Source organism: Aminobacter sp. LjRoot7 (genome assembly GCF_964252895.1).
Lineage (GTDB): Bacteria > Pseudomonadota > Alphaproteobacteria > Rhizobiales > Rhizobiaceae > Aminobacter > Aminobacter aminovorans_B.
In genome coordinates this window covers 1-229280 of record NZ_CAXUPX020000007.1, presented here as the reverse complement: position 1 = coordinate 229280, position 229280 = coordinate 1, and the positions used below count along the sequence as shown (strand labels likewise).

At 63.5% G+C, this 229280-nt stretch carries 207 protein-coding genes, 2 tRNA genes, 3 pseudogenes and 1 riboswitch (1 of these 213 running past the window's edge); of the genes and pseudogenes, 99 read left to right on the top strand and 113 right to left on the bottom strand.

Features of this window, described 5'->3' with window-relative positions; all coding sequences use genetic code 11:
• Positions 1-201: the final stretch of a TetR family transcriptional regulator gene (locus ACSQ3E_RS20100; protein WP_436124039.1), read on the top strand. It extends 426 nt beyond the left edge of the window; the window shows 201 of its 627 coding nt (coding positions 427-627); its start codon lies beyond the left edge, outside the window; it ends in the stop codon at positions 199-201.
• Positions 202-326: 125 nt separating this feature from the next.
• Here ACSQ3E_RS20100 and rpmE read toward each other — a convergent pair whose 3' ends face one another.
• Positions 327-548 carry a 50S ribosomal protein L31 gene (gene rpmE / locus ACSQ3E_RS20095; protein WP_067956883.1) on the bottom strand — a complete coding sequence of 74 codons (222 nt, stop codon included), beginning with the start codon at positions 546-548 and terminating at the stop codon, positions 327-329.
• Between the two features lie 188 nt (positions 549-736).
• Between rpmE and ACSQ3E_RS20090 the strand changes: the two genes are divergently transcribed.
• Positions 737-2542, top strand: a complete 1806-nt coding sequence (locus ACSQ3E_RS20090; RefSeq protein WP_436124038.1) for an ABC transporter transmembrane domain-containing protein — start codon at positions 737-739, stop codon at positions 2540-2542.
• 30 nt (positions 2543-2572) lie between these two features.
• On the opposite strand, the gene ACSQ3E_RS20085 is transcribed toward ACSQ3E_RS20090, so the two are convergent.
• The 5 genes from ACSQ3E_RS20085 to ACSQ3E_RS20065 form a co-directional block, all read right to left on the bottom strand.
• Entirely contained in the window at positions 2573-3262 is a 690-nt protein-coding gene (locus tag ACSQ3E_RS20085) for a nitroreductase family protein (RefSeq protein WP_436124037.1), read from the bottom strand.
• Positions 3263-3362: 100 nt separating this feature from the next.
• On the bottom strand, positions 3363-5804 hold the full coding sequence (locus ACSQ3E_RS20080; protein ID WP_436124036.1) for an autotransporter outer membrane beta-barrel domain-containing protein: 2442 nt from the start codon (positions 5802-5804) through the stop codon (positions 3363-3365).
• A 222-nt stretch (positions 5805-6026) separates the two neighbouring features.
• Positions 6027-9593, bottom strand: coding sequence for an autotransporter outer membrane beta-barrel domain-containing protein (locus ACSQ3E_RS20075; protein WP_436124035.1), 3567 nt, complete (start codon positions 9591-9593; stop codon positions 6027-6029).
• Between the two features lie 309 nt (positions 9594-9902).
• Positions 9903-11555 (bottom strand): FAD-binding dehydrogenase, encoded by a 1653-nt coding sequence (locus tag ACSQ3E_RS20070; protein ID WP_436124034.1) that lies wholly within the window; start codon positions 11553-11555, stop codon positions 9903-9905.
• Positions 11556-11752: 197 nt separating this feature from the next.
• Complete coding sequence (locus tag ACSQ3E_RS20065; protein ID WP_436124033.1) at positions 11753-13237, bottom strand: carboxypeptidase M32; 1485 nt, start codon at positions 13235-13237, stop codon at positions 11753-11755.
• A 138-nt stretch (positions 13238-13375) separates the two neighbouring features.
• Here ACSQ3E_RS20065 and ACSQ3E_RS20060 point away from each other — a divergent pair, with 138 nt between their 5' ends.
• Positions 13376-13729, top strand: coding sequence for a DUF1304 domain-containing protein (locus ACSQ3E_RS20060; RefSeq protein WP_436124032.1), 354 nt, complete (start codon positions 13376-13378; stop codon positions 13727-13729).
• Positions 13730-13786: 57 nt separating this feature from the next.
• Here the strand turns inward: ACSQ3E_RS20060 and ACSQ3E_RS20055 are convergent, their stop codons facing one another.
• From ACSQ3E_RS20055 to ACSQ3E_RS20020, 8 genes are all read right to left on the bottom strand, one after another.
• Entirely contained in the window at positions 13787-14200 is a 414-nt protein-coding gene (locus ACSQ3E_RS20055; RefSeq protein ID WP_436124031.1) for a hypothetical protein, read from the bottom strand.
• 284 nt (positions 14201-14484) lie between these two features.
• Positions 14485-15516 carry a peptidoglycan -binding protein gene (locus tag ACSQ3E_RS20050; protein WP_436124030.1) on the bottom strand — a complete coding sequence of 344 codons (1032 nt, stop codon included), beginning with the start codon at positions 15514-15516 and terminating at the stop codon, positions 14485-14487.
• Position 15517: 1 nt separating this feature from the next.
• Entirely contained in the window at positions 15518-16537 is a 1020-nt protein-coding gene (locus tag ACSQ3E_RS20045) for a MotA/TolQ/ExbB proton channel family protein (RefSeq protein ID WP_310321086.1), read from the bottom strand.
• A gap of 192 nt (positions 16538-16729) precedes the next feature.
• Positions 16730-17419, bottom strand: a complete 690-nt coding sequence (trhA, locus tag ACSQ3E_RS20040; protein WP_436124029.1) for a PAQR family membrane homeostasis protein TrhA — start codon at positions 17417-17419, stop codon at positions 16730-16732.
• Positions 17420-17491: 72 nt separating this feature from the next.
• Complete coding sequence (locus ACSQ3E_RS20035) at positions 17492-18292, bottom strand: inositol monophosphatase family protein (protein WP_436124028.1); 801 nt, start codon at positions 18290-18292, stop codon at positions 17492-17494.
• 25 nt (positions 18293-18317) lie between these two features.
• Positions 18318-18884, bottom strand: coding sequence for an elongation factor P (efp, locus tag ACSQ3E_RS20030; protein WP_184767932.1), 567 nt, complete (start codon positions 18882-18884; stop codon positions 18318-18320).
• A gap of 103 nt (positions 18885-18987) precedes the next feature.
• On the bottom strand, positions 18988-20103 hold the full coding sequence (locus tag ACSQ3E_RS20025) for a tetratricopeptide repeat protein (RefSeq protein ID WP_436124027.1): 1116 nt from the start codon (positions 20101-20103) through the stop codon (positions 18988-18990).
• 6 nt (positions 20104-20109) lie between these two features.
• Entirely contained in the window at positions 20110-20757 is a 648-nt protein-coding gene (locus ACSQ3E_RS20020; RefSeq protein ID WP_436124026.1) for a thiamine phosphate synthase, read from the bottom strand.
• A gap of 174 nt (positions 20758-20931) precedes the next feature.
• On the opposite strand from ACSQ3E_RS20020, the gene ACSQ3E_RS20015 reads away from it, so the two are divergent.
• Positions 20932-21702, top strand: a complete 771-nt coding sequence (locus ACSQ3E_RS20015; protein WP_436124025.1) for a sulfite exporter TauE/SafE family protein — start codon at positions 20932-20934, stop codon at positions 21700-21702.
• A gap of 54 nt (positions 21703-21756) precedes the next feature.
• Positions 21757-23391 carry an acyl-CoA synthetase gene (locus tag ACSQ3E_RS20010; protein ID WP_436124024.1) on the top strand — a complete coding sequence of 545 codons (1635 nt, stop codon included), beginning with the start codon at positions 21757-21759 and terminating at the stop codon, positions 23389-23391.
• Positions 23392-23426: 35 nt separating this feature from the next.
• Here ACSQ3E_RS20010 and ACSQ3E_RS20005 read toward each other — a convergent pair whose 3' ends face one another.
• Positions 23427-23978: a DUF2269 family protein gene (locus ACSQ3E_RS20005; RefSeq protein ID WP_436124023.1), complete on the bottom strand. Its 552-nt coding sequence runs from the start codon at positions 23976-23978 to the stop codon at positions 23427-23429.
• Positions 23979-24428: 450 nt separating this feature from the next.
• Here ACSQ3E_RS20005 and ACSQ3E_RS20000 point away from each other — a divergent pair, with 450 nt between their 5' ends.
• The 9 genes from ACSQ3E_RS20000 (at position 24429) to ACSQ3E_RS19960 (ending at position 29616) form a co-directional block, all read left to right on the top strand.
• Positions 24429-24806 carry a hypothetical protein gene (locus ACSQ3E_RS20000; protein ID WP_436124022.1) on the top strand — a complete coding sequence of 126 codons (378 nt, stop codon included), beginning with the start codon at positions 24429-24431 and terminating at the stop codon, positions 24804-24806.
• A 417-nt stretch (positions 24807-25223) separates the two neighbouring features.
• Positions 25224-25757, top strand: coding sequence for a protease adaptor protein RcdA (gene rcdA, locus ACSQ3E_RS19995; RefSeq protein WP_067966050.1), 534 nt, complete (start codon positions 25224-25226; stop codon positions 25755-25757).
• Positions 25758-25846: 89 nt separating this feature from the next.
• Positions 25847-26368 (top strand): crossover junction endodeoxyribonuclease RuvC, encoded by a 522-nt coding sequence (gene ruvC, locus ACSQ3E_RS19990; RefSeq protein ID WP_115730442.1) that lies wholly within the window; start codon positions 25847-25849, stop codon positions 26366-26368.
• A gap of 60 nt (positions 26369-26428) precedes the next feature.
• Positions 26429-26680, top strand: a complete 252-nt coding sequence (locus ACSQ3E_RS19985; RefSeq protein WP_310321066.1) for an AbrB/MazE/SpoVT family DNA-binding domain-containing protein — start codon at positions 26429-26431, stop codon at positions 26678-26680.
• A 66-nt stretch (positions 26681-26746) separates the two neighbouring features.
• Positions 26747-27016 (top strand): AbrB/MazE/SpoVT family DNA-binding domain-containing protein, encoded by a 270-nt coding sequence (locus ACSQ3E_RS19980; protein WP_214391589.1) that lies wholly within the window; start codon positions 26747-26749, stop codon positions 27014-27016.
• Positions 26994-27413, top strand: a complete 420-nt coding sequence (locus ACSQ3E_RS19975; RefSeq protein ID WP_436124021.1) for a type II toxin-antitoxin system VapC family toxin — start codon at positions 26994-26996, stop codon at positions 27411-27413. Before ACSQ3E_RS19980 ends, ACSQ3E_RS19975 begins: the two co-directional genes overlap by 23 nt.
• Before the next feature lie 13 nt (positions 27414-27426).
• Entirely contained in the window at positions 27427-28047 is a 621-nt protein-coding gene (gene ruvA, locus ACSQ3E_RS19970) for a Holliday junction branch migration protein RuvA (protein WP_310321060.1), read from the top strand.
• A 40-nt stretch (positions 28048-28087) separates the two neighbouring features.
• Positions 28088-29128, top strand: coding sequence for a Holliday junction branch migration DNA helicase RuvB (gene ruvB, locus ACSQ3E_RS19965; protein ID WP_436124020.1), 1041 nt, complete (start codon positions 28088-28090; stop codon positions 29126-29128).
• A gap of 2 nt (positions 29129-29130) precedes the next feature.
• Positions 29131-29616: a GNAT family N-acetyltransferase gene (locus ACSQ3E_RS19960; RefSeq protein WP_436124019.1), complete on the top strand. Its 486-nt coding sequence runs from the start codon at positions 29131-29133 to the stop codon at positions 29614-29616.
• Between the two features lie 9 nt (positions 29617-29625).
• On the opposite strand, the gene ACSQ3E_RS19955 is transcribed toward ACSQ3E_RS19960, so the two are convergent.
• From ACSQ3E_RS19955 to ACSQ3E_RS19945, 3 genes are all read right to left on the bottom strand, one after another.
• Positions 29626-30303 carry a hypothetical protein gene (locus ACSQ3E_RS19955; protein WP_436124018.1) on the bottom strand — a complete coding sequence of 226 codons (678 nt, stop codon included), beginning with the start codon at positions 30301-30303 and terminating at the stop codon, positions 29626-29628.
• Positions 30300-31349, bottom strand: a complete 1050-nt coding sequence (locus ACSQ3E_RS19950; protein WP_436124017.1) for a hypothetical protein — start codon at positions 31347-31349, stop codon at positions 30300-30302. Before ACSQ3E_RS19950 ends, ACSQ3E_RS19955 begins: the two co-directional genes overlap by 4 nt.
• Before the next feature lie 73 nt (positions 31350-31422).
• Positions 31423-32673 (bottom strand): glycoside hydrolase family 5 protein, encoded by a 1251-nt coding sequence (locus tag ACSQ3E_RS19945; protein ID WP_436124016.1) that lies wholly within the window; start codon positions 32671-32673, stop codon positions 31423-31425.
• Positions 32674-32678: 5 nt separating this feature from the next.
• On the opposite strand from ACSQ3E_RS19945, the gene ACSQ3E_RS19940 reads away from it, so the two are divergent.
• From ACSQ3E_RS19940 to ACSQ3E_RS19885, 12 genes are all read left to right on the top strand, one after another.
• A complete protein-coding gene (locus ACSQ3E_RS19940; protein WP_436124015.1) occupies positions 32679-32990 on the top strand; it encodes a hypothetical protein in 312 nt (103 codons plus the stop codon).
• Positions 32987-33808 (top strand): class I SAM-dependent methyltransferase, encoded by an 822-nt coding sequence (locus ACSQ3E_RS19935; protein WP_436124014.1) that lies wholly within the window; start codon positions 32987-32989, stop codon positions 33806-33808. The genes ACSQ3E_RS19940 and ACSQ3E_RS19935 overlap by 4 nt, the downstream gene beginning before the upstream one ends.
• A 169-nt stretch (positions 33809-33977) precedes the next feature.
• Positions 33978-34445, top strand: a complete 468-nt coding sequence (ybgC, locus tag ACSQ3E_RS19930) for a tol-pal system-associated acyl-CoA thioesterase (protein ID WP_436124013.1) — start codon at positions 33978-33980, stop codon at positions 34443-34445.
• Positions 34446-34805: 360 nt separating this feature from the next.
• Entirely contained in the window at positions 34806-35516 is a 711-nt protein-coding gene (gene tolQ / locus ACSQ3E_RS19925) for a protein TolQ (RefSeq protein ID WP_067956800.1), read from the top strand.
• Positions 35517-35526: 10 nt separating this feature from the next.
• Positions 35527-35985 (top strand): protein TolR, encoded by a 459-nt coding sequence (tolR, locus tag ACSQ3E_RS19920; protein ID WP_067956797.1) that lies wholly within the window; start codon positions 35527-35529, stop codon positions 35983-35985.
• Between the two features lie 8 nt (positions 35986-35993).
• Positions 35994-37061: a hypothetical protein gene (locus tag ACSQ3E_RS19915; protein ID WP_436124012.1), complete on the top strand. Its 1068-nt coding sequence runs from the start codon at positions 35994-35996 to the stop codon at positions 37059-37061.
• Between the two features lie 38 nt (positions 37062-37099).
• Entirely contained in the window at positions 37100-38416 is a 1317-nt protein-coding gene (gene tolB / locus ACSQ3E_RS19910; RefSeq protein ID WP_310321043.1) for a Tol-Pal system beta propeller repeat protein TolB, read from the top strand.
• Between the two features lie 250 nt (positions 38417-38666).
• Positions 38667-39176, top strand: coding sequence for a peptidoglycan-associated lipoprotein Pal (gene pal, locus ACSQ3E_RS19905; RefSeq protein ID WP_115730431.1), 510 nt, complete (start codon positions 38667-38669; stop codon positions 39174-39176).
• Between the two features lie 160 nt (positions 39177-39336).
• Entirely contained in the window at positions 39337-40386 is a 1050-nt protein-coding gene (ybgF, locus tag ACSQ3E_RS19900; protein ID WP_436124011.1) for a tol-pal system protein YbgF, read from the top strand.
• Positions 40380-41732, top strand: coding sequence for a tRNA lysidine(34) synthetase TilS (gene tilS, locus ACSQ3E_RS19895; protein ID WP_436124010.1), 1353 nt, complete (start codon positions 40380-40382; stop codon positions 41730-41732). Before ybgF ends, tilS begins: the two co-directional genes overlap by 7 nt.
• 110 nt (positions 41733-41842) lie before the next feature.
• Complete coding sequence (gene ftsH / locus ACSQ3E_RS19890; protein WP_310321038.1) at positions 41843-43777, top strand: ATP-dependent zinc metalloprotease FtsH; 1935 nt, start codon at positions 41843-41845, stop codon at positions 43775-43777.
• Positions 43778-43909: 132 nt separating this feature from the next.
• A complete protein-coding gene (locus tag ACSQ3E_RS19885) occupies positions 43910-45139 on the top strand; it encodes a serine hydrolase domain-containing protein (protein ID WP_436124009.1) in 1230 nt (409 codons plus the stop codon).
• Positions 45140-45204: 65 nt separating this feature from the next.
• Here the strand turns inward: ACSQ3E_RS19885 and ACSQ3E_RS19880 are convergent, their stop codons facing one another.
• Positions 45205-45837: a LysE family translocator gene (locus tag ACSQ3E_RS19880; RefSeq protein WP_436124008.1), complete on the bottom strand. Its 633-nt coding sequence runs from the start codon at positions 45835-45837 to the stop codon at positions 45205-45207.
• 232 nt (positions 45838-46069) lie between these two features.
• Between ACSQ3E_RS19880 and ACSQ3E_RS19875 the strand changes: the two genes are divergently transcribed.
• From ACSQ3E_RS19875 to ACSQ3E_RS19855, 5 genes are all read left to right on the top strand, one after another.
• Positions 46070-46657, top strand: coding sequence for a hypothetical protein (locus ACSQ3E_RS19875; RefSeq protein ID WP_436124007.1), 588 nt, complete (start codon positions 46070-46072; stop codon positions 46655-46657).
• Positions 46658-46821: 164 nt separating this feature from the next.
• The gene (gene glmM, locus ACSQ3E_RS19870; RefSeq protein WP_436124006.1) at positions 46822-48174 is read left to right on the top strand and encodes a phosphoglucosamine mutase; all 1353 of its coding nucleotides are present in this window, start codon (positions 46822-46824) and stop codon (positions 48172-48174) included.
• Between the two features lie 208 nt (positions 48175-48382).
• Positions 48383-49171 (top strand): outer membrane protein, encoded by a 789-nt coding sequence (locus ACSQ3E_RS19865; protein ID WP_310321029.1) that lies wholly within the window; start codon positions 48383-48385, stop codon positions 49169-49171.
• 190 nt (positions 49172-49361) lie between these two features.
• Positions 49362-50057 (top strand): outer membrane protein, encoded by a 696-nt coding sequence (locus ACSQ3E_RS19860; protein WP_436124005.1) that lies wholly within the window; start codon positions 49362-49364, stop codon positions 50055-50057.
• Positions 50058-50252: 195 nt separating this feature from the next.
• Positions 50253-51053, top strand: a complete 801-nt coding sequence (locus ACSQ3E_RS19855; protein ID WP_436124004.1) for a Stf0 family sulfotransferase — start codon at positions 50253-50255, stop codon at positions 51051-51053.
• Between the two features lie 90 nt (positions 51054-51143).
• On the opposite strand, the gene ACSQ3E_RS19850 is transcribed toward ACSQ3E_RS19855, so the two are convergent.
• Entirely contained in the window at positions 51144-54962 is a 3819-nt protein-coding gene (locus ACSQ3E_RS19850) for an FkbM family methyltransferase (RefSeq protein WP_436124003.1), read from the bottom strand.
• A 135-nt stretch (positions 54963-55097) separates the two neighbouring features.
• On the opposite strand from ACSQ3E_RS19850, the gene ACSQ3E_RS19845 reads away from it, so the two are divergent.
• Positions 55098-55373 carry an outer membrane protein gene (locus tag ACSQ3E_RS19845; RefSeq protein WP_436124002.1) on the top strand — a complete coding sequence of 92 codons (276 nt, stop codon included), beginning with the start codon at positions 55098-55100 and terminating at the stop codon, positions 55371-55373.
• Between the two features lie 36 nt (positions 55374-55409).
• Here ACSQ3E_RS19845 and ACSQ3E_RS19840 read toward each other — a convergent pair whose 3' ends face one another.
• A complete protein-coding gene (locus ACSQ3E_RS19840; protein ID WP_436124001.1) occupies positions 55410-56909 on the bottom strand; it encodes an ArnT family glycosyltransferase in 1500 nt (499 codons plus the stop codon).
• A 206-nt stretch (positions 56910-57115) separates the two neighbouring features.
• On the opposite strand from ACSQ3E_RS19840, the gene ACSQ3E_RS19835 reads away from it, so the two are divergent.
• From ACSQ3E_RS19835 to serA, 3 genes are all read left to right on the top strand, one after another.
• On the top strand, positions 57116-57313 hold the full coding sequence (locus ACSQ3E_RS19835; protein ID WP_436124000.1) for a hypothetical protein: 198 nt from the start codon (positions 57116-57118) through the stop codon (positions 57311-57313).
• 186 nt (positions 57314-57499) lie between these two features.
• Positions 57500-58675 carry a phosphoserine transaminase gene (locus tag ACSQ3E_RS19830; RefSeq protein ID WP_436123999.1) on the top strand — a complete coding sequence of 392 codons (1176 nt, stop codon included), beginning with the start codon at positions 57500-57502 and terminating at the stop codon, positions 58673-58675.
• Between the two features lie 69 nt (positions 58676-58744).
• Positions 58745-60346, top strand: a complete 1602-nt coding sequence (gene serA / locus ACSQ3E_RS19825; protein WP_436123998.1) for a phosphoglycerate dehydrogenase — start codon at positions 58745-58747, stop codon at positions 60344-60346.
• Positions 60347-60398: 52 nt separating this feature from the next.
• Here the strand turns inward: serA and ACSQ3E_RS19820 are convergent, their stop codons facing one another.
• Positions 60399-61331 carry a DMT family transporter gene (locus ACSQ3E_RS19820; protein ID WP_436123997.1) on the bottom strand — a complete coding sequence of 311 codons (933 nt, stop codon included), beginning with the start codon at positions 61329-61331 and terminating at the stop codon, positions 60399-60401.
• A gap of 195 nt (positions 61332-61526) precedes the next feature.
• On the opposite strand from ACSQ3E_RS19820, the gene ACSQ3E_RS19815 reads away from it, so the two are divergent.
• The 3 genes from ACSQ3E_RS19815 (at position 61527) to ACSQ3E_RS19805 (ending at position 65507) form a co-directional block, all read left to right on the top strand.
• Positions 61527-62825 (top strand): adenylosuccinate synthase, encoded by a 1299-nt coding sequence (locus ACSQ3E_RS19815; RefSeq protein WP_310321010.1) that lies wholly within the window; start codon positions 61527-61529, stop codon positions 62823-62825.
• A 75-nt stretch (positions 62826-62900) separates the two neighbouring features.
• On the top strand, positions 62901-64403 hold the full coding sequence (locus ACSQ3E_RS19810; RefSeq protein WP_436123996.1) for a hypothetical protein: 1503 nt from the start codon (positions 62901-62903) through the stop codon (positions 64401-64403).
• A 165-nt stretch (positions 64404-64568) separates the two neighbouring features.
• Positions 64569-65507 (top strand): homocysteine S-methyltransferase family protein, encoded by a 939-nt coding sequence (locus ACSQ3E_RS19805; RefSeq protein ID WP_310321007.1) that lies wholly within the window; start codon positions 64569-64571, stop codon positions 65505-65507.
• A gap of 6 nt (positions 65508-65513) precedes the next feature.
• Here ACSQ3E_RS19805 and ACSQ3E_RS19800 read toward each other — a convergent pair whose 3' ends face one another.
• A complete protein-coding gene (locus tag ACSQ3E_RS19800; protein ID WP_310321005.1) occupies positions 65514-67328 on the bottom strand; it encodes an ABC-F family ATP-binding cassette domain-containing protein in 1815 nt (604 codons plus the stop codon).
• Between the two features lie 2 nt (positions 67329-67330).
• Complete coding sequence (locus ACSQ3E_RS19795) at positions 67331-67960, bottom strand: thiamine diphosphokinase (RefSeq protein ID WP_436124152.1); 630 nt, start codon at positions 67958-67960, stop codon at positions 67331-67333.
• On the opposite strand from ACSQ3E_RS19795, the gene ACSQ3E_RS19790 reads away from it, so the two are divergent.
• The 5 genes and pseudogenes from ACSQ3E_RS19790 to ACSQ3E_RS19770 all read left to right on the top strand — a co-directional run bounded on the left by ACSQ3E_RS19790 (position 67868) and on the right by ACSQ3E_RS19770 (position 73504).
• A complete protein-coding gene (locus ACSQ3E_RS19790) occupies positions 67868-68059 on the top strand; it encodes a hypothetical protein (RefSeq protein ID WP_436124156.1) in 192 nt (63 codons plus the stop codon). The genes ACSQ3E_RS19795 and ACSQ3E_RS19790 overlap by 93 nt on opposite strands.
• 20 nt (positions 68060-68079) lie before the next feature.
• Positions 68080-68203, top strand: a riboswitch (TPP riboswitch).
• Positions 68204-68247: 44 nt separating this feature from the next.
• Positions 68248-69249, top strand: coding sequence for a thiamine ABC transporter substrate binding subunit (thiB, locus tag ACSQ3E_RS19785; protein ID WP_436123995.1), 1002 nt, complete (start codon positions 68248-68250; stop codon positions 69247-69249).
• A gap of 246 nt (positions 69250-69495) precedes the next feature.
• Complete coding sequence (thiP, locus tag ACSQ3E_RS19780; protein ID WP_436123994.1) at positions 69496-71112, top strand: thiamine/thiamine pyrophosphate ABC transporter permease; 1617 nt, start codon at positions 69496-69498, stop codon at positions 71110-71112.
• A pseudogene (thiQ, locus tag ACSQ3E_RS19775) lies at positions 71109-71869 on the top strand (thiamine ABC transporter ATP-binding protein). Before thiP ends, thiQ begins: the two are co-directional and overlap by 4 nt.
• A gap of 186 nt (positions 71870-72055) precedes the next feature.
• Positions 72056-73504, top strand: coding sequence for a M48 family metalloprotease (locus ACSQ3E_RS19770; protein WP_436124151.1), 1449 nt, complete (start codon positions 72056-72058; stop codon positions 73502-73504).
• 64 nt (positions 73505-73568) lie between these two features.
• Here the strand turns inward: ACSQ3E_RS19770 and ACSQ3E_RS19765 are convergent, their stop codons facing one another.
• On the bottom strand, positions 73569-74438 hold the full coding sequence (locus tag ACSQ3E_RS19765; protein WP_310320996.1) for an RNA polymerase factor sigma-32: 870 nt from the start codon (positions 74436-74438) through the stop codon (positions 73569-73571).
• Between the two features lie 251 nt (positions 74439-74689).
• On the opposite strand from ACSQ3E_RS19765, the gene ACSQ3E_RS19760 reads away from it, so the two are divergent.
• The 3 genes from ACSQ3E_RS19760 to ACSQ3E_RS19750 all read left to right on the top strand — a co-directional run bounded on the left by ACSQ3E_RS19760 (position 74690) and on the right by ACSQ3E_RS19750 (position 77107).
• Positions 74690-75463: an amino acid ABC transporter substrate-binding protein gene (locus ACSQ3E_RS19760; RefSeq protein ID WP_436123993.1), complete on the top strand. Its 774-nt coding sequence runs from the start codon at positions 74690-74692 to the stop codon at positions 75461-75463.
• A gap of 193 nt (positions 75464-75656) precedes the next feature.
• Positions 75657-76337: an amino acid ABC transporter permease gene (locus tag ACSQ3E_RS19755; protein ID WP_310320990.1), complete on the top strand. Its 681-nt coding sequence runs from the start codon at positions 75657-75659 to the stop codon at positions 76335-76337.
• Positions 76334-77107 carry an amino acid ABC transporter ATP-binding protein gene (locus ACSQ3E_RS19750; protein ID WP_436123992.1) on the top strand — a complete coding sequence of 258 codons (774 nt, stop codon included), beginning with the start codon at positions 76334-76336 and terminating at the stop codon, positions 77105-77107. Before ACSQ3E_RS19755 ends, ACSQ3E_RS19750 begins: the two co-directional genes overlap by 4 nt.
• Positions 77108-77132: 25 nt before the next feature.
• On the opposite strand, the gene ACSQ3E_RS19745 is transcribed toward ACSQ3E_RS19750, so the two are convergent.
• The 5 genes from ACSQ3E_RS19745 to ACSQ3E_RS19725 all read right to left on the bottom strand — a co-directional run bounded on the left by ACSQ3E_RS19745 (position 77133) and on the right by ACSQ3E_RS19725 (position 83490).
• Positions 77133-77690, bottom strand: coding sequence for a cysteine hydrolase family protein (locus ACSQ3E_RS19745; RefSeq protein WP_436123991.1), 558 nt, complete (start codon positions 77688-77690; stop codon positions 77133-77135).
• A 737-nt stretch (positions 77691-78427) separates the two neighbouring features.
• A complete protein-coding gene (locus ACSQ3E_RS19740) occupies positions 78428-79012 on the bottom strand; it encodes a CarD family transcriptional regulator (protein ID WP_115730409.1) in 585 nt (194 codons plus the stop codon).
• Positions 79013-79371: 359 nt separating this feature from the next.
• On the bottom strand, positions 79372-79710 hold the full coding sequence (gene fdxA, locus ACSQ3E_RS19735) for a ferredoxin FdxA (protein ID WP_067956714.1): 339 nt from the start codon (positions 79708-79710) through the stop codon (positions 79372-79374).
• 148 nt (positions 79711-79858) lie between these two features.
• Positions 79859-80242 (bottom strand): RNA-binding S4 domain-containing protein, encoded by a 384-nt coding sequence (locus ACSQ3E_RS19730; protein WP_436123990.1) that lies wholly within the window; start codon positions 80240-80242, stop codon positions 79859-79861.
• 5 nt (positions 80243-80247) lie between these two features.
• Entirely contained in the window at positions 80248-83490 is a 3243-nt protein-coding gene (locus ACSQ3E_RS19725; RefSeq protein WP_436123989.1) for a helicase-related protein, read from the bottom strand.
• Between the two features lie 742 nt (positions 83491-84232).
• On the opposite strand from ACSQ3E_RS19725, the gene aqpZ reads away from it, so the two are divergent.
• The gene (gene aqpZ, locus ACSQ3E_RS19720; protein WP_310320975.1) at positions 84233-84922 is read left to right on the top strand and encodes an aquaporin Z; all 690 of its coding nucleotides are present in this window, start codon (positions 84233-84235) and stop codon (positions 84920-84922) included.
• A 69-nt stretch (positions 84923-84991) separates the two neighbouring features.
• On the opposite strand, the gene ACSQ3E_RS19715 is transcribed toward aqpZ, so the two are convergent.
• Positions 84992-85714, bottom strand: a complete 723-nt coding sequence (locus ACSQ3E_RS19715; protein WP_310320972.1) for a beta-ketoacyl-ACP reductase — start codon at positions 85712-85714, stop codon at positions 84992-84994.
• A 198-nt stretch (positions 85715-85912) separates the two neighbouring features.
• Positions 85913-87097 carry an acetyl-CoA C-acetyltransferase gene (locus ACSQ3E_RS19710; protein WP_436123988.1) on the bottom strand — a complete coding sequence of 395 codons (1185 nt, stop codon included), beginning with the start codon at positions 87095-87097 and terminating at the stop codon, positions 85913-85915.
• 294 nt (positions 87098-87391) lie between these two features.
• Between ACSQ3E_RS19710 and phaR the strand changes: the two genes are divergently transcribed.
• On the top strand, positions 87392-87997 hold the full coding sequence (gene phaR / locus ACSQ3E_RS19705) for a polyhydroxyalkanoate synthesis repressor PhaR (RefSeq protein ID WP_310320966.1): 606 nt from the start codon (positions 87392-87394) through the stop codon (positions 87995-87997).
• 380 nt (positions 87998-88377) lie between these two features.
• Positions 88378-88806, top strand: coding sequence for a GlcG/HbpS family heme-binding protein (locus ACSQ3E_RS19700; protein ID WP_310320965.1), 429 nt, complete (start codon positions 88378-88380; stop codon positions 88804-88806).
• A gap of 33 nt (positions 88807-88839) precedes the next feature.
• On the opposite strand, the gene ACSQ3E_RS19695 is transcribed toward ACSQ3E_RS19700, so the two are convergent.
• From ACSQ3E_RS19695 to mtgA, 3 genes are all read right to left on the bottom strand, one after another.
• Positions 88840-89253, bottom strand: coding sequence for a hypothetical protein (locus ACSQ3E_RS19695; RefSeq protein WP_310320962.1), 414 nt, complete (start codon positions 89251-89253; stop codon positions 88840-88842).
• A 171-nt stretch (positions 89254-89424) separates the two neighbouring features.
• The gene (rpmF, locus tag ACSQ3E_RS19690) at positions 89425-89607 is read right to left on the bottom strand and encodes a 50S ribosomal protein L32 (RefSeq protein ID WP_008834724.1); all 183 of its coding nucleotides are present in this window, start codon (positions 89605-89607) and stop codon (positions 89425-89427) included.
• Between the two features lie 154 nt (positions 89608-89761).
• A complete protein-coding gene (gene mtgA / locus ACSQ3E_RS19685; RefSeq protein WP_436123987.1) occupies positions 89762-90472 on the bottom strand; it encodes a monofunctional biosynthetic peptidoglycan transglycosylase in 711 nt (236 codons plus the stop codon).
• A 128-nt stretch (positions 90473-90600) separates the two neighbouring features.
• Between mtgA and ACSQ3E_RS19680 the strand changes: the two genes are divergently transcribed.
• The 4 genes from ACSQ3E_RS19680 to ACSQ3E_RS19665 all read left to right on the top strand — a co-directional run bounded on the left by ACSQ3E_RS19680 (position 90601) and on the right by ACSQ3E_RS19665 (position 94776).
• Positions 90601-91518 carry a polyprenyl synthetase family protein gene (locus tag ACSQ3E_RS19680; protein ID WP_436123986.1) on the top strand — a complete coding sequence of 306 codons (918 nt, stop codon included), beginning with the start codon at positions 90601-90603 and terminating at the stop codon, positions 91516-91518.
• A 120-nt stretch (positions 91519-91638) separates the two neighbouring features.
• A complete protein-coding gene (locus ACSQ3E_RS19675) occupies positions 91639-93972 on the top strand; it encodes a response regulator (protein ID WP_436123985.1) in 2334 nt (777 codons plus the stop codon).
• A gap of 142 nt (positions 93973-94114) precedes the next feature.
• Positions 94115-94300 carry a hypothetical protein gene (locus ACSQ3E_RS19670; RefSeq protein ID WP_436123984.1) on the top strand — a complete coding sequence of 62 codons (186 nt, stop codon included), beginning with the start codon at positions 94115-94117 and terminating at the stop codon, positions 94298-94300.
• 2 nt (positions 94301-94302) lie between these two features.
• The gene (locus ACSQ3E_RS19665) at positions 94303-94776 is read left to right on the top strand and encodes a PTS sugar transporter subunit IIA (RefSeq protein ID WP_436123983.1); all 474 of its coding nucleotides are present in this window, start codon (positions 94303-94305) and stop codon (positions 94774-94776) included.
• Between the two features lie 11 nt (positions 94777-94787).
• Here ACSQ3E_RS19665 and ACSQ3E_RS19660 read toward each other — a convergent pair whose 3' ends face one another.
• Together ACSQ3E_RS19660 and ispG are read right to left on the bottom strand one after the other, a co-directional pair.
• On the bottom strand, positions 94788-95642 hold the full coding sequence (locus tag ACSQ3E_RS19660) for a lytic transglycosylase domain-containing protein (RefSeq protein ID WP_436123982.1): 855 nt from the start codon (positions 95640-95642) through the stop codon (positions 94788-94790).
• Positions 95643-95644: 2 nt separating this feature from the next.
• Complete coding sequence (gene ispG, locus ACSQ3E_RS19655) at positions 95645-96895, bottom strand: flavodoxin-dependent (E)-4-hydroxy-3-methylbut-2-enyl-diphosphate synthase (RefSeq protein ID WP_310320795.1); 1251 nt, start codon at positions 96893-96895, stop codon at positions 95645-95647.
• Between the two features lie 174 nt (positions 96896-97069).
• Between ispG and ACSQ3E_RS19650 the strand changes: the two genes are divergently transcribed.
• The 6 genes from ACSQ3E_RS19650 (at position 97070) to ACSQ3E_RS19625 (ending at position 104565) form a co-directional block, all read left to right on the top strand.
• A complete protein-coding gene (locus ACSQ3E_RS19650; RefSeq protein WP_436123981.1) occupies positions 97070-97663 on the top strand; it encodes a hypothetical protein in 594 nt (197 codons plus the stop codon).
• A gap of 118 nt (positions 97664-97781) precedes the next feature.
• Positions 97782-98564, top strand: a complete 783-nt coding sequence (locus tag ACSQ3E_RS19645; protein WP_436123980.1) for a 3-hydroxybutyrate dehydrogenase — start codon at positions 97782-97784, stop codon at positions 98562-98564.
• A gap of 56 nt (positions 98565-98620) precedes the next feature.
• The gene (locus tag ACSQ3E_RS19640) at positions 98621-99751 is read left to right on the top strand and encodes a patatin-like phospholipase family protein (RefSeq protein ID WP_436123979.1); all 1131 of its coding nucleotides are present in this window, start codon (positions 98621-98623) and stop codon (positions 99749-99751) included.
• 242 nt (positions 99752-99993) lie between these two features.
• On the top strand, positions 99994-101127 hold the full coding sequence (locus ACSQ3E_RS19635) for an efflux RND transporter periplasmic adaptor subunit (protein ID WP_310320791.1): 1134 nt from the start codon (positions 99994-99996) through the stop codon (positions 101125-101127).
• Positions 101128-101129: 2 nt separating this feature from the next.
• Positions 101130-104309, top strand: a complete 3180-nt coding sequence (locus ACSQ3E_RS19630; protein WP_436123978.1) for an efflux RND transporter permease subunit — start codon at positions 101130-101132, stop codon at positions 104307-104309.
• 97 nt (positions 104310-104406) lie between these two features.
• A complete protein-coding gene (locus ACSQ3E_RS19625; RefSeq protein ID WP_214391653.1) occupies positions 104407-104565 on the top strand; it encodes a DUF3309 family protein in 159 nt (52 codons plus the stop codon).
• Between the two features lie 19 nt (positions 104566-104584).
• On the opposite strand, the gene ACSQ3E_RS19620 is transcribed toward ACSQ3E_RS19625, so the two are convergent.
• Together ACSQ3E_RS19620 and ACSQ3E_RS19615 are read right to left on the bottom strand one after the other, a co-directional pair.
• Positions 104585-105010: a hypothetical protein gene (locus ACSQ3E_RS19620; RefSeq protein WP_436123977.1), complete on the bottom strand. Its 426-nt coding sequence runs from the start codon at positions 105008-105010 to the stop codon at positions 104585-104587.
• 60 nt (positions 105011-105070) lie between these two features.
• A complete protein-coding gene (locus ACSQ3E_RS19615; RefSeq protein ID WP_436123976.1) occupies positions 105071-106027 on the bottom strand; it encodes an NmrA family NAD(P)-binding protein in 957 nt (318 codons plus the stop codon).
• A 100-nt stretch (positions 106028-106127) separates the two neighbouring features.
• On the opposite strand from ACSQ3E_RS19615, the gene ACSQ3E_RS19610 reads away from it, so the two are divergent.
• Positions 106128-107021, top strand: coding sequence for a LysR family transcriptional regulator (locus ACSQ3E_RS19610; RefSeq protein ID WP_436123975.1), 894 nt, complete (start codon positions 106128-106130; stop codon positions 107019-107021).
• Here the strand turns inward: ACSQ3E_RS19610 and ACSQ3E_RS19605 are convergent.
• The gene (locus ACSQ3E_RS19605) at positions 107000-108190 is read right to left on the bottom strand and encodes an MFS transporter (protein WP_436123974.1); all 1191 of its coding nucleotides are present in this window, start codon (positions 108188-108190) and stop codon (positions 107000-107002) included. The genes ACSQ3E_RS19610 and ACSQ3E_RS19605 overlap by 22 nt on opposite strands.
• 368 nt (positions 108191-108558) lie before the next feature.
• On the opposite strand from ACSQ3E_RS19605, the gene ACSQ3E_RS19600 reads away from it, so the two are divergent.
• The gene (locus tag ACSQ3E_RS19600) at positions 108559-109383 is read left to right on the top strand and encodes an SH3 domain-containing protein (protein WP_436123973.1); all 825 of its coding nucleotides are present in this window, start codon (positions 108559-108561) and stop codon (positions 109381-109383) included.
• A 49-nt stretch (positions 109384-109432) separates the two neighbouring features.
• Here ACSQ3E_RS19600 and pyc read toward each other — a convergent pair whose 3' ends face one another.
• The 11 genes and pseudogenes from pyc to ACSQ3E_RS19545 form a co-directional block, all read right to left on the bottom strand.
• The gene (gene pyc, locus ACSQ3E_RS19595; protein ID WP_436123972.1) at positions 109433-112891 is read right to left on the bottom strand and encodes a pyruvate carboxylase; all 3459 of its coding nucleotides are present in this window, start codon (positions 112889-112891) and stop codon (positions 109433-109435) included.
• A gap of 191 nt (positions 112892-113082) precedes the next feature.
• The gene (locus ACSQ3E_RS19590; RefSeq protein WP_310320777.1) at positions 113083-114198 is read right to left on the bottom strand and encodes a branched-chain amino acid ABC transporter substrate-binding protein; all 1116 of its coding nucleotides are present in this window, start codon (positions 114196-114198) and stop codon (positions 113083-113085) included.
• A gap of 144 nt (positions 114199-114342) precedes the next feature.
• The gene (locus tag ACSQ3E_RS19585) at positions 114343-114690 is read right to left on the bottom strand and encodes a DUF6867 family protein (RefSeq protein WP_310320775.1); all 348 of its coding nucleotides are present in this window, start codon (positions 114688-114690) and stop codon (positions 114343-114345) included.
• Positions 114691-114701: 11 nt separating this feature from the next.
• Complete coding sequence (locus ACSQ3E_RS19580) at positions 114702-115433, bottom strand: ABC transporter ATP-binding protein (protein ID WP_310320773.1); 732 nt, start codon at positions 115431-115433, stop codon at positions 114702-114704.
• Positions 115430-115684, bottom strand: a pseudogene (locus ACSQ3E_RS19575) (ATP-binding cassette domain-containing protein); the annotation flags it as partial. The gene ACSQ3E_RS19580 and the pseudogene ACSQ3E_RS19575, both read right to left, overlap by 4 nt.
• Before the next feature lie 849 nt (positions 115685-116533).
• A pseudogene (locus tag ACSQ3E_RS19570) lies at positions 116534-117424 on the bottom strand (ABC transporter ATP-binding protein); the annotation flags it as partial.
• Entirely contained in the window at positions 117424-119019 is a 1596-nt protein-coding gene (gene livM, locus ACSQ3E_RS19565) for a high-affinity branched-chain amino acid ABC transporter permease LivM (protein ID WP_310320769.1), read from the bottom strand. The pseudogene ACSQ3E_RS19570 and the gene livM, both read right to left, overlap by 1 nt.
• 4 nt (positions 119020-119023) lie before the next feature.
• On the bottom strand, positions 119024-119926 hold the full coding sequence (locus ACSQ3E_RS19560) for a branched-chain amino acid ABC transporter permease (protein WP_310320767.1): 903 nt from the start codon (positions 119924-119926) through the stop codon (positions 119024-119026).
• 345 nt (positions 119927-120271) lie between these two features.
• On the bottom strand, positions 120272-121273 hold the full coding sequence (locus tag ACSQ3E_RS19555; RefSeq protein WP_436123971.1) for a 4-hydroxyproline epimerase: 1002 nt from the start codon (positions 121271-121273) through the stop codon (positions 120272-120274).
• A gap of 14 nt (positions 121274-121287) precedes the next feature.
• Positions 121288-122541 (bottom strand): NAD(P)/FAD-dependent oxidoreductase, encoded by a 1254-nt coding sequence (locus tag ACSQ3E_RS19550; protein WP_436123970.1) that lies wholly within the window; start codon positions 122539-122541, stop codon positions 121288-121290.
• Between the two features lie 114 nt (positions 122542-122655).
• Positions 122656-123549, bottom strand: coding sequence for a dihydrodipicolinate synthase family protein (locus tag ACSQ3E_RS19545; RefSeq protein WP_310320761.1), 894 nt, complete (start codon positions 123547-123549; stop codon positions 122656-122658).
• Between the two features lie 115 nt (positions 123550-123664).
• Between ACSQ3E_RS19545 and ACSQ3E_RS19540 the strand changes: the two genes are divergently transcribed.
• Positions 123665-124312: a GntR family transcriptional regulator gene (locus tag ACSQ3E_RS19540; RefSeq protein ID WP_436123969.1), complete on the top strand. Its 648-nt coding sequence runs from the start codon at positions 123665-123667 to the stop codon at positions 124310-124312.
• Positions 124313-124327: 15 nt separating this feature from the next.
• On the opposite strand, the gene ACSQ3E_RS19535 is transcribed toward ACSQ3E_RS19540, so the two are convergent.
• Positions 124328-124648, bottom strand: a complete 321-nt coding sequence (locus ACSQ3E_RS19535) for a hypothetical protein (protein WP_436123968.1) — start codon at positions 124646-124648, stop codon at positions 124328-124330.
• 175 nt (positions 124649-124823) lie between these two features.
• Positions 124824-125414, bottom strand: a complete 591-nt coding sequence (locus tag ACSQ3E_RS19530) for a hypothetical protein (RefSeq protein WP_310320755.1) — start codon at positions 125412-125414, stop codon at positions 124824-124826.
• 15 nt (positions 125415-125429) lie between these two features.
• On the opposite strand from ACSQ3E_RS19530, the gene ACSQ3E_RS19525 reads away from it, so the two are divergent.
• Both ACSQ3E_RS19525 and ACSQ3E_RS19520 read left to right on the top strand, forming a co-directional pair.
• Positions 125430-126044, top strand: coding sequence for a hypothetical protein (locus tag ACSQ3E_RS19525; protein WP_436123967.1), 615 nt, complete (start codon positions 125430-125432; stop codon positions 126042-126044).
• A 1-nt stretch (position 126045) separates the two neighbouring features.
• A complete protein-coding gene (locus ACSQ3E_RS19520; RefSeq protein WP_436123966.1) occupies positions 126046-126273 on the top strand; it encodes a helix-turn-helix domain-containing protein in 228 nt (75 codons plus the stop codon).
• Positions 126274-126325: 52 nt separating this feature from the next.
• On the opposite strand, the gene ACSQ3E_RS19515 is transcribed toward ACSQ3E_RS19520, so the two are convergent.
• Positions 126326-127822, bottom strand: a complete 1497-nt coding sequence (locus ACSQ3E_RS19515) for a CoA-acylating methylmalonate-semialdehyde dehydrogenase (RefSeq protein ID WP_436123965.1) — start codon at positions 127820-127822, stop codon at positions 126326-126328.
• A gap of 176 nt (positions 127823-127998) precedes the next feature.
• On the opposite strand from ACSQ3E_RS19515, the gene ACSQ3E_RS19510 reads away from it, so the two are divergent.
• The 3 genes from ACSQ3E_RS19510 to ACSQ3E_RS19500 are packed head-to-tail and all read left to right on the top strand — an operon-like array spanning position 127999 to position 129976.
• A complete protein-coding gene (locus ACSQ3E_RS19510; protein ID WP_436123964.1) occupies positions 127999-128880 on the top strand; it encodes a LysR family transcriptional regulator in 882 nt (293 codons plus the stop codon).
• A gap of 60 nt (positions 128881-128940) precedes the next feature.
• Positions 128941-129570 carry a transcriptional regulator gene (locus tag ACSQ3E_RS19505; protein ID WP_436123963.1) on the top strand — a complete coding sequence of 210 codons (630 nt, stop codon included), beginning with the start codon at positions 128941-128943 and terminating at the stop codon, positions 129568-129570.
• A gap of 4 nt (positions 129571-129574) precedes the next feature.
• Positions 129575-129976 carry a VOC family protein gene (locus ACSQ3E_RS19500; protein ID WP_436123962.1) on the top strand — a complete coding sequence of 134 codons (402 nt, stop codon included), beginning with the start codon at positions 129575-129577 and terminating at the stop codon, positions 129974-129976.
• A gap of 2 nt (positions 129977-129978) precedes the next feature.
• On the opposite strand, the gene ACSQ3E_RS19495 is transcribed toward ACSQ3E_RS19500, so the two are convergent.
• The 10 genes from ACSQ3E_RS19495 to ACSQ3E_RS19450 form a co-directional block, all read right to left on the bottom strand.
• Complete coding sequence (locus ACSQ3E_RS19495) at positions 129979-131283, bottom strand: D-amino acid dehydrogenase (protein WP_436123961.1); 1305 nt, start codon at positions 131281-131283, stop codon at positions 129979-129981.
• Positions 131284-131339: 56 nt separating this feature from the next.
• Positions 131340-131882, bottom strand: a complete 543-nt coding sequence (locus ACSQ3E_RS19490) for a nucleoside-diphosphate kinase (RefSeq protein WP_436123960.1) — start codon at positions 131880-131882, stop codon at positions 131340-131342.
• Between the two features lie 108 nt (positions 131883-131990).
• Positions 131991-132419 carry a nucleoside diphosphate kinase regulator gene (gene rnk / locus ACSQ3E_RS19485; protein ID WP_310320738.1) on the bottom strand — a complete coding sequence of 143 codons (429 nt, stop codon included), beginning with the start codon at positions 132417-132419 and terminating at the stop codon, positions 131991-131993.
• A 288-nt stretch (positions 132420-132707) separates the two neighbouring features.
• Positions 132708-133226, bottom strand: a complete 519-nt coding sequence (locus tag ACSQ3E_RS19480) for an RNA pyrophosphohydrolase (protein ID WP_436123959.1) — start codon at positions 133224-133226, stop codon at positions 132708-132710.
• Positions 133227-133232: 6 nt separating this feature from the next.
• Positions 133233-134387 carry a divergent polysaccharide deacetylase family protein gene (locus tag ACSQ3E_RS19475; RefSeq protein WP_436123958.1) on the bottom strand — a complete coding sequence of 385 codons (1155 nt, stop codon included), beginning with the start codon at positions 134385-134387 and terminating at the stop codon, positions 133233-133235.
• 109 nt (positions 134388-134496) lie between these two features.
• Positions 134497-135825 (bottom strand): S41 family peptidase, encoded by a 1329-nt coding sequence (locus tag ACSQ3E_RS19470; RefSeq protein WP_310320731.1) that lies wholly within the window; start codon positions 135823-135825, stop codon positions 134497-134499.
• Position 135826: 1 nt separating this feature from the next.
• Positions 135827-137146, bottom strand: a complete 1320-nt coding sequence (locus ACSQ3E_RS19465; protein WP_436123957.1) for a murein hydrolase activator EnvC family protein — start codon at positions 137144-137146, stop codon at positions 135827-135829.
• Positions 137147-137267: 121 nt separating this feature from the next.
• Complete coding sequence (rlmH, locus tag ACSQ3E_RS19460; protein WP_436123956.1) at positions 137268-137750, bottom strand: 23S rRNA (pseudouridine(1915)-N(3))-methyltransferase RlmH; 483 nt, start codon at positions 137748-137750, stop codon at positions 137268-137270.
• A gap of 17 nt (positions 137751-137767) precedes the next feature.
• Entirely contained in the window at positions 137768-138145 is a 378-nt protein-coding gene (gene rsfS, locus ACSQ3E_RS19455) for a ribosome silencing factor (protein ID WP_310320727.1), read from the bottom strand.
• A gap of 167 nt (positions 138146-138312) precedes the next feature.
• Complete coding sequence (locus ACSQ3E_RS19450) at positions 138313-139563, bottom strand: MFS transporter (RefSeq protein WP_310320725.1); 1251 nt, start codon at positions 139561-139563, stop codon at positions 138313-138315.
• 212 nt (positions 139564-139775) lie between these two features.
• Between ACSQ3E_RS19450 and ACSQ3E_RS19445 the strand changes: the two genes are divergently transcribed.
• Complete coding sequence (locus ACSQ3E_RS19445) at positions 139776-140606, top strand: AraC family transcriptional regulator (protein ID WP_436123955.1); 831 nt, start codon at positions 139776-139778, stop codon at positions 140604-140606.
• On the opposite strand, the gene ACSQ3E_RS19440 is transcribed toward ACSQ3E_RS19445, so the two are convergent.
• From ACSQ3E_RS19440 to obgE, 4 genes are all read right to left on the bottom strand, one after another.
• The gene (locus ACSQ3E_RS19440) at positions 140596-141198 is read right to left on the bottom strand and encodes a nicotinate-nucleotide adenylyltransferase (RefSeq protein WP_310320721.1); all 603 of its coding nucleotides are present in this window, start codon (positions 141196-141198) and stop codon (positions 140596-140598) included. The two genes, ACSQ3E_RS19445 and ACSQ3E_RS19440, sit on opposite strands and share 11 nt — an antisense overlap.
• A gap of 87 nt (positions 141199-141285) precedes the next feature.
• The gene (locus tag ACSQ3E_RS19435; RefSeq protein ID WP_436123954.1) at positions 141286-142572 is read right to left on the bottom strand and encodes a glutamate-5-semialdehyde dehydrogenase; all 1287 of its coding nucleotides are present in this window, start codon (positions 142570-142572) and stop codon (positions 141286-141288) included.
• Between the two features lie 3 nt (positions 142573-142575).
• Complete coding sequence (gene proB, locus ACSQ3E_RS19430) at positions 142576-143718, bottom strand: glutamate 5-kinase (protein WP_310321732.1); 1143 nt, start codon at positions 143716-143718, stop codon at positions 142576-142578.
• Between the two features lie 15 nt (positions 143719-143733).
• The gene (gene obgE / locus ACSQ3E_RS19425; protein ID WP_436123953.1) at positions 143734-144771 is read right to left on the bottom strand and encodes a GTPase ObgE; all 1038 of its coding nucleotides are present in this window, start codon (positions 144769-144771) and stop codon (positions 143734-143736) included.
• A 117-nt stretch (positions 144772-144888) separates the two neighbouring features.
• On the opposite strand from obgE, the gene ACSQ3E_RS19420 reads away from it, so the two are divergent.
• The gene (locus ACSQ3E_RS19420; protein ID WP_436123952.1) at positions 144889-145746 is read left to right on the top strand and encodes an endonuclease/exonuclease/phosphatase family protein; all 858 of its coding nucleotides are present in this window, start codon (positions 144889-144891) and stop codon (positions 145744-145746) included.
• A gap of 9 nt (positions 145747-145755) precedes the next feature.
• Here ACSQ3E_RS19420 and ACSQ3E_RS19415 read toward each other — a convergent pair whose 3' ends face one another.
• The 3 genes from ACSQ3E_RS19415 to rplU all read right to left on the bottom strand — a co-directional run bounded on the left by ACSQ3E_RS19415 (position 145756) and on the right by rplU (position 147192).
• On the bottom strand, positions 145756-146343 hold the full coding sequence (locus ACSQ3E_RS19415) for a GNAT family N-acetyltransferase (RefSeq protein ID WP_310320715.1): 588 nt from the start codon (positions 146341-146343) through the stop codon (positions 145756-145758).
• 123 nt (positions 146344-146466) lie between these two features.
• On the bottom strand, positions 146467-146736 hold the full coding sequence (gene rpmA / locus ACSQ3E_RS19410; protein ID WP_055974797.1) for a 50S ribosomal protein L27: 270 nt from the start codon (positions 146734-146736) through the stop codon (positions 146467-146469).
• Between the two features lie 24 nt (positions 146737-146760).
• Positions 146761-147192, bottom strand: a complete 432-nt coding sequence (gene rplU / locus ACSQ3E_RS19405; protein WP_115730352.1) for a 50S ribosomal protein L21 — start codon at positions 147190-147192, stop codon at positions 146761-146763.
• Positions 147193-147652: 460 nt separating this feature from the next.
• Here rplU and ACSQ3E_RS19400 point away from each other — a divergent pair.
• Positions 147653-147742 (top strand) — tRNA-Ser (locus tag ACSQ3E_RS19400).
• Between the two features lie 587 nt (positions 147743-148329).
• Complete coding sequence (locus ACSQ3E_RS19395; protein WP_436123951.1) at positions 148330-151986, top strand: autotransporter domain-containing protein; 3657 nt, start codon at positions 148330-148332, stop codon at positions 151984-151986.
• A 132-nt stretch (positions 151987-152118) separates the two neighbouring features.
• Here ACSQ3E_RS19395 and ACSQ3E_RS19390 read toward each other — a convergent pair whose 3' ends face one another.
• From ACSQ3E_RS19390 to rfbA, 8 genes are all read right to left on the bottom strand, one after another.
• Entirely contained in the window at positions 152119-152985 is an 867-nt protein-coding gene (locus tag ACSQ3E_RS19390) for a D-amino-acid transaminase (RefSeq protein WP_436123950.1), read from the bottom strand.
• A gap of 28 nt (positions 152986-153013) precedes the next feature.
• Positions 153014-154102: a P1 family peptidase gene (locus ACSQ3E_RS19385; protein WP_436123949.1), complete on the bottom strand. Its 1089-nt coding sequence runs from the start codon at positions 154100-154102 to the stop codon at positions 153014-153016.
• An 88-nt stretch (positions 154103-154190) separates the two neighbouring features.
• On the bottom strand, positions 154191-155471 hold the full coding sequence (locus ACSQ3E_RS19380) for a glycosyltransferase WbsX family protein (protein WP_436123948.1): 1281 nt from the start codon (positions 155469-155471) through the stop codon (positions 154191-154193).
• The gene (locus ACSQ3E_RS19375; protein WP_436123947.1) at positions 155468-156415 is read right to left on the bottom strand and encodes a glycosyltransferase family 2 protein; all 948 of its coding nucleotides are present in this window, start codon (positions 156413-156415) and stop codon (positions 155468-155470) included. Before ACSQ3E_RS19375 ends, ACSQ3E_RS19380 begins: the two co-directional genes overlap by 4 nt.
• A 115-nt stretch (positions 156416-156530) precedes the next feature.
• Positions 156531-157415 (bottom strand): dTDP-4-dehydrorhamnose reductase, encoded by an 885-nt coding sequence (gene rfbD, locus ACSQ3E_RS19370; RefSeq protein WP_436123946.1) that lies wholly within the window; start codon positions 157413-157415, stop codon positions 156531-156533.
• Positions 157412-158491 (bottom strand): dTDP-glucose 4,6-dehydratase, encoded by a 1080-nt coding sequence (gene rfbB, locus ACSQ3E_RS19365; RefSeq protein ID WP_436123945.1) that lies wholly within the window; start codon positions 158489-158491, stop codon positions 157412-157414. The genes rfbD and rfbB overlap by 4 nt, the downstream gene beginning before the upstream one ends.
• Positions 158488-159051: a dTDP-4-dehydrorhamnose 3,5-epimerase gene (rfbC, locus tag ACSQ3E_RS19360; protein WP_436123944.1), complete on the bottom strand. Its 564-nt coding sequence runs from the start codon at positions 159049-159051 to the stop codon at positions 158488-158490. The genes rfbB and rfbC overlap by 4 nt, the downstream gene beginning before the upstream one ends.
• Entirely contained in the window at positions 159044-159925 is an 882-nt protein-coding gene (gene rfbA, locus ACSQ3E_RS19355) for a glucose-1-phosphate thymidylyltransferase RfbA (RefSeq protein ID WP_436123943.1), read from the bottom strand. The genes rfbC and rfbA overlap by 8 nt, the downstream gene beginning before the upstream one ends.
• Before the next feature lie 278 nt (positions 159926-160203).
• Here rfbA and ACSQ3E_RS19350 point away from each other — a divergent pair, with 278 nt between their 5' ends.
• The 3 genes from ACSQ3E_RS19350 to ACSQ3E_RS19340 all read left to right on the top strand — a co-directional run bounded on the left by ACSQ3E_RS19350 (position 160204) and on the right by ACSQ3E_RS19340 (position 162456).
• On the top strand, positions 160204-160797 hold the full coding sequence (locus ACSQ3E_RS19350; protein WP_436124150.1) for an ankyrin repeat domain-containing protein: 594 nt from the start codon (positions 160204-160206) through the stop codon (positions 160795-160797).
• A gap of 11 nt (positions 160798-160808) precedes the next feature.
• Positions 160809-161279, top strand: coding sequence for a nucleoside deaminase (locus ACSQ3E_RS19345; RefSeq protein WP_436123942.1), 471 nt, complete (start codon positions 160809-160811; stop codon positions 161277-161279).
• Positions 161280-161364: 85 nt separating this feature from the next.
• Positions 161365-162456 (top strand): CaiB/BaiF CoA transferase family protein, encoded by a 1092-nt coding sequence (locus tag ACSQ3E_RS19340; protein ID WP_436123941.1) that lies wholly within the window; start codon positions 161365-161367, stop codon positions 162454-162456.
• Positions 162457-162577: 121 nt separating this feature from the next.
• Here ACSQ3E_RS19340 and ACSQ3E_RS19335 read toward each other — a convergent pair whose 3' ends face one another.
• The 6 genes from ACSQ3E_RS19335 to ACSQ3E_RS19310 all read right to left on the bottom strand — a co-directional run bounded on the left by ACSQ3E_RS19335 (position 162578) and on the right by ACSQ3E_RS19310 (position 168320).
• Positions 162578-162976: a F0F1 ATP synthase subunit epsilon gene (locus ACSQ3E_RS19335; protein WP_436123940.1), complete on the bottom strand. Its 399-nt coding sequence runs from the start codon at positions 162974-162976 to the stop codon at positions 162578-162580.
• A 106-nt stretch (positions 162977-163082) separates the two neighbouring features.
• On the bottom strand, positions 163083-164630 hold the full coding sequence (atpD, locus tag ACSQ3E_RS19330) for a F0F1 ATP synthase subunit beta (RefSeq protein WP_108606393.1): 1548 nt from the start codon (positions 164628-164630) through the stop codon (positions 163083-163085).
• A 65-nt stretch (positions 164631-164695) separates the two neighbouring features.
• Positions 164696-165580 carry a F0F1 ATP synthase subunit gamma gene (locus ACSQ3E_RS19325; RefSeq protein ID WP_436123939.1) on the bottom strand — a complete coding sequence of 295 codons (885 nt, stop codon included), beginning with the start codon at positions 165578-165580 and terminating at the stop codon, positions 164696-164698.
• A gap of 16 nt (positions 165581-165596) precedes the next feature.
• Positions 165597-167126, bottom strand: coding sequence for a F0F1 ATP synthase subunit alpha (atpA, locus tag ACSQ3E_RS19320; protein WP_067956554.1), 1530 nt, complete (start codon positions 167124-167126; stop codon positions 165597-165599).
• Positions 167126-167686 carry a F0F1 ATP synthase subunit delta gene (locus ACSQ3E_RS19315; protein WP_436123938.1) on the bottom strand — a complete coding sequence of 187 codons (561 nt, stop codon included), beginning with the start codon at positions 167684-167686 and terminating at the stop codon, positions 167126-167128. The genes atpA and ACSQ3E_RS19315 overlap by 1 nt, the downstream gene beginning before the upstream one ends.
• 238 nt (positions 167687-167924) lie before the next feature.
• Positions 167925-168320 carry an AGROH133_08824 family phage infection protein gene (locus tag ACSQ3E_RS19310; protein WP_115730340.1) on the bottom strand — a complete coding sequence of 132 codons (396 nt, stop codon included), beginning with the start codon at positions 168318-168320 and terminating at the stop codon, positions 167925-167927.
• A gap of 128 nt (positions 168321-168448) precedes the next feature.
• Here ACSQ3E_RS19310 and ACSQ3E_RS19305 point away from each other — a divergent pair, with 128 nt between their 5' ends.
• Positions 168449-168964, top strand: a complete 516-nt coding sequence (locus ACSQ3E_RS19305) for an SAM-dependent methyltransferase (protein ID WP_436123937.1) — start codon at positions 168449-168451, stop codon at positions 168962-168964.
• 19 nt (positions 168965-168983) lie between these two features.
• On the opposite strand, the gene ACSQ3E_RS19300 is transcribed toward ACSQ3E_RS19305, so the two are convergent.
• Positions 168984-171167 carry a primosomal protein N' gene (locus ACSQ3E_RS19300; protein WP_436123936.1) on the bottom strand — a complete coding sequence of 728 codons (2184 nt, stop codon included), beginning with the start codon at positions 171165-171167 and terminating at the stop codon, positions 168984-168986.
• A gap of 90 nt (positions 171168-171257) precedes the next feature.
• On the opposite strand from ACSQ3E_RS19300, the gene fsa reads away from it, so the two are divergent.
• Entirely contained in the window at positions 171258-171911 is a 654-nt protein-coding gene (gene fsa, locus ACSQ3E_RS19295; protein WP_115730337.1) for a fructose-6-phosphate aldolase, read from the top strand.
• A gap of 60 nt (positions 171912-171971) precedes the next feature.
• Here fsa and ACSQ3E_RS19290 read toward each other — a convergent pair whose 3' ends face one another.
• The gene (locus ACSQ3E_RS19290; protein WP_436123935.1) at positions 171972-172409 is read right to left on the bottom strand and encodes an Lrp/AsnC family transcriptional regulator; all 438 of its coding nucleotides are present in this window, start codon (positions 172407-172409) and stop codon (positions 171972-171974) included.
• Positions 172410-172541: 132 nt separating this feature from the next.
• Between ACSQ3E_RS19290 and ACSQ3E_RS19285 the strand changes: the two genes are divergently transcribed.
• Entirely contained in the window at positions 172542-173432 is an 891-nt protein-coding gene (locus tag ACSQ3E_RS19285) for a DMT family transporter (protein ID WP_436123934.1), read from the top strand.
• Between the two features lie 5 nt (positions 173433-173437).
• Here the strand turns inward: ACSQ3E_RS19285 and ACSQ3E_RS19280 are convergent, their stop codons facing one another.
• From ACSQ3E_RS19280 to leuS, 3 genes are all read right to left on the bottom strand, one after another.
• Entirely contained in the window at positions 173438-174568 is a 1131-nt protein-coding gene (locus tag ACSQ3E_RS19280; protein WP_436123933.1) for an AAA family ATPase, read from the bottom strand.
• Positions 174569-174592: 24 nt separating this feature from the next.
• Complete coding sequence (gene lptE, locus ACSQ3E_RS19275; RefSeq protein WP_436123932.1) at positions 174593-175033, bottom strand: LPS assembly lipoprotein LptE; 441 nt, start codon at positions 175031-175033, stop codon at positions 174593-174595.
• Positions 175034-175142: 109 nt separating this feature from the next.
• The gene (gene leuS / locus ACSQ3E_RS19270) at positions 175143-177773 is read right to left on the bottom strand and encodes a leucine--tRNA ligase (protein WP_436123931.1); all 2631 of its coding nucleotides are present in this window, start codon (positions 177771-177773) and stop codon (positions 175143-175145) included.
• A gap of 142 nt (positions 177774-177915) precedes the next feature.
• On the opposite strand from leuS, the gene ACSQ3E_RS19265 reads away from it, so the two are divergent.
• Together ACSQ3E_RS19265 and ACSQ3E_RS19260 are read left to right on the top strand one after the other, a co-directional pair.
• Complete coding sequence (locus ACSQ3E_RS19265) at positions 177916-178578, top strand: YggS family pyridoxal phosphate-dependent enzyme (RefSeq protein WP_436123930.1); 663 nt, start codon at positions 177916-177918, stop codon at positions 178576-178578.
• 192 nt (positions 178579-178770) lie between these two features.
• On the top strand, positions 178771-184545 hold the full coding sequence (locus ACSQ3E_RS19260) for a putative Ig domain-containing protein (RefSeq protein WP_436123929.1): 5775 nt from the start codon (positions 178771-178773) through the stop codon (positions 184543-184545).
• A gap of 122 nt (positions 184546-184667) precedes the next feature.
• Here ACSQ3E_RS19260 and ACSQ3E_RS19255 read toward each other — a convergent pair whose 3' ends face one another.
• Together ACSQ3E_RS19255 and ACSQ3E_RS19250 are read right to left on the bottom strand one after the other, a co-directional pair.
• Entirely contained in the window at positions 184668-185768 is a 1101-nt protein-coding gene (locus ACSQ3E_RS19255; protein ID WP_436124149.1) for a branched-chain amino acid ABC transporter substrate-binding protein, read from the bottom strand.
• Positions 185769-185976: 208 nt separating this feature from the next.
• Positions 185977-186249 carry an usg protein gene (locus tag ACSQ3E_RS19250; RefSeq protein ID WP_109574304.1) on the bottom strand — a complete coding sequence of 91 codons (273 nt, stop codon included), beginning with the start codon at positions 186247-186249 and terminating at the stop codon, positions 185977-185979.
• 306 nt (positions 186250-186555) lie between these two features.
• Here ACSQ3E_RS19250 and acs point away from each other — a divergent pair, with 306 nt between their 5' ends.
• Positions 186556-188511, top strand: a complete 1956-nt coding sequence (acs, locus tag ACSQ3E_RS19245) for an acetate--CoA ligase (protein WP_436123928.1) — start codon at positions 186556-186558, stop codon at positions 188509-188511.
• Between the two features lie 48 nt (positions 188512-188559).
• Here acs and ACSQ3E_RS19240 read toward each other — a convergent pair whose 3' ends face one another.
• The gene (locus ACSQ3E_RS19240) at positions 188560-188829 is read right to left on the bottom strand and encodes an excalibur calcium-binding domain-containing protein (RefSeq protein WP_436123927.1); all 270 of its coding nucleotides are present in this window, start codon (positions 188827-188829) and stop codon (positions 188560-188562) included.
• Between the two features lie 227 nt (positions 188830-189056).
• Between ACSQ3E_RS19240 and ACSQ3E_RS19235 the strand changes: the two genes are divergently transcribed.
• From ACSQ3E_RS19235 to ACSQ3E_RS19220, 4 genes are all read left to right on the top strand, one after another.
• A complete protein-coding gene (locus ACSQ3E_RS19235) occupies positions 189057-189881 on the top strand; it encodes a creatininase family protein (protein WP_436123926.1) in 825 nt (274 codons plus the stop codon).
• A 53-nt stretch (positions 189882-189934) separates the two neighbouring features.
• Positions 189935-191554, top strand: coding sequence for an ABC transporter substrate-binding protein (locus ACSQ3E_RS19230; RefSeq protein ID WP_436123925.1), 1620 nt, complete (start codon positions 189935-189937; stop codon positions 191552-191554).
• A 145-nt stretch (positions 191555-191699) separates the two neighbouring features.
• On the top strand, positions 191700-192116 hold the full coding sequence (locus ACSQ3E_RS19225) for a MerR family transcriptional regulator (protein WP_436123924.1): 417 nt from the start codon (positions 191700-191702) through the stop codon (positions 192114-192116).
• On the top strand, positions 192064-192459 hold the full coding sequence (locus ACSQ3E_RS19220; protein ID WP_436123923.1) for a carboxymuconolactone decarboxylase family protein: 396 nt from the start codon (positions 192064-192066) through the stop codon (positions 192457-192459). The genes ACSQ3E_RS19225 and ACSQ3E_RS19220 overlap by 53 nt, the downstream gene beginning before the upstream one ends.
• A 280-nt stretch (positions 192460-192739) precedes the next feature.
• On the opposite strand, the gene ACSQ3E_RS19215 is transcribed toward ACSQ3E_RS19220, so the two are convergent.
• From ACSQ3E_RS19215 to ACSQ3E_RS19205, 3 genes are all read right to left on the bottom strand, one after another.
• Complete coding sequence (locus ACSQ3E_RS19215; RefSeq protein ID WP_436123922.1) at positions 192740-194107, bottom strand: hypothetical protein; 1368 nt, start codon at positions 194105-194107, stop codon at positions 192740-192742.
• Between the two features lie 307 nt (positions 194108-194414).
• On the bottom strand, positions 194415-194678 hold the full coding sequence (locus ACSQ3E_RS19210) for a PepSY domain-containing protein (RefSeq protein WP_436123921.1): 264 nt from the start codon (positions 194676-194678) through the stop codon (positions 194415-194417).
• Between the two features lie 83 nt (positions 194679-194761).
• Complete coding sequence (locus ACSQ3E_RS19205) at positions 194762-194974, bottom strand: DUF1674 domain-containing protein (protein ID WP_310320574.1); 213 nt, start codon at positions 194972-194974, stop codon at positions 194762-194764.
• A gap of 106 nt (positions 194975-195080) precedes the next feature.
• Here ACSQ3E_RS19205 and htpX point away from each other — a divergent pair, with 106 nt between their 5' ends.
• The 4 genes from htpX to purH all read left to right on the top strand — a co-directional run bounded on the left by htpX (position 195081) and on the right by purH (position 201049).
• Complete coding sequence (gene htpX, locus ACSQ3E_RS19200; protein WP_436123920.1) at positions 195081-196097, top strand: zinc metalloprotease HtpX; 1017 nt, start codon at positions 195081-195083, stop codon at positions 196095-196097.
• Positions 196094-197497 carry an RsmB/NOP family class I SAM-dependent RNA methyltransferase gene (locus ACSQ3E_RS19195; RefSeq protein ID WP_436123919.1) on the top strand — a complete coding sequence of 468 codons (1404 nt, stop codon included), beginning with the start codon at positions 196094-196096 and terminating at the stop codon, positions 197495-197497. Before htpX ends, ACSQ3E_RS19195 begins: the two co-directional genes overlap by 4 nt.
• A gap of 91 nt (positions 197498-197588) precedes the next feature.
• On the top strand, positions 197589-199310 hold the full coding sequence (locus ACSQ3E_RS19190; RefSeq protein WP_436123918.1) for a heparinase II/III family protein: 1722 nt from the start codon (positions 197589-197591) through the stop codon (positions 199308-199310).
• Between the two features lie 122 nt (positions 199311-199432).
• On the top strand, positions 199433-201049 hold the full coding sequence (gene purH / locus ACSQ3E_RS19185; protein WP_436123917.1) for a bifunctional phosphoribosylaminoimidazolecarboxamide formyltransferase/IMP cyclohydrolase: 1617 nt from the start codon (positions 199433-199435) through the stop codon (positions 201047-201049).
• 185 nt (positions 201050-201234) lie between these two features.
• Here the strand turns inward: purH and ACSQ3E_RS19180 are convergent, their stop codons facing one another.
• From ACSQ3E_RS19180 to ACSQ3E_RS19170, 3 genes are all read right to left on the bottom strand, one after another.
• A complete protein-coding gene (locus ACSQ3E_RS19180) occupies positions 201235-202611 on the bottom strand; it encodes an MFS transporter (RefSeq protein ID WP_436123916.1) in 1377 nt (458 codons plus the stop codon).
• 116 nt (positions 202612-202727) lie between these two features.
• Positions 202728-207518: an NAD-glutamate dehydrogenase gene (locus tag ACSQ3E_RS19175; protein ID WP_436123915.1), complete on the bottom strand. Its 4791-nt coding sequence runs from the start codon at positions 207516-207518 to the stop codon at positions 202728-202730.
• A 188-nt stretch (positions 207519-207706) separates the two neighbouring features.
• On the bottom strand, positions 207707-208318 hold the full coding sequence (locus ACSQ3E_RS19170; protein WP_310320560.1) for a LysE family translocator: 612 nt from the start codon (positions 208316-208318) through the stop codon (positions 207707-207709).
• A 390-nt stretch (positions 208319-208708) separates the two neighbouring features.
• On the opposite strand from ACSQ3E_RS19170, the gene ACSQ3E_RS19165 reads away from it, so the two are divergent.
• Positions 208709-209416, top strand: a complete 708-nt coding sequence (locus ACSQ3E_RS19165) for a DUF1062 domain-containing protein (RefSeq protein ID WP_436123914.1) — start codon at positions 208709-208711, stop codon at positions 209414-209416.
• Between the two features lie 63 nt (positions 209417-209479).
• Positions 209480-209794, top strand: coding sequence for a YciI family protein (locus ACSQ3E_RS19160; RefSeq protein ID WP_436123913.1), 315 nt, complete (start codon positions 209480-209482; stop codon positions 209792-209794).
• A gap of 77 nt (positions 209795-209871) precedes the next feature.
• Here ACSQ3E_RS19160 and typA read toward each other — a convergent pair whose 3' ends face one another.
• The 3 genes from typA to ACSQ3E_RS19145 all read right to left on the bottom strand — a co-directional run bounded on the left by typA (position 209872) and on the right by ACSQ3E_RS19145 (position 214995).
• Positions 209872-211701 (bottom strand): translational GTPase TypA, encoded by a 1830-nt coding sequence (typA, locus tag ACSQ3E_RS19155; RefSeq protein WP_310320554.1) that lies wholly within the window; start codon positions 211699-211701, stop codon positions 209872-209874.
• Between the two features lie 132 nt (positions 211702-211833).
• On the bottom strand, positions 211834-212793 hold the full coding sequence (locus ACSQ3E_RS19150; protein ID WP_436123912.1) for a small ribosomal subunit Rsm22 family protein: 960 nt from the start codon (positions 212791-212793) through the stop codon (positions 211834-211836).
• A 147-nt stretch (positions 212794-212940) separates the two neighbouring features.
• On the bottom strand, positions 212941-214995 hold the full coding sequence (locus ACSQ3E_RS19145) for a M3 family metallopeptidase (RefSeq protein WP_436123911.1): 2055 nt from the start codon (positions 214993-214995) through the stop codon (positions 212941-212943).
• 131 nt (positions 214996-215126) lie between these two features.
• Here ACSQ3E_RS19145 and ACSQ3E_RS19140 point away from each other — a divergent pair, with 131 nt between their 5' ends.
• On the top strand, positions 215127-215603 hold the full coding sequence (locus ACSQ3E_RS19140; protein ID WP_436123910.1) for a MarR family winged helix-turn-helix transcriptional regulator: 477 nt from the start codon (positions 215127-215129) through the stop codon (positions 215601-215603).
• Entirely contained in the window at positions 215600-216856 is a 1257-nt protein-coding gene (locus tag ACSQ3E_RS19135) for a multidrug effflux MFS transporter (RefSeq protein WP_436123909.1), read from the top strand. The genes ACSQ3E_RS19140 and ACSQ3E_RS19135 overlap by 4 nt, the downstream gene beginning before the upstream one ends.
• On the opposite strand, the gene ACSQ3E_RS19130 is transcribed toward ACSQ3E_RS19135, so the two are convergent.
• Genes ACSQ3E_RS19130 through ACSQ3E_RS19115 form a run of 4 tightly spaced genes read right to left on the bottom strand, consistent with a single transcriptional unit; the run spans position 216853 to position 219202 of the window.
• Positions 216853-217257, bottom strand: coding sequence for a DUF4440 domain-containing protein (locus ACSQ3E_RS19130; protein ID WP_436123908.1), 405 nt, complete (start codon positions 217255-217257; stop codon positions 216853-216855). The two genes, ACSQ3E_RS19135 and ACSQ3E_RS19130, sit on opposite strands and share 4 nt — an antisense overlap.
• A 27-nt stretch (positions 217258-217284) precedes the next feature.
• On the bottom strand, positions 217285-218037 hold the full coding sequence (locus ACSQ3E_RS19125; protein ID WP_436123907.1) for a DUF429 domain-containing protein: 753 nt from the start codon (positions 218035-218037) through the stop codon (positions 217285-217287).
• Positions 218034-218939 (bottom strand): pyridoxal kinase PdxY, encoded by a 906-nt coding sequence (gene pdxY / locus ACSQ3E_RS19120; protein ID WP_436123906.1) that lies wholly within the window; start codon positions 218937-218939, stop codon positions 218034-218036. The genes ACSQ3E_RS19125 and pdxY overlap by 4 nt, the downstream gene beginning before the upstream one ends.
• A gap of 5 nt (positions 218940-218944) precedes the next feature.
• Positions 218945-219202, bottom strand: a complete 258-nt coding sequence (locus ACSQ3E_RS19115; protein WP_310320537.1) for a hypothetical protein — start codon at positions 219200-219202, stop codon at positions 218945-218947.
• Between the two features lie 103 nt (positions 219203-219305).
• Here ACSQ3E_RS19115 and ACSQ3E_RS19110 point away from each other — a divergent pair, with 103 nt between their 5' ends.
• The 5 genes from ACSQ3E_RS19110 to ppa all read left to right on the top strand — a co-directional run bounded on the left by ACSQ3E_RS19110 (position 219306) and on the right by ppa (position 222907).
• Positions 219306-219941 carry a LemA family protein gene (locus ACSQ3E_RS19110; RefSeq protein ID WP_436123905.1) on the top strand — a complete coding sequence of 212 codons (636 nt, stop codon included), beginning with the start codon at positions 219306-219308 and terminating at the stop codon, positions 219939-219941.
• Positions 219942-220154: 213 nt separating this feature from the next.
• Complete coding sequence (locus ACSQ3E_RS19105) at positions 220155-220985, top strand: TPM domain-containing protein (RefSeq protein WP_436123904.1); 831 nt, start codon at positions 220155-220157, stop codon at positions 220983-220985.
• A gap of 6 nt (positions 220986-220991) precedes the next feature.
• Entirely contained in the window at positions 220992-221630 is a 639-nt protein-coding gene (locus ACSQ3E_RS19100) for a TPM domain-containing protein (protein WP_436123903.1), read from the top strand.
• A gap of 129 nt (positions 221631-221759) precedes the next feature.
• Positions 221760-222266, top strand: a complete 507-nt coding sequence (locus tag ACSQ3E_RS19095) for a GNAT family N-acetyltransferase (protein ID WP_067956474.1) — start codon at positions 221760-221762, stop codon at positions 222264-222266.
• A gap of 104 nt (positions 222267-222370) precedes the next feature.
• Positions 222371-222907: an inorganic diphosphatase gene (gene ppa / locus ACSQ3E_RS19090; RefSeq protein WP_115730301.1), complete on the top strand. Its 537-nt coding sequence runs from the start codon at positions 222371-222373 to the stop codon at positions 222905-222907.
• 63 nt (positions 222908-222970) lie between these two features.
• Here the strand turns inward: ppa and ACSQ3E_RS19085 are convergent, their stop codons facing one another.
• The 3 genes from ACSQ3E_RS19085 to ACSQ3E_RS19075 form a co-directional block, all read right to left on the bottom strand.
• Positions 222971-223579, bottom strand: coding sequence for a hypothetical protein (locus tag ACSQ3E_RS19085; RefSeq protein WP_436123902.1), 609 nt, complete (start codon positions 223577-223579; stop codon positions 222971-222973).
• Positions 223580-223658: 79 nt separating this feature from the next.
• Entirely contained in the window at positions 223659-223997 is a 339-nt protein-coding gene (locus tag ACSQ3E_RS19080) for a DUF167 family protein (RefSeq protein ID WP_436123901.1), read from the bottom strand.
• 7 nt (positions 223998-224004) lie between these two features.
• Positions 224005-224295 (bottom strand): YggT family protein, encoded by a 291-nt coding sequence (locus ACSQ3E_RS19075; protein WP_115733604.1) that lies wholly within the window; start codon positions 224293-224295, stop codon positions 224005-224007.
• A 311-nt stretch (positions 224296-224606) separates the two neighbouring features.
• On the opposite strand from ACSQ3E_RS19075, the gene ACSQ3E_RS19070 reads away from it, so the two are divergent.
• Positions 224607-224682 (top strand) — tRNA-Ala (locus ACSQ3E_RS19070).
• Between the two features lie 240 nt (positions 224683-224922).
• Here the strand turns inward: ACSQ3E_RS19070 and ACSQ3E_RS19065 are convergent.
• The 4 genes from ACSQ3E_RS19065 to ACSQ3E_RS19050 form a co-directional block, all read right to left on the bottom strand.
• The gene (locus ACSQ3E_RS19065; protein WP_395449432.1) at positions 224923-226629 is read right to left on the bottom strand and encodes a recombinase family protein; all 1707 of its coding nucleotides are present in this window, start codon (positions 226627-226629) and stop codon (positions 224923-224925) included.
• Between the two features lie 74 nt (positions 226630-226703).
• Positions 226704-227246, bottom strand: a complete 543-nt coding sequence (locus ACSQ3E_RS19060; RefSeq protein ID WP_395449431.1) for a DUF2924 domain-containing protein — start codon at positions 227244-227246, stop codon at positions 226704-226706.
• 22 nt (positions 227247-227268) lie between these two features.
• Positions 227269-227709 (bottom strand): DUF3489 domain-containing protein, encoded by a 441-nt coding sequence (locus ACSQ3E_RS19055; protein WP_246341055.1) that lies wholly within the window; start codon positions 227707-227709, stop codon positions 227269-227271.
• Between the two features lie 165 nt (positions 227710-227874).
• On the bottom strand, positions 227875-228141 hold the full coding sequence (locus tag ACSQ3E_RS19050) for a hypothetical protein (RefSeq protein WP_154387441.1): 267 nt from the start codon (positions 228139-228141) through the stop codon (positions 227875-227877).
• A 313-nt stretch (positions 228142-228454) separates the two neighbouring features.
• On the opposite strand from ACSQ3E_RS19050, the gene ACSQ3E_RS19045 reads away from it, so the two are divergent.
• Positions 228455-228922 carry a MucR family transcriptional regulator gene (locus ACSQ3E_RS19045; RefSeq protein ID WP_182575973.1) on the top strand — a complete coding sequence of 156 codons (468 nt, stop codon included), beginning with the start codon at positions 228455-228457 and terminating at the stop codon, positions 228920-228922.
• Positions 228923-229280: the final 358 nt, after the last annotated feature.

The window sequence follows — 229280 nt, the reverse complement described above, 5'->3', positions numbered from 1 at the left end:
GCCAATGGCGCGCTGCTGGCGGAAGCCTGGCACCGCGTCGCGCCCGACGCCGATGCGGCAGAGGTCGAGCGTAGGGCATTCCTAATCATGTCGCTGGGCGAGGCGACAATGCGGCTCGCGATCTCGGTCGAACGCGCTGAGGGAGACGCGCTGGTGGCCGACTACAAGGCGATGGCGCTGCGGGAGATTGGGGCGTTTTAGGGAGAGGGAGGGCGTCAGCGCCCGGCCCATCCTCACGCGTCTGTGCTACACTCGCGTGCACACGATCCGCCAAACAAAAAACCCGCCACGAGGGCGGGTTCTTGTATTCGGTGAAGCGGGCCGGCTTAGATGCCGAGGCCTTCGTAGCGCTTCTTGAACTTCGACAGACGGCCACCGCGGTCGAGCAGGTTGTGCTGGCCGCCGGTCCAGGCCGGGTGCGTGGTCGGGTCGATATCGAGGTTCATCGTATCGCCTTCCTTGCCCCAGGTGGAGCGGGTCAGGTATTCGGTGCCATTGGTCATGACGACCTTGATGGTGTGGTAGTCGGGATGGATATCGGCTTTCATCGCTCTGTTCCTGCTGTCGCGGCGCGGCTTGCGCAGGTATCCTGCGGCGATGCGCCTCTTTCGAAAATTCGAAGCCACGGCTAGATAGGCCACGGCTTCAGAAACGGTCGGCGTGCCTATACATCAGCCGATTTCGAATCACAAGGCCGCGCAGCCGGCAAATGGCCCGCGGCCGAGAGGGAATTGACATGGCGAACACCACAACGGCCGCTAATGAAGAGCGCCGGCGTTCGCTGCGCCCGCTGAGCAGGCTTTCGCCCTATCTCTATCGCTATCCCAGGCTGGTCGTCGGCGCCATCATTTCGCTGGTCGCTGCCGCCGTCACCACGCTGACGCTGCCGATCGCCGTGCGCCGGATGATCGACCACGGCTTCTCCTCGGCCGATTCGAACTTCATCGCCAAATACTTCGCCATGCTGGTGGCGATCGCGGCCCTGCTCGCGCTGGCCTCGGCCTGCCGCTACTATTTCGTCATCACGCTGGGCGAGCGCGTCGTCTCCGACATCCGCCGCGACGTCTTTTCGCATGTCACCTCGCTGTCGCCGGCCTTCTTCGACACGGCGATGTCGGGCGAGATCGTGTCGCGGCTTGCCGCCGACACCACCCAGATCAAGTCGGCCGTCGGCGCCACCGCTTCGGTCGCCCTGCGCAACGTCATCCTCGGCCTTGGCGCGCTCGCCATGATGGTGGTGACCAGCCCCAAGCTGTCGGGCCTCGTCATCGCAGCGATTCCTTTGATCGTGCTGCCGCTGGTCGCCTTCGGCCGCTCGGTGCGGCGCAAGTCGCGGCTGGCGCAGGACACGCTTGCCGACGCCACGGCCTTTGCCAGCGAGCAGATCGGCGCCATCCGCACGCTGCAGGCCTTCACCAACGAAAAGCTCGTCACCGGCCGCTTCGCCGCCGCCGTCGAGACTGCCTTCAACGCCGCCCGCGCCTCGGTGCTGGCCCGCGCCGTGCTGACCTTCTTTGCCATCTTCACCATCTTCGCCTCGGTCGTTGCCGTTTTGTGGTTCGGCTCGCGCGACGTGCTCGAAGGCGTGGTGTCGCCCGGCACGCTTGGCCAGTTCCTGCTCTATTCGGTGTTTGCCGCCGGCGCGCTTGGCGCACTGTCGGAGGTGTGGGGCGAACTCAGCTCCGCCGCCGGTGCCGCCGAACGCATCACCGAGATCCTGGCTGAACAGCCGACCGTCGCGGCACCGGCCTCACCGGTCGCCCTGCCCGCCAGGAGCAGCGGCGCGATCGAATTCCGCGACGTGACCTTCTCCTACCCGGTCAGGCCCGACCGCGCCGCCGTGCATGGGCTGAGCTTCGCTGTGAAGCCGGGCGAGACTGTCGCCATCGTCGGCCCCTCGGGCGCCGGCAAGAGCACGGTGTTTTCACTGCTGCTGCGTTTCTACGATCCCGAAGCCGGTGCTGTGCTGATCGACGGCATCGACCTCCAGAAGGCCGATCCGCAGGCCGTGCGCGACCGCATCGCCATCGTACCGCAAGACGTAACCGTGTTTGCCAGCACGGCGGGCGAGAACATCGGCTTCGGCCGGCCCGGCGCATCGCAGGCCGACATCGTCAAGGCGGCCGAGGCAGCACTCGCCGACGAGTTCATCGAAAAGCTGCAGAACGGTTACGACACCGAAGTCGGCGAACGCGGCGTGACGCTCTCGGGCGGCCAACGCCAGCGCATCGCCATCGCCCGAGCGATCCTGCGCGACGCCCCGATCCTGCTGCTCGACGAGGCGACATCGGCGCTCGACGCCGACAGCGAGCGGCAGGTGCAGACCGCGCTCGAGCACCTGATGCAGGGCCGCACCACCATCGTCATCGCGCACAGGCTGGCGACCGTGCTGAAGGCCGACCGCATACTTGTCATGGATGGTGGCCGCATCGTCGAGGAAGGCACGCATGCCAGCCTCGTCGCCAAGGGCGGCATCTATGCCCGTCTCGCCAAGCTCCAGTTCGACACCGGCGCCAGCGCCTTCCAGGGCGCCGCGGAGTAGGCTAACGAGCGAGCCCTCGTCTTAGGGCCCTCACAGGAACGTCGCGATCTCCGACAGCGGGCGCTTTTCGGTGGCATGGACGGGGATCGTGGCGCCCTCCTTGGGGTAGCCGACGACCATTAGGATATAGGGCTTGTCGTGCGGGTCGCGGCCGCAGATCTCGTTGAGGAAGCTCATCGGGTTCGGCGTATGTGTCAGCGTCGCCAGGCCGGCGCGATGCAATGCGGCGATCAGGAAGCCGGTGGCGATGCTGACCGATTCGGGCACGTAATAATTCTTGCGCGACACACCGTCGGCCGAGCGGCTCTTGCGCTCGCCGAAGATGCAGATCAGCCACGGCGCTTCTTCCAGGAAGGGCTTGGAGGCATCGGTGCCGAGCGGCGCCAAAGCCTTCAGCCATTCCTCGCCGGCGCGGCCCTCGTAGAAGGCGCGCTCCTCGATCTCGGCCGCTTCGCGAATCTGGCGTTTGATGTCGGCGTCGCCAATGACGGCGAAGTGCCAGGGCTGATGGTTGGCACCGTTGGGTGCTGTGCCGGCAGCCATGATGCAGGTTTCGATGATGTCGCGCGGCACCGGCCGCGTCGAGAAATCGCGCACGGTGTGGCGTGTACGGATCTCGTCATAAAACGACTGCGCCCCGGCGCGCATCTCCTCGACCGGCTTTTCCTTGTAGTCGGGCAGCGGCAGCGTGCGATAGGCGTGCGCGGTTGAGACGGTCATGTGTTCCTCCCCAGGATCTCGATTGCGGCGACAATCTCGAATGCCATCGCCCGCGTCAACGGGGATTGGCGACGCCTAGAGCGGCGTCGCCCTGCTCCAACTAGAACTTCACGCCAATGCTTGCCTTGACGCCGTGGTCGCGGGCGCCGTTGGCGATCTGGCCGTTGTAGCTCAGGCCGAGATTGGCCTTGGGCGAGATGGCGAAGTCGAGGCCGGCTTCGATCAAGAGCGCGTCGCGGGCGATGGGCGCACCATGGACGGTGAAGCTGTCGCCGCCAGCGGCGAAGGCAACCGTCGAGGCGGGCGTGACATCGCCGAAGGCATGGCGCCAGCCGAGACCGCCGCGCACCGTCGCCTTGGCGTCGCCGAGGTTGACGTCGCTGGCGGCACGCAGGCCGAGCGTCGTCGTGGTGCTGTCGAAGCTCTTGTCCGCACTGGTCAGTGCGGCCGAGCCGCCGATTTCGGTGAAGCCGTCGGTCGAGGTCGAGACATAGGCCAGACCAGCGAAGGGTTCGAAGGCAACGCGGCCCAGCTCGACCTTGTAGCCGGTCTCGACGAAGGCCTGCGCCGTGCCGGCATCGTAGCTGGCCTTGAGCGTTTCAGTGAGACCAGGGAACGAGACCGTGCGGCTCGTGTCAATCGCATGCCTGGTGTAGGACGCCCCGGCGCGCAGGGCGACATCACCAAAGTGGCGGCCGCCATAGACGCCGACATGGAAGTTGTCACTGTCGCCCGAGGCGGCACCGTCATCCGTGTCGAAGCTGGTGCGGCTGTAGCCGCCGAGCAGGCCGAGACGCCAGCCATCACCGACGATCGTGTCGCCACCGGCAACGAGGCCGCCGCTCGAATGCTCGAAGCCGCCCGAATTGCCGTCGCCGTCGAACGAGCCCCAATTGCCAAGCGCCTGCCCCCAGACGACGAAGCGGTCGGTGTCGGCGGCGACCAGTTCGAGCCCGCCCTCGCCATAGCCCATGACGGGCAGGTCGGGTGCCGCGACATCGCCGAAGGCCGAACGCACGCGGTCATTGGCGAACTCACCCAGGAACTGGCTCGTCTGCGTCGACCCACCGCTGACCGAAGCATGCACGTCGCCGGCAAGCTGTTCGAGCGCATCGCGCGCCTCGTCCTCGTCGGTCGACATCAGGAAGGCGGCCGCGACGGGGTTGGAGTTCGGCAAGTCGGCAACTGCACCGGCGACCGCTGCCTGGTTGGGCGCATCGGCGATGCTTTCCAGCGTGACATTGTTGCGGTTGAGCGTCAGCGTGACGTCATTGCCGTCGTTGCCGGCATAGTCGATCAGATGGTCGAGGAAGAGGAGATTGTTGAGATTGCCGACCGAGGCAAACGTGCCCGTGACCGCGTCGCCGCCATCATTGGCGATCAGCGTGAAGGGGCCGTTGACCGGAAGCCAGGCACCCATGTTCGATGGCGACAGCACGAGATCGAGCTTTGCACCCGAGATGTCGACGGTGCCGTTGACCACCAGCTTGTCGGCGCCCGCAGGCGTCGCCTCGACCTCGAGGGTGCCGTTGTTGACGTAGTTGCCGTTGATCGTCTGGGTGCCGATGGAGTTGCCCGCGCCGTGGGTGGCGCCGTCAGCCACGGTGACACTGCCGCCGATGGTGCCGCTGCCGCCGAGCCGGGCGCCCGACTTGACTTCGACCCAGCTGGCGACCGAGCCGGCACCACCGACGCCGACAATCAGCGTGCCGGCGTCGACTACAGTGCCGCCGGAATGGAGATTGGCGCCCGTCAGCGTCTGGGTGCCGCTGCCCGTCTTGACCAGCTTGCCCCCGCCCGAGATGACGCCTGAGAATGTGGTGCTCTTGTTGTCGCTGCCGGTCGTCAGCGTGGCGCTGCCGAGGTCGACGGTGCCCGCGCCGGCGAGCGAGCCGATCGCCTGGTTGTAGTTGTTCAACTTAAGCGCAGCACCGCTAGCAATTGAGTACGCGCTGTTGGCACTGAATATGTCGGTGTCACCGGCCGCAAGCGTACCCTGCGCGACGCTAGTCGCAGTGGCGTAGGAGTTGTTGTCATAAAGGCGATTAATAGTAAGTGTGCCAGTGCCTAGCTTGGTAAAGGTGCCCAGCGGAACATCGCCATCGATCATCCAGGCTTGGGTCGTCAGATCGAAAGCGCCGGTGTCGATCGCACCGCCTGCCGAAGTGAACTCGATGAGTTGGTTTGTAAGGCTAAGCCCGGCGGCACCGGCCTGCAGCGTGCCGCCATCGAGCTTGATGGTTCCCAGACCAAGAACAGAATTGCCGGTCACACGAATGGTGCCCGCGCTGATGATGGCGCCGGAGCCGAAGGAATTACTGTTGTTGGTGACGATGAGCGTGCCATCGCCGATTTTGCGAATAGGGGTGGGGTCACCTAACTCGTGGATTCGGCCCGAATAGGTGCCGGTCGCACCAGCACCCACATCGAATTCCTGGAGCGAATAAATGCCGAGGTCATCGGTGATGTCTTGGCCGTCCAGCAGAACCACCGGATCGGCCCAGGCGGGCTGGAGCAAGCCGCACAGGACAACAAGTGACACGCCCGAAAGAGCGCGCGTTCTGGAAAAAATGGCAGGCACTGTATGCTCCCCACCTGCCGTCGGGAGGGGAGCTTATCCCTCAGGCAGGCCCAAAATGAATGAGCCACACCTAAACGACAAAGGAATGGTTGGGAAGATTTCGCCCCGCGCCATTTTTGGGTCTAATTCCGGAATCGGATATTTGACAGATCAGTTCCGCGCGGCTCCGGCGGCAGCCATGGCTCAAAACTTCACCGCCAGGCTGGCATTGACGCCATGTTCCCGCGCGCCGCTGGCCAGTTGGCCGGTGTAGCTCAGGCCAAGGCTCGCCTTGGGCGAAATCGCGACATCCAGCCCGGCTTCGAGCATCAGCGCGTCGCGGGCGATCGGCGTGCCGTAAACGGTGAAGCTGTCGCCGCCGGCGAAGGAAACCAGCGACGACGGCGCGACATCGCCGAAGGCATGACGCCAGCCGACCATGCCGCGCACCGAGGCCTTGGCGTCGCCGAGGGTGAAGTCCGTTGCCGCGCGCAGGCCGAGCGTCGTCAATGTGGCGGCATTGGTGACACCGGCGCTGGTCAGGGCAGCTGTGCCGCCGGTTTCGGTGAAGGCGTCGGTCGAGGTCGAGACATAGGCAAGGCCGGCGAAGGGTTCGAAGGCGACGCGGCCCATCTCCATGCGGTAGCCTGCCTCGACGAAGGCCTGCGCCGTGCCCGCGTCATAGTCGGCCTTCAGCGTTTCGCTGAACCCGGGGAAGACGACGTAACGCGTGGTCTCGACGGCGTGCCTGACATAGCTGGCGCCGGTGCGCAGGCCGAGAACACCCAACTCGCCGCCGCCATAGACGCCGAGGTGGTAGTTGTCGCTCGAGCCCGACGAGGCGCGGCCGTTGGCTTCGAAGCTGGTGCGGCTGTAGCCGCCGAGCAGGCCGAACCTGAAGCTGTTGCCGACCATGGCATCGCCGCCGGCGAGCATGCCACCGCCGCTGTGGCTGAAGCCAGTGGCGTTGCCGTCGCCGTCAGCCGAGCGCCAGTTGCCCAGCGCCTGGCCCCAGGCGACGAAGCGGTCGCTGTCGGGGGCGACCAGCTCGGCGCCGTCCTCGCCATAGGCCATGACAGGCATGTCGGCCGCCGCAACGTCGCCAAAGGCCGAGCGAATGCGGCTTGAGGCGACATCGCGCAGCTGGCCGCTGGCTTCGATGAAGCTGCCCGAAAGCGAGGCATGGACCTCGCCGGACAGCGCATCGAGCGCCGCCCGCACCTGGCCTTCGTCGGTCGACAGGATCAGTCCGGCGCGAACCGGAGTGTTCGTAGCCAAGCCATCGACTGCAGTGCCTGTGGCAATCTGGTTGCGGCTTTGGCCGACGTCGCCGACCGAAACGTCGTTGCGGGTCAAGGTCAGCGTCACGTCGTTGCCGTCGCCGCCGGCGTAGTTGATGAGGTGGTCGAGGAAGACCAGCTTGTTGAGGTCGCCGACCGAGCCGAAGGTGCCGGCCACCGCCTCGCCGCCGTCATTGGCGATCAGCACGAAGGGACCGTTGAGCCAGTTCCACGACGCGCTGCTCGGCGGCGACAGCAGGAGCTGGAGAGCGGCACCCGAGATGTCGACGGTGCCGTTGACGTTGAGCCTGTCCGCACCCGATGGCGTCGCCTCGACTTCGAGGGTGCCGCGGTTGACATAGTTGCCGTTGATCGTCTGGGTGCCGACCGAATTGCCGGCGCCGTGGGTGGCACCGGCAGCGACGGTGACGGTGCCACCAATCATGCCGCTGCCGCCGAGCCGCGCGCCGGACATGACTGCGACCGGACCGAGGATCGAGCCGACACCGCCAACGCCGACGATCAGCGTTCCGGCCTCGACGCTGGTGCCGCCGGCATAGGTGCTGACGCCCGAAAGCGTGAGTGTGCCGGCACCTGACTTGGTCAAGCTGGCGGCGCCGGCAATGGCACCGCTGAAGCTGCCGCTCGACACGATGATCCCCGCGCTGTTGGTGACGGTGCCGGCGCCCTGCAGGTTGCGGATGGTGGGGCTGGAGCCCGCAACGGTTTGCCTGTTGAAATCAAGCGTCGCGCCTGCGGCGACGGTCGTCGATGTCGCCGCCTCGGTCATTTCGGCTACGGTATGGTTGCCGGATTTCAGCGTACCACCCGCGACGACGACCGACATAGCGCCGTTCAACTCCAGGTCGGAATTGATCACGACGGTGCCGGTAGCGGCCAAACCGCCGAACACCACCGTTGCGTCGTCTCTCAAACGCAGCAGGCCCGTGAAATCCAATGTCGTGCCGGCTGCTGCGGCGATGGTGCCTGAAAGGCCGGACCGGATACTGACGTTCTTGTCGAGCGACAGGTCGGCGGTGCCCAGCAGCGTCCCGCCTCCGAAATTTAGTGACCCCGTTCCCAATGCCGAGGCATTGCCGATGGCTATCGTGCCTTCTTCGATGGTGGTGCTGCCGGAATAGCTGTTGTTTCCCGAGAGGATCAGCGTCCCGGCGCCAAACTTCTCCAGATGCCAGCTGCCGGCGCTGAAATCCGGATGCGGCGAGCGGCCGGGATTTGCCCGCAGAAAACCTTCCTCGTCGGAGATGACATCCGAAACGGTGATTGTCTGGCCGGCATCAGGCGCGAAGCCTAACCGCCCATTTCCTTGCAGGAACATGCCGGTGCCGGCGGCCTGGCCCGAGGTCGGCAGAGTGCCGGCACCGCCGGCGACGGCGCCCGCAGCGCCCGCAGTGACGCTGCCGCCCGATATCGAACCGCCGGCCTTGATGAGGAGGTTGCCACCATCGGCGACGAAAAGACTGCCGCCGAGTGCGCCGCCGCCGCCTCCGGCAGACCTGTCCATGCCAAGGCCGCCATTGCCGCCAGCAAAGCCGCCGCTGCCGGCTTTGGCATTGGAGCCTCCCAGCGTTCCTCCTCCGCCGCCGCCGTAGCCGCCTGCGCCACCGGAGCCCACCCAGGGTCCGCTGCCGCCAAAGGCGCCGCCGCCACCACCGCCGCCGAAGCCGCCCTTGCCGCCGGTAGCTCCGGCATCGGCACCACCGCCACCACCGCCGAAACCGCCGCCAGCGTTTGGCCCCCCGCCCGACAGATCGCCGCCCGGCTGGCCTTTCGGGCCGCCATGATCACCGCCGCCACCCAGATGCGTGCCGTTCTGGCCGGCGAAGGCGCCACCACCACCAGCGTCGACGAGCCCTCCCGCTGCGCCATTCCCGCCCATGCCGCCACCACCTCCGGTGCCACCGCCAGCGCCGCTCGCGTAGACGTCTGCACCGCCATTGCCGCCAACGGCGGCATTGCCGGTGAAGACAACGCCGGAGATCGTCACCATTGGCGCCGTGCCAAGACCGGCATCATTGCCACGCACGAACAGCGCGCCGCCGGCCCCGAGGCCGCCGCCGCCGGATTCTCCCCAGCCACCATCGCCACCATCGCCGCCCTTGGCACGGCCGTCGGCAAGCGTCACGTCGTTGATGGCGATTTCGCCTGAATTGGCGAAGAAGATGCGCTGGGTGCCACCGCCGCTGACGGTGTTGCCGTTGCCATTGATGGTGAGCGGGCTGGTGGCCAACGGCTGGCCGGAGGCGTCGCGCAGGCCGAGCGGCGGCAGCGGCCTGGTCAGGGTGATGTTGGCGCTGACATTGATGGTGTTCGACGTATCGCCATTGCTGTTGGCGGTGCTGATCGCGGCGGCAAGCTCGGTTTCGTTGGTGACGTTGAAGGTGGCGGCAAGAGCCGGCTGCGCGAAGGCAGAAAGGGCAATCAGCGACACACCGGAAAAGGCGTTTCTTGCAATATGTCGTGTTGGCATGTCGGTCCCATCAGGCGGAATTTCGCTTCACCAGCACCGGACACCTGCTTCGCCGCCAAGCGCCCGGCTGTGGCCATCGCCCGCGCTATGGTGGGACAACGACCAAGCAGCCACACGTCGCGACTGCCCCGCCAGACGGCAGGAGTACGCGGTGACAGGGTCGGGAAAAATACGGCAGATGGCGTATTTCGACACGGCGAAGACAGAAAGGGGATGAGCCTCGCGGAGGCCGCAGCAAGGGCTGGCAGGGCGAGTTGAGGGACTGGCCAAGCCGCCGGCTATGGCACCCGATGCGCCGGATTGGCCGGGCTAGCGCGCCGCGTGCCGGCCGGCGTTGCGGCCCGAGAAGATGCAGCCGCCGAGGAAGGTGCCTTCGAGCGCGTTGTAGCCGTGATAGCCGCCGCCGCCGAAACCTGCGACCTCGCCCGCCGCATAGAGGCCGGGGATGGTCTCACCGTCGATGCCTAGCACCTGGCCGTCGAGATTGGTGTGCAGCCCACCCAGCGTCTTGCGGGTCAGCACGTTGAGGCGAACGGCGATCAGCGGGCCGTTGTCTGGGTCGAGGATCTTGTGTGGCTTTGCCGTGCGCACCAGCCGGTCGCCGAGATAGCGCCGCGCGCCATGAATGGCGGTGACCTGAGCGTCCTTGGAATAGGGGTTGTCGATCTCGCGGTCGCGCGCCGCGATCTGCGCATGCAACCGGTCGTACTCGATGAAGTCGTTGCCGGCGAGCGCGTTCATGCCCGAGACGAGATCGCGGAGGTTGTCGCGGACGACAAAATCCTCGCCATGCTGCTTGAAGGCCTCTACCGCCGGCGGCGCGCCCTTGGCGCGGCGGCTCTTCAGCACCTCGATCCAGCGCTTGGAGGTCAGGTCCGGGTTCTGCTCGGAACCGGACAGCGCGAACTCCTTCTTGATGATCTTCTGGGTCAGCACGAACCAGGAGTATTCGTGGCCGGTGGACAGGATGCGCCGGAGTGTGCCGAGCGTGTCGAAGCCGGGCAGGAACGGCGCTTCCAGCCGCTCACCCAGCGCATCGAACCACAGCGACGACGGCCCGGGCAGGATGCGGATGCCGTGGTTGGGCCAGATCGGGTTCCAGTTGGTCACACCCTCGGTGTAGTGCCACATGCGGTCGCCATTGATGACCGCGCCACCGGCGGCTTCAGTGATCGCGACCATGCGGCCGTCGACATGATGCGGCACGCCGGCGACCATCTTCTTCGGCGCCGGCCCGAGCCGGTCGGCCGGCCAGGCTTTCCTGACCAGCGCATGATTGCCGCCGATGCCACCCGACGTCACGATGACGGCCCCGGCATGGAACTCGAAATCGCCCGTCACCTTGCGGCCGGATTGCTGGCCGCGCTCGACGGTGGAGGGTTCGAGGATTTCGCCCGACACGCCTGTTACCGCCGCGCCGGTCTTGATCAGGCGGCTCGCCTGATGGCGGAACTTCAGCGCGATGCGGCCAGCTGCGGCGTGGTCGCGGACGCGGCGCAGGAACGGTTCGAGCACGCCAGGGCCAGTGCCCCAGGTGACATGGAAACGCGGCACCGAATTGCCGTGGCCATGCGCCAAAGCACCGCCGCGCTCGGCCCAGCCAACGACGGGAAACCAGCGCATGCCCTGGGCATGCAGCCACGGCCGCATCTCGCCGGCGGAAAAATCGACGAACGCCTCGGCGACCTTGCGCGGCCAGTGGTCCTCGGGCCGGTCGAACTGGGCGGAGCCCATCCAGTCCTGCAGGGCGAGCTCTCGGCTGTCCCTGATGCGCATGCGGCGCTGTTCGGGGCTGTCGACGAAGAACAGCCCGCCGAGCGACCAGAAGGCCTGGCCGCCGAGCGAATTCTCGCCCTCCTGCTCGACGATGATAACCCGCTTGCCGGCATCGGCCAGCTCGGCCGCGGCGACGAGGCCCGCGAGCCCGCCGCCGACAACGATCGCATCCGCCCGGTCCGCCAACTGCCCCTCCCAAGGTCTTTTGGTGTCGCGGCGAGTTTCGGGCAAAGGGCTTGAAGATCAAGCGGAAAGTCTGGGCGGACTGGTTCCGCTGGGGAAGATGGAAAAGCCCCCTCTCCGGCCGCTGCGCGGCCACCTCTCCCCACTTTGTTGGGGCGGGGGTGTTTGGCCGTCCCCCATTGCGGGGAGAGAAAGCCGGCTTATGCCCCGTACCTCTTCTTCAGATGCGTCGTGAAATGCGCGGCGTTGAGCTTTTCGCCGGTGGCGCGTTCGAGCAGGTCGGGGGTCGACCAGCGCGAGGCCTGCGACCAGATCTTGTCGCGGCGCCAGGTGTTGACCGTCTCGAAATGGCCGCGCGCGATCTCGTCGTCGACCGACGGATGTTCGCTGGTCAGCGCCGACCACTGCTGTGCCGCCATCATGGCGCCGAGCGTATAGGACGGGAAATAGCCGAAGGCGGCACTTGGCCAATGCACGTCCTGCATCGGGCCGTCGGCCGGATTGTCGATGGTCGACAGGCCGAGATAGTCGCGCATCCTGGCGTCCCACGCCTCGGGCAGGTCGGCGACCGCGAGACGACCGGAGATCAGCTCCTGCTCGAGCTCGTAGCGCAGGATGACATGCAGCGGATAGGTGACCTCGTCGGCGTCGACGCGGATCAGGCCGCGCTCGACATGGTGCACATGCGGCAGGATCTCGTCCATCGACCAGCGCTCGCCGAGATGCTGCTCGACCAGCGGCAGCGCCCATTGCCAGAAGGCGGGATTGCGGCCGAGCTGCTTTTCGACGAACAGGCTCTGGCTCTCGTGCACAGCCATGCCGCGCGCCTTGCCGAGCGGCCAATGCGACCAGGCTTCCGGCAAATTCTGCTCGTAAAGCGCGTGGCCGGTCTCGTGCAGAACGCCCATCAGCGCCGACAGGAAGTCGGAGGTCTTGTAGCGCGTGGTGATGCGCACGTCCGACGGCACGCCGCCGCAGAACGGGTGGTGCGACACAGACAGGCTGCCGCGTGTCAGGTCGAAGCCGACGGCGCCCATCATGGCGAGGCCAAGCTCGCGCTGGCGCTCGATGGCGTAGACGCCCGACAGCGGCCGCTTCGGGCTTTTGGCCAGGCGCTCCTGCTGAACGGCAAGCGCCTCCGGCACAAAATCCTTGAGGAAGGCCTTGAGGTCGGTGAAGACGGGCGTGATGTCGGCTGTGCGGTTGCCGGGATCGTACTGCTCCATCAGCGCGTCGTAGGGATCGAGGCCGAGCGCTTCCGAACGCAGCGCCGCCTCCTCGCGGGCGATGGCGACGATGCCTTCGAGCGCCGGCTGGAACCCGGCCCAGTCGTTCTTGGCCCTGAGGTCGCGCCACAGCTGTTCGCAGCGCAGGCGAGCCGAGGTCTGACGCTCGACAAACTCCGTCGGCAGGCAGGTCATGTTGGTGTACTGGCGGCGGAATTCGCGCACGGCGAGACGCTGATCGTCATTGAGCGTCTCGGTCTCGGCGGCAGCGATCCAGTCTGCTATTTCGGGTGCGGTTGCCTGGCGGTGATGCATGCCGGCGAGCGCCGACAGCGCTTCGGCGCGCTTGGCGCCGCCGCCGACCGCCATGTGGGTGGCTTCGTCGGCGCCAAGGATGGCGAGCGCATGTTCCAGCGCTTCGAGCTTGCGGCCGAGTTCGTCGAGTTTTGCGAAGGACATGGCATTTCCTCTGTCTCAAATTCGCGGCGAGAGGATACCAATCCGCGCGCCTTCGCAAGACAGTTCGGCTGGTCCACCACTTGCCGGAACGGCAGGCGCCATGCTCAAGTTAAGTAACTGAGGTCGAAGGGGGCGTCGATGGTCGGAAACATACTGGTCGGGCTCGTCGCCCTGATCCATCTCTACATCGTCTATCTCGAAATGGTGCTGTGGGACACGCCGCGCGGCCACAAGGCCTTCGGCCTCAAACCGGATTTCGCCACGGCCTCGAAGGTGCTGGCCGCCAATCAGGGGCTCTACAACGGCTTCCTCGCCGCCGGCCTGATCTGGGGCCTGTGGCTGGGTGAGGCAGGCTTCCAGGTGAAGGTGTTCTTCCTGCTCTGCGTCGCCATTGCCGGGCTCTATGGCGCAGCGACCGTCAGCCGCAAAATCCTCTACATCCAGACCGTGCCGGCGGCACTTGCGCTGGCGGCACTCTGGCTTGGCTGGTAGCCTGAAACCCGCTCACCCCCGGGGAGCGATCCGGGGGCGAGTGGATGCGCGTTTCGTCTAGCGGACAACCGCGTCGTGGCCGATCTGCAAGCCGAGATCGTTGACCTCAGCCATCAGCTGGTCGTAGGCCCCCGCGGGGATCTTGCCGCCGTCCCGGGCCGAATCGCGCATAGCCGTCCTGCGGATCATCGCCTCTTCGCCGCGCAGGCTGCGAATCTCGGCCGGCGTGATCAGCCTGGCCTGGCGGTCGCTCATGATACGGGCATCGTCACCTTGCAGATCGTCAAGGATCGCGCGCAACTGGCCGCCGGGCGCATAGCCGTAGGAGGGAGCGGGTGAGTCCGGCGTATCGCCGCCACTTGGGCTGACCTGGGATGGGAACTCACGCATCGTTCCGTGATGCTCCTTGGCGAAAGCTGTCGCCAGGGGCGTTGAAACTAGGATAACGGCAAGCGCCGCCTTGAATGCCATAGAGCGCATTTTTGCGACTCCCGAGCTTGCGGGGCGCGACAGGCGCGCCCCGTCAATTGCAGGCCGTCTGAAACCGTCGCGTCGCGGTGGGAGGTCATCGCCGGCGGTTCCCGGACTGCCTGCGAAAGCTAGGCGCGTGGCCGGCGGAAGCCTAATTAAGAAAAGATAATCTTGGCCGCCACAATCGGCCTCGGCCCGCCGCGGCTCCGCCCCTGTTGGGGCAGGCCGTTTCGCACACGAAATCTTGAAAATGAGCTCGCCGTTCGGATGATGCAGACGCCGCGTCAGCGCTCGGTCAGCTTGAGCTCGATGCGACGGTTCCTGGAGCGCGCCTCGTCGGTGCCGCTTTCGTCGAGCGGCTGGAATTCGCCGAAGCCGGCGGCGACGAGGCGGTTGGCCGGAACGCCGTTCTCGATCAGGAACTTGACCACCGAGGTCGATCGCGCCGAGGAAAGCTCCCAATTGTCGCGATATCGGCCGGTGCCCGACAGCGGGATGTTGTCGGTGTGGCCGTCGACGCGCAGCACCCAGTTGATCTCCGGCGGGATTTCCTTCTGTAGCTCGATGATGGCGTCAGCGAGCTTCTTCATCTCGCCGCGGCCGGCCTCGTTGATCTGCTCGGAACCGGTCGGGAACAGCACTTCCGACTGGAAGACGAAGCGGTCGCCGACGATGCGGATGTTCTCGCGGTCGGACAGAATCTCGCGCAGGCGGCCAAAGAAGTCGGAACGGTAGCGGTTGAGTTCCTGCACGCGCTGGGCCAGCGCCACGTTCAGGCGGCGGCCCAGGTCGGCGATCTTGGTGTTGGATTCCTTGTCGCGCGCCTCGGAGGCATTGAGCGCCTCCTCGAGCGCGCCGATCTGGCGGCGCAGCGCCGAGATCTGCTGGTTGAGCAGCTCGACCTGGCTGAGCGCACGCTGGCTGACCTGGCGTTCGCTCTCCAGTTCGCCCGACAGCGTGCCGATGCGGGCATTGGCCTCGGCGCCGGCGCCGGCGCCCTGCGACAGCAGCTGTTCGAGCCGGCTCTTTTCGCTCTCGGCAGCCGACAGCGACGCCTGCAGGTTGGCAAGCGCATCTTCGGCGTCCTGCGAGCTCGATTTTTCGAGCGCCAGGAGCTGCGTCAGCTCGTTGATCTGCGAATTGAGCCGGGTCAGCACCTCGTCCTTGCCGGAGATTTCGCGGCTGAGCAGGAACTGCGCCAGCACGAAGACCGAGAGAAGAAACATGATGGCGAGCAGCAGCGTCGACAAAGCGTCGACAAAGCCCGGCCAATAGTCGATGCGGCGGTCGCCGCGCCGCCCGCGCGCCAATGCCACCTTAGTGCACCCCTTCCTTCTTCAGGGCGTCGGCGATCTTTTCGAGCGTGTTGCGCATCGCCTTTTGTTCATCCGACTGCGCCTCGACCCAGTCGCGCATGATCTGCTGTTCGCTGCGCATGTTCTTGACGAGGCCGGAGATGCCGTCGGCGAGGTTGGCCATGGCGGCAGCAACTCGCGGGTTCGAGCCGCCCTGCTCCTGCATGTTGCGCAGGCGCTCGGACAGCACGCGGATTTCGTCGGAGGAGCCGTTCTTGGCGTCGGCAACGACCATGTCGGAGGACAGGTCAGTGACGGACGACAGCCAGTTTTCAAGCTCGGTGTAGAAGCGCGTCTGGGCACGGCCCGCCTGCAGGTCGAGGAAACCGAGCACCAGCGAGCCGGAAAGGCCGAACAGCGACGACGAAAACGCCGTGCCCATGCCTTGCAGCGGAGCCGCGAGGCCGGCCTTCAGCGATTCAAGCACGGCAGAAGCGTCGCCCGAGCCGGGGTCGAGCGACTGGATGGTCTCGCCGATCGAGCCGATGGTGCCGAGCAGGCCCCAGAAGGTGCCGAGCAGGCCGAGGAAGACGAGAAGGCCGACGAGGTAGCGCGAGACGTCGCGGCTTTCGTCGAGGCGCGTTGCGATGGAATCGAGCATTGTGCGCATCGAGCTTGTCGAGAACGCCATCGAGGCGGAACGTCCGAGCATCGCCTTCATCGGCGCCAGCAGCACCGGTTCGGTGGCTTCGGAGCCGGCGCGGAAGGAATTGACCCAGCGCACCTCGCGGAACAGCCGCCCGACCTGGACGAAGGCGAGCCCGATGCCAACGAACAGCACGCCGAGGATCAGGCCGTTGAGGCCGGGATTGGTGCCAAAGGCGCTGGAGATCTGCCGCGTCAGGATCGCCGCGATGAAAGCGACGATCGCCAGGAAGATGATCATCGTCAGCAGGAACACCTGCGGAGAAGACAGGCGGTGCGGATCGTAGTTCAGCACATCGGAGCCTTTGCCCACCCCGAGAGATTTCAACAATGCCATCGGCGCCCCGGTTCCTGCGGTTGGAGCCCGGCCTGTCCATTCGGACGCGCCTGGCCGCTCCATCACCTTGAAGTCTACGCGCCTCCCTTTTCAAGAGTTTCGGCGCGTTACGTTAGTGGACTACGACTGTAAGCGGAAATGTGACGAAAATGAAAGACGCTTGCGCGCGCTGACCTGGGGAGCGGCTGTCGGTCAGAGGCGGGCCACAACCAAAAGGTCAATCATCGCGGCCACATGCAAGCCTGCCCCGGTGATGACGAAGCCGTGCCAGACCGCACTCTGGAAGCGCAGCCGCTGCCAGGCATAGAAGATGACACCGCAGGAATAGACCATGCCACCGGCAAATAGCAGCCACAGCGTCGCCGTTGGCAAGGTGGCGATCAGCGGCCGCAGGATGACGACACCGCTCCAGCCCATGGCGAGATAGAAGGCAATCGCCAGCCGGTCGAGACGGCCGGGCAGGAACAGCTTGATCGCCATGCCGGCTGCCGCCGCCGACCAGACAATGCAGGCCATCCAGCTTGCGGTCGTGCGATCTTCGAGCTGGACGAGGAACGGCGTGTAGGTGGCAGCGATCAAAAGGTAGATGCCGGCGTGGTCGAAGCGGCGCAGCACCCACTTGGCCGGCGACACCGGCCACAGATTGTAGGCGCACGACACCGACAGCACGGTGAGCAGGGCGACGACGAAGACAATCGCGGCGAGATATTCGCCCGTGGCGGTGTAGAAGGCGGAAACGGAAAGCAGCACCGCACCGGCGGCAACGGCGAGCACGATGCCGATCGCATGGACCACGCCGTCAGCGATCAGCTCGGCGCGCGAATGGCTGTAGCGCCCGACGAAGGGCACGGCTGTCTCAGGCTTGCGGTGATTGTCCGACATGGTCCGTCCCTGCGCCCTCCCCAATATGGGCAGGCGCAGGCACGATGTGCAAGCAACCGGCTGCGCGGCGGATCAGCGCGGCGTGACTGGCCGCTTCAGCGTCTTGATGAGCGCGCGGTGGATGGTCTCGTTGCCGGCGACGATCGAACCGCCGTCGAGCATGTCCTGGCCGCCCTTGTCGTCGGAGACGAAACCGCCGGCTTCGCGCACCAGCAGGATGCCCGCAGCGACGTCCCAGGGCGACAGCGCGGTTTCCCAGAAACCGTCCATGCGGCCGGCAGCGACATAGGCCAGGTCGAGCGCCGCCGAGCCGAGACGGCGGATGCCGGCGACTTCGCCCATGACGTTGCGCAGTTCGAGCAGGAAGTTGCCGTGATGGCCACGACCGAGATGCGGCACGCCGCAACCGATGACGGCATCGACAAGCTTGGTGCGGCCGGAGACGCGCAAGCGGCGGTCGTTGAGGAAGGCGCCACCGCCACGCTCGGCGGTGTAGAGCTCGTCCATCGCCGGGTTGTAGACGACCGCAGCGACGATCTGGCCCTGGCGCTCCAGCGCGATCGAGATCGAGAACACCGGAATGCCGTGCAGGAAGTTGGTGGTGCCGTCGAGCGGATCGACGATCCAGCGATGCTGGTCGTCCTCGCCCTCAACGACGCCACGTTCTTCCATCAGGAAGCCGTAGCCCGCGCGGCCCTTCGACAGCTCGGCAAACAGGATGTCTTCCGCCTTGCGGTCGGCCTGGCTGACGTAGTCGCCCGGGCCCTTCAGCGAGACCTGCAGGTTCTGCACTTCGCCGAAGTCGCGCGCCAGCGAGCGGCCGGCCTTCATGGCGGCCTGCACCATAACATTTAGGATCGCTGAACGCGCCATGATCTAGGACTCCGTGTTGCCGTGCTCAATCCGCGCGGCGGACGTAGGTGAGCTCGTTGGTGTCGACGATGATGCGTTCGCCCGACGAAATGAAGGGCGGCACCAGGACGCGGACGCCGTTTTCCAGCACTGCCGGCTTATAGGACGAAGCGGCCGTCTGGCCCTTCACGACCGGATCGGCTTCGGTGATCGTCAGCGTGACCTGGTCGGGCAACGCGATGCCGATCGGGCGCTCGTCATAGAGCTCGACGGTGACCATCATGCCGTCCTGCAGGAACGCGGCGCGATCGCCAACGAAATCCTTCAGCAGTTCGAGCTGCTCGTAGCTGGCGGTGTCCATGAACACCAGGGCGTCGCCCTGCTCGTAGAGGAACGAGAAGTCCTTCTGCTCCAGGCGGACCTTCTCGACGGTTTCAGCCGAGCGGAAACGCTCGTTGAGCTTGGTGCCGTTGATGAGGTTCTTCAGTTCGACCTGGTTGTAGGCGCCGCCCTTGCCGGGCTTGACGTGATTGGTCCTGACCGCCACCCAGAGGCCGCCGTCATGTTCGATGACGTTGCCGGGACGGATTTCGTTGCCGTTGATCTTGGCCATGATTGGATTCCGGAAGAGAGGTTTGCGCCGGAAGGGGCGCTATCGGCGCCTCCAAGACCACAAAATGGCTTTTTAGGCAAGAGAAGTCGAGATTTTCGCTGGATCAGCGCAGACGGTTGGCACGCTCCAGCGCCTGCTTCATCTCCGCGTCGGTCAGGCCGCGCAGGAAGTCGTCCATCTCGGGATCGTTGAGCCCGGCACGGCGGGCGCTGATGTACCACGCCCCAGCCAGAATGGGATCGGGATCGACGCCGATACCACCCATGTAGAATTTGGCGATCCGGTTCTGTGCCGCGACATTGCCGCCATCGGCGGCCAGCTTCATCCAGCCGAAGGCCGACTTCAGGTCGCGGTCGCCTCCACGGCCGTCGGCCATCCACAGCCCGAGATCGAACTGGGCCGAGTCATAATTCTGTCTGGCGGCGCGGACGAGCAGCAGCCGCGCCTGGTTGTCGTCGCGGCGCTTGCCGCCGACGCCGTTGGCGTAGACCTGGGCCATGGCGTATTGGGCATCGGGCAGCCCGGTGGCCGCCGCCCGCTCGTAATAAGGAACGGCCTTTTCGAGGCCCTTGCCGCCCGGTTCGCGCTGCACAAGCATCTGGGCGTAGTTGAACTGGGCAAAACGGTTGCCTGCTTCGGCTGCTGCCTGCATCAGTGCGTTGGCGGCCTTGTCATCACGGGTGACATAGCGCCCATCGAGCAGCATCAGCGCATACTGGAACTGGGCTTCGGGAATGCCCTGCTCTGCCGCGCGCGCATACCATTTGGCCGCCTCGCCATCGTTGCGTGCAACGCCGAGGCCGCGCGAAAGGATTTCGGCCACCAGCGTCTGCGCCGCGGCATCGCCGGCTTCGGCGCGCGTGATGCCGAGATTGTAGGCCGTCTTGTAGAGGCCACGCTGGAAGGCGCCGTAGGCCTCGTCAGAATGCTTGCCGCCGAAACGGTTGGGGTCGATGCCATCGGTCGTCTTGGCCGCCGGGTTGGCGCCAAGATCAGGAGTCTGAGGCGCCGGCGCCGGCTCGACGACCGGCATGGGAGTGGCATCGAGCGGCATCGGGGCCGGGCCGAAACGGTTGGGATCGATCAGGTCGAGCGACTTGCCGAGCGAAGGAACGGCCCCCTGGTCGGACGGCGTGATCGGCGCGCTCTCAACGGCAATCGCGGGCTCGAGCCCAACGCCCAGGCACAGCAAAGCAGCGAGAAGGCGCGAACGGTCCATCGGTAACTACTCCTCGAAACGCGGCGCGGTCTCGTCGAGCAGCGCATTGGCGCGGGCCACCGCCTCGCGCGGGTCGATGCCTTCGCCGAAAACCGCCGACGACACGGCAACGAATTCGACGCCGGTAGCCGCCACCGCTTCCACCGAGGCGATGTCCGAACCGGCCAGCACGATGCAGGGGATTTCGATCATCTCGGACCACCATTGGCCGAGAGAGAGATTGCGCGAATGCGGCTCGGGCTTGTTGTCGTAGCCGAAGCGGCCAAAGAAGATGTAATCGGGCCGCTCTTCGCCAAGCTCAAGCGCGTCATCGCGCGTCTTGGCCCCGCCGGCGCCGACCATCATGCGCTGCTGGTAGTTCTCGACGGCTTCGGCCAGCTCGGCCTTCTTGCCCTCGACGTGGATGCCGTCGGCATGGACACGACCGGCAACGCGGGTGTCGCCGGCAATCACCACCGCGACACCGGCTGCGCGTGCGGCATCCGCGACCTTTTCGGCAAAGCTCTGGAACGACGCCTCGTCGACGCCCTCGCCAGACAGGATCAGCGACGCGACGTCGCCACCGGCGAGTGCCGCCTCGACCTGTTGCGGCGCAACTGTCGGTGGCGCGATCAGCACGATACGGCAGCGATTGGGTGGCGTGGTTGGGTTCATGTGCATCGATCCGGGTGCTTGACGCCTATGCAAGGCGATCATGTTTGCATTGGGGCATAGAACAAAGTGCCGCCGTTGAACAGGATGCGCTGAAGACCCCAAGCACATGAAAACATGGGACGGGCACTCGCCAACCGCCAGACATCCCGATATTGCGGTTTCGAGAGGCCGCCGATGACCGAACTTCTTCTCGACCCGTGGTTTTATGCAGCGGCAGTTCCTGCCGTGATTCTGGTTGGCCTTTCCAAGGGCGGCTTTGGCGGTGCAGTCGGCTTCGTCGGGGTGCCGCTGATGGCGCTGGTGATCTCCCCGATGCAGGCCGCGGCGATCCTGTTGCCGATCCTGATCCTGATGGACGTGGTGTCGTTGTGGACCTGGCGCGGCGTCTTCGACAGGAAGATCCTGTGGCAGATGCTACCGGGGTCGATCATCGGCATCGGCATCGGCTGGCTGATGGCCTCGGTAGTGACTGCGGACAATGTGCGCTTCATCGTCGGCGCCATCGCCTTCATCTTCGTGGCGCGCTGGATCTACACCAGCCTGCGCCACGGCGCCGACCACAAGACCGAGCCGAACGGCGTGGCCGGCGCCTTCTGGGGATCGATCGCCGGCTTCACCAGCTTCGTCGCCCATGTCGGCGGTCCGCCCTTCCAGGTCTACGCCTTGCCGCTCAGGATGGACCCGAAGGTGCTGACCGGCACCAGCGTCATCTTCTTTGCCGTGACCAACGCCATCAAGCTGGTGCCCTACTTCGCACTCGGCCAGTTCGATACAGCGAATCTCACTGCTTCACTGGCACTGATGCCACTGGCACCGCTCGCGACACTCGCCGGGGCATGGCTGGTCAGGCGGATGCGGCCGGAAATCTTCTACCCCTTCACCTACGCGACGGTGGCAATCGTCGCGCTGAAGCTGCTTTATGACGGGGTCGTCGACTTTATGTGAGGATGACCGCATCGAAGCGGTGGATTAGGCTCGGCGTCACAAGGGAGAAACGCCATGGGCAAATACGAGGACAACCTCGACAAGACCCCCGCCAACCACCAGCCGCTGACGCCGCTGAGCTTCCTCGAACGGGCGGCCAAGACGTTCCCCGACCATGTCGCCATCATCCATGGCGACCAGCGTACGAACTATCGCCAATGGTGGGAGCGGTCGCTGAAACTTGCCTCGGCTCTCGCCGCCAAGGGCATCGGCAAGGGCGACACGGTGACGGTGATGCTGTCCAACACCCCGCCGATGCTGGAAGCGCATTTCGGCGTGCCGATGACGAAGGCGGTGCTGCATTCGTTGAACACCAGGCTCGACGCGGCGATCATCGCCTTCCAGCTCGACCATGCCGAGACGAAGCTGCTGATCGTCGACCGCGAGTTCTCCGGAGTGGTCAAGGAGGCGCTGGCACTGGCTTCGGTGAAGCCGCTGGTCATCGACTATGACGACCCCTGTTACCCGGAGGACGCTCCCTACCCCAAGGGCGACCGCATCGGCAGCCTCGACTACGAGGCCTTCGTCGCCACCGGCGACCAGGCCTTCGCGTGGTCGATGCCCGACGACGAATGGGATGCGATCTCGCTCAACTACACATCGGGCACGACCGGCAATCCCAAGGGCGTGGTCTACCATCATCGCGGGGCGGCGCTGATGGCCTATACCAACACCATTCATGCCGGCATGGCCAAGCACGCCGTCTATCTCTGGACGCTGCCGATGTTCCACTGCAACGGCTGGTGCTTTCCCTGGACGCTCGCGGTGCAAGCCGGCACCCATGTCTGCCTGCGCTGGGTACGCGCAAAACAGATGTATGACGCCATCGCCGACCATGGCGTGACCCATCTGTGCGGGGCGCCGATCGTCATGTCGATCCTGATCAACGCTCGCGACGAGGACAAGCGCGCGTTTCCGCAGCTGGTCACCTTCAACACGGCTGCCGCGCCGCCGCCGGAAGCCGTGCTGTCGGGCATGGCCGACGCCGGCTTCGCCGTCACCCATCTCTATGGCCTGACCGAGACCTATGGACCGGCCGTCGTCAACGAATGGCATGGCGAATGGGACGCACTTGAGAAAGGCCCGCGTACGGCGAAGAAGGCCAGGCAGGGCGTCCGTTATGCCGCGCTCGAAGAGCTGACGGTGATGGATCCCGAGACAATGCAAAGGACGCCCGCCGACGGCGAGACCATCGGCGAGGTGATGTTCCGCGGCAACATCGTCATGAAGGGCTATCTCAAGAACAAGAAGGCGACCGACGAGGCCTTCGCCGGCGGCTGGTTCCATTCTGGCGACCTCGGCGTGATGCATCCCGACGGCTACATCCAGATCAAGGACCGCTCCAAGGACATCATCATTTCGGGCGGCGAGAACATCTCGTCGATCGAGGTCGAGGACGCGCTCTACAAGCACCCCTCGGTCGCTTCGTGCGGTGTGGTGGCAAAGTCCGATGACAAATGGGGCGAGGTGCCCATTGCCTATGTCGAGCTCAAGCCAGGCAAGACCGCGACCGAGTTCGAGATCATCGAGCACTGCCGCTCGCTGCTTGCCCGCTTCAAGGTGCCGAAGGCAGTGATCTTCGCCGAGATCCCCAAAACCTCGACCGGCAAGATCCAGAAATTCCGGCTGCGCGACATGGCCAAGGGATAGAAAACGAGGGCGGCGTACGGGCGCCGCCCAGACCGTCAGGCGGCGGCCACGGTGGACGTGCGCAGGCCATCGAAGGCTGCCCACAGGCCGGCCGCGAAAACAACCACCATCGCCGACAGGATCGGCACGTCGGAAGCCGTCGGCTTCAGCACCATGTCGGCAACAATGATCAGCATCATCGCATAGTCGAAGCGCGCCACCTTGAGGATGCGCCGGCCTTGGTCGAGCGCCGCAGGCGTCACGCCATCGCGGGCGATGATCGCGGCCATGCGGTCGGCGGTCGGCTTGAATACGAGAGTGCCGATCAGGAAGGTCGTGGCATAGCCGGCGAGCCCGAGCACGATCCAGAGATCGGAGAAGCCGACCCAGAACCAGCACATGACGAGGCCGAGCAGAAGCGTGACCAGCGACGCCGGCATGAACAGCCGGTTGCCGAGCTCGCCGACCGAACGCACGACCTGCAGCATGCCATCCGTGTCGCCGGCACGGTCCGCTCGAACGGCGAGCAGCATCAGCGCGAAGCCGCCACCTACCCACACGACGGCAGCGACGACGTGAAGAAACTTGACGAGAGAGTACCAATCCATCTTCCGAACCTTTCCAATCCGGTACAGCAACCACTTCAGGCGGCGCTGATTTTCGGCGCCGGCTAATAGCGCCGACGCTGTTTCGGCTGTGTGTCGGTGAAAACAGCGGCATGTTTCGGCAAGGGAAACGATGGATAGGGAAACGATGCATGCCCCCACGCGGTGGCGGGGGATAACACGCAACTTTAGTAACAAGGCATGTAACGCCTGCTTGGTGGCGTGATATCGTCGGTCAAGCGTTGGAGGGGCGCGTATCCAACCGGCCGCGGGGGCGAATGGCCGGACACATCACCAAAGACATCTGCAATGTAACGACCCGACATGCGCGTGGCCCGGCCGCGCGGCATGCGGCGGAAACACGGGCCGGTGCACATGCGCCGGCAGGACGGCTCGCGACGGGCCGGAAATCAACCCATTCCCTGCGGGGGGAAAAGGCATCAGGAGACTACAATGCAAGGGGTAGCACGGAACTTCTTCACGCTGGCCGTCGTCTATGCGCTGTGCGGCATGGCGCTTGGCCTGCACATGTCGATCAGCCAGGATCACAGCCAGATGCCGGTCCACGCCCACACCATGGTGGCGGGCTGGCTGATGTCGGCGGTGTTCGCCTTCTTCTACCACCTGTTCCCAGTGGCGCGGGACAAGGTGCTGGCCAAGATCCATTTCTGGCTGACGGCGGTCAGCGGCATCGGCCTTCTGGTCGGGTTGTTCTTCCTGCTCGGCGGCAATGCAGCGATCGAACCGGTGGTGGCGATGTCGTCGATGGGCTTTTACGCCGCGATGCTGCTGTTTGCCTTCATCGCCCTGCCGACGGTGTGGAAGTCCTGAGTCGGCATAAGATCGCATCTGCCGGAAACGCCGCGACGTTGTGCCGTGCCGGCACAGTCTAACGCGCCATAAGGCGAAATCGGCACCGATCTTAAGCGCCCATTAAGCATTCCCAGTGTTTACTGTGCGTATCCAGTCATCTGGATTCTTACCGAGTGGTTGGAGCCACTTTGTTTGACGCCTCCCTGTTAAACTCCTGAGAGCCGCGCTTTTCCGCGGCTCTTTTTTTTCGCCCGCGCGCCTTCGGAACGCCCTCCAAAAGCAGTCCAATCCGGCGCGTTAACCCTTTGTTAAACATGCGCTTGCGTTCACACCGACGGAAGCGCATTTTCATCGGGCTTGGCGTATAGGAACGGGCCGCGCAGAATCCGTCGAAAAAGACGGGCAGAACGCGAACAGGGTTGCAGGGTAGCGATGATGAACGAGCCTTCGAGGGAAAGCGCAAACACGATCAAGCTCGCGGAGAGGCGGGTGTTTTCGCCGTCCTTCAAGCCCCTCTACAACGAGGGAATGGGGCTGGTCGAACAGGCCGCCGAATATCTCGACGGCGCCGGCCGCGTGGAGGCCAAGAAGCTGTCGCGGCTTGCCGCCACGCTATACGCCGCCGAATCGATGCGCCTGACCACGCGCCTGATGCAGATCGCCTCGTGGCTGCTGTTGCAGCGTGCCGCCAACTCTGGCGAGATGACCCGCGACCAGGTCGCCTCGGAGAAGTCCAAGGTGCGGCTCGACACGGCTTCCGCCCATGACGACGCCGCCGGCTGGAACGAACTGCCGGCCGACTTCGTCGACCTTGTGCGCCGCTCGCTGCGCCTGCAGGCGCATGTTCGCCGCATGGATGACGAGATCTACGGCAACGGCGCCACCGTCGTGCCGGTGCAGGCGATGCGCCGCAGCAATCCTGTTTCCGACCAGATCAGCCTGCTCAACACGGCATTTGCCCGCAACTGATCAAGGACATCCCTGCGACGACGCGGGGATTGTTTCTGTTTTGTTCACATTTTTCTGGCGTCTTGTCTCCGTGAAGATAGAGTTCGCGGATGAGAGAGACGATTCGTATCATTGGCATCGACCCAGGGCTTCAGCGCACCGGCTGGGGCATCATCGAGAGCCTAGGCAATTCGCTGCGCTTTGTCGCCGCCGGCACCGTGCGCTCCGACAACAAGGCGGCGCTCGCCAGCCGGCTTTGCCAGCTGCATGACGGCCTTGCCGACGTGCTGCACCGCGAGATGCCGCATGAGGCAGCGGTGGAGGCGACCTTCGTCAACAAGGACGCGACGGCAACGCTGAAGCTCGGCCAGGCACGCGGCATCGCCATGCTGGTGCCGGCCCGCGCCGGGCTTGTCGTCGCCGAATATTCGCCCAATGCGGTGAAGAAGGCGGTCATCGGCGTCGGCCATGGCGACAAGAAGCAGATCGCCATGATGGTCAAGGTGCTGTTGCCGAAGGCCGTGTTCGACACAGCCGACGCCGCCGATGCCCTGGCGATCGCCATCTGCCATGCCCATCACCGCCAAAGCCCTGCATACAGACTGGCAGCATTGGCTGCCGCTCACGCCTGATGTTCTTGACTTGTTCTCACCGCTGAAACATTCCTTGCCGGCAAGAAGAGGAATGATTCCATGCGGGTGACCAGCAAAGGCCAGGTGACGATTCCGCGCGACCTGCGCGAAACGTTTGGCATCGGCGCCAACACCGAGGTGATCTTCGGCATCGAGGGCGGCAAGATCACCATCGTGCCCAAGGATGAAATCAACAGGCTGGCTGATCGCGATCGGCTCGATCGGATCCTGGCGATTCTCGACCGCCTCGAAGGCGCGGCCGACCTTGCGATCGGCCCCGACGAACTGTCGTTGCTCGCCATGCAGCGATGAAGGCAGCCGCGCATGTTCTTGACTTGTTCTCGTTCGGACAGTAAGTAATACCTCAGAGGTATTACCATGCGAGTCACCACCAAGGGCCAGGTCACCATCCCAAAGGAAATCCGCGACCGGCTCGGCATCGAGGCGGGCTCGGAGGTGGAATTCGTCGAACGCGCCGATGGCGCTGTCGAACTGGTGCGCGGTACCGAGCCAGACATGCGAGCGAAGGCGCTTGACCGTAGTCTGGAGGATTGGTTCCGCCGCATTGAGGGCACAGGTGACAGCAACCTGACTGCCGATGACATCATGGCCATGACCAGGGATCGTGATGTCCGCGACAATCATTGATTCCAACGTCATCATTGATGTCGTCGAGCCAGGGTCGCAGTGGGCCACGTGGTCCAGGCAACAGATTCGAGAAGCGCGGCGTTATGGCGACCTTATTTTCAATGTCGTCGTCGCAGCCGAAGTTGCACATGAGTTCGTTTCGGCAGAGCGTTATAAAGGCGTCTTCGTCTCCGCACTGTGGACTTACGAGGACATACCTTTCGAGGCGGCGCTGGCCGCCGGTTGGGCGCACCGCGAATACAGGCTGCGCGGCGGGCGCCGTGAGCGGACATTGCCAGACTTCCTCATTGGGGCGCATGCGCTTGTCTCCGGACACCGCCTTTTGACCCGCGACGCCTCGCGCTACCGCACCTATTTCCCCGACCTCGAAATCATCGCCCCAGACACCCATCCATGACGAGGCTAAAGACATGATCGGCAAGTTGAAGGGCACCGTCGACGAGATCGGCGAGGATTTTTGCGTGCTCGACGTGCATGGCGTCGGCTACGTCGCCTATTGCTCGACGCGCACGCTCGCCGCCCTGCCCGGCGCCGGAGAGGCCGCCATCCTGTTCATCGAAACCTATGTCCGCGAGGACATGATCCGGCTCTACGGCTTCAAGACCGAGCTGGAGCGCGAGTGGTTCAAGCTCTTGATGGCCAATGTCCAAGGTGTCGGCGCCAAGGTGGCACTGGCGATCCTGTCGACGCTGGCGCCTTCCGACCTCGCCAACGCAATCGCGCTGCGAGACATCGCCATGGTCAGCCGCGCGCCTGGCGTCGGCAAGAAGGTCGCCGAACGCATCGTCACCGAACTCAAGAACAAGGCCCCGGCCTTTGCCGGCGAGGCGACGGGCACGATCGGGCTCAAGCAGGAGCTGGGCGAAGGCGTCGCCCCTGCCCCCATCGCCGACGCAGTCTCGGCACTGGTCAATCTCGGCTATTCCCGCGACATCGCCGCCAACGCCATTGCGGCTGCCATGAAAACCGCCGGCGAGGACGCCGATTCTTCCAAGCTTATCCGCTTCGGCCTGAAGGAGCTGGCGCGGTGAGCGTCTTGCCCGCAGCCGGGCGCCGTGCGAGGACGGGCGCATGAATTCGCCCGACCGTCTCATCACCCCCGACAAGCGCGGCGAGGACGCCGACAACAGCCTGCGCCCGCAGACGCTCGACGATTTCGTCGGCCAGGCGGCGGCGCGCGCCAACCTCAAGATCTTCATCGAGGCGGCCAAGGGTCGTGGCGAGGCGCTCGACCATGTGTTGTTCGTCGGCCCGCCCGGCCTCGGCAAGACGACGCTCGCCCAGATCATGGCGCGCGAGCTCGGCGTCAATTTCCGCTCGACCTCCGGCCCCGTCATCGCCAAGGCAGGCGATCTCGCCGCCTTGCTCACCAATCTCGAAGAACGCGACGTGTTGTTCATCGACGAGATCCATCGGCTCAACCCGGCGGTCGAGGAAATACTCTATCCGGCGATGGAAGACTACCAGCTCGACCTGATCATCGGCGAAGGCCCGGCGGCGCGCTCGGTCAAGATCGACCTCGCCAAGTTCACGCTGGTGGCCGCAACCACGCGTCTCGGTCTGTTGACCAACCCGCTGCGCGACCGCTTCGGCATCCCGACCCGGCTCAATTTCTATACTGTCGAAGAGCTCGAGCTGATCGTGCGTCGCGGCGCCCGTATCCTCGGCATGCCGCTGGCCGATGACGGTGCCATCGAGATTGCGCGGCGCGCCCGCGGCACGCCGCGCATCGCCGGCCGCCTGTTGCGGCGCGTCCGCGACTTCGCCGCCGTCGCCGGTTCCGGCCCCGTCGACCGCCGCGTCGCCGACGAAGCGCTGTCACGGCTGGAGGTCGATGCGCTCGGCCTCGATTCGCTCGACAGGCGCTACCTCTCGATGATCGCGATGAATTTTGGTGGCGGCCCGGTCGGCATCGAGACCATCGCCGCCGGCCTGTCCGAGCCGCGCGACGCCATCGAGGACATCATCGAGCCTTATCTGATCCAGCAGGGCTTCATCCAGCGCACACCGCGCGGCCGCGTGCTGACGGCCAATGCCTGGAAACATCTCGGCCTCGAGATCCCGCGCGAGCTCGCCGTGCAGCAGATCAACCTGTTCCAGGAAGAGGACTGAGCATGCCCGGCTATCGTCCCGGACTGCTAGCCGACATCATCCGCTTGCACGCTGAATACTATGCCCGCGACTGGGGTTTCGGCCTGCCTTTCGAAGCCAAGGTCGCTGGCGAGCTTTCCGCCTTCATGCGCGATTTCAGGCCCGGCCTCGACTTCTTCGCCGCCGAGGATGACGACAACGGCACGCTCCTCGGCACGATCAGCCTGGAGGCACCGACCTCGACGGAGCCGCTGGCGCATCTGCGCTGGTTCATCACCAGTGACAGCGCGCGCGGCACGGGCCTCGGACGCCGGCTGATGGACCAGGCCATGGCGCATGCCGACGCCAGGGGCTTTCCCGGCGTCTATCTCACCACATTCGCCGGACTCGGCCCGGCCCGTCACCTCTACGAGTCGTTCGGCTTCGCCCTCGTTGCCGAAGAAGAGCGCGACCAGTGGTCGGGCGGCGTGCGCGAGCAACGCTTCGAGCGCCCGGGTGCCAAGACTTGATCACCCGTTCTACGGTGTCTCCACCGGGAACGGCGTCGGCTCCCAGATACGGGCGAAGCCTTTGGGAAGCTTGGCCATGCGCGCCTGTTCCCAATTGGCCAACTGCCGGGCAATAGCAAGCCTGTCGCCCTTGTCGAGCGCCGGCCCGAGCCCATCGACGACTGCGGCCACCTCCGCTTCCGCAAATCCCGGCATGCACCAATAGGAGCGGCCATTCCTGAGGTCGTCTAGCTTGGATCGCGCCGTTTCGAGATCGCCACGTGCCGCATGCAGACAGGCACCGCGTAGTTCGTCGATCTCAAAATCGCGATACGGGAGCGGCTTGGTTTCGACGTAGGCGACCAGATCGTCAAGCGTCTGGATGCTGCGGAAGACCGGCAGCACCACACTTTCGAGCTTGGAGAAGAAGTACTCCGGCATATCAGGATCATCCCACAGCCAAAGGCCTGGGCTATCTCGATAAAGACGCTCGCCCCAGTTGAGCGGGAAGTTGCCGACAGGTTCGCAGAAATGCGTCACGGCCCATTGGGGTAGAAAGTACTCGCCCTTCTCCCAGCTGGTAAGTACTACCCCCCGCATGACGTGGCGGATTGGCTTCATAACAATCCACCTTCCCACCGGTACCAAATCCGGATGGCGCGCGAACAACGGTGCGAGACGGCTCTTGATCAGTTGTGATGAGCTCATTCGAACGGCCTAAGTTCAATGACAATGATAGGGCGCCCGTACCTGAGGAGGCGGGTGGCAAACTCTATTGTCCTGGCATTGCTAAGCCCTCTGCGTCCTGTCTTGAGGTCATAAACGCATATTGGTCCAATCCCGCGATTCTCGAGTACGTCGACCCGAACTGCGCTGAGATCCAGCGGCGATTCCTCAACTCTTTTGAGAAGCGAAACCTCGGTTTTCAAATTCGGATCTTCGAGCAGGAGGATCTTTCGTCGCAGTCGCGTATGCACCACGGTGCCAAACACCGTTGCACTCGAATACGACCCCATGAGCTTGGCCTCCTGCATCGCTTCGTCTGACAACCTTTGAACAAGTGCGAGCTTCGTGCAGACCTTTTCCGTCTCGGCGCGCGAAAGCATGCCGACGAAGCTCAGTGGCGTCAGCAACGAGCCGTCCGGCCGGAACTCCTTCGCCGTGAAGGCGAGGCAGGCTCTCTGGTCTAGTGTGTTGGTCCCGGACAACCGGTTGTAAAGCCGCCGCGCCGCGTCGAAGACACCCTGCGTGTCATCTCCGCTCGCGAGACGCACGACCGGCTGCGACATCGGCCCTTGCGGCGTCCACAGCGTCTTGCTGATCGGATTGCCGGCACCGTCAAACACGGTTTGGCTCGTGCCCTCGGTCTGGAAGACGAAACGTCGTCCGCCCGGAAGGCTTACCGTGTGCCGGATATCAGGGCTTCCCGGACGATTGGATGGTCCAGGACGCGTCGCGATGCGCGCAACGTCAATCTTCGGGTTGTCTGCAGACCCCGCCCCGGCTGCCCGGCCTGGCTTCATGCCCGGCGAGGCGCCAGGGCCGGCCGGATTACGATTGGGTCGCGAGCGTCCGGTCCCTCCACCGGTATCTGTCCATTGCCCGCCATCAGGATCGCCTGCCGGCACACGTGGCTGGCTGGGATTAAACCCTGCCTTCAGGCCGAAGCGAAGAAGCTTGATGTCCAGATCGAGGTCAGCGTGCCTCGCCTTGAGCTTTCGGAGGGCAGTCTCTTCATCGTTTGTGTTTGTCATGCTTGTCCCATCGCCAAACAACGACAATGGTACAAGAAAATATTCCTACAATCAATGATAGAATTCGAGACTGCTACTTCAGCCCCTTCACAACCTCCAGCACATCAGGCTCGGCCTTCCGCCCCTCGAATTCGTCGACGATGCCGAAGGCGCCGCCGTAGCCCCAGATCGACCAGGCGTAGCCACGCGCTTCGGCGCGGGCGATCATGTCGCTGACATAGGCGGCGCGCCAGGCGCCGGGCATGACGTAGGGGTTGTTGTACTCCTGGCGGATCATGCCGAACTCGCCGAGATAGATGCTGTCGGGCGAGATGCCGTACTTCTTCGCCCAGGCGTCGACTTGGGCAAACGGCGCGTCGAGTTCGGCTTCGAGCTTTTCCTTGCTGTCGATCAGGGCGATCTGCTCGTCGAGATAGGCGAGCATGCCGGCGCGGCGCAGCATGGGCGCCTCGGACCTGATCTTAGCCCTGACCTTGTCCAGCACAGCGTCAAGCTCGGCGCGCGGCACGGCGTAGGGCGGATAAGGCAGCCCGGTGACATAACGAATGAAATCGCCAGCCCAGGTGGCGCCCTGGCTGGTGAGCAGGAACGGCTGGTAGGAATGGAACGTCCAGATGACATTGTCGTCGGGGATGTCCTTGGGGTCGAGCGCGGCGAGACCTTCCGCGCCTGCCCAGCAGCTGCCCGACAGCACCAGGGTCAGGCGGGTCGCTGACGAGCGCGCGGCGGCGTAAAGGCGCTTGAGGCGTTCGGGCCAGACCTTGGCTTCGCCGGCTTCGCAATCAACGACCGGCTCGTTCATCAGCTCGAAGGCGACCTGACCCGGGTCTTCCTTGGCCAAGGTGAGGCCCATTTGACGGACCAGTTCGACATAGCGGTCGAAATTGGCAGGATCGTCCATCACCTCGGACATGCCGATCTGGCCGTTGCCGCCGGCCGGGATGAGGTGAAGATCGACGACCACCTTGAGCCCGGCGGCGTTGACCATCCGGGCCGATTCCAGGACGCTTTCGAGCAATTGCTCGCGCAGCGGCTCGGTCTTTTCGGACAGGAAAACCGAGGGATCGACGGGAATGCGCACGACATCGAAGCCACCCGCCTTGAGCGCTTTCAGGTCATCTTCGCCGAGCCGCTTGCGCCATTCGGGAAACGGCAGGATGACGTTGGCATCGCCCCATTTGTCTTCGCCGGGCCAAGTCTCCCAGATGTCGAGATTGATGCCCCGCTTCATCGAAAATGTCGCGGCGTCGGCCGCGCAGATTGGCAGGGCAAACGCCAACAGTGCCATGATTGAGGTTCTGATCATCGCCACCATTGCCGCCATCCCGTTTGCCCAACACAGACTGGTGCCCAAAAGCCTGGAAAAAGGAAAGCCCCAAGGCCGAACATAATGAAAAAGGCCAGATTGGCAGACAACTAAAGGATACTCTAAGTAGTACTTTTCTGAAATTGACCTTCAACTTTCATCACCAAACCTGCGCCGGCTTCATGCTGGTGGATTTGCGTCACATCAAAGGGGAACGCAGATTAACCGTAAATGGTGATCTTTCAGATTCACCAGAACATGATGGTTATTTCTTCGTTAAGAAACCCTATAGTGTCCGCATTCAATCAAACGCGCGGTGGGGGGTGTTACGGTGACAGTGGTTGATAGATGGCGGCCGGAAACGGCGGCCGGCGGATTTACGCGGGACGACGAGGCAATCGAGTTCTACACGCGCGTCAACGCCCTCGTGGACCCCGACATGGTGGTCGTCGACCTGGGTGCAGGACGTGGCTCCCGTTTCGACCAGGGCAGCGCGCCGTTCCGCAAGTGGTTCTGCAATTTCCATGGCCGCGTGAAGAAGGTCATCGGCATCGACGTCGACCCGGTGGTGCTGACCCATCCGCATCTCGACGAAGCATTTGTCATGGAGCCCGGCGGCCGGCTTCCGCTGGAAGATGCAAGCGTCGACGTGATCATCTGCGAATGGGTGATCGAACATGTCGAACATCCCAGGCAGTTCGCGCAGGAAATTGACCGGGTTCTCAAGCCTGGCGGCTGGCTTTGCGCGCTCACGCCGAACCGCCTTGGCTATGTCGGCATCGGCACCAACATCGTGCCCGAGACAGTGAAGGACCGCATGATGCGGCTGGTGTGGCCCGAGCGGCCACGGGAGGATGCGTTCCCGACATTCTACCGCATGAACACCTTGGCCAGCATTCGCCGCGCCTTCGACGAAAAGGGCTGGTCGCACCACGGCTACGTTTCCAACGGCACGCCGAAATATCATGGCGGGACGACGGCGGGCTTTGCCTTCGTCTCCCTGCTGCAATGGTTCATGCCGCCGGCAATGCGCACCAACCTCTTGGTGTTCTCGCGTAAGCGCCCGGGGCTGATGAACACGCACGCTCGCATGCCGCAGGTACGTCAGGAACAGAGCGTCGCGCCGGCCGAACGGCAGGGCGAGAGGGTCTGACGGAAACCTTACAACACGCCGCTCTGCCCCTCGCGGGAGGCATGGCGATCAAAGAGCCTGCGCGGCAACGCCACGAGACAGTTCTTGATCGCTGCCGCCGATAATGCCATCGGATTCCCTGCCGTGTTGCCGGATTTTCCCGGCAATGCGGCCGGAACGAGGACGTACGATGGCGGATCATGTTGACCAGGACTTGCTGGTGGCCGGGCTTTCCGGCGCCCTGACGCCGTTCGGCCACCGGCTGATGGCACGAGTCTATTATGCCGACACCGACTTCTCGGGCGTCGTCTACCATGCGCGCTATCTCGAATTCTTCGAACGCGGGCGCTCGGACTTCCTGCGCCTAGCCGGCGTCCACCACACCGAACTTGCCGACGGCAAGCATGGCGAGAAGATCGTCTGGGTGGTGCGCCGCATGGAGATCGATTTCCGCGCCTCGGCCAAGATCGACGACATCCTGACCATCGAGACCCGGACCCAGGACATCTCCGGCGCCCGCATCACCATGGCCCAGCAGTTGAAACGCGGCGACGAGGTGCTGGTCGAAGCCAAGGTCGAAGCGGCGATCATCGGCGAGAACGGCCGCCCGAGGCGCTTCCCCAAGGACTGGATCGAAGCCTTCATGCCCGGACGGTGACGTCGTCCAAGCGGCAGCATGCCCCGAGCGGGCCTGCCGAGAAAGTTCACTGATCACAAGATCGTGTGACGCAGGAGCTGCGATTCCGCCCTCCTGAGCGCTCCAACCCCGCCCCGCTGGGGCGGCAGGTTAGCGCGGCAGCATGTTCCTAACCCATCTTTAACCATAACGGTCCATTAAGGGGTCGGTGAAAGTCGTAAGGATTCCGAGCGGCCTTCCTTTCACCAAAATTCGCCCCGAAAAGGCCGAAAAGGCGCATTTTGGGGCACTTCCGGAAGCTTCGCGCGAACGGACCACGATGGGATGATGCGCAAGGGCTAGCTGCGAGCCGGGCCCGGAAATCTTAAGGACTGTTACAAGATGGAAAACCTACCTCTCGCCCAGACCGGCGCGGAATTGTCGATTTGGGCGTTGTTCTGGCAGGCCGGCTGGGTGGTCAAGCTGGTGATGCTGGGCCTGCTCGGCGCGTCGGTGTGGACCTGGGCGATCATCGTCGACAAGCTGGTTGCCTACAACCGCATGCGTGCAGCGCTGAACCGCTTTGAACAGATTTTCTGGTCAGGCCAGTCGCTGGAAGAGCTCTATCGCAACCTTTCCGACCGCAAGACCACCGGCATGAGCGCGATCTTCGTCGCTGCCATGAAGGAGTGGAAGAAGAGCTTCGAGAAGGGTGCCAAGTCGCCACTGGCGCTGCAGACCCGCATCGACAAGGCTATGGACCTTGCGCTGACGCGCGAGATGGAGCGGCTGGAAGGCCGCCTCGGTTTCCTCGCCACCATCGGTTCGGCCGCTCCCTTCATCGGCCTTTTCGGCACCGTCGTCGGCATCATGACCTCGTTCCAGGCCATCGCCGGCTCGAAGTCGACCAACCTCGCCGTCGTCGCCCCCGGCATCGCCGAGGCGCTGCTGGCGACCGCGATCGGCCTGCTGGCCGCTATCCCCGCCGTCATCGCCTACAACAAGCTGTCATCCGACGCCGGCAAGATCGGCATGCGCATGGAGGGCTTCTCCGACGAGTTCTCCGCCATACTCTCGCGCCAAATCGATGAAAAAGTCGCGCAGCGGGCCTGAGGAGTAGACCATGGGTATGTCAGTTAGCGCGGGCGGTTCAGGCCGCGGCGGGCGCGGCCACCGGCGGCGCGGCCGCCATCACGGCCTGATGTCCGAAATCAACGTCACGCCGTTCGTCGACGTGATGCTGGTGCTGCTCATCATCTTCATGGTGGCTGCACCGCTGATGACCGTCGGCGTGCCGATCGACTTGCCCGAGACCCAGGCCAAGGCGCTGAACTCGGAAACGCAGCCGATCACCATCTCCATCAACGAAGCCGGTCAGATCCACATCCAGGAAACCGAGATCCCGATCGACGAGGTCGTCGCCAAGCTGGGCGCCATCGCCAAGGCCGGCTACGAGGAGCGCATCTACGTGCGCGGCGACAAGACCGCCGACTACGGCACGGTGATGAAGGTCATGGCCCGTATCCAGGCCGCCGGTTACAACAAGATCGGCCTCGTCACGCTGCAGGAACAGGACCAGTAGCCCGCAAAATGAAGACCGGCCTCACGACATCTGTGGTTTTGCATGCGGCGGTGCTGGGCTTCGGCCTGTTCACCCTGTCGGCACCCAGCGCCCTCGAAGTCGCCGACGTCGAGGCGTTCCCGGTCGACATCGTGCCGGTGGAATCGATCACCCAGATCCAGAAGGGCGACAAGAAGGCCCCGGCCAACGAAAAGCCGGCGCCCAAGCCGACGAGCCGTCCCGACATCGTGCCCGACGCCCAGAACGTCGGTGACAACAAGACCGACAGCGACAAGCCGCCGACTCCCGAGCCAACGCAGAAGGAAGTCGACGTCGCAGCCGCACCGCCGCCCTCGCCCAAGCCCGAGCCGAAGCCGACACCTGTCGAGCAGCCCAAGCCCGAGCCGGTGAAGCAGGCCGAGCCCAAGCCGACGCCTGTGCCCGCGACGGAAGTGACGCCGCAGCCCCAGCCCAAGCAGGAGGTCAAGCCCGACCCGGTTGCCGAGACCATCGTCTCCGACCAGGCCGAGGCGGAAGCCGTCAAGCTGCCCGAGAATGCGCCGGCGCCGGAAGCCAAGCCGCAGCCGCCCCAGGCGCAGACGGCCAAGACGCCCGAGCGCAAGCAGGAAGACAAACAGACCCAGCAGGCCTCCTCCAAGCCGAAGTCGGAAGACAAGGAATTCAACGCCGACGAGGTTGCAGCCCTGCTCAACAAGCAGAAGCCCTCAGGCGGCGGCGCCAAGCGCTCGACCGAACAGGCATCGCTGGGCGGCAAGAAGGACACCGGCGGCTCGAAGCTCAGCCAGAGCGAGATGGACGCGCTGCGCGGCCAGATCCAGCGCTGCTGGAACGTGCCTGCCGGCGCCATGGATGGCGGCGCGCTCAAGGTTTCCGTCCAGTTCAAGCTGACCCAGACCGGCGAGATCGAAGGCCGGCCGGAGATCATCTCCGGCGGCGGTTCGGCCGGTATCGAACGTGCGGCAGCGGAATCGGCGCGCCGCGCCGTGCTGCAATGCGCGCCCTACAATCTCCCCGCCGACAAGTATGAAGCCTGGGCGGACGTCATCGTCAATTTCGACCCGAGCGAAATGTTCTGAGCGCCAAGCGCCGACCAGGAACAAAGAGGCCCTTTCTGATGAAGCACCTATTTAAAACGATCCTTTTGATTGGCGCGATGATGAGCGGCATGAGCACGCTCGCCGTCCTGCCGGCGCACGCGCTGGTCGAGATCGACGTCAACAAGGGCAATGTCGAGCCGCTGCCGATCGCCATCACCGACTTCCTGTCGGGCGACGCGATGGGCGCCGAGATCGCCGGCATCGTCGCCGCCGACCTGCAGCGCTCGGGCCTGTTCGCACCGATCGACAAGGGTGCCTTCATCGAAAAAATCTCCAACCCCGATGTCGCACCGCGCTTCGAGGACTGGAAGGTCATCAACGCCCAGGCGCTGGTCACCGGCCGCGTCAGCCAGGAAGCAGACGGCAGGCTGAAGGCCGAGTTCCGGCTGTGGGACACCTTTGCCGGCCAGCAGCTTGCCGGAGAGCAGTTCTTCGCCAACAAGGCCAATTCGCGCCGCATCGCCCACATCATCGCCGACGCCATCTATGAGCGCTTGACCGGTGAAAAGGGCTATTTCGACACCCGCGTCGTGTTCATCGACGAGTCGGGCGCCAAGACCGCGCGCAAGAAGCGCCTGGCGATCATGGACCAGGACGGTGCCAATGTGCGCTACCTCTCCGACGGCCGCTCGATCGCGATGACCCCGCGCTTCTCGCCGACGCGCCAGGAAATCACCTACATGTCCTACGAGAGCGGCCAGCCGCAGGTCTATCTGTTGCAGATCGAGACCGGCCAGCGCGAACTTGTCGGCAACTTCCCCGGCATGACCTTTGCGCCGCGCTTCTCGCCCGACGGCCAGAAGGTGATCATGAGCCTGCTGCGCGACGACGGCAATTCCAACATCTTCTCGATGGACCTGCGCAGCCGCACCACCACGCGCCTGACCAATTCCAGCGCCATCGACACCTCGCCGTCCTATTCGCCCGACGGTTCCAAGGTGGTCTTCACCTCCGACCGTGGCGGCCAGCCGCAGATCTACGTCATGGGCGCCGACGGCTCGGGCCAGACCCGCGTCTCCTTCGGCGGCGGCAGCTACTCGACCCCCGTGTGGTCGCCGCGCGGCGACCTTATCGCCTTCACCAAGCAGTCGGGCGGACAGTTCCAGATCGGCGTCATGAAGACCGACGGCTCGGGCGAGCGCATCCTGTCGACCGGCTTCCAGCAGGAAGGCCCGACCTGGGCGCCGAACGGCCGCGTCGTGATGTTCTTCCGCGACCAGCCCGGCGGCGGCGGCCCCAAGCTCTACTCGGTCGACCTGACCGGCCGCAACGAACAGGCGATCCCGACCTCGGGCTTTGCCTCCGACCCGGCATGGTCGCCGCTGCTCGATTAAGAACTTTCGTTAACCTTCCCTCGTGAAGGCGCGACTAATGGACCAGGCGGCGTCATTTGCCCAATGACGCCGCCTTTCTGCCGTATTTTCGCCTACGGTGCGCGGCGAAGTGCATGTTCGACGACTGCCGTATGCGGGGACGCCACAGCGAGCGGCAACGAAATTTTAACCACGTTCATTGAATGCCGGTTAACCGCAACGTGGTTACTGGATGTTCAACGAAATCACTCGAATGCGAAGGAGAGGCTGGATGCGCCGTATCGCAAAATTTGCAACCAACCCTGTGGTCGTGGCCCTGATCGCCTCTCTGGCGATTGCAGGCTGCGCCTCGAAGAAAACCCCGAACAACGCGGCCGACCTCGGCCTCGGCGGTGGCGCCGGTTCGGCTACGCCGGGCTCGTCGCAGGACTTCACCGTCAATGTCGGCGACCGTATCTTCTTTGACACCGATTCCTCGTCGGTTCGTGCCGACGCGCAGGGCATCCTGAGCCGTCAGGCACAGTGGCTGAACAAGTACGGCCAGTACGCCGTCGTTGTCGAAGGCCATGCCGACGAACGCGGCACCCGCGAATACAACCTGGCACTCGGTGCACGTCGCGCCGCTGCTGCCCGCGACTACCTGATCTCGCAGGGTGTTGCCTCGAACCGCCTGAAGACGATCTCCTACGGCAAGGAACGTCCGGTCGCGGTTTGCGACGACATCTCCTGCTGGTCGCAGAACCGCCGCGCCGTCACGACGCTGTCGGGCGCCGGCAGCTGAGCTGCACGAAAGCCAACAAGTTGAACGAAAGGCGGTCTTCGGGCCGCCTTTTGCTTATCTGGCGGTCCGAAACAAAATTTGGCCGAAGTCTCCGGTCCTGATAAATGACGAGAGCGCATCGGCGCGAAGCAACCAATTTCTCTTCCATGGCGAGAGGCTAATGCATTTTCGATCAATCCTGAGTGGCACACTTGCCATCTTCCTTCTGTCGGGAGCTGCGGCGCATGCGCGCGATGGCATCGGCATCGACTTCCCAAAGATCGGCCTGCCGGGCGTTTTCGGCAGCAAGACTGAGAGCACCGAAGCTCCGATCCAGCTCGCCCAGGCGGGCGATCCGCGCGTCACCGCGCTCGAGGAGGAAATCCGCAAGCTCAACGGCTCCATCGAGGAGCTGAACTTCCAGATCCTGCAGATGCAGGAGCAGATGCGGAAGATGCAGGAAGACAACGAGTTCCGCTTCCAGGAAATCGAGGGCGGCGGACAGAAGAAGTCTGACGCCTCCGGCAAGAGCAACAGCTCGATCGTTGAGGCGCCCACGGCGCCTCAACCTGGTGCGGCGCAGACGGCGACCGCACCGGCGGCCGGCACGAACAGCGCCGGAGAAGTGATCACCGAATCCGGAACCGGCGAGCCCGGTGCTGTTGCCGGCGGTACCGGCGCGCCGCCGACGACCTTCGGCACCATCACCGTCGATGCGAATGGCAACGTCGTGTCCGAATCCGCCAACCCGCAGGCCGCCGCCCCGGCCCACCCCCAGGCGCCCGTCGCAGCACAGCCGGCGCAGCCGAAGAGCAATGGCACCGCCGTTGCCGCATTGCCCGACACCAACGATCCTGACGAGCTCTACCGCAACTCCTACCAGTTCGTGCTTTCGGGCGACTACACCACCGCAGAACAGGGTTTTCGCGACCACATCTCGCGCTTCCCCGCCGACCCCAAGACGGCCGATGCCCGCTTCTGGCTAGGTGAGTCCCTTCTCGGGCAGAAGAAGTACCGCGACGCCGCCGAGATTTTCCTGAACGCCTCGAAGGAATATCCGAAGTCCAAGAAGGCGCCTGAAATGATGCTCAAGCTCGGCGTTTCGCTCGTCGGCCTGAAGCAGCGCGAAGTTGCCTGCGCCACCTTCGGTGAGATCGGCAAGCGCTACCCCGACGTCTCCGGCGCGATCAAGGAGCGGGTCAAGCAGGAACGGGCTCTCGCCGCGTGCTGACGCAGCCGATCGACGCCGATTTTTATCAAGACTTTTCCGAGTTCGACTTCGCTTCGCAGACAACGATCGTCACAGCGGTATCAGGCGGCAGCGACTCGACAGCGCTTCTTCTTCTTCTCAAATCGCATCTCGACCGGTACGCGCCCTTAACGCGGCTGCTGGCGGTGACCGTCGACCACGCGCTGCGCCCCGGTTCGGGCGCCGAGGCCGACGTCGTGGTACAGCTCTGCGCCCAATACCATATCGCCCACCGCACGATACGCTGGAGCGGCGACAAGCCGTCGACCGGCATCGCAGCCGCGGCGCGCGACGCGCGCTACGATCTCCTGGCCGAGGCGGCGCGGCAGGCAGGCGCGACGATCGTCGTCACCGGCCACACCGCCGACGACCAGGCTGAGACGGTGTTGATGCGCGGCGCGCGCGGCACCGGCCGTGGTGCCGCCGGCATGGCCCCCGTAACGCTTTTCGATGGCGACGTCTGGATCGTCCGCCCCCTGCTTGGCCAGCGCCGCGAGCGGCTGCGCGACGTGCTCCGGGCGCACGGCACCGACTGGATCGACGACCCCACCAACACCAACGATGCCTATGAGCGCCCGCGCATGCGGCAGGCGCTCCAGCAAGGTGGAGATCAGCAGGTCGAGACCGCCCTTGCCAACGCACGGCAGGCGGGTGTGGCTCGGACCGAACTGGGCGAACGCGCCGCGGCACTGATTGCCGCCCACTCCAGCCGCGTCGGCCCCGGCCTGACCCGTCTCGACCCGGCATTCGCTGAGGCGCACGACAGCGATGCCGCAGCCTATGCACTGCGCATTCTGATCGCGGTATCAGGAGGCATGCCGCATTTGCCTGACGAGGCAAATGTCCACGACCTGCTGAAGCGTCTCGCCGAAGGGTCGGCTAAGCAAAAACCCGCCCGCGCCACATTGTCGCGCGCGCTCGTCGACAGCAGGAACAGCGGCATTTTCCTGCTGCGCGAGGGGCGCGGATTGCCGGCGGCGATGCCACTGGCGGCAGGCCTGTGGGATGGCCGCTACAGCATTTCCACGCCACAGCCGGGACAAGCTGAAATGACCGTCGCGCCGCTTGGATTGACGGCAGCGATCTCGATGTCGCCGGAGGCAAATGCGCCGCAAAGTCTTGTCAGGGCGGCACTTGCGACCGAGCCAGCTTTGTGGAGTGGCGGAACATTGGCCGGCCCAGCGTTTCTAACAAATGCTGACGCGGTGACCGCCCCTTGGGCGCGATTCCTGCCGGGCTTCGACCTTGCCCCGGCCCGGGCAGTACAAAAACTGATTGGCGCACGCCCGATCCCGGCCTCGCCATGCCGTGGTCACATTGGTGTTTGACCTTAACCGAGACTTAGGGACGCGCTTGGCAATGTGGGAGCCCGTGCCTATGTTAGGGGCAAGCTTACTCTCACCATACGCGCTCCCCGTGAGCGCCAACGGGAAACTCGATGAATCCGAACTATCGCAACTTCGCGCTGTGGGCGATCATAGCCGTTCTGCTCATCGCCCTGTTCAATCTGTTCCAGACCCCGCAGACCCGCGGCGCGTCCAGCGAAGTGGCGTATTCGCAGTTCCTCCAGGATCTGGACTCGGGCCGCGTCAAGACGGTGACGATTGCCGGTGATCGTATCAGCGGCACCTATATCGACAACTCGACAGGCTTCCAGACCTACTCGCCGGGCGACCCGACGCTGGTGTCGCGCCTCGAGCAAAAGAACGTGACCATCAACGCCCGCCCTGAAAATGACGGTTCGGGCTCGATCTTCTCGGTGCTGCTGTCCTGGCTGCCGATGATCCTGATCCTCGGCGTGTGGATCTTCTTCATGCGCCAGATGCAGTCCGGTTCCGGCCGCGCCATGGGCTTCGGCAAGTCCAAGGCCAAGCTTCTGACCGAGGCGCATGGCCGCGTCACCTTCGGCGACGTCGCCGGTGTCGACGAAGCCAAGGAAGACCTCGAAGAGATCGTCGAGTTCCTGCGCGACCCGCAGAAGTTCCAGCGCCTGGGCGGCAAGATTCCGCGCGGCGTGCTGCTCGTTGGCCCTCCCGGCACCGGTAAGACACTGCTTGCCCGTTCCGTCGCCGGTGAAGCCAATGTGCCGTTCTTCACCATCTCCGGTTCGGACTTCGTCGAAATGTTCGTCGGCGTGGGTGCCTCCCGCGTCCGCGACATGTTCGAGCAGGCCAAGAAGAACGCGCCCTGCATCATCTTCATCGACGAAATCGACGCCGTCGGCCGCCATCGTGGCGCCGGTCTCGGCGGCGGCAACGACGAACGCGAGCAGACGCTGAACCAGCTGCTGGTCGAAATGGACGGCTTCGAGGCCAATGAGTCGATCATCCTGATCGCCGCGACCAACCGTCCCGACGTTCTCGATCCCGCGCTGCTGCGTCCGGGCCGCTTTGACCGCCAGGTCGTGGTGCCGAACCCAGACATCGTCGGCCGCGAGAAGATCCTCAAGGTCCATGTCCGCAACGTTCCGCTGGCACCGAATGTCGACCTCAAGACGGTCGCCCGCGGCACGCCGGGCTTCTCGGGCGCCGACCTGATGAACCTGGTCAACGAATCCGCCCTGATGGCAGCGCGCCGCAACAAGCGCCTTGTCACCATGCAGGAGTTCGAGGACGCCAAGGACAAGATCATGATGGGCGCCGAGCGCCGCTCGTCGGCCATGACCCTGGCCGAGAAGGAGCTGACCGCCTATCACGAATCCGGCCATGCCATCCTGGCGCTCAACGTGCCGTCGGCCGATCCGCTGCACAAGGCGACAATCATCCCGCGCGGCCGTGCGCTGGGCATGGTCATGCAGCTGCCGGAAGGCGACCGCTATTCGATGAGCTACAAGTACATGATCTCGCGCCTGGCGATCATGATGGGCGGCCGCGTCGCCGAGGAGTTCAAGTTCGGCAAGGAGAACATCACCTCCGGCGCCTCCTCCGACATCGAGCAGGCGACCAAGCTGGCACGCGCTATGGTCACCCGCTGGGGCTTCTCCGACAAGCTTGGCCATGTCGCTTATGGCGACAACCAGGAAGAAGTGTTCCTCGGCCATTCGGTGGCCCGCACCCAGAACGTCTCTGAAGAGACCGCCCAGATCATCGACGCCGAAGTGCGCCGCCTGATCGACGAGGCCTATTCGACGGCCAGGACCATCCTGACCAAGAAGAAGAAGGACTGGATCGCACTCGCCGAAGGCCTGCTCGAATACGAGACGCTGTCTGGCGAAGAGATCAAGCAGCTGATCGCCGGCAACAAGCCCTCCCGCGACATGGGCGACGACACCCCGCCGTCGCGCGGCTCGGCTGTGCCCAAGGCCGGCTCGACCCGCGGCAAGAAGAAGGGTTCGGAGCCCGAAGGCGGCATGGAGCCCCAGCCGTCGAGCTGAGGCCCGGACGCCGGTACTGAATGAAAAACGCCGCCGAGGAAACTCGGCGGCGTTTTTGCATTCCGGGCCCGCCCTCCAAGTAGACAATCGTTTTTGCCAAGCTTTCGCCGAAGTCGTCGGCACGCTGCCACAGTGCTTGGGGCGCATCCGAATCGCATTCCACCGGCAGGCTGCCAGAAAGCGGAACAGTTCATGGTCGCATCGCGTCGTTCATTGCTCAAACTGGGACTGACCGGATTGCTCATTCCTCAAGGTTCCTTGGCCTTCGTGGATGAGGCGAAGACCCCCTCGTTCGAGGCTTGGCGCCTCGACTTCGAAGCCGGCATTCCCGCACGAATGAAATCAGCGAATGTCGTGGGTGCTGCCATGGCCATCGCATCAAGGGACAACGCCACGCTCTACACCGGCGCATTCGGCTTTGCCGACCTGAAACAGCTGCGAAAGCTTACCGCTGATACCCCCATGCACCTGGCGTCCGTCAGCAAGCTTTTCACGGCCTCAGCGCTGGTGCAGCTGTTTGAGCGCAAGGGCCTCGATCTGCATGGCGACGTCAGCGGGTTCATCGACTTTCAGGTTCGCAACCCTCACCATCCGCAGCTGCCGATCACGCCGCATCATTTGCTGACCCACACCTCCAGCATTTTTGACGAAGGCCACGGCGACGTGTCTTTCCCGGGCGACCCGACGCAAAGCCTGTCGGACTTCCTGAGGGACTATCTTGTGAAGGGCGGCAACACTTACGCGCCCGAGACCTCCTTTCTCAGGACGGAGCCGGGCGCGAAATGGGAATACAGCAACGTTGCCATTGCCTTGGCTGGCTACGTCGTCGAACGCGTCAGCGGGAAAGGCTTCTCGGCCTATGTGAAGGAGAACATTCTCAACCCGATCGGCGTCAGCAATGCCCATTGGTATCTGAGGGAGTTCCAGCCCGATGTGCTGTCCAAACCTTACAGCTTTGAGGACGGCGCGTTCGTCGAACTGCCGCAGCAGGGCTATCCCGACGTTCCCGCCGGCATGTTGCGCTGCTCGGTGAGCGATCTCGCAAAATCGCTGCATGCCATGCTGGGCGGAAGCCCTGATGCCATCCTGTCTGCGCGCGCGTCAGCCGAAATGCTGCGCCGGCAGGTCGACACGAAAATTTACCCGTATCAGGGGCTCGGCTGGACCGAGGAGGAAACCGCAAGCCGCAAGGTCGTCGGCCACACCGGCAGCGACAACGGGGCCTCCAACATCGTGGCGCTGTCGGAGGACCAGAGCCACGTGGCAGCACTTCTCATGAACAACGACGGCACTCCGGAGAGCGGCGCGTTCCGGGCATCGGTCATCGACGACCTGCTGGCCGGCGCCAGGCTAGCGACGTGAGCTGATTCCGCCTCAGAGAACCGCCGCCGAGGAAACTCAGCGGTGGTTCTTCATCTTCGGTGTGCTCAGTTTCGGCTGCCCAGCGCCACCCGGCATGCCAGACCGGCAAGGACGCTGGCGAGGAAATACTGCGGCAGCTTGCCCAGCCGCACCAGGCCGCCGGCGCGCTGGCGCAGGTGGCTGCTCAGCAGGATGACCGAGCCATTGACGATGAAGCCGATCCCGTTGAGCACTGTCGCCAACACCAGTGTCTGTGCGATCATCGATCCGGCTTCGGGACGGATGAACTGCGGAAACAGCGCCAGCACGAACAGTGCCATCTTCGGGTTGAGCAAGTTGGTGGCAAGCCCCTCGCCGAGAATGCGCCTTGGCGAGTACCGCTTGAGATCGGAGGTCGGCGCAAGGGCTGTACCGTCGGATCGCAGCGTCTTCCAGGCAAGGTAGAGCAGGTAGGCGCAACCGGCCCAGCGCACGATCTCATAGGCGACGGGCACCGCAACAAACAGCTGCGAAAGCCCAAGGGCAGCGGCAAGCGCATGGCTATAGGTGCCAAGCGCGATGCCGAGATAGGTTAGGAAGCCCGCCGAGCGCCCCTGGCTGATGCTACGCGAAGCGATGAGCAGCATGTCGGGACCGAGCGTGGCGGTCAAAACCACCGACGCGGCGGCAAAAAGCATGAGTGTGGAGATATCCGGCATATCGTGTTCCTCGATTGGAGCCGGAATTCCTGTCTAGCGGGATTTGGGGGAATGGCAAGGTGGAGCGGGTACCTGCACAGCCGCTACCCAGACGGATTGGACAGCGAAGAAGAAGGACTGGTAGACCGAAGGCTAATCTGCCGCGGCCCTTGAGGTACGCAGAGTACCTTGATTTTGCCTGCAATTTCAGTACAAAACAGGAACATCCTGTTCCGCACAATGCAAGAAATGATTGAAGATGCCGAAACCTTGGGAGTCGCCTCCACTGCCTGATAGGGCAGATTCAGCATTTTCACCGCTGTTCTCAGCGGTCGGCGAGTTCTTGTCTGCTTGGGAGTACATCGAATTCAAACTTGCTCGATTGTACTCGCTTTTTCACGCAGCTGAGGACGACTGGGAAACCATCCGGCGGTATGGCGACGGACTGGTGTACAAATACAGAATTCAGCAACTAGCCGATGCTGCGGATACCTTTTTTGTTAAGAGGCCAAGCCAAGAAATGGAGGCTGGCCTCGCTGTAATTAGGCAGTTCTGTGATGGTTTCGCTGGAATTCGAAACGACATCGCCCATGGTGTAGTTTTCGATTGCGCGAAAATTCCTGAGTTGCGAAGTGCATTCAATCTCCCCACAATCAACGAACAGCAGTTTCTAATCATTCCTGCGATACACACATTCCGCAAATATGCAGGGGTTGGCATCGGCAAACCCCTATACGGCTACAATTCCGAGATGATCCGGTCGCGGTTCCTGCATTTGACGGAACTGCAGGGCGCTATCGATGCATACTTGGCAGACCTCTCGCTGTTCTCAAAGGCTTGAGCATCGTCATTTGCCACGCCTCACTGATATCAGGCTTCGCTCCCTCCCAAAAACCCCAACCCTTTTCTAAGCTTTTGTGACATAAAATCACCAAATGTGATGCGTTGGTCGGCCCGCGTTGTGGCAAAGCAAGCGCGGGTGGACTTCACGGGGACAGGCTAAACATGGCTGGACGCTATTTCGGCACCGACGGCATTCGCGGACGGGCCAACAAATTTCCGATGACCGCAGAGGTTGCGATGAAGGTCGGCATGGCCGCCGGCCTGTCGTTCCAGCGCGGCAACCACCGCCACCGCGTCGTGCTCGGCAAGGACACGCGCCTGTCGGGCTACATGATCGAGAACGCGCTGGTGTCGGGCCTGTGCGCCGCCGGCATGGACGTGTTCCTGCTCGGCCCGATCCCGACGCCGGCTGTCGCCATGCTGGTGCGCTCGCTGCGCGCCGACATCGGCGTGATGATCTCGGCCTCGCACAACCCCTACCACGACAACGGCATAAAGCTGTTCGGCCCCGACGGCTACAAGCTCTCCGACGAGATCGAGGAACGCATCGAAGCGATGCTCGACCAGGACGTCGAGGCGCTGCTCGCCGATTCCGACGGGCTCGGCCGGGCCAAGCGCGTCGACGGAGTGCATGACCGCTACATCGAATTCGCCAAGCGCACCCTGCCCCGCTCGATGTCGCTGTCGGGCCTGCGCATCGTCGTCGACTGCGCCAACGGTGCCGCCTACAAGGTGGCGCCCGCAGCACTCTGGGAACTCGGCGCCGAGGTGATTCCGATCAATGTCGAGCCCAACGGCTTCAACATCAACGCCGAGTGTGGCTCGACCCATCCGGCCGGCCTGCAGAAGAAGATCCACGAGGTCCGCGCCGACATCGGCATCGCGCTCGACGGCGACGCCGACCGCGTCGTCATCGTCGACGAGAACGGCACCGTCGTCGACGGCGACCAGATCATGGCGCTGATCGCCCAGTCGTGGCAGCAGAGCGGACGCCTCGCCGGCGGCGGCGTGGTGGCGACTGTCATGTCGAACCTCGGCCTCGAGCGCTATCTCGGCGAACTCAACCTCGAACTGCACCGCACCAAGGTCGGCGACCGCTATGTCGTCGAGCACATGCGCGCGCATGGCCTGAACATCGGCGGCGAGCAGTCGGGCCACATCGTGCTGACCGACTATTCGACCACCGGCGACGGCCTTGTGGCGGCGCTGCAGGTTCTGGCCTGCATCAAGCGCTCGAACAAACCGATGAGCGAGCTCAGCCGCACCTTCGAGCCGGTGCCGCAGCTGCTCAAGAACGTGCGCTTCTCCGGCGGCAAGCCGCTCGAGGAGACGCTGGTGAAGGCGGCGATCGAGGACGGCCGCAACCGGCTGGGCAAGACCGGCCGCCTGGTCATCCGCCCCTCGGGCACCGAGCCGCTGATCCGTGTCATGGCCGAAGGCGACGACCCGCAGCTGGTCGAAACCGTCGTCAACGACATTGTCGGCGTCATCTCGGAAAGCCGCACGGCCGCCTGATTTCGAAACTTCAGACATTCGGAAAAGCCCGCCTCCGGCGGGCTTTTTTCATGCGCCGAAACTATTGGCGGCAGCCGATGAAACCGCTGATTGCAAAGTAACGTGGTTAACCAGCACGGTTAAGCACGCCTTAACCTATACCAAGCATTATCCACGCGGGTTAGTCATGGCCGGGCGCGTTGCGGTCCGCAAGGATAGGGTTATCAGCATGTTTAATATTGGAAGGAACGCATTATTCGCCGCGCTGCTCGTCGGCGTTGCCGGACCGGCATTCGCCGCCGACATGCCCGAGCCGATCATCGAGGTCGAGCAGCCATCCTATGGCGGCTGGTATCTGCGCGGCCACATCGGCATGAGCAACCAGCGGGTGAAGACCCTCGATACGGTTCTGTTTGACGATCCGGCGATCGTCGACCGCGGCTGGCTCGACAAGGGTGGCTTCGGCTCGGCGCCCATCTTCAGCGTCGGCGTCGGCTACCAGTACAACGATTTCCTGCGCGGCGACATCACCGCCGAATATCGCGGATCGGCCAACTTCAACGCGCTTGACTACGTCACCTTCGACAGTGGTGGTGGCGTTATCGTGACGAACACAAATGACTACCGCGCCAAGAAATCGGAATGGCTGTTCCTTGCCAACGCCTACGCAGATGTTGGCACCTTCTACGGCATTACGCCTTACGTCGGCGCCGGCATTGGCGCGTCGCGCAACACCATCTCGGGCTTCCGCGACACCAATGTCATCGCTAACGGCGGCGGCTACGCTGGCTCAGAGTCCAAGTGGAACTTTGCCTGGGCCCTGCACGCAGGCCTTGGCATCAAGGCCACCGAACGGATGACCGTCGACCTCGGCTACAGCTTCGTCAATCTCGGTGACGCACGCACCGGAACGATCTACAACGACGACCCGGCCTTCAACCGTCCCAACGACGGCATGCATTTCAAGGACATCACCTCGCATGACTTCAAGCTCGGTGTCCGCTACTCGCTGAACTAAGCAAAGCTCAGTTCTTGCCAGCATCCAACCGCCCGGCTCGCCGGGCGGTTTTTCTTTGTGGCCGCAACCGCAAAACACCGGCTAACCATCTGTTATCCTTAACCGCGACTTAACCTCTATGGTTAATGATGACCTGAACGGCTGCTGGTTTCCTCGGCAACACCTGGCGCCATTTCGGGAGAATGCGATCATGACCTTGAAGTCTCGCATAGCGCTGGCCATCGCCGCGACCATGCTCTGGCCGCTGGCAGCCAGCGCTGCCGACTACGACCCACCCATTGTCATCGACGAGGCGCCGGAATATGTCCCCGTCGAAGTCGGCTCCGGCTGGTACCTGCGCGGCGACGTCGGCTACAACATCACCAAGTCGCCCTACGACTTCACGCTGTTCGGCACTGAATCGGACAGCACCAGCATCACCGGCAGCATCGGCGCGGGCTACCATTTCAGTGATTTCCTGCGTGGCGAGCTCAATGTTGGCTTCCTGGGCACCGACAGTTTCAACGCTTCGGATGTCGACACCGATGTCTCTCTGAAGAACAGCTTCTGGAACGGCATGGCCAATGTCTATGCCGATCTCGGCACCATTGCCGGCTTCACGCCCTACGTCGGCGCCGGCCTGGGCCTGATCTATTCAAGCCAGCGCGTCAGCATCGACGATGTCGACCCGACGCTCGACTTCTATGCCCGCGATGCGCAGTACAAGCTCGCATACTCGGTCGGCGCCGGTGTCGCATATCGCGTCGCCCAGAACACCTCGATCGACGTCGGCTACCAATACCTGAGCGCCCCCGATCTGGAATACATGGACTTCAGCACGCTCACGACCAAGAAAGGCGTCGACTACCACCAGGTCAAGGTCGGCCTACGCTACGACCTTTGGTAGGCGCCGGGTCTCCGATAACACAACAGCGGCGGGCCAAGGCCCGCCGTTTGCACGTTTGGAGTCTTCAACAGGTCGATAGGAGCCGCCCTCACGTTGACCCAGTTCCAGAACGGACCTATTCCCTGAAGCTTATGGAAAACTCGGAAACTCGTCCGGGAAGTGATATCTTCGAGAATGAGCGAAAAGTAAAACAGCATGCATCCTAGGGATTGGGTCTGGAGCGCATTTGGGCACAATAGTGTTATCCGTCGAAAGACGATAATCAAAATAAAAAAAACGACAGTTCCATACGTCATTTACTTCACTGCTCGTTCTGGAAGTACATGGTTGATGGAAATGGCCGAAAGAACCGGCGTCCTCGGAAAGCCAGATGAATGGTTTAACGAAAACATTGTTGGCAGCCCATTCGCGCCGCTTGATGTCAACGAACTCCTGCTTGAGCACGTCAGAATAAGCAGGTCCTCAAATGGCGTCGTCGGCCTGGAGTTGTCCTATTTTCAGGCAAGTTGTGTTGCCGAAATGCTGGAACTTCCACGGCCAAGACTGGTGGAATTCTATTTGCGCCGCAAAGACATAATTGCTCAAGCTGTATCGCTTTACAGGAGCGTAGAGAGCGGCCTCTACCACAGCCACCAAGCGACAGACGATTCAGTTACGAGACATGCCGCCATGGAATACAGCGAGCAAAAGATCGAACACTGGTGCCATCACGCACTAAACGACGAAATAGCGTTTGCTCGGCTTTTCACGCGCTGCGGAATCAAGCCCAAAAGATTTTTCTATGAGGAAATCGCCCAGAACCCAGATGAAGTCCTTAGCTGGATTGCCTCGCATATTCATGGAGCGCCTCAGAAGTTGAAAGCTCAGACGGGACAAATCGAGAGAATCTCGGACGAAAAGAGCCGAGAATGGGAACAAAAGTTCAGATCTGATCGCGCCGACTTTGTACGTGTTATGGAGAACCTTCGCCCTGCACTCGAGTCTGACTATCTGTAGGGCAAAAAAGGCAGTTCGCGTTGTAAGTAAGATGATAGCTTCGGCAACCATCCTACTCTTGGCGCGAACTGGGTATGGCATGTATTCAGATCACGAAGCTCGCAGCAGCTCTTTTTTGGCCAGCGCAAACTGAGCCAGAAGCATGTTGTTGATCCTGGCCGGGTCCGACATCGTTTCCAGCGGCAGGAGCAACCCCGTGCCCAAGGCGCGAAGGCGCTCGGCCGGGGCTCCCATGTCGAACGTGCAGACCGGGTAGCCAGCCTCCAACGCTATGGACAGAGCATAGGAATAGGTCTCCGGCCAAACGGAAGGCAAAAGCGCCACATGCGCTTTCACGTCGTCAAGCGCGTTGAATACCTGGTCCTCTTTGTAGCCGCCGGTGATCTGGATTTCCGAGGAGCTATTGAGCTTTGTGCTGCTGGTGAAGCCGACGATCGAAAACGCGATGGGAAGCTCGCGGTTTCGGGCATCGTCGATGCAGGCTTCTAGGATGCGGGCGCCCTTATGGTCGCCGATAGCGCCGATTGTCACGACCTTCAGCACCCCGCCCTCATACGGAAGAGCAACTTTACGGGCAAAAGGCCGGTCGGGTTCGGCGTGCGGACGCAGCACGATTTCGCAACCAGGATGATAGCGCGCCATGCGCTGAATGACATCGTTGCTGGGCGCGGCCACTTCGCGCGCCCCCGCGACGAAACCCCTGTAGCGCTGCCGCCAGCCGTCAATCTCCGTCATGTCGGTGGACTGCCAGTCTGGATGGATGGTGTGGGGAGACTTGGGGTTTTCGCCGATGCAACGGTTGCACTGATCGTCACCCGCTTCACCGCAATAGTGCCCCGAACCGTCGATCAGGGTTATCTGCGGGCAAATGGACACATAGTCATGCAACATGATGCCATAGGTCACGCCCAGTTCGCGCGCCAGTTCCGGCACCAAGTCGAGGATCTTGCTTGACCATCGGACCGTGCTGTGGACCTCGATATGCGAAACGACACCCTGGAGCTGCTCGACAAGCGTTGAAAGGCTGCCTTCGACCGCAAAAGGCTCGAGATTTGCGAAGTCGCCTTGCGATGCGACATTGGTGATTCTGACCGCCGTACCATCCCGCACAGGCACAGCACAAAGCAGCGCTTCCCCGCTCGACATGCCGGAAGCCGCGCGGTCGGCAAGGTACCGATCGATTCCGCCACCCCAGCCATGGGTAAAGCAAAGTACGACCCGTGCGAGGCGACCTTCGACAAGACGGGCTATGTCCAGCCGTGCTCGCGCGGCTTTCGCAGGATCGGTAGCGAGGTATTGCTGGACAGAACGGGCGTAGTGAGGATGCTTCTTGATCAGCGCGCGGTAACCGTCCTTCTTGGCCTGCGCAGCCCCCGAGCTGAACGACGTCTCGCCCGAATGGAAGACAAAGACATCCAGTGCGTGCAGGTTGCGCATGTTTTGCGCTTCAGCGCGGACGCAGAAGTCGTTCTCCTCGCCATAGCCGCGACCGAAGGTCTTGACGTCGAAATCGCCTATCTTTGCGAATGTCGCACGCGTCACATACATGCAGAAACCGACACCTGTCGGCACCTCGACGGCTGTGCCCCGGTTTGCGGCAGCCGCGTATTCGTCGATCTTGGCAAAGGGAACATCCAGTTCGGCGGGATTGTCCTTGCAGAATTTCGGGTAGCTGCAGATTGTACCGTTGTTGGTGAATGGCGTTACAGTCGCCACCTCACTGCCCATGGCATGATCTTTCAGCCGATCGAGCCAATCATTGAAGACCAGAGTATCGCTGTTGAGCAACAGCACGTCGCGATCGGGGTGAAGGGCGATGCCGCGGTTCACTGTCGCGACAAAACCCAGGTTTTTCTGATTTCGCAACAGCGTGATGAGGCCCATACCCGCAAGCCGATCCAGCGCACGCGAAAGCTCGGGCTCCGGCGAAGCGTCATCGACCACGATCAGCTCAAGATCCGTCTTATTCGTGCTCGTCAGCACCGACATGATGCAAGCCAGCGTGTCGTCGTAGCCGCGATAGACCGGGACAATCACGTCTACCGTAGCAGGCGATCCGACGGGAGCAGCGATATCAGCTGCCAAGGCTTCAAAGGCATCCCAGTCCGGAGCTGACGGGCGAAATGAAGGCTTGAAATGCTCATCACTGCCGACGCCCTGGAGATGCTGGCTCAACAGCGTCTTCGTCCTGTCCGCGTTCGGATTGGCCTTGAGATAGGACGCGGGATCGAAGTTTTCGTTCGGCCACCGGCCCTCATTCTCGCCGCGCTCTATGTAGTGCAACAGTGGATTACCACCCCAATGGCGAATGTCCGCATTGTTTTCGAGGTAGTAGGAGCTATCAAAGCCCTTGCATGGATCGCGCCCTTCATAGGCGCCAAAGAGCACGTAGTGGACCACTGGCTCGTGCCGGGAGGCGCCGACATCAGGGTAGCTGTCCTTGTACCACTTGCGGTCAAACAGCCCCGAATTGACTAAGGTTCGACAGATCTGCGCCAGTTCCGAACGCCCGAACCTGCGCGCCAGGGTTCCCAGTGCACTGCGCCGGCGTGCCGCTAGTTGCCCATCCGAAATGTACTCGGACAAACGGTCATGCCGAATGCGATACAAGCTGGCTGCCTCGTTAAGCCGGGCAACTTCGCTACGGTGGATCGCAGCTTCGACTTGATGCTTGGATGCGGTTGCCCTAGCCTCGGTCAGTTCGCGCCGCACGACTGCCAGCTGTTCATCGGGGGACCAATTCCGGTCGCGATCCGGTTCATCCGCCTGTCGGAGCGCTGCCGCAGCTTTCGCTTCGATTAGCGAGCGCCTTACGACCGCCAGCTCTTCAGTGAGGGCAACCAACTTGCGATCGCGGTACGTAACATCGGCTTGCCGGGACTCTGCCACAGCCCTTGCCTCGGCAAGCGTGCGCTTTGCAGCGGCCAGTTCTTCATCGAGCGCGACCAACTTGCGATCACGGTCCGCAACGTCGGCGTGCTGGGACACTACCTCAGCCTTTGCCTCGAAAAGCATACGCTTTACAGCGACCAGTTCTTCATTGAGCGCGACCCAATTCCGGTCGTGGTCCGTATCGTCGCCATAGCGCGGAGCAGCAACGAAATACGGCACGAGCTCGTCGATGCCGTCCACCCTCTTGCACACGCTGGCGCGGCCTTGCAACGGGGCCTGGCGATCTGCCGGCAGGAACAGCAGCGCTGTCTCGTGCGCGACACCGAACATATTCTCCGGATCGCCATTGCTGTTTTGAGCGTTGTAGGCGGATGTCGACACGAAGTACGAGACGTAGTCGTGCGCGGACATCACATCAAACAGGCCCGAAGCATGCCCTATCGAGTTCACTTCGCAAAAGATTGCCGGCTTGTCGCGCTTGATCGTCTTGAAGGCGCCTTTCAGCGCCAGGGACTCATAGCCTTCGATATCCATCTTGATGAAGGCAACCCGGTCGAACTGATAGTCGTCAATCGCCCTGACTTCGACAGCAATGTCATTTGAGCCAGCCACGCTTTTGACCGACTGTGCGCCGGCATTCACATTTTGATCGTCAGGCAGCCGCCCGATATAGGCACGTCCGGCTTTCTCGCCGATGGCCCCCACGTGAACACTGATCTGCCCTTCAAATTGCTCAGCGTTACGCGACAGCAAACCGGCCAATTGTGGCTGCGCTTCAAACGAGTGGACTCTCACACCCTTGGAGATACTGGCAAAGGCACGCGCATGAAGCCCGACATGGCCTCCAACATCCAGAACGAGACTGCCTGGCGAAATGAATTGAGCAAGGAAGTCGATCTCGATCTGCGCCCACTCGCCGTACTTGGACAACGAATCTGCAATCGGACGGTCGTGTGCCTTGATGAGCACAGGCCCGTATCGCGTGGAGAACTCCGCTGTCCCCGTGGTCGCATTCATTCAGCAGCTACTCTCTTGAAATCTCTGGCATGCGCACCTCCGACCGATCACTTGTCTGGCGGCGAGTCGAGAACCTATCCGCTAACATCGACTAACGGCTATATACCCAGCGCATGCGCTCCGGCCAAGTAGACATTGCTACTAGGCTCCATTCCCAACAGGCATCGGCACCAAATCTGGCCAAGTGCCTACCCGACACTCGACTTCTATGCCCGCGACGCGCAGTGCAAGCTCGCATATTCGGTCGGCGCAGGTGTCGCATATCGCGTCGCCCAGAACACCTCGATCGACGTCGGCTACCAGTACCTGAGCGCCCCCGATCTGGAATACATGGACTTCGGCACGCTCACGACCAAGAAAGGCGTCGACTACCACCAGGTCAAGGTCGGCCTGCGCTACGACCTCTGGTAGGCAACCACGAAGCTCCTCAAAAAGGCCGGCCGTGCCTCACGGCCGGCTTTTTGCTGGCGGGATGCATGAAGCGCCGCGCTTTAGATCGTATATCCTGACAGTCGGCGCCACGAAGCCATAGTCCCCATAGAGCCGGGAAAACGTTGCGACGGCATATCCGTCGAGGCAATGGAACATCGACGCCAGGGCGTAGACTTGCGAGTCTTGTGCTCTCAATTCGCCACCGCGCAAATAGCGCTCGAATCTGAGTGACAGCAGATAGTCATACGAGGCCAACGCTTCATAGTCCCATGTCTGCGCCACCGGATAACCGGTCGGATAGTCGGAGACCACATTGGTCATTCCGTTGGCCGTCAGGAACTCGACAGCCTTCGTCCGCGTGTCCTTGCCGGGATTCATGTTCCGAACATAGGAAATGCCCGCATGTGCAGTGACCGTCAGCGCAACGAGAGCCAACGCCGTGGCGCCGGCGCGGCTCCGCATGGCGATTGAGCGCGAGCTGGCGATCCCGGCAGCCAGCATGAAATAAACGACAACTGGAAGCACATAGCGCATCTGCCCGACGATCTTGAGCGGCGAGAGTTCAAGCACGAACAACCATATGAACGCGGCAGCCGCAAAGGCTGCGACTCGCCGGTCCCTGTCCTTGACCAGCGCGAGACAGATTGCCGCGAGGCCGATCAGAAACGTCATCGCCGTGATGCTTGGAAGCAGGTGGTGGCGCAGATGAGTGAGCCCATAGCCTGCCCAGAACCATTCCCCGAGATCATGACCGCTCTCGGCATGCTTGAGTTCCCTTGCGAGACCCGTCAGCACATCGCCAAGACCGGTTCCGCTTTCGCCCGCGAACGAGACGAGCAGAATGGCGAGCACGGTGGCGGCGCCCGCGACGACCACCAATGCGGCATCCCTCGCACCTAGTCGGCAGTACCACAGGGCAAAGGCGAACAGCCCGACGCTGTTCAGGAAACCAACATACTTGGCCGACGGCGCAAGACCGAGAGCAATGCCCAAATAGACCAGATTGTGCAGGTCAATTCTTTCCACAAGCCGCACCAGCGCGTGGAGGCCAAGGCAGATGGCGAACACGAGCAGCGCATCTTCCTTGAAGTAATGGGCGTGCACGGCAATTGCCGGAGACGACGCGAAAACACAGCTCCAGATGAGCGCCTGCAGACGATCAGCGTAGCGCATCAACACGAGGTAGAAGAGCGCACCGGCAGCAGTCATCGCCATCACACTAACAAGGCGACCGGCCCAAAGCGGTTCAAGATCGCTGGAAGCAGACCCTAGCCACGCCAAAGCCCTCGCCAGAACGATCAGCAACGGTGGGTGAAAGTAATTGTGGGGCTTGTCCGCGACCAGTGCCACCTTCGTCGGTTCGTCGACATGGGCGCCATAGAGGAAGTCGAGATTGTAGAAGCCAAGGGCCAGAGAAATGCCGACGATTGCAGCCAGCGAAGCCACGGTCACGGCTAGCGGACGGGCTGCAATCCGTTCCTGGAACCGAAGACCGAGTGAAAACACCTGAGCCACGAGCCGCCCCCTAATACAAGCCCCGCAAACCGATGCCCGTTCTGCGTTACTTCTAACAGCCACACAACCACCGGCCCACGCCGCAGCTGGTTTTCCTTGTACCCACAAGGAGCGCAGGAGGCCTTTCCGCCTCACCTGCCGTCGCCCTTGCAATTTCATCCATAGGAAATTAATTTTCCTAGATTAGACTTTCCTTGGGGCCGGACTTGCGTGAACGACTTGCGAAACGAGGGCGGCGGCCGGCGGGGACCGAGGCCGTGCATATGAGGTTTCCGTCGGCCGTGCTGGACGCCGTGGACGAATATCGTCGGGGCAAACAGAACGAGGCCAGCCGGCAGGAAGCCATCAGGGAGTTGCTGCACGAGCATCTGGTGCATGCGGGTTATCTGCAGCCAGCCGAGTGAGCGGCCGTTACGGCTTGCGGTCATGACCGATCGGCGACCAGCGCTGCCAGCATTTCAATGCCTTAAGGGCATGTCCTCTTTGCGACAGAAACTTTCCTCTTGACGCCTGAACGCTAAACGCATATCGCCGTCCGTGGGCCACCCCTCCCCAACGAGGGGCCACCTATCTGGAAGGATAGCATCACGATGACGATCGTCGCCAAGCCTGGACTCCGTCCGGCAAACCCCAATTTCTCCTCAGGTCCCTGCGCAAAACGTCCCGGCTGGTCGCTTCAAGCACTCGCCGACGCACCGCTCGGCCGCTCGCACCGCGCCAAGGTCGGCAAGACCAAGCTCGAGCAGGCCATCGCGCTGACCCGCGAAGTTCTTCAGGTTCCCGCCGACTATCGCATCGGCATCGTTCCGGCTTCCGACACCGGCGCGGTCGAGATGGCGATGTGGTCGCTGCTCGGCGAGCGCGGCATCGACATGGTCGCCTGGGAAAGCTTCGGCGCCGGCTGGATCACCGACGTGGTCAAGCAGCTCAAGCTCGAAGACGTCCGCAAGTTCGAGGCGCCCTATGGCGAGCTGCCCGATCTCGCCAAGGTGGATTTCGATCGCGACGTCGTCTTCACCTGGAACGGCACGACTTCTGGTGTGCGCGTCGCCAACGGCGACTTCATTCCTGCCGACCGTAAGGGCCTGACCATCTGCGATGCCACTTCGGCGGCCTTTGCCCAGAACCTCGATTTCGCCAAGCTCGATGTCGTCACCTTCTCCTGGCAGAAGGTGCTTGGCGGCGAAGGCGCGCACGGCATGCTGATCCTGAGCCCGCGCGCCGTCGAACGGCTCGAGACCTACAAGCCGGCCTGGCCGCTGCCCAAGATCTTCCGCCTGACCTCCGGCGGCAAGCTGATCGAAGGCATCTTCAAGGGCGAGACTATCAACACGCCGTCGATGCTCTGCGTCGAGGATTATCTCGACGCGCTGAACTGGGCCAAGGGCCTGGGCGGCCTCGATGCGCTGATCGGCCGTGCCGACGCCAACTTCGCGGCAATCGACGCCTTCGTGCAGCAGTCCGGCTGGCTCGCCAATCTGGCCGTCGTGTCGGAGACGCGTTCCAACACCTCGGTCTGTTTGTCGATCGTCGACCCTGAAGTCGCCAGCCTCGACAAGGACGGCCAGGCGGCATTCGCCAAGGCCATGGTGTCGGCGCTCGAAAAGGAAGGCGTTGCCTTCGACATCGGCGCCTATCGCGACGCGCCTCCCGGCCTGCGTATCTGGGCCGGCGCCACCGTCGAGACCTCCGACCTTGTAGCCCTGATGCCGTGGCTCGACTGGGCCTTCGCCAATCAGAAGGCAGCGCTCAAGGCCGCGGCCTGACCAGACCTGCGGCGGCCTCCGGGCCGCCCATTTCCCCGAACAGTTTGATCACTCTTCAAGGAGGCAGCTATGGCGCCCCGCGTTCTCGTTTCCGACAAACTCTCCACCACCGCCGTCCAGATCTTCAAGGATCGTGGCGTCGAGGTCGACTATCTGCCCGACCTCGGCAAGGACAAGGAAAAGCTGCTCGAAGTCATCGGCCAGTATGACGGCCTTGCCATCCGCTCGGCGACCAAGGTCACCGAAAAGCTGATCGCGGCGGCGACCAATCTCAAGGTCATCGGCCGCGCCGGCATCGGCGTCGACAATGTCGATATCCCCGCCGCCTCGCGGCGCGGCATCATCGTCATGAACACGCCCTTCGGCAATTCGATCACCACGGCCGAACACGCCATCGCACTGATGTTCGCGGTCGCTCGCCAGCTGCCCGAAGCCAACGCCTCGACCCATGCCGGCAAGTGGGAGAAGAACCGCTTCATGGGTGTCGAGATCACCGGCAAGACGCTTGGCCTGATCGGCTGCGGCAACATCGGCTCGATCGTCGCCACCCGTGCAGTCGGCCTCAAGATGCATGTCGTTGCCTTCGACCCGTTCCTGTCGGAGCATCGCGCCGAGGAGCTTGGCGTTGAAAAGGTCGAGCTCGACGAGCTGTTCGCACGTGCCGACTTCATCACCCTGCACACGCCGCTGACCGACAAGACGCGCAACATCATCAACGCCGACTCCATCGCCAAGATGAAGACGGGCGTGCGCATCATCAATTGCGCCCGTGGTGGTCTGATCGTCGAGAAGGACCTGATCGCCGGCCTGAAGAGCGGCAAGGTGGCGGGCGCCGGCATCGACGTGTTCGAGGTCGAACCGGCCGAAAGCAACGAACTGTTCGGCATGGACAACGTCGTCTGCACGCCGCATCTCGGTGCCTCGACCTCGGAAGCGCAGGAAAACGTGGCTCTGCAGGTCGCCGAGCAGATGGCCGACTACCTGGTCAAGGGCGCGGTTTCCAACGCCATCAACATGCCCTCGATCACCGCCGAGGAAGCGCCGCGGCTCAAGCCCTTCGTCAAGCTCGCCGAGGTGCTCGGCGCCTTTGTCGGCCAGGTCACCGAAGACCCGATCACCGAGGTCGAGATCCTGTTCGACGGCCAGACCGCCCAGATGAACACCAAGGCGCTGATCAGCGCGGCGCTTGCCGGGCTGATCCGGCCGCAGGTCTCCGACGTCAACATGGTGTCGGCGCCGATCATGGTGAAGGAACGCGGCATCATCGTCGCCGAGGTCAAGCGCGACAAGTCGGGCGTCTTCGACGGCTACATCAAGCTGTCGGTCAAGACCGAGCACATGACGCGTTCGATCGCCGGCACCTGCTTCTCCGACGGCAAGCCGCGCTTCATCCAGATCAAGGGCATCAATCTCGATGCCGAGGTCGGCCAACACATGCTCTACACCACCAATGCGGATGCGCCCGGCATCATCGGCCTGCTCGGCACGGTGTGCGGCGAGAGCGGCGTCAACATCGCCAACTTCCAGCTCGGTCGCGACCATCCGGGCGGCAATGCGATTGCCCTGCTCTATCTCGATGCGCCGTTCCCCGAAGACGTGCTCGCCAAGGTACGCGACCACAAGTCGATCGACTCGGCCAAGCGCCTGCAGTTCGACGTCAACGGGATCTGAGAAAAGCCTCCCAAGGCACGAAAGGCGCGGGCTCGTCCCGCGCCTTTTTCTTTCAAGTATCGGAGCTGGGCTTTTCGGCAGCTAGAAATTCCTCGGCACTCGCCATCTTGCGCCCGCTATGTTCGGCAAGCCAGATGCCGCCGAACACCAGCACTATGGCCACCGCGTGGTAGAGCTGGAAGTCCTCGCCGATGATCATCACCGACAGCAGCGTGCCGAAGATCGGCACCATGTTGATGAACAGGCCGGCGCGATTGGCGCCGATGAGCTCGACGCCCCTGATGTAGAAGATCTGCGCCAGGATCGACGGAAACAGCACCATGTAGGTCGTAATCGCCCAGCCCGTCGCATCGGGCGCAATGGCCCGGCCGGTGCCGATTTCCCAGGCGACGAACGGGATCGAAGTGACGAAGGCGGCCGATGTCATGACGATCATCAGGCTCAGCCAATGGATCTCGGGCTTGAAGCGGAGCGCCACGGTGTAAGCACTGTAGACAAGGACGGCGATCAGCATCAGCGCGTCGCCGAAATTCATGTCGAGGGCGAGAAGCGTCCTGAGATCGCCATGGCTGGCAGTCAGCGCGATGCCTGTAAGCGACAGCAGGAAGCCGAGGATCTGGCCCCAACTGACGCGCATGCGAAACAGGATGAAATTGGCGGCGAAGATGACCATCGGCATGCCGGCCTGCTCGATGCTGGCATTGATGGCCGAGGTGAAGTTGAGCGCCGAATAGAGGGCGGCATTGAAGGCGGTGAAGCCAAGCCCGCCCAATGCGATGAGCAGCCAGATGTGCTTGCGCGCCACCGCCCAATCGAGCCGAAGGCGGGGCCAGCCGACGGCACCGAGGAGCACGGCCGCGAATGCCCAGCGCAGCGAGGTCAGCAGCATCGGTGAGGCATGGCCAACGGCAAGCTTGCCCGCCACCGCATTGCCGCCCCAGAACAGCGTGGTCGCCAGCAGCAGGACATAGGCGTTTCGGTGCATGCGGCCGGACTTTCGCTGGCGAGGGGCTACATGCCGGCCTAGGTGCTGGCTTTCGACAAGTAAATGCGCCCAAAGGCGGAAATTGTTGTGCCTGAGGCGGCAAAGAAAGGTCGCACATCCAATTGCTTGGCGTTATAGAGGCCTGTCATTTTGCACTGTTCGCGGCCTCAGCCGCGATGTCGGAAGGAAAATATTATGGCCAATGTGGTGGTCGTCGGTTCCCAGTGGGGCGACGAAGGCAAGGGCAAGATCGTCGACTGGCTGTCGGAACGCGCCGATGTGGTGGTGCGTTTCCAGGGCGGGCATAATGCCGGCCATACGCTGGTGGTCGACGGTGTGGTCTACAAGCTGTCGCTGCTGCCATCCGGCGTCGTGCGCGAAGGCAAGCTGTCGATCATCGGCAACGGCGTGGTCTTCGACCCGCATGCCTTTGTCGCCGAGCTGGAGAAGATCCGCGCCCAGGGTGTCGAGATCGGCCCCGACCGCCTGAAAATCGCCGAAAACACCGCGCTTATCCTGTCCCTGCATCGTGAGCTGGATGGTTTCCGCGAGGACGCCGCCTCCAATTCCGGAACGAAGATTGGCACGACCCGTCGCGGCATCGGCCCCGCCTACGAAGACAAGGTGGGCCGCCGTGCCGTCAGGGTGATGGACTTGGCGGATTTGGAAACGCTTCCCCAAAAGGTCGACCGCTTGCTGACGCACCACAATGCAATGCGCCGCGGGCTTGGCCACCCTGAGGTGACGCATGACGTCATCATGGCCGAACTGACCTCGATCGCCGACAAGATCCTGCCCTATATGGACCGCGTCTGGAAGGTGCTGGATGACAAGCGCCGCGCCGGCGAGCGCATCCTGTTCGAAGGCGCCCAGGGCACGCTGCTCGACATCGACCACGGCACCTATCCGTTCGTGACGTCGTCGAACACGGTCGCCGGCCAGGCGGCAGCAGGTTCGGGCATGGGCCCGGGTTCGATCCACTATGTGCTCGGCATCACCAAGGCTTACACCACCCGCGTCGGCGAAGGCCCCTTCCCGACCGAACAGCAGAACGAGGTCGGCGAATTCCTCGGCACGCGCGGCCATGAATTCGGCGTCGTGACTGGCCGCAAGCGCCGCTGCGGCTGGTTCGATGCCGTGCTGGTGCGCCAGGCGGTTGCCGTCAACGGCATCAAGGGCATCGCGCTGACCAAGCTCGACGTGCTCGACGGCCTCGACGAGATCAAGGTCTGCACCGGCTACATGCTCGACGGCGAGCTGATCGACTACCTGCCGGCGAGCCAGGGTGCGCAGGCGCGCGTCGAACCGGTCTACGAGACGCTCGAAGGCTGGAAGGGCACCACCGCGGGCGCCCGCAGCTGGAACGACCTGCCGGCCCAGGCGGTGAAGTATGTGCGCTACATCGAAGAGCTGATCGGCGCTCCTGTCGCGATGCTTTCCACCAGCCCCGAGCGGGATGACACGATACTTGTGACCGACCCGTTTGAAGACTAGTTTTGGCAACTTTCCGGCGGCTGATTTGCCGCCGGAATCGCCGCGGCCCAGAAGAAGAGATAGGTCGACGAGAGAATGGCAGACTTCGTAGCGGTTCTGAAAAAGACGCTGGATGGCATGGGTGACACCACGCCGGCGATGCGCGCGCGGGTGTATGACAAGGCCCGCAGCACCATCGCGGCCAAGCTCGCCGCGCTCAATCCGCAGCCGCCCGCAGCCGTTGCCGAACGCCAGACCAAGTCGCTCGAGGACGCGATCGCCATCGTCGAGGCGGAGTTCAATCCGCCTGTGGTGGAAGACGATCCGCTGGCCGAGCTGGAAAACGTCTTTAGCTCGATCGCCCGCAACAAGGACAAGCCGGCCTACAGCCGGTCCACGCCGGAACCGGAGCCGTACCGCCCGGCGACTCCGGTCGCACCGCCGCCTGCGGCCCCTCCCATTCCCGCCTACACGCCGCAGCAGCGTGAGCCGCTGCCCGACTTCTCGGCAAGCGACGATGACGAAGCGCCGGAAGGCGAAGGCGACGACCGTTTCGACGGCGCTGCGACCAATGGCGGCGATCCCTTCGCCAATACGCGGCAGAAGCCGCGCAGGCGCATCAGCGGTGGCCTGATCGCCGCGGCCCTTGCCGTGGTGGTCGTCGGCGCAGGCGGTTATGCGCTGTGGTCCAACCGCGACGCCTTCCTCGGCAGCGGTAGCGACACGGCGGCTGAAACGCCACCCCCGCCGAATGAAGCTGCAACCCCTCCGCCGGCCAATGGCGGCCAGGCGGCGCAGGCGCCGGCAGCTGGCGAGCCGGGCAAGTTCACCCAGCGCATGACCGCTGACGGCAAGGAAGTCGATCCGGGTCCGGCCAGTGGCAGCAATGGCGTCGGCGAAGGCACCTCGGTCGCAGCGCTGACCCAGCCGGCTCCGGCAACGCCGCCGGCGACGCCCGAGCCCACGCCGGCAACCCCTCCGGCAACGCCTGCCGAGGGAACCCCGGCAACGACAGCTCCGGCTGCTGGCGAAAACGCACCCGTGGCCGTCGGCCAGAAAGCGATCTTCTACGAAGAGCGCACCAACGTGGCCCAGGGCTCGGCTGAACCGGGTTCCGTGGTCTGGACGGTTGTTCAGGAGTCGCCCGGCGGCGACCTGCCGCCCGAGCCTGCCATTCGCGCCGAGGCGACCATCCCCGGCAAGGACATCCAGCTGCGCATGACCATCCGCCGCAACGCCGACAAGACGTTGCCGGCGAGCCACATCCTGGAAATGATCTTCCTGACGCCCGAGGGCTTCGACGGCGGCGGCATCGAAAACATCCTGCGCGTCGCGATGAAGAGCTCGGAACAGGACGCCGGCAACTCGCTGCTCGGCATTCCGGCCAAGATCGCCGACGGCTTCTTCCTCGTTGCCCTCAACGACACCAAGGCCGAGGTCGACGCCAATCTGAACCTTCTGCGTCGCCAGAGCTGGATCGACGTGCCGGTGGTCTACAAGTCGGGCCGCCGCGCGCTGTTCACGCTCGAAAAGGGCATCCCTGGCGACAAGGTGTTCGAAGACGCGATGAAGGCCTGGCAGGCCAAGGAAGCTGGCTGAGCCTGGCTCGGTGACTGGCGCGAACGACCGTTCGCGTCAGCTTGATCCGACTCTCGGCAGCTTCGAGTAGCTGATGCTAAATTAAGATGTTAATCTGAAGGCCTCGTTTAACAGCGTGTCCTGGCGGATTTAGTCAACGTCAAGCCAGATACCTCCGGGGTCATCATGTGCCCTGCGACGACAGATCTTCCGCATCTCGGCGCCTCCATCGCCCTCACCGATGGAGGCCTTGAGACGACGTTGGTCTTCCTGGAAGGGATGGACCTGCCGTGCTTCGCAGCGTTTCCGCTGCTTCTCGATGCAACCGGCCGCGACAGGCTGGACAGCTATTTCCGGCACTATCTCGATATCGCCGAGAAACACGGCTTGAGCTTTGTGCTGGACACGCCGACGTGGCGCGCCAACCCCGACTGGGGTGAGAAGCTCGGCTACTCCCCCACGGCCCTCTCTGACATCAATCGTCGCGCCGTCGCCCAGGCGAAGGCTCTGCGAGCGCCCTATGTCGCCCGCGGCATGACGGTGCCAGTCAACGGCGTGCTCGGGCCGCGCGGCGATGGCTACCGTCCCGACATGAAGATGACGCCGGTCGAGGCCTCAGACTATCATCGCGACCAGGTCGTCGCGTTTCGTGACGCCGGCGCCGACATGGTCAGCGCCGTGACCATGAACTATCCGGAGGAAGCGGTGGGCATCGCCTGTGCCGCCATGGGCGAAGGCCTGCCCTCGGTGATTTCTTTTACGGTCGAGACCGACGGGCGGTTGCCGTCGGGCGAAAGCTTGGCGGAAGCGATCGAGATCGTCGACGACGAGACCGACGGCGCGCCCGCCTATTTCATGATCAACTGCGCCCATCCCAGCCATTTCGACAGCGTGCTGGCGGAAGCCGGTGACTGGGTTCGCCGCATCGGCGGCGTGCGGGCAAACGCTTCGGCAAAGAGCCACGCCGAACTCGACGCCGCAACCGAGCTCGACCCCGGCGATCCTGCCGATCTCGCCCGCCGCTATCGCGCGATGCGGAACAGCTTTGGCCACATCAAGGTTCTGGGCGGCTGCTGCGGCACCGACCACCGCCATATCGCGGCGATCTGCGAGGCCTGTCTCTAGTCCAGCTTACCCTTCCAGCTCCTCGCGCAGCATCTCCAACTCCAGCCACTCCTCCTCGAACGCAGTTAGCGTTGCGCGCTCCTTGTCGAGGGCAGCGATGGTCTTCTGGAAGCCGTGCGGGTCGCGCTCGTAGAAGGCCGGGTCGGCGATCTGGTTTTCCAGCCGCGAGATCGATGCGGTCACCGCCTCCATCTTTTTGGGTAGGCTTTCGAGTGCGAACTTCTGCTTGAACGACAGCTTCTTCGACGCCGCCTTGGGCGCTTCGGCGTCATTGCGGCCAGCCGAGGCCTGGCCAATGGCGGCCTTGCGCGACTTGCGATCGTCGAGCTTGGTACCGCCGCGCTGGGCCAACATGTCTGCGTAACCACCGGCATATTCGATCCAGCGGCCCTCGCCATCGGGCGCGATGATGCTGGTCACCGTGCGGTCGAGGAAGTCGCGGTCGTGGCTGACCAGGATGACGGTTCCGGCAAACCCGGCGACCAACTCCTGCAGCAGTTCCAACGTCTCCATGTCGAGATCGTTGGTCGGTTCGTCGAGCACCAGCAGGTTGGCCGGACGCGCCAAGACACGCGCCAGGATCAGCCGGGCGCGTTCACCACCGGAGAGCTCGCGCACCGGCGTGCGTGCCTGCTCGGGCTTGAACAGGAAGTCCTTCATGTAGGAGACGACATGGCGCTGCTCGCCATTGATGACCAGGTTTTCGCCACGGCCGTCGGTCAGGTAGCTCGACAGCGTCTCGTTCGGATCGACAGCCTCGCGCTTCTGGTCGAGGGTGGCGATCTCCAGATTGACGCCCAGCCGCACGCTGCCTGCATCGGGCTCCAACTCACCGGTCAACATCTTGAGCAAGGTCGTCTTGCCGGCACCGTTGGGGCCGACGAGACCGACGCGATCACCACGCTGGATGCGCGTCGAGAAGCCCTTGACGACGTTCAGCTCGCCGAAGCTCTTGTCGATATTCTTGGCCTCGATGATGAGCTTGCCCGATTCCGCCGCCTCGCTGGCAACCATCGTTGCGACGCCTTCGGCGCCGCGATGGCTGCGGAACGTCTGGCGCATCGTCTGCAACTCGCCGAGCCGGCGCATGTTGCGCTTGCGCCGCGCAGTCACGCCGTAGCGCAGCCAATGCTCCTCGCGCACGATCTGGCGACCGAGCTTGTGCTGCTCGCGTTCCTCTTCCTCGAGGATCTGGTCGCGCCATTCCTCGAAATGGGCGAAGCCGCGGTCGAGACGGCGCGTCTGGCCACGGTCGAGCCAGACGGTGTTGCGGCTGACGCGCTCTAGGAAACGCCTGTCGTGCGAAATCAGTATCAGCGCCGAGGAGGTGCGGATCAGTTCTTCTTCCAGCCACTCGATGACGGCAAGGTCGAGATGGTTGGTCGGCTCGTCGAGCAGCAGGATGTCGGGCTCGGGCGCCATGACGCGGGCAAGTGCTGCGCGGCGGGCCTCGCCGCCCGACAGGTCAGCCGGAGATTCCTCGCCGGTCAGGCCGAGATGGTCGAGCAGATAGGTGGCGCGATGCGGATCATCAGCAGGTCCAAGACCGGCCTCGACATAGGCGCGCACCGAGGCGAAACCATCCATGTCGGGCATCTGCGGCAAATAGCGGATCGTCGCCGAGGGCTGGCGGAACACGACGCCGTCCTGCGGCTCGATCATGCCGGCGGCGATCTTGAGCAGTGTCGACTTGCCCGAGCCGTTACGGCCGACAAGTGCGATCTTGTCGCCGGAGGCGGCCGTTAATGCGGCGCCGTCGAGCAGCGGCGTGCCGCCAAAGGTCAGACGGATGCCGTCGAGATTGAGAAGCGGTGGCGCCATGTTCAAAATTCCGAGGCGGGAAAGGGATGGGCGAGAAGCAAAGCGCGGCCGCTACCGAGCGAAATACGCAAATTGCCTCGCACTTCGTTAGACATCGTCAGCGACGAGCCGAACGGTACATCAACGCTGTTGAGCAGCCATTTGGAGCCTTCTTCCGAGAGCCCGGTGAGTTCGGAGAAGGCGAGCACGGAAAACGGCATTCCGTCTTCATAGTCAAAGCTTGCGCTACCCGGCAAAAGCGGTAGCGCCTCCTGGCGCCCGCTGGTTAGCAACACCTCGGTACCGGCCTCGGCCAATCTCAGCGCCAGCGCGAGGTGGAGAAAGGCATGGTCGGCGCGCGGGCCGCCAAAGGCCCCGACCAGCACGAGCGATGTCGCTCCGAGCCCCAGCGCGGCGTCGATGGCCAGCTCGCCGTCGGTTCTGTCCTTTTCGGCGGGAAAGGTCGAACGCGGCAGTTCGGCAAAGCGCGGATCAAGATCGGCTGGCACGGAATCGAAGTCGCCGAGCCACAGTTCCGGCATCAGCCCGAGCGTGGCCGCATGGCGGATACCGGCGTCGGCCGCAATCACGCGGCTGCCCGCGACCTGGCGGTCGAGGCGCGGGGTGCGGAAAAGCTCGCCGCCGAGAAGTATGGTGAACCGGGTCATGGCATGCGCATTACCAGCCCGGCAGCCGAAACGGAAGGCCGCGGCATGGTTGGTGGCCGGCAAACTACCGCTTGCGCGGCCTGAAGCGCGGGCCTATTTGTTGAGCCGCTCTAACGGGGTGCCGGTCGCGCAATTGCGTGCCGGCTGAGAGGCATAGGGAACCGTCCCGGCCAACCCGCTGAACCTGATCCGGTTTGTACCGGCGGAGGGATTAGATGCTTCGGACGCCCGGCGCTTCAAATTCCCTTTCAACACCAATGAAGGAGGCGCCCATGCGCTCGCTGATCCTGTCCATGACTTCCGCCCTGGCTCTGGCCACGGCTGCTTTCCCGGCCGCGGCCGAAGGCAAGCTCACCGTCTACACCTATGAGAGCTTTACCTCCGAGTGGGGTCCCGGCCCGCAGGTCAAGAAGGCGTTCGAGGCCGATTGCGCCTGCACTGTCGACTTCGTGTCGGTTGCCGATGGCGTGGCACTGCTCAACCGCGTCAAGCTCGAAGGCGCTTCGACCAAGGCCGACATCGTGCTCGGTCTCGACACCAACCTGACCGCCGAAGCCAAGGCCACCGGCCTGTTCGTGCCGCATGCTGCCGGCGCCGACGTCAAGGTGCCGGGCGACTGGAAGGACGACACCTTCGTTCCCTACGACTACGGCTACTTCGCCGTCGTCTACGACACCGAGAAGCTGAAGAACCCGCCCAAGAGCCTGAAGGAACTTGTCGAAGGCGATCCTGAAGAGAAGATCGCCATCCAGGATCCGCGCACCTCGACGCCGGGCCTCGGCCTGCTGCTCTGGGTCAAGTCGGTCTATGGCGACAAGGCGCCGGAAGCCTGGGCCAAACTCAAGGACCGCGTGCTGACCGTCACCCCGGGCTGGAGCGAGGCCTATGGCCTGTTCACCAAGGGCGAGGCGCCGATGGTGCTGTCCTACACAACCTCGCCGGCCTACCACATGGTCGCCGAAAGCACCGAGCGCTACCAAGCTGCGTCCTTCGAAGAAGGCCACTACCTGCAGATCGAGGTTGCCGGCATCACCACCACGGGTGCCAAGAACCCGCTGGCCGAGAAGTTCATGGCCTTCATGACAAGCCCAGGCTTCCAGGACGCGGTGCCTGAGACCAACTGGATGCTGCCCGCCGGCAAGACCGACAAGCCGCTCAACCCCGCCTTCGACAAGCTGGTGAAGCCGTCAAAGACGCTGATCTTCAGCGCCGACGAAGTGGCTGCCAACCGCAAGGCCTGGGTCGACGAGTGGCTCGGTGTGATGAGCAAGTAGGCTCTATCGACCTGCCATGGCTGCACTTGAACACCCCCCTCTGGCCTGCCGGCCATCTCCCCCGCAAGGGGGGAGATTGGCTGTGGCATGGCGTTCGCCAACCCAAGAAGTGGTCGGTAGCGCGTGGACGTTCAAGCTGCTGATCTCCCCCCTTGCGGGGGAGATGGCCGGCAGGCCAGAGAGGGATGGGACGGAGCGCAACCCATCGCGTCTGACTAATTTGCTCCTAGCTGACCACGGCCCGAAATGTCGGTGAGCCGCACCGACCCCCGCATCGCCGCCGGCGTCATCGCGCTGGCGGCCATCGGCATCCTGATCGGCGGCGCGTTCGCAGGCCTCGGCATCGAGGCCGTGCGCAACCCGCAAGGCGCGGCGGACGCTTTCGATTCCTATCTCTTCCGCATCGCCCGTTTCACGCTGTGGCAGGCGCTGCTGTCGACTTTGCTGTCGGTGGTGCCCGCCATCTTTGTTGCCCGCGCCCTGTCGCGGCATCCCGCTTTTCCCGGCCGGGCGCTGATCCTGCGCCTGTTCGCCATCCCGCTGGCCTTGCCGGCAATCGTGGCGGCACTTGGTATCCTGTCGCTCTACGGCCGCGCAGGCTATTTCGCCGAACCGCTTGCAGCGCTGGCCGGCGGCACATGGCCCGGCATCTACGGCCTGTCGGGCATCCTCGTTGCTCACGTCTTCTTCAACCTGCCGTTGGCGACGCGGCTGATACTGGAGGCGCTGCAGACAGTGCCGGCGGACCAGTGGCGGCTGGCGAGCCAGCTAGGCATGGGTGCGCGGTCGAGCTTCCGGCTGATCGAATGGCCGGCGATGCGAGCGGCCCTGCCCGGCATCGCCGGACTGGTGTTCATGCTCTGCATCACCTCCTTCACCATCGTCCTGACGCTCGGCGGCGGTCCGGCAGCCACGACGCTCGAGGTGGCGATCTATCAGGCGCTGCGTTTCGACTTCGACCCAGCACGGGCCGTCGCCCTGACCCTGCTGCAGATCGGCCTCACGGCAATCGTGGTGCTGGTGCTGATGCGGCTCGGTGCCAACACGACGGGCGATGCCAACCTGCCGGTGGCGCAGCGCAACTACATCAAGGCAAAGGCGGGCGAGAAGGCGCTCAACTCCGCCATCATCGTCGTGGCACTCATCTTCGTCGGTGGCCCCATGCTGGCGACGATCGCCTCGGGGCTGGAAGCCGATCTCGGCCGGCTGGCAGGCGAGGCATCGGTGCAACTGGCGACGCTGACCAGCATCGTGCTTGCCACGCTATCGGCGACGCTGGCAGCCATGCTCGCCTTGTCCCTCGTTATGGCGCGCCGGGCACTGGCCGGCAGCAGGGCGGGCGGCGATAAGACAGTGCTCGAACGCTTCACCGACACCGGCGCCGGCTTCGTGCTGGTGGTGCCTCCGATCGTCATCGGCGCCGGCTGGTTCGTGCTGGTGCGGCAATCGGTCGACGTGTTTGCGCTTGCGCCATTCATGGTCGTCACCGTCAACGCCGTGATGGCGATGCCGTTTGCCGTCCGCGCAGTCCGCCCCGCCTATGATGCGGCCAGCGAACGCCACGAAAGGCTGTGCGCGCAGCTCGGCATATCGGGCTGGAACAGGCTTCGGCTCATCGACTGGCCGGTGCTCAAGCGTCCGCTCGCCACCGCATTCGCCTTTGCCATGGCGCTGTCGCTCGGCGATCTCGGTGTCATTGCGCTGTTCGGCAGCGACGCGGTGCAGACCTTGCCCTACCTTCTGCTCGCCCGCATGGGCAGCTACCGCACCGACGACGCGGCGGGACTTGCGCTGATGCTCGGGCTGTTGTGCCTGGCGCTGACGATGCTCGCCGACCGCCTCGGCAGGGAGACTTCGAAATGACCTCGACCAGTGCCGCGGTGCGCCTCGACCATGTGGTGTTCAGCTACAGCGACACCATGGTGCGCTTCGACGTGACCTTTGCCCCGGGCGAGATCACCGCGATCATGGGACCGAGCGGTGCCGGCAAGTCGACATTGCTCAACCTCGTCGCCGGTTTTGAGACGCCGCGCGAGGGCCGCGTGCTGATCGGCGACATGGACGTGACAAAAGCACCGCCGGCCGACCGGCCGGTGTCGATGGTGTTCCAGGAAAACAATCTGTTCGCTCATCTCAACGTCGAAAAGAATGTCGGGCTCGGGCGCTCGCCGGCACTGCGCCTGAGCGCTGCGGACAGGCAGGACGTGGCGACCGCACTGGCCCGCGTCGGCCTCGCCGGAATGGAAAAGCGCCTGCCACGCGAACTGTCGGGCGGCGAACGCCAGCGCGTGGCGCTGGCCCGCGTGCTGGTGCGTGACCGGCCGATTCTGCTGCTGGATGAACCCTTTGCCTCGCTTGGACCAGCTTTGCGCGAAGATATGCTGGATCTGGTGGCAAGCCTTCATGCAGAACGCGGCATGACCGTGCTTTTCGTGACACACCAGCCCGAAGATGCCCGAAAACTGGCTAAAAACATGGTTTTCGTCGAGGCTGGCACTGTTGCGGCGGCCGGAAAGACTGCGGATTTCTTTACCAATGCTGGACCTGAAGCGTTCAGACACTATATCGGCGGTGAACGGTGATGACGCGATCACGCCGACTTGCCCGGAAGCGGACATAATTTACAGCCAAATCGCCATATTGGCGGTATTGGCCTTATTGCGTTGGTTAGCTGAGTCTGGCTACGTCCGTCTGGTCGGGCCCGCATCTGCTTTGCCTGCCGCCTGAGGACTTTGAAAGGACGCGAGCTCTGCCCACCTGCCGCGACACGTTGATCGAGACGAGAACGCCCCGCTATGCGCGCCTGATGGTCGCCGTCGCGCTGTCGGCGCTTGTCTCGGGTTGCCAGATACTCAACCCCTCCGATGTCCGCGAGTCAGGGTTCCAGCCGTCCAACAATCCTGTCACCGTCGACAACGTCACCCGTAACGACAAGCTCGCCGAAATCGCCAAGGCGCAGCATCCGCGCATCCTCGCGACCTATGGCGGTGAGTACTCGGATCCCAAGCTGGAGCGGATGGTCGCCAAGGTTGTCGGCAGCCTGACCACCGTGTCGAGCAACCCGAACCAGACCTATCGCATCACGATCCTCAATTCGCCCAACGTCAACGCCTTCGCGCTGCCCGGCGGCTATCTCTATGTCACGCGCGGCCTGCTCGCGCTGGCCAATGATTCGGCCGAGCTGGCTGCGGTGATCTCGCACGAGATGGGTCACGTTACCGCCAACCACGGCATCCAGCGCCAGCAGAAGGAAGCCGAGGAAGTGCTGGCGACCAAGGTTGTCACCGACGTGCTCGGCGAAAGCCCGACCGCCAAGGCAGCGCTGATCCGCGGCAAGCTCCGGCTCGCCCAGTTCTCGCGCAACCAGGAGCTGGAAGCCGACGGCATCGGCATCAAGATGAGCGGCCAGGCCGGCTACGATCCGTTTGCCGCCGGGCGCTTCCTGCAGTCGATGGCCGCCTATTCCGACCTACGCGCAGTCAGCGGCGCCACCGACGCCAGCCTCGACTTCCTGGCCAGCCACCCCAACGCGCCGCAGCGCATCGACCTTGCCCAGCGCCACGCCCGCCAGTTCGGCGCGCCGGGCATCGGCCGCCGCGACCGCGACTCCTTCCTGGCCGGCATCGACGGCCTGCTGTTCGGCGACACGCCCGACGAAGGCTATGTCCGCGGCACGACCTTCATGCACCCCAAGCTCGGCATCTCGTTTGCCGTGCCGCAGGGCTTCGTCATCGACAACACCGCCGCCGCTGTCACCGCGACCGGCCCCGATAACACCGCCATCCGCTTCGACGGCGTCGCCATCGACGCCAAGCTGCCGCTGGTCGACTACGTCAAGAGCGGCTGGGTCGCAGGTCTCGACCCGTCGAGCGTGCGCGCGGAAACGATCAACGGCAACGAGGCAGCCTTTGCCCGTGCGAGCGCCGAAGGCTGGCAGTTCGACATCGTCGTGATCCGCAATGGCGCGCAGGTCTACCGCCTGTTGACGGCGGCACCCACCGCGAGCACCACGCTCGACACAATCGCCCGTTCGGTCAGCTCCAGCTTCCGGGTGATGACGGCAGCGGAAAAGGCGGCACTCAAGCCGCTGCGCATCCGCGTCGTTACCGTTCAGCCGGGCCAGAACATGGGCTCGCTCGCCGCCAGCATGGTCGGCGTCGATCGCAAGCTCGACCTCTTCAGGGTTCTGAACGCGCTGGCGCCCGGCGCTTCGGTCTCTGCCGGCGACAAGGTCAAGATCGTCACCGACCGGTAGGTCATCGGCCGAAAATCGATCCGATTTTCGGAAAGCTCGATGCGCAGATTCAAGAGGTCAGCGCTCAGGCGACCTGGAACGCCGGGTTCTTGCGCTCCAGGGCGGATTTCAGCTTTTCCATGGCGCGGGTCTCGATCTGGCGGACCCGCTCCTTGGAGATGCCGAGCGAGGTGCCAAGTTCTTCGAGCGTAGCACCCTCCTCCGTCAACCTGCGCTCCTCGATGATCTGCAATTCCCGGGCGTTGAGCACGGTGAGCGCGTCATGCAGCCATCCCGAGCGGCGCTCGATGTCGATGGCCTCGCCGACCAGTTCGTCCGGCAACGGATCGTCGGAGACCAGCAGATCCATCCGCTCGCCCGAATCGCCATCGTCGCTGAGCGGCGCATTGAGCGAGGTGTCGGGCACGGACAAGCGCATGTCCATCAGCGCAACGTCGGCTTCCGACACGCCAAGGGCAACCGAGATCTCCTGATAGGCGGACGCGCCACCGAGCGGGTCGCTGCCCTGGGCGAGACGGGCGCGCATGCGCCGCAAGTTGAAGAACAGGGACTTCTGCGCCGAACTCGTGCCGCCGCGGACGATCGACCAGTTGCGCAGGATGTAGTCCTGCATCGAGGCGCGAATCCACCAGGTGGCATAGGTCGAGAAGCGGACCTCGCGCTGAGGGTCGAAGCGGGCCGCCGCTTCGAGCAGCCCGACATGGCCTTCCTGGATGAGGTCGCCCATCGGCAAACCGTAGCGCCGGAACTTGACCGCCATGGCGATGACAAGGCGCATATGGGCGGTGGTAATGCGGTTGAGCGCGTCCTGGTCGTGCCGCTCTTTCCAGCGGATCGCCAGCTCGAGTTCTTCGCCTCGCTCCAGATAAGGTGCGCGCGACGCCGCCCTCAGCATCATCTGCTCGCCGGCCAGGCCTGCCCGATCCATGTACATCTTGCGCCCCTTGTCTCGAGAGCAGCCGGACGCGCGTCGCAATTTTCGCGCTGCCCCGCAGGGCCAATAACGCGCCGTCTCGGCGAATGTTCCGGGGTGGCCGACGGCTATCATGCGATACGGATTCACATTCCAGTATTACGCCATATTTGAAATTTCATTCCTTATGCGGGAGGCTGGCTTCTGACAGATTGCCGCCAATCACAACTTTCCCGGCCAGCAAGCCGGGCACAAAATCGGGATCACACAAAATGAAGTGGTTTAAGTCGCTGGCCGTTGCCGCAACGATCCAGCTCGCAGCCGTCGCCGCCGGCCATGCCGGTGAAAATCTCAATGAGATCAAGGCGGCCGGCGTGTTCAAGATCGGCACCGAGGGCACCTACGCGCCCTTCACCTATCACGACGCATCGGGCGCGCTTGTCGGCTTCGATGTCGAGATCGGCAAGGAAGTCGCCAAGCGCCTCGGCGTCAAGGCCGAGTTTCTCGAAGGCAAGTGGGACGGCCTGATCGCCGGCATCGACGCCAAGCGCTACGACGCCGTCATCAACCAGGTCGGCATCACCGAGGCGCGCAAGGCGAAGTACGACTTCTCCGATCCCTACATCGCTTCGAAGGCCGTGCTGATCGTCAGCGGCAAGAACGAGGACATCAAGGGCTTCGCCGACCTCAAGGGCAAGAAGTCGGCCCAGTCGCTGACCAGCAACTTCGGCAAGATCGCCGAGGCCAATGGCGCCGAACTCGTCGGCACCGACGGCTTCGACCAGTCGATCCAGCTGGTGCTCAATGGCCGTGCCGACGCCACGATCAACGACTCGCTGTCTTTCTTCGACTTCAAGAAGCACAAGCCCGACGCCGACGTGAAGATCGTCGCCGAAGAGGCCAAGGCGGACTTCTCGGGCGTCATCGTGCGCAAGGGCGAGCCCGAGCTGGTCGAGGCGATCAACAAGGCGCTGGCCGAGATCAAGGCCGACGGCACCTACAAGAAGATTTCCGAGACCTATTTCGGCGCGGACGTCTCGCAGTAGCGGCATTGCCCCCTCAGGCGGCGCCCGACGTGGCGACCGCCTGAACGGCACTCATTTTCCACCTCTCATTTTTTCCCATGAACTTGCCCGGAAAATCTGCGATTTTCCGGGCAAGTTGTTTTGTGCTGATGGAGCATCCTTTGCGCGTCCTGACGGGACTCGCGGCGCTCTATTGTGGAAGGGATCACTCATCTTGCCCCACTGGCTTCAATTGATGCTGGACTCGCTCGGCCCGCTATTGTGGGCCGCGCTCGTTTTTACAGCCCCCCTAACACTGCTGTCCTTTGCCTTCGGCCTGACGGTCGGGCTGGGTGCAGCCCTTGCCCGCCTGTTCGGGCCCGCCTGGCTGTCGGCGATCGTCCGCTTCTACGTCTGGATCATCCGCGGCACGCCGCTGCTGGTACAGCTGTTCCTGATCTTCTACGGCCTGCCCAGCATCGGCATCGTGCTCGACGCCTTCCCGGCGGCCCTGATCGGCTTCACCCTCAATGTCGGCGCCTACTCCTCCGAGATCATCCGCGCCGCCATAAGCTCGGTGGCCAAGGGGCAATGGGAGGCGGCCTATTCGATCGGCATGACATGGTCGCAGGCGATGCGCCGCACGGTCCTGCCGCAGGCAGCGCGCGTCGCGGTGCCGCCGCTGTCGAACACCTTCATCTCGCTGGTCAAGGACACGTCGCTGGCTGCGGCCATCACCGTGCCGGAGATGTTCCAGGCGGCACAACGCATCGTTGCCACCACCTATGAGCCGCTGATCCTCTATGTCGAAGCAGCCATACTCTATCTCGCGATGAGTTCGGTGCTGTCCTCGCTGCAGGTCAGGCTCGAGAAGCGGCTCAACCGTTACGGCGGCTTCCTGGAGGCGCGGTCATGATCGGACTGTCCCACATCATCAAGCAGTTCGGCGACAATGTCGTGCTCAAGGACGTCTCGGTCGAGATCCGCGAGGGCAGCGTCACGGCCCTCGTCGGACCTTCGGGCGGCGGCAAGAGCACGCTGCTGCGCTGCATCAACCTCCTGGAGATCCCGACCTCCGGCACCGTGCGCATCGGCGACGACACGCTCGAATTCCGCCCCGGCCATCGGGTCGCCACCAAGGCGATCCAGCAGCTGCGGCGCCAGACCGGCATGGTGTTCCAGAATTTCCAGCTGTTTCCGCATCGCACGGCGATCGAAAACGTCATGGAAGGGCTGGTGACCGTGCTGAGATGGCCGGAAGCCAAGGCACGCGAACGTGCGCTGGCGCTGCTCGACAAGGTCGGCATGAGCCACAAGGTCGATGCCTGGCCGGCGACGCTATCGGGCGGACAGCAGCAGCGCGTGGCCATCGCACGCGCGCTGGCGCCGTCACCCAAGGTGCTGTTGTGCGACGAGCCGACCTCGGCCCTTGACCCGGAACTGGCGCAGGAAGTCGTCGACGTGCTCGGCCAGCTGGCGCGCGAAGGCACGACCATGGTGATCGCCACGCACGACCTGCGCCTGGCCTCCAAGATCGCCCATGAGGTGCTGTTTCTGGAAGCGGGCTCGGTGGTCGAAAAAGGTCCGGCGAACGAGGTTTTCGGCAATCCGAAGCACGAGCGCACCAAGCGGTTCATCGCAACGATCACGCATCAGCACGAGCACGGCAAGGGCGGCGAAGGCTAGGCCTCGCCGCTGTACCAAGTGATAGTCAGAACGAGATCTCCACGGCCGGGCGGACATCGACCACGGCATCGCCGGCGCCAAAACCGTCGAGCGTTTCATTGTGGTGGGCAACAATGTCGGCATAGGCAAGATTTGCCGAGTCGGCGGTCGTATGGCCGTCGGCGACAAGCGTGACATCGTAGCCGAGCGACACGGCGCGCCGCACTGTGGTGTCGACGCAAAACTGGGTCATGCAGCCGCCGACGACAAGGTGCGAGATGCCAAGCTCGCCCAGACGGGCGCCCAGCTCCGTCTCGTGAAACGAGTCCGAGCTTGCCTTGCGAACAAGAATGTCGCCGGGCTGCGCGGCCAGCTCCGGCCGGACTTCCCAGCCTTCTGTCCCGACCGCCAGGCGGTGACCCGCGGGGCCGTCATGCTGGATGACGATGACCGGCACGCCTGCCGAACGCGCCTTGTCCTGGAGATTGCGCAGCCTGCCGATCGTATCGTCGAGCGCGGCCTCCAGCAGCGGCTGCCGTTCCCGGGTGCCCTTGCCTCTCAGGATTGCATTTTGCACGTCGATGATAAGAAGCGCTTTGCCCATCTGCCGTCTGTCCTGAAGCGATCGTGTTTGGTCTCGATACAGCAAAACGGTTCGGTTCAGTAGCGACTTTCAAACGAAACACTCGCCCGGCGAGGCTCACCTTCTGGACCGTCACCAACGTTGCAAGGTCACGTCATGGCTCACATTTTGGACCGTCCTCACAGCGGCCCGATCACGGCATGGATCCCCGGGTCTGCGCAGTTCGCTTCGCTCCTGCTTGCCCGAGGATGACGAAGGCACTTTGACCTTCGGCTAATCTCAAAGAATGGCGCTTGGCCGAAACTTCTGACGATAGCCGGATGACGGCCGGTAACGGGCGGGCACGACCACCAGAGCAAGGCGACCAGTGGATAAGCTGGCGAGCCGGAGAGCCGGAGAGCCGAGCATGGACCATCGACACTGGTTGCCAACCTCCAACGTCGGCGACTAGCTGCGAGCCACCATGCCATCGTCATCCTCGGGCGGAGCTGGAGCGAAGCGAACTGCGCAGACCCGGGGATCCATGCCGTGACCTGGCCATTGGGGTTACGGTCCAGACATGCCTGCATCGCTCCAACGGAGGCTGCAGCCAACGAACGCTGCGGCGTGCAACGAGCCAAGTGCCCACGCAGCAGAACGCTTCACGCATCCTATGCGCACGACGCACGGCGCTTCCTGTCCGGCGCACGCCGCCTGTTCCACAAACAAAAAAACCCGGCCAATGGCCGGGTTTTTCATAACTGAACTGAGAAGCCCTATCAGGCAGCTTCTTCCTGCTCGGCGTCGGCTTCTTCGTTGTCAGCCTTGGCGCCGCGCTTCGGACCCTTGTTGAGGTTGGTCTCGATGAGACGGACAGCCTCGGTCTCCGACAGGCGGTTGACCGCTGCCAGCTCGCGCGCCATGCGGTCGAGCGCTGCTTCATAAAGCTGGCGCTCGGAGTAGGACTGCTCTGGCTGGTTGTCGGCGCGGTAAAGATCGCGCACGACTTCGGCGATCGAGATCAGGTCGCCTGAATTGATCTTCGCATCATATTCCTGGGCGCGGCGCGACCACATGGTGCGCTTGACGCGGGCGCGGCCCTGCACGACCTTCAAGGCACGCTCGACATAGTCGGTCTCCGACAGCTTGCGCATGCCGATGGACGTTGCCTTGGCGACCGGCACCTTGAGGCGCATCTTGTCTTTCTGGAAATCGATCACAAACAGCTCGAGCTTGTGTCCCGCCACTTCCTGCTCGTCGATCGATACGATCTGGCCGACGCCGTGCGCCGGGTAGACAATGTACTCGCCAGTCTTGAAACCGTGACGTGCTGCGGATTTCTTCTGCGGGATGGAAGTTGCCATACGCCCTGAACTCCTTCTTGTGACACCGGCCCGCCGAGGCCGGTTGATCGGGACGGTCGCAAAACGCGACCTTCTGCCGCACGACAATCGACCCCCAATCGGAAGAGCCTGGACCAGCAAACCGCAAAATGTTGCGACCGCCGGGCCCAGATTACTCTGGTCCGGATTAGGGTTGTCACCTTTCAGTGAATTAGGCTATGCGCCATAAATCGACGTTGTGTCATCGGCATGTTGGGCTAGCTCTAACACAAAAAGTCGGAAGAATCAAGATTTTGCTGCATACGCGAACAATCTGCCGCGTCAAGAGTCGACGCCGGCTCTCAATCCAACGATCTAGCGCCATTTAGGGCGCGCTACCCTCAGTTGCCTTCGCCAGGCTCGGCCGAAAAGAACTTCTCGAACTTGCCTTCGACGCCGTCAAATTCCTTGGCGTCTGCCGGAGGTTCCTTCTTGGCCGTGATATTTGGCCATTTTTCGGCATATTCGGTGTTGATCTGCAGCCATTTGTCGAGCCCCGACTCAGTGTCGGGCTTGATCGCGTCGGCCGGGCATTCCGGTTCGCAGACGCCGCAGTCGATGCACTCGTCAGGATGAATGACGAGCATGTTCTCGCCTTCATAGAAGCAGTCGACCGGACAAACCTCGATGCAATCCATGTATTTGCATTTGATGCAGTTGTCGGTGACGACGTAGGTCATGAAGCAGGCTCCGGGACTTCCCGTATTTTGTATCTTTCGGGTGAGGTACCCCCTTTGCGGAGCCGTTGCAAGGGCGGCTATTCCGCGCAGAAGCCTGTTGGCGAAACGCAATTCTCAACTTGGCTGCCGCGGCTCCAAAGGCTTTGCTTCAATGGTCCCGCAGCCTGTCGGTGGCGCGCCGTTCCTTCTTGGTCGGACGGCCGCTGCCAACCTCGCGCAGCGGCGGCTTGGCGTCGGGCGGCGCCTGGTCCTTCGGCGTGGGTGCCGGGGAGATGTCGTCGTAGAGTTTGCGCGCTTCCTCGGCCGGCCCGCGCCGCTCGCCAGCGAGCAGAACCTTATAGACCAGGATGCGGCGATCGAGCGTGATCGTCAGCACGTCGCCTGTCTTGACGATGTCGGAGGCCTGGCTGAGCTTCTGGCCGTTGCACCTGACGCCGCCCGATTGCGCGAGCTTGGCGCCAAGTGAACGAGATTTGACCGCACGCGAGAAGAACAGCCATTTGTCGATGCGCTGTCTTCCCTCGCCGGACAAGGCGTTTACTTCTTGAGCTGGTCGCGCAGCGCGGCGAGCTTGGCGAAGGGCGAATCCGGATCGATGCGCACCGGACGCTCCTCGCGCGGCTTCGGCTGGAAGGCGGGCTTGCCCTTGGAGCCGTTGCGGTCGCCGCCGTGCCTTTCGCCCTGCGGACGCTCGCCACGGCCACGGTTGTCGGGACGTCCACCCTCACCCTGCGGCTTGCCGCCAGGCTTGCGGTCGAAGCGCGGACGACCGCCTTCACGGTTTTCTCCGCCCTCGCGTCCGCCATTGCGGTTGCCTTCGCCTTGACGGGCGGCAGGCGCGCCGGCGGCACGCTGCTCGCGCTGGCCACCGCGCGGGCGGTTGTCCTGGCGATGACGCGGACGCTGTTCGAAGCGGCCCTGGCGCCACAGCAGGATCGGCTTGGGCTCTTCGGCAGGCTCGGCTGTCGCAGGCTGGGCCTCAGTAGCCGTGGCCTCGACGGCTACCGCTTCCGACTGCGCTTCGGCTTCGGCCGCAGGCTCAGCAACGGCTTCGGCTTCCTCGGCAGGTACAGCAACAACCTCGGCTTCGGCGACAGGCTCAGCAGCCACTTCGGCCACAGGCTCTGCTGCAACCTCGGCAACGGCGTCCGGCGCCTGCTCGGCATCCGCAGTCTGCGCGACTTCGCCAAATGCTTCCGCGGAAACTTCGGTCGCCTCGCCGGCAGCAGCGGCAGCTGCTGCAGCCTTGTCAGCCTGCGCCTTGGCCACCGCCTCGCGCGTGGCGGCGTCGATGGTCTCGAGCTTGTCCTTGACCTCGGCAGCCGGCTTCGGCTCGGCGCGATAGCCGAGACCCTTGAGGATTTCTTCCATGTCGTCGCCGGTGGCGCCAAGGATCGACATCATCTGCGGCGTGACGATGAACGAGCTGCCGTCATAGGCACCGTCCGGACGCGCGCCGATGCCCTGCTTCCAGGCGAGCGCCGGGCGGATCAGGTCGGCGAGGCGCTCGAGGATATCGACACGCACAGCGCGGCGGCCGAGATTGCGAAAGCCGGCAAGCTTGTAGAAGCTCTTGTCGAAAGCCTGGTCGATGACGACGGAGGTGCGGCCAGCGGCAAGCGCATGGACGACATCGCCGAAGCCCGGCTTGTCCTTGCCGTCGTTCTTGAGTGCCCAGAGCAGCGTCACCAGACCCGCCGGCGCCGGCTTGATGAGCGCGGGCACGAAGACATGGTAGGCGCCGAAGCGCACGCCGAGGCGACGCAGGGCCGCACGGCCTTCCTGATCGAGTGACTTCACCTCTTCGGCGATGTCGCGACGGTTGATCAGACCGAAATTCTCAACCAGCTGGAAGGCGATGCCGCGGCCGATGCCGGAAAGCTGTTCGGCGGCCTTGAGATCGACGAGCGGCTTGAGCAGCGACTCGATCTGGAAATTGACGAAACGGTCGGCGCGCGCCGCGACCTTGTCACGGGCCGGGCCCGTCAGTTGTTCGTCGGCAAGCAGCACGACGCGCGGCTTGAGCGCGTCCTCGCCCTCAACGAGCGTGCCGATCGGCGCGCCGATCCAGCGTAGCACGCCATCGGAGCCAAGCGCGATATCGCCATTGGGCGACGCCGAGAAACGTTCGGCGCGGGAATCGAATTCGGTGGCGAGCGCCTTCTGGGCTGCCGTGCGCACAGCCTTGGCGTCTTCTCCACCCGCGCTCTGGTCGGCGGTGAAACGGAACCCTTGCAGTTCGCCGACGTGATGACCCTCGACGAGGACAGTTCCGGACGGGCTTATTTCGGCTTCAAGCATAGTGTTTTCTCTAAGGCGGCGCATGAGGACGGAAGTCCTGCGGTCTACAAAGCGTTTCGTCAACCGCTCATGCAGTGCATCCGACAATCTGTCTTCGATGTTTCGCGTTTTTTCTTGCCAGTGTGCCGGATCGGCAAGCCAGCCAGGGCGGTTTGAGACAAAAGTCCAGGTCCGGATCTGTGCGATCCGGTGGGAAAGCGTGTCGATGTCGCCTTCGGTGGAATCGGCGCGGCGTACCTGCTCGGCCATGTAGTTTTCATCGACATGGCCGTTGCGGGCGAGATCGTCATACATCGAGGCGATGAGGTCAGCGTGCTGGGCCGGAGCGATCCTGCGGTAGTCGGGCAGCGCGCATGTCTCCCACAACAAGGCGACGCGTTCGCGGTTGGTGGCGAGCGAGCGGATGTTTTCGTCGCGCGAAAGATGTTCGAGCGCCTGGGCGTCGACCGCTGGCAGCGCACGCGTCAAGCCTTCGACGGGCGCCACCGTGTCGATCGAACGCTTGAGTGTGTCGAGGCTGGCGAAGTCGAACTGGGCGGTGCGCCACTGCAGCACCTTCACCGGTTCGAAATCATGCCCTTCGATCTTCTCGATCAGTTCTTCGTCGAACGGATCGACCTGGCCGGTGACGCCAAAGGTGCCGTCGCGCAGATGGCGCCCGGCACGACCGGCGATCTGGCCAAGCTCGGCAGCGGTCAGCTGGCGATATTGATAGCCGTCGAACTTGCGGTTCTGGGCAAAGGCAACATGGTCGACATCAAGATTGAGGCCCATACCGATGGCATCTGTGGCAATCAGGTAGTCGACGTCGCCGGACTGGTAGAGCTCGACCTGGGCGTTGCGGGTGCGAGGGCTGAGCGCACCGAGCACAACGGCGGCACCCCCCTGCTGGCGGCGGATGAGTTCGGCGATGCCGTAAACCTCGTCGGCCGAGAAGGCGACGATGGCCGAGCGGCGCGGCAGCCGCGTCAGCTTCTTGGAACCGGCATAGGCAAGATGCGACAGGCGCGGCCGGGTGACCACAGACACGCCTTTCAGAAGCTTCTGCAGGATGCCGTGCATGGTGGCGGCACCAAGCAACAGCGTTTCCTGCCTGCCACGCAGGTGCAGGATGCGGTCGGTGAAGATATGGCCGCGCTCGAGATCGCCGGCGAGCTGAACCTCGTCGATGGCGACAAAGGCGGCGTCGGTCTGGCGCGGCATCGCCTCGACGGTGCAGACCGAGTATTTCGCACCAGCCGGCAGGATCTTCTCCTCGCCGGTGACCAGCGCGACCTTGTGGGCGCCGACCTTCTCGCAGAGCCGGCCATAGACCTCGCGGGCAAGCAGCCTCAGCGGCAGGCCGATGATGCCGCTTTCATGCGCGACCATGCGCTCGATGGCGAGATGTGTCTTGCCGGTGTTGGTCGGCCCAAGGACCGCTGTCACATCGCGACCCGACAGGATCAGGGGGTCATTCTGCTTGAAGTGGACATTCATTCTAAGGAACCGCCCTCGGCGCCGGGACCACCCGGCGTTGCGCCGCTTTCACGACGACTGGACACATAGGGATTTGCGCGGCGAAGCGAAAGCGGAATGTTCCAGATTTAAGAGATGGAACGAGTCTGGAACGAATCAGCGACGAATCACTGACTCCGGCAGATTCAGGTTTTGTTCACCCCAACATATAGATTTTGCTCTGGCAAGCCGCACCACATGCAGATTCTCTAAAGTGGCCCGTTTCATGCTTTAGCGCGCTGCTGTTAACCTTTGCCGGCCAAGCGCCGGAACGGCCTTTTATGCTCGGTGCAAAATAATGATTTTGTTGATGTTTCCTACCTCCAGGTTAACACGGGGAAGGCTGGCGGACGGCATTTCGTTAAGATTTGAACCAAATGCGGAACGAACAGGCGACGAATCACTGATAGGACAAGTTTCCTGATTTGTTCACCGCTAGATGTTGTGCCTGCCCTTGCTGATCCACCGATTATCCACCGGGGAGTCACAGGCTTGCCCACAACAGCCTCTCGGGCGCGTTAACCTTTGCGTGCCATAGCGGCACATACCGATCCGAGCAAAAATATCTGTGATTGCATTACGTTAAGGGAACTACACCCGTTGTGCCCGGCGCCGAGCCGTGTCTCCATCCCAGACGTTGAGTCTGCGCGGCGGGGGTTGCCCAGGCGGGGCCTCCGGAAAATGCGGCGCACCACGCAGGCGCACGACATCTGGAGGGAAGATCATGTCCAAACGTCTATTCGCCGAGTTCCTCGGCACATTCTGGCTCGTCTTTGGCGGCTGCGGCAGTGCCGTGCTTGCTGCTGCGTTTCCCGAACTCGGTATCGGCTTTGCCGGCGTTGCGCTGGCATTCGGCCTGACCGTGCTGACCATGGCCTATGCCGTCGGCGGCATCTCAGGCGGCCACTTCAACCCCGCGGTCTCGGTCGGCCTGATGATGGCAGGGCGCTTCGAAGCCAAGAACCTGGTGCCCTATGTCATCGCCCAGGTCGTCGGTGCTGTCGTCGCCTCGACGGTTCTCTACCTGATCGTCAGCGGCAAGGCCGACTTCGCCGGCATCGGTGGCTTCGCGACCAATGGCTATGGCGACGCTTCGCCCGGGAAATATGGCCTGACCTCGGCACTGATCATCGAAGTCGTCCTGACCTTCATGTTCCTGATGATCATCCTGGGCTCGACCCATGGTCGCGTGCCCGCCGGCTTCGCACCGATCGCCATTGGCCTGGCGCTGACGCTGATCCACCTGATCTCGATCCCGGTGACCAACACCTCGGTCAACCCGGCCCGCTCGACCGGCCCAGCACTGTTTGTTGGCGGCGTGGCCCTGCAGCAGCTCTGGCTGTTCTGGGTTGCCCCGATCGTCGGCGCGGCAATCGCCGGCATCGTTCACAAGGCGATGTTCGAAAAGGACTGAGCCTGCATCGGGCAGACGCGAAAACGGCGCCTTTCGGCGCCGTTTTCTTTTCCAGCAAAGCAGTGTGAATCAGACGAAGTACTGTCCGCCATTGGCGCTCAGTGTCGCCCCGGTGACGAAGCCCGACTCTTCAGAAGCCAAAAACACCACGCAGCGCGCAATCTCTTCCGGCTCGCCGAGCCGTCCGACGGGGATCTGGGCGATGATCGATTCACGCACCTTCTCGGGAACCGCCATCACCATCTCAGTGGCAATGTAGCCCGGGCAAATGACGTTGACGGTGATGCCCGCGCGCGCACCTTCCTGAGCAAGCGCCTTGGTGAAGCCGATGTCGCCGGCCTTGGAAGCCGAATAGTTGGCCTGGCCGGCCTGACCCTTCTGGCCGTTGATCGACGAGATGGTGATGACGCGACCGAATTTGCGGTCGCGCATGCCGCTCCACAGCGGATGGGTCATGTTGAAGGCACCGTTCAGGTTGGTGTCGATGACTTCCTTCCACTGCTCGCGCGTCATCTTGTGGAACATCGAGTCGCGCGTGATGCCGGCATTGTTGACCAGCACCGAGACAGGGCCGAGGTCGGCCTCGACCTGCTTGATGCCGGCCTCGCAGGCGTCGTAGTCGGCAACCGACCATTTGTAGACCGGGATGCCCGTCTCGGCCTTGAACTTCTGCGCAGCTTCGTCATTGCCGGCATAGTTGGCGGCGACCTTGTAGCCTGCGTTCTTCAGCGCGATCGAAATCGCAGCACCAATGCCGCGCGATCCGCCGGTAACGAGTGCAACCTTAGTCATACGTTTCCCCTTTTCTGCTGCTTGATGGATTGCCCTTGCGACAGGCTCTTACAGCGCCGCGCGTCCTTTGGACGCGCAAAGGACGCTGTAACACTTTGAATTGGCGCATGATCCTTTCTGAAAATCGACCCCGATTTTCGGGGGTCATGCGCTAGAGACAAAAAGGGCGGCACATGGGCCGCCCTGGTTGTTTTCGATTTACATCGCCTCGACACACATCGCGACGCCCATGCCGCCGCCGATGCACAGGGTCGCGAGACCCTTTTTCGCACTGCGTCGCCGCATCTCGTAAACCAGCGTGTTGAAGACGCGGGCGCCGGAAGCGCCGACCGGATGGCCGATGGCAATGGCGCCGCCGTTGACGTTGACGATAGATGGATCCCAGCCCATGTCCTTGTTGACCGCGCAGGCCTGGGCGGCGAAGGCTTCGTTGGCTTCTATGAGGTCGAGGTCGTTCACGGTCCAGCCGGCCTTCTCGAGCGCCTTGCGCGAAGCCGGGATCGGGCCGGTGCCCATGATCTGCGGATCGACGCCGGCAGTCGCCCAGGAGACGATGCGGACCAGCGGGGTGAGACCGCGGCGCACGGCCTCGGCTTCGGTCATCAGTACGACAGCGGCAGCGCCGTCGTTGATGCCCGAGGCGTTGCCGGCGGTGACGGAGCCTTCCTTGTCGAAGGCAGGGCGCAGCTTGGCGAGTGAATCGAGCGTCGCGCCGTGGCGGATGTATTCGTCCTGGTCGACGATGGTGTCGCCCTTCTTGCCCTTGATGGTGACCGGCACGATCTCGTCCTTGAACCGGCCAGCGACCTGGGCGGCCTCTGCCTTGTTCTGCGAGGCGACGGCGAACTGGTCCTGCTCGTCGCGGGTGAGCTGCCACTGGCGCGCCACGTTCTCGGCGGTGTTGCCCATGTGGTAGCCGTAGAAGGCGTCAGTCAGGCCGTCCTTGATCATCGTGTCGATCATCTTGAAGTCGCCCATCTTCACGCCACCGCGGAGATGCTGGCAGTGCGGCGCCATCGACATCGATTCCTGGCCGCCGGCGACGATGATCTTGGCGTCGCCCGTGGCGATCTGCTGCATGCCGATGGCAATGGTGCGCAGGCCCGAGCCGCACAGCTGGTTGAGGCCCCAGGCGGTTGCCTCCTGCGGCACGCCAGCAGCCATGGCGGCCTGGCGGGCCGGGTTCTGGCCGGCACCGGCGGCAAGGATCTGGCCGAGGATGACTTCGTCGACTTCCCTTGGGTCGACACCGGCGCGTGCCAGCGCCTCGCGGACCGCGACAGCGCCGAGTTCATGTGCCGGTGTGTTGGCGAAGGCACCGTTGAACGAGCCGACCGGCGTTCGGGCGGCGCTGGCGACGACGATGGAGGACGAGGCGGACATGTTTCTCTCCAGACTTCGTTTGACGAATGGTTGTTGCGCGTCGAGGACATTGGCGCTCATGACTTTTCTTGCCCGTTCCAGGAGCCGAGTCAAACCGGAAAATCAGCGGATTGCCGATGCTGCGGCCGCACTGCAGCAATGCTGCGCAGCAATTTTTTGCCGGCGTTGACCCGCCTTGCCTTCTTGCAGTGCACAAACCACTTGGATTTGCGATTGCTTTGCGCTTATCCTCGTGACCGGCGAAATGTTACCGGCTGCTTACATGGCATTCCGGTCTTCCGGGGGAGGATGCTGATGGCCGCAAAAGACACGCCAATCGTAATCAAGAAATACGCCAACCGCCGGCTCTACAACACCGGCACGAGTACTTACGTCACGCTCGAGGACCTGGCCGAAATGGTCAAGAAGGGCGAAGAGTTTACCGTGCAGGACGCCAAGACCGGCGAGGACATCACGCACCCGGTTTTGACCCAGATCATCTTCGAACTGGAGAACAAGGACGGCCAGAATATGCTGCCGATCCCGTTCCTCAGGCAGCTGATCTCCTATTACGGCGACCAGATGCAGATGGTCGTGCCAAGCTTCCTCGAACAGTCGATGCTGGCCTTCTCGAAGGAACAGGAACGTTTCCGCGAGCAGATGAAGGCGACCTTCGGCAAGGCGCCAATCGACATGATGAAGGGCGCAGCACCGATGAAGGCGCTGGAAGAACAGACGCGTCGCAACATGGAGCTGTTCCAGAACGCGATGCGCATGTTCACGCCGTTTCCGATGCCAGGCACTGGTGCCGCAGCACCCGCCGAGCCTGCGAAGAAAGAAGCGCCCGAAAAGCCGGATGAGCTCAAGGAACTCAAGGACCAGCTCGCCGCAATGCAGCGCAAGATCGATTCGATGGGGTGAGCACCCGGTCCGCCTTGGCGGATTGAAACGTCCGGTGGACGTTTCAAAGGGTGCGAACGCCGGGGAGCTGCCGCAGGCAGCGGGGGCCCGGCAGGGAATTTGCCAGTTTCCTTTCAGGCCGACGGTAAGCCAATTGCTTGGCTTTCCGAGCGTCGAACGCCCGGAGCGACAGCGAAGGGCCGGAGAACCTCGAACTTGGTGGCGAGCCAATCTTACGTGGCCAGGTGAGGCCGATCAGCAGGCAAGCCGACTTCGGCTGCAGGATAATCCCATCCGCCCCTACCCATTTGGACGAGAGATTTTCAACCTGACGCAGGGTTTTGCCCGGCGTCGGGAGGGTGTTTGCTAGACGCCCATCGATTTCATCAGGAGGACTGCACATGACCGAACTGACGCTGGCCAAGGCCAACGCCATCATTGAGACCGCCTTCGGTCTCGCCGCCGAGCAGAAGTTCAAGCCGCTGGGCGTCGCCGTGCTCGACGCCGGCGGCCACTTGCTGGCTTTCCAGCGCCAGGACGGCTCGCCCTTCATCCGCGCCGAGGTGGCGTCGGGCAAGGCCTATGGCGCGCTTGCCGTCGGCTCGAGCTCGCGTGCACTCGGCGTTGCCGCCGTCGAACGTCCGCATTTTTTCCAGGGCCTTTCGGCGGTATCGGGCGGCAAGATCGTGCCGGTGCCGGGCGGCGTGCTGATCCGCAACAAGAATGGCGACGTGCTCGGCGCGGTCGGCATTTCCGGCGATACCTCGGACAATGACGAACTGGCCGCCATGGCCGGCATCGAATCGGCCGGCTTCGTCGCCAAGGTCTGAACCACGAAGCGCGTTCCCTAAGGGAGCGCGCTTTTACTCGCGGCCGAAGGTGACGTCGCGGCTGGCGGAGCGGAGCGAAACCGAGAAGCCGGCAAGAACATCCAGCAATGCGATCACCATCAAGGTGAAGAACACCGGGTGCGCGGCGCCGCGCACCAGAAGAAACTCGACCAGGAACGCGACGAAGACGAAGGTCGACAGCAGATGGTCGACCACGGACGCGTTGCTGGTGCGCGTCGATTTCACGATCTCGACGAACAACAGCAGCAATCCGATGACCACCATCAGATTGCCCAGCGTCAGCGTGAACACGCCCCCCGACATCATGTTGAGCGACAGGATCTCGCCGGACCACGGGTCGCCGTTCACACCTGTGCCGAACAGGCCGGCAAGGCCGATGTTGTAGAGGATGAAGGGGATGATCAGAAGGGGAATGCCCGCGAGCATGGACCGGTCTCCGCTTTGCGCTGGCACCTTCTAGAATCCCCCGACGCCCGGGCGTCAAGAAAATTCAGCACCATCACCGGAACACGCAAAAAGAAAGGACCGGCAAGGCCGGTCCTTTCCCAATTCGCTCGCTGAGGTAAAGCTGCTTGGCTTCCCCCCGGGGAAAGCTGCTTAGCTTTCCTTCGGCGTCAGAACCTGGCGACCGCGGTACATGCCGGTCTTCAGGTCGATGTGGTGCGGACGGCGCATTTCGCCGGAATTCTTGTCCTCGACATAGGTCGGGGCCTTCAGCGCGTCAGCCGAGCGGCGCATGCCGCGCTTGGACGGGGAGGTTTTTCGTTTTGGAACAGCCATGGATATACTCCACCAATCGGTCAAATGACCCTGTCCGCCCTCGTGAAAGGGCCGCGCATGGGCCGGAAACTGAGAAAGTTGGCGAGCCTATACACGGCGAAAGCGGGCTTGACCAGCCCGAAGCGACTCTTTTTTCAGTCCTGCGACAGCTAACCTAGTTGAGGCACTGCACATAGGCGCCTGCCTTGGTGGCGCGGCGCTCGATGACCGATGCAAGGCGCCTGAGCCCGGCTCCCGGCTTGGCCGGATTGCGTGCCGCGGGATTGGGTAAGGTCACCGCCAGAAGAGCTGCCTGGCGCCGCGACAGCTGGCTGGCCGGCTTGCCGAAATAATGCTGCGATGCCGCCTCGACGCCGTAGATGTTGGGACCCCACTCGGCGATGTTGAGATAGATCTCCATGATCCGCCTTTTGGGCATCAGCGCGTCGAAATAGATCGCCAGCGGCAGCTCCAGCGCCTTCCTCAGGAACGAGCGGCCATTCCAGAGATAGAGGTTCTTCACCGTCTGCATCGGAATGGTCGAGGCGCCGCGCGTCGATTCTCCGTCGAGCGCGTCGCTGATGACGCCACGCAGCTCGCCCAGGTCGACACCCCTGTGGGTGCAGAACTGCCCGTCCTCCGACATGATGACGGAATGCGCCATGACGGGTGCGATGTCGTCGAGCGCCACCCACTGGCGGTCATAGCCCTGCAGCGTGATGACATCCTTGATCATCAGCGTCGAGATCGGGCGCACGACGGGAGGAAGGTAGAGGATGGTCAGAACCACCGGCAGCGCGATCATGAGCGCGGCGAGCAGCGCACCGAGCCGCACCCAGCGGCGCAGGCTTCCGCGCGAGAACATCCCGCGTCGCGCTGCTGCCATCTCCAGCCTTTCGGTTTCCGGCTCTATGATCGGTTCCGACAACCCGTCCGCCCTGCCTTGTCAGCCTTTTGGCATAAAGGCGCTTGGCTTCTTGCGCAACGTCTGACTGTCGGCTACCGCTCGCCGCCATGACGATCGATAGCGATATCATGTTCGAAACCTTCCTGCGCATGCGCGCCGAGGCCGTTGAAACGCAGCTGCGGCAGCTGCTCGGCGAAAGCCCCCTGCCCGGCGAGATCGCGCGGCCCGGGCATCTGATGGCTGCCATGCGCCATGGCGTGCTCAATGGCGGCAAGCGGCTGCGTCCGTTCCTCGTGCTGGAAAGTGCCGCCCTGTTCGAAGCCGATGGCGAGGCAGCCCTGCGCGTCGCAGCAGCGCTTGAATGCGTGCACTGCTATTCGTTGATCCATGACGACCTGCCGGCGATGGACGATGACGACCTGCGCCGCGGCCAGCCGACGGTGCACAAGGCCTTCGACGAGGCGACTGCGATCCTTGCCGGCGACGGCCTGTTGACCTTTGCCTTCGACATCATCGCCGACGAGGCGACGCCGCTGCCGGCGGATCGACGCGCAGCCCTTGTTTTGGCGCTCGCCCGCGCGTCCGGCCCCGGCGGCATGGTCGGCGGCCAGGCACTCGACCTCGACGCCGAACGCAACAAGCCCGACGAAACAGGCATCATCCGGTTGCAGGCGATGAAGACCGGCGCACTGATCCGCTTCGCCTGCGAGGCCGGCGCCATTGTCGGCGGCGCCTCGGCCGACGAGCGCGAAAGGCTGGCCGAGTTCGGTTCGGCGATCGGGCTCGCCTTCCAGCTTGCCGATGACCTGCTCGACCTCACAGCCGACGCCGAGACGATGGGCAAGGCCACCGGCAAGGACGCCGCCGCCGGCAAGGCGACACTGGTGTCGCTGCACGGCCCGAACTGGGCCCGTTCCCAGCTCGTCGGTCTGGTCAACCAGGCGCACGATCTGCTCGAGCCCTTCGGCGAACGCGCAATCATGCTCAAGGCTGCCGCAAGTTTCGTCGCCGAGCGCAACAGCTGACCTCTATTGTCGACCGGCAAGCAACAATCTCGCGGGCAAGTTGTGCGGGTCAGAAACTCTTAATGTTAATGGTGTCTATTCCGGCTCTGTAAAATTGTGCGTATGTGTTTGGGGTTGCGCATGCCGGAGCACTCGTCCTTCATCCGTTCGATACGGATCCGATACGTTTCGGGTCTCCTGATCTTCGCGCTGACATCCATCGTCGTCGTGCTGGCCTTCAGCCAGGGCAACACCTATCGCCGCGATGTCGATGCGATTGCCGCCGAGCTGCAGCTGTTTTCACGCGAGCTGCGCAACGCCAGCAGTTTCGCCGAGACGACAAATGGCACCTGGCGGCCGGAAACGCAGGAAGCGCTTGCTGCCGCCGCCCGCAACCACGCCGCCCGACTCGACGCCCGCATCGGCCACCTGACCAGCTCGATCGACACGGTACGGCCCAGCCTGTCCGACAAATCCGTGCGCGAACTCGACAGCGCTTCCGTCAATGGCGATCTGTTCTGGTCGGCCCGCGACATCACCCACAACCTCGAAGCATTGGCGAGCGCACAGACCGCCGACGAGTGGAGCTATCGCGAGATCCGCAACCAGAACGACCTGTTTGCCCAGCCGATGCTGCTGCGCGCCACCGCCGCCATGGAGAACGAGCGCCGCTACGCCGAGACCCGCAGCGACCGGCTGCTGACGACGGCAGGCGCATTGTTGATCCTGGTCATCGGCGGCGTCGCGGCATGGGTCTTCCGCCCGATGGAACACGCCATCCGCAAGGCATTTTCGGAAAGCGCCGAGTCGTTGTCGAAGGCGGAAGCCGCCGACCGCGCCAAATCGGAATTCCTCGCCAATATGAGCCACGAAATCCGAACGCCGATGAATGGCGTGCTCGGCATGGCCGAGCTTTTGGCGCGAACCGACCTGACGCCGCGCCAGAAGACCTTCACCGAAGTCATCGTGAAGTCGGGCAACGCGCTGCTGACGATCATCAACGACGTGCTCGACTTCTCCAAGATCAACGCCGGCCAGCTGACGCTCGATCCCGCCCCGTTCCATCTCGGCGAGGCGGTCGAGGATGTCGCGACACTGATCTCAGCCCGAGTCGCCGAAAAGAACCTCGAGCTCATCGTCCGCGTCGACCCCCGCCTGCCCACCCACGTGACCGGCGATGTCGGCCGCTTCCGCCAGATCATCACCAACATGCTTGGCAATGCGGTGAAATTCACGGAGCGCGGCCATGTGCTTGTCGACGTGACCGGCGAGACCGTCGATGGTACCGTGGCGCTCAGCATCCGCGTCGAGGACACCGGCATCGGCATCCCCTCAGACAAGCTGCAGAGCGTGTTCGAGAAGTTCGCCCAGGTCGACGGCAGCTCGACCCGCCGCCACGAAGGTACTGGCCTCGGCCTTGCCATCGCAGCCCGCCTCGTCGACCTGATGGGCGGCCGCATCGGTGTCGAAAGCGAGCTCGGCAAGGGCTCGGTGTTCTGGTTCACCGCCATGTTGCCTGTCTATGAAGCACAGCAGGCAAGCAGCGTCGTGCCGGTCGACGTCACCGGCGCGCGCGTGCTTGTCATCGACGACAACCCGGTCAACCGCGAAATCCTGATCGAACAGCTGAAGAGCTGGGGTTTTGACTGCGCCGCCGCCGAAAGCGGCGCCATCGGCCTCGCCTTCCTCGACCGCGCCGCCCAGCTCGGCGCCAGCGTCGACTGCGTCATCCTCGACTACCAGATGCCCGGCATGAACGGCGCCGACGTCGCCAAGGCGATCGCCGCCGACAGCCGTATCTTGTCAATCCCGGTGGTACTGCTGACCTCGGTCGACCAGATCGACTTCTCCCGCATGGTGCTCGATTTCGGCATCGCGGCACACCTGACCAAGCCGGCCCGCTCGGCGGTGCTGCTCGGCACGGTGATCGCCGCGGTGCAGAAGGCCCGTTCGCAGGCCGGCCGCACCGAATTCGTGCGCGAGCCTGTCCGCCACGCGCCGCCGCCGGCCTTCACCGTTATCCGCGGCCCTGCAGCTGCACCACTTGCCCATCCGGAGCCAGCGGCTCTGCAGAGCAACGGGCTCGATGTCCTGGTGGCCGAGGACAACGAGGTCAACCAGCTCGTCTTCGGCCAGATTCTGTCGGGCCTCGGCCTCAGCCACCGCATCGCCGGCAACGGCCGCACGGCGGTTGAGATGTACCGCACCTTCAAGCCGAAGCTGATCCTGATGGACATTTCGATGCCGGAGATGAACGGCTACGAGGCGACGCGCGCCATCCGCACGGAGGAAGCAGCCAATGGCAGCCGCACGCCAATCATCGGCGTGACGGCGCATGCGCTGAAGGGCGATCGCGAGAAATGCATTGATGCCGGCATGGACGATTACCTGCCCAAGCCGGTATCGCCCGACAAGCTCGGCGCCAAGATCGGCACCTGGCTGAGCGAGAGCGTCGAACTGGTGCAGTCGGCATAAGGGCCGCCGGGATCCCTACGACTTCTTTATTTCTTGGCAGTCCCGCCCGTCTCGAATCCTGATGCGGTGGCTTTTACCTTCCTGACGCGACCGGACGACGGCGACCTCGCCGCTCCGGCGCGAACAACAAGGAAGTAAAAAAATGCTTCGTACCCAGATGCCCGACCGGTTCGTCAGCGCACGGACCGCAGAGCCCACGCGCCGCGATGCCGCCAATGACAGCAAGCTGGTCAAGGGCCAGACCGAACCCTTCATGTTCACCCGCCTGTTCTTCGTGACCGGCGTGCTGCTGGGTGGCCTCGCTCTGGCCACCATGCTTTCAAGCTGACAATGGAAATCTCGGACGTGATTTCGGTCGAGGACGTGGTCCTCGACCTCCGGCCGGAGAGCAAGATGCGGCTGCTCAAAGCGCTTGCGGCCCGTGCGGCGCAGCGCACCGGCTGCCCGGCCGCCGAGATCAGTTCGGTGCTTGCAGCCAGGGAAAAGCTCGGATCGACCGGGCTTGGCCAGGGCGTCGCGATCCCTCATTCCAAGATGCGCGGACTGCAAAGGCCATATGGCGCGTTTGCGCGCCTCGCTGCGCCCTGTCCGTTCGAGGCCATCGACGACCGGGATGTCGATCTTGTCGTGCTGCTGTTGTTGCCAGAGACCTCGCCGCAGGAACATCTCAACGTGCTGGCCAAGATTGCGCGGCGGCTGCGTGACGTCGAAGTAGTGGCGCGCCTGCGCAAGGCCGACGATGCTGCAACGGCATATCGCCTGCTCACGGATCAACCGCCGCTCAAAAGCTCTGCTGCCGCTTGAACAGACCGGCTTCAGCGGTTCCTGACCACGATGCAGGAGCCGCCGATGCTGCGCAGACTCTGGCAGATCTGACCTGCCTCATTGCGATCATCGGCGCCGATGCGCACAGCATAGATGCCACGCCGACCGATGGGCGTGCGCACCCGGCTGACGACCGGTTCATGCGACGACAGCAGTTTCGGAAACCGTCCCTCGAGCCGCTGCCACTGCTTGATCGCTGCCGCACGGCGGAAGTTGCCGGCAACCTGAATGCCCCAGGGTTTCACATGCACACTGGCCATGGCGATGGTCTGGGACATGATGACCCGGAGATTCTGGCAGGCAGCAGCAAAGGACATCTTCGGATCGAGCGGCCGGTTCGTTCCGGCATGGGCCTTGTCGGCAAAGTTGTCGGCTGGCTCGCCCATGATGTCGAGCACATAGTCCTCGGTTTCGAGCGGCAGGAAGCCGCCTGACGAAAGCCAGCGGGCGACGCGGTTTTCGCCGGCATTGTAGGCGGCGGCAGCGAGACCGAGATTACCAAAGCCGGACTTGAGTTCGCCGAGATACCGGGCTGACGCCGGGATCGCCTGTTCCATGTCGAACGGATTGGCGAGACCGCGCATGGCGGCGGTGCCTGGCATGAACTGGGCGATGCCCTCGGCACCCGCCGGGCTCACCGCGTTCGGATCGAAGCGGCTTTCCTTCCAGATCAACCGGGCGAAGAACTCGCTGGGCAGACCGTGGCGCCGGGCATGGGTGTCGATGAGCTCGCAGACGCGCGCGGCATGGGCTTTTTTCGGCGACCGCGGCGGATCGGCCAGTGCAGGTACGCACATGGCCAGCGAAACGAGGAAAGCCAGAGCTGCCCTCGACAGGTTCCGCATCCTTATTCGGCTGCCGCCTGGCCGCGACCGAAACGCTGCTCAATATAGTCGGCGACCATCTTCTCGAAATCGGCGGCAATGGCAGGGCCGCGCAGCGTCGCCGCCTTCTTGCCGTCGATGAACACAGGGGCCGTCGGCGTCTCGCCGGTGCCGGGCAAGGAGATGCCGATGTCGGCATGCTTGGATTCGCCAGGGCCGTTGACGATGCAGCCCATCACCGCGACCTTGAGCATTTCGACGCCGGGATACTTCTCCCGCCAGACCGGCATGTTCTTGCGCAGATCGTCCTGGATGTTCTGGGCCAATTCCTGGAACACGGTCGAGGTGGTGCGGCCGCAGCCCGGGCACGCGGCGACAATCGGCACGAATTGGCGGAAGCCCATCGTCTGCAGCAGTTCCTGCGACACCTGGACCTCGCGAGTGCGGTCGCCATTGGGCTCCGGCGTCAGCGAAATGCGGATGGTGTCGCCGATGCCCTGCTGCAAAAGGATGCCCATGGCTGCCGACGAGGCAACGATGCCCTTCGAACCCATGCCGGCTTCGGTAAGGCCGAGATGCAGCGCGTGGTTGGAGCGCGCAGCGAGCATGGTGTAGACGGCGATCAGGTCCTGGACGCCGCTGACCTTGGCCGACAGGATGATGTTTTCGCGCGGCAGGCCGATCTCTTCGGCGAGATCCGCAGAGATCAGCGCCGACTGCACGATGGCCTCGTGCATCACCTGGCTGGCGGTGAGCGGCGAGCCGTTCGCCTGGTTCTCGTCCATCAGCCGGGTCAAAAGGTCCTGGTCGAGCGAGCCCCAGTTTACGCCGATGCGCACCGGCTTGTCGTAGCGGATCGCCATCTCGACGATGTCGGCGAACTGCTTGTCCTTCTTTTCCTTGAACCCGACATTGCCCGGATTGATGCGGTACTTGGCAAGCGCCTCGGCGCAGGCGGGATGGTCGGCAAGCAGCTTGTGGCCGATGTAATGGAAATCGCCGACCAAAGGCACGTTGATGCCTAGGCGGGCGAGACGGTCGCGGATATGCGGAACGGCGGCGGCACTCTCGTCACGGTCGACGGTGATGCGCACGATTTCGGAGCCGGCCCGATGAAGGGCTGCGACCTGGGCGACCGTCTTGTCGATGTCGGCCGTGTCGGTATTGGTCATCGACTGCACGACGACAGGCGCTTCGCCACCAACGACCACGCCGCCGACGCTGACGCCAACCGACTTGCGGCGGGGAAATGGGGACGAAAAATAGCCGGTCATCGGACGGCCTTCTTGAAGCTCGAGGTATCCGCGCCTGAGGTGGCGCGCGCTGCGCGCGATGTCAATATCGCAGGTGGTCGCGCCCGCCAAGGGCGGCGTTAACCTGGCTGCAAGCGGCGAGATGAACAACGACGCCCGATGCTGTAGTGTGGACTGATATCCATGGGGGATTTCATGGCAGCATCGCTCCGCAGTCCCGTCTTGCCGCTTGTCGCCCTGTCAGCGCTGCTAGTTTGCGCCGATGCCCGCGCCCAGGCAATCGAACCCGGCAAGGAAGGCGAACTCGCCAACTTCATCCCGCCCGAGGCCGGCGCCCGCGCGTGTTTCGGCCGCATCTACGACGAGGCGCATCTCAAGGCGCACCCGAAGCAGCAGGTGACGGAGATGCAGTTCCGGCTCGCCTACTACATCCATGATCCGGACGAATTCGCGCCGAAGGGCCAGCGCAACTACTATTTCGAAATCCTGGCCAGGCTGCGCGGCCACAAGCAGGCGAAGCCGCTGAGCGCGATGGGCGAATGCAGCCCCAGCGATGACGGCAAGTCGATCTTCTGCGGCGTCGATTGCGACGGCGGCGGCGTGATGGTCAAACGCAGCGGCGACGGCAAGATCATGGTCGATCTCGAGGCGCTCGGCCGGCTGCGCATGACATCGGATTGCGGCGAGGACGAAGACGGCGGGGTCGAGCTGTCGTCTGGTGCCGACGACAAGCGTTTCCTGCTGTCGAAGCTCCCCGTTTCAGAGTGCCCCTCCTACGACGACTGGTAGAAAAGAGCGGTCCTCACACCACAATTTCACGAAACTGTGCGACAGCGGTGCTTCTTTTGCGCCGCACAGCACGTATATGTTGCATTGCACCATAGAGATTCCCGAAGGATTTTCCTGCATGACCGCGACCAGGACCGCCATCGTCACCGGCTCGACTTCCGGCATCGGCCTCGCCATCGCCGAGGCTTTTGCCCGCGACGGCATGAACGTTGTCATCAACTCCTTCTCCGACACGCCGGCCGACCATGCCATCGCCGAGCGGCTGTCGAAGGAGCACAAGGCCGAGGTCGTCTACATCAAGGCCGACATGTCGAAAGCGGCGGAATGCCGGGCGCTGGTCGCCAAGGCCGCTGAAGAATTCGGTTCCGTCGAAATTCTCGTCAACAATGCCGGCATTCAGCATGTCGCCGCAGTCGAGGACTTCCCCGTCGAGAAGTGGGACGCGATCATCGCCATCAACTTGACCTCGGCGTTTCACACCACCGCGGCCGCGATCCCGCTGATGAAGAAGGCCGGTGGCGGCCGCATCATCAACATCGCTTCCGCCCATGGCCTCGTCGCCTCGGCCTACAAGTCGGCCTATGTCTCGGCCAAGCACGGCATCATGGGCCTGACCAAGACGGTGGCGCTGGAAGTCGCGCTCGACAAGATCACCTGCAACGCCATCTGCCCCGGCTATGTGCTGACCCCGCTGGTTGAAGCGCAGATCCCCGACCAGATGAAGGCGCACAACATGGACCGCGAGACGGTGATCCGCGAGGTCATGCTCGACCGCCAGCCGACCAAGGAGTTCGTCACCGTCGAGCAGATCGCGGCGACCGCTCTCTTCCTCGCCTCCCCGGCAGCAAGCCAGATCAACGGCACCCACATCTCGGTGGACGGCGGCTGGACGGCCCAGTGAGGCGCCGCCAGGCGGACAACCCCCCAGACACCCCAGACTCAAAGGACAATGACGCCATGACTGGAAACGGCAGGGCGGAGGAGAAGAAGTCGATCAACGTAGCGCTGCAGGGCGGAGGCTCGCACGGAGCCTTCTCCTGGGGCGTGCTCGACCGTCTGCTGGAGGACGGCCGGCTCGACATCAAGGCCATCTCGGGCACCAGCGCAGGCGCGATGAACGCCGTGGCGCTTGCCGACGGCTGGGTGCGCGGTGGCGCGGAAGGTGCGCGTGCCAAGCTTGCCGACTTCTGGCGGGCTGTGGCGCGAAAGGGCCGCTTCAGCCCGGTGCAGCGTTCGCCCTGGGATGTGCTGTGGGGCAACTGGTCGATCGAGAACACGCCCGGCTACATCTGGTTCGACACCATGTCGCGGGTGTTGTCGCCCTATGTCGCCAACCCGCTGAACCTCAACCCGCTGCGCGACGTCGTCGCCGAAGAGATCGACTTCGCCAATGTCCGTGCCTGCAAGGATATCGACCTGTTCATCTCGGCAACCAATGTCGAGACCGGCCAGTTGCGCGTGTTCAGCGACGGCGAGATCGACCTCGACACGGTGATGGCCTCGGCCTGCCTGCCGCAGATCTTCCAGGCCGTCGAGATCAACGGCGTGCCCTATTGGGATGGCGGTTATGGCGGCAATCCGGCGATCTACCCGTTCTTCAAGGCCAATGACACGGACGATGTCCTGCTCGTCCAGATCAACCCCGTCATCCGCGAACAGACGCCGAAGACGGCCAACGAGATCCAGAACCGCATCGACGAGATCACCTTCAACGCCGGGCTGCTGCGCGAATTCCGCGCCATCGCCTTCATCAAGGAACTGATCGCCGCCGGGCGCCTGCCGCATGGCGAATTCCGCGACATCCGCATGCACCGCATCGATGCCGACGAGGCTTTCAAGGATCTTTCGGCGTCGTCGAAGGTCAATGCCGAGTGGGCGTTCCTCGAATACTTGCGCGACCTTGGCCGCACTGCCGCCAGCGACTGGCTCGAAGACAACTTTGATTCGGTCGGCACCAAGGCGACACTCGACCTATCCGGGCAACTCGACGATGGCTTCAAGCCGCTGCACGGCCCCTCCGTCGGACGCCGCGTACGGGAGTTTCTGGCCACCAGAACCAAGCCGGCTGCCGCTCGCCATCACAACTAAACCGCGAAAATCCGGGGTTTTGGCGCGGCAACCGCAGCGTGCTGACATATCCTGCCAGTTTTGTCAGGATGATGTTTCCATTCTTTTTTATCACTATTTTGCGAACTACATTTGATGTAGAAGACGCCCTTCCGCCACTTTGCCCCCGCGGCGGATTGAATGCGGTATTGCGCGCCACCATATCGGGGCGACGCGCCAGGCAAGATGGCGGTAGCCGCAACCGTCCTTAACGGATAACGACAATGTCGAAGATTAGGTTCCATAAGCTTGCAGCCTTGGTCGTGCTCGTGGCATTCGCCGCGTGGATGGGCACTGGCGAATTCTCTTCGGTGGGCAGCGCTCAGACCCAACCCGACGAAAAACCTGCCCAGGCCGCCGAACAGCCCAAGGCGCCGCTGCGCACTGTCATGGTTGTCGCGCCCCCACGCGTCGAACACGCCCGCGCCATCCGCATTTCCGGCCAGACCGAAGCAGAAAAGCGCGCCACGCTTGCCACCCGTGCGGCCGGCATCATTGCCGAACTGCCGGTCAAGCAGGGCGACCACATCAAGCAGGGCGACCTGATCCTGATGCTCGACGCCGAGGAAAAGGCTGCCGCCGTCGAAACGTCCAAGGCCGTGCTGTCGCAGCGCAAGGCAGAATGGGAAGCAGCCCAGAAGCTGACCAAGGCGGGCTCTGCGGCCAAGCTGACTGGCGACATTGCCTGGTCCAACTATCAGACCGCCCAGTCGCAGCTCCAGGCATCCGAAGCCGAGCTGTCGCGCAACCAGGTCAAGGCACCGTTCAACGGCGTCGTCGACCGCGTCTCGGTGGAGCTCGGCTCCTCGGTCGCCCAGGGCGGTGAGGTTGCTACGATCCTCAGCCTCGACCCCATCCTCGCCAAGGGCGAGATCAGCGAGCGCGACCTGCGCTACGTCAAGATCGGCGACGAGGCCGATGTCAGCCTGATCAACGGCGAAGTCGTCAAGGGCACCGTCCGCTACATCAGCCGCGACGCCACGGCCAAGACCCGCACCTTCCCGATCGAGATCGCGGTCCCGAACAAGGACAACGCCATCCCGGCCGGCATGACCGCGGAAATCACCGTGCGCGCCAACCCGACCGACGCGGTGGTATTGCCACGTTCGGTGGTGACGCTGGGCAAGAACGGCGACCTCGGCATCCGCGCCATCGACGCGGCCTCGAAGGTGGTCTTCTATCCGATCGACCTGGTCGACGACACCCAGAAGGGTCTCGTGCTCGGCGGCATTCCCGCCGACGCCAAGGTCATCATCGCCGGCCAGGACCTGGTCAAGGAAGGCGACGAAGTGCAGGCCCAGGTCGCCGACGAGGCGGCTCTCAAGAAACTCGCTGAAAGCGCGGCCGGGACACAGTAACAATGGATATCGTCAAGCTTGCGATCCGCAATGCGCGACTGACTCTTTCGGTCCTGCTCTTCCTGGTCATCGCGGGGGCGCTTGCCTACCGCGCCGTGCCCAAGGAGGCCGAGCCCGACGTCGCCATTCCGATCATGTATGTCAGCCTGGTGTACAACGGCATTTCGCCCGAGGATGCCGAGCGCCTTCTGCTTCGTCCCGTCGAGTCCCAGCTCAAGAGCCTGAAGGGGCTCAAGGAGATGAAGTCGAACGCCTATCAGGGCGGCGCCAACGTCATCGTCGAGTTCGACCCGTCGGTCGACCTGGGCGACGCGCTGATCGACACACGCAACAAGGTTCAGGACGCCAAGCGCGACCTGCCCGCGGGCGTCGAGGAACCGACGGTCAACGAGGTCAACCTGTCCGAATTCCCGGTCGTGTTCATCACGCTGTCCGGCGACATTCCGGAACGCGCGCTGACCGCTGCCGCCAAGGACCTGCGCGACCGCATCGAAGAGGTGCCCGGTGTGCTCGAGGCCGAGATCCAGGGATCTCGCGACGAGCTCGTCGAGGCGATCGTCGATCCGGTGAAGCTGTCGTCTTATGGCCTGCAGCTAGACCAGCTCATCCAGGGCGTCGGCGCATCGAACAGCCTTGTCGCCGCCGGCACCATCGAGGGGGCGGAAGGCAAATACGCGGTCAAGGTGCCGTCGTTGATCGAAACGCCGGAGGATGTCGCAAACCTGCCCGTCGTGGCCGGCCCGAACGCCGTCGTCCGGGTTCGCGACGTCGCCACCGTGCGCTCGACCTTCAAGGACGCCGAGACGATCGCCCGCATCGACGGCCGGCCGGCGATCACGCTGGCGGTTAAGAAGCGCATCGGCGCCAACGTCGTCGAGACCATCGAGGGCTCGAAGAAGGTCGCCGAAGAGTTCGTGGCAAAGAGCAAGCAGGCGCTGCCCGACCTGCAGGTGACCTATACCCAGGACAAGTCGGTCTTCGTCAACCAGTTGCTGAACGACCTGCAGAACCACGTGATGATTGCCGTCATCCTGGTCTTCATCGTCATTCTCTACGCGCTCTCCGGGCGCGCCTCGATGCTTATCGGACTGGCGATTCCGTCGTCATTCCTGATCGGTATCCTGCTGCTTGCCCTGATGGGCTACACGATCAACATGATCGTGCTGTTTTCGCTCATCCTGGCGGTCGGCATGCTCGTCGACGATGCGATCATCGTCACCGAATATGCGGAACGGCGCATGTCGGAAGGCATGCCCAAGGAGCAGGCCTTCGAGGAAGCTGCCAAGCGCATGGCCGGACCGGTCATCGCCGCGACGCTGACCCGCATCGCCGCCTTCTCGCCCCTGCTGTTCTGGCCGGGCATCGTTGGCGACTTCATGAAGTACCTGCCGATCACGCTGATCGTCACCCTTGCCGCCTCGATGGCCTACGCACTGATCTTCGCGCCGGCAATCGGCGCCATCATCGGCAAGGCGCCGCTGCATGGCGAGGAAGAAAACCGCGACGGCCTCTACATGGCCATCGTCAAGAAGGCCGTGGTCTACCCGATCACCGCCATCATGCTGACCTTGCTGCTGCTTGGCGGCGGGTTGTATTCCTACGTGAAGTTCGGCAATGGCGTCGAGTTCTTCCCGTCGGTCGAGCCGGACTACGGCCTGCTCTACGTGCATGCCCGCGGCAACCTCTCGCTTGAAGAAATGGACGCGGCGACCCGCATCGCCGAGGACAGGATCATCGGCTGGCCCGGCATCAAGTCGGTGCTGACCAAGGTCGGCAAGACGCGCGGCGGCGAGGACGTTCCGGAAGACGTCGTCGGTGTCATCAACTACGAGTTCATCGACTGGCGCGAGCGCCAATCGGCGCACAAGATTCTCGAAGACTTGCGTGTCGCGATGGCTGGCATTCCAGGCGTCGATGTCGAAGTGCGCGTTCCGGACGCTGGTCCGCCGACCGGCAAGGCCATCCAGGTCCAGCTTTCGGCGACCGATCCGACCGGGCTCAACGACTATGCCAAGGTGGTGGCTGCGGCCGTTGCCAAGGTCCCCGGCGTCATCGACCTCTCCGACGGCCTGCCGCCTCCTGGCGTCGACTGGGCGCTTGAGGTCGATCGCTCCAGGGCCGCGCAGTTCGGCGTCAGCCCGACGTCGGTCGGAACCGTTGTTCAGCTCGTGACCACGGGCCTGAAACTGACCGACTATCGCCCGGCGGGCACCGATGACGCCGTGGACATTCGGCTGCGCCTGCCTGAAGACCGCCGCACACTGTCGGCGCTCGACGAGCTGCGCATCGAAACGGCGCAAGGTTCCGTGCCGATCTCGAACTTCGTCTCGCGCAAACCGGAGCCGACCGCTGGCGTGCTGAAGCGCATCGACAGCAAGCGCACCATCACCATCCAGGCCAATGTGGCTGGCGGGTTCCAGGTCGCTGAAGTGCAGGCAGCGGTGGCCAAGGCCGTCGGCGAAATCGCCAAGCCTGGCGTCGACTGGAAACTCGCCGGTTCGAACGAAGACAGCGCCGAGGCAGCAGCCTTCCTCAGCAATGCCTTCGGTGCCGCGATCTTCCTGATCTTCATCGTGCTGTTGGCGCAGTTCAACAAGTTCACCAGCGTGCTTCTGGTGTTGTCCTGCGTTGTCATGGCGGTGATCGGCGCGCTGCTCGGCATGCTCTTGACCGGCCAGACCTTCGTCATCGTCATGTCGGGCATTGGCTTCATCGCACTGGCCGGCGTGGTGGTGAACAACAACATCGTGCTGATCGACACCTATGACCGGCTGCGCGATGAAGGTTGGAACAAGCTCGACGCGGTGCTGCAGACCTGCCGCGAACGTGCGCGTCCGGTGGTGCTGACCGCGCTGTCGGCCATCCTTGGCGTTATGCCGATCGCCTTCGGCCTCGGCCTGGAGATCTTCCACCACGAGACGACGATCAACGCACCGTCGACGCAGTGGTGGATTGCCCTCTCCTCGGCGATCGTCTTCGGCCTGTCGTTCGCCACCGTGCTGACGCTGGTGGTGACGCCTGCGATGCTGATGGTGTTCACGCGCGACAAGCGCAAGCCCGGCCAGCGTGGCTGGCTCAGCAGGCTTTTCCGCTTTGGCAGGAAGGACAAGCCCGTGGCCGGCGCGACGACGCCAACCGGTGCCGACGAACCCGCGGTCGCCTTCCCCAAGGCTGCGGAATAGCCTGACCTAGCAAGAGTGTATGAAGGCCGCCCAGGAACAACCGGGCGGCCTTTTGCGTTGCTGCCTCGATGAAACACAAGAATCCGAGGCAAAAACAATGACGATTTCAACGCTGCTCATCATCATCCTGATCCTCATCCTGCTCGGCGCCGTCCCCGCCTGGCCGCACTCGCGCGGATGGGGATACGGCCCATCGGGTATCGTCGGCATCCTGCTGGTGGTGCTGCTCGTGTTGATGCTGATGGGCAGGGTCTGACCGTCGCCAGGCGCAGGCGCTATGGCGACCGGAGCAAGCCTGCGCAGGTCGCCAGTCCCTTGCGATAATCGCGCTGGGCGGGGATTTCGGGCACCGTCACGCCGGTCCGCAATGCATGCTGGATATCCGTGACATAGGCATTGAAGTCGGACGACGCCTCGAGGCAGACCGTGTACTTCCGGTATGGATTGTCGGTGCCACCCGCCTCCATGGCCTTGAGGGTCCAGGCCCTTTCGCCCTTCGAGCTTGGCACGTAGACGAGCCGCTCAATGTCGGCTGCCGTCTGGGTGGCGTCATCCACCTTCTCGATCAGGCTTTCGAGCACTGCCGACCGGGCCGAGATCGTGTCGTGAAGGTCCCGACTGTCGGCGAGCGCATCGGCCAGGGTCGGCGCAGCCGCAAGCTGCGCTGCGATCATCATGGCGATGCCGGTCAATACAGTCATCCTATGCCCTCCAGACGGCGACTATCTCATGCGTAGCCACTGTCTGGAAGGCGAAAGGCCTCAGGCGGCAGCCTTTAGCCTGGAGGGGAGCAGGTCGAGGTCGCCGAGCGCACCCCTCACCGCCTCATCGAGCGGCGTGTGCGGGATCTCACCCAACACCGCTTCCAGCCGCGTCGAGACAAGCCTGTGTGGCTCGAAGCGCAGATAGGACATCGACACGATCGCCTTCCACATTGGCACGAACGGGCTGCCGGCGCGCAGCACCCACCACGGCATGCTGGCAAACTTGAGCTTGCGGCCCATCACCCGCTCCACCGCCGCCTTGATCTCGAGGTCGGTCAGGGAATGGCCCGGGAGGTTGAAGCTCTCGTAGGCGCCTAGATCCTCCCGCCTTTCGGCCAGCGCCACGAATGTCCTGGCGAGATCGGGCAGATAGGCCCAGGCGTGCACCAGCTCGACAGGTCCCGGCGCGGTGTAGACGCCCTTGGTAACCTTGGAAGCAATCACCAGGTCGAACCAGGAACCAGTGCCCTTGCCGCCGAAGAAATCGCCGGCCCGCAGAAGGACCGTGCGCACCCGGCCGGCATCAGCCTCGCGCCGGTAAAGCTGCTCCTGCTCCGCCCGGATGCGGCCCTTCTCGGTCGTCGGGTGTTGCGGCGTGTCCTCCGAGATGACAGCGGGCATCGGCGAGCCGAAATTGTAGACGGTGCCGGCAACCATGTGCAGCGCGCCGCTAGCGTGGCACGCCGCCATGACATTTTCGGCCATCGGCAGCACCGAGCTCCAATCGGAGTAGACCGGGCTCAGCCCGTTGAAGACGATGTCCATGCCGCTGGTGGCGGCGACAAGCGACTGCCGGTCGAGCGCGTCGGCAGCGTACGCCTCCGCACCTTGCAGCTCCGCGGGCAGCTTGCCGTCGCGGGTAATGGCCCTCACCTCGTATCCCGCATCGAGAAAGGCCTTGGCAACAGCGCGGCCAAGCCGGCCGCGGGCACCCAATATTGCGATCTTGGTCATGTCGGTCACTCCAGTTGCGTTGTTGTGTGACCGCAATGTCGTTCATTCATTTCGGGAAATAAATTGACTGAAGATGGCGTCATGATATTCAATTTTGAATATGCCTGAGATTGATTGGAATCTGATCCGCAGCTTCGTCGCGGTCGCCGAAACCGGCAGCTTGTCGGCCGCGGCGCGCAGCCTGGGCTCCAGCCAGCCGACCCTCGGCCGCCATATAGCCGAGCTCGAACAGGCGCTTGATGTCACGCTGTTCCGGCGCGGCCGCCAGGGCTATGTGCTGACCGAGGCCGGCAGCCTGCTGTTCGAGCGGGGCCGCGCCGTCAGCGAACAGGCGACATCCTTCGCACGGCTCGCCCTGGGCGCGGTGGAAGCGATCGAAGGCACGGTCCGCATCGCGGCGAGTGAAATGGTGGCTGCCCACGTCCTGCCCGCCATGCTGGCCCGTCTTGGACTGGAGGAGCCCGGCATAGAGGTCGAGGTCGTCGCGTCGAACCAGGTCGAGAACCTTCTGCGTCGCGACGCCGACATCGCGATCCGCATGGTGCAGCCGGCCCAGAACGAGCTGGTGGCCCGCAAGGTCACCGACATCGCGCTACGGATGTGCGCGACGTCGACTTATCTCGATCGGCGTGGCCGCCCGGAGCGGCCAGAGGATCTGCAGCAGCATGACCTGATCGGGTTCGACCGCAGCGACGAGATGATCCGCGGCCTCGAACGGTTCTATCCGGAGATGACGCGGCATGCCTTTCGCTTCCGCTCCGACAACCACATCGTGCTCTGGGAGGCCGTGCGGGCCGGCAACGGCATTGGCGTTGCCCAGCTGCCGCTGATCCGGCGCGAGCCCGGACTGGAGGTCGTCCTGCCAGACCTGACGCTGCCTGTGCTGCCGGTATGGCTCGCCATGCATCGCGACGTGCGCGCAAGCGTACGCATCCGCCGCGTCGCTGATTTCCTGAACGACGAGCTGAAGCGCTATTCCGCCGGCGCCGTTTGAGCCACGGCCCTGAAGTCGGCATGGCGGGCGAGCCCGGCCATCACGGACACCACGACCAGCAACCCGGACAAGGTGACGAAAACAGGCGCGAAGCCGGTATGGCCGGCAACGAAGCCGATCGCCGACGGCGCCACCAGGATACCCGAATAGCCCATCGTGGTGACGACGCTCATGCCGATGTTCGGCACCACGCCGGGCTGGTTGCCGGCGGCGGAAAAGGCAATCGGCACCATGTTGGCGACGCCCAGTCCGCACATGGCGAAGGCGGCGATGGCGATCCAGGGATTGGGCGCGAGGCCTGCAGCCAGCATGCCGGCAGCGGCGACCAGCGCCGAGACGCGCAGCGTGTTGACCGCACCGAAGCGGTTGCGCACACCGTCGCCCAGGAACCGCATCAGCGCCATGATGCCGGAGAAGGCGGCAAAGGCGAAGCCGGCGGTGGCGATGTCGGCGCCGAGTTCCTGCTTGAGGTAGAGTGCAGCCCAGTCGAGCACGGCACCTTCCGGGATCATCGAAAACAGCGCCATGAGGCCGACAAGATAGATCGCCGCCAGGCGCGGCATGCGGAAATGCCGGTGTTCATGCGCCACCGGCTTGTCCTCGATCAGGTAGCGCAGGGCAAAGGCAGTCATGGCGGCTGCGATGACCGTGACGAACAGCGCGTGCGGCAGATGCCCGAACTGCTGGATGATGATGCCGCCAAGCCCGCCGCCGACGAAACCGCCAAGGCTCCAGAATCCGTGCGACGACGACATGATGGCACGCGACAGCCGCTTTTCCACGGCGACCGCATTGGCATTCATGGCGACATCCATGGCACCTGCCGTGGCGCCGAAGATGTACATCGTCACCGCCGTCAGCCAGACATTGGGCGCCAGCGCCACCAGCAGTAATGCGAAGACCAGAATCCAGGCGAAGCCGATGACAACAGGGCGCGAACCGCGCTTGGTCATCAGGTAGCCAGAGAAAGGCATTGCCGTCAGCGCGCCAATGCCGAAGCCAAGGATCAGCAGGCCAAGCACGAACTCGCTGATGCCAAGCCGGGTGACCAGCAGCGGGATCTGCGGCGCCCAGCTTCCGGTCATGAAGCCGTTCATGAAGAATGCAGCCGCAACAGCCCATCGGGCCGATGCGTTGGCGGATGTCGGGGTGGCATCTTTGGTGCTCATCGGGCGCAACTCCTAACATAGCTGCCGGGCAGCTGAAATCGATTTCAACCTGCCGTGATCGCCGGATTCAAAAAGTGACCGCCATCCTTTGGAACGGCGGTGGCTTATAACTGCAGTACATTTTTAAATCGATTGAATCGCTCGTCAAGACGACTCTCGCGACAAGCATTGGGCCAGAACGGTAACAAAGGTTAACGATTGCCCGAATTCCGTCGAATAGCTGGGCTAGCTCAGAAGCCTAGAAACTGCGGCGGGACGGGCAACACACTCCACGTTCGCAATCGTTTCGATGCATTGCATGCCAAATCGGGCTGGGGGGTCGGCTTTCGGCATTGTCGCCGGGTTGAGCCAGTGTGGAGTCTTGTACCATGAATACCCCCGCCTTCCGGCTTGCCGGGATATCAAGCGGCATCGCCGCCCGCCTGCCTCGGCTGCATCTGTCGAAGCTCGAAATCGGCTTGCTTGGCGCAGCAGCGGCGCTGGCAGTCGCCATCGTCGCCTTCGGGTTCACCGGAAGCGACCAGCCCGACCCGATAGAGACCGCGGCCGTCCTGCCGCCGCGCCTCGAAACCAAGGCTGTTGGCACGGAAATTCCCGCAGAGGCAGCCAAGCCGATCGCAACGGCTACCGTTCAAGGGGCAGCCGCTACGGCTGCGGCGCCAGCGCCTACGCCGCTCCTGGCGGCACCGGCCTCAGCGCCCGCAACGGGCCACTTCGAAAGGCCCGTGCCGCCTGCAGCCACCGGCCCGGACGAGCGCGGCGAGACCACCGCAACGCCATTTCCCTTTGCGACAGCCGACGAGGCGCCTGATCCGGCTCGGACTACGGCGATCGCGACGGAAGGCTTGCGTGGCTCGATAGACGTCCAGGTGGCGGAGACCGAGACAGAAGTGGCGATGCTCGAGCAGCAGACCGGCATGATCGACGACGCGACCGGCGATACCACCCAGGCGACAGCCGGCCCGCTGCCGGACCTGCGCCCAGCAAAGGTGGTCAAATACGCCAACCTGCGCGACGGACCGGCTGACGAAGCCAAGGTGATCGTCGTCGTTCCGGCCAATGCCGAGATCGAAGCCGAAGTCGACTGCAACTGGTGCACGGTCGTCTACAAGGGCCAGCGCGGCTACATGTACAAGAACCTGATCCGCCGCACCGTGGCGGAAGAAGCAAAGGCAGGCCAAGGCCTGTTCTAGGCCTGGGGTGGACGGCCGGGCGGCGTCGAATGCGCCCGGCCTGAAATTGTCAGCCGTAGACCACCAAAAGGTCCTTGGCGTCGATCTGGTCGCCGGCGCGCACCAGCACCTCGGTGATGGTGCCATCGCGTTCGGCATGCAGTGCCGTTTCCATCTTCATCGCTTCGATGGACAGCAGCACGTCGCCGGCCTTGATCGGCTGGCCGGCTGAGACGGCGAGCGTCGAGACGACGCCCGGCATCGGCGCGCCGACATGGGCATCATTGCCCGCTTCGGCCTTGCGCCGTGCCTTGGAGGCGGAGGCGCCATGGGCACGGTCCGGCACCTTGATGCGACGTGGCTGGCCGTTGATCTCAAAGAACACCGTGACCATGCCCTTTTCGTCGACGTCGCCGACAGCCAGGCAGCGGATAACAAGCGTCTTGCCCTTTTCGATGTCGACGAAGACCTCGTCCTCGGGCTTCATGCCGTAGAAATAGACCGGCGTCGGCAGCACGCTGACCGGGCCGTAATTTTCCTGCGCGCCGACGAAGTCGGTGAAGACCTTCGGGTACATTAGCCACGAGGCAAACTCGTCCTCGGACAGCTTGCGTCCAAGCTTGGTCTCGATCTCCTTGCGGTTGGCCTTGAGATCGGCGGCCTTGAGCAACGAGCCGGGACGCGCGGTGATCGGCGTCTCGCCCTTCAACACCTTCTTCTGCAGCGCAGCTGGCCAGCCGCCCGGCGACTGGCCAAGATCGCCGCGCAGCATCGACACCACCGAGTCCGGGAAGGCGATGTCCTTGGCCGGGTTCTCGACATCGGCGACGGTCAGCTCCTGGCTGACCATCATCAAAGCCATGTCGCCGACGACCTTGGATGACGGCGTCACCTTGACGATGTCGCCGAACATCAGGTTGACGTCGTGATAGGCCTGCGCCACTTCGTGCCAGCGGGTCTCGAGCCCGAGCGAGCGCGCCTGCTCCTTGAGGTTGGTGAACTGGCCGCCCGGCATTTCATGCAGGTAGACTTCGGATGCCGGTCCTTTCAGGTCGCTCTCGAAGGCGGCATACTGGTTGCGCACGGCTTCCCAATAGAACGAGATGCGGCGGATCCATTCGGGCGCAAGACCCGGATCGCGATCCGACCCGCGCAGCGCCTCGACGATTGAGCCCAGGCAAGGTTGCGAGGTGTTGCCGGAGAAAGCGTCCATCGCTGCATCGATGGCGTCTACCCCGCTTTCGACCGCCGCCAGCACCGTCGCCGCCGACAGGCCCGACGTGTCATGAGTGTGGAAGTGGATCGGCAGGTCGGTGGCCTCTCGCAGCGCCTTGAACAGCACGCGCGCCGCAGCCGGCTTGAGCAGACCGGCCATGTCTTTGACGGCGATGATGTGCGCGCCGGCGGCTTCCAGCTCCTTGGCGAGACCGGCGTAGTACTTCAGGTCGTACTTCGCCCTGTTCGGGTCGAGGATGTCGCCGGTGTAGCAGATCGCCGCTTCGCAGAGCTTGCCCTCGGCGCCGACGGCATCCATCGACACGCGCATGTTGTCGACCCAGTTCAGGCAATCGAAGACGCGGAACAGGTCGACGCCGCCGGCGGCGGCCTGACGGACGAAATGCTGGACGACATTGTCGGGGTAGTTGGTGTAGCCAACGCCGTTGGCGCCGCGCAGCAGCATCTGCAGCAGGATGTTGGGCGCTGCCTGGCGGACCTTCGACAAACGCTCCCAAGGATCTTCGGTAAGGAAGCGCATGGCAACGTCGAAGGTGGCACCGCCCCAGCATTCGAGCGACAGAAGCTGCGGCAGCGCACGGGCGTAGGTGCCGGCGATCTTGGCGATGTCATGGGTACGCACGCGCGTCGCCAGCAGCGACTGGTGGCCGTCACGCATCGTCGTGTCGGTGATCAGAACCTGCTTCTGCGCGCGCATCCAGGCGGCGAACTTCTCCGGGCCGAGCTGGTCGAGCTTCTGCCTGGTGCCGTCGGGGATCGGGCCGGTGAACCATGGCACGACGGGTGCAGCGGCTTCCGGGTTGGGCGCAGCGCGGCCACGCGTCTCCGGGTGGCCGTTGACGGTGACGTCGGCGAGGTAGTTGAGCAGCTTGGTGGCACGGTCCTGGCGCTTGACCTGCGCGAACAGCTCGGGCGTCGAGTCGATGAATTTGGTGGTGTAGGAATTATCGCGGAAGGCCGGGTGCGTGATGATCGCTTCGAGGAAGGTCAGGTTGGTGGCGACGCCGCGAATGCGGAACTCGCGCAGCGCCCGGTGCATTCGGGCAATCGCCTCGACCGGGTTGGGCGCCCAGGCGGTGACCTTTTCCAGCAGCGGATCGTAGAAGCGGGTGATGACCGCGCCCGAATAGGCGGTGCCGCCGTCGAGGCGGATTCCGAAGCCGGTGGCACCGCGATAGGCGGTGATGCGGCCATAGTCGGGAATGAAGTTCTGCTCCGGATCCTCGGTCGTGATGCGGCACTGCAGGGCATGGCCGTTGAGCCGGATGCCGGCCTGTGCGGGCACGCCCGATTCCGGCGTACCGATGGCAAAGCCGTCGAGGATGTGGATCTGCGCCTTGACGATGTCGATGCCTGTCACCTGCTCGGTGACGGTGTGCTCGACCTGGATGCGCGGGTTGACCTCGATGAAGTAGAACTTGCCGGTGTCGGCGTCCTGCAGGAACTCAACCGTTCCCGCGCCGACATAGGCGGTGTCGCGCGCGAGCTTGAGGGCATAACCACACAGCTCCTGGCGCAGCTCCTCGCTGAGGTAAGGCGCCGGGGCGCGTTCGACGACCTTCTGGTTGCGGCGCTGGATCGAGCAGTCGCGCTCGAACAGATGCACGGCGTTGCCATGGGTGTCGCCCAGCACCTGCACTTCGACGTGGCGGGCACGCTCGATCAGCTTTTCGAGATAGACCTCGTCCTTGCCGAACGCCGCCTTGGCCTCGCGCTTGCCTTCGGTCACCTCACGGATGAGATCGGCCTCGCTGCGGATGGCACGCATGCCGCGACCGCCGCCGCCCCATGATGCCTTGAGCATGACAGGATAGCCAACCTCGGCAGCGAGCTTCTTGACCTCGTCCATGTCGTCGGGCAGCGGATCGGTAGCCGGGATGACCGGCACGCCGACCTCGATGGCGAGGTTGCGCGCCGCCACCTTGTTGCCAAGCCGGCGCATGGTCTCGGGCCTGGGTCCGATGAAGGTAATGCCATTTTCGGCACAGGCGTCGGCGAACTCCGGGCTCTCCGACAACAGGCCATAGCCAGGATGGATGGCATCGGCGCCCGACAGCCTGGCGACCCGGATGATCTCTTCGATCGACAGGTAGCTTTCGATTGGCCCCATGTCCTTGGTGAGATGGGGGCCGCGGCCGACCTGATAGCTTTCGTCGGCCTTGAAGCGATGCAGCGAATATTTGTCCTCTTCGGCCCAGATCGCCACGGTTTTGAGCCCTAGCTCATTGGCCGCGCGGAAGACGCGGATGGCGATTTCGGATCGGTTGGCGACGAGGATCTTGCTGATCGGCACGAATACGCTCCAGGGAACCGGATATTTAAGAGGCGGCGAATGATTAGCGGGAAAATGCTGCGGTGCAACCGAAAACGCACATTCCTAAATCGATTTAATTTCCCCTAGGTCAGACAGGCATTTTTCCACGGCACAAAAAAATGCCCGGCGCATTGCGCCGGGCATTTCTGTTCAGCAAAAAGATGCTGAAATTACTTCTGCGGCTTGTAGGTGTACTTGCCGTCGTCGCCCTTGACCCACTCATACATGATGTAGCCGGGCAGCTTCGGGTCGCCCTTCTCGTCGAAGCCCATGTCGCCGAGCACGGTCGGGAAGGTGTTCGCCTTCATCGCCTTGGCGACTTCCTGCGGATCGACCGAGTTTGCTGCCTTGGCAGCACCCGCAACGACCTGCATCGCAGCGTAGGAGTACAGCGTGTAGGCTTCAGGGTTGAAGCCGGCGGCGCGGAACTTCTCGACCAGCGCGTTGTTGGCCGGGTTCAAGGTCGGATCGGGACCGAAGGTGTTGAGCGTACCGGCAACAGCGTCGCCAGCGATCGAGGCCAGTTCGTTCGAGACGATGCCATCGCCCGAAACCAGCGTCGCCTTGAGGCCCTGGTCAGCCGCCTGGCGGATGATCAGGCCGGCTTCGGTGTGCAGACCACCCCAATAGATGATCGTGACGCCGGCTTCCTTCATCTTGCCGATCAGCGCGGCGAAGTCCTTGTCGCCGATGTTGACGCCTTCGTACATGACCTCGGTCAGGCCGGCGGTGTTCATCGCCTTCTTGGTTTCGTCGGCAAGGCCCTGACCATAAGGCGTCTTGTCGTGGATGACGGCGATCTTGGCGTCCTTGAACTTCTCAGCGAGGTAAGCACCAGCGATGGCGCCCTGCTGGTCGTCACGGCCGCAGGTGCGGAACACGTTCCACAGGCCACGCTCGGTGAACTTCGGATTGGTCGCAGCCGGGGTGATTTCGAGGATGCCGTTCTCGGCGTAAACTTCCGAGGCCGGAATCGAAACGCCCGAGTTGAAGTGACCGATGACGAACTTGACGCCGTCAGCAACGAACTTGTTGGCGACCGAAATGCCCTGCTTCGGATCGGAAACGTCGTCACCAACCACGAGCTTGATCTGCTCGCCGTTCATGCCACCAGCTGCGTTGATGTCCGCAACGGCCTGCTCGGCGCCCTTCTGGAGCTGCGCTCCGAAGGCAGCATTCGGGCCGGTGATCGGACCTGCAACGCCCACGATGATATCGGCCCATGCGCTGCCGCTGAACGCGACGAGCGCGGTCAGTGCAACAGCCGACAAAAGTGACTTTTTCATTGAAACACTCCCATTAATTGAGTGGGCGTGGAGTTTCTTTCTTGCGATGCCCACCCATATCGCAGAAAGGTGAGTTTGCCGATTTTCCGGCAGTTGTCACGCCGATTCATTGGCGAATCGGCGCCGATATTTAGCTTCTGCCCCTCAGGACTTCGATCTCCAAGAAAGAGGCGAAACCTTTTCATAAAGCCAATTGTATTGCGTCACCATCTGGTTTGTTCGTGTGTATTTATAACCAACTATTGCGAACGCCAAAAGCACGATGGTGTCGACGACATAGTATTGCAGCGTGAACATCGTGCCTTCGAACAGGGCATGATGGATGAAGCGGATAGCGATACCGAGCCCCAATATGTAGAGCACGAGCTGGGCATAGCTTCGCCATGTCTGGGCGCAGGCGCGGCCCGTCATCCAGGCAGCCCAGCCACCCAGAACGCAGGTGACGAAAAAGAACTGCCAGATCGAGGCTTCCTCGTAGAGAATGCCGTGCATGATGGATCCTCCTAGTGGCGGCCGCCTTCGAGATAGGCCGCGCGAACCTCTGGATTGGCGAGAAGGTCCTTGCCCGTGCCGCTCATCGTGACCACGCCATTGACCATGACATAGCCGCGTGTCGCGAGCTTGAGCGCGCCAAAGGCGTTCTGCTCGACAAGGAATACGGTCAGGCCCTGGGTGCGGTTGAGCTCGCGAATGGCATCGAAAATCTGCTTGACGATCAGCGGCGCCAGACCAAGCGACGGTTCATCGAGCAGGAGCAGCTTGGGCCGTGCCATCAGCGCCCGGCCGATCGACAGCATCTGCTGCTCGCCACCAGAAAGCGTGCCACCGCGCTGGGTGATACGCTCCTTGAGCCTGGGAAACAGCGTGAACACCTTCTCGACGTCCTCATCGTAATATTTGAGGTTGTCGAGGCTTGCGCCCATCTGCAGGTTTTCCATCACCGTCATGCGCGGGAAGATACGCCGTCCTTCCGGCGACTGCGCGATGCGTAGCCTGGCGATCTCGTGCGTCGGCAGGTCAGTGATGTCGGTCCCAGCGAAGGTGATGGTGCCGCGGCGCGCCCTGGGCGTGCCGAAGATGGTCATCATCAGCGTCGACTTGCCAGCGCCATTGGCGCCGATCAGGGCGACGATCTCGCCTTCGTTGACCGCAACATCGACACCGCTAAGCGCGCGGATGTTGCCGTAGTAGGTCTCGACACCCCTGATGTCGAGCAAAGCTCTAGCCGCCGTCACTTGCCACCTCCGCGCTTGGCTTTCGCCGGCTTGGCCGCTTCACGCGCCAGCGCCTTGGCCTGCCCCACCCAGTCTTCGCGCTCGATCCGGCCGTCGAAGGCGAGATAGGCCTCCGCCGCCGCGATGTCCGACTTTTTCCATCCCGCCACCTGGTCGAAATGGAAGATGCCGTGGTCGTTGAGCTTCTTCTCGTTGACCGGTCCGATACCCTTGATCAGGATCAGCCGGTCCGCCACGCCGCCGCGCGGAGCAGCAAGCACGTTGGCGATTGTCTTGACGGCAGGCGCCTTGGCCGCAGCGGACACTTTGGTTGCTGGAGTCTTGGCCGAAGCCTTGGCTACTGGCTTGGCAGCCGTCACCTTGGTCACGGGTGCCGTGGTCAGCTTAGCCGCCGCCTTCGACGCAGCCTTGTCAGCCGCCTTGGCGGCCGGTACCTTCGACGCAGGCTTGGCCGACGTCGCGGCTTTTGGCGCCGCAGATGGCTTGGACGATTTGGCCTCGCCCTTGGGTGCAGGCGCTGCCTTCACCGGTGCTTTGACAACCGTCGCTTTCGGCGCTGGCTTGGAAGCCTTTGTCGCAGGTTTTGCTTCTGCCTTTGGAGCGGGTGCAGCCTTTGAAGTTTTCGCCGGCTCCACCTTTGCAGTCACCGCCTTCGGCGCAGCCGCCGCGGGTTTTGCCGCCGCCTTGGCTGCGGGTTTCGCAGCCGGCGCCTTGGTCGGCTTTGCAGCGGCTTTCGGTGCGTCAGATTTCACCACCGCAGGCTTGGCTGCCTCGGTCTTCGCGGGCGCCTTGGCTGCTGGTGCCGCAGACGCCGAGCCCTTGGCCGGAGCTTTCGGCTTGGCTGGAGCTTTTGCGACAGGAGCAGCCTTCGCCGGCTTGGGCGCAGCCATCAGCCCAGCGGCAGGTGCCACAGGCGTTTTGGCCTGCGCCTTGGCCTTGGCTCCCGCCACAGCCGCCGAACGGGCGGCATCGCGAGCCTCGACCTGTGCTGCTTTCGACGCACCCTTGGAAACAGTGACGACTTCGCCGTGTCCGTCGCTGTGACTGATGGTGTCGCTGACCGGGCCAGCCATCATCGACGACGACGAGCCGGGGCCATGCGCCGGATCGGGCACGCCTTCGAGCTCTTCGATCACCTGTTCGTCGCCAACCTCGACCAGGACGGTGGTGACCTCCTCGTCGTCGACACCGAGATAGGCGGCGATGACCTTCGGATCGGTCCTGACCGACATCGGGTCGCCGTCGGAAATCTTGCGACCGTATTCGAGCACCACGACGTGGTCGGAGATCTGCATGACCACCGACATGTCGTGCTCGATGAGCAGGATCGACGTGCCGGTGTTGTTCTTGATGTCGATGAGCAGCGTGTTGAGCGCCAGCGACTCCTTCGGATTGAGACCTGCTGCCGGTTCGTCGAGGCAAAGCAGTTCCGGCCCGGTGCACATGGCGCGCGCGATCTCGAGCCGCCGCTGCGCGCCATAGGGCAGATCGCCAGCCGGATCGTCGGCGCGGTCGATCAGTTCGGCCTTTTCCAGCCAATGCTTGGCGAGATCGACAGATTCAGCCGATGCCTTGCGGTAGCCGCCGAGCCCGAGCAGGCCCATGATGGTATAGCCCGAGGCCTTCATCAGCTTGTTGTGCTGCGCCACCAAGAGGTTCTCGAGCAGCGTCATGCCCGAAAACAGCCGAATGTTCTGGAAGGTGCGCGCCACCTTGGCCTTGGCCGTGATCTGGAAATCGGGCATGCGCTCGAGCAAAAACTCGCCGCCTTCCCGACCGTTGAAGCGGATCATGCCTTCGGTCGGCTTGTAGAAGCCGGTGATGCAGTTGAAGACGGTGGTCTTGCCCGCGCCGTTCGGGCCGATCAGCGCGGTGATCTCGCCGCGCTTGGCCTCAAACGACAGGTCGCCGATGGCGACCAGGCCGCCGAACTTCATCGAGAGATGCTCGACCTGCAGGATCGAATTGTTCATGGATGCGCTCGCGTTCATCAGCCGTGTCCTTCCTTGGTGAAGGAACTGGAGATGGCTTTTCGCTCATGAAGGAAGGCCGTGGGTTCTCGACTGCCGACGAAACCTCGCGGCTTCCACAGCATCACGATGACCATCGCCATGCCGAACAACAGCATGCGGTAAAGCTCCGGCGTGAAGTCAGGTCCAAAGACGACCTTGAGGAACTCCATCTCGCGCAGGATTTCGGTGCCGCCGATCATCACCGCGGCAGCGACCGCGATGCCGACAAGCGAGCCCATGCCGCCGAGCACGACGATGGCGAGAATGATCGCCGATTCCAGGAAGACGAAGGATTCAGGCGAGACGAAACCCTGGCGCGCGGCGAAGAACGAGCCAGCGAAACCACCGAACATCGCACCCGTGGCGAAGGCAGTCAGCTTGGTCGTGGTCGTGTTGATGCCGAGCGAGCGGCAGGCGATCTCGTCCTCGCGCAGCGCTTCCCAGGCACGGCCGACAGGCATGCGCCTCAACCGGATGGTGACGAAGGCGGTCAGCAGCGCCAGTGCCAGGATGAGGTAATAGAGGAAGATCTTGTAGTAGGCGCCGGACTGGGCGATGCCGAGCACCTTGGCGATGTAGTTCGGGTCCGAGACGTTGAACGACATCAGGCCGAAGAAGCTGACCTTGGGAATGCCGGAGATGCCAGCCGCGCCGTTGGTGACTTCGCGCCAGTTGATCAGCACCAGTCGGATGATTTCACCGAAGGCCAGCGTCACGATCGCGAGGTAGTCGCCGCGAAGACGCAGCACCGGGAAGCCGAGCATGACGCCCCAGAAGGCGGCCATGATGCCGGCGACCGGCAGCAGGATCCAGAACGACCAGCCGAGATGCGTGGCCAGCAATGCGTAGGCATAGGCGCCGACGGCATAGAAGGCGACATATCCCAGATCGAGCAGGCCGGCGAGACCGACGACGATGTTCAGCCCCCACGCCAGCATCACATAGATCAGGATCTGGATGCCGAAATTGTCGACCCATTTGAGCGAACCCTGGAAGCCGGACGCCGCGGAACCGGTGATGATCGTCAGGGCCACCACGACAACGATCGGGTAAAGCACCAGGACGCCGATACCCAGGGCCGAGAAATGCGAGCTGATGAAGGCTCGGAAATAAAACATCACCGACGCCAGCGCGTAGATGATCGTCAGCGCGCGGAAGAAGCGCACATAGCCAGCCAAGGCAGGCCCGAATATCCCATCAAGAGAGCCGGCGAAAGCAAGCAGCGCAACGGCAATCACGACTGCCGCAATGAAATAAGGCAGCCGGAAGAACCGGGTCGCCACGCTGTCAGGCAGCAGGCCGCTGGCGACGTTGACGATCTTCTGCCGGGCCAGGAATGGCTGCGCATATGCGACGTAAAGAAAGCGCCCGAGCATCACCAGGCCAACAACGACGGCGAGCAGCCGCCAGCGCGGGACAAGGATCAACTCGTTGGAGATGTTCTGGTCGGTCCTGAGGCCGATGAACAGGAAAAACAGGCCGAAGGAGATGGCGCCCGCATAGAGCGCCTCCTTGAGGCCGCGCTGAAGCGGCGTTGCGGTCTCGTCGCGCATGGCTTGTGCGATATTGGCCATTGTCTCAGACCTTCTCGACTTCAGGCCGGCCGAGGATGCCGGAGGGCAGGAAGATGAGCACGATGGCGAGGATCGAGAACGCCGCGACATCCTTGTAGTCGATCGAGAAGTAGGCCGACCACATGCTTTCGATGAAGCCGATCATCAGGCCACCGAGCACGGCACCCGGCAGCGAGCCGATGCCACCCAAAACGGCTGCAGTGAAGGCTTTGACACCTGGAACAAAGCCATCGGAGAAGGCCACGACGCCGTAGTACATCAGGAACAGCGTGCCGGCGACAGCGGCCAGAGCCGCGCCCATGATGAAGGTGATGGAGATAGTGCGGTCGACGTCGATGCCGAGCAGAGCGGCCATCTTACGGTCCTGCTCGCACGCCCTTTGGGCGCGGCCAAGCGAGGTCTTGTTGACGAGGTACCAGAACAGCGCCAGCAGCGCGACGGTAACAACGACGATGATGATCTGCTTCAGCGAGATCGAGATGCCGCCGATGTTGTAAACCGTCGAGACCATCGGCGGGATCGGCTTGTTGCGCGGACCTTGCGTCACCTGGACGAAGTTCGACAAAGCGATCGACATGCCGATTGCGGTGATCAACGGCGCCAGCCGGAACGACCCGCGCAGTGGCCGGTAAGCGACCTTTTCGATGGTCCAGTTGTAGAGGCTGGTCATCAGCATCGCCACGATCATCATGACGAGCAGGAACAGCACCACATTTACCGAGTAGAAGAGGCTGGTCAGGATCAGGAACACGATCAGCGCGGCGAATGCGCCGAGCATGAAAATGTCGCCATGGGCGAAATTGATCATGCCGATGATGCCATAGACCATCGTGTAGCCGATCGCGATGAGGCCATAGATAGACCCCAGCGTCAGCCCGTTGACCATCTGCTGGACGAAATACTGCATATGGATGCGGCTCCCCTGGAATGTCGCGCTATGCGCGCATTCCTTTTGATATTTCCCCTAGTCCTAAAGTTTCGAGCCTGGATTGCAACGTGATTCTTCAACCCGTTGCCGCTTGCCGGACAGCGTTTTCCGCCGCCTCTGTTTTATGTTGTCCAAGCCCTGGACTATCGCGAAACCTATCATTGGCTCAACGCAATGTCTTTGCCGATTCCGGTGATTTTGCGCGCCATTGTCGAAGAATGTAGCGTCAAGATACGTAATCGCAACAGCTCCTTGCGTCTCGCCGACGATCTCTTTCCTATGAATGTCTAGACATATTGGCTGTTCCAACTCCCCGCCATACGACTATTTGACTATGAACCCATGCGCGAACGGATCGCGATCGTCGATGAAGATGGTGTTCAATCCGGTCATCCGCGCCCACCCGCCGATCGAAGGAATTATTGCCTTCTTGCCGGCCACCTCGACCTCGCGTTCGACCCGCCCCTTGAACAGCGAACCGATGATTGATTCGTGCACGAAATCGTCGCCGGCCTTGAGCTTGCCCTTGCCGTGAAGCTGCGCCATGCGCGCTGACGTTCCGGTGCCGCAGGGCGAGCGGTCGATGGCCTTGTCGCCATAAAAGACAGCGTTGCGGGCGTGCGCCTCGGCATGCTTCGGTTCGCCGGTCCACAGCATGTGCGACAGCCGGTTGATGCCGGGATTTTCGGGATGCACGAACTGGTACTTCTCGTTGAGCCGCTGACGCACGACAGGGCTCCAGGCGATGAAGTCGCCGGCGGTGTAATCGGCCATGTCGCGGTAGTTCTCCTGCGGCTCGACGATGGCGTAGAAATTGCCGCCATAGGCGACATCGACCCTGATCTCGCCAAGGCCGGGACACTCGACCGAAAGTCCCTCGGCATGGAGGAACGACGGCACGTTGGTGATGCGTACTTCCTCGACATAATCGCCGACCTGCTTGTACTCGGCAATGACGAGCCCGGCCGGCGTGTCGAGGCGCAGCGTACCCGGCGTCTTCGGCTTGATCAGCCCGTGCTCGATAGCCATTGTTACCGTGCCGATGGTGCCATGACCGCACATCGGCAGGCAGCCCGAGGTTTCGATGAACAGGATGGCGACGTCGCAATCCTCGCGCGTCGGCGGATAGAGGATCGAGCCCGACATCACGTCATGGCCGCGCGGCTCGAACATCAACCCGGTGCGGATCCAGTCGTATTCGGCAAGGAAATGCGCGCGACGTTCCATCATCGTCGAGCCTTCGAGGCGGGGACCGCCGCCCGCCACCAGCCGCACCGGATTGCCGCAAGTGTGGCCGTCGATACAGAAAAAGGAATGGCGCGCCATGCAGATACCTTGCGTCAGAAACGTTGTGCGGAAAAGGGGGTTAGATCGAGCGGCGTCTTTTGACCGAGCATGCGGTCGCGCACCAGCCGGCCGGTGGCCGCCGCCTGGGTCAGGCCGAGGTGGCCGTGGCCGAATGCGTAGTGAACGTTGGGATGGCTGCGTGAGCCGCCGATGACCGGCAGCGAGTCAGGCAGCGACGGGCGGAAGCCCATCCATTCGCGCCCGCCCGAGGGGTCGAGCCCCGGCAGGAACTTTTGCGCTTTTTCCAGCATCGCTTTCGCGCGGGCATAGTTTGGCGCCCGCGAAATGCCGCCAAGCTCCACTGCGCCGCCGACGCGCAAGCCGGTGGCGAGCGGCGTGATGACGAAGCCATGGCCGGAGAAGATCAACTGCCGCTTCACGTCGAAGGCGCTGGTGGGAAGCGTGGTGTTGTAGCCGCGCTCGGTTTCGAGCGGGATGATGTCGCCGAGCTGACGGGCGAGCAGATGCGACCAGGCTCCGGCGGCGATCAGCACCTGGCGTGCAAACAGCGTGCGGCCCTGCTTGAGCTGGATCAGGATGCGGTCGCCGGCCAGCCTGACGAGCCCGACATCGCCCTTGACGAAGGAGGCACCGCTGGCCTCGGCGTGGCGCCAAATCGCTTTGCCGAGATCCTTTGGATCGGAAACTGTCTTCCAGCCCGGCACGAAGGTGCCTCGGGTGAAGCGTTCGGCCAGCCCGGGCTGGTAGCTGGCGAGTTCGCGCATTTCGAGATGCCGGTAGGTTATGCCGAAGCGGTCACGCGCAGTCCAGCTTGGCAGCGCCGCCTTGAACTCCGCCTCGCTCTCGTAGAGCTCCAGCGAACCGTCCTCGCGCAGCATCGAGCCGGTGCCGGAGCGCGCCATCAGCGACGCCCACTCCTGCTCGGCGAGCTTCATCAGCCCGGCTTGCGCGGCAAGGCTCGCTTCGTAGTTGGCGGGCGCCCCGGCACGCCAGAAGCGGAAAAGCCATGGCGCGAGTTTTGGCAGATAGGCTGGTGGAATGGTGAGCGGACCAAGCGGGTCGGCCAGCCATTTCGGCACGTTGCGCATCATGCCCTTGTGGGCAAGTGGCAGCACATCGGAGAAGGCAAAAGCCCCGGCATTGCCGGAGCTGGTTTCTTCGCAGACGCCGCTGCGGTCCAAGACCGTCACCTTGCGCCCTGCCTCGGCGAGATAGGCAGCCGCCGCGATGCCGACAATGCCGGCGCCGATGATGGCGATGTCGATCTCGTCGACCGCTGCACTCATGCCTTGCCTCTCCCCGGTCCCCTCGTCTGCAGCGCCGCGTACGAGCGACGCTGCAGGTCGTCGAATTGGTGCATGATCCTGTCCGAAAATCGATTCGGATTTTCGGACCTGCACTCAGAACGACGGCAGCTTGGGCCGTATTTCCAGGGCGTCCTTGATGATCTTCTCCACCGCGTTGCGACGCTCGCCCGACAGCGGCTTGCGCGGCATGCGCACGCGATCGTTGGAGCCGATCGCCAGGACCTCGGCAAGCTTGATGTTCTGGACCAGATAGGTCGAAACGTCGAGGTCGAGCAACGGGCGGAACCAGCGGTAGATGGCGAGTGCCTCTTCGCGGCGGCCCTGCTTCATCAGCTGGTAGATGGCGACTGTCTCGCGCGGGAAGGCGACGACCAGCCCGGCGACCCAGCCGATGGCGCCGACCGACAGAGCCTCAAAGGCGAGGTTGTCGACGCCGGTGAACAGGTCGTAGCGATTGCCGAGGCGATTGATGATCTCGGTCGAGCGGCGGATGTCGTCGGACGATTCCTTGACCGCAACGAAGCGCTTGTCGGACGCCAGCTCTTCCATCTGGTCGACGGTGACATCGACGCGGTAGGCGAGCCGGTTGGAGTAGATCATGACCGGCAGGTCGCCGGCCTCGGCCACGGCGCGAAGGGCAGCGACCGTTTCTTCCGGATTGGTGTGATAGATCGGGCTCGGCACGACCATCAGGCCGGAGGCGCCTTCCTTGGCGGCGCGCTTGGCGATGGCTGCCGCCTCGCGGGTGCCGGCCTCGTTGACCGTCAGCAGCACAGGCTTGCCAGCGGCGACCTTCTGGGCGGTCTTCAGCACTTCGATCTTTTCGTCATGCGAGAGCATCGGGCCCTCGCCGAGCGAGCCGGCGACGATCAGGCCGTCGCATCCGGCCTCCATCTGCAGCGCGAAGCAGCGCTCCATTTCGGCATGGTCGAGGCGGTCGTCCGCCGTGAACTTGGTGGTGACTGCTGGGATGACTCCGGCCCACATGGCGCTTTCTCCATCTGATATATCAGTGATATATGACGAGGCGACCAACATTGTCAATCGGCAATCGCATCTGATATATCAAAAATATATCATTGCGCTTTCAAGAGATTCGGTCATGCAAGCTGAGAAACTGGAACCGGCTGCGACACGGGCCTACCACGAGCTCGAACGGCTGATCGTAACTCTGGAACTCGCCCCCGGCACCATCGCCACCGAAGGTTCGCTGATCGACAGGCTCGGCCTTGGCCGCACGCCGGTGCGCGAGGCGATCCAGCGCCTGGCCTGGGAAGGATTGGTCGAGATCAGGCCGCGCGCCGGCCTGGCGATCGCGCCGCTGCATCCCGGCGACTGGCTGCGCGTGCTCGACGCGCGCCGCGGCATCGAGGTCGTGCTGGCCCGCTCCGCCGCGCGCTTCGTCACCCGCGACGCCGCCAACCAGTTCCATGCAGCTGCGCTTGCAATGCAGAAGGCGGTGATCACAGCCGACGTGCTCGGCTTCCTCGCAGCCGACAAGGCGCTCGACGAGGCGCTCGCGCTGGCCGCCGACAACGACTTCGCCGCCCGCCTCGCCGCTCCCCTGCAGACCCACAGCCGCCGCTTTTGGTTCCGCTACCAGCGCGATACCGGCCTTGCCGCATCGGCCGAACATCATGTCGCGCTGATCCGTTCCATCCTCGAGCATGACGAGGAAAGCGCCGCCCGGGAAGCCGAGCGGCTGATGGCGATGCTGCGCGCCCACGCCGAAGCGGCGGCGACGCGGTAAGGCCCTGAGATTTGATCAGTGCCTGGGTTCGGTTTCCCGTACCTCGTCGACTGAACTCTCCCAGCCGTCACCGGCGGCGAGCACGCAACTGCGTCCCGTGACATCCGACATCAGCACGGTCCAGGTGCCGTCGTCAGAGACGTAGATTTCGATGATGGCGGCGTCGCTGGCGACGCCGTAGCCAAAGCGCCGCTCGTGAAAACTGTCGGTCAGACCAGCGACGATAGCGTCGTGATTGCTGCAAAACAGTTCGGCGACTGAAGGCGTTGCCGGCAGCATCAGCGCAACGCCGAGTGCTGCCAGCCCGCTTCTACGAACTGCGGGCGCAAGTGCCATTCGACACCTCCTTGCCGCCGCATCTGTACGGAAAGGTCAGGGCACATCTTAACACGAACGGCCCGGAGAAGGCCCGTGAGCTATCCACCGTTTTGTCTGCAAGAGATACGAAGACGGGGTTCGGCAGCTACCGCGTGCGCTGGCACCGGGACAAGCTGCAGCGACCCCTCAGCCTCTACGTGCCATCGCACAATGGCATCTTGGCGATGGCCTCATCGGTCACCAGTTTCCTGAGATTCACTGACGACATCAGCGGGAAGTATTGCTCGTCCGTCTTGCTGCGCATGTAGATCTCCGCCATCAATGGACCGCGGTTGATTGCGCCGTCGCGGCAGCCGCCAGCAATCGCCACTGAAATGCTGCCCTTGCCGTCCTTCCTGCCCGTCGCCTTGAAGGCGCGCGCCTTGGCCTGCGCGGCGGCCAGCCGGGCCCTGTCGGCCTCGGCGACGCGGGCGACCTGGATCCTCTCGAAGGAAGGACTTGCCGACACCCCTGGCGCATTGTCGCCGGCGACGATCTCCAGCGGCAGCTTCTCGTCGATCGGACCATAGGGCGCTGGCGCATCCATGACAAAATGCAGCACGACATCGCCGGTCCGCAGCCTGAGCGGAACCGGCATGACGGCGGCAACGCTGATCTGTTCGGGCGCGATGCCAAGGGGATCGAGGCCGGCGAGCTTGGTCAGCGCCATCGGGTTGAGCGAGGCACAGGCAGACAGCGCCAACAGCCCGGCCAGCGCCGCAATCGAACGTCCTTGAGCCGACATAATGCCTCCATATGGTTGTTTGACAGTGTCGACTTATTGTTTTACGATAATTTTTGCAAACGGAATTTGAAGAGGCAAGAAATGAAGGCTGCCCGCGAACGTGCCCGGCTGCTGAGCAGACGGATGGAAATGCTGATCGCGGCCTTGATGGGCGTCATCACCCTGTTCGTCCTCTATGGACTATGGCTGGCCTGGTCCGACCCCGCCTGGATCAGCAACTTCGTCATCGAAAAGCTGGCGCTTCCCAAGCCGGCACAGCTGTCGGCTTCAACCGTGCTGTTGCTGGCCACCGCATTTCTCGTGCAGGCGGGCTTGCTGCTCTGGGCGCTGCAGACGCTGCGGCGGGCGTTCCGTGAAATGGCGCTGCATGACATCGTCGGAGCCGAGAGCGCGCGCTTGATGCGGCTGTCGGGCGTCGCCTTCCTGGTCAATGCCGTCGCGACGATCCTGGCCCCACCGCTGGTTTCGTTGATCCTCAGCCTGGACATGCCTGCGGGCCAGCGTTTCCTGGCAATCAGCTTCAGCACGCACGAACTGCTGGCCCTGATCCTGTCAGGCATACTGATCGTCTTTGGCCACCTGCTTGCAGTGGCGTCGGAGATCGACGACGACAACAAGCGGTTCGTGTGAGATGCCGGTCGTCGTCAATCTCGATGTCATGCTGGCGCGCCGCAAGATGCGCTCGAAGGAGCTCGCGGCAAAGATCGGCATCACCGAACAGAACCTGTCGCTGCTGAAATCCGGCAAGGTGCGTGGCGTCAGGTTTTCGACGCTGGCGCGCATTTGCGCCGAGCTCGATTGCCAGCCGGGCGATCTGCTGGAGTACCAGCCGGGGCCGGAAGACGAGGACGAAACGTAAAACGGGCGCCCACTGGGCGCCCGTTCTTTTTGCCTCGATAGCGACGAGACGATCAGTTCATCGTCGGAATGACGAACTCAGCACCGTCCTTGACACCCGACGGCCAACGCGAGGTCACCGTCTTGGTCTTGGTGTAGAAGCGGAATGCATCCGGGCCGTGCTGGTTCAGGTCGCCGAAGGACGAAGCCTTCCAGCCGCCGAAGGTGTAGTAGGCGATCGGCACCGGGATCGGCACGTTGATACCGACCATGCCGACCTGGACGCGCGAGGCGAAATCACGGGCCGCATCGCCGTCGCGGGTGAAGATGGCAACGCCGTTGCCCATCTCGTGGTCGTTGGCGAGCTTGATGGCGTTCTCGTAGGTCGGTGCGCGCACCACCGAAAGAACCGGACCGAATATCTCTTCCTTGTAGATGCGCATGTCTGCGGTGACATTGTCGAACAGGCAACCACCCATGTAGAAGCCGTTCTCGTAGCCCTGCATCTTGAAGCCGCGACCGTCGACGACGAGCTTGGCACCTTCCTTGACGCCGATGTCGACGTAGCCCTTGATGCGCTCCAGCGCCTCGCGGGTGACGACCGGGCCGAAGTCTGCCGAGGAGTCGGTCGACGGGCCGACCTTCAGGCTCTCGACGCGTGGGATCAGCTTTTCCATCAGCCGCTCGGCAGTGTCGTGACCGACAGGCACGGCAACCGAGATCGCCATGCAGCGCTCGCCGGCCGAGCCGTAGCCGGCGCCAATCAGCGCGTCGACGGTCTGGTCCATGTCCGCGTCGGGCATGATGATCATGTGGTTCTTGGCGCCGCCGAAGCACTGCACGCGCTTACCGTTGGCGCAGCCACGGCTGTAGATGTACTGGGCGATCGGCGTCGAGCCGACGAAGCCAACGGCCTTGATGTCAGGATCGTCGAGGATGGCGTCGACAACCGTCTTGTCGCCGTTGACGACGTTGAGGATGCCTGCCGGAAGGCCTGCCTCGAGGAACAATTCGGCGATGCGCAGCGGCACGCCCGGATCGCGCTCCGAAGGCTTCAGGATGAAGGCGTTGCCACAGGCGATGGCCGGCGCGATCTTCCACAGCGGGATCATCGCCGGGAAGTTGAACGGGGTGATACCGGCGACAACGCCGAGCGCCTGGCGCATCGAGTAGACGTCGATGCCGGGGCCAGCACCGTCGGTGAACTCGCCCTTCATCATATGCGGGGCGCCGATGCAGACTTCGACAACTTCGAGGCCGCGCTGGATGTCGCCCTTGGCATCGGCAATGGTCTTGCCGTGCTCGCGCGCCAGAAGCTCAGCCAGCGAGTCGTATTCCTTGTGCACCAGTTCGAGGAATCTCATCAGCACGCGCACGCGGCGCTGCGGGTTGGTGGCGGCCCATGCGGGCTGCGCTGCCTTGGCGTTTTCGACGGCGGCGCGCAGCTCCTGCGCCGAGGCAAGTGCGACCGTGGCGCGCACCGAGCCGTCCATCGGCTGCAGCACGTCCTGCTTGCGCCCACTGGTGCCGGCGACATGCTTGCCGCCGATGAAATGACCGTAGTCGACCATTGCTTCTCTCCCAATTCTTTGTTGATGGCGCATTGTCCCGCTTAACGCGCGCCTTTGCAACGCGAGGGTGAACGCAACCGTTGTGCGGAAAATAAAGTCCGACGGGAGCTTGAATGCGATTTCATGCATAGTAGGGTGCGCGGATTGCAGCCCTTCGCCTGAGGTGGGAACCGCTGATGAACTGGGATGACGTCCGCATCTTCCTCGCCGTGGCGCGCACCGGCCAGATTCTCGGCGCGGCACGCCGGCTGGAGCTCAACCACGCAACGGTCTCGCGCCGCGTAGCGGCACTTGAGGAGGCGTTGAAGACAAAGCTGTTCCGGCGGCTGACCACCGGCAGCGAACTGACGCCGACGGGCGAGCGTTTCCTCGAAGTCGCCGAGCGCATGGAAGCCGACATGCTGACCGCCCGCGCCGAAATCTCGGGCGAAGGCGACGAGGTGTCGGGCACCGTGCGCATCGGTGCGCCCGACGGCTTTGGCGTTGCCTTCCTAGCGCAGCGTCTGGGCACGCTGACCGCGCAACATGCCGATCTGCGCATCCAGCTGGTGCCGGTTCCGAGGACGTTTTCGCTGTCACGCCGCGAGGCCGACATCGCCATCACCACCGAGCGGCCAAGCGAAGGCCGGCTGGTGGCGGCAAAGCTCGTCGACTATTCGCTCGGCCTGTTTGCCTCGCGCGCTTATGTGGAACAACACGGCCTTCCCAGCTCACGCAGCGAGCTTTCGGCTCACCGCCTGATCGGCTACGTGCCCGACCTCGTCGTCAGCCCCTCGCTCGACTACGCCGCCGAATTCAGCCCGTCGTGGGAGTCGGCCTTTTCGATTTCGTCCGCGCTCGGACAGGTCGAGGCGGTGCGCTCGGGCGCCGGCGTCGGCATCCTGCACACCTTCATTGCCCGCAACATTCCGGAGATCATGCCGGTGTCGGCGATCCCACCGATCCGCCGCGCCTACTGGCTGGTCTATCACGAATCCGTTCGGCCGCTGCGCCGGATCCAGACGGTGGCGGGTTTCATCACCAAGGCAGTGGAACGCGAACGCGCGCTGTTCATCTGAACAGCCTTCCGACAAACTCACACATCAGCTAACATCGGTGTTCCAATCGAGGAAACCGATTTGCTGCCCCGCCCCTACGCAGAATTGCTGCGCAAGGCCCGGCGCGCCACACGACGCGCCGACGAGGCCGAGGACCTGTTGCAGACGGTCCTCGTAGCTGCGGTCGAAGCGGGGCGCACCGACCTGTCGAAGGTCGAGAACCAGCGCTGGCTGGAAGGCGCGTTGCGTCGCCGCGCGGCTTTCGATGCACGCTCGGCGGTACGACGCAGAAAGCGTGAGGCGCCATTCGCCGTCGGTAGTTGCGAGCCAACGAGCCATGAAACCGTGCCGGTGCGCTTCGTGGCGACCCTGCCGCCCAGCCTGCGCACGACGACGCTTCTGGCCCTGACCGGCCATACCCGGCAGGAGATCGCCTGGCTACAGCGGCTTGCAGATCCCGCGCTTCGCCAGCGCATCGCCGAAATCCGCAAACGCTGGCTGGCCTTTGGCGGCGGTCCCGTTGGAGAAATCCCGGGCCTCACCGGCGCGCTCGCCTTCGGCAGCATCAGGCGATCCCTGCTCGCTCTGGCCAGGCAGCCGGGCGCCCTGCTCGCCAGCCACGACCCCGACGGCCATCTTTTTGTAATCGGCACCTCACAAAACCTCGCCGCACGGCAACTCAACAGGCGTGCAACCGAATTCACGGAGTGACCAAATGTTCGGCAAAAGCAAACTCGGCAACATCTGCTACTACGTATTGAACATCGACAAGACGGAAGCGTTCTATCGTGACGTCATGGGCCTCGACGTCACGCGCATGGAAGGCGACGAGGACACGGGCGGCGACTGGCTGCTTGCCAACACCGCCAATGGCGTCGACCTGATCTTCTTTGCCATGGAGTCCCGGCCCGGCAATTCGCCGATCATCGTCTTCGAGATCGCCGACGGCGGCATCGACGACATCGTCTCGACGCTGGCCGGCGAGGGCGTGACCATCGTCACTCCGGTGAGTCACGCGCCGGGCGGCTGGTCGTCCGAATTCGCCGATCCCGACGGCCACGTCATCTCGATGTACCAGTCGGCGGAAGCGCCGCGGTCGCTGAAGAAGGTGGCCTGACGTCAGGCCCAGAAACGCTCTGGGCCGAGGCCGCCGATATCGATCTCCGGCTGACGGCCGGAGATCATGTCGGCCAAGATCTTCCCTGAGCCGCAGGCCATGGTCCAGCCAAGCATGCCATGACCGGTGTTGATGTAAAGGTTCGGCAGCTTGGTCCGGCCCAGGATCGGCGGGCCATCCGGCGTCATCGACTGCAAGCCGCACCAGAAGCGCGCATCGCGCAGATCGCCTGCGCCGGGAAAAAGTTCGTGCAGCGAACGCTCCAGCGGCGCGCGGCGCGATTCATGCAGGGTCAGGTCGAAGCCCGACATCTCCACCGTGCCACCGATACGGATGCGGTCGCCGAGTCGCGTGATGGCGACCTTGTTGGCATCGTCGATGACGGTCGAAACAGGTGCGGCATCCGCGTCAGCTATCGGTACCGTCAGCGAATAGCCCTTGAGCGGATAGAGCGGCAAACGCTGGTGCAGCTTGCGCATGAAACGTTCGGAATAGCTGCCCGCCGCCAGAACGAACGCGTCGGCTTCTCCAGGGCCATCAACGGCTATGCGTTGGACTTTTCCAGACCAGGCATCGATCGAAAAGACCTTCTGGCCGAACTTGAACACCACGCCGCGCTCGATGCAGAGTTCAGTCAGCCGTTGCGTGAACAGGCGGCAGTCACCGGTCTCGTCATCGGGCAGGCGCAGACCGCCTGATATGCTATGTCGTGAGCGCGCGAGACCGGGCTCCGCTTCAACGCATACTGCCGCATCGAGAATTTCGTACGGCACCTCGAGCCTGTCGAGCACGGCAACATCTGCTGCGATGCCGTCGAGTTGCTCCTGGGTGCGAAACAGCTGCAGCGTGCCATGGCTGAGTTCGTCATAGGCAATGCCGGTGCCTTCGCGCAGCACCCGCAGCATGTCGCGGCTGTATTCGGCGAGTGGCACCATTAGCGACTTGTTCGCGGTGTAACTTTCTGCCGTGCAATTGCGCAGCATCCGGGCCAGCCACATCCACATCTTGGGGTCGAATTTCGGCCGGAAGGCAAGTGGCCCATCCTTCGTGGCGAGCCATTTCAGCGCCTTGAGCGGCAAGCCGGGTGCGGCCAGCGGTGCGGCGCAGCCGGAGGCAATCTCGCCAGAATTGGCATAGCTCGCCTCTTGCGCGGGTCCTTTCTGCCGGTCGTAGACGACCACCTCGTGCCCGGCCTCGGCGAGATAGTAGGCGGTCGTCACCCCGATGATGCCGCCGCCGACGACTATGACCTTCATTGCGCCCCCAGATGCACGCTCAGAAACCCATACCGATTTCGGGGCGTGCACACTCTCAATTTGCTGCTGCGCCGAGCACCCACCCGAAGCGCAGCTGCCGGCGCCTGTCAGGCCGCAGACGGGCCGGGATCGTCGCCGTTTGTCGAGATGTGCCGGATTTTTGTCGGCACGCCAAGAGGTTGTGGCTCGTCAGCGCTGAACACCAGCACCGGAAAGCGGCGTTCCGTCGGGTTGGGACGGACTTCCGGCGCAGCTATTCCCGGCCGCGCCGCCTCCGGCTGGTAGTGGATCTCGTCGACCCTGATGGTCTCGGTCGCGCCGCGTCCGCAGTCGACCGAGATCGACTGGCCCTTGCGCAGGCCGAGCAGGGCAAGCCCGCGTGGCACCGTGATCGGGATGATCTGGCCGACCATGCCGTCCATCGGACCATGCGCGACAATGCGCGTGTGCGGCGCGCCACCGTCGACGCTGAAGGTGACGCGGCTGTTCAGCGTCACCACGTCGGCATCGGCCTCGTTCGAAAACACCACATGGGCCGAAGCGAGCTTCCGGCGCAGAAGCGCCACCAGCGGGCCGCCCGACCAGGCCAGGCGGTCGAGCATCGTCTTGACGATGGCGAAATCCTTGGTCGTCAGCTGACATTTGGACATGGCTTGTCTCCGCAAGCACCGGGCGTTGCCCGGCATGCAGCGCCACGCGTCAAGGTGTGGACGCGCAGGCGGGATTTCAGAATTGGGCTGGTTGAGGCTAGCGCGCCGTCAGTTGGCGTCCGCGCGCGGTGCTTCGACGGCAACGATCTCAAGTTCGAGACGGCGCCCGTCGCGCGATGTCCAGGCAACTGACTGACCTTCACGAAGACCGATCAGCGCGGCACCGACAGGTGTCAGGATCGAGACCTTGCCTTCGGCGATGTCCGCCTTGCCGGGATAGACGAGCGTCACGGTCTTGACCTCGCCATCGCCGCCGCGGAATGTCACCGTCGAACCCATGCGCACTACATTGGCCGGGATGCGGCTGAGCGGCTTGATCTTGGCGCGCTCCATTTCGGCGAGCAGTTCCTCGGCGATGCCCGGCAGGCGGTCGAGGCTGGATTCGGCGAGGCCGGTCAGCCTGGCATGGTCGTTTTCGCTCACCACGATCTCATGTTCGCGGCGCTGCTTGATGTTCTGGCGCAATGGATGCCTCATAGATTCTCGTCCGGCCGGTGCATGAAAAGGCGCACGACCGGTCCGTCCGCGCACAGGCGGACGTGCCCAAAAATGTTCAGACCGTTCCGCTACGGGGCCCGGTTCTCATGATTCATGCGTTGAAGAATGGGCCCCTGGGGCTCGGACGTCGCAAAGCGACCGAGCCGGGGCTAGGATCCCGCGATGGGGCAGACCCGGAACAAGGCAAAGCTGCCAATATGAGCGTAGGTGCACATGGCCGGAGGGTCGCCGACCCCGCCCTGCTTGTCAAGGGCGGCCAGCCAGGCGCTACCCAGCCAGGTGCCGGAACGCCGCGACGACCTCGTCATAGACCTTGCGCTTGAACGGCACGATCAGCTCCGGCAGCTCGAACATCGGCTTCCATGCCCAGCGGTCGAATTCCGCCGAATGACCGCCCGGAGGCGGGTTGATGGCGATCTCGCTCTCATCGCCCTCGAAGCGGAAGGCGAACCATTTCTGCGTCTGGCCACGATACTTGCCCTTGAAGGCGATGCCGAGCAGATGCGGCGGCAGGTCGTAGTCGATCCAGTTGGGCGCCTCGGCGAGCAGGCTGACGCTGCGCATGCCGGTCTCTTCGTACAGCTCGCGCAAGGCGGCAGGATAGGGATCCTCGCCCTTGTCGATGCCGCCCTGCGGCATCTGCCACAGCTGGTCGGTATCAGACAGTTCGCTGTCCGGCTCGGCAATGCGGTGCCCGGCCCAGACCATACCCTTGGCATTCAGCACCATGATGCCGACACAAGGGCGGTACGGAAGGTCTTCAGGCGCGATCTTGGTCTTCGACATCAATTCCTATCCTCGTTCGGGATCGCTCGCGACAGCCGAGATCGGCACGATCTCGATGCCGCGCTTGCGTGCCTCGGTCGCCCATGAGGCCACGGCGTCGACAGTGACGTCGAATGCATTGCCGGTGCCGATGGCAAAGCCCTTGGCACGCGCCGTCCGCTCCAGCTCGTCCAGCTTGTCGAGGATCGCGCCGCGATCCTGCACGCCATCGATGATCGCGTCGCCGGCGGCAAACGGCACGCCGTTCTTCAACGCCGTCTCGGGCGCCAGACTGCGTGCAGAGGTACCGTCGTCGACATAGCCGATGCCGCGCTTGCCGAGCTCGGCCATCATCACGCCCATCGCCTCTGGGCTCGTCGAGAAGCGCGCGCCCATGTAGTTCATCACGGCGGTGTAGTTGGTCGTCCGCGACAGCGTCCAGCGCAGGTTCTTGAGGATCTCGTCAGCACCAGCTTCTACGGTCAGCGTGTTGCGGCCGGGATTGACGTTGGGAAAATCGAATGGCTCGAGCGGCACCTGCATGACGATCTCGTGGCCTTCGCGCCGTGCCGCCTGCATCCAGCGCCCAAGGCTGTTGCCCTGCGGCGCAAAGCCGAGCGTGATCTCCGGCGGCAGCTTGCCGATCGCCGTCTGGGTTCCGGTCTGCGACAGTCCGAGTCCGCCGATGACGATCGCCACACGAGCGCCGCGCGCACCGGACCAGGCCCGGGCATAGACGTCGAACGGGCGGCGCCCGTCGGCTGCGCGTATCGGCAACGGCCCGGACGCGCTGTCCTCGATCAGCGCCTTCTCCGGCAGGTGGGCAATGCGCACATTCTGCCCGACAGCCGATGGGTCGCGGACGACAACGGCACCGCCCTCGCTCTCAGGTGGATTGACGCGGATGATCTGCGGGCCGCCACTGGTCGGCGTCTGTGCCGGTTTCGGCGTGGCTACAGGCTGGGCGGGCGCGGCAACCACTTCAGGAGCTGCAACGGCAACAACTTCAGGTGTGCGAAACGGCTTCTGGCGAAGGGCGATCGAGGCCGAGGCAGCCACCAGCGCAACGACACACAGGCCGGCAAGCAGCGGGCCTTTGCGCAACCAGGCAAGGCGCTTGCCTGCCGGGCGGCGCGGCGCCTGTCCGAGCGGACGCTCGATTTCCTTTTCGATCTGCACCAAGCCGCCTTATGGCCGAAGCCAGCCTCCCCGAATCAAACTGCCGGAACCTTGCGGTCCCGGCAGCATGGCATTGTCATGTTGAGCAGGCCAGCGCTTCGCCGGCCGCCCCTTACTGCTGGTTCATCACGGCCTTGTCGGGGTTGGGCGGGAAGGCCGGATCGGTCTTCTGTCCGCGCAACAGCTCCAGCGCATAGTTGAGCTGCAGGTCGTCCTTTGGCTCCGGCGGCACATAGGCTGCCGAGCCCGAACCCTTGTCGCTTTCCTCGGCGCCCTTGATGTGGCCCTTGAGCTCGGATTCGCCACGGGTCACGTCGCGGCCCTGCATATCCTCGGGCAGCGGCTGGTCGACTTTGATGTCGGGCGTGATGCCCTTGCCCTGGATCGACTTGCCCGACGGCGTGTAATAGAGCGCCGTCGTCAGCCTGAGAGCACCGTTTTCGGCCAGCGGGATGATGGTTTGCACCGAACCCTTGCCGAAGGACTGCGTGCCCACCACGGTGGCGCGGCGCAGATCCTGCAGCGCGCCGGCCACGATTTCCGAGGCACTCGCCGAACCGCCATTGATCAGCACGATCAGCGGCTTGCCGTCGATGTCGTCGCCGGGGCGCGAGTCGAAGCGGGTGATGTCCTTCGGGTCGCGGCCACGAGTCGAAACGATCTCGCCACGGTCGAGGAAAGTGTCGGAGACGCTGACCGCCTGGTCGAGCAGGCCGCCCGGGTTGAGACGCAGGTCGAGCACGTAACCCTTCAGCTTGTCCGTCGGGACCTGCTTCTTGATCGTGTCGATCGCGTTCTGCAGGTCGTCGAAGGTCTTTTCGGTGAAGGAGGTGACCTTCAGGTAGCCGACGTCGTTGTCGACGCGGAACTTGACCGCCTTGACCTTGATGACGTCACGCATGATCGACAGCTCGATCGGCTTGTCAGCGCCTTCGCGCAGGATCGTCAATTTGATCGGCGTGTTGATCAGGCCGCGCATCTTCTCAACAGCGTCATTCAGCGTCAGGCCGCGAACTTCTTCGCCGTCGATCTTGGAGATGTAGTCGCCGGCCAGGACGCCGGCCTTGGCGGCTGGCGTGTCGTCGATCGGGGTGATGACCTTGACCAGCTCGTTTTCCATCGTCACCTCGATGCCGAGGCCGCCGAACTCGCCCTTGGTCTGGACGCGCATGTCCTTGGCGGCTTCAGCGTTGAGATATGACGAATGCGGATCAAGCGAGGTCAGCATGCCGTTGATGGCGTTCTCGATCAGCGCCTTCTCGTCCGGCGGGGTCACATACTGGCCGCGCACGCGTTCGAAGATGTCACCGAAAATGGCAAGCTGGCGGTAGGTTTCGGAACCCGCCGCATTCGCTGTCGAGCCGGGCGCACCGTACACCAGGCTCATCGCGGAGCCTCCCATCAGCGCCCCGGCAAGCAGAAGCGACAGTTTACGCATCATTTCATGTCCTTCCAGAGGTGCGGTCCGCCCACCACGGGGTCGGATCGACGGGTTTTCCATCCTTTCGGAACTCGACATAGAGTTCCGGCGTCGCATTCGCATTTTCAGAGGCTGAGGTGCTCGCCACCCTCGCCTCTCCCATCGCACCGATCGGTTCGCCTGCTAGTACGGACTGACCCGGCGCGACGCTGATTCTGCTCATCCCCGCCAAGACGACATGATAGCCGTCGCCGGCATTGAGGATCAAGAGTTGACCATAAGAGCGGAAAGGCCCCGCATAAAGAACGCTTCCATCCGCCGGAGCGGTGACGATGGCGCCCGATTGTGTCGCAACCATGTCCCCAAGCATGGTGCCGCCGATGCCGTCGTCGGCACCGAAGCGGCGTTTGATGCGTCCGGAAACAGGCAGCGCCACCTGTCCTTGGAGCAGAGAAAACGGAGCGGAAGCAACAAGTTGGTTGGCTTCGGGCACCACCGGGACGACGGGTTCGTTCGCTGCTTTTGCAGCCTCCTCGGCAGCCTTTCGCGCGGCCTCCGCATCGGCCGCCTTCTTCACCGCTTGCTTGTCGAGCGAGGCGATCAAATCTTTGAGACTTTCGGCCCGCGCCGCAAGTTCGGCTGATTTTTTCGTTTCTTCGGCAAGTGCTGTCTCGGATTCCGACCGCAGCCGGTTCTTGGCTTCGAGCAGCAGGTCGAGTCGCGCCTTTTCGCCGGCCTGCGCCGTCATCGCGGTTGTCAGGCGGTCGCGTTCCGCCTCGATCGAGGCAACCACGCGCGACAGCTCCTTGAGGTCGGCCATCAGTATTTCGGTTTCCGAGCGCAGTTCGGGCACCACGGCGCCCAGAAGGATAGCACTGCGGATCGACGACAGCGCGTCCTCCGGCTTGACCAGGATCGCCGGCGGCGGATTGAGGCCCATGCGCTGCAGCGCGCCCAAAACCTCGGCCAGCACGCCACGGCGCATGTTGAGCGAGGTGCGGATGCCCGCCTCCTGCTCCTTCAGCCCTTCGACCTTGCCGGCGATGTCCTCGATGTCTTGGGCGAGCTTGCGCTCCGTCTTGGCCGACTGGATCAGGGCCGCGGTGATCGAGGCGTGATCCTTCTTGACCTGGGCGATCTCGGCCGCCAGCTTTTCACGCCGCTCGGCTGAAACCTCGATGACGCGCGACAGGTTGTCGAGTTCGGACCGGGTTCGGTCCGGGTCCGGCAAGGGCGGCCCCACCTGCGCAAACGCCGCCCCGCACGCCAGCGCGATCCAGCCTGCCGCGACGATGCCGCGGCATGGTTGGAGCCATGCCTTCACTGGGGAATTCCGCGCCATGCGATGATCCGGTTGTATGCTTGCGACCTTAGCGGCGGCATCGTTAACGAACCATCAACCATGTTGGGCCGCGGCCGCCGCGCCGGCAAACTTGCCGTGCATTTTGTCGAATTCCGGGCGCTCAGGCGCGATGATAGGGATGTCCAGAGAGAATTGTCGCCGCACGGTAAAGCTGCTCGCCGAGCATGATGCGGACCATCTGGTGCGGCCAGGTCGCGGCACCAAACGAAATCAGCATTTGCGCTTCGTTGCGCAGTGCCTCGTCATGGCCGTCAGGTCCGCCAATGGCAATCATCACGCCGCGCTGGCCACCGTCGCGAAGCGACGACATCTTGTCGGCGAATTGCTGCGAGGAGAGGTTCTTGCCGCGTTCGTCGAGCAGGATGAGTGCGGTTCCAGCCGCCATCTGGGCGCGTAGCCTGTCGGCCTCCTCGCGCCGCCGTTCATCGACGGTCTGGGCGCGGCTTTCGGCAATCTCGGTGACTCCGGAGAAGTCGAGGCCGAGGGGACCGCCGCTTTTCGAGAACCGGTCGAGATAGCGGTCGGCAAGTTCCTTCTCGGGGCCGGCTTTCATCCGGCCCACGGCATGTACCCAGACTTTCATCCCTGGCGTCTAGCGGCTCAATGAACCGTTTCTTCCTCGAGATCCGGCGCTTGCCACATCTTTTCGATGTTGTAGAACTCGCGGATCTCGGGCCGGAAGACATGGACGATGATATCGCCTGAGTCGATGAGGACCCAGTCGGCACCGGACAGCCCCTCGACGCGGGCAGTGCCGAGGCCGGCATCCTTCAGCGCTGTGAGGAGATGATCGGCAACCGCCGCGACATGACGGTGCGATCGGCCCGAGGCGATGACCATATAGTCGCCGAGGCTCGATTTCCCCTGAATGTCGATGGAGACGATGTCTTCGGCCTTGGAGTCTTCCAGACTGTCAAGGACTGTCTTGAGGGCGCGGGCAACGGCGTCGAATTCGCCTATCCCGGCCGGTGAAGGCATGACTTCCGCCTTCTTCCGAAGTGCTGTTCTCAGTGTCTTTCCTTTCCGACAGGAACAACCAAATCACCCTGAACTCGGGCGACACCATTTAGATAGGCAGAGTTGGGCTACAGTTTCAAGACAAGGCCCGACAAGTTGATCGGGTTGGCGCGGCAGCGCACGGCTTTCTACGGATCCGCCGACGGCGGCAGTTGCGCCGACATCGGCGAAAAGCTGCCCGTCTCGCCCGCCGGCACTGCCCGGCTGATGCGCAGCCGCCACAAAACGAATGCCGAAAACAGAGCCGCAATGACGATGGCGACATGCATGAATGCCTGGGTGCCGTAGATCGCGGTCAAGACGGTGCCAAGTCCCGGCACGATGAAGCCCGACAGAGACCAGGCAAACAGCATGCTGCTCGACAAGGCCACGAGATCATCCTTGTGGGCGCGGTCGCTGGCATGTGCACTCGACAGAGAATAGATCGACTCGCTCGCCCCGCTCCACACGACATAGATCGCAACCATGATCGGCAGCGCACTGCCGTCGAACCGGCTGGCGGCAAGGCCTGCGACAACCACCAGGAGCCCCGCGGCCACCAGCACGTAGCGTCGGTCGGTGCGGTCGGAAATCCAGCCGAGCGGGATTTGAAACAAGAGCGTGCCGAGCGGCATGGCGAACAAAAGCGTCGCCACCTGCTGCTGGGTGAAGCCGCTGGCCGTGGCGTGGATCGGTGCGAAACCGGCGATCATCATCGACAGTCCGCCGACGGCGAGCATGCCGGCAACGCCGACGGGCGAGATGCGCCAAGCGCGCGCCAGCGCTACCGACGCAGCCAGCGGCGGTAGCGGCTGCCGCAGTCGGGTCAGTCCCACAGGCAGGATGGAGATGGCGGCGAAGGCAACACAGAGCAGCGGTGCTTGCGCAGTTGCGATATCGACGAAACGCAGCAGGAACGAGCCAACGCCGAGGCCGACGACATAGGCAACGTAGAAGATTGCCATGACCCGGCCGCGTATGTCGTTACCGACAGCGTCGTTGAGCCAGCTCTGTGCCACGATGAACAGACCACAGATGGCAAAGCCATAGAGCGCTCGAGCGGCGATCCAGACGAAGGGGAACGTACCGGCGGCGACGGCAACGTTGGAGAGCACGATCAGGGCGGAAAACACCATGTAGGCGCGGGCATGGCCGACGCGGCGCACCAGCGCTCCCGTGAGCAGGCAGCCGGCTAGGCCGCCTGCCGACAGGCCGGTTAGCATCGTGCCCGCCCAGGCAGGCGCATAGCCTGCTGCACCGAGGCTGACGGGGATGTAGCCGAACATCAGCCCGTTGCCGACGGCGACAAGCGCCATGGCCAGGATCACACCCGCGACGGCAATGGCCGGCGTGTGCTCGCCTTCCTCGACTTCGCTGGTCACCCCGTGGCGCTGCTCCATGTAACCAGTGTCGCGGCTGGGATGCTTTGGCGCCGCTGCATTTGCGACATCGGCCGTGCAGGTTCAGCCAATAGTCCGCACTGGATCAAAAACGGACCGACCGGTGTTTTCGCCATCGACATCGGCTCAAAAACGCGCTGTGCAGCAAGCACGATCAAATGGACTTCCCCGCGAGCAGGCATACCGGGGCTGTCCTCATGCCGGAAAGACCCATGACCCCCGTCCAAAAAGCCATCTGGTACATCGAAAGCCACTACTCCAAGGACATCGGCCTCGACGACATCGCGACGGCCGGTGGGGTCTCACGCTTCCACATGTCCCGTGCCTTCGCTGCCGCCACCGGGCAATCGGTGATGGGCTATATCAGGGCCCGCCGCCTGACCGACGCGGCACAGGCACTGGCCAAGGGCGCGCCCGACATTCTGGCGGTCGCGCTCGACGCTGGTTACGGCTCGCATGAGGCGTTTACCCGGGCCTTCCGCGACCGTTTCGGGCAGACGCCCGAGGAGGTGCGCGCGAACGGCTCCGTATCCCAGCCCCAACGCCTGGAGCTTCTCAAGATGGATGAAACCTTTGTCGAAAACCTCGCCCCGTCGCGCTTTGTCGACGGTGGCCCCCTGCTCATCGCTGGCTTCGGCCAGCGCTACACCAGCGAAACCAGCCTGGCGATCCCGTCGCTATGGCAGCGCTTCGGGCCGCATTTCGGCAGCGTGCCCGGCCAGAAGAACTATGTCGGCTACGGCGTCTGCTGCAATTTCGACGACGACAGCTTCGAATACATCGCCGGCGTCGAGGTCAAGGATTTCGCCGATCTGACAGCGGAGTACAGCCGCTTGCGCATCCCGCCGCAGCGCTATGCCGTGTTCGCCACCACCGACCACATCTCGATGATCCGCCGCATTACCCATACGGTGTGGAGCAAATGGCTGCCGACATCGGGATATGAAGCTGCCGACGCTCCCAATTTCGAGCTCTACCCGGAAAGCTTCGACCCTGCGACCGGCAATGGCGGCTACGAACTCTGGATCCCGATCAAGAGCTAGGCTTGTCCTTGGCGGTCCCGTTCCTGAGCGCCGTCGATGACAGCAGGGAACGGGGTCCGTGGATGAAGGTCCAGGCGGGGGCCTTCATCCGCGCCAGCAGCGGAGCGTCGCCCTCGTCGACCCGCGCATAGTCGAAGGTCTTGGCAACGACCGACGACAGGAACGACAGCGTCGCCCCCGGCCGGTCGATCACGGCAATCGGGAAAGTCGTGGCGATCTGCCGCCAGCGCTGCCAGCGATGGAAGTCGCGCAGATTGTCGGCACCCATGATCCAGACGAAATCGACGCCGGGGTTGCGCGCCTTGATTAGCGCCAATGTGTCGGCGGTGTAGCGCACATGGTGCGCGGCCTCGAAGGCAGTGACCTTGATGCGCGGGTTTTCCGCGATGCGCTCAGACAGTTCGATGCGCCTGGCGAGCGGTGCCAACTCGCGCGTGCTCTTCAGCGGATTGCCCGGAGTGACCATCCACCACAGCTGGTCGAGCTGCAGGCGGCGCATGGCGATTTCAGCGACAAGGCCATGGCCGGCATGCGGCGGATTGAACGACCCGCCGAACAGCCCGACCTGCATGCCCTTCATTGCATGCGGCATGCGGAGATACTTTTGAGGAACTGGCGGCTCTGACGGCAACAGCAACTTTAGGCCCCCTGAGCCGTCACACCAGCCCGATGCTTTCCTTCACGGCCGAAGCTGGCCGCTGCCGCGCACGCGGTATTTGAACGAGGTCAGCTGTTCGACGCCGACCGGACCGCGCGCATGCATCTTGCCGGTGGCGATGCCGATTTCGGCGCCCATGCCGAACTCACCGCCGTCGGCGAACTGCGTCGAGGCGTTGTGCAGCAGGATCGCCGAGTCGATCTCGTTGAAGAAGCGTTCGACGGCAGTCGCATCCTCGGCGACGATCGCCTCGGTGTGGTGCGACGAGAACGTCTCGATATGTTCGATAGCGCCCGCGATCCCGTCGACGAGCTTCACCGAAATGATGGCGTCGAGATACTCGGTCACCCAGTCGGCGTCGGTCGCCGGCTTGGCGTCGGCAAAGGCCGCGAGCACGTCCTCGTCGGCATGGATCTCGCAGCCCGCAGCACGCAGGGCTTCGAGCACCGGCACCAGATGGGTCGCAGCTACCGCACGGTCTACCAGCAGCGTCTCCGCCGCGCCGCAGATGCCCGTGCGGCGCATCTTGGCATTGACGGCGATGCCCACCGCCATGTCGAGCTTGGCCGACTTGTCGATGTAGAGGTGGCAGATGCCTTCGAGATGGGCGAAGACCGGCACCCGCGCCTCGGTCTGGACGCGTTCGACAAGGCTCTTGCCGCCGCGCGGGATGATGACGTCGAGATTGCCCGACAAGCCCTTGAGCATCTCGCCGACGGCGGCGCGGTCGGCGACAGGTACCAACTGGATCGCATCCTCGGGCAGGTTGGCCGACTTCAGCCCCTCTACGAGGCAGGAATGGATCGCCAGCGACGAATTGAGCGAGTCCGAGCCGCCACGCAGGATCACCGGATTACCGGCCTTGAGGCAGAGCGCACCAGCGTCCGCCGTCACATTGGGACGGCTTTCATAGATCACGCCGATGACGCCGAGCGGCGTGCGCACGCGCTCGATGTGCAGGCCATTGGGACGGTCCCATTCGGCGATCACTTCGCCGACCGGATCTCTGAGGTCGGCAATCGCCCGGATGCCGTCGGCCATGTCGCGGATGCGGTTGGACGTCAGCTTGAGGCGGTCCATGAACGAACCGCTGAGGCCAGCCTCCTCGCCGTTCTTCACGTCGATGGCGTTGGCGTCGAGAATTTCGTGTTCGCGGCGCAGGATGGCCTCGGCCATGCCGATCAGGGCGGCATGTTTGCGTTCGGCGCTGGCAACGGCGAGTGGGCGGGCGGCGGCACGAGCCTTGCGGCCGATCTCGGCCATCAGCCGCGCCGTATCCTCGTGGGACTTCTCATGCGCCTTCAGCATGTCCTACCCTTCCGCTTGCACCGCAACCTTGTCCGTATGGCTGACCACGAGGTCGTCGCGATGGATCATCGCCGAACGCGCCTCGTAGCCTAGAACGGTCTCGATCTCCGCCGTCTTCAGCCCAGCGATCCTTACGGCATCCGCTGCGTCATAGGCAACCAGCCCGCGCGCGATCTCGCGCCCCTCGGGCGACAGGATCGCCACAGTGTCGCCGCGCGAAAAATTGCCGCTGACTAGCTTCACGCCGGCGGGCAGCAGCGACTTGCCCGAAAGCAGCGCGCCCACGGCACCGGCATCGACGGTCAGCCGCCCCGCCGGCTCCAACTGGCCGGCGATCCAGGTCTTGTAGCCCTTCACCGGGTTGCCGCTCGGCCGAAACAAGGTGGAGCGTTCGCCGCGTTCGATCGCCATCAGCGGCGACAGGCGCGTGCCGGCGGTAATGATCATCGCCGTACCGGCCGCAGTGGCGATCTTGCCGGCATCGATCTTCGTCCGCATGCCGCCGCGCGACAGTTCGGAGGCGGCTCCCCCGGCCATCGCCTCGATATCCGGCGTGATGCGGTCGACGACCGGGATGAATTTGGCATTCGGGTCGCTTGCTGGCGGGGCGGTGTAGAGCCCGTCGATGTCCGACAACAGCACCAGCAAATCCGAGCCCATCATCGTCGCCACACGCGCCGCGAGGCGATCATTGTCGCCATAGCGGATTTCGCTCGTCGCCACCGTGTCGTTTTCGTTGATGACCGGCACGGCATTCATCTTGAGCAGCGTCGAGATGGTGGCGCGTGCGTTGAGATAGCGCCGGCGCTCCTCGGTGTCGCCGAGCGTGACAAGGATCTGGCCCGACTTCAGCCCCTTGCGGCCGAGCTCCTCCGCCCAGGCGCCCGACAAGGCGATCTGGCCGACGGCAGCGGCAGCCTGGCTCTCCTCGAGCTTCAACGCGCGCTTGCCGAGGCCGAGGATGGTGCGGCCGAGCGCAATGGCGCCCGACGACACGACAAGCACGTCGGCGCCACCTTCGGCAAGCGTCGCGATGTCATCAGCCATCGATGCCAGCCATTCGCGCTTGAGGCCGGTCGAGCGGTCGACGAGCAGCGCCGAGCCGATCTTGACGGTGATGCGCTTGTAGGTCCGAAGCGAAGGGATCGTCATGGCAGGAGCCTACTTCGTCCAGCGCGCGTCGGAGGGCGCCACTTCACCGCTGGCCAGCCGCGCTTCCTCGACGACGCTCATCAGCGCGCGCAGCGTCTCCTCGACGCCCTCGCGGGTAACCGCCGAAAGCAGGATCGGCGCGCGTCCGGCCGCGCGCTTCAGCGACGCCACCTTCTTCTTGCGTGTGTCGGGGTCGAGCGTGTCGACCTGCGACAGCGCCACGATCTCGATCTTGTCGGTCAACCCATGGCCATAAGCTTCGAGCTCGCCACGCACGACCTTGTAGGCTTTGCCCGGGTTCTCTTCCTGCGCCGACACCAGATGCAGCAGCACGCGCGTACGCTCAACATGGCCGAGGAAACGGTCACCGATGCCAACGCCCTCATGCGCGCCTTCGATCAGGCCGGGAATGTCGGCGATGACGAATTCGCGCGCGTCGATGCGCGCGACACCCAAACCCGGATGCAGCGTGGTGAAAGGATAGTCGGCGATCTTCGGTTTGGCCGCAGTCACCGAGGCAAGGAATGTCGACTTGCCGGCATTGGGCAGGCCGACAAGCCCGGCATCGGCGATCAGCTTGAGCCTGAGCCAGACCCACATCTCCTGGCCTTCGAGGCCGGGATTGGCGCGGCGCGGCGCCTGGTTGGTCGAAGTCTTGAAATGCTGGTTGCCGAAGCCGCCATTGCCGCCCTTGGCAAGCAGATAGCGCTGGCCGACCTGGGTCAGGTCGCAGATCAGCGTCTCGTTGTCTTCTTCATAAACCTGCGTGCCGACTGGCACCTTGAGCGTGATGTCGGAGCCTTTGGCACCGGTCATGTTGCGACCCATGCCGTGAATGCCGGTCTGCGCCTTGAAATGCTGCTGGTAGCGATAGTCGATCAGCGTGTTGAGGCCGTCGACGACCTCGAGCCAGACGTCGCCACCACGGCCACCGTCGCCGCCGTCGGGTCCACCGAACTCGATGAATTTTTCGCGCCGGAACGACACCGCGCCGGCACCGCCGTTGCCGGAGCGAATGTATACCTTGGCCTGGTCGAGAAATTTCATCGGACTGTTCGTTTCTTGTTGCTATTTGGTTGTTTCAGCGAACCTGCCATAACGCAAGGCGTGGCTAAGGGCGAGAGCGGATTGGAAACCGCCTGGAATGACGGGGAGATTTCGACAGTGAAGCTGGTCACCTACAACACCCAGTACGGCATCGGCCGGGATGGCCGCTATGACCTCGAGCGTATTGCGGCCGCCGTTGGGGGCGCCGACATCATCGCCCTGCAGGAGGTGACCCGCAATTTCATGCGCAACAACATGGACAACATGGTCGCCGGGCTTGCCAACTTGCTGCCCGACTACTTCCACATCTTTGGCGTCGCCATGGACATCGACTTCGGTCTGCTCGAGAACGGCAAGCCGGCCAACAAGCGGCTGCAGTTCGGCAACATGGTCATGTCGCGCTGGCCGATCGTCGCGTCGCGCAACCTGCTTCTGCCGCGCACAAGGCGCCTCAGCCGCGGCAACCTGCAACGCTCGGCGCTCGAAGCGCTCGTCATGGCGCCGTCGGGCCCGCTGCGTGTCTATTCCGTACATACCGACCACATCAGTCAGGAGGAGCGCATCGCCCAGATCCGCCACCTCAAGGAACGGGTCTACGCCTTTGCCGCGGAAGGCGGCGTCCTCACCGGCGCCGCCGAATACGGTTTCCCCGAGCTCCCCTGCCCCGAAGAATTCGTACTTATGGGCGACTTCAACATGGTGCCAGGCTCGCCCGAACACCTTGTCATGACCGGCGTGCCCGACCCGGTGGAAGGTCCGCAGATCGTCGCCCATCACCCTGTCGATGCGTACGCGCTGGCGGGTGGTGTCCCGGATGGATCGGTCTCCTGGACCGACACGACCCACCCGGAAAAAACCCGCCTCATCGACTACGTCTTCGTTCAGGCCAACCTTGCCGCCAAGGTCAAATCCGTCCGCATCGACAGTGATGCGGCAGGCTCCGACCACCAGCCGGTGTGGGTCGAGCTGAACTAAGCAGCTGGCTTAGAAGCGCGCCCACGACCTGAGGCTCGCCCAGGTCTTGCGGTCGAGCCGGTAGCGCTCAACCGGAACCTGGCCGGCGACGATCGAGTTCAGCATGCCCTGGCCGGCATACTGGAAGCCGCACTTGTGGATCACCCGCCGCGAGGCCGGGTTGATGACCCGGCACGAGACGTTGAGCACGGCGACATCGGTCGCGCGGAAGGCGAGATCGACGAGCGCATGCGCAGCTTCGGTGGCGTAGCCCGACTTCCAGTAGGGTTCGCCGATCCAGTAGCCAAGCTCGAGCCCGCGGTCGGTGACATTGAGGCCGGCCGAACCGACGAAGGCGCCGGTGTCGGCGATCGTGATGGCATAGACCACCCCGCCGCTTCGCGCACGCGCCATCGACAGAAAGGCCCGCGCCTCGGCCTCACCGTAGGGGTGAGGCATCCGCGACAGCATCTCGGCGATGTGGCGGTTGTCGGCCAGCTGCACCAGCTCGGGGATGTCGTCCTCGTGCGGCGGGCGCAAGACCAGCCGTTCGGTCAGCAATATCGGGCAGTCGATCGACAATCTTTCGTCTTCGACGTCGTCCTTTTCAGCAACCATGTCAAAATCCTCCAGGAAAAAATGAAAAAGGGGAGATGGAAACCCATCTCCCCTGATCCTTTTCCTGGCTTGGCCAGACACCGGTTCCCGAGATGGGGCGCCGGTGTTGTAGTGCGGAACCGGCTACTCCGCGGCCTTGAGAATCGGGTTCACCGATACGTAGGTTCGGCCATTGGCTTTTTTATTGAAGGTCACGGCGCCTGCTTCGAGCGCGAAAAGCGTATGATCCTTGCCCATGCCGACGTTGACGCCGGGATGCCAGGTGGTGCCGCGTTGACGAACGATAATGTTGCCCGGAATCACGGATTCGCTACCGAACTTCTTGACGCCAAGGCGCTTCGACTCTGAATCGCGACCGTTGCGCGACGAACCGCCAGCTTTTTTATGTGCCATGGATGTTCTCCTTCAGCGCTCTGATTACTCTGATTCCGCGACGGCTGCAGCCTTTTTCGGCGCTGCCTTCTTCGCGGGCTTTTCTGCAGCTACGTCAGCTGCGGCTTCGGCCTTCACTGCCGCCTTCTTCGAAGGCTTCGCACCGCCGGTCAGGATCTCGGAAATCCGGACAGTGGTGTGGTGCTGGCGGTGACCGCGGGCGCGACGCGAATTCTGGCGACGACGCTTCTTGAAGGCGATGACGGTCTTGTTGCGGCCGTGCTCGACCACTTCCGCCGTCACCACTGCGCCAGCAACGAAGGGCGCGCCGATCTCGGCGTTTTCACCTTCGCCAACGGCGAGCACTTCAACGAATTCCACGGTGTCGCCGGCGGCGCCGACGAGCTTCTCAACCTTGATCACATCATTGGCGGCAACGCGATACTGCTTACCGCCCGTTTTGATGACTGCGAACATTTTATGCCTTTCGCTGTTCGGTCGGCCTTTTTGAACCACCTGCGCGGTTCGGCCGTCTTTTTGTCAGTCGTTACGGGTTCATGACAAACGGCGCAGAGAACCCTCCACGCCGATTGCAGGGGTCCCGTAACCGAAGGTTGCCATGAAGTCAAGGCGAACACCTTGGCAAAGCTGCGCTTTTGCGGCCAGCCACGCGCCCGGTGCTGACGCGAGCCTTGCGGGGACCCAAGCTTGGGTACAGGCTTCAGCCAAAGCGGACAACCGCTGTGGCAACGCCTGGACAGCCACACGCCCTTGATTCAGCCCATCGAAGCCGGTTTTCCATCGGATTGACGCAGCGTCCGCCTGCCTAAATCGGCTCAATGAAAAAGATACGCTAACACGGTCACATTTGGCCTTGTGCGACAGGCCATGAGCCGTTATCTACTGCGCCGCGCCGGCAACGGCCGATCACGACCGCGGAGAGGTGGCAGAGTGGTCGAATGCACCGCACTCGAAATGCGGCATGGGTGCAAGCCCATCGGGGGTTCGAATCCCTCCCTCTCCGCCATCGTCGCCTGACAAGCCAGAAATCCAAGCCGACCACTGAACCTGCTTTTGCAGGGACTTTGGTTAGGCAGAAATTCTGGGACCAGCCATAGCCCCTGATCTGCCGCGCCTTCGGACGCCCCACCCTCGCCAGCAACGCCCCGTCAGCGAGAGCTAACCATCCAACCCTTCTTTTGCTCGCTCTTTCCAGAACGCGAACAATCTGGGCGTCGCTCCGGTTGCCGCCTCTCAAGTTCATGGTTCCCGTGGAGCTCAATATGTCGGCAATGGCGGCCAAGATCTGCCAGACCTGTCGCGATGGGCCGATGATCTTCGCTGGCGCTTGCAAGAATGGCCATGTGCGCTCGCCAATACGCCCCATGGGCGAGCATCCCCATATATTCAGCAACAACTAATATAAATGCCCCGTAGTCGTTTTCGTATAACTACATTTCACTTTCTTTTTGTTGGAATCCTGTTGCTATAAATTGTCTTACCTGCGAGCGGTAATTTACAAGACACGCTAATGGCGCTGGGGCTCTGTTCTTAATCATGATTCAGAACGTTTCGAGGCGTGGCCTGCTCTCCACGACCGCACTGGCTGGCCGCATGCTGGCTATCGCGGGTACCGCAATGATACTGCTTTCAGGTGCTGCCCATGCCGGCGGCGGGAGTGGCGGAGGCGAGGTCGGCCAGCCCACTTCGGGTGGTTCCGGCGGTGTCGACAGCCCAACCGGCGCTGGCGGTGCTGGCGGCAACGGCAGCGGCTCTTCCGGTGGTGGCGGCGGCGGCGCCGGTGAGACAAGCGGCACTGGAGGAAATGGTGGGGCCGGAGGCGGCGGCGCGGGTGGTGTGGGCGGTGTCCACGGCCATGTCGGTATAACATTGCCAGTTGTTTCGGCCACCGGCTCCGCCGGCGCGGCCGGCAGCGCTGGACTCGGCGGTGGTGGCGGCGGTGCAGGCGGGTACGGAGCGGTCGTTACCGGGACCGGCGGGCTCGTCTCGGGCAACGTTACGGCTGGTAGCGGTGGCGCCGGCGGCGATGGCAACGGAACCCAACAAGGCGGCTCGGGCGGTTCGGGTGGTGTCGGTTTGGCCTTCACCAATGGCAGCAGCACCAACACGATCATTGTCGTTGGCACCGTACAAGGCGGCAATGGCGGCGCCGGCTCCAACTTTGGCAGCAACGATGGCGCTGCCGGCGCTGGCGGCGCTGGCATTGTTGGTTCCAATCTCAACATCACAAATTTTGGCACGATCGCGGGCGGGCTTGCGGGTAATGGCATCACTCGGGCGGCAGCGATCCAGTTTACAGGCGGCACCAACACGCTGACCTTCGGCGGCGCCACATCCGGCCTCACCGGCGGCATCGTCGTGGACACCGGTACGCTGACCTTCGCTCAGGCCAGCAACATCGCCCTGGGCAGCACCATCAGCGGTGGCGGCGCAATCATCAAGTCCGGCGCCGGTGACCTCACGCTCTCGGGCACCAACACCTATTCCGGTGCGACGCGCGTTATGGAAGGCAAGCTCATCGCCACCAGGGACACGGCGCTTTCCGAACGTTCCGATTACACGATCGACAGCGGCGCGACGCTCGAACTCGCAGCACCTGATTGGCATATTGCCACCGTCGGATCGCTGGCAGGCGCCGGGAACCTCAAGATCGGCGGTGCCAACTCGACCCTGGCGATCGGCGCCAACAACGCCTCGACGGTCTTTTCCGGCACAATTTCCGGGACCGGCTCGCTGTCGATGATCGGCTCGGGAAAACTATCGTTGACGGGAACCAGCGCCCTCGAGGGCAGCCTCAAGCTCGAGGGCAATTCGGGCCCGACCCTGGCGATCGATGGCGGCTCGCTCACCTTGGGCACGTCGTCGGGCGCGGCAATGGCCACAAACGAGGTGGCAAGCGGCTTGCTGCGCGTCACCAATGGCGGGACATTGAACCTGCTCGATCCGATGGGAACTTTGTCGATCAAGTCGGCCATGGAAGTCTCTGGAGAGAATTCCACTGTCAACAACGACAGCTATACCGATATTGGCGGCACCTCCGAAGCGTCCCTGACGATCAAGGCTGGTGCTGTCATGAACAGCCGGGCCGGCGCGATCATCGAAGGCCACGGCGGTGCCTTGGCCACGGTGACAGTGTCCGGACCAGGATCGACCTGGAATGTCGACCAACACATGTTTCTCGGCAACAGATGGAACGGTGGGAACGCCGCGCTCGTCATTTCCGCCGGCGGTACGGTCAATCTTGACGGTTCGCTCTACTACGATCTCAGTCCGAGCCCAGGCGTTCCAGGTTCCAGCATCACCGTTACGGGCACTGGCTCCAGGCTTAATGTCGCTGACGAGCTCGCCATTGGCATCGATTGCTTCTGCGGCGACCCAACGTCAACGCTCACAGTCGCCGATGGTGGCATCGTCGATGTGTCCTGGATGATCTCTGTCGGCGATACGTCTGTCATCAATATCGGCACTGGGCAGCTTGCTGGCACCATCATCGCCCCAGAAATCGCCAACCACGGCCGGATCGTCGCGGATTTCACCGACACCACGACAATCAGCGCCGATATTTCCGGAGCCGGATCGCTGACCAAGCAGGGCTCCGGCAAGCTCATCATGGCCGGCGATAACACCTACACCGGCGTTACCACCGTAACCCAGGGCATTTTGCAGGTCGACGGTTCGCTGGCCGGCTCGGGCGGCGTGACGGTCTCGGGCCGGGGCATCCTTGGCGGCATCGGCACGCTCGGCAGTGCCGGGTCGACCGTCACAATCGGTTCGGGTGCGACGCATGCGCCCGGCAAATCGATCGGCACCCAGACCGTTGCCGGCAACTACGTCAACCACGGCACCCTGGAGATCGAGGCCACGCCGACGAGTGCCGACAAGCTGGTCGTCGCCGGCAGCGTCGACATATCTGGCGCCACGCTCAACTTGCTGCTGTCGCCAGCGGCTATGGCCAACTGGGACATCAGCAACGGCCCGTTCACGCTCATCGACAAGCAAGGTGCGGGCGCCATAACCGGTGTGTTCGGCCAGGTGACCAGCGACCTGATCTTCCTTGACCCGACGGTCGACTACAACGGCGGCGACGGCAATGACGTGACGCTCAAGCTTGACCGTATTGCCTTCGCCAGCATCGGCGTGACACGCAACCAGATCGCCACGGGTGCAGCAATCGAGACGCTGCCCACGACAAGTGCGGTGTGGAAGGCGGTCGTGGTTTCGACAAGCAAGGACGCCGCGCGGGCGGCTTTCGACCAACTATCGGGCGAACTCCATGCCAGTGCCAAGACCTCGCTGATCGAAGACAGCCGTTTTGTCCGCGATGCTCTCAATGACCGTCTGCGCGCTGCCTTTGAAACCGCAGGGACCGCAGCGGCGCCAATACTTGCCTACGGCCCTGGAGCGTCACCCGCGGCACTGCCCGCACATTCCGGACCGGTCTTCTGGAGCCAGGGCTTCGGCGCCTGGGGATCGACCGGCGGCGACGGCAACGCCACCGGGCTCGACAGTTCGAGCGCTGGTGCTCTTGCGGGAGCTGACGTCCTTGTCGGCGACTGGCGCGTCGGCCTGACTGCCGGCTACAGCCATCTGAGCTTCGACGCCGACGCGCGTGCCGCTCAAGGCAGCAGCGACAATTACCATCTCGGCATCTATGGCGGCACCAAATGGGGTGCCGTCGCCTTCAGAGGCGGTCTTGCCTACAGCTTGAGCGAGATCGACGGCAGCCGGACGGTCAGCTTCCCCGGCTTCTCCGACACGCTGAAGCACAGTTATCGCGCCGGCACGACACAAGCCTTCGGCGAATTGGGCTATGGCATAGAGGCTGGCCAGGGTTCCTTCGAACCCTTCGCCAATCTCACCTACGTCAACCTCCACACGGATGGCTTTGCCGAACAGGGCGGCGCCGCGGCTCTTACCGTTGCAGGCGACTCGACAGACGTCACCTTCACCACCGTCGGGCTGCGCGCTTCGACCGTATTTACGCTGGCAGGCATGGAAGCCACGGCGCGCGGCATGCTTGGCTGGCGGCACGCTTTCGGCAACACGACGCCTTTGTCAGTCCATGCCTTTGGCGGATCCAGCGCCTTCTCCGTCGCGGGCGCACCGATCGCCAGGGACAGCGCCATCGCCGAAGCAGGGCTCGACTTCGACATCTCTCCGGCTGCAAGCATCGGCCTTTCCTACCACGGCCAATTGGCCTCCGACGCACAGGAACATGGTTTCAAGGCGGACCTTGCGGTGCAGTTCTGACCGTCATCATGCACGAGATGCCGACCGTGGACGAATACCGGCACCTGAAGATGGCCGTGTATTTTCAGCAGCTGTGACGGCATTTGCCGGCCCGCCTAACGGCGGGGCCGGATGGATCAGAGCCCTTGCCTGTCAGCGCGCGCTCTTGCGGGCATGGTCGACATAGATCTCGCGCAGCCGCTTGACGACCGGCCCCGGCTTGCCGTCGCCGACCGGCTTGCCGTCGATACGGGTCACCGGCATGACGAAGGTCGAGGCGCTGGTGATGAAAGCCTCGGCGGCAGCCTGGGCTTCCTCGACGGTAAAGCGGCGTTGCTCGAGCGTCAGGCCGCTCTCCTCGGCCAACTGGACAAGCGCCTGCCGCGTACAGCCGGGCAGCGTGCGCTGGCTGTTGGCGGGCGAGACGATCTTGCCGTCATGAGTTATGATGTAGGCGGTCGAGGACGCACCCTCGGTGACATGACCGTCCTCGACCATCCAAGCCTCGTCGCAACCTTCCGCCTTGGCCTCGCGCTTGGCCAACACCTGTGGCAGCAGGGAGACGCTCTTGATGTCGCGCCGTGCCCAGCGCAGGTCAGTCAGCGTCTTGACGGCGATGCCGGTCCTCGCGGCAGCAACATCGACGAGCACCTTCGGCTGCGTCAACAGCAGGAGCGTCGGCTCCAGTTCCTCGCCGAACAGGAAGTTCCGCTCCTCGGCACCTCGTGTCAGCTGCAGGTAGACAAGCCCTTCCTGCAGGCCGTTGCGCTCGATCAGGCCATGCTCGATCTCCTCGATCGCTGCCGTGGTGATGGGCAGGTGCAGGCCAAGCTCACGGGCCGAACGCTCCAGCCGCGCCATGTGCAGGTCGCTGTCAACAAGCTTGCCGTCGATAACCGCTGTCACCTCGTAGATGCCATCGGCAAACAGGAAGCCGCGATCGAAGATCGACAGTTTGGCCTCAGCGGCCGGCAGGTAGCTGCCATTCAGCCAGACGATGCGGTCTTGTCCACCGGCCATATAGATACCCTCCAATGCAAGTGAGATGTCAGCGCGCCTTGTACAGACTCAGCGCTTCCAGGGAAATTGCCTCGACGCGAGACGGCTTGCCGCTGCCGGCATCGTAGCCCTCAACCGTGTGCGCCATACAGAGCGAATTGAGGATCGCTTCTTCCGTCGCCTCTATCACCGCCTCAAACAGCGGCGACACCAGTTCGTTGGGCAGCGTCGGTGTCATGACGATGCCAGCACGCCGTTGAGGCGTACGCCGCACGCTTTCATTGGTCGAGAACACCAGAGCGTAGTCGCCCGAGCCGTTGCTCAGCGCCGCCCCCGTCTTGGCAAGCCCGCCGAAAGCGCGCTGTCCCAGGCGCTTCAGATTGCGCTCGCACAAGGGAGCATCCGTCGCCACAACGATGACGATCGAGCCATCCTTGTCTTCCGCGGCCGGGCTGACATTCCAGGTCGCGCCATCGATCAGTAGACGCCCGCCATAGTTCGACTGCACCAGCACCCCGACCGTGAAGGTCTCGCCGCCCTTGAAGGGCACGAGCCTCGAGCTTGTGCCGATACCACCCTTCAAGCCGAAGGCGACTGTACCGGAACCCGCGCCGACAGCACCTTCGACCACCGGTCCATCCGTGGCGGTGGCAATCGCCGCCCTGATTTCCGACACGTCTGGACGGCCGGCACGGATGTCGTTCAGGCGGGAATCGTTGGTCTCGCCGACAACGGCATTGATCGACACAACGCGACTGTTGCCGGGCTGAGCCAGCGTGTGGGCGTGGATCGCCTCGATGGCGCGGCCGGTCGCCAGCGTGTTGGTCAGCACGACAGGCGTTTCGATCTCGCCCAGCTCTTCGATCTGGGTCGAGCCGGCGAACTTGCCATAGCCGTTGAACACGGCGATTGCCGCCGGCACCTTGTCGCGAAAAATGTTGCCGCCATGCGCCAGGATCGCGGTCGCCCCGGTGCGGATAGTCGCACCCTCGACAACGCTTGCATGCCCGACCCGCACGCCGGCGACGTCGGTGATGGCATTGAGCGGGCCGGGGGTGAAAACACCCGGCGCGATACCCAGGTCACGCAGCCGCCGGCGCGGCGATGGTTCGGAACTGTCTGTCGAATTGTGCGTCATCGGACAATCCATAAGGCGCTTTGCCGGCCGGGAACATGGCAAAGCTCGGTACCAGAGCGGCGCAGTCTTCTGTGCCAGGAGCCGGCCGTCAGGTCGTGCGGTCTTCCGGCAGTCGTTGGTGGTTTCGAAGGGCCTCCGCGCAGGCCTCGAGATAGGCGTAGCCATATCTCAGGTCGGGTTCGAGATACGCCCCCTCGCCCCACTCGTTCCAGGCATTGATGAAGACAAGGCGCTCGGTCGTGGGATTGGCTTGCGCGCGCTTCATCGCGTCTCCGAGCCACTGCTCGAACAAATCAGGCGTCGAACCGTGGTAAATCTGGGCGGACGTCGGACGACGCGCACTGTTGTCCCATGACGGCATCACGCCGGGATGGACGACACCTGCCTCGACCGACTTCACCTTTTCCGCTGCCACCACGTCGGCGTAGCTTCGGATGCGCCCGCTGTCGCGGAAGCGGGAGACGACCAGGCTGCTTTCGATGTTCGGTGTGCGGATGTTGTGCGGCGGAAACTCGGACAGTGCGTCGAAGCCATGGTCCTGATGCGCGCTGAAGTCGAAGGCGTTCGTCGCGATCAGATAGATTCCGGGATATCCCAGCTTGGTCATCTCCGCGCGCCAGCGTGCGATGGTGGCCTTCATGTCCGGGAAGAGGCTCGCACGATAGACGGTGAAAACCGGCTTGCCGTCTATCTTGAGATAGCGGGGATCGCGGAAGTATTTGTCGAGGCCGTGGATGACCGCGATGTCGTCCTCCGCCGAATGCCGTTGCGCCAGGAGCACGTCCTGCTCGCGGCCAGACCAGCGTCGCGACCAGGTTTCGTTTGCCCAGCAAAGGGAGAACGGCAGATCGAGATCGGCGGTTGCGAGGTAATGATCCAGCGGACCTTCCAGCAGGCGCCTTCCGCCGAACCAGTAGAAATGGAAGCAGAAGGCAGAGATGCCATAGAGCTTGGCCAATTCGACCTGCCGGCGCATCACCTCAGGCAAGCGCAGGTCGTAGTAGCCCAGTTCGCCGGGCAGGCGCGGCTGGTAATGGCCCTCAAAGACCGGGAACGCGCGCGCCACGTTGCGCCATTCGGTGAAGCCGCTGCCCCACCACTCGTCGTTCTCCGCCGTCGGATGGAACTGCGGCAGGTAGTACGCCACAAGCCGGACATCGGTCGAGGGCGGCTTGTGGCTTGCAATCGGCTTATAATCACCGGCCGGATAATGGCCGAGGAGATTGCGGATATGCGCATCGTGAAGCCGGTCGGCAGGCTGTGCCTTCGCCGGCCAGCGGGACGGCTGTGCGATCCGCCGCAACTTTCCCCAGACTCTGCGCAAGAAAGATGGCCTTTCACGCCATGGGGCGCCTGACAGCGCGTTCACCGGCGCTTGCCGAAACTGTTCATTGGGCCGCCATTCAGTCCGTTTGCAAAACCCAGAAGCTTTGAGCGGCGCGCACTGGAAAACAGCACATGTGGCCACAGCAACTTCAGCCATGTGCGGAAGCGTTCGGCCGGCACGTCGAGCGGCATCTGGTGCTTGTTCATGACATAGACCAGCGATCGGCCCATCGCTTCGCCCTTGATGCGGCCCGACTCGATCGACCGCGCGCTGGAACGTCCTTCAGCGTGATCGACGGCAGCACCTGCGGCAAGCCGCAACTCGACGCCTGCCTGCCGCAGCCGCACGCTGAGATCGTCATCCTCGTGGAACAGGAAGATGTTCTGGTCGAACCCGCCGACCCGCTCGAAATGCTCGCGCCTGATGAAGATGCAGGCTCCGTGCAGGACCGGTATGACGCAATCGTGGTTGGGCGGCGCCCCATGCCAAAAGTCGGACGCCGGCAGCAGCCGCGACCAGCGCCTGAAGCGTCGGCGCGGACCGGAATAGAAGCGCGGATTGAAGGCGGCGTCTGGGTGAGCAGCGGCGGCAGCCACAAGCGCCTCTATCGCACCCGCCTCGAAGCGAAGGTCGGGATTGGCAAGCAGCAGAAATGGCGCATTGCCGGCGGCCGCGCCGACATTGCAGGCGCTGCCATAGCCGACATTTTCCTCGATCTCGATGACCTTTGCCCCGGCAGCCTCGGCAAGCGTCACGGAGTCGTCCACACTGGCATTGTCGACAACAACAACGCTTGCACAACCCGGAACAGTCGCCAAAAAAACTGGCAAGACCGAGCCGCTGTTGTGGGTAACGACGATCAGATCCACTTCCGGTTTCATAAAGTCGTCCGCATCAACTTGACTTAACGTAAATGTCGACTCCTGCGCAAAGCAATGAGCTTTTCCTCGTTTCGCATCTATGCAGCGAAACGGGCGTCCGGACAACACATATACAATCACAGCTTCTTTCCGCTGTAGCAATCGGGTGATCAACCAAAACGGGAAACCTTCTGGTGACAGGCAACTGGCATTCGTTACGACAGGCGCTCTGGGGTCAGGCTCAGCTGTTTGTCGACCCGACCAGCTCCGCGACAAGGGCCGCGACCCGCCCCCGCCACTCACCGGCGCGGTAGGTGAAATCGCGAGCAAAGGCGTCCGAGCTCAGCTGCGAGTTCGCCGGCCGCGCGGCCTTTGCCGGCCAGTGCTCGCTGCCGACCGGTTCGACAAGGGCAGATGGTCCGCCGAGCGAAGCGCTGACCGCGAAGACATGGGCGGCCAGCTCATACCAGCTTGCGCGACCCTGGCCGGCGAGATGGTAGAGACCTTGCGGAAAGCCCCCTTGCTTGCGCCACGAGGCGGCCGCCGCCAGCAAACCGTCGGCGAGATCATGGGCCTCCGTCGGATTGCCGAACTGGTCTTCCACGACCTGCAGCCGGTCGCGTGTCGCCGCGAGCGACAGCATCGTCTTGACGAAGTTGCGGCCATGGCGGCTGACGACCCAGGCAGTGCGCACCACCAGATGGTCCGGATTGCCCGCGCGTACGGCTTCCTCGCCCGCCAGCTTGCTGCAGCCATAAACCGTCTGCGGGTTTGGTACATCAGTCTCGATGTAAGGCTGCGCGACCCTGCCATCGAACACGTAGTCAGTCGACACCTGGACGATCGGAATGCCCGCGAGCCTGGTCAGCCGCGCCAGTTCCGCCGGCGCCTCGGCGTTGATCCGAAAAGCGCGCTCGGGTTCGTCTTCCTGCAGGTCGACGCCGGTATGCGCGGCGGCATTGATGACCATGTCAGGCGCGACCGATCTCAGGACCGGGGCAAAGGTCGCGGGGTTTTCAAGGTCGAAGTCAGGCCGACCGACAAGGACGATATCCGCTCTGCCCTCAGCGCGCTCGGCAAGCGAGCGCGCCAATTGGCCGGATGTTCCGGTAACCAGGATCTTCACTTGGCAGCGACCAGTCCCTGGCGGGTTCCGTCGAAGCGCTGCTCGCGGATCGGACGCCACCACCAGCCATTGGCGAGGTACCAGTCGACGGTCCGTGCGAGGCCGGTCTCGAACGTCTCCAGCGGCGTCCAGCCCAGTTCCTGCTCGCTCTTGGTCGGGTCGATCGCATAGCGCCGGTCATGACCGGGCCGGTCGGTGACATAGGTGATGAGGTCGAGATGCGAGCGGCCGCTGGCCCGCGGCCTGCGCGCGTCGAGCAGGGCACAGATGGTTTCGACAACTTCGAGATTGGTACGCTCGGCGCGCCCACCAATGTTGTAGCTCTCGCCGATCCGGCCCCTGGTCATGACCGCTTCGAGTGCCCTGGCATGATCCTCGACGAACAGCCAGTCGCGGATGTTGGCGCCCTTGCCGTAGACCGGCAGCGGTTGTTCATCCAGAGCGTTGGCAATGACCAGCGGGATCAGCTTTTCCGGGAAATGGTAGGGCCCGTAGTTGTTCGAGCAATTGGAGAGCACCACCGGCAGTCCATAGGTCTCATGCCAGGCGCGCACGAAATGGTCGGACGCCGCCTTCGACGCTGAGTAGGGCGACGAGGGCTTGTAGGGCGATTCCTCGGTGAAGACGCCGGAATCGAAAGGCAGGTCGCCGAACACCTCGTCGGTGGAGACGTGATGGAAACGGAAGCGCTTGCGCGCCTCCTCGCCAAGACTACGCCAATGGTCGAGCACTGCCTGCAGCAGGCTTGCGGTGCCGACCACATTGGTGGTGACAAAGGCCATCGGCCCGTCGATCGAACGGTCGACATGGCTTTCCGCAGCGAGGTGCATGACGAGATCGACGGCCTCGTCCGCGAGAATCCGGCGCACCTTGTCCGTGTCGCAGATATCGGCTTTCCGGAAGACATAGTTCGGATTGCCGTCGAGATCCCGCAGCGACGTCAGGTTGCCCGCATAGGTCAGCTTGTCCAGGTTGACGACACGGTATTTGCCGGTTGCCACGAGATGTCGGCACACGGCCGAGCCGATGAAACCGGCACCGCCGGTGACCAGCACAGTTTGAGGAACGTTTTTCACGGGTAGACGAATCCGGTTTCGACTTCAGCCAGCAAGGGGGCGGCAGCATCCTTGTCCGACAGGATCGGGTCTTGTGCGGCCACAGGCCAGTCGATCGCGATGTCGGGGTCATCGAAGCGGATCGAGCGGTCATGCGGCTGCGAATAGGGTGCCGACACCTTGTAGGCAACTTCGGTGTCGGGCTCGAGCGTGACAAAGCCATGCGCGAAGCCCTTGGGCACCAGTATCTGATTCCACTCTTTTGCGGAAACCGTCAGCCCCACCCACTTGCCGAAGGTCGGCGAGCCCACGCGAATGTCGACGGCGACGTCGTAGATCGACCCGCGCAGCACGCGCACGAGCTTGTCCTGCGCGAAGGGCGGCTTCTGGAAATGCAGCCCGCGCAACACCCCGCGCTCGCGCGACAGCGAGTGGTTGTCCTGCACGAAATCGACGGCGATGCCTGCCTCGGCCAGCTTCCCGGCATTCCAGGTCTCGGAAAAGAAACCGCGCGCGTCCTCGAACCTGGGCAAGCGTATTTCGCAAACGCCGTCCAGGCCGAGCTTGCTTACTTCAACCATGGCCGATTTCCCTGACGCGACGTTCGAGATAGCGGGCATAGTCGGTCTTGCCGAGCTCGGCGGCGCGGCGCAGCACATCCTCTTCACTGACCCAGCCGAGTTCGAAGCCAATCTCTTCCGGGCACATGATCTTGATGCCCTGGCGATGCTCGATGGTACGCACGAAGGACGACGCCTCGTGGAGACTGTCATGCGTGCCGGTGTCGAGCCAGGCGTATCCCCTGCCCAAACGCACGACATGCAACGTATCGCGCTCGAGGTAGGTTCGGTTGACGTCGGTGATCTCCAACTCGCCACGCGCCGACGGCTTGATCGACGAGGCTATGTCGACCACCGAATTATCGTAGAAATAGAGGCCGGTCACCGCCCAGTTCGAGCGTGGGTCCGCAGGTTTCTCCTCGATCGACAGGGCGCGCTGTGTCTCCCGGTCGAATGTCACGACGCCGTAGCGCTGCGGATCCTCGACATGATAGGCAAAGACCGAGGCGCCTCTCGGGCGCGCGACGGCTGCCCGGCAACGCTCCGACAGACCATCGCCGTAGAAAATGTTGTCGCCAAGGATGAGCGCCACCGGGCTGGTGCCGATGAACTCGCGACCTATGACGAACGCCTCGGCCAAACCATTGGGGGACGGCTGGACAGCGTAGGAGAACGACACGCCAAACGCCGAACCGTCGCCAAGCAGCTGCTGGAACTGAGGCAGGTCGCGCGGGGTCGAGATGATAAGAATGTCCTGAATACCCGCCAGCATGAGAACGCCAAGCGGGTAATAGATCATCGGCTTATCATATATCGGCAGTATCTGCTTCGATACTGCAAGTGTTGCTGGGTAGAGTCGCGTGCCACTACCGCCCGCAAGTATGATTCCCTTCACGGTGGATTCCTGATGTCGTTGCCTTTGACCCCCGTCCCAGCTGACAATCCGCAATAGACCGTATGGCATGCACAAACAAGACACCAACGTGATCTGCCACAATCACGAACAGATTTGGTTTCAGAAGGTAAAGCTTGCGGAGCGGAGCCTACTATCCAGCTCGGCCCATCCATACCTGTCGAAAGAGTACGAACATGAATCGCCTATTGCTCAAGATCGCCTCTGTCCTGGCATTCGCCGCCATGGCATGGATTGCGCCAGCCACTGCAGGAGAAAACATGCTCGAACGTGAATTGCATGCGAGCGCGAGCAAGGGTGACGCGACTGCTGTCCGCGACCTGCTCGCAAAGGGCGCCAGCATCGACGCGCGCGACGACAATGGCCGCACCGCGCTGCTGCTCGCTACCCATGCCAATCAGATCGGAGCCGCCAAGGTGCTGATCGATGCCGGTGCAGACGTCAACGCCAAGGATGCCATCAACGACAGCCCGTATCTCTATGCCGGCGCGCGCGGACATCTCGAGATCCTGAAGATGACGCTCTCCCACGGCGCCGACCTCAAGAGCATCAATCGCTATGGCGGTACAGCGCTGATCCCGGCCGCCGAACGCGGCCATGTCGAGACCGTGCGCACGCTGATCGAGGCCGGTGTCGATGTCGACCACGTCAACAAGCTCAACTGGACGGCACTGCTGGAGGCGATCGTGCTCGGCGATGGCGGCCCTCGCCACGTCGCCATCGTCAAGCTGCTCGTCGACGCCGGCGCTGACATCAACCTTGCCGACGGCGACGGCGTGACGCCGCTGCAGAACGCACGCAAGCACGGCTTCACCGAGATCGAGAAGGTCCTGGTTGCCGCCGGCGCGCGATGAAGGAGGCCGAATTGGACAAGGCGAGTGATTTCCTTTGCCAGGCAATCGAGCTGGCACGCGAGAACATCGCGAGGGGCGGCCGTCCCTTCGGCGCGGTGGTGGTCAGAGACGGAGAAGTCGTCGCCAGCGGCGTCAACGAAGTTCTGTCATTCAACGATCCAACTGCCCATGCCGAGATGTCGGCCATCCGCGCAGCAAGCCAGGTCCTAGCCTCTCCGCGGCTCGACGGTTGCGCAGTCTATGCGAGCGGCCATCCCTGCCCGATGTGCATGGGCGCTATGCGGATGGCAGGCATAACCGAAGTCGCATACGCCTATTCGAACGACGACGGCGAGCCCTACGGCCTGTCCACGGCGGCGGTCTATGCCGAGCTCGCGCGACCTGCGCACGAACAATCCATGAAGGTGGCGTATCGCCCGGTGCGCCCGCCGGACAGCCAGCATCTTTACGCCGAGTGGAAAGCTGCACAGTCCCAATCCTAGGCCGGATTTGCCGCTTGCCATCTCAGGCGACCGCTTCACAAGCTCCTCCGCAAACCTCTAGTCTCCGCCACAGGGAGTGCGGAACATGACCAAACCGGCCACCGGCCCGCTTGCCGGGCTTCGCATCGTCGAATTCGTCGGTCTCGGACCTGCGCCTTTCGCCGCCATGCAGTTCGCCGACATGGGAGCGGACGTAGCCCGCATCGCGCGCCCGGATGCCACACCGACAATTCCAGATCCAATTTCGGGACGCGGGCGGCCGACTGTCGAGGCCGATCTCAAGGATTCCGAGCAGGCCGAGATGGTCCGCAAGCTTTGTGACTCTGCCGATGCCCTTATCGAGGGGTTCCGGCCCGGCGTCATGGAACGGCTGGGGTTGGGCCCTGACGTCCTGCTGGAACGCAACCCGCGCCTCGTCTACGGCCGGATGACAGGATGGGGACAGACCGGCCCGCTGGCAGCCTACGCAGGCCACGACATCAACTACATTGCCATCACGGGCGCGCTCGCGGCGATCGGGTCAGCCGGCAAGCCCATGCCGCCGCTCAACCTTGTCGGCGATTTCGGCGGCGGTGCGATGTTCCTCGTCTCCGGCATGCTCGCTGCCCTTCTTTCTGCGCAGCGCACAGGCACCGGGCAGATTGTCGACGCCGCCATTTGCGACGGCACCATCCAACTGATGACCATGGCCCATGATCTGGCCGCCGCAGGCCAATGGCAGCTGCAACGCGAAGCCAACCTGCTCGACGGCGGCGCTCCCTATTACGGCGCTTATGAATGCGCCGACGGCACGCACATCGCCATCGGGCCGATCGAACCGCAGTTCTTCGAACTGTTCCGCCAAGCCGTCGGGCTAGACGAGTCTGCCCATGCCTTACGTGCCGACCCGCGCAACTGGCCAGCACTGAAAGACAAGATAGCAGCGCTGATCATCAAACGCCCAAGTACGGAATGGCTCGCGCTGCTCGAACACTCCGACGCCTGCGTTTCGCCAGTGCTCGATCTTCACGAGGCCGCGAAGCATCCGCATCTGGTCGCCCGACAGAGCTTCGTCGAGATCGACGGCCTCACCCAGCCAGCGCCCGCACCACGATTTTCCGGCACGCCGACTGAAGCGCATCCTCGGCCTCGCGACCTGCTGCCGCTGGCCGATGCAGTCAGAGCGTGGAGCAACTAGTTACGCGTCAACAGCCTAGACCAAGGCTCTGCACCCAGAAATCCGAAAAGCAAAAAGCCGCCGGTAGAACCGACGGCTTGTGCAATTCTGTCGTCAGGGCGCAGACCCGAGCAATAAAGCCTTAGATCGCGGCTTCCAGCGTAGACAGGTGGTTGAGATAGGCTTCCGCCTTGGTACGGGCCTGGTCTTCCTTGGCGTCGGAAACGTCCTCGCGCGCTTCCTGGATGCGTCGCAGTAGTTCGGCGCGGTCGATGTCCTTCACCGGCGTCGCCGATTCGGCGAGCAGCGTGCAGCCGGCCGGAACGATGTCGGCGAAGCCGCCGAACACGACGTAGCGCTCTTCCTTGCCGCCGACGGCCTTCACCGTCACGACGCCCGGCTTGATCGTGGTCATGACGGGTGCATGGTTGGCCATGACAGTCATTTCGCCTTCCGCGCCGGGAATGACGACGGACTCGACCTGCTCCGAAACGAGCAGACGCTCGGGCGAGACCAGTTCGAATTTGAATGCTTCAGCCATGGTGTCTCACAAATGCTTGGACGGAGTTCCGAGCAGACCTGCCCGCAAGCGGGCAGTCATCGGTGCAACAGCGCGGACCGAGAGGCCCGCGCTGCGGCTTTCATGATTATGCCGCTTCCGCAGCCAGGCGCTGGGCCTTCTCGATCGCCATGTCGATGCCGCCGACCATGTAGAAGGCAGCTTCCGGCAGGTGATCGTACTCGCCGTCGACCAGGCCCTTGAAGCTCTTGATGGTGTCTTCGAGCGGAACCAACTGGCCGGGCGAACCGGTGAACACTTCGGCGACGAAGAACGGCTGCGACAGGAAGCGTTCGATCTTACGGGCGCGGGCGACCGTGATCTTGTCCTCTTCCGACAGCTCGTCCATGCCCAGGATGGCGATGATGTCCTGCAGCGACTTGTAGCGCTGAAGGATTTCCTGGACGCGACGTGCGACCGAGTAGTGCTCTTCGCCGACGATCAGCGGATCAAGCATGCGCGAGGTCGAGTCGAGCGGATCCACGGCCGGGTAGATACCCTTTTCCGAGATGGCGCGGTTGAGAACCGTCGTCGCGTCAAGATGCGCGAACGAGGTTGCCGGTGCCGGATCGGTCAAGTCGTCGGCGGGCACGTAAATTGCCTGAACCGAGGTGATCGAACCCTTGTTAGTGGTGGTGATGCGTTCCTGCATCTGGCCCATGTCGGTCGACAGCGTCGGCTGATAGCCCACGGCCGAAGGAATACGGCCGAGCAGAGCCGACACTTCCGAACCCGCCTGGGTGAAGCGGAAGATATTGTCGACGAAGAACAGCACGTCCTGGCCCTGGTCGCGGAAATGCTCGGCGATGGTCAGGCCCGAGAGGGCGACGCGGGCGCGCGCACCTGGCGGCTCGTTCATCTGGCCGAACACCAGGGCGCACTTGGAACCTTCGGTCGAACCGTTGTTCTCATGCGGGTCCTTGTTGACGCCCGACTCGATCATTTCGTGATAGAGATCGTTGCCTTCGCGGGTGCGCTCGCCGACGCCGGCGAACACCGAGTAACCACCGTGCGCCTTGGCGACGTTGTTGATCAGTTCCTGGATCAGAACGGTCTTGCCGACGCCAGCACCACCGAACAGGCCGATCTTGCCGCCGCGGGCGTATGGAGCCAGCAGGTCGACGACCTTGATGCCGGTGACGAGGATCTGCGCTTCGGTCGACTGGTCGACGTAAGCTGGCGCTTCCTGGTGGATGGCGCGCTTCGACTTGGTCTTGACCGGGCCGGCTTCGTCGACCGGCTCGCCGATGACGTTCATGATGCGGCCGAGCGTCTCGTCGCCAACCGGAACCATGATCGGCGAACCGGTGTCACGGACGGCCTGGCCACGAACGAGGCCTTCCGAAATGTCCATGGCGATGCAGCGAACGGTGTTTTCGCCGAGGTGCTGCGCCACTTCGAGGATGAGGCGGTTGCCGCCGTTCATCGTCTCGAGCGCGTTCAGGATCGGCGGCAGCTCACCGTCGAACTGCACGTCGACGACGGCGCCGATGACCTGCGAAACGCGGCCAGCGCCCGTGGCGACGACCGCCGACTTTTCGACCTTGGCAGCGGCTGCCTTGGCAGGCGCCGCCTTCTTTGCTGCCGGGGCCTTTTCCGCCGCCGGAGCGGCTTTCGGAGTAGCTGCTTTAGCCATCGTTCTAACCTCTGTGTCCGTTCGTTGTTTCACGCGGACCCGCCTTGCGGCGAGCCATCACGTGGCTAGAGCGCTTCGGCGCCCGAAATAATCTCGATCAGTTCCTTGGTGATCTGGGCCTGACGCTGGCGGTTGTACGTGATCGTCAGCTTGTTGATCATGTCGCCTGCGTTGCGCGTGGCGTTGTCCATCGCGCTCATCTTGGCACCCATCTCGCCAGCGGCGTTTTCCAGCAGCGCCCGGAAGATCTGCACCGAGATGTTGCGCGGAATGAGATCGCCGAGGATTTCGCCCGGCTCCGGCTCGTATTCGTAGACCGCACCGCCGCTGGTCGCGGCATCGGCGCTGGCCGAAGGAGCTGCGGCAGGGATGACCTGCTGCGCCGTCGGAACCTGGCTGATCACCGACTTGAACTCGGAGTAGAACAGCGTGCAGACGTCGAAGCCGCCCTGGTTGAACAGGGTGATCACCTTCTTGGCGATCATGTCGGCATGGACGAAGCCAACCTGCTTGGCGTCGCGCAGTTCGACGCGATCGATGATCAGCGAGGCGAAATCGCGACGCAGGACATCGTAGCCCTTCTTGCCGACGGTGATGATCTTGACCGTCTTGCCCTGGCCCTGGAGCTTGCGGACATGGTCGCGAGCCAAACGCGAAATCTGGCTGTTGAAGCCGCCGCACAGGCCGCGCTCGGCGGTGCAGACGACGAGCAAGTGCACGTCGTCCTTGCCGGTGCCGGTCATCAGCGCCGGAGCATCGCCACCGCCGCCGACAGCCTGGGCGATGTTCGCGAGAACCGCACCCATGCGCTGCGAGTAGGGACGCGCGGCTTCCGCAGCTTCCTGGGCGCGACGCAGCTTCGCCGCGGCGACCATCTGCATCGCCTTGGTGATTTTCTGCGTCGCCTTGACCGAGGCGATGCGGTTGCGGAGGTCTTTTAGCGAGGCCATGCCTTATCCGTCAGTGTCAGGCGAAGTTTTTCGCGAAAGCGTCGATGTGACCCTTGAGCTTGCCGCGGAGATCGTCGCTGAGCGCCTTCTCCGTACGGATGCCGTCGAGAACGTCTTTGCCTTCCGAGCGCATGTAAGCCAGCAGGCCCTGCTCGAACTTGCCGACCTGGTTGAGGGCCAGCTTGTCGAGGTAGCCGTTGACGCCGGCGAAGATCACCGCAACCTGCTCTTCGGTCTTGAGCGGCGAGAACTGCGGCTGCTTGAGCAACTCGGTCAGACGCGCACCGCGGTTGAGCAGACGCTGGGTAGCGGCGTCGAGGTCGGAACCGAACTGCGCGAAGGCCGCCATTTCGCGGTACTGCGCGAGCTCGCCCTTGATCGAGCCTGCAACCTGCTTCATCGCCTTGATCTGGGCCGACGAGCCGACGCGCGACACCGACAGACCGACGTTCACGGCAGGACGGATGCCCTGGAAGAACAGGTTGGTCTCGAGGAAGATCTGGCCGTCGGTGATCGAGATCACGTTGGTCGGGATGTAGGCCGAGACGTCGTTGGCCTGGGTTTCGATGACCGGCAGAGCGGTCAGCGAGCCAGCACCGTTTTCGTCGTTCAGCTTGGCCGAACGCTCGAGCAGACGCGAGTGCAGGTAGAAGACGTCGCCCGGGTAAGCTTCACGGCCCGGCGGGCGGCGCAGCAGCAGCGACATCTGACGGTAGGCGACGGCCTGCTTGGACAGATCGTCATATGCGATCAGGGCATGCTTGCCGTTGTCGCGGAAGTATTCGCCCATGGCGCAGCCGGCGAACGGAGCCAGGAACTGCATCGGGGCCGGATCGGACGCGGTGGCCGCGATGATGATCGAGTATTCGAGCGCGCCGCGCTCTTCGAGCACCTTCACGAACTGCGCGACGGTCGAGCGCTTCTGGCCGACAGCGACGTAGACGCAGTAGAGCTTTTCCTTCTCCGGACCAGCGACGTGGATCGCCTTCTGGTTCAGGATGGTGTCGAGAATGATGGCAGTCTTGCCGGTCTGACGGTCACCGATGACCAGCTCGCGCTGGCCGCGGCCGACCGGGATCAGAGCGTCGATGGCCTTAAGACCGGTCGACATCGGCTCATGCACCGACTTGCGGGGGATGATGCCGGGCGCCTTGACGTCGACGCGGCGACGTTCCTTGGCCTTGATCGGACCCTTGCCGTCGATCGGGTTGCCGAGCGCGTCGACGACGCGGCCGAGCAGCTCCGGACCAACCGGGACGTCGACGATCGCGCCGGTACGCTTGACGGTGTCGCCTTCCTTGATGTCGCGGTCGGCACCGAAGATGACGACGCCGACGTTGTCGCTTTCAAGGTTCAGCGCCATGCCGCGGATGCCGCCCGGGAACTCGACCATCTCGCCCGCCTGGACGTTGTCGAGACCGTAGACGCGGGCGATACCGTCACCCACCGACAGAACCTGACCGACTTCGGTAACTTCGGCTTCCTTGCCGAAATTCTTGATCTGGTCTTTCAGAATTGCGGAAATTTCCGCGGCGCGGATGTCCATCAGCCGACCTCTTTCAGTGCAAGCTTGAGCGAATTGAGTTTGGTTTTGAGCGACGTATCGATCTGGCGCGAGCCCATCTTCACGATCAGGCCGCCGAGCAGCGAAGGATCGACGGCGACCGAGATCGCCACGTCCTTGCCGGCGACGCTCTTCAGCGCCGACTTGAGTTCCGTTTCCTGCGCAGCGGTCAGCGCATGCGCCGAAGTCACCTCTGCCGACGTCTCGCCACGATGCTCGGCGGCGATCTGGCGGAACGCCTTGATCATGCCGGGCAGGGCAAACAGGCGGCGATTGCGCGCCACGAGGCGGAGGAAATTGCCGGCCAGGCCGGTGATCTTGGCCTTGTCGGCGATCGCCGAAATGGCCTTTTCCTGATCTTCGCCGGAGAAGACCGGGCTCTTGATCAGGCGATCGAGATCAGCGCTGCCATCGAGCAGCGCAGCGAAACGACCGAGGTCGGCTTCTACCTTTGCAACAGCGCCTGCTTCGAGCGCGAGATCGAACAACGATCCCGCATAACGCTCAGCAACACCGGAGATTGGCGAGGAAGATTGGGTCACGGACCGTCTTTTCTCTTGTCTGACAGGCCGCAAGATTGTTGGCGCGAGTGTGAGACTCTAGCTAAATCTTTGACCTTACTGCGTTTTTTGACCCCGGAGCTCGCGACAGCCGCATCCCCCCGGCCGAAAGTCGATTGCCGTCTAGCACAGGCTTTTGAGGACCGCAACACGTCCTCTAACAGGCTTTTGAGGCACTATTGTCGCATCTTGCGCATCGGAGCAGTGGCTTGACGGCGATTCACGGCCAGAAGCCGAAAACAAACCCAAGGGGTAGGGCCGCCAGCGCCAGTTCGATAACGATCGCCACCCAATTGTATGGGGTGTTGGCACCGTCCGACATCATTGCGACGATCCGACCGAAGGCTGTGAACAGCCACGACACGCCGAGCGCCATGTAAAGCCATGGCTGGGCTAGCAGAATCGCGCACAGCCCGACACCGAGGAAGAAGCCAGCCATGGTGGCGCGGCCCTGGGCGATGGCTTCCGGATTGTCCGGCCGGGCCTGCAGCCTGAGCAGCCGGAAGGCGATTCTCGGGGCGAAGAACAGGATGACGCCGAACAGCAGCGTGACCGCCGCGGAGCTCCACGCCAGCCACTCGCCTTGGCTCGTCGGCCACGGAAATGCGAACTCCATATTTCCCCCTCCGGCCAGGCCGCGAATCCACAGGGATCATATCCGACGGCGTGTCGAGCGCCAGAGCGCAACTGGCGGAGACGGCCGGAACAAGTATGCTGCGGCCAGCGGGCCTACGGGAGCGGACCATGGCCATACCGGAACGAATAGTCTGGGCGATCGACCACCTCGGCATTGAGCCGGGCGACAGGCTGCTGGAAATCGGCTGCGGGCGAGGCGTCGCCATGGCGGAGATCACGCCACTACTGATCGACGGCCACATCACCGGGCTTGACCGGTCGGACAGTGCCATAAGCTCCGCCGAGGAGAGAAACCGCGCGGCGATCACGGCTGGAAAGGCAGCGTTGGCGCAAGGGGGACTGGCCGATTGGAGCGGTTCCGGGCGGCCCTTCGACAAGGTCTTTGCCATCAACGTCAATCTGTTTTGGCTGGAGGCGGCGCGCGAGCTCAAGCTGATCCGTTCGCTGCTCGCCCCGGAAGGCCGGCTCTACCTGTTTTTCGAACCGCCCAGCGCCGGCCAGATCCCGACAATCGAGCGCGCCATCGAGGTGCGCCTCAAGGCTGCCGGTTATGCGCTCGAAAAGACCTTGCACGGCTTGGACCCGAAGCCGCCGCTGCTTGGCATGATCACCAAGCCTTCATGATCAGCGGGTCTTCGTCCTACTACAAGAAGCTTTGCGGATCGATGTCGACCTGCACGCGCACCGAACCGCGCACCTTGGGCCCGGCGGCAAGCAGCGCACGGATATAGCCCTGGATGTCGGCCTTCCTGTCGGCCTGCACGAGCAGCCGGAAGCGATGGCGGCCGCCGATGAGCGCCAGCGGCGCTTCGGCGGGCCCGAGCACATGGACATCCTGCGCCACCTGGGCCACACGCCGCAGGCCACGCGCATGGCTCTCCGCCTCGGGCCTTGTCGCCGCGCTGACGATGATTCCAGCGAGCCGGCCGTAGGGAGGCAAGGCCGAACGCTCGCGCTCCGCGATCTCGCGATCGTAGAAGGCCTCCGAATCGCCTGAGACGATCGCCCGCATCACGGGATGGTCGGGCTGGAATGTCTGCAGCAGGCCAAGGCTCTTCTTGCCGGTGCGCCCTGCCCGGCCCGTCACCTGCGACAGCAACTGGTAGGTCCGCTCGGCGGCGCGCGGGTCGCCATTGGCGAGGCCAAGATCGGCATCGACAACGCCGACAAGCGTCATGTTCGGAAAATTGTGGCCCTTGGCGACAAGCTGGGTGCCGATGACGATATCGGCCTCGCCATTGGCGATCGCCTCCAGTTCCAGCCTGAGCCGCTTCACCCCGCCCAGCATGTCGGACGACAGCACGATCGTGCGCGCGTCGGGGAAATGCGACACCACCTCCTCGGCGATGCGCTCGACGCCCGGCCCGCAGGCGACGAGATGATCGAACGTTCCGCATTCCGGGCAGGCCTCGGGCCGCTTCTCGTTGTGGCCGCAATGGTGGCAGACGAGCTGGCCACGGAAGCGGTGCTCGACCAGCCAGGCCGAGCAGACCGGGCAGCCAAAGCGGTGGCCGCAGACCCGGCACAGCGTCAGCGGCGCATAACCGCGTCGGTTGAGAAACAGGAGCGACTGCTCCTGCCGGCCAAGCGTTTCGCGCATCTTGCCGAGCAGCACCGGCGACAGGAAGCCGCCGCGCGCCGGCGGCGAGCGCCGCATGTCGATGGTCGCCAGTTGCGGCAGCGCCGCCTCGGCGAAACGGGCCGAGAGCACCGAGCGCGCATACTTGCCCTGCTCGGCGTTGACCCGACTCTCGACCGAGGGCGTGGCCGACGCCAGCACAACGGGAAAGCCGCCGATATGCGCCCGCACCACGGCCATGTCGCGGGCATTGTAGAACACCCGGTCCTCCTGCTTGTAGGCAGGGTCGTGCTCTTCGTCGACGACGATCAGCCCGAGATTGTTGAACGGCAAAAACAGCGCCGAGCGGGCGCCGGCCACCACCCGCACCCCGCCTTCGGCCACCTGGCGCCAGACGCGCTCGCGCATCCTCGGCGGCAGGTCCGAATGCCACTCGGCGGGCTTGGCGCCGAATCGGTTCTGGAAGCGCTCGAGGAAGGCCTGCGTCAGCGCGATTTCGGGCAGCAGGATCAGCACCTGCTTGCCCTTGTCGAGTGCGGCCGCAACCGCTTCGAAATAGACTTCCGTCTTGCCCGAGCCGGTGACGCCGTCGATCAGCGTGACGCCGAACTTGTCGGCCTCGACCTGGGTACGCAGGCTTGCGGCTGTCGCCTCCTGGTCACTGGTCAGCTCGGCGCTGGCGTAGGATGTGTCGGGAGGCGCTACCACGGGCCGCGGCGGTATCATCACCGTTTCGAACACGCCTTGCGCCCTCAGCCCGTCGATGACGGTGGAGGATACGCCGGCGGCATGCGCCAGCCCCGAGCGCGTCCATGCCATGCCGTCATTGGCCATCTCGAGCACGCGGGCGCGCGCCGCCGTCATCCGGTCGGGCTCGCTGTCGCTGCGCTTGAGGCCTTCCGTCCAGGGCTCCGGATCGAAGGCCTCGGGCGCGCGCAGGATCATCCGCGCCACCATTCCAGGCGGCGACAAGGTGTACTGCGCGATCCAGTCGACGAGCCGCCGCATCTCTTCGTTGACGGGCGGACAGTCGAAGACATGCGCGATCGGCCGGAGCTTCTTCGGATCGACGGCTTCGACCGGTCCGTCCCAAACGATACCTGCCACTTCGCGCGGGCCAAGCGGCACGCGCACGATCGAACCGGGCACCACCTGCATGCCGTCGGGAACGGCGTAGGAGTAGGCGCGCTCGGCCGGCATCGGCACCAGCACGGGGGCGGCCCTTGTTCTTGGCGAATCGGCGGTCATGACGCGTGACCTTGCCCCGAACTTGGTTTAGAGCAAAGGCCGACATATCCGGTGCCCCTGGGGCACCCTTCCATTGCCAAGGAGACAGTTATGAAGTTTTTCGTCGACACCGCCGACGTGAAGGACATCCGTGAGCTCAACGAGCTCGGCCTTCTCGACGGCGTCACCACCAATCCGTCGCTGATCCTCAAGTCGGGCCGCAACATCGCCGAAGTGACCAAGGAAATCTGCGACATCGTCGAAGGCCCGGTCTCGGCCGAAGTCGCCGCCACCGAATATGCCGAGATGATGAAGGAAGCGGCGGTGCTGTCGAAGATCGCCGACAACATCTGCATCAAGGTGCCGCTGACGCTCGACGGCTTGAAGGCCTGCCGCGCACTGACCTCGGAAGGCCGCATGGTCAATGTCACGCTGTGCTTCTCCGCCAACCAGGCCCTGCTCGCCGCCAAGGCGGGTGCTACCTTCATTTCGCCCTTCATCGGCCGTCTCGACGACATGGGTGTCGACGGCATGGAGCTGATCGCCGAGATCCGCCACATCTATGACAACTACGGCTTCGACACCGAGATCCTCGCCGCTTCGATCCGCACCGTCGACCACGTCAAGCGTGCGGCGCTGATCGGCGCCGACGTCGCCACCATTCCGCCGGCAACGCTGAAGGCGCTGGTCAAGCACCCGCTGACCGACAAGGGCCTCGAGATGTTCCTGGCCGACTGGGCCAAGACCGGCCAGAAGATCGGCTGATCCTTCCAGCCAAGACAATCAAGCCGGCGCCACCAGCGCCGGCTTTTTTGTATCTGCACCTCAGGCCAGCGGCGGAAGCCGTCGTTTGACCGGCTGCGCCTTGACGATCGAACTGCTGGTTTCCGCCTTGTCGGCGATGCGGTCGAGGATCGTGTCGAGCTCGTCGATGGAGCGGATGTGCAACCGCCCGACGAAGCAGTCGTCGCCCGTCACCTTGTCGCATTCGGAGAATTGCGGGATCTGCTGGATCAGGTCCTGCACCACATGCAGCTTGCCCGGCAGCGGCCGGATGCGGACGATGGCCTGCAACGTGTAGCCAAGTGCCACCGGGTCGACGTCGACGGTGAAGCCACGGATCACCCCACGCTCTTCCAGCCGCTTCAGCCGTTCCGATGCGCTCGGCGACGACAGGCCAACCCGCTGCGCCAGCTCCTTCAGGGAAACCCTGGCGTCCTCGACCAGGATTTCGACCATGCGCCGGTCGATATCATCAAGCATGTTACGCTCCGAAGGCAAAAACATGGGATGACCTTACATTATCAGGACAATGCGAGCAATCGGCTCTTCCAAGCCATGGTTTTCCGCCCTGTCCCCGAGCAGAATATGCCTAGCCTAGCAAGGAGCAGGGATATGTCGGACAAGACGCGTGGGACGATCGAAATGACCGCCGCGATGGTGATTTCGGGAACAATCGGGCTGTTTGTCGTCCTGTCCGGCCAGCCGGTCATGGATGTGGTGTTCTGGCGCTGCGCCTTCGGCGCAGTCACACTTCTGATCGTCTGTGCCGCTCTTGGTCTGTTTCGGCCTGAGGTGATGACCCGTCGCCAGATCACTTGGGCAGCCGTTGGCGGTATCGCCATCGTCTCGAACTGGATCCTGCTGTTCGCCGCCTTCCCGCGCGCCTCGATCTCGATCGCCACCGCCGTCTACAACACCCAGCCCTTCATGTTGGTGGCGCTTGGGGCAATGCTGTTCGGCGAGCGACTGACGCTGACCAAGTTGAGCTGGCTCGGCATCGCCTTCGGCGGCATGCTGTTGATCGTCCAGTCCAAGCCGGGCGCGGGTGCAGTCGGCACCGACTATCTCTCGGGTATCCTGCTGGCGCTTGGAGCAGCCTTCTTCTACGCCATCGCTGCGATCATCACCAAGAAGCTCAAGGGCGTGCCGCCGCATCTGATCGCGCTGATCCAGGTGACCGTCGGCATCCTGATGCTGGCGCCCTTCGCCAACTTCGCCGAGCTCCCGAGCGACGCGAAGACCTGGGCACTGCTTGTCGCGGTAGGCGTCATCCATACCGGCGTGATGTACATCCTGCTCTACGGTGCGATCCAGAAGCTCCCGACGAATCTGGTGGGCTCGCTGTCCTTCATCTACCCGGTGGTTGCGATCCTCGGAGACTTCCTGGCCTTCGGCCATCGCCTGCAGCCGCTGCAATTGCTCGGCGCCGCCGCGATCCTGATCGCCGCAGCGGGCATGACGCTGGGCTGGACATTGGTGAAGCCACGCGTCGCACGTGCCTGAGAAGTTCAGTCGCCGTCGTCCATCTGCCCGGTGATGCGCATGCCTTCGATTGTAGTAGCCCCATCGTTGCGCACCACCGTTAACGGTCGTGTGCCGGTTCGGTCGCGCACCAGATCCGCCAGTTCGCGTGAGTGGGTGACGATCCACACCTGCGTACGCTCGGCTGCCTTGGCGATCATGTCGGCGAGTGCCGGCATCATGCGCGGATGCAGACTGGATTCCGGTTCGTTGAGCGCGATCAGCCTGGGCAGGCGGTAGGACAGCAGCGCGCCGGCAAGCGCCAGGAAACGGATCTGCCCGTCGGAGAGTTCCTGTGGCTTGAAGATGCGCTGCGGGAACTCCGGTAATACCAGCCCGAAGGTCGCGGTCTCCCCCGGTTCCGGCACCTCGAGCAGCGCGCAGCCCAGGGCGTCGGCGATGCAACGGTCGAGCTCGACCGTATCGCCGCGGATATGCTTCAGCGTTGCAAACACTGCAGCCAGATTGGCGCCGTCCTCATCGAGCATGGGAGAGGTCGTCGCCAGAGCTGCCCGACGCACCGGCGATTCGGAATCCGTTCGGAAGCCATGATAGAAGCGCCAGCCGGCGACGGCGGCCCGCATGTCGCCGACCTCGGGATAGCGTCCTGCCCCGCCAAGCAACGCCAGTGCGGTCTCGGAGTTCAGAACGCGTTCGGGATGCTCGACGCGGCGGCCGTCGCCGTCGCGGGCGAAAACGGCCTGACCCTTGCGCGACATCATCTCGACAGGGCGACGCCCGACTTCGACGGTCAGGCTCTCATCCTTGACATGGGGTTCGAAGGTGAAGCCCGCCGACAGTGGCGGTGGCAGCCCGATCTCGACCTTGTAGGCGTAGCGCGCCGCCGTCTCGTCATCGACGAACTGGGCATCGATGATCACGCGAACCGGCTGCCCCGCACGGCGATTGCCCGACCACAAGGCGGAGTTCATCCCGCCCTCGCCGGCGATTTCGCGTGCGAGGGTTCCCTCGGCGGATGCCTTGATGAGCTGCAGCGCCCGATAGAGGTTGGACTTGCCGACGCCGTTCTCGCCGACGAAGACCGAGGCCTGGCCGATGTCGAGCCGGATCGATCTCAGCGAACGGTACCCCGAAGCCGAAAAGGACGTCAGCCGCATCGACCGAACCTCAGCGAACGGGCATCAGCCCTTGGACATGTCCTGGGCGATGGCCAGCCTGAGCAGTTCGGCCAACTCGCGTGCCGCGCGGTTCTCGGCGTCGCGTTGCGCCCGCAGCGTGGCGAACTCCTGCCGCGGTCGGTCGAACGACGCCGACACGTTGCGCTTGCCCGAGGCGATACGCTTGCCGGTCTTGATGTCGGTGATGACATAGGTGCCGGTCAGGGTCATCGTGCCGGTGGTGGGCTCGTCGTCCTTGTTGGTCACGGCGGCAAGCAGCGCCGATTCGCTCAACGCGGTCACCGCCAGGTCCATCGTGTAGGGTGCTGCCGCCTGCTGGCCGGCACCACCGTTGAACATGAAGATCAGGTGGTTGCGGACTTCCTGGCCGTAGCGGGTGTTGACCGGCTTGATGTTGATCGAGGCCAGTTGCGTCGCCGTGCCGGCCTCGACGCCTGCAGACACCGGTCCGTCCGAATAAAGCGGACGCACCGAGCAGGCAGATGCCAGTGCAAGCGAAGCCAGAAGGGCCAGACGTGCAACAACACGCAATGAACCAGCAGAATTCCGCGCATCAGGCAACGACATTGACGATCCTCTGCGGCACAACAATCACCTTGCGCGGCGACTTCCCATCCAGCGCCTTCTGCACTGCTTCCAGTGCCAGCGCCGCTTTTTCGACGGTCAATTGATCTGCGTCGCGGGCGATTGTCAAATCAGCTCTTTTCTTGCCGTTGATCTGCACCGGATAGGTGATTTCGTTGTCGACGACGAGTGCTGCATCGAACTTCGGCCATGCACGATCGGCAACCAGGCCGTCGCCCTGGAGCGCTGCCCAGCACTCCTCGGCCAGATGCGGCATCATCGGCGCGATCATCACGATCAGGATGTCGACGGCCTCGCGCAGTGCCGAAACCATGTCAGCCGATGCCTTGCCGGCGGCAGCGTCGGCCAGCGGGCCCTGCAGCGTGTTGGTCAGCTCATAGATGCGCGCGACCGCCTTGTTGAAGGCAAGCTTGCCGATGTCTTCGCCGACCGACTTCAACGCCTTGTGCGCGGCCTTGGAGACAACAGCGGCATCGCCCTCGCCGGCTGCCCTGGCTTCCGCCTTGGCCAGCACGTCGGCCGATTCGGACACCAGGCGCCAGACGCGCTGCACGAAACGATGGGCGCCCTCGACACCGGCTTCGGTCCACACCACGTCGCGCTCGGGCGGCGAATCGCTGAGCACGAACCAGCGCGCAGTGTCGGCGCCATAGCTGGCGATGATGTCGTCGGGGTCGACGACGTTCTTCTTCGACTTCGACATCTTCTCGATCGAGCCGATCTCTACCGGCTCGCCGGTGGCAATCAGCGTCGCACGTCGCTTGCCATCAGCCTCCTCGATCTTGACGTCGCTCGGCGAAACCCATTCGCCGTTCGGGCCGCTGCCGAGACGGTAGGTCTCGTGCACGACCATGCCTTGCGTGAACAGGCCCTTGAACGGCTCGGACAGGTCGAGATGGCCGGCCTTGCTCATCGCGCGGGTGAAGAAGCGTGAATAGAGCAGATGCAGGATCGCGTGCTCGATGCCGCCGATATACTGGTCGACCGGCAGCCACTCATTGGCGGCCTTCGGATCGGTCGGCTCGTTTTCCCAAGGCGCGGTGAAGCGCGCGAAGTACCAGGACGAATCGACAAACGTGTCCATCGTGTCGGTCTCGCGGCGTGCCGCCTTGCCGCATTGCGGGCAATTGACGTGGCGCCAGGTCGGGTGACGGTCGAGCGGGTTACCCGGACGGTCAAACTCGACGTCGTCAGGCAGCCTGACCGGCAGGTCGGCCTTCGGCACCGGCACGACGCCGCAATCCTCGCAATGGATCATCGGGATTGGGCAGCCCCAGTAGCGCTGGCGCGAAATGCCCCAGTCGCGCAGGCGGAACTGCACCTTGCGCTCGCCCATCGGGCGGTTGCCGATCGAGATCTGCTCGAGGCGCGTAGCGACATCGTTGAATGCCGCCTCAGGCTTCATGCCGTCGAGGAAGCGCGAATTGATCATCACGCCATCGTCGGTATAAGCCTCCTCGGTGATCTGGAAGGTCGCGGCATCGCCGCCTTCCGGCATCACCACCGGCACCACCGGCAGGCCATATTTGTTGGCGAAGTCGAGGTCGCGCTGGTCGCCCGACGGGCAGCCGAAGATGGCGCCCGTGCCGTAGTCCATCAAAACGAAGTTCGCGACATAGACCGGCAGCGTCCAGCTCGGGTCGAAAGGATGAACGACGCGGATGCCGGTGTCCATGCCCTTCTTCTCGGCCGTTTCCAGCGCCGCCACCGACGTGCCCATGCGGCGCACATCTTCCATGAAGGCGGCGAGCTCAGGCTTGCTCTCGGCAGCCTTCTTGGCCAGCGGATGATCGGCCGAGATCGCCATGAACGATGCGCCGAAGATCGTGTCCGGACGCGTCGTGTAGACTTCCAGCTCGTTCTCGCCCGCAGGTGCGGTGCCGGCGGCCAGCGGCCAGCGGATCAGCAGGCCTTCCGAGCGGCCGATCCAGTTGCGCTGCATCAGCTTGACCTTCTCGGGCCACTCGTCGAGGCCATCGAGCGCGTCCGACAGGTCCTGCGCGAAATCGGTGATCTTGAAGAACCACTGCGTCAGCTCGCGCTGCTCGACCAGCGCGCCCGAACGCCAGCCGCGTCCGTCGATGACCTGCTCGTTGGCGAGCACGGTCATGTCCTCCGGGTCCCAGTTGACTTTGGAGGACTTGCGCGTGACCAGGCCCTTCTCGACGAAGTCGATGAACAGCATCTGCTGGCGGTGGTAATAGTCGACGTCGCAGGTGGCGAACTCGCGGCTCCAGTCGAGCGACAGGCCCATCGACTTCAGCTGCGTGCGCATCGTGGCGATGTTCTGGTAGGTCCAGTCCTTGGGATGGACCTTGTTCTTCATCGCGGCGTTTTCCGCCGGCATGCCGAAGGCATCCCAGCCCATCGGATGGAGCACGTTGTAGCCCATGGCGCGGCGGAAGCGCGCGACGACGTCGCCCATCGCATAGTTGCGGACGTGGCCAACATGGATGCGCCCCGACGGATAGGGAAACATCTCCAGCACGTAATATTTCGGCCGGGGATCGTCGTTTTCGGTCTCGAAGAGCTTTGCCTCGCCCCAGGCCTTCTGCCATTTGGGTTCGGACGCGCGCGGATTGTATCGTTCGGTTGCCATCGGATGTTTTTCACTTAAAAGCGTGCATGGACCGGGGCGAAAACCCGCGGTCAGGAAATCGTTGCCGGGTGTTCATCATGGATTCCCGGACCCGTCAACTCCGGCAGGCCGGAGGCGGGCAAAAAGCAGCAGGGCCAGCGGCATGGAAAAGTCGGTCGAACAGCTCACTCTGGTGAAGCATAAGATAGGTGCGGCCGAGCGCGAGGCCAACAGGCCAGAGGGCTCGACGGCGCTCGTGGCGGTGTCCAAGACCTTTGACGCCGAGCACATCCGCCCTGTCATCGAGGCCGGCCAGCGCGTCTTCGGCGAAAACCGGGTCCAGGAGGCGCAGGGCAAATGGCCTCAGCTCAAGGCCGAGTTTTCGGACATCGAACTCCATCTGATCGGCCCGCTGCAATCCAACAAGGCCAAGGAGGCCGTCACCCTATTCGACGTCATCGAGACGGTCGACCGCGAGAAGATCGCCGCCGAGCTTGCCCGGGAAATCGAGAAACAGGGCCGGTCGCCGAAACTCTATGTCCAGGTCAACACCGGCTCGGAACCGCAGAAGGCCGGAATCGAACCGCGTGAGGCAGTCGCCTTCGTCAAGCGCTGCCGCGAGGTCCATGGGCTGACCATCGAAGGCCTGATGTGCATCCCGCCGGCGGAAGAAAACCCCGGCCCGCATTTCGCCCTGCTGGAAAAACTGGCGCGCGAGGCCGGCGTCACCAAGCTGTCGATGGGCATGTCGGGCGATTACGAACTGGCGGTTGCATTCGGCGCCACCAGCGTACGCGTCGGCTCGGCGATATTCGGCACCCGCTGAGTAGCGCGCAAGCAGTCGTTGCCGAATTACTACAGCTATTCAGTAAATGAGCGAATCCTGAAGCTTTGCGCTCAAGCAGGCTGGAATCCACAACTTTAGCGATTGATTCCAAAGCTCAAATAAATCATTCCCTAAATTAGAAAATTCCACATGGGTTCTGACGCCTTCTGCCCGAAGGAGTTAGAGGGGGCAATGAGTGGATTTGCGAAGGCAACTGCTGCGTGCGGTCGCGCGCTTCGTGCATTTTCGACCACGTTCTTCCTGACAGTACTGACAATCGCCGCACTGCTGCTGATCGCTTCTCCAGCTCCTGTCGAGGCAGCGTCTCCCGGAGTTCCGGGCGGAACCTGTACCATCGCCTTTGGCACCGTTCCCTATGCATCGAGCGGCAACACCCACGTCCAAGCGGGGGGATCGGCGGAGCAGATCGACTGCGACCCGCGATATCCCGCGGCGGACAGCGGCGTCGCGGCGCCAAACTCCGGCTCGTCCACCGGCGGCGGAACGTGGTCCGCAGTGACCAACGTCTCCGACAACACCGTGACCTATTCGCCCCATCCTCGCTGGGTCGGGCCTGACACCTTCACGATGTATTTCTGCAACGACGTGAACTGCACCGGCGTTGGGCGGGTGACCGCAACCGTCAACGTTACGGTCACCGCGCCGACGATCTCGCTGACTGCATCCCTGCCGAACGGGACAGTCGCCACAGCCTACAGCCAGACACTGACCGCATCAGGCGTTTCCGGGCCCTACACGTTCTCGCTGCTTTCCGGAACCTTGCCGACAGGACTGACACTGACCGGAGCCACGAGCACCACAATCACTCTGTCGGGGACGCCGACGGCCGGCGGCACCTTCAATTTCACCATTCGCGCCACCGACAACTCGATCGGCTCAGGACCGGTCACCCAGGACCGAGCCTACACGGTCACGATGGCTCCGCCGACGATCTCGATCAGCCCGACGACAATTCCCAACGGCACGCGCGGCACGGCCTACTCGCAGACCCTTACCGCCAATGGCGGCACCGCCCCACGTACCTGGTCGGTCAGCTCCGGCGCCCTGCCAGCAGGGCTCACGCTAAGTACGGCTGGCGTCGTCTCGGGCACGCCAACCGCGACGGGGTCGTTCACCTTTGTGGCACGCGCCCAGGACTCCAGCACCGGCACCGGGGCGCCCTATGCGGGCACCCGGTCTTATACGTTCAGCATCGCCGAGATCCTGCCGGTGGCCAACGCGGTCAGCGCGACGGTGCCCTATGGCAGCACCGCCAACCCGATCACGCTGAACATCACTGGCGGCCCGGCAACAAGCGTCGCCATCCCTACCAACGGCACCCACGGTACGGCGACGGCGGTCGGCACCTCGATCACCTACACGCCGACCGCCGGCTATGCCGGGCCGGACAGCTTCACCTATACGGCAACCAATGCGGCCGGAACGTCGGCTCCGGCGACCGTAACCATAACGGTCAGCCCACCGACGCTCGTCTTGAACCCGACGGGCCTTCCCGACGGGACCCTTGGCGTCGCATACAGCCAGACAACCACGGCATCTGGCGGCGCCACGCCTTACACCTACAGCATATCTGTCGGCGCTTTGCCGGCAGGACTCAGCATCAACTCCAGCACCGGCGAGATTTCGGGGACGCCTACGGCGACCAGCTCGAACACCTTCACTGTCAGGGCTCAGGATTCGAGCACCTCTACGCCCTTTGCCATCACGCGCTCCTATACGGTCGAGATTCTGGCGCCGCCTGTCACGATCACTTCGCCAGCGGCCGGCGCACTGCCCAACGCGACCGGAGGCGTCGCCTACAGCCAAAGCTTCGTGGCCGGTGGCACGGTCGGCCCCTATAGTTTCGCGCATTCCGGCACCCTGCCAAACGGGATGAGCTTCAGCACAGCCGGTGTCCTGTCAGGCACACCGACGCAAGCGGGGACGTTCAATTTCAGCGTGACGGCCACTGACTCGAGCCCGACGCCCGGCCCGTACAGCAGTCCAGCGGTCGCCTACAGCCTGACGGTCACGGCACCGACGATCACTGTCAGCCCGACGACGCTGCCGAACGCGACAACAGCTCTGGCCTATAGCCAGATCATCACGGACAGCGGTGGCACGGCGCCCCGCACGCTCGGCGTCACAGCCGGCACATTGCCGGCCGGCCTGAACCTTGTCGGCAGCGTCCTGTCGGGCACACCAACGGCGGCGGGCACCTCCAACTTCACGATCACGGCCACTGATGCGCTCGGCTTCACCGGCAGCCAGGCCTACACGGTCGTCGTCGCCGATCCGGTGATCACCATCACCTCGCCCGCCGCTGGCGCTCTGCCCGACGCGACAGGAGGCGTCGCCTACAGCCAAACCTTCGCCGCCAGTGGCGGCCAAGGCAGCCATAGCTTCGCCCTCACGATGGGGACCCTGCCAGCCGGGGTGACCCTCAGCGGCGCCGGCGTGTTGTCGGGCACGCCAACGGAGGCAGGAACCTTCGGATTCAGCGTACAAGCCACCGACGCCAGTCCTGGACCGGCCGGTCCGTTCAACAGCGCGCCCATCGCCTATACCCTGACCGTCACCGCGCCAGTGATCTCCGTCAGCCCGGCATCATTGCCGAATGCAACAACGGCCGTGGCCTACAACGAGACAGTGACGGCGACAGGTGGCACCACGCCCCACACCTTTTCGACCCTTGGCACGCTGCCGACCGGCTTGAACCTTTCCAGCGCTGGGGTGCTGTCGGGTACACCGACGGCTGCCGGGACCTTCAACTTCACGGTCGTCGCTACCGACGCGCTCGGCTTTGCGGCCGCCACGGCCTATACGTTCATGACTGCCGACCCGGTGATCACCATCACCTCGCCTTCGTCTGGTGCGTTGCCGGTGGCGACGGGCGGAACCGCCTACAGCCAGACCTTCACCGCCAGCGGCGGTCAAGGCACACATCGCTTCGCGTTGACAACAGGCTCGCTGCCGGCGGGCGTTACCCTGTCGGCAGCAGGCGTGTTGTCGGGAACGCCCACGGTGGCGGGAACGTTCAACTTCACCGTCACCGCCACGGACGCCAGCCCCGCAATCGACGGCGGTCCATTCAGCAGCGCTCCGGTCGCCTACAGCCTGACCGTCAACGCTCCGACGATCGCCGTCACTCCAACCTCGCTTCCGAACGCGACAACGGCTCTGGCCTATAGCGAGACGATCACCGCCAGCGGTGGCACGGGAACCCATTCACTCGCCGTCACTGCCGGATCCTTGCCGACCGGCCTGAACCTGGCCGGTGGCGTCCTGTCCGGCACGCCGACTGCAGCAGGGACCTCCAACTTCACCATAACCGCGACCGACGCGCTCGGCTTCACCGGCGACCGGGTTTACACGATCACGGTTGCTGACCCTGTGATCACCATCACCTCTCCCTCTGCTGGCGCTTTGCCTGGCGCTGTAGGCGGTATCGCCTACAGCCAGACCTTCACCGCAAGCGGCGGCCAAAGCAGCCATTCCTTCGCGGTGACCGGCGGAGCTTTGCCACCCGGAGTCGTCCTGTCTGCGGCTGGCACGCTCTCAGGCACGCCGACTGCGTCAGGAACCTTCAACTTCAGCGTCACCGCGGCTGATTCTAGCCCGGCACCCGGGCCGTTCAACAGTGCGCCAGTTGCCTATAGCCTGACAGTCGCTGCGCCGACGATCACGCTGTCGCCGGCCACGCTACCGTCCGGCACAACAGCGCTGGCCTACACCGCGACAAGCATCAGCGCCTCAGGCGGCATAGCACCCCATTTCTACTCGGTCACCGCGGGAGCGCTTCCCACTGGCCTGATCCTCAGCGGCACCGGTACGATTTCCGGAACACCGACCACCGCAGGCACGTTCAATTTCACCATCACTGCAAGCGATGCGGTCGGCTTCACCGGCAGCCAGGCCTATTCGATCACCATCTCGGACCCGGTCGTGACCGTCACGTCACCGGCAGCCGGTGCGCTGCCAAATGCTGAACCTGGCGTCGCCTACGCTCCGGTGACTTTCAGCGCCAGCGGCGGACAGGGCAGCCACAGCTTCGCCGTCGCCAGCGGGGCGCTGCCAGCCGGCATGACCTTGTCCTCCGGCGGTGTCCTGTCGGGAACACCCACCGTCACCGGCGCCTTCAACTTCAGTGTCGCCGCCAGCGATTCCAGCCCGGCGCCGGGGCCATTCACCAGTGCCGCGGTCGCCTACAGCCTGACCATTACCGATACCTTGCCGCCTGCCCTCGTCGGCATGCCGGCCAACATCGTCATCGAGGTCGACTATCCCGTCACCGGCGCCGTCGCCACCTGGACCTTGCCGACCGCCACCGACAACCAGGCCGGCACGACAGTGACCCAGACCGCCGGCTTGGCATCGGGCGCGACCTTCCCGCTCGGCACCACGACCAACACCTACGAAGCGCGTGATGTCGCCAACAACACGATAACTGGCAGCTTCACCGTCACCGTCACCCAGCGCCTGCCCGGCCAGGTGACAATGCTGGTCACCACCACCACCGACGGCGCCTTCGGCTTCAGCTCGAGCGAGCCAGCACTCAACTTCACCGTCAACACCACATCCGGCAGCGGCACATCAGGCGTGCTCACCGTTCCGGTCGGCAACCACGGCATCACGGTGACAGTGCCGGCAGGCGTTGAGATAGCCACTGTCAGCTGCACCGACCCGGCAAGCAGCATCGACCCGGCAACGTTGTCGGGCACCATCTCGGTTACGGCAGGTGCGGTCATCAGCTGCACCATCTCGAGCGCCGATCCCGCCCAGACGACAGGCCTGATCGGCAGCTTCCTCACAGCGCGCTCGGAGTTGATCCTTGCCAACGAACCCGACTCCAGCCGCCGCATCGAGCGGCTGACCGGCGCGTATACCGGCCAGGGCGGCGTCTCCGGCTTCGGCCTCGGCTTCACCGACGAGCGCATGCCGTTCGCGCTGTCCTTCTCCGAGAACGAGGCGTCCTTCGGCTACAGCCTGCGTCGTTCACAAGCACAAGGCACGGCCGACGCCCGCATAGCTGCGGCGCATAACCTGTCCGCCACTGGGCCACGCCGGGGGATGATGAGTGGCGCGGACGACACGGGCATGCCGGTCACCGCCTTCGGCGACAATGCCGGGCCGCCGGCAAAACCCTGGCCGGTCGAAACCGGACAAGAACCCGCAGCCAGCGAAGCGACCGATCCGATGGCCACCCCATTCGACATCTGGATCGAGGGCAAGATCGCGCGTTTCGACGCCAACAAGGGCGCCGGCCGCTTTGGCATCATGCATGCCGGCGTCGACTATCTGGTGACGCCACGCATCCTGGTCGGCCTTGGCGCCCAGCTCGACTGGACCGACATGGACGGTTCAGACGACAGCACGATTTCGGGCACCGGCTATCTTGTCGGCCCCTATGTCACGGCACGGCTGACCGACAATCTGTTCCTCGACGGCCGTGCCGCCTGGGGCCAGTCGACCAATGACGTCTCGCCCTTCGGCACCTACACCGACAAGCTCGACGCCACCCGCTGGCTGGTGTCGCTCGCCCTGATCGGCCAGTACGACATCGACCGCTGGCGCATCACGCCCAAGGCCAAGCTCGCCTATTTCGAGGAAGAAACCGAAGCCTATGTCGACGGCCTCGGCCTCGACATTCCAGCAATCTCAATCTCAACCGGAACCCTCGAGTTCGGCCCGAGCCTGAGCTACCGGATGGAGCTCGCCAACGGCATGCTGTTCGAACCCTTCGCGACATTGGAGGGCATCTGGACCTTCAGGCAGGAGAACTCTGCGACAGCGGCGACCTCGACGCCCGGTCTCGGCGAAACCGGCCTGCGCGGACGCGGCGAGCTCGGCGTCAGGCTCGCCGGCCAGTCGGCGTCGTCACTGTCCAGCTCGATCTTCTATGACGGCCTTGGCAATGACGACTTCCAGTCCTGGGGCGGAAAACTCCGCTTCAATCACAGGTTCTGAGACGGAACCGCACACGGCAACATAGGGCAGCCGCAACACGCCAAAGAGTGGCGAACTGCCTGCGACGAACAAAAAAGGCCGGGATTTGCATCCCGGCCTTTTTGCTTTGCCTTTCGCGAAAATTACTCCGCAGCGACGATCTTGCCGCCTTCCCACTTGAACAGCGAGAAGCTCGGCGAGGTCAGGTCGCCGGTTTCGCCATAAGTCAGGTTGCCGATGGCGGTGGCAATCGGCTCGCCCGACTTGAGCGCTGCGGCAACCGCTGCGGTGTCATCGGCCTTGCCGGCCTTCTCGATGCCGGCCTTCAGCACTTCGACGGCGGCATAGGCATTCAGCGTGAACGCCTCGGCGGGAATGCCCTTGTCCGTCAGGATCTTTACCGCGTCAGCCGAGGCCGGGTTCTTCAGCGCGTCGGTCGCGTTGGTGAACAGCGTGCCAGCGGCCGCTTCGTTGCCGATCGCCCAGAACTCGGTGTTCGACAGGCCCTCGCCGCCGATGATCACGGCATTGACGCCGCCGTCCTTCAGCTGGCGTGCCAGAAGGCCGCCCTCGGGGTGGTAGCCGCCGAAATAGATGACCTCGGCATTGTCAGCCTTGAGACGGGTGATCAGCGCCGACAGATCCTTCTCGCCCGGGTTGAGCGAGTTCTGCTGCACTTCGGTCAGGCCGCCGGCATTGATCGCCTTCTTGAAGGCTTCCGCCAAGCCCTTGCCGTAGGTGCCCTTGTCGTCGATGACGGCGACGCGCTTGTCCTTCATGTTCTTGAGCACATAGGCAGCGGCAACTTCGGCCTGCTGGTCGTCACGGCCACAGGTGCGCAGCACATTGGTCAGGCCGCGTGCGGTGAGATCAGGCGCGGTGGCCGTCGGCGTCACCATCAGGATGCCGTTTTCGGCAAAGACGTCCGAGGCGGGAATCGCAACGCCCGAGGTCACCGGGCCGACGACATACTTCACGCCTTCGCCGACCAGCAGGTTGGCAGCCGAGACGCCCTGCTTGGGATCGCCGGCATCGTCGGCGAGCTTCAGAACGATCTTCTCGCCAAGGATGCCGCCCTTTTCGTTGATGGCATCGACGGCAGCCTGGGCGCCGTTCTTGACCTGGTCGCCATAGGCGGCAACCGGGCCGGTCAGCGGGGCGACGAGGCCGATGGTGATGTCGGCGCGCGCCGCCGAGCCGAAGGCCATCAGCGCGGCGAGCGAAACGCCCGCAAGGATCTTCATGTTCATCTTAGTTCTCCCTTTTACCCGCCGGCAGCGAAGGCGCAGCGGAAGCTCTGGTGGCGGGAATAGCCGCCCGGCGAGCTGGCCGCAATCGGCCCAGCGTCTCGAAAGCCGCAATTGATTTGTGCCAGCGCAGCGCGTCGGGAGGCAGCGTTGCGGGAAAGTTCACGTCCGATCAGGGAGTTAGCCCAGTCGGAATGAACAGGCTTCAGTGCAGCACGAATTCGCCGTCGACCTTGCGCCATTCATTGGGCGCGATCAGCTTGCGATGGGTGTAGTGCACCGAATGCAGCGGGCCATCGAGCTTGGCGCGCCAGAACTCGATGAAGCCGAACAGTATCGGAAATTTCGGCGCCAGGTCGTAGTCCTGCCAGATGAATGTCTGCAGCACATGGGGGTGATCAGGCAGGTGATAGAGGATTTCGGCCGTGGTCAGGCCGTAGCCCTTGAGCATCAGTTCCAGTTCAGAAGCGTCGCGCATGCTGGCCTTCCGTGTCGAACAGCTCCTCCACGGCATGAGTCTGCGCCGCGATGGTTAACCGTCTGCTAAAACAACGGAATGCGCATATGATAGTTCCAAGAAATCAGCACTTTAGCACTCGACCTCCGCCATTGCTGATCGCTATATAGCGGCGGCGATTTGCCGCTACGGAAAGACCGTAGCCAAATCCAAGGTCTAATATTGTGAGGCGGCGCGAATTGCTAATAATGCGCGCCAACGCGGCTCCAACGCCGCCGTCCGCCGGACGCAGGAGCCGTCGGATCGTTGCCGGGAGGAAGGGAAGAAATGTCAGAAGTCCGTGTCCACCGCGTCCAGCCGGCGTGGAAGAAGAATGCGCTGATCGACAACGATACTTACCTGAAATGGTATGGCGAGAGCGTCAAGAACCCCGACAAGTTCTGGGGCAAGCACGGCAAGCGCATCGACTGGTTCAAGCCCTACACCAAGGTCAAGAACACCTCCTTCGACGGCAAGGTGTCGATAAAGTGGTTCGAGGACGGGCTGACCAACGTCTCCTACAACTGCATCGACCGCCACCTGAAGAAGCGCGGCAACCAGACCGCCATCATCTGGGAAGGCGACAACCCCTACGACGACAAGAAGATCACCTACAACGAGCTCTACGAGCACGTCTGCCGCCTCGCCAATGTGATGAAGAAGCATGGCGTCAAGAAGGGCGACCGCGTCACCATCTACATGCCGATGATCCCGGAAGCGGCCTATGCGATGCTCGCTTGCACCCGCATCGGCGCGATCCATTCGATCGTCTTCGGCGGCTTCTCGCCCGACGCGCTGGCCGGCCGTATCGTCGATTGCGAATCGACCTTCGTCATAACCGCCGATGAAGGTCTACGTGGCGGCAAGGCGATCCCGCTCAAGGAAAACACCGACAAGGCGATCGACATCGCCGCCAAGCATCATGTCATGGTCAAGGACGTGCTGGTGGTGCGCCGCACCGGCGGCAAGGTCGGCTGGGCGCCGGGCCGCGACCACTGGTACCACGACGAGGTCCGCTCGGTGAAAGCCGAATGCAAGCCCGAGAAGATGAAGGCGGAAGACCCGCTGTTCATCCTCTACACCTCGGGCTCGACCGGCAAGCCGAAGGGTGTGCTGCACACCACCGGCGGCTATCTCGTCTACGCCTCGATGACCCACCAGTATGTCTTCGACTACCATGACGGCGACATCTACTGGTGCACGGCCGATGTCGGCTGGGTCACCGGCCACAGCTACATCGTCTATGGCCCGCTCGCCAACGGCGCGACAACGCTGATGTTCGAGGGCGTGCCCAACTATCCCTCCGCCTCGCGTTTCTGGGATGTCGTCGACAAGCACAAGGTCAACATCTTCTACACCGCCCCCACCGCCATCCGTGCCCTGATGGGTGCTGGCGACGACCATGTGAAGAAGACCTCGCGCAAGAGCCTGCGCGTTCTGGGTTCGGTCGGCGAGCCGATCAATCCTGAAGCCTGGGAGTGGTACTACAATGTCGTCGGCGACAAGAAGGTGCCGATCGTCGATACCTGGTGGCAGACCGAGACCGGCGGCATCCTGATCACGCCGCTGCCGGGCGCTACAGACCTCAAGCCGGGTTCGGCGACGCGCCCGTTCTTCGGCGTCAAGCCGGAGCTCGTCGACAACGAAGGCAATGTGCTCGAGGGTGCTGCCGACGGCAATCTCTGCATCACCGACTCCTGGCCGGGCCAGATGCGCACGGTCTATGGCGACCACGAGCGCTTCATCCAGACCTACTTCGCCACCTACAAGGGCAAGTATTTCACCGGTGACGGCTGCCGCCGCGACGCCGACGGCTACTACTGGATCACCGGCCGCGTCGACGACGTCATCAACGTCTCGGGTCACCGCATGGGCACGGCGGAAGTCGAGTCGGCACTTGTCAGCCACGACAAGGTTTCCGAGGCCGCCGTCGTCGGCTACCCGCACGACATCAAGGGCCAGGGCATCTACAGCTATGTCACGCTGATGTCGGGCATCGAGGCCACCGAGGACTTGCGCAAGGAACTCGTCGCCCATGTCCGCAAGGAAATCGGCGCCATCGCCTCGCCCGACAAGATCCAGTTCGCGCCGGGCCTGCCCAAGACCCGCTCGGGCAAGATTATGCGTCGCATCCTGCGCAAGATCGCCGAGGACGATTTCGGCGCGCTCGGCGACACCTCGACGCTGGCCGATCCGGCAGTCGTCGACGACCTCGTCGCCAACCGGCAGAACAAGCGGGCCTAATCCTGCGATCCCCTCGCGTCACACGATGCGAGGGGATTTTTCTACCGCTCAGCAGCCAATCTGCTGGCGCAGCTCATCGACAAGCTCTTTCGTCGGGCAGACATTCTCGCACGGGATGCCGTCATTGTCGGCATCCGCGCGCCCGTAGCCCCCGCACCAAAGCTCGACTGCCTCGGCACAGGAACTGACCTGCTTGCAGGTTCGGGTCTTGACCAGCGTAACAGGCAATCCCTGCTCTACGTCCAGCTCCAGCCGCGACGTCGCACCAGCGCTCCCCGATGTGATTATCCAGATTCCCAGGATCGAACCGATCCGCATGCACGTCTGACGCAATTCCACTCCCCCAAGCCCAGCCTGGACAGCTTTGCGGTCGAGACCTGCCTCGCCGTCAAACCCCGGCCTCTCCGCCGTACAGCACGGACAGAGGTCGGTTCCGGCCGCGTGGTTCAACCCGCCGCCCCAGCACCACTATTGACATTCCGCGCAATAAGGAAAAATATTTTCCTATAGAATAATAATTTTCGCATGCGAGGCAGGAGGCTTTGATGGCACGGGAAGTTGAGTGGGCGCGCATGACCGCGCCGGACCTGCGCGAGATCGCCGCGCGCGGCAATGCCATGGCCATCCTGCCGGTCGGGTCGCTCGAGCAGCACGGCCCGCATCTGCCCGTCATCACCGACACGGCGAGCGCCGAGGCCGCCGCCCGGCGCGGCGCGCGCCTGGTCGCCGATGATGTGCCGCTGGCCGTACTCCCCGGCCTCTGGCTCGGCATGAGCGAGCACCATCTGCCATTCGGCGGCACGATCAGCCTCGACTACACCGCCTATTTCCACGTGCTGAAGTCGATCGTCCGGTCGCTGAAGGCAATCGGCTTTACCCGCCTGCTCATCGTCAACGGCCATGGCGGCAACATCGACCCGCTGGCCATGTCGACCCGCGAGCTGGCGGTCGAGTTCGCCATGCCCATCGTCTACACGACACCATGGATGCTGGCGCCGGCGGAGACGGCGGCGCTGTTTGAAGCCGACAACGGCCCCAAGCATGCCTGCGAGGGCGAGGCATCTGTGATGTTGGCGATCTCGCCCGACACGGTCAAGAAGGACAAGTTCGAAGAGGCCTTCACGACTGAGGCCGGCAAGCACGAGGCTCCGCATGGTGCCCATCGATTCTATTCGTTTTCCGAGCGCGCACCCAACACCGGCACATGGGGCGTTCCGGCCAAGGGCACCGCGGAGAAGGGCGAGCGCTTCCTTGATCTGCAGGCCCGCGAACTCGCCAAGCTGATCATGGACCCGGTGCTGTGGACGCAGCCCGATGCCGTGTGGCGTCCGGGCCGTGGGCTCGACACCCGCGCCGGACGTGCCGACTGACGCAGTTGCACCAGCACGCCCGCAACCAAGAACACCTGAAGGGGGAAAACCCGATGAATTCCTTGAAACGCGGCTCGGTCCGGGCTGCCCTTTGTCTTTCGGTCGCCACTGCGGCACTCGGCCTGCTCAGTGCCGAGGCCTCGGCCAAGACGCTTGTCTATTGTTCCGAAGCGGCACCGGAAGGTTTCGACCCGGCGCTCTACTCGACCAACAGCACCTGGGATGCGTCGTCAAAGCCGATCTACGGACGTCTGGTCGAATTCGAAAACGGCACGACGAACCTGCTGCCGGGTCTGGCGGAGAGCTGGACCGTCTCCGACGACATGCTGACCTACACGTTCAAGCTCCGTCCCGGCGTGAAATTCCAGACCACCGACTACTTCACGCCGACGCGCGACATGAATGCCGACGACGTCGTGTTCTCCTTCGACCGCCAGCGCCTAACCGACAATCCCTGGCACCAGTACGTCACCGGCGCGAACTACGAGATGTATGCCGGCATGGACATGCAGGCGACGGTCAAGGCCATCACCAAGGTCGATGACCTCACCGTCAAGCTGGTGCTGAGCCAGCCGAACGCCTCCATCCTCTCCAACCTGGCGATGGATCTGGGTTCGATCCTGTCCAAGGAATATGCCGACAAGCTCGCCGCGGCCGGAACGCCGGAAAAGCTGAACTCCGAGCCGGTCGGCACCGGGCCGTTCCAGTTCGTCGGCTACCAGCAGGACGCCGTGGTACGCTTCAAGGCAAATCCGACCTACTGGGGCGCCAAGCCGAAACTGGACGAGCTGGTGTTCGCCATCACCGCCGACGCATCGACGCGGATGCAGCGTCTGCAGGCTGGCGAATGCCATGTCGCGGCCTACCCGGCACCGGCCGATGTTCCCGGCCTCAAGGCCGACCCCAATCTTGTGGTGATGGAAAAGCCCGGCCTCAACGTTGCCTATCTCGCCTACAACACGCTGACCCCGCCTTTCGACAAGATCGAGGTGCGCAAGGCGCTGAACATGGCAATCGACAAGAAGGCCATTCTCCAGGCGGTGTTCCAGGATCTCGGCGAAGTCGCCAAGAACCCGATCCCGCCGGCGATGTGGGGCTACAACGACGCTGTCGTCGACGATCCCTACGATCCGGTGGCAGCCAAGAAGATGCTCGACGACGCAGGCGTCAAGGACCTGAAGATGAAGGTCTGGGCCATGCCGGTCAGCCGGCCCTACATGCCCAACGCACGTCGCGTCGCCGAGCTGATCCAGTCGGACTTCCAGAAGGTCGGCGTCAGCGTCGAGGTCGTGTCCTACGAATGGGCCGAATACCTGAAGCGCGCCCGCGACAAGCAGCGTGATGGCGCCATCATCCTCGGCGGCACCAGCGACAATGGCGATCCGGACAATCTGCTGTCCTATTTCTTCTCCTGCGCCGGCGTCGGCGGCGCCAACATGGCCAACTGGTGCCACCAGCCCTTCGAGGACCTGCTCCAGAAGGCGCGCACGACTGTCGACCAGGCCGAACGCGCGAAGCTCTACGAGCAGGCCCAGCTGATCTTCAAGGAACAGGCCCCCTGGGCAACGCTCGACCACTCGACCGTCTCCTTGCCAATGTCGAAGAAGGTCAGCGGCTATGTGATGGACCCGCTCGGCTCGCACCGCTTTGAGACTGTCGACATCGCCGAGTAGGCAGAGCCAGCATCAGTACAACGCGCCCTTCGCGCCACCGCGCGAGGGGCGTTTGCCTTGCCCCCGACAGCCTCGAAAAACAGCCTTGACTTAGAGTGCGCTCGAACACCTAGCATCGCGAGCGTCGTAGAGAGACAGGTTGTTCATGAAGATCGGCGAACTCGCAAAACGCTCGGGCCTGACCGCCTACACGATCCGCTACTACGAGCAGATCGGCCTTTTGCCTGTGCCCGACAAGGATGCATCGGGCCAGCGCGACTACGACGCGTCGATCCTCACCTGGATCGAGTTCCTCGGCCGGCTCAAGTCCACCGGCATGCCGATCCGCGAAATGCTGCGCTATGCCGCCTTGCGTCAGCAGGGGCTGGCGACCGACGCCGAGCGCCGCGCCTTGCTAGAGGCGCATCGCCACAAGGTGCGGGCCCATGTCGCTGACCTCCAGGCCAACCTCCTCGTTCTCGACGCCAAGATCGGCGGCTACGCCGATGCAGAAAAAAGGATCGAGACAAATGGACAACAGCAACGAAAGCCGCTTCGAGCGCGGCGCACGCGCGCTCTCTGAAATCGACGGCGAAGGCGGCCAAAAGGTCGTCGATTCCCTCGCCGACATCGCCCCCGATTTCGCCCGCTACATCATCGAGTTTCCGTTCGGCGACATCTATTCACGCCCCGGCCTCGACCTCAGGTCGCGCGAGATCGCAACGATCGCTGCTCTGACTACGCTCGGCAACGCCGCGCCACAGCTCAAGGTGCATATCCAGGCGGGACTGAATGTCGGGCTCAGCCGCGACGAGATCGTCGAGACGATCATGCAGATGGCGGTCTATGCCGGCTTCCCGGCAGCGCTTAACGGCCTGTTCGCCGCGCGCGAGGTGTTCCAGGAAAAGCACAGTCTCGCCGCATGATGTCGTACCAACGGTCTAGTGCCATGGTCGCACTTGCCAAATCGATGGAAAGCCCCCACCTTCATGTTGTGTTCAACGAACTGAAAGGAGGTGATCCGATGTCGAGTGATTTCGTTTTCCAGAACGTGGCCTCAGCGGATTGCCCTTTCGGGAAGCACTCTTCCCGTTAAGGCGCGAGATGCGCGGCTGGTGACAGCCTGAGCCGCGCCATGGACGGAAACACGGAAAGGCCGCCTCTTCGCAAGAAGGGCGGCCTTTTTCCTTTCAGGGCTTCGTTCGGCTACTTGGTCAGCGCCAACCGCTCAATGTTGCGGATGATTTCCTGGAAGGCAGCGTCGAGTTCCTTGCCGTTGGACGTCTCGAAGTAGCGCTTCACCACGCCGTCAGGCGATGCGCAGTCCTTCATCGTCTTTTTGGCAGCGGCGGTGTCGAGCTTGAAGCCGATGGTGAAAATTTCGATGCCCTTTTTGCGCATCTCTTCGCACAATGTCTTGGCCGCTGTGCGGGTCGCTTCTTTTCCGTAGCGATTGTAGGCCTCATCCGATTTGTCGATATCGAAATAAGACAGGTTGAATTCTCCGTCGGTCATCAGGATGGCGACTTTCGATACCTTTTCCGGGTCAGCCTTTTCGGGGCGCTCGGACTTTTGGAACACTCCTGCCCAATTCTCCGACAGCGTGTACCAGGCCCACTGAATGCCGATGTGCCCGGCAGTGCCGCCCAAGGCCACGAAAGCACCGATCTCGGCCTTGAGCTTGTCCTTGTTGGCGGTAAGCGGCACCACCCTTGCGCCTGGGCAGATGGGGGTGTCCCTGTTCGCCTTGGAGTAAGCGTCGATCAAAAAGTCACGATTGACCATCGACACGTCGGGGCCAACGTCGCTGTATTGGTAGAGTTCCTTCCGCTCGGTGGCGCAATTGTCGGGTCGAGTCGAGCTCGAAACCGCCTTCGGCTCGGTATTGCCTGGAGCTTGCTTGCGGTCAGATTTTTTGGTCTCCACGAAAACAGAGCTTTGCGCCAAATCGCCAACATTGACCGAATTTGCATAAGGCACCAGCGACATACGCACGCGTGGTTCGCCTGATGGCGTCGTCTCTCCTTTCAACAAATTGTTGACCGCATTCGTGGCAGCTTTCTTTAAATCCTCGATTTTCTGGCCTTCCATTGAGCCAGTAACGTCGAGCATCATCGCCACTTCGATACGCTTGTCGGAATAGAGCGAAGCAGTCGTCGCCGAAACGCGCTGGCGGTTGGACGTGCCGAACAGCGGAAAGAACACATTGACGTCGATATAGGCCGATGCCTCCACCGTGCCGAGCAGCTTGTCGACAACCACCTTGTTCAGCACGACCTTTTCGCCAGGCGCCAGCAACCGGCTGGAATTGGCCTCGAGAAAAGCCCGGACCGTATTGTCCGCGTCCTTGAGCTTGATCCTGCCGGTGGTCAGATCCCGAGCGGTCGACGTCACCGCGGCATCGACTGCCTGCGACAGGCCCGATTTGACATTGTGAAGCTGGGCCACGTTGACGCCAAAGCCGGCCGCCATGGCGAGCATGGAAATGGTGAGACCGCCCAGAATGGCGAAGTTGCCGCTGCTGTCGCTGGCGAAACGCTTTGCCGCCCGTGCTAGTCCCTGAAATTTCCGCATGTCCCGCCCCGCCGCCTGTGTGCCTCTGGCAGGGCAAAGCAGGAAACTGGCCGCGGCGGCCCATTTGGGCAGGCCAAGCGGCATCACGGCGTCAAGTCATTGATTTTCAATCAAATCGCTAGATCGCATGGTGAACAACAGGTTAATCGGCCTACTCGGTGGCCGCCTTCTTTACGGCCCATTCACCATGACTATGGCAGCGCCGACTGCGCCGCCTCACTTCGGCACACCGAGCATGTGCCAGATCGGGGCACCCACGCCACCTGTCCCGCTATTCCTGAGGCGCGCCCGAGAGCCCAGCGCGAACCTACATCCTCGGCCCACTGACCGGATCGATCTTGATCTCCACCTTGGCCTTGTCGGACGTGTAGTAGGTCACGTCGTAATAGCCCTCGCTCTCCCAATCGATCTCGGAGATGTAGTTGAACTGATCGCGCTTTTCGATCTTGGCGATGATCTCGGACAGCTTGAGCGAATTCTGTGGTGGCACCGCCGGTTCCTTGGTCTGGGCCTGCGCCGGCATGGCACCCAGCAACACAGCAAGCATGAGTCCCGAAATCATCTTGGTCATGGCAGCTCCTTGCGCAATCCTTGGGAAAACGAACGGCTCGCGATTTCGGTTCCATCGCAGCCGCGCAAGGAACGCCAACTGCGTCAGAAGTCGCTGGTCAGGCCCTTGATCTCCCAGTCGCCATAGCGTCCGGGCTCCTTGCCGCCACGTCCGCCGATCTCGCGCGGCAGCTTGGCTTCCTCGGCCTTGTAGGCCTCGCGGCGTGCCTCGGCTTCAGCCAGGGCACGCTTGGCCGCCGGCGAAAGTTGCTTTGGCGCAGGCGTTTCCAGATCGGTCTGCGGTTTGGTGTCGTCCATGGGATTCCTCGGAAATGATTGAAACGCACCCTCGTCTCTCCCATCATATAGCGAAGCGCACAGCCGTGATCGACCCTGGCGCGTGCGGAAAAGGACGGAGTGAACGATGAACATGATGCGGACGGCGATGCTTCTGGCGACCATGACGGCGCTGTTCATGGGCGTCGGCTACCTGATCGGCGGCTCCGGCGGCATGACCATCGCCTTCCTGGTCGCAGCGGGCATGAACCTGTTCAGCTACTGGAACTCCGACAAGATGGTCCTGCGCATGAACAACGCCGTCGAGGTCGACGAGCGCAATGCGCCCGAATATTACGCCATCGTGCGTGGCCTTGCCGCCAATGCCGGCCTGCCGATGCCCAAGGTTTACCTCATCGACAGCCCGCAGCCCAATGCGTTCGCCACCGGCCGCAATCCCGAGAATGCCGCCGTCGCCGCCTCCACCGGCCTGTTGCAGCGTCTCAGCCATGAAGAGGTCGCGGCCGTGATGGCGCACGAGCTCGCCCATATCGAAAACCGCGACACGCTGATCATGACCGTCACCGCGACCCTTGCCGGCGCGATTTCGATGCTCGGCAACTTCGCCTTCTTCTTCGGTGGCAACCGCGACAACAACAATCCGCTCGGCTTCATCGGCGTGCTGGTGGCGATGATCGTGGCGCCTTTTGCCGCCATGCTGGTGCAGATGGCGATCAGCCGTACCCGCGAATATTCGGCCGATCGGCGCGGCGCCGAGATCTGCGGCAATCCGCTCTGGCTCGCCTCGGCCCTTGACAAGATCGCCCGCAACGTCGAACGCATCCACAACCCCGAAGCCGAGCGCAATCCTGCGATGGCTCCCCTCTTCATCATCAATCCCCTATCCGGCGAGCGCATGGACAATCTTTTCTCGACCCACCCCAATACAGAAAACCGCATCGCTGCCCTGCAGGCGATGGCGAACGAGGGTGTCGGTCGTCCAGCCCAGCGCACGGCACCTCAGCCGACGGCGCAGCGTTCGGCGCCTTCCGACCAGCAGGGTCCATGGGGCGGTCGCCCTGCCGAGCAGGCCGCACCCGAGCAGCCACGTCCGTCCGGTCCGTGGGGCCGCAATCCGACCGGGCCGAAAGGCCCAAGGTCGTGAGCGGCGGCCAGCGCGACCCCAAGCGAAACCGCGCTCGCAACAATGACGGCAAGGGCAGCCGCCCGTCCACCGTTCCCGACGTTCCCGGCATCGCCGCGCGCATGGCAGCCGCCCGCCTGCTTGCCGCGACAATCGATGCCAAGACCCCGCTCGACGGCCTGACCGATCATGAGCACGGCCACCCGCAGTTCCGCGCGCTCGACATGCGCGACCGCGGGCTCGTCCGCGCCATCCTGGCCACAGCGCTGCGCCATCGCGTCACCATTGCCAAGCTTTTGGCGCGCCGGCTGGAAAAGCCGCTGCCGGCCAACGCGACGGTTCTCACCCACATCCTGCATGTCGCCGCGGCCCAGATCCTGTTCCTCGATATTCCCGACAGCGCTGCCGTCGACCTCGCCGTAACCCACGCCAAGGCCGACCCGCGCACCGTGCGCTTCTCCGGCCTGGTCAATGGCGTGCTGCGCACCCTTGCCCGCGCCAAGGATGCCGAGCTACCCGAGATGCTGGCAACGACCAGCGACGCGCCGGACTGGTTCGTCGATCGGTTGACGGCTGCCTACGGTCCCGACCAGGCAAAGCTGATCCTCGCCGCCCATCGCGTCGAGGCCCCTGTCGATTTCACCGCCAAGACGGATTCGGCCAAATGGGCCGAGCAGCTGGGCGGCATCGTACTGCCCACCGGTTCAGTCCGCATCGAGCGCCTCTCCGGCCCGGTCGCCGAACTCCCAGGCTTCGCTGAAGGCGCCTGGTGGGTCCAGGACGCCGCCGCCGCCTTGCCCGCAAAGCTGTTCGGCGATGTCTCAGGCCAGCGCGTCGCCGATCTCTGCGCCGCTCCCGGCGGCAAGACGGCGCAGCTTGTGCTTACTGGCGCCAAGGTCACGGCGGTCGAAGCCTCGAAGAATCGTCTTGCCCGTCTTGCCGGCAATCTCGAGCGCCTTGGCCTCGACGCCGACAAGGTCAATGCCGACATCCTCGCTTACGAGCCGGCGGAGCTGTTCGACGCCGTGCTGCTCGACGCGCCATGCTCGTCCACCGGCACGGTCCGCCGCCACCCAGACGTGCTGTGGACCAAGTCGCCCGCCGACATCACCAAGCTCGCCGGCGTCCAGCGCGCCCTGCTCGACCGAGCGGTCAAGCTGGTGAAGTCGGGCGGCAGGATCGTCTTTTCCAACTGCTCGCTCGATCCCGAGGAGGGTGAAGCGCTCGTTGCCGGCTTCCTGGCGGAGCACAAGGGCAAGGTCGAGCTCGACCCGATTCGCACAGGCGAGGTCACGGGCATCGACGATTTCGTCACCGCCACCGGCTTTTTGCGCACCACGCCGGCAGGCCTCGACCTCGACAATCCCGCAATCTCCGGCCTCGACGGCTTCTTTGCAGCGAGGTTCCGCCGCATCGCCTGATCAACACGGCGTTTACGGAAAATTCACCCTCGCGCCCACCATTGAAACAACCTAATTTGTGTGACGACGTGGGGTCGCGTCAGGAGGGGTATTGTCGATCGCGGCGGACAGCACGACGCGTCTCTGGGCACTTGTTGCCAAGGAGTTCTGGCGTAAGACGCGCCGGCGCTTGCGCGCCGGGCCGGCTTACAGCTGGCGCTACTCCGGGCGCACGCCCGAACGCGTGCTCATCGCGCCGCCCGACCTGCGTCTGGCCGACCCGCAAATCGCGCTCGAAATCTACTACGGCCGCTTTCCGCTCTCCGGCCATCTGGTCGAGACGGGCGGCCAGTCGCCCTTCCTGATCGACGTGCCCAATCGCGGCTGGCAGCGCAGCCTGCATGGCTTCCGTTGGCTGCGCCACATGCGCGCCGCCGGCACCGAGCTGGCGGCTGCCAACGCCCGTGCGCTCGTTTCCGACTGGATCGCCCTGCATGGCAGCCGCATCTCCGGCATCGCCTGGGAGCCGGCAACCACGGCCAAGCGCATCATCGCCTGGCTGCAGCACTCCTCGGTCGTGCTGCAGGGCGCCGAGTTCGCCTTCTACCGCTCGTTCCTGCGCTCACTTGCAATGCAGATCCGCTATCTCCGGTCGATGTCGCCCGAGATGCCCGACGGCAAGGATCGGCTCCGCGCGCGCGTTGCACTCGCCTTCGCCGCGCTGTCATTGCCGGCACCTGTCTCGGCGCTGCGTTCGGCCACGCGTTACCTCGCTGATGAGCTCGACCGCCAGATCCTGCCCGACGGCGGCCACATCTCGCGCAACCCGATGGCGGTTCTCGAGATCCTCGCCGACCTTTTGCCGCTGCGCCACACCTACGCCAACCAGGCCGAGCAGCCGCCGCTGGCGCTGATCAACGCCGTCGAGCGCATGTTGCCGGCGCTGCGCTTCTTCCGCCACCAGGACGGCAGCCTCGCCCGCTTCAACGGCATGGGCGCCACCATCCACGACCGCATCGTGGCGATCCTGCGCCATGACGACACCGCCGGCTCACCACCTCTGCACGCCACCCATTCCGGCTATGAGCGCCTCGCCATGGGCGGCACGACAGTGATTGCCGACACTGGCACCGCACCGCCGATCGACGTGTCGAACCAGGCCCATGCTGGTTGCCTCGCCTTCGAGATGTCGTCGGGCCGCCAGCACTACATCGTCAATGCCGGCATCGACACCTATGGCGCAGCTGACCTCAGGCCGCTGGCGCGGGCCACCGCCGCCCACTCCACCGTCACCATCAACGACACCTCGTCGGCCAGCTTCGCCCATTCGCAGCGCGTCAGCGGCGTGCTCGGCAGCCCGCTTTTCGCCGGCCCGAAATCAGTGCCGACCCAGCGCCTCGACAAGCCCGGCATCCATGGCTTCGTCGCTCGCCACGACGGCTACGCCCAGCGCTTCGGCCTTCATCACGAGCGCGAGCTCAGCCTGTCAGCCGGCGGCAGCATTCTGTCGGGATGCGACCGCATCCTTCGCGTCGGCAAGGCGCCGATCAAGAACGACGGCCGCGACCTCGTCACCATCCGCTTCCACGTCCATCCCGACGTCCAGCTGTTCCGCGACCAGAAGGAGCGGCTGGTGCTGACCGGGCCCGATATCGACACCTGGGTGTTCATCTCGCCGGATGTCGCCGCCGAGGTCGAGGAGTCAATCTATTTTGCCGGTCTCGGCGGCCCCTGCCGCTCCCGCCAGATCGTCTTGTCGTTCAGGGCCTCTGAAATCTCCGAGGTGCATTGGCAGTTCTCGCGCACGCGCATCATCAGCCGTCTCGACGGCTAACGCGCCTGTATCACCTCGGGAAATAGGCCGCATGCGCGGCCGCGCGCCTTGATTTCCGGGCCTCATGTGCTAGGCCGCCCGCAAGCAAAGTTTCCGCTCCAACTTTGAAGGGCCCGCCACCCATGGCCGTCGTTTCCAAGAAGATCCCCGCACCCGACCTCGTGCCGATCCGCCGCGCCCTGCTGTCGGTCTCCGACAAGACCGGGCTGATCGAATTCGCCAAATGCCTGACCAATGTCGGCGTCGAGCTGGTCTCCACCGGCGGCACCGCCAAGAGCATCGCGGCCGAAGGCATCGCGGTCCGCGACGTCTCCGAGCTGACCAAATTCCCCGAGATCATGGACGGCCGCGTCAAGACGCTGCACCCGTCGGTCCACGGCGCGCTTCTCGGCGTGCGCGACGACCCCGAGCATGTCGCTGCCATGGCCGAGCATGGCATCGAGCCGATCGACCTCGTCGTCGTCAATCTCTACCCCTTCGAAGAGGTTCGTGATTCCGGCGCCCATTACGCCTCCATCGTCGAGAACATTGACATCGGCGGCCCCGCCATGGTCCGAGCCTCGGCCAAGAACCACGCCTATGTCGCCATCGTCACCGACCCGGCCGACTACAAGGACGTGCTCGATTCGATCGTCGCCAACAATGGCTGCCTGACCTACGAGTTCCGCAAGAAGCTCGCCGCCAAGGCCTTTGCCCGCACGGCAGCCTACGATGCGGCGATCTCCGGCTGGTTTGCCGAGGCGCTTGAGATCGAGACGCCCGACTGGCGTGCCTTTGGCGGCAAGCTGCAGAGCGTCATGCGCTACGGTGAGAACCCGCACCAGTCGGCCGGCTTCTACCTGACCGGCGACAAGCGCCCCGGCGTCGCCACCGCGACCCAGCTGCAGGGTAAGCAGCTCTCCTACAACAACATCAACGACACCGACGCCGCCTTCGAGCTGGCCGGCGAGTTCGATCCCGTCCGCACCGCCGCCGTCGCCATCATCAAGCATGCCAACCCGTGCGGTGTTGCCGAGGGCGCCACGCTCACCGAGGCCTATGCCCGGGCGCTTGCCTGCGATCCCGTCTCGGCCTTCGGCGGCATCGTTGCCCTCAACCGCATCCTCGATGCCGAGGCAGCCGAGGAGATCGTCAAGATCTTCACCGAAGTCATCATCGCGCCTGACGCGACGCCGGAGGCCCAGGCCATCGTCGCCGCCAAGAAGAACCTGCGCCTCTTGGTGACAGGCGGCCTGCCCGATCCGGATCGTGCCGGTCTTTCGGTCAAGTCGGTTGCCGGCGGCCTGCTCGTCCAGTCGCGCGACAACGCCGTCGTCGACACGCTCGACCTCAATGTCGTCACCAAGCGCCAGCCGACCCAGCGCGAGATCGAAGACCTGAAGTTCGCGTTCCGTGTCGCCAAGCACGTCAAGTCGAACGCCATCGTCTATGCAAGGGACCTGGCAACGGTCGGCATTGGCGCCGGCCAGATGAGCCGCGTCGACTCCTCCCGCATCGCCGCGCGCAAAGCGCTCGACGCTGCGGAGGCCGCCGGCCTCGCCGAGCCGCTGACCAAGGGCTCCGTGGTTGCCTCCGACGCCTTCTTCCCCTTCGCCGATGGTCTGCTGTCGGCCGTCGAGGCAGGCGCCACCGCCGTCATCCAGCCGGGCGGCTCGATGCGCGACGACGACGTCATCGCCGCAGCCGACGCGCACGGCATCGCCATGATCTTCACCGGCGTCCGGCACTTCAGGCATTGAGGGCAACGATACCTTCTCCCCTTATGGGAGAAGGTGGCTGAGCGAAGCGAAGCCGGATGAGGGGTGCTGGACGGAGTGAGGCATTGCCAAACGAGCGGCAGCGCTGAAGCTTGAGACGCACCGCCTCCTCCAACACATCCGCCGCCTTCGGCGACACCTTCTCCCACAAGGGGAGAAGGAAGAGGTTACTCCACCTCATCAGCCGGATAGGGCGTGCGCAGCAGCACCGCCAATCCGATCACGAAGAAGATGATGATCATCGCCATGCCGAGGCGCGGCGAGCCGCTCAGGGCGGTAACCGTCGCGACCACGAAGGGCGCGACGAAGCTCGTCGCCCGGCCTGACAGTGCATAGAGACCGAAATAGCGGCCGGCCTCGTCGGCCGAGACGCTGCGCGCCATGTAGGAACGCGACGAGGCCTGCACCGGGCCAAAGGCGATGCCGACCAGAAGGCCAAAGGCGATGTAGGCTTTTTCCGCAGGGGTGCCGAACAGCCCGCCGGTGTCGGCACCAGGCATCTGCCACATGCCAAACAAAGTATAACCTGGTCCGGTCGAGACAATGCCGATGGTGGCAATCGTCAGCAACACCAGCGAGAATACCACCACGATCTTTGAACCAAAGCTGGTGTCGAGCCGGCTGGCAACGAGGCAACCGAAGATGGCGACGACGTTGAGAATGATGCCGTAGATGCCTATCTCGGTGATCGACCAGCCGAACATTGCCGCGGCAAACGCACCGCCAAGCCCAAGCAAGGCATTGACGCCGTCCTGGTAGATCATGCGGGCGACGAGGAAACGGAAGATGCCGGTGCGCTGGCGCACCTCGCCGATCGTCGACTTGAGCTCGGCGAGCCCGAGGCGCACCGCCGGCCGGATGGCGATACCCTTGCCCGTGTCGGGCGTGAAGAAGAACATCGGCAGGATGAAGATGAGGTACCACAGCGCCGAGATCGGACCTGTCGCGCGTGCATCCTCGCCCGCCACCGGATCCAGCCCGAACAGCGGGGCGGCACCGATGATGGTCTTGCCGGTCTCGGGAGACGCCGCCAGGAAGCCGACGACGAAGATCAGCACAATCATGCCGCCAAGGTAACCAAGGCCCCAGGCGATGTTGGAAATCTTGCCGATCTCCTCCTTCGACACCAGGCGCGGCATCATCGAATCGTTGAAGACGATGGAAAACTCCGCCGCCACCGAGGCGAGCGAAAACAAAAGGACGATCGGCACCAGAGGCGAGCCGGGCTCGGCATACCAGAGCAGGCACAGGCTGATGATCTTGATCGCGGCGAAGAAGGCGATCCACGGCTTGCGCGGCCCGGTCTGGTCGGCGATCGAGCCAAGCACTGGCGACAGGATGGCAATGACGAAGCCGGCGGCGGCGATGCCGTAGCCCCAAGCCGCCTGGCCCATGGCGGGATCAGTCGCCATGCGCGAGACGAAATACGGTCCGAAGATGAAGGTGGTGACCACGGTGAAGAACGGCTGCGCCGCCCAGTCGAAGAACATCCATCCCCAGACGCCACGCCGAGGCGTGCGTTGAACCACCATCGTGTCAGCCATCATCCCTCCGCGCGCGCCGCATCAGCGCGTTGTCTGGAGCTATAGCGCAGTTCGCTTGCGTGGTCCTTGAGGAAAATGCCTGCCACGGCGACCGTGGCAGGCGCTGTTGCAGGGGCTCAGCGGCCCGACAGGTCGCTCATCAGCCCGGCCGCAACCGTCAGCCGCGACACGGTGATGTCGCCGCCTTCGGTCAGGGCCTGTAGCCTTTCGCGGGTGCGGTTGGTGCGCTCACCGCCGGCTTCGAGCCATGCCGCGACCGGGTCGGCGGCGGTGCCGAAGCCGGTCAATGCCGCAACCGCGATGCCGCGGCGGGCCGCGCCGATGGTGTCCGATGCGCGCGACAGTGCCAGCCCCTCGTAATAGTCGGAGGTGGCAATCGCATGCGTCGCATCTTCGATCCGCGGGATGCGGAACGCCTCGGAGACGCCGAAGAACGCTTTTGCCGCCGCCAGGATGTCGGCCTTGGCGGTCTTGGCCACCAGCGCGATGTCGGGCACCAGTTCGCCAGCCTCGAGCAGCGACAGCCGCTCGGCCAATTTCTCCGGCGCGCCGGCCGCGGCAAAGCCGGCCTTGCGGTTTTCGATGCGCTCGCGGGTGAAGGCAGGCAACATGCCGGAGAACTTGGGCTCCAGTGCCGCGCGTGCTTCCTGCAGTTCGGCAATGCGGCTCGCCAATGGCGCGTCGCTGTGCTCGTTGCGCAGATACCAGCCACTGGTGCCGAAGATCAGCCGGCTCACCGCCTGGTAAAGATCGAGCTGCAGCGTGCCGTCGACGACATTGTCGAGTGCGTCGATCTCGCGATAGAGCGCCGGCAAGGCAAAGCCATCGCGCACGACGGCAAAGGCCCGCACCACGTCGGCCGCCGAACGGCCGCTGGCCTCCTGCAGCCGGTTGACGAAGGATGGCCCACCGCGATTGACAAGATCGTTGGCAACAACGCGCGCGATGATCTCGCGGCGCAGCCGGTGACCGCCGATCTCGGCGGCATACTTCTTGGCCATGCGCTCGGGGAAGTAGCCGAGCAGATCGCGTTCGAAATGCGCTTCATCGGGCACGTCGCTGGCGACGATGTCAGAGAACAGCACAATCTTGGCATAGGCGAGCAGCACACCGAGCTCAGCCCGGGTCAGCGGTTCGCCACGCGTCTGGCGTTCGGCAAGTGCCGGCGGCCATGGCAGGTTCTCGACCGCGCGGTCGAGCAGCCCGCGTGCCTCGAGCGCGCTCATGAAGCGGCCCTGATGCGCGATGTCCTGGATGCCGCGCTTGGCGGCGACCGACAGGGCCAGCGTCTGCTCGTAGTTGTTGGCCAGCACCAGACCAGCAACCTCTTCGGTCATCTCGGCGAGGAACTTGTTGCGCGCCGGTCGCTGAAGCGTGCCCTTGCGCATCGCCGAGGCCAGCGCGATCTTGATGTTGACCTCGACGTCGGACGAATTGACGCCGCCCGAATTGTCGATGGCATCCGAGTTGCAGCGCCCACCCTTGAGGCCGAACTCGATGCGCGCCCGCTGGGTTGCGCCGAGATTGGCGCCCTCGCCGATCACCTTGACCCTGAGGTCGGTGGCAGTGACGCGGATCGCGTCATTGGCGCGGTCGCCGACTTCCTGGTTGGTTTCGCCAGTCGCGCGGACATAGGTGCCGATGCCGCCGAACCACAACAGGTCGACCTGCGCGCGCAGGATCGCGTTCATGATCTCGGTCGGCGATGCGGTGGTCTTGGCGAGCCCGATCGCCGTTGCCGCCGCCTGCGGCAGCGTCACCGATTTCTGGGCGCGCGAAACGATCACGCCACCTGCCGACAGCTTCGACTTATCGTAGTCCTGCCAACTCGAACGCGGCAGGTCGAACATGCGCTTGCGCTCGGCAAACGACGCCGCCATGTCGGGCTCGGGATCGATGAAGATGTCGCGATGGTCGAAGGCGGCGATCAGCTTCGTCTGCTCGGACAACAGCATGCCGTTGCCGAAGACGTCGCCCGACATGTCGCCAACGCCGATAACAGTGAACGGCGTCGTCTGGATGTCGCGGTTCATCTCGCGGAAGTGGCGCTTGACCGCCTCCCAGGCGCCACGCGCGGTGATGCCCATCTTCTTGTGGTCGTAGCCGGCCGAGCCGCCCGAGGCGAAGGCATCGTCGAGCCAGAAGCCGTGCTTCTCGCTGATGCCATTGGCCGTGTCGGAGAAGGTCGCCGTGCCCTTGTCGGCGGCGACGACGAAATACGGATCGTCGATGTCGCGGCGAACGACGCCCGTCGGCGGCACCACCTTGTCGCCGTCGAGATTGTCGGTGATCGACAGCAGGCTGGAGACGAAATTGACATAGGCCGCCTTGCCGGCCTCGAACACCGCGTCGCGGCTGCCGCCCACGGGCAGGCGCTTGGGGAAGAACCCACCCTTGGCGCCGACCGGCACGATGACGGCGTTCTTGACCTGCTGCGCCTTGACCAGGCCGAGCACCTCGGTGCGGTAGTCCTGGGCACGGTCCGACCAGCGCAGGCCGCCGCGCGCCACCGCGCCGAAGCGCAGGTGCAGGCCTTCGACCTCGGAGCCATAGACAAAGATTTCGCGCCACGGACGCGGCTCGGGCAGGCCTTCGACGCTGCGCGAGTCGAGCTTGATCGCCAGCGACTGGCCCCGCTCCTTCTTGCCGCCGACAAAGTGGTTGGTGCGCAGCGACGCCTCGATCAAGTTGACGTAACGCCGAATGATTGTGTCGTCGTCGATATTCGGAACCGCTTCGAGCGCGTCCTTGATCTTGGCCTTGAGATGCTTGGCCGTGACCAGTCCGTCCTTTTCCTGTGCCGGATCAAGCCTGGCCAGGAAAAGCGCATGCAGTCCGCGCGCGATGTCAGGATAGCGGTTCAACGCTGCGGCGATGAAGTCCTGGCTCTGCGGGATGCCCGCCTGCTGCAGGTAGCGGCCATAGGCGCGCAGGATGAGAATCTCGTTGGAGCCGAGACCTGCCGTCTGCGCCAAAGCGTTGTAGCCGTCGTTGTCGGCATCGCCCTTCCAGACCGAAAGGAACACCTCTTCGAACAGCAGTCCGCCGTCGGCCAGGTCGATCGGCTGGCCGTAGGCGTTCTCCAGCTCCATGTCATGGATGAAGATCTGGTCCTCGCCCTTCTCGCCCAGCTCGAAGGTGCGCTCGCTGATGACGCGGAAGCCCATATTCTCGAGCAGCGGCACGCGCCGCGACAGCGCCACCGGTGCGCCGTGGTGGTAGATCTTAAGCGAAGCCTGTTCCGGCGCCTGGCCGGTGTCGCGGTAGCAGTCGATGACGATCGGATTGGATGCGCCAATGGAGGCGATGCGCTCGGCATCGACAAGTGCCGCCGCCGGCGAGAAGCTGTTCTGGTAGTCCTGCGGGAAGTGGCTGGCGAGCTTGACGAACGATGCGGACGAACCCGCCTCGGCGGAGGCTTCGCGTAACCCGTCCTCCCAGGTCCGAACCATGTCGCGGATCGCGGCCTCGATGGCCGACTGTTCGACCTTGGGGGTCTTGCCGCCGGAGCGGCCGATGATGAAATGAACGCGTGCCAGCCCGCCCTCGGGGAAAGCCGGATAGTAGGCCGACAGGCGACCTTCGAAGACCGTCCTGAGGTAGGCGCCGATCTTCTCGCGCACCACCGAATCGTAGCGGTCGCGCGGCACGAAGACGAGGATCGAGACGAAGCGGTCGAACTGGTCGACGCGCACCAGCGCACGCACGCGCGGCCGTTCGATCAGGCCGAGGATCGCCTCGGAATGCTTGCGCAGTGTCGGCACGGCGATCTGGAACAGCTCGTCGCGCGGATAGGATTCCAGAACGTTGATCAGCGCCTTGCCGGAATGGTCGCCAGGATCGAAGCCCGACTTGTGCACCACTGTTTCGGCCTTGGAGCGCAGATAGGGGATCTTCATCACCGAGCGCGTGTAGGCGGTCGAGGTGAACAGGCCGACGATGCGCAGTTCGCCCGACAGCTGGCCCTTGGCGTCGTAGGTCTTGATGCCGATGTAGTCGAGATAGGCGCGGCGGTGCACCGCAGACTTGGCATTGGCCTTGGTGACGATCAGCGGGTCCGGGCCATGCAGGAACGCGCGGATTTCGGGCGTCGTCGACGTCGCGTCGATGGTGTCGCGGCGCAAAACCAGCACGTCTGGATCGGCGAGGATACCCAGGCCCGGCTTGTCGGAGCGTTCCAGCGTGCCGCTCTTTTCGCCGCCTGAGTATTTGAACTCGCGCATGCCAAGGAAGGTAAAGTTGTCGTCGCGCAGCCATTCGAGGAAGGCGATCGCCTCGGTCACCGCGTTCTTTTCGAGCGGGATCGGCGCATAGCGGAATTCCGAGATTGCCTGGTCGAGCCTGGCCAGCATCGGCTTCCAGTCGGTAACGGCGGCGCGCACCTGCCCGAGCAGCTTTTTCAGCCGTTCGCGCAGCGCTTCGGCGGCATCCTTGCCGAGTGGCGGAATGTGGACGTGGATGACACTGACCTTGTCGGCCGCTTCTTCGCCCTTGTGGCCGCCGTCGCTCAGGATCTCGTCGACGCCGGTGCGGCCATGGCGCACCAGGATGACCGGGTGGGTCACCAGCACCGGCTCGCCGGCCGCCTCGGTGATCTCGCCGAGCACCGAATCGAACAGGAATGGCATGTTGTCGTTGACGACGGTGACAACCGTCACCGGCCGGTCGTGACGGATAACGCTTCCATCGGTCTCGATGTCGATGACCGAGGAGCCCTTGCGGTGCTTGAGCACGGCCTGCTCGGCAAGCTGGGCTGCGCGCTCCAGCATGCCCGGCTCGTAGTCGGCCACGTCCTCGGCCGGCGCTCGGGCGAGCAGCAATTCGTGCAGCTGGGGAGGTCTGTTGGAGGATTTGGAGGCGGATGCAGTCTTGGCGGATTTCGCCTTAGACTTCACAGATGCGGCCATGACGCTAGTTTCTCCCGTCCCGTCACATGCTTTTGCGACTATCGTAGCAGATGGCCTGCCTTTAGCGACAAAGGTTTGACGGAAGGTAGGGAAAAACGCCTATCGGGCAGGCAGAAATTGCCTGCGAAATAGGCTGACGCAGCGTCCGCAACGGACGCCGCAGGGTGCATCTGGCGAAATTTTCACCTTTACCGCGCAGCGATCGCCGCGGCAGCGCCAGCCATCGTCGTCGCGCTCACCCGATTCGCGATTCGCATCGCTCGCTTGCTGCGCAAAAGCTTGCGCGCCTGCGACGCTGCGAACACCCAGGCGAGGTCGATGGCGATCAGCACCGCCGCCATCGTCAGCGTCAGTTCCAACCAGCCAATCACACTCACCGAAGCGAGATCGATGATGGTCGGCAACAGCGCCAGATAGAACATCATGATCTTGGGATTGCCGAGCGTCACAGCCATGCCGGCGGCAAACAGTTTGAGCGGCGAATCCTGGCTCGGCATCTCGCCTTCGCGCGTGTCGACGGGGGCCGTCCACATTTTCCAGGCGAGGTAGACGAGATAGGCGACGCCTGCCCACTTCACCACGACGAAGGCCATATGGAACGACTGCGCCACGAAGGCCAGACCGAACACCGCCAGCGAAAGCCAGATCGCCTCGCCGATCCACATCGCCGCCAGGAACGGCAGCACGTCGCGGAAGCCCTTCGAGATGACCCGTGCCACCAACGCAGCGATGGAAGGCCCGGGCGAGCCGGCGGCAACAAGCAGAGCACCTGCAAAGATCAGAAGCGAAGTCGGTTCCATGCACGTTCCCTCAGCCCGCAAACAACAATCGACGGCAACACTAGCTGAAAAATCAATTCCTGGTAGTAGTGCCAGTGCAACCGCTTGCCGGAATGCTACTGACAGGCTACGAGTGCCGCCCCGACACCATCTCGAGCATCACTTTGCCTTCGTAAGATCCGGTCTCGTCAACTCCCCCGATTCATGCTGGCCATGCATTTGCATCGCCTGACCATTATCATGTTCTCAGGGTGGCAGTTCGAGACCGGTTTGGCATGGCTGAACCGTTGTCGGATATTCTTCCGTCACGCCTGCTTTTCATCGCCTCGATTCTTGCCACACCGCGCCTCGCGACGAGGCACCTCGACATGGCCGCTTTGACGAACTTCCCAAGAGGAAGGGCGTTCTGCCATGTCGAATACCTTGCGCGTGCGATGGACCATCGCGCCTGTGAAAGCCCCCAAGCCATGGCTGCCTTGCAGCCGCTGCGGCGGCCCCAAACCATACCAATGCAGTCGAAAATTCCGCGTCAACGCCAATGGCAGGCGGCTGGATGCCTGGCTGATCTACAGATGCTCCGGATGCGACAACACGTGGAACCGGCCGATCGTCGAGCGGCGCAACCGTCACGACCTGGATCCACACTTTCTACAGGCGCTGGAGACCAACGATCCGGAATTGGCCGATCGTTTTGCCCATGATGTGGTGGACCTGGCAACCAAGGCTGGGCGCGTCGAGCAGTTCGTGGAAACCGCAGTGAAAAAGCGTCTTGTCTGGCCACTCACCATGGAATGCACGGCAGTCGAGATCATCTGCGACGTCACGCTTCCGTCAGCTTTGCGCATCGACCGCTTGCTTGCCGGCCAGCTTGGCCTGTCGCGCAGCCGCATTGAGACACTGGCAGCACACAGACGGCTCGCCGTTGCTCCCGGAGGGCAGAAGGCCCTACGGCGGGCGATTCGCGACGGCGTGGCAATTGCGCTCGATCTTTCGAAGGAAGCGGATGCTGCGGCAATCGTCACGGCCGCCGCAGGGCTGAGCGAAGTGCCTAGCGACCGTCATCAACTTTCCGCGATAGCAACCGACGCGGATTGCCCATGGCGGCCTATCGGCAAATGAATAGCCCGCGCGCTGGCTTCATGCCGGGTGGCCGGCATGTCGGCACGCCACGGAGGAGATGTCATGGCCAAGTTTCTCTTCGTCTATCACGGCGGTGCTATGCCGCAGTCGGAAGAAGAAGGCGCCAAGGTGATGAAGGCCTGGATGGACTGGTTCGCCACGCTGGGCGCCGCCGTCGTCGATGGCGGCAATCCGGTCGGCAAATCTCAGACTGTTGCCGCCAATGGCACCGTCACTAATGACGGCGGCGCCAATCCGGTCAGCGGCTATTCGGTGTTCGATGCCAAGGACCCCGCCGACGCCGCCCGCATCGCCAAGGGCTGCCCGATCCTGCACGCCGGCGGTTCGGTGGAGGTCGCCCCCATCATCGACATGTAGGGGGCCTTGCCCAATGCCCCAAAGCAAAAAGGGCGCCTCCACTGGAGACGCCCCTTTGATTGATGCTGCTGCGTGGCTTATGCCGCGCCGGCGGTCTTCGACGACTTCTCGAAGCGCTTGCGCTCGTTCGGGTCGAGATAGAGCTTGCGCAGGCGGATGGTCTTCGGCGTCACTTCGACCAGTTCGTCATCCTGGATCCAGGCCAGAGCGCGCTCCAGCGTCATGCGGATCGGCGGCGTCAGGCGCACTGCCTCATCCTTGCCGGCGGCGCGGATGTTGGTCAGCTTCTTGCCCTTGAGCACGTTGACCTCGAGGTCGTTGTCGCGGCTGTGGATGCCGATGATCATGCCCTGGTAGACCTTCACGCCGGCGTCGATGACCATCGGGCCGCGATCTTCGAGGTTCCACATGGCGAATGCCACCGACTCGCCCTGATCGTTGGAGATCAGAACGCCGTTGGTGCGGCCGGGCAGCTCGCCCTTGTAGCCCTGGTACGAGTGGAACAGGCGGTTCATGACAGCCGTGCCGCGCGTATCGGTCAGCAGTTCCGACTGGTAGCCGATCAGGCCGCGCGTCGGCGCATGGAACACCAGGCGCTGGCGGTTGCCGCCCGAAGGACGCAGCTCGACCATCTCGGCCTTGCGCTCCGACATCTTCTGCACGACGACGCCGGCGTGCTCTTCATCGACGTCGATGACGACTTCTTCGACCGGCTCGAGCAGGTCGCCGTTCTCGTCCTTCTGCATGACGACGCGCGGACGCGACACGGCAAGCTCGAAGCCCTCGCGGCGCATCGTCTCGATCAGAACGGCCAGCTGCAATTCGCCGCGGCCAGAGACGTAGAACGAATCCTTGTCGGCCGATTCTTCGATCTTGAGGGCGACGTTGCCTTCGGCTTCCTTGAGCAGGCGGTCACGGATGACGCGGCTGGTGACCTTGTCGCCTTCGGTGCCGGCCAGCGGCGAGTCGTTGACGATGAAGGACATGGTGACGGTCGGCGGATCGATCGGCTGCGCGTGCAGCGGCTCGGTCACGGCCGGATCGCAGAAGGTGTCGGCGACAGTGCCCTTGGACAGGCCGGCGATGGCAACGATGTCGCCTGCCTGCGCTTCTTCGATCGGCTGGCGCTCGAGGCCACGGAAGGCCAGGATCTTGGAGACACGGCCGGTTTCCAGCAGCGAACCGTCATGGTGCAGCACCTTGACCGGCATGTTGGACTTCAGCGTGCCGGATTCGATGCGGCCGGTGATGATGCGGCCGAGGAACGGGTTCGCCTCGAGAATGGTGCCGATCATGCGGAACGGGCCGGGGTGAACGGTCGGTGCCGGAACGTGCTTGAGCACGAGGTCGAACAGCGGCGCGAGGCCCTGGTCCTTCGGGCCTTCCGGATTCTCGGAAACCCAGCCATCGCGGCCCGAACCGTAGAGGATGGGGAAGTCGAGCTGTTCGTCAGTGGCGTCGAGCGCAGCGAACAGGTCGAACACCTCGTTGATGACTTCCTGGTGGCGGCCATCGGGGCGGTCGATCTTGTTGATGACGACGATCGGCTTCAGGCCGACCTTGAGCGCCTTGCCGACCACGAACTTGGTCTGGGGCATCGGGCCTTCAGCGGCGTCGACCAGAACGATCGCGCTGTCGACCATCGACAGGATACGCTCGACCTCGCCACCGAAATCGGCGTGGCCGGGGGTGTCGACGATGTTGATGCGGGTGTCCTTCCAGTCGACCGAAGTCGCCTTGGCGAGGATGGTGATGCCGCGTTCCTTTTCGAGATCGTTCGAATCCATTGCGCGCTCGGCGACGCGCTGGTTTTCACGGAACGAGCCGGATTGCTTGAGAAGCTGGTCGACGAGCGTGGTCTTGCCATGGTCGACGTGCGCGATGATCGCGATATTGCGGAGGTTCATATGTCTACTCGGGAGCGTTGCGGGCACTGCCTGTCGACGCGCCGCGTTTCGTGTGGCCGGGCTCATACAGCTTTTTTCGCAAATGCGAAAGGGGGGCGGGCAAATCGGCCGATTTTCTGCCGCCGGGCAAGGCTACAAAACGTCGCCCCAGTCGACCCGGCGCGCCGTCTTGAACAGCTCGCCGTCACGCTTGGTCAAAAGCTTTTCCTCGACCGAGCCACCTTCCAGGCAGAGTTTGAGCTGGATCTTTCCCGATCCGCCGCGCGCTGGCGCCAGCACCCTCGCGCGGAATGTTTCAGCCGGTATCCGCGACGCCGCCAGGAAGATGTATTTTTCGTCCTCCCACGGCACCTCGCCGCGCTTGGTCAGCCGATGCAGCCGCGAGCGCGCCACGCGGCGCGAAAAATGGCACCAGTCGGGTTCGACGATCGGACAGGCCTGGCTGTGCGGACAAGGTGCAGCCAGATGCGCGCCGAGATCGATGAGGCGCGAGCGCACCGCCATCATGCGCCGCCAGCCGGCCGGCGTACCCGGCTCGACAACCACCAGCAAGCCATTGGTGGCGGCCCACAGGCGTTCGACCAGCGCAAGCCCTTCGGCCGGCGACAGCTCGTCCAGCACATAGGCCAGCGTCACCAGATCGGCCTTGTCAGCCTCGAAGCTCTTGGCGGCATCCGCAGCACGCCAATCGACATGCGCGACACCCGAATGCGCCGACAGCGCCAGGCCGACCTTGCGGATCGCCTGACTTGCCTCGAGCATCGTCGCGGAACCGATGCTCGGCCAGCAGTCCGAAGCCGCCCAAAGTGCCGTGCCGGGACCGGCACCAACGTCGAGCAGGCTCTTCGGCTCGAAGTCCGGCATCAGCTCGGCGGCACTTTCGAGGCTTGCACGCACGGCAGCAAACGTCGCCGGCAGCCGCGTCGCCAGATAGGCGTTGGCAAACATCTCGTCGGACAGGTGCAGCCTGCCGTCCCGAGTCTCGGCGCGGTAGCGGCTCGACAAGGTGTCGGCAGCACGCTGCAGATCGCCGAGCGGCACGCCCTCCAGCGCCCGGTCGACCGCCGCCCTCAATGCTCCTGGCAATTCCATCTACTATCCGAAATCAGCTCTTCCGAGATTCAGGTCAGGCCGCGCTGAAAATGACGGGTTCCGAGAACCGGAGCGGAGCGTACGTTTGGGTACGTGAGCACCGGAAGCGCAGGAAACCGCCATTTTCAAGCCGGCCTCACCTGAATCTTACACCAGACCGCGCTTTTCCATCATCGCCTCGGGCGACGGCATCTTGCCGCGGAAGGCCTTGTAGAGCTCTTCCGGATCGGCCGAACCGCCGGCCGAATAGATGTGCTTGCGCAGCTTTTCGGCCATACCGGGGTTGAAGGCGTCGCCGGTTTCCTCGAAGGCGGCGAAGGCATCGGCATCAAGCACCTCCGACCACATGTAGGAGTAGTAGCCAGCCGAATAGCCCTCGCCCGAGAACACGTGCAGGAAATGCGGCGTGCGGTGGCGCATGACGATCGCCTCGGGCATGCCGAGCTTTTCAAGCGTCTCGGCTTCAAACGCAGCCGGCTCCGCCGGCGCATCCGGCCGTGCGTGATAGGCCATGTCGACCAGCGCCGACGAGGTGAACTCGACGGTGGCAAAACCAGCGCCGAAGGTCTTGGCCGCCAGCATCTTGTCGAGCAGCTCCTTCGGCATCGCCCTGCCGGTCTTGTAGTGCAGCGCGTGCTTTTCCAGCACCGCCGGCACCGTCAGCCAATGCTCGTAGAGCTGCGACGGCAGCTCGACGAAGTCGCGGCTGACCGAGGTGCCCGCCACCGACGGCCAGGTGACGTCGGTGAGCATGCCATGCAGGGCGTGGCCGAATTCATGGAACAGTGTCTTGGCCTCGTCGAGCGACAGCAGCGCCGGCTCGCCCTCCGCCGGCTTGGCGAAATTCATGATGTTATAGATGACCGGCGTCGAGCCCTTGCCCAGCTTGTAGCCGGACTGAAGCGCGCTCATCCAGGCGCCCGAACGCTTCGACTGGCGTGCGAAATAGTCGGCAAGGAAAAGCCCGCGCTTGCTGCCGTTGGCGTTGAACACCTCGAACACCCTGGCGTCGGGATGCCACGCGGCAATACCGGGCACTTCCTTGAAGGTGATGCCGAACAGCCGGGTCGCGACGTCGAAGCAGGCGTCGATGATCTTTTCGAGTTGGAGATAAGGCTTCAGCTCGGCTTCGTCGAAGGCGTATTTCTCGGCCCGCAGCTTTTCCTGGTAAAAGCGCCAGTCCCAGGCGGCGAGCTTGTCATTGCTGCCGGCGCTTGCTGCCAGGCGCTGCAGTTCGGTCTCGTCGGCCGCAGCCTTTTCGCGCGCCTTGTTCCAAACCGGCTCGAGCAGCTCCATCACCGCCTTCGGCGTCTTGGCCATGGTGTCGTCGAGCTTCAGCGCCGCGTAGCTGCCATAACCAAGCAGCCTGGCCTTTTCGGCGCGCAGGCTGAGCGTGTTGCGGACGACCTCGGCATTGTCGGTGTCGCCGCCCGTCTCACCACGTCCGGCAAAAGCCTTGAACGCCTTTTCGCGCAGGTCGCGGCGCTCGGAGAAGGTCGTGAAGGGCTCGTAGATCGAGCGAGAAAGCGTGACGGCATATTTGCCCTTCTGGCCGCGCGTCTCCGCCGCCTGGGCCATCGCGCCACGGACGAATTCCGGCAGGCCGGAGAGATCGCCCTCGTCGAGGAACAGCACCCACTCCTTTTCGTCGGCAAGCACGTTCTGGCCGAACTTTGCGCCAAGCGAGGCAAGCTCCTCCTGGATCGCCGCGAGCCGCTTCTTGCCTTCAGGGTCGAGCTTGGCACCCGAACGGACGAAGCCTTTCCAGGTTTTTTCCAGCACCCTCAGTGTTTCAGGGTCGAGGCCGAGCGAAGAGCGGCGGGAATAGAGATCGTTTATGCGCGCAAACAGCTTCTCGTTCATCGAGATCGCCGAGAAATGGCGGGCCATTTTCGGCGAGATCTCGCGCTCCATCGCCTGGATCGCGTCATTGGTGTGGGCGCCGGCACGGCACCAGAAGATCGACGACACGCGGTCGAGCGCGTCGCCGGCAAGCTCCATCGCTTCAAGCGTGTTGGCGACAGTCGCCGGCTCGGTATTGGCGGCTATCTCATCGATCTCGGCGGCATGCGCGGCCAGTGCCGCATCGAACACCGGGCCGAAATCGCCGTCCTCGATCCTGGTGAAATCCGGCAGGCCAAGCGGCCCGGCCCAATGGGTCAGCGGATGACGCGCGAGATCGATGTTCTGGCTGGCGGACATGGAATGGCTTCCTCGATTGGCATTCGGTTCGGACAGCCTCGATGTAGGGCCGGACCGGATGCCGCGCAACCGCATTGACTCATCGCCATCGCCAAACTAAGTATACCATATAATAAGGATTGCTTACTATAATGTCTGCCGCCCCGGAAACCGACACGTTCGGCTTCATCGTCAATGATCTCTCGCGCGTCATCCGCGCCGAGATGGATCGCCGCACCACCGAAGCCGGCCTCGGCCTGACCACCGGTGAGGGCCGCGCGCTGCTCAACGTCAGCCGCACCGGCCCTATCAGGCAGACGGCATTGGCTGAGCGCCTGGGCGTCGAGGCGATGACCCTGAGCGGCCTCGTCGACCGGCTCGAAGCCAAGGGTTTTGTCGAACGCCAGCCCGATCCGGCGGATCGCCGCGCCAAGCTGGTCACCCTCACCGAGGCAGGTTCCACTGTCGTCAGGCAGATCGAGCCCATTGCCGCTGCGATCCGCAGCGAGGCAGCGCTTGGCATCGATCCAGACGACTGGCAGCGCCTTCTCGTATCGCTGCGCGCAGCCCGCGCCAACCTGCTCGCCACGCGCACCGAAGCGCTTTCGGGCGAGGACGCGGCGGCATGAACATGCGCACCGACATTAGCCAGGCGCTGGACCTCGTCGAAACCGCCCCGATCATGAGCGAGCGCCGGGTTTCGCTGATCGGCGGCCTGATGGTTGCAATCGGCCCTATCTCTCTGGCGCTGTTCACGCCCGCCATGCCCGAGATCGTCCAGGCTTTCGGCACCACCGAAGCCGCGGTCAAGATGACGCTGTCGCTCTATTTCGGCGGCTTCGCCTTCGCCCAGCTCGTCTGCGGCCCGCTCTCCGATGGCTTCGGCCGCCGCCCGATCACGCTCGCCTTCATGGCGATCTATCTTGCCGCCAGCGTGCTGGCGCTGATGGCGCCCAACATCGAAACGCTCGTCGTCGCGCGGTTCCTGCAGGGCGTCGGCGCCGCCGTCGGCGTTTCGGTGGCGCGTGCGGTTGTCCGCGACGTCTTCACCCATGAACGCTCGGCCCGCATCATGAACATGATCGGCATCCTTTTGGCGCTCGGTCCGGCCATTGCGCCGACCCTTGGCGGTCTGACCATGGAGTTCTTCGGCTGGCATGCCATCTTCATGGTGATGGTGCTGCTCGGCATCGTCGTCATGCTGGTGGCGGTCTTTGCCCTGCGCGAAACGGTGACGCGCGACCTGAGCCGCATCCGTCCCCGGGCGCTCTTCACATCGTACGGCTCGTTGTTCCGCAGCCCCTATTTCGTGCTCTGTTGCCTGGTCATCGCCGGCACGACCGGCGCGATCTATACCCAAGCCACCGTGCTGGCCTTCATCCTGATGGAACGCGTCGGCCTCACGCCCACCCAGTTCGGCGTCGGCATGCTGATGCAGACCGCCAACTTCATGGCCGGCGCCATCGTCATGCGCATCTTCATGAAGCGCTACGGCGCCTCACGAATGGTGCCCGTCGGCTTGGTTTTCGTGGCCATCGGCTCGATCGCCATGGCCATCCTGCTCAGGAGCTATGAGCCTTCCTTCCTGCTGGTCATGGTGCCTGTCGGCATCTACGCCTTCGGCATCGCCATGATCTCGCCGGCGATGATGACGGCAGCGATGGCGCCGTTCCCGGAAAATGCCGGTGCAGCCTCCGCCATGATGGGCTTCTTCCAGATGGGCGCCGGCATGGTCGGCGGCGCGGCCGCAGCCTTGATGGGCGACCCGGTCAACGCGCTCGCCAGCGTCATCCCGATCATGGGCCTGATCGCCATCCTGTCGTGGCTGGTCTGGCGCCGGCTGCCGGAGCCGTCGCTGATGTCACGCCTGAAGCAGGGCTAGAAGCCGTCGCAGTTCTCGCCGATCGTCATCTGCGTGTTGGCGACGATCAGGCCGCTCCTGGTGGTGAATGTCTCGCGCGTCGTCATGTCGTTGTTGGGAAAATCATAGCAGGTGCGCACCACGACAGTGTCGCCCATTTCCGCTTCGATCTTGTGGCGGATATTGGCGCCCTTCACTGCGGTCTGCCATTCGTCCATCGATGCGATGAATTCGGACTTGCTCTGGGTCACGCCGATATCGTCGAGCCGTATCGTCGCGTTGTCGGCCAAAAGTTGCGAAAGGGCCGGACCGTCCGCCTTGAGCAGGGCCTGATACCAGCGGTCGACGATGCTTTCCTGCGCAATTGCGCCGGCGGTCACCAGCAGCGCCAGGACTGTTGCAATCGTACGAACCGGCACCATCGCACGCCTCCATCTCGGACGCGGACATTAAACCCAGATCGCGACAGGAATGCCATGGCTATCGCGCTCCGGCGGCGACGGAAAGCTTGCGGTCTCGCCACGCCGATGCCGTTCGGCGATCAGCATCATCGCGCAGGCGTCGAGGAAATCGTCGGCGGCTGCACCGCGCGGCGGCGTCTGGTCGAGAAAGCCGCGGTCATGGCCGACGCGTGCCAGCAGCACTCTGCGCTCCTCCATGCCGTCGGGATTCACGCGCCCCTTGATCTTCTTGGGCAAGCTCATCGCCTGCCCGCCATTGAGCCGCCAGAACGCCACCTCCGGATGGGATTCGATCACCCGCTCGCGCAATTCGGGCCGCGCCATCATCAACGCGTCGATCTCGCGGATCTTGGAAAAGATGCCGAAAGCCTGGATCGACACGCCGCGCGGCGGCTCAGAGGTCTGCATGGCGACCTCGCTCGACCTGCGATGCGCGGCATACCAGGCCTCAAGATCGGTGAAGTCGGCGATGTCAGCGTAGACGGCCGCGCGCGACGGAATCGAGAACACGCTCGACTGCCGCTGGCCGAGCACCGGCCGCACAAGCGTCTCGGGCCCGCGTCCGCCTTTGGTCGTGAAGTCAGGCAGGCCGATCGGCATGTCGACGGCCACCACCGCATCGTCCGGAATTGCCGCCAACAGCGTTTCGAAGCTGCCAAACACCTGGGCTTTCGTCCCGGCGTCGTCGCGGATCACTGCGATCCAGCCGGCCTTGCAACCATCGACGCCGGCAACCGTCACGCCCCAGGTTCCTGGCCGGGTTTGCGGCTCCGCGAGGGATGGATGAGCGTGCGCAGCTCGACCATTGCCATCGGATGCGACAGACTTTGCGCATCGGTTTCGAGCTGCAGCTCGTCGCCGCCGCGCTTCGACGTGCGCGCCAGGATTTCGTAGACTGCAGCCGTGGTCGACTGCAGTGCCTTGGACGGCGTGTGGCCGGCCAGCAGCCGGGCCAGGAAGACGGCGGCGCTCAGGTCGCCAAGCCCGTTCGGCGGGCGCTCGACGGTGCGGTGCTCGGCCAAAAGCGCCTGCGTCTGGGTGACAAGCAGGTTGCCGGTGCCGTTGGCCATCATCGCCGGCGCCGAGGTGACCAGCATCGTTGCCGGCCCGAGCCTGAGCGCCGCCGCCATTGTCGCGCGCATGTCATCGGCCGCAGCACCTGCCAGCCATTCCAGCTCATAGCGATTGGGCGTGGCGATATCGGCCAAAGGCAGCAACCGGTCGCGAATGCCCGTAGCCAGTGCCTCGGCCACATAAAGCCCGCCCTTGTCGCCGATGACGGGATCGCAGACATAGAGCGCCTTCGGATTTCGCGCCTTCACTGTCTCGACCAGCGAGGCCACAGCCTCGACCTGGCCTGGCTCGCCAAGGTAGCCCGACAGCACCGCGGCCACTTCGCCAAGCCACGGCGCGCGCTCGAGATCGGCCATGAAAGCCCCGAACTGTTCGGTCGGCGGCACGATGCGCGTCGCGCGGCCATGGCCCGGATGCCACGGCAGCAGCACGGTCGGCACCGCCCAGACGGGATGGCCGAGCGTCTCCAGCGCAAACACCGCCGCGCGATTGCCCACCGACCCGCGCGCGACATGGCTCGACACGACGATGACCGCGCGTGGCGCGGCTGTCCCGGCTTCAGATGTCATGAAATTTATCCGCCTCGAACGAGATAGTTGATCAGCCACAGGACGAGGCCAATGGTCAGGAGAAAGCCGAGGATGCGGCCGATGCGCGTGCCGATGTGCTCGATCGGGTCGGCCTTGTCGACGTCGGCGGCGGAAAGATGCTTGCGCATTTCGCCGGTCTTGCGCTGCACGAAGGAGGCCCCGCCGGGTTCGCTCTCGCGCGCAATGCGGTCGAGGATACGGCGCGATTCCTTTTCGCCTTCGCTGTCTCTTGGCGACGCCATCGTCGAAATTCTCCCGGCATTCGCGCCAAATCAAACGCCGGTTTTCTCCGGCCCTGTTTTTCGATAATGCTGTCGTATCAGTTGCTTTGTCGAGGACAAACAGATGCGCATGCAAGCTTCGTCGGCACTACCTGCTTTCCGTCTGCTTCCGGCTTTCGTCCTGCTGGCGATCGTCATGCCGTTGCTGTCGGCCTGTGGTTACAACACCATCCCGACCCAGGAAGAGCAGGCGAAGGCCGCCTGGAGCGAAGTGCTGAACCAGTATCAGCGCCGCGCCGACCTGATCCCCAACCTGGTCGAGACGGTGAAGGGGTATGCCTCGCATGAAAAGGAGACGCTCGAAAGCGTCGTCGAGGCCCGCGCCAAGGCAACCCAGGTGACGGTGACACCCGAGACCCTGACCGACCCCAATGCCTTCAAGGCATTCCAGGACAACCAGGCCGGCCTCACCAGCGCGCTGTCGCGCCTGCTCGCCGTTGTCGAAAACTACCCCGACCTCAAGGCCAACCAGAATTTCCTGGCCCTGCAGGCCCAGCTCGAAGGCACCGAAAACCGTATCGCCGTTGCCCGCCGCGACTACATCGAGACCGTTCGCGTCTACAACACCTCGCTCAAGACCTTCCCCGCCATGATCTGGAACACGCTCTGGTTCCGCAACCAGCCGTTCCAGAACTTCACCGTCGCCGAAGACAAGCTCGACGCGCCCAAGGTGAATTTCGGCACCAGCCAAGGCGGTTGAGCGTAGCGTCGCGTTTCAAGTGAAGTGGCAGAAATGACCTTGAGCGCGGGCGCCTGGACACCCCCCTCTGGCCTGCCGGCCATCTCCCCCACAAAGGGGGAGGTCGGCCGGCCGCATCGCCTGCGCCAATCACAAACGTTGAAGGACCAGCGTCACAGCCGACGCAGCCAATCTCCCCCTTTGTGGGGGAAATGGCCGGCAGGCCAGAGAGGGGTGTTCAAGCGCTTCCTGACGATTGTCAGTGCACTCCTGCTGCTGTTGTTCGCGGCCCCCTCTTTCGCCGCCGAACTCCCCGCCCTTACCGGCCGCGTCGTCGACGATGCCGGCATCATCGACGCTGCCACCGAGGCCGAACTCGTCCAGAAACTTGCGGCTTTCGAGCAGAAATCCTCCGACCAGATCGTCGTCGCCACCATCCCGAGCCTCGATGGCGAGGAGATCGAGCCCTACGCCAACCGCCTGTTCCGCGCCTGGAAGCTCGGCCAGGCCGGCGAGGACAACGGCGTGCTGCTGATCGTGGCGCCCAACGACCGGCGCATGCGCATCGAGGTCGGTTATGGCCTCGAGGGTGTGCTCACCGACCTGCACACCAAGCTGATCATCGAAAACACCATGGTGCCGGCATTCCGCGCCGGCGACTTCTCGGGCGGCATCTCCAAGGCAGTCGACGACATCGTCATGGTCGTCGAGGGCGAAGGCGCCGAGCTCGAGGCGCGCGCCAAGCGCAACGAGCAGACCGGCGTCTCCGGCTGGAGCGAAGACGACATCATATTCTTCGTCTTCATAGCGCTTTGGGCGACGCTTTTCTTCGGCGGCATGGCCATGGCTGTCCTGCCGCGCATCTATGGCCGCAAGCTTGGACCCGGCCGCTACGAGTGGCTGGGCATGACCTTCAACTACAACCAGCGCTCCGGCTCGTCGTCGTCGGGCGGCGGCTGGTCCTCGGGTGGTGGCGGCGGAGGCTGGTCGTCGGGCGGAGGCGGCGGCGGATTTTCCGGCGGAGGCGGCTCCTCCGGCGGCGGCGGTTCTTCGGGGAGCTGGTAGGATGACATGACCCAGGCCACCCTCACCCCCAGCGACCACGAACGCATCGCAGCCGCCATCCGCGCCGCCGAGGCCGAGACAGCGGGCGAGATTTACTGCGTCGTCGCCCATCGCAGCGACGGCTATTTCTGCGCTGCCGCCTTCGCCGTCATGACGGGCATCCTGCTGGTCAGCCTCGCCGCAGCCTTCGCGCTCGAACATTGGTGGGTCGCCGTCCGGCTGCCGCATTTCGTCATCGTCCAGCTGCTGGCGGTGGCCGCTGCCTGCGCGCTGTTGTGGTGGCTGCCCGGCCTGCGCATCCGGCTTGTGCCGCGCGGCCTGCTCTACCGCGCCGCCCACGCCAATGCGCTCAGGCAGTTCTATGCCCGCAACGTGCATCTCACCAGCGCGCGCACCGGTGTGCTGATCTTCGTATCGCTGACCGAACGCTACGCCGAGGTCGTCGCCGACGCCGGTATCCACGCCAAGGTACCTCAGGACGCCTGGGATAGCATCGTCCGCGACCTCACAGGAGAGGCGCGCGCCAACCGCCTCGCCGACGGCTTCGTTGCGGCTATCGCCACCGTCGGCACCCTGCTGGCCCGGCATTTCCCGGTGTCATCAGCTGACGTCAACGAACTCGACGATCACCTCGTCGAGATCTGACCGCACGGCCCCGGTGAGTCCATTTGGACACACCTGCTCCTGATCATCGATCCCGATCACGTGAAACGCCATTCCGGCGGCGGGCGGACTCTTTGCAACTGTCGCGACGCGGTCTATGGTTAAGAAACTATGAACACGCTGACGATCGACATCAGGAAAGCCGAACCCCGCGACGCGGATGCCATCGCCGAGGTCCATCACGAGGCATGGCGCGGCGCCTATTCCGGCATCATCCCGCACCGGGCGCTGACCACGATGATCAACCGTCGCGGCGGCGAATGGTGGGCCAATGCCATCCGACGCGCCGCAACCGTGCTGGTGATCGAGATCGGCGGCAAGATCGCCGGCTACGCCACCCTTGGCCGCAACCGCGCCCGCGAGCTCAAGCAGCAGGGCGAGATCTACGAGCTCTACCTGCGCCCCGAATGCCAGGGCATCGGCCTCGGCAGCCGTCTGTTCGCTGCCGCCCGCCAGCGCCTTGCCGACCACGGCCTCAAGGGCATGGTCGTCTGGGCGCTCGAGGAGAACGACAACGCGCTCGCCTTCTATTCCGGTGCCGGCGGCCGCGACATCGCCGAAGGCGTCGAGGTTTTCGACCACAAGGCGCTGAAGAAAGTCGCCTTCGTCTGGGAGTGAGCGGGAAAGCAAGCCTTTCGTCGCAGTATCCCGACATCAATATTGCATTGCACACGCGCCCCAAGGCGTTTATCGGGAGGCACCTTTAATTCTGGAGCTTCCCCATGCGCATCGATGCGATTTCGATCGGCAAGAATCCGCCTGAAGACGTCAACGTGATCGTCGAAGTGCCTGTCGGCGGCCAGCCGATCAAGTACGAGATGGACAAGGAAGCCGGCACGCTCGTCGTCGACCGCTTCCTCTACACCCCGATGCACTATCCGGGTAACTACGGCTTCGTGCCGCACACGCTTTCCGGCGACGGCGATCCGATCGACGTCCTGGTCTGCAACACCCGTCAGCTCATCCCCGGCTGTGTCATCAATGTGCGCCCGATCGGCGTGCTGGTCATGGAAGACAATGCCGGCCAGGACGAGAAGGTCATCGCCGTGCCGTCGCCCAAGCTGACGCGCCGCTACGAGAACGTCTTCAACCACACCGACCTGCCCGAGATCACCCTGCAGCAGATCGAGCACTTCTTCGGCCACTACAAGGATCTCGAGCCCGGCAAGTGGGTCAAGATCGGCGGCTGGCACGACGCGGCCTACGCCAAGAAGATGATCGTCGAGGCCATCGACCGCGCCAAGGCGCTGAAGGCCTGAGGCTTCTCGCTTCCAGCATAGCCTGGTGAACATGGGGCGCGGTTCGGCATTGCCGGCCGCGCCCTAATTCTTTGTCTTGCCTTCCGAATAGAACACCGGCATCGGATCGCCGACGATCACCCGTTCGTCCGAGCCGCAGGCGAAGTCGCGCGCCTGCTCGTCGGCGATCTTGCGCGCCAGCTCGTTGGCCTTGGGCTCGCCGGTCGCCATCACCAGCGCAACCACGCAGCCGTCGGCCTTGCCCGGCTGCCCGACCTTCGCCACGACCAGCACCTCGATTTCCTTGTCTCCCTCGGCAGGTTCCGCCTGCACGTACCAGCGGCGGATGGTCGCGAACGGGATCACCTTGCCGTCATGGCTCGAAATGCGCCATTCGGCCTTGCCGGCGGTTCTGTTGAACGTCTCGAAGCTCTGCCAGGGGACATCGACGAAATCGGCGGGCGGAAAACCGTAGAACACGGATTCCCGGAGATCCGCCGCAAACACCAGCACCGGATAGCCACGATATCCCGGGCAGACCATGTTGGCATAGTCGCCGTCATCTGCGCCGGCCTTGTCGAAGACCACGCAGTCCGTATCGGTGTTGGTTTCGACATAGACGCTGGAGATTTCTTCCGCCATGGCCTGATGCCACGGCATGGCAAGAGCCAGTGCCAAGACAAGCTTCCGCATTCCGCGCCTCCCCTCCGAACCTGCGATGCGCGCAACATCCCGCGCGCATGCAACCGGAGTATGTCGCGCCAGAGCCGCGTTATCCAGAGTGCCGGCTCAGCGCCCGGGCTCCGCGCCCGGCAAGCCCCATCATGAGCTTGGCCAGTTCGGCGGTATTGCCGATTATGCGAATGGTCTTCAGCCGCGACGTACCGCCGGCGACAACCTTTACGGATTTTCTGGGAATGCCGAACTCGGCTGCGAGCAGCTTCTCCAGCGCCGAATTGGCCTCGCCCTTCTCCGGCACCGCGCGCACGCGGGCTGCCAGATGGCAGCGCCCGTCGGCCGTCCGTTCGACGGCGTCCTTCGCGGCACGCGGCGTCAGCCTGACATAAAGCTCGACGCCGTCATCGCGCTCCCTGAAAAAGCTGGCCGCCACCAAAAGGTCAGAGGACCAGCGGTGCCACCGTGGTGAGAATGAACTGCCTGACGAAGAACAGCGCGAGCAGAAGCACGATTGGCGAGATGTCGATGCCGCCAAGGTCGGGCATCAGGCGACGGATCGGCCGCAGCGCCGGCTCGGTCAGGCGGAACAGCATGTTGCCGATGGTGCCGACGACCTGGTTGCGCGGATTGACCACGTTGAAAGCATACAGCCAGGAGAAGATCGCCGAGGCGATAATGATCCACCAGTAGAGGTCGAGGGCCAGAACGATGGTCTGAATGAGGGCGAGCATGCCATTCTCCAATGAATTGCCGACATTTAGCCATTGCACGCCTGAGCGGCAAGTCCCGCAAGGTCGAAGCAGCTCCTTCTGCGACCAAGTGATCGCCCTTGCATCGCCAACGGGTCACGCCAACTGCGCCGGCCTTTCCACAGATTCGCCGCGTCGCTTGCCACCCGTGCGAACCTGCTCTTGGCAACGCGTGCGGCCGTTGCACTGGAAACGCAGCCTTGCCGCAGCCGATGCGGATGATGTCGCCCCTACGTCAACTGCTCGCTTGACAGACGGCTTCGAGCGCCAATAAATGCGGCCATCCGCTGGACGGGGCTGTAGCTCAGCTGGGAGAGCGCGTCGTTCGCAATGACGAGGTCAGGAGTTCGATCCTCCTCAGCTCCACCAGCGGAATATTGGCAAACCACCACTTCTCCCCTCGCTCAGAATTACCTCGACTTTTCCGTGGCTTAGCGCAGAGAGAGACCCAAGGGCTGGTCTCACCGGGCCCTGAGACCGGCAATTCTGGGGCAATTGCGGGCGCCGTCTCTGTGGCCGTTTTCCGTGACCAATTCGCCGGACAAATGATTATGCCTGCATCCCAAGGATGCAGGCATAACTGTGAGCTTGAACAGCGTGTTGCTGGAGTTAGCTGCGAAGCTGAGCGGCCTGCGCTGACCAATCCATCGATAGATCCAGCCGCGCCAAAATACGTGCGGACAGCTCGACGGGTTGCAAGCCCGTCAAGATCTCATTGGTAAGCTGCGGCGAGAGGAATGCCAGCGGTAATAGGCGACTAATCTCGGCCGGATGCACGTCGAAGTGATCGGCGATTTCGACGAGCGTGATTCCGGCTCGCTCGGTGAGCATTGCAAGGTAGAGTTGGGCCTTGGCAATGAGGGCTACAAGCGGCGCGGCCGGTTGCCGCGCTGGAGCATTTTCGGGATCCAGGATGAGTCGCGCTTCAATACCGCGTCGCTTGAATACGATCGGAACGACGATGGTTTCTATGGTAACGGTACTGGGATCTGTCGCGCTGGCCTCAACCAATTCAGTTTGAACGCTGACGTCGATCAGCATTCGGATCAAGGCAGCACGGTCGATGTCAAAGCAGATCTCCGTTGCAGAGAGTGTGATCCGTTTGAACAACATCTGCAGAATGGCCTTTGCCTGGACATTCGTTTGGCAGGACGCCAAGCGGTCGGCTATCTGTGATGCGCCGCTCAAGCCTGAAAGAACCATGTCTGGCGCGATATCAGCAGCAATCCACTCCGAGAGCTTGATCTGATCAGACAGTAGCCTCCTTGCGAAGGAGCGGACGACGTTTTCCAGCTCCGAAGCCGAAACGCGCCAGCCGCCCTCATCACGACGATCCTTCGGCAGGAGTCGGCTCGAGATGTAGTAGCGATAGCGCTTGCCACGATTGGTCGCATGGGTTGGCCGCAGCCGGTCTCCAGTTTCGTCAAAGACAATCCCTGACAGCAAATGCGTATCGGGATGAACGGACGAACCCTTGGCGCGGACGGCCCCCAGCGCCATCAGTTCTTGGACCTTGTTGAACAACTCATTGTCGACGATGGGTTGGTGTTCACCGTCGTAGATGTTGCCGAGATGGCGCAGCTTGCCAATGTAGAGCGGATTGGCCAGCATCTTGTAGACCATGCCTGCATGCATCCGGCGGGTGAAAGGATAGGCACCGACCACGTTGGGCGTTTGGCCGATGCTGATTGCCTGCCGGTTTACCTCCGCTACAAGCGCCGGCACTGACCGAAGTTGCACATAGCGTTCGAACAAGCCGCGCACGAAACCGGCTTCCGGCTCCTTGATCACCAACTTCCTCTGCAGCACCGTATAGCCCAGCGGCACAGTACCTCCCATCCACATGCCCTTTTTCTTGGAGGCGGCGATCTTGTCACGGATGCGCTCGGCAGTGACCTCGCGTTCGAACTGGGCAAAGGATAAGAGCACATTAAGCGTGAGCCTGCCCATGGAGGTGGTCGTGTTGAACTGCTGGGTGACGGAGACGAACGAGACACTGCTGTCGTCGAAGATTTCGACGATGCGCGAGAAATCCATCAGAGAGCGGGTCAGTCGGTCGATCTTGTAGACCACCACGACATCTATCTTGCGATCGCGGATATCCTGGAGCAGCCGCTGCAATGCCGGTCGTTCCATCGTACCGCCCGAGATGCCACCATCATCATATCGGTCAGCGACCAGTTTCCAGCCAAGCCCAACTTGCGAGGCGATGAAAGCGGCACATGCTTCACGTTGAGCATCGAGTGAGTTGAACTCCTGATCGAGACCTTCCTCACTCGATTTGCGGGTGTAGATCGCACAGCGCAGCTTCGACATACCCAGCCTGGCTTCATCCGATGGCTGCCGGGTGCTGCCATTTCCGTAACTGTGTGACCGTCTTGAAGCCGCACTCATCGTGTCACCAGTCCGAAAAACCTTGGTCCCGACCAGTGGGTTCCAGTGATCTTGCGGGTAATTGCGGTCAGCGAGGAGTAGAGCTTACCCTCGAAGACATAACCACCTTCGATCACGTCGACGACATGTGTTCGGCCGTTCCAGTCGCGTATCAACCTTGCGCCCGGCTGTGCATCGCGGCGCTTCGGTTTCGATAAGCTTCCACTGCCCGTTTTGGCTCCAGCCGCCGCCAACGGCTGTTCACGGCGACTTGTGCTGGCAAGAGGCACGGTAGCTTGGGTACCATCAGTTTTCTGGGCGAGCTGATTGGCGCGGCGATCGGCCAAGGTCTTACTAACGTCCGCCATGGCGAACTTGAGGCGGCGCCGCGTCTCGGCGGAGTAGCTGCCGAGACGTTTGGCCTGGAGATGCCAGGCGGCCGACCGGATCAGGAGCACGCGGCGCACACTGGTCGGGGGCAAGGAGCCATACTGCTTTTGCCAACGAGCGCTAAGTTCGTCCCGCGAGAGGGTTTCCAGTTCCGCAAGCTCCTGCTCCAAGTTGCCATCCGCTCTCATGGCGTCAGACCACCGCGGCGGCGTCATTGATGCGATACCGGCGCAAGCCGTCTTTGCTAGTCTCGCTGATAAGGTTCAGACCGAGTTTCTTCTTCACGGTTCCGGAGAGAAAGCCGCGCACCGAATGGGCCTGCCAACCGGTGGCGTCGATGAGCTGATGGAGCGTCGCGCCCTTGGTCAGCCGTAGCTTCTTCAGCACCATCTCTGCCTTGGTCTCGGTTGGCCGAGTCTTCTTGACCTTGGTCACTGACGTCTCGGATGTAGGCGCGCCCTTCGGCATCGTCTTCCCACGCACGACCTGTGCTTTGCTCTTCGGAGCCGGTTTCGCAGCGGCGCCCGGGTCGCTTGCAGCGCCCGCGCCTGCCTCACCCATCATAACGTCACTGGCAGCCTCTGCCCGCTTAAACTCGACTGCATCCGAGGTCGAAGTTTTGGAAATGGCCATAGTCTTTCTCCGCAAATCACAGCGCCGAACCATTCGGCGCCGGTACTGACGGAAGCCCGCATCTGGCGGGCGAAGAACTTTTGGGCGGGGTGGCCTCTCATCTCATCGGGGCAAAAGCCTCACCCCGTCTTAAGCAACCATGCTTGCTTTGGTCTGGAAGTCCACTCAGGTTGCCGATCGGCGCTGCGCTGCATGCACAAGGTCGAAGGCATCTCGCCAACTGCTCGATGCCCGTCCAATTGCGTCGCTGCCGACCTCTGCCAGCACGGTAAGCGCTGTCGGCTCAATGTTGTCTTGTGCAACCGCCAGGACCGTCAGATTTGAGATCACCGCATTGAGCCGTCGCAGTTCCGGCTCGATTCCAGACAGAACTGCTCGGAGGCGGGCATCGCCGTCATCCTTCAGCTGGGTCTTTACTTCTTCCTTCGGCATGAATGCCTCCGCCATTGCGTTCGACACCACACATGCTTGCTGTTGCCTGGAAGTCCAGCGGGAGATGACCAAATGTGCAGAACAAATTCTGACACCTAAGGATAGGTACCCTCAGTCGCACATATTGGAGTTAAGCAGTATGCGCAAAAATACGCTCCATCAGCTCACATCAGCTGTATTTTGCGAATGACACCGTCATACGGAGAATATTGTGTTATTCAGAAAATCTTTGGCTCATTTTCAGTTGCCGACATCAGTAGCTTCTATTAGACAGCAGTGGTGACCCCTCAAACATTATTCATTAAGGCTGGCCATGTCTGACAAAATTGCCGAAACCACGCTGCTGCTGCCCCTAACTGCAGATATTGTTGCTGCTTACGTATCGAACAATCCGGTGCCCGCTACCGAACTTGCTGATCTGATCAATCAAGTACATCATTCAGTTCAGGCATTGTCCGCTGGTTCGAGCACCGAACCAGCCGGACCGACCGAAGTCCAGAAGCCCGCTGTCCCCATTAAGAAGTCGGTCACTCCGGATTACATGATCTCACTCGAGGATGGCCAGAAATACAAATCTATCAAGCGCCATCTGATGTCCAAGTATGGCATGACACCGGCAGACTACCGCGCCAAATGGGGTCTCCCGAACGACTATCCAATGGTGGCTCCCAATTACTCAGCGGCACGCTCCGAACTGGCCAAACAGCTGGGACTCGGGCGGAAGCCGACCAAGAACAAGAAAGCTCCCGCCAAGGCGAGCCGCACCGCAAAGAGCAAGTGATACGCGCGCGGCCAACGAGCAATCTGTATTGGCTACTAGGCACGGGAAATGCTTCGCGCCGTTATCTAGGGCAATGGACGCCGATTACCAGCGTCCGTGTCCGACGGCGGACTCCCTAAAGCGAGCATATTACAGTCGAAGGATATCCCAATCCTGCTGACCTGCACCCAACCTGGACCTCCGTTGAACCAGGATTCATGTCTGGGATGAGGCGACTAGACTTCAGGTTCTGCACAACAGCTTTGCACCTCCATTCCGCCCGCCCAAGCTACTTATGCGAGTCCCCCAAAACCGCCATTCGCTAGGTGTCTGGTCCCGGAGTGTGGGGGAATCAGTCAAGCTGATCCTTCATTCCGGC

Coding starts and splice junctions, on each gene's coding strand:
- ACSQ3E_RS19290 (WP_436123935.1), bottom strand. CDS start 172,409: ATGCTTGATGATATCGACCGGCGCATGGTCGAAATCCTGGTCGAGGAC.
- ACSQ3E_RS19635 (WP_310320791.1), top strand. CDS start 99,994: ATGTCGAAGATTAGGTTCCATAAGCTTGCAGCCTTGGTCGTGCTCGTG.
- ACSQ3E_RS19390 (WP_436123950.1), bottom strand. CDS start 152,985: ATGGCCGGTGGACAAGACCGCATCGTCTGGCTGAATGGCAGCTACCTG.
- ACSQ3E_RS20075 (WP_436124035.1), bottom strand. CDS start 9,593: ATGCCAACACGACATATTGCAAGAAACGCCTTTTCCGGTGTGTCGCTG.
- ACSQ3E_RS19585 (WP_310320775.1), bottom strand. CDS start 114,690: ATGCACGGCATTCTCTACGAGGAAGCCTCGATCTGGCAGTTCTTTTTC.
- ACSQ3E_RS19615 (WP_436123976.1), bottom strand. CDS start 106,027: ATGACCAAGATCGCAATATTGGGTGCCCGCGGCCGGCTTGGCCGCGCT.
- htpX (WP_436123920.1), top strand. CDS start 195,081: ATGAACATGATGCGGACGGCGATGCTTCTGGCGACCATGACGGCGCTG.
- ACSQ3E_RS19175 (WP_436123915.1), bottom strand. CDS start 207,518: ATGGCCGCATCTGTGAAGTCTAAGGCGAAATCCGCCAAGACTGCATCC.
- ACSQ3E_RS19850 (WP_436124003.1), bottom strand. CDS start 54,962: ATGAATGCGACCACGGGGACAGCGGAGTTCTCCACGCGATACGGGCCT.
- ACSQ3E_RS19830 (WP_436123999.1), top strand. CDS start 57,500: ATGACGATCGTCGCCAAGCCTGGACTCCGTCCGGCAAACCCCAATTTC.
- ACSQ3E_RS19465 (WP_436123957.1), bottom strand. CDS start 137,146: ATGGCGCGGAATTCCCCAGTGAAGGCATGGCTCCAACCATGCCGCGGC.
- ACSQ3E_RS19605 (WP_436123974.1), bottom strand. CDS start 108,190: ATGAGCACCAAAGATGCCACCCCGACATCCGCCAACGCATCGGCCCGA.
- tolQ (WP_067956800.1), top strand. CDS start 34,806: ATGGAAAACCTACCTCTCGCCCAGACCGGCGCGGAATTGTCGATTTGG.
- ACSQ3E_RS19250 (WP_109574304.1), bottom strand. CDS start 186,249: ATGCGCGACGCTTCTGAACTGGAACTGATGCTCAAGGGCTACGGCCTG.
- ACSQ3E_RS19765 (WP_310320996.1), bottom strand. CDS start 74,438: ATGTACATGGATCGGGCAGGCCTGGCCGGCGAGCAGATGATGCTGAGG.
- ppa (WP_115730301.1), top strand. CDS start 222,371: ATGCGCATCGATGCGATTTCGATCGGCAAGAATCCGCCTGAAGACGTC.
- livM (WP_310320769.1), bottom strand. CDS start 119,019: ATGGCCAATATCGCACAAGCCATGCGCGACGAGACCGCAACGCCGCTT.
- rpmE (WP_067956883.1), bottom strand. CDS start 548: ATGAAAGCCGATATCCATCCCGACTACCACACCATCAAGGTCGTCATG.
- ACSQ3E_RS19220 (WP_436123923.1), top strand. CDS start 192,064: ATGGACAACAGCAACGAAAGCCGCTTCGAGCGCGGCGCACGCGCGCTC.
- ACSQ3E_RS19480 (WP_436123959.1), bottom strand. CDS start 133,226: ATGTCGAAGACCAAGATCGCGCCTGAAGACCTTCCGTACCGCCCTTGT.
- ACSQ3E_RS19985 (WP_310321066.1), top strand. CDS start 26,429: ATGCGGGTGACCAGCAAAGGCCAGGTGACGATTCCGCGCGACCTGCGC.
- thiP (WP_436123994.1), top strand. CDS start 69,496: ATGTCGGTGAGCCGCACCGACCCCCGCATCGCCGCCGGCGTCATCGCG.
- pal (WP_115730431.1), top strand. CDS start 38,667: ATGCGCCGTATCGCAAAATTTGCAACCAACCCTGTGGTCGTGGCCCTG.
- rplU (WP_115730352.1), bottom strand. CDS start 147,192: ATGTTCGCAGTCATCAAAACGGGCGGTAAGCAGTATCGCGTTGCCGCC.
- ACSQ3E_RS19395 (WP_436123951.1), top strand. CDS start 148,330: ATGCTGGCTATCGCGGGTACCGCAATGATACTGCTTTCAGGTGCTGCC.
- fdxA (WP_067956714.1), bottom strand. CDS start 79,710: ATGACCTACGTCGTCACCGACAACTGCATCAAATGCAAATACATGGAT.
- ACSQ3E_RS19855 (WP_436124004.1), top strand. CDS start 50,253: ATGCATCCTAGGGATTGGGTCTGGAGCGCATTTGGGCACAATAGTGTT.
- ACSQ3E_RS19280 (WP_436123933.1), bottom strand. CDS start 174,568: ATGCGGCTGACGTCCTTTTCGGCTTCGGGGTACCGTTCGCTGAGATCG.
- rpmA (WP_055974797.1), bottom strand. CDS start 146,736: ATGGCACATAAAAAAGCTGGCGGTTCGTCGCGCAACGGTCGCGATTCA.
- ACSQ3E_RS19205 (WP_310320574.1), bottom strand. CDS start 194,974: ATGGACGACACCAAACCGCAGACCGATCTGGAAACGCCTGCGCCAAAG.
- ACSQ3E_RS19225 (WP_436123924.1), top strand. CDS start 191,700: ATGAAGATCGGCGAACTCGCAAAACGCTCGGGCCTGACCGCCTACACG.
- ACSQ3E_RS19660 (WP_436123982.1), bottom strand. CDS start 95,642: ATGCGGAACCTGTCGAGGGCAGCTCTGGCTTTCCTCGTTTCGCTGGCC.
- ACSQ3E_RS20085 (WP_436124037.1), bottom strand. CDS start 3,262: ATGACCGTCTCAACCGCGCACGCCTATCGCACGCTGCCGCTGCCCGAC.
- glmM (WP_436124006.1), top strand. CDS start 46,822: ATGGCTGGACGCTATTTCGGCACCGACGGCATTCGCGGACGGGCCAAC.
- atpD (WP_108606393.1), bottom strand. CDS start 164,630: ATGGCTAAAGCAGCTACTCCGAAAGCCGCTCCGGCGGCGGAAAAGGCC.
- ACSQ3E_RS19555 (WP_436123971.1), bottom strand. CDS start 121,273: ATGGCGCGCCATTCCTTTTTCTGTATCGACGGCCACACTTGCGGCAAT.
- mtgA (WP_436123987.1), bottom strand. CDS start 90,472: ATGGCAGCAGCGCGACGCGGGATGTTCTCGCGCGGAAGCCTGCGCCGC.
- ACSQ3E_RS19810 (WP_436123996.1), top strand. CDS start 62,901: ATGGCAGACTTCGTAGCGGTTCTGAAAAAGACGCTGGATGGCATGGGT.
- ACSQ3E_RS19300 (WP_436123936.1), bottom strand. CDS start 171,167: ATGACCGCCGATTCGCCAAGAACAAGGGCCGCCCCCGTGCTGGTGCCG.
- ACSQ3E_RS19500 (WP_436123962.1), top strand. CDS start 129,575: ATGTTCGGCAAAAGCAAACTCGGCAACATCTGCTACTACGTATTGAAC.
- ACSQ3E_RS19610 (WP_436123975.1), top strand. CDS start 106,128: ATGCCTGAGATTGATTGGAATCTGATCCGCAGCTTCGTCGCGGTCGCC.
- ACSQ3E_RS19530 (WP_310320755.1), bottom strand. CDS start 125,414: ATGTCGGCTCAAGGACGTTCGATTGCGGCGCTGGCCGGGCTGTTGGCG.
- ACSQ3E_RS19745 (WP_436123991.1), bottom strand. CDS start 77,690: ATGGGCAAAGCGCTTCTTATCATCGACGTGCAAAATGCAATCCTGAGA.
- ACSQ3E_RS19630 (WP_436123978.1), top strand. CDS start 101,130: ATGGATATCGTCAAGCTTGCGATCCGCAATGCGCGACTGACTCTTTCG.
- ACSQ3E_RS19255 (WP_436124149.1), bottom strand. CDS start 185,768: ATGAAGATCCTTGCGGGCGTTTCGCTCGCCGCGCTGATGGCCTTCGGC.
- ACSQ3E_RS19305 (WP_436123937.1), top strand. CDS start 168,449: ATGGCCATACCGGAACGAATAGTCTGGGCGATCGACCACCTCGGCATT.
- ACSQ3E_RS19210 (WP_436123921.1), bottom strand. CDS start 194,678: ATGACCAAGATGATTTCGGGACTCATGCTTGCTGTGTTGCTGGGTGCC.
- ACSQ3E_RS20035 (WP_436124028.1), bottom strand. CDS start 18,292: ATGGCGCGTTCAGCGATCCTAAATGTTATGGTGCAGGCCGCCATGAAG.
- ACSQ3E_RS20020 (WP_436124026.1), bottom strand. CDS start 20,757: ATGAACCCAACCACGCCACCCAATCGCTGCCGTATCGTGCTGATCGCG.
- rcdA (WP_067966050.1), top strand. CDS start 25,224: ATGAACGAGCCTTCGAGGGAAAGCGCAAACACGATCAAGCTCGCGGAG.
- ACSQ3E_RS19760 (WP_436123993.1), top strand. CDS start 74,690: ATGAAGTGGTTTAAGTCGCTGGCCGTTGCCGCAACGATCCAGCTCGCA.
- ybgF (WP_436124011.1), top strand. CDS start 39,337: ATGCATTTTCGATCAATCCTGAGTGGCACACTTGCCATCTTCCTTCTG.
- ACSQ3E_RS19860 (WP_436124005.1), top strand. CDS start 49,362: ATGACCTTGAAGTCTCGCATAGCGCTGGCCATCGCCGCGACCATGCTC.
- ACSQ3E_RS19235 (WP_436123926.1), top strand. CDS start 189,057: ATGGCACGGGAAGTTGAGTGGGCGCGCATGACCGCGCCGGACCTGCGC.
- ACSQ3E_RS19285 (WP_436123934.1), top strand. CDS start 172,542: ATGTCGGACAAGACGCGTGGGACGATCGAAATGACCGCCGCGATGGTG.
- ACSQ3E_RS19670 (WP_436123984.1), top strand. CDS start 94,115: ATGCTTCGTACCCAGATGCCCGACCGGTTCGTCAGCGCACGGACCGCA.
- ACSQ3E_RS20045 (WP_310321086.1), bottom strand. CDS start 16,537: ATGGCATTGTTGAAATCTCTCGGGGTGGGCAAAGGCTCCGATGTGCTG.
- ACSQ3E_RS19960 (WP_436124019.1), top strand. CDS start 29,131: ATGCCCGGCTATCGTCCCGGACTGCTAGCCGACATCATCCGCTTGCAC.
- ACSQ3E_RS19550 (WP_436123970.1), bottom strand. CDS start 122,541: ATGAGTGCAGCGGTCGACGAGATCGACATCGCCATCATCGGCGCCGGC.
- ACSQ3E_RS19805 (WP_310321007.1), top strand. CDS start 64,569: ATGTGCCCTGCGACGACAGATCTTCCGCATCTCGGCGCCTCCATCGCC.
- serA (WP_436123998.1), top strand. CDS start 58,745: ATGGCGCCCCGCGTTCTCGTTTCCGACAAACTCTCCACCACCGCCGTC.
- efp (WP_184767932.1), bottom strand. CDS start 18,884: ATGGCCAAGATCAACGGCAACGAAATCCGTCCCGGCAACGTCATCGAA.
- ACSQ3E_RS19135 (WP_436123909.1), top strand. CDS start 215,600: ATGAACATGCGCACCGACATTAGCCAGGCGCTGGACCTCGTCGAAACC.
- ACSQ3E_RS19440 (WP_310320721.1), bottom strand. CDS start 141,198: ATGCCGCATGCAATGAAGGGCATGCAGGTCGGGCTGTTCGGCGGGTCG.
- ACSQ3E_RS19820 (WP_436123997.1), bottom strand. CDS start 61,331: ATGCACCGAAACGCCTATGTCCTGCTGCTGGCGACCACGCTGTTCTGG.
- ACSQ3E_RS19340 (WP_436123941.1), top strand. CDS start 161,365: ATGACCAAACCGGCCACCGGCCCGCTTGCCGGGCTTCGCATCGTCGAA.
- ACSQ3E_RS19980 (WP_214391589.1), top strand. CDS start 26,747: ATGCGAGTCACCACCAAGGGCCAGGTCACCATCCCAAAGGAAATCCGC.
- ACSQ3E_RS19110 (WP_436123905.1), top strand. CDS start 219,306: ATGCGCATGCAAGCTTCGTCGGCACTACCTGCTTTCCGTCTGCTTCCG.
- ACSQ3E_RS20015 (WP_436124025.1), top strand. CDS start 20,932: ATGACCGAACTTCTTCTCGACCCGTGGTTTTATGCAGCGGCAGTTCCT.
- ACSQ3E_RS19325 (WP_436123939.1), bottom strand. CDS start 165,580: ATGGCCTCGCTAAAAGACCTCCGCAACCGCATCGCCTCGGTCAAGGCG.
- ACSQ3E_RS19115 (WP_310320537.1), bottom strand. CDS start 219,202: ATGGCGTCGCCAAGAGACAGCGAAGGCGAAAAGGAATCGCGCCGTATC.
- ACSQ3E_RS19165 (WP_436123914.1), top strand. CDS start 208,709: ATGTCGAATACCTTGCGCGTGCGATGGACCATCGCGCCTGTGAAAGCC.
- ACSQ3E_RS20025 (WP_436124027.1), bottom strand. CDS start 20,103: ATGGACCGTTCGCGCCTTCTCGCTGCTTTGCTGTGCCTGGGCGTTGGG.
- ACSQ3E_RS19815 (WP_310321010.1), top strand. CDS start 61,527: ATGGCCAATGTGGTGGTCGTCGGTTCCCAGTGGGGCGACGAAGGCAAG.
- atpA (WP_067956554.1), bottom strand. CDS start 167,126: ATGGACATCCGCGCCGCGGAAATTTCCGCAATTCTGAAAGACCAGATC.
- ACSQ3E_RS20055 (WP_436124031.1), bottom strand. CDS start 14,200: ATGGCATTCAAGGCGGCGCTTGCCGTTATCCTAGTTTCAACGCCCCTG.
- ACSQ3E_RS19800 (WP_310321005.1), bottom strand. CDS start 67,328: ATGGCGCCACCGCTTCTCAATCTCGACGGCATCCGTCTGACCTTTGGC.
- ACSQ3E_RS19640 (WP_436123979.1), top strand. CDS start 98,621: ATGACTGGAAACGGCAGGGCGGAGGAGAAGAAGTCGATCAACGTAGCG.
- pdxY (WP_436123906.1), bottom strand. CDS start 218,939: ATGACATCTGAAGCCGGGACAGCCGCGCCACGCGCGGTCATCGTCGTG.
- ACSQ3E_RS19075 (WP_115733604.1), bottom strand. CDS start 224,295: ATGCTCGCCCTCATTCAGACCATCGTTCTGGCCCTCGACCTCTACTGG.
- ACSQ3E_RS19675 (WP_436123985.1), top strand. CDS start 91,639: ATGCCGGAGCACTCGTCCTTCATCCGTTCGATACGGATCCGATACGTT.
- ACSQ3E_RS19710 (WP_436123988.1), bottom strand. CDS start 87,097: ATGTCCGCCTCGTCCTCCATCGTCGTCGCCAGCGCCGCCCGAACGCCG.
- ACSQ3E_RS19130 (WP_436123908.1), bottom strand. CDS start 217,257: ATGGTGCCGGTTCGTACGATTGCAACAGTCCTGGCGCTGCTGGTGACC.
- phaR (WP_310320966.1), top strand. CDS start 87,392: ATGGCCGCAAAAGACACGCCAATCGTAATCAAGAAATACGCCAACCGC.
- ispG (WP_310320795.1), bottom strand. CDS start 96,895: ATGACCGGCTATTTTTCGTCCCCATTTCCCCGCCGCAAGTCGGTTGGC.
- ACSQ3E_RS19350 (WP_436124150.1), top strand. CDS start 160,204: ATGCTCGAACGTGAATTGCATGCGAGCGCGAGCAAGGGTGACGCGACT.
- ACSQ3E_RS19435 (WP_436123954.1), bottom strand. CDS start 142,572: ATGCTGAAGGCGCATGAGAAGTCCCACGAGGATACGGCGCGGCTGATG.
- rpmF (WP_008834724.1), bottom strand. CDS start 89,607: ATGGCTGTTCCAAAACGAAAAACCTCCCCGTCCAAGCGCGGCATGCGC.
- rfbC (WP_436123944.1), bottom strand. CDS start 159,051: ATGGTTGAAGTAAGCAAGCTCGGCCTGGACGGCGTTTGCGAAATACGC.
- ACSQ3E_RS20000 (WP_436124022.1), top strand. CDS start 24,429: ATGCAAGGGGTAGCACGGAACTTCTTCACGCTGGCCGTCGTCTATGCG.
- ybgC (WP_436124013.1), top strand. CDS start 33,978: ATGGCGGATCATGTTGACCAGGACTTGCTGGTGGCCGGGCTTTCCGGC.
- purH (WP_436123917.1), top strand. CDS start 199,433: ATGGCCGTCGTTTCCAAGAAGATCCCCGCACCCGACCTCGTGCCGATC.
- ACSQ3E_RS19770 (WP_436124151.1), top strand. CDS start 72,056: ATGGTCGCCGTCGCGCTGTCGGCGCTTGTCTCGGGTTGCCAGATACTC.
- ACSQ3E_RS19535 (WP_436123968.1), bottom strand. CDS start 124,648: ATGGCACTTGCGCCCGCAGTTCGTAGAAGCGGGCTGGCAGCACTCGGC.
- ACSQ3E_RS19740 (WP_115730409.1), bottom strand. CDS start 79,012: ATGGCAACTTCCATCCCGCAGAAGAAATCCGCAGCACGTCACGGTTTC.
- ACSQ3E_RS19915 (WP_436124012.1), top strand. CDS start 35,994: ATGAAGACCGGCCTCACGACATCTGTGGTTTTGCATGCGGCGGTGCTG.
- ACSQ3E_RS19510 (WP_436123964.1), top strand. CDS start 127,999: ATGAACTGGGATGACGTCCGCATCTTCCTCGCCGTGGCGCGCACCGGC.
- ACSQ3E_RS19865 (WP_310321029.1), top strand. CDS start 48,383: ATGTTTAATATTGGAAGGAACGCATTATTCGCCGCGCTGCTCGTCGGC.
- ACSQ3E_RS19230 (WP_436123925.1), top strand. CDS start 189,935: ATGAATTCCTTGAAACGCGGCTCGGTCCGGGCTGCCCTTTGTCTTTCG.
- ACSQ3E_RS19680 (WP_436123986.1), top strand. CDS start 90,601: ATGACGATCGATAGCGATATCATGTTCGAAACCTTCCTGCGCATGCGC.
- ACSQ3E_RS20010 (WP_436124024.1), top strand. CDS start 21,757: ATGGGCAAATACGAGGACAACCTCGACAAGACCCCCGCCAACCACCAG.
- ACSQ3E_RS19265 (WP_436123930.1), top strand. CDS start 177,916: ATGGAAAAGTCGGTCGAACAGCTCACTCTGGTGAAGCATAAGATAGGT.
- ACSQ3E_RS19260 (WP_436123929.1), top strand. CDS start 178,771: ATGAGTGGATTTGCGAAGGCAACTGCTGCGTGCGGTCGCGCGCTTCGT.
- ACSQ3E_RS19310 (WP_115730340.1), bottom strand. CDS start 168,320: ATGGAGTTCGCATTTCCGTGGCCGACGAGCCAAGGCGAGTGGCTGGCG.
- thiB (WP_436123995.1), top strand. CDS start 68,248: ATGCGCTCGCTGATCCTGTCCATGACTTCCGCCCTGGCTCTGGCCACG.
- ACSQ3E_RS19560 (WP_310320767.1), bottom strand. CDS start 119,926: ATGCAGTATTTCGTCCAGCAGATGGTCAACGGGCTGACGCTGGGGTCT.
- ftsH (WP_310321038.1), top strand. CDS start 41,843: ATGAATCCGAACTATCGCAACTTCGCGCTGTGGGCGATCATAGCCGTT.
- ACSQ3E_RS19750 (WP_436123992.1), top strand. CDS start 76,334: ATGATCGGACTGTCCCACATCATCAAGCAGTTCGGCGACAATGTCGTG.
- ACSQ3E_RS19650 (WP_436123981.1), top strand. CDS start 97,070: ATGGCAGCATCGCTCCGCAGTCCCGTCTTGCCGCTTGTCGCCCTGTCA.
- rnk (WP_310320738.1), bottom strand. CDS start 132,419: ATGAGGCATCCATTGCGCCAGAACATCAAGCAGCGCCGCGAACATGAG.
- fsa (WP_115730337.1), top strand. CDS start 171,258: ATGAAGTTTTTCGTCGACACCGCCGACGTGAAGGACATCCGTGAGCTC.
- ACSQ3E_RS19880 (WP_436124008.1), bottom strand. CDS start 45,837: ATGCCGGATATCTCCACACTCATGCTTTTTGCCGCCGCGTCGGTGGTT.
- ACSQ3E_RS19415 (WP_310320715.1), bottom strand. CDS start 146,343: ATGGTTGCTGAAAAGGACGACGTCGAAGACGAAAGATTGTCGATCGAC.
- tolB (WP_310321043.1), top strand. CDS start 37,100: ATGAAGCACCTATTTAAAACGATCCTTTTGATTGGCGCGATGATGAGC.
- rsfS (WP_310320727.1), bottom strand. CDS start 138,145: ATGCCTTCACCGGCCGGGATAGGCGAATTCGACGCCGTTGCCCGCGCC.
- ACSQ3E_RS19540 (WP_436123969.1), top strand. CDS start 123,665: ATGCAAGCTGAGAAACTGGAACCGGCTGCGACACGGGCCTACCACGAG.
- ACSQ3E_RS19215 (WP_436123922.1), bottom strand. CDS start 194,107: ATGCGGAAATTTCAGGGACTAGCACGGGCGGCAAAGCGTTTCGCCAGC.
- ACSQ3E_RS19955 (WP_436124018.1), bottom strand. CDS start 30,303: ATGAGCTCATCACAACTGATCAAGAGCCGTCTCGCACCGTTGTTCGCG.
- ACSQ3E_RS19055 (WP_246341055.1), bottom strand. CDS start 227,709: ATGGCCATTTCCAAAACTTCGACCTCGGATGCAGTCGAGTTTAAGCGG.
- ACSQ3E_RS19645 (WP_436123980.1), top strand. CDS start 97,782: ATGACCGCGACCAGGACCGCCATCGTCACCGGCTCGACTTCCGGCATC.
- ACSQ3E_RS19590 (WP_310320777.1), bottom strand. CDS start 114,198: ATGAAAAAGTCACTTTTGTCGGCTGTTGCACTGACCGCGCTCGTCGCG.
- ACSQ3E_RS19470 (WP_310320731.1), bottom strand. CDS start 135,825: ATGATGCGTAAACTGTCGCTTCTGCTTGCCGGGGCGCTGATGGGAGGC.
- typA (WP_310320554.1), bottom strand. CDS start 211,701: ATGAACCTCCGCAATATCGCGATCATCGCGCACGTCGACCATGGCAAG.
- ACSQ3E_RS19715 (WP_310320972.1), bottom strand. CDS start 85,714: ATGACTAAGGTTGCACTCGTTACCGGCGGATCGCGCGGCATTGGTGCT.
- ACSQ3E_RS19700 (WP_310320965.1), top strand. CDS start 88,378: ATGACCGAACTGACGCTGGCCAAGGCCAACGCCATCATTGAGACCGCC.
- acs (WP_436123928.1), top strand. CDS start 186,556: ATGTCAGAAGTCCGTGTCCACCGCGTCCAGCCGGCGTGGAAGAAGAAT.
- ACSQ3E_RS19625 (WP_214391653.1), top strand. CDS start 104,407: ATGACGATTTCAACGCTGCTCATCATCATCCTGATCCTCATCCTGCTC.
- ruvA (WP_310321060.1), top strand. CDS start 27,427: ATGATCGGCAAGTTGAAGGGCACCGTCGACGAGATCGGCGAGGATTTT.
- ACSQ3E_RS19240 (WP_436123927.1), bottom strand. CDS start 188,829: ATGCGGATCGGTTCGATCCTGGGAATCTGGATAATCACATCGGGGAGC.
- ACSQ3E_RS20065 (WP_436124033.1), bottom strand. CDS start 13,237: ATGTCCTTCGCAAAACTCGACGAACTCGGCCGCAAGCTCGAAGCGCTG.
- ACSQ3E_RS19335 (WP_436123940.1), bottom strand. CDS start 162,976: ATGGCTGAAGCATTCAAATTCGAACTGGTCTCGCCCGAGCGTCTGCTC.
- ACSQ3E_RS19095 (WP_067956474.1), top strand. CDS start 221,760: ATGAACACGCTGACGATCGACATCAGGAAAGCCGAACCCCGCGACGCG.
- trhA (WP_436124029.1), bottom strand. CDS start 17,419: ATGTCGGACAATCACCGCAAGCCTGAGACAGCCGTGCCCTTCGTCGGG.
- ACSQ3E_RS19065 (WP_395449432.1), bottom strand. CDS start 226,629: ATGTCGAAGCTGCGCTGTGCGATCTACACCCGCAAATCGAGTGAGGAA.
- aqpZ (WP_310320975.1), top strand. CDS start 84,233: ATGTCCAAACGTCTATTCGCCGAGTTCCTCGGCACATTCTGGCTCGTC.
- ACSQ3E_RS19515 (WP_436123965.1), bottom strand. CDS start 127,822: ATGGTCGACTACGGTCATTTCATCGGCGGCAAGCATGTCGCCGGCACC.
- ACSQ3E_RS19140 (WP_436123910.1), top strand. CDS start 215,127: ATGTCTGCCGCCCCGGAAACCGACACGTTCGGCTTCATCGTCAATGAT.
- ACSQ3E_RS19600 (WP_436123973.1), top strand. CDS start 108,559: ATGAATACCCCCGCCTTCCGGCTTGCCGGGATATCAAGCGGCATCGCC.
- ACSQ3E_RS20090 (WP_436124038.1), top strand. CDS start 737: ATGGCGAACACCACAACGGCCGCTAATGAAGAGCGCCGGCGTTCGCTG.
- ACSQ3E_RS19545 (WP_310320761.1), bottom strand. CDS start 123,549: ATGTGGGCCGGAGTCATCCCAGCAGTCACCACCAAGTTCACGGCGGAC.
- ACSQ3E_RS19145 (WP_436123911.1), bottom strand. CDS start 214,995: ATGTCCGCCAGCCAGAACATCGATCTCGCGCGTCATCCGCTGACCCAT.
- rlmH (WP_436123956.1), bottom strand. CDS start 137,750: ATGAAAGTCTGGGTACATGCCGTGGGCCGGATGAAAGCCGGCCCCGAG.
- ACSQ3E_RS19695 (WP_310320962.1), bottom strand. CDS start 89,253: ATGCTCGCGGGCATTCCCCTTCTGATCATCCCCTTCATCCTCTACAAC.
- ACSQ3E_RS19620 (WP_436123977.1), bottom strand. CDS start 105,010: ATGACTGTATTGACCGGCATCGCCATGATGATCGCAGCGCAGCTTGCG.
- leuS (WP_436123931.1), bottom strand. CDS start 177,773: ATGGCAACCGAACGATACAATCCGCGCGCGTCCGAACCCAAATGGCAG.
- ACSQ3E_RS19725 (WP_436123989.1), bottom strand. CDS start 83,490: ATGAATGTCCACTTCAAGCAGAATGACCCCCTGATCCTGTCGGGTCGC.
- ACSQ3E_RS19180 (WP_436123916.1), bottom strand. CDS start 202,611: ATGGCTGACACGATGGTGGTTCAACGCACGCCTCGGCGTGGCGTCTGG.
- ACSQ3E_RS19100 (WP_436123903.1), top strand. CDS start 220,992: ATGACCCAGGCCACCCTCACCCCCAGCGACCACGAACGCATCGCAGCC.
- ACSQ3E_RS19950 (WP_436124017.1), bottom strand. CDS start 31,349: ATGACAAACACAAACGATGAAGAGACTGCCCTCCGAAAGCTCAAGGCG.
- ACSQ3E_RS19520 (WP_436123966.1), top strand. CDS start 126,046: ATGCCGGTCGTCGTCAATCTCGATGTCATGCTGGCGCGCCGCAAGATG.
- ACSQ3E_RS20005 (WP_436124023.1), bottom strand. CDS start 23,978: ATGGATTGGTACTCTCTCGTCAAGTTTCTTCACGTCGTCGCTGCCGTC.
- ACSQ3E_RS19790 (WP_436124156.1), top strand. CDS start 67,868: ATGGCGGATACCGGCGTCGGCCGCAATCACGCGGCTGCCCGCGACCTG.
- obgE (WP_436123953.1), bottom strand. CDS start 144,771: ATGAAATTTCTCGACCAGGCCAAGGTATACATTCGCTCCGGCAACGGC.
- ACSQ3E_RS19945 (WP_436124016.1), bottom strand. CDS start 32,673: ATGGCGGCAATGGTGGCGATGATCAGAACCTCAATCATGGCACTGTTG.
- ACSQ3E_RS19450 (WP_310320725.1), bottom strand. CDS start 139,563: ATGGAGCAGCGCCACGGGGTGACCAGCGAAGTCGAGGAAGGCGAGCAC.
- ACSQ3E_RS19050 (WP_154387441.1), bottom strand. CDS start 228,141: ATGCCGAAGGAAGAAGTAAAGACCCAGCTGAAGGATGACGGCGATGCC.
- ACSQ3E_RS20060 (WP_436124032.1), top strand. CDS start 13,376: ATGGTCGGAAACATACTGGTCGGGCTCGTCGCCCTGATCCATCTCTAC.
- ACSQ3E_RS19150 (WP_436123912.1), bottom strand. CDS start 212,793: ATGGAATTGCCAGGAGCATTGAGGGCGGCGGTCGACCGGGCGCTGGAG.
- ACSQ3E_RS19170 (WP_310320560.1), bottom strand. CDS start 208,318: ATGGAACCGACTTCGCTTCTGATCTTTGCAGGTGCTCTGCTTGTTGCC.
- ACSQ3E_RS19045 (WP_182575973.1), top strand. CDS start 228,455: ATGTCTGACAAAATTGCCGAAACCACGCTGCTGCTGCCCCTAACTGCA.
- tolR (WP_067956797.1), top strand. CDS start 35,527: ATGGGTATGTCAGTTAGCGCGGGCGGTTCAGGCCGCGGCGGGCGCGGC.
- ACSQ3E_RS19490 (WP_436123960.1), bottom strand. CDS start 131,882: ATGTCCAAATGTCAGCTGACGACCAAGGATTTCGCCATCGTCAAGACG.
- ACSQ3E_RS19445 (WP_436123955.1), top strand. CDS start 139,776: ATGACCCCCGTCCAAAAAGCCATCTGGTACATCGAAAGCCACTACTCC.
- ACSQ3E_RS19160 (WP_436123913.1), top strand. CDS start 209,480: ATGGCCAAGTTTCTCTTCGTCTATCACGGCGGTGCTATGCCGCAGTCG.
- ACSQ3E_RS19665 (WP_436123983.1), top strand. CDS start 94,303: ATGGAAATCTCGGACGTGATTTCGGTCGAGGACGTGGTCCTCGACCTC.
- ruvB (WP_436124020.1), top strand. CDS start 28,088: ATGAATTCGCCCGACCGTCTCATCACCCCCGACAAGCGCGGCGAGGAC.
- ACSQ3E_RS19085 (WP_436123902.1), bottom strand. CDS start 223,579: ATGCGGAAGCTTGTCTTGGCACTGGCTCTTGCCATGCCGTGGCATCAG.
- ACSQ3E_RS19385 (WP_436123949.1), bottom strand. CDS start 154,102: ATGACGCACAATTCGACAGACAGTTCCGAACCATCGCCGCGCCGGCGG.
- ruvC (WP_115730442.1), top strand. CDS start 25,847: ATGAGAGAGACGATTCGTATCATTGGCATCGACCCAGGGCTTCAGCGC.